The organism is Trabulsiella odontotermitis (assembly GCF_030053895.1).
GTDB lineage: Bacteria > Pseudomonadota > Gammaproteobacteria > Enterobacterales > Enterobacteriaceae > Trabulsiella > Trabulsiella odontotermitis_C.
The window spans coordinates 683,093-910,003 of sequence record NZ_CP125781.1; the positions used below are offsets into that span (position 1 = coordinate 683,093).

The window sequence follows — 226,911 nt, forward strand, 5'->3', positions numbered from 1 at the left end:
AGCATTTTCCCGCAGACGATCCCAACAGCGGGCGTTGGCGACCGCGGTACCGATCATGCCGTCGGAATGGCCGATCAGGTATTTCGTGGCGGCCTGGATAGAAATATCGATGCCGAACTCCAGCGCCTTAAAAAGAATGCCTGCGGCCCAGGTGTTATCGATCATAATGATCGCCTCAGGGGCCACGCGGCGGACGGCCTGGACAATCGCCGGAACATCGTGAACTTCCATGGTGATCGACCCCGGCGATTCCAGAAACACCACTTTGGTGTTCGGCTTCACCAGTTGCGCGATGTCGGCGCCGATCAGCGGATCAAACCAACAAGTGCTGACGCCGAGCCGGGCAAGCATTTTGGTACAGAAATCCTGGCTGGGTTCGTAGGCGGTGTTGGTCATCAGCACTTCATCACCCTGCTCGACAAACGCCAGAATGGAATTCGCGACCGCTGCCGCGCCGCAGGGGAAGAGGGCGCAACCGGCGCCGCCTTCCAGTTCGCACATCGCTTCCTGCAATGAGAAGTGGGTCAGCGTGCCGCGACGGCCATAAAACAGCTCGCCTTTCGCGCGGTTGCGGGTCGCTTGTTTTTTTGCGTCGACCGTGTCAAAAACCAGAGAAGAGGCGCGCTGAATGACGCTGTTAACCGCGCCCAGCGTGTATTTTTTGCTACGCCCTGCGTTAACCAGCGCGGTGTCGAGGTGCTTGTCTGCCATGTTAATCTGCCTGTTTTTATACGTCTGGACGTCCAGACTACCATGACTGATAAAAGCTGCACCAGTGGTTCACTGATAAAGCAGAATATTTTTCATAGAGAAGAAATGCGCTTTTTTTACTGCGTCAGCGCAAGGAAAAGAAGTGTGATTTACGGCACTATGTAAATACTAATGAGAACGACTATCAATTCGACGACGTTTTGATATTATTAGCTCAGTTTTTTTGTGACAGACATCCTGGAGATGCAGAGTGGGTAATAATTTGATGCAGGCGGATCTCTCCGTTTGGGGTATGTATCATCATGCCGACATCGTGGTTAAGGTCGTGATGATTGGTCTGGTGCTGGCGTCGGTCGTCACCTGGGCCATTTTCTTCAGTAAAAGCGCCGAGCTCCTGTCTCATAAGCGTCGCCTCAAGCGTGAACAAAAGCAACTGAGCGAAGCCCGTTCCCTCGATCAGGCCAGTGAAATCGCTGCCGCTTTCCACGGTAAAAGCCTGAGCACGCTGTTGCTGAACGAAGCACAGAACGAGTTAGAACTGTCCGCCGGTTCGGAAGATAACGAAGGCATTAAAGAGCGTACCGGGTTCCGCCTGGAGCGCCGCGTCGCCGCAGTGAGTCGCCATATGGGGCGCGGCAACGGCTATCTGGCGACCATTGGCGCTATTTCTCCATTCGTCGGTCTGTTTGGCACCGTCTGGGGGATCATGAACAGTTTCATCGGTATCGCTCAGACGCAGACCACCAACCTTGCGGTCGTCGCTCCGGGGATCGCGGAAGCGCTGCTGGCGACGGCGATCGGGCTGTTTGCGGCGATCCCGGCGGTCGTTATCTACAACATTTTTGCTCGTATGATTGGCAGCTATAAAGCGACCCTCGGCGACGTGGCGGCGCAGGTGCTGCTGTTGCAGAGCCGCGATTTAGATCTTAACGCCAGCGGTGTTACGCATCCGGTTCGTACGGCTCAGAAATTACGTGTAGGTTAATGCTTTATGGCGATGCGTCTTAACGAAAATCTGGACGATAACGGTGAAATGCATGAAATCAACGTGACGCCGTTTATCGACGTTATGCTGGTGCTGCTGATCATCTTCATGGTAGCGGCACCGCTCGCCACCGTGGACGTTAAAGTCAATCTTCCGGCGTCCTCCAGCCAGCCGCAGCCGCGTCCGGAAAAACCGATTTATCTGTCAGTGAAAGCGGATAAAACGATGTTCCTCGGCAACGATCCGGTAACGGAAGCGGATATGATCACCACGCTGAACGCAGCGACGGAAGGTAAAAAAGACACCACCATTTTCTTCCGTGCGGATAAAACCGTCGATTATGAAACGATGATGAAAGTGATGGATACACTCCATCAGGCGGGCTATCTGAAGATTGGTCTGGTAGGGCAAGAGGTCACACAAGCGAAGTAATCCGTGTGATGCAGGGTGAGAAGGCTGGTCTGCCAGCCTTTTTTATTTCTTCTTCTTCGGTGTGTCGTCCAGCGCCACATTGTTGACGTTCGCGGTGCGCATCTTGCCTTCTGCCAGTCTGCGCGACAGGCGCAGTGTTGCGGCCTCACGCGCCAGAATGTGCTGGTAGTTGGCTTCGATACGCGCCAGCAGCTTCTCTTTCAGTTCTGGTTTGCGCGCAATGATTTCCTCAATGGCGGCGCCGTAAATCTCTTCTTTCACCTGCCAGGCGTAGATATCGCGGCGGTTTTGCCACTTCATTTTGACCAGTGCGGCGGGAATGGACATCACGGCCTGTGCCGTATGTTCAATGGCGGCGTTTTTTTCGTTAATCAGCACCGTCAGGTTCTGATGGCGAATAATGTCATCGCTGTTTCTGTCGTCTAAAGTCAAATAGACGTTATTATCTTCAACATCTTTCATGTTGATGACTCGTCGAGAAATTTATAAAAAACAGGTGAATCAGTCTCACGGGTTATTAAATTAAGCCAAATTTCATTACCGGATTCATTTATAAATGTCGTTTTTTCAGTAATAATTTGACTTAATTCCTGAGCGTCAATTTCACCTTCCGCTTGTAAATCATTCATGGCTCTGGCAAAAGCTTCAATTTTAATCACACGAAACAAACGGTCTTTAATATGGCGGTCGCGCTCTTCCAGTAACATATTTCGCGACTGGCCGTTATGCGCAACCGTCGCTAAAATATCTTTTTCATGTTTCGCCAGCGTGCTTTTACTTTGTGTTAGATTAGCATTTTTATCTGCTTCCCCGGTTTCCTTCTCCATTGCAGATAAGTGGAAACGAGCCGGGATAAGCGTCTCGGGTATCATTGATGATGTCCTTTTTATTCAACACAATAGAGGGGATGCAGAATTGAGGTTCGTTGACAATATCATGGTGTAATTTTAAAATCAAAAAAAATGGAGCAAACCATGAACAGCATAATTTATTTTGTGATAGCACTGTTATTGCTCACAGCGGTAATTCTTTTCTTAATGCCCGGGAACAATAAAAAGCCGCGAGGCGAAGGGCACACCGGCCCGGAATCTGTGTATCCGATGAGCAAGGAAGAGGGCGAAGATCACTTTTCAGTGCTGATGAATGCTATCACGCCGGTGTGGTACTGGCGGGTTAATCATGAATATATCGATTTCCTGCACGCAACAATTAAAGGGATGAGCATGGCGGAAATAAATGCCGTGCCTGGTTTATTTGATGCCCAGCGGCGCTGTAGCGATCTCAATTCAGCGGTATATAAATATTACGACACGTTAAAAAAACGCTGCCTGAATGGCGAACAGGTTTCTCGTGCCGATCTCGATGTGTTGAACCTGCAGCAATGTTTTCGCGAATTCAGCCTCGATGCCTGGCCTGCGCTGGTGGCGCTGGTCTGGCCGGAGTTTCAACGCCCGTGGATCAATCCGGAAGATATCTGAAAAAACCCCTCTCAGGCGAGAGGGGCTGGTGGTTTACTTATCTGACGATGCCTGCCACAGATTCAACTGCCCGTCCGCGACGTGTTTATCGATCTGCGCCAGTTCCTCAGCGCTGAACGACAGGTCATTCAGCGCCTGAACGTTTTCCTCCAGTTGCTCCGGGCGGCTCGCGCCAATCAGCACCGAGGTCACGCGGTTATCCTTCAGCAGCCAGCTCAGCGCCATTTGCGCCATCGACTGTCCGCGCTGTTGCGCCATGTCGTGCAGCAGGCGCAGGCTCCTGAGGTTGCTTTCGCTCAACATGTTCTCGGTCAGGCCGCGCGCTTTTTTCCCTTCCACCTGCATACGTGAACCATCCGGGATGCCGTTGAGGTATTTCCCGGTCAGCAGCCCCTGCGCCAGCGGCGTAAAGGCGATGCAGCCAACGCCATTGTCCTGCAGCGTGTCGAGCAGCCCGCTGCTGTCCACCCAACGGTTCAACAGATTATAGGATGGCTGGTGGATGAGCACCGGGATCTTCCATTCGCGCAACAACTCCACCATTTTCTGTGTCCGCTCTGGCGAGTAGGACGAGATGCCGACGTACAGCGCTTTACCGCTCAGCACCGCCTGCGCTAATGCTGACGCGGTTTCCTCCATCGGCGTTTTTTCATCAACGCGATGCGAGTAAAAAATATCGACATACTCCAGCCCCATCCGTTTCAGGCTCTGGTCGAGGCTCGCCAGCAGATATTTGCGCGAGCCGCCGGAACCATACGGGCCAGGCCACATGTCATAACCAGCTTTCGTGGAGACGATCAGTTCGTCGCGATAACCGGCAAAATCTTCGCGCAACAGACGGCCAAAGTTTTCTTCAGCGCTGCCCGGTGGTGGGCCATAGTTGTTTGCCAGATCAAAATGCGTAATTCCCAGATCGAAGGCTTTACGCAGCAGAGCGCGCTGGGATTCCAGCGTATTGACGTGGCCGAAACTGTGCCACAGGCCGAGCGACAAGGCGGGTAACTGCAAGCCGCTGTTGCCACAGTAACGATACTGCATCTGCTCGTAGCGGGCAGGATTGGCTAACCAGGCCATGATGTCTCCTTCACTGATTGTTATTTTCGAAACACTGTTTCTATCTTACTCCGTTTGCGACGGCGATCACGTTGCGCCGATCACAACCCGGTGCGACGTATGACAAGAAACTGGCTGGAGAGGGAATAACCGGGCGAGAGCCGCCCGGCTGATGTGTCGATTAAGCCTGACGTTTATCTTCCGTATGGGTGTCAAAATCGCTGGCGTCATGGCGTTCATGCAGTTGTTCGTCCAGCGGGCCATTGGTCCGGTTAACGATGCGTCCACGTTTCACGGCAGGGCGGTTAGCGACATCGTTCGCCCAGCGCAGCACATTTTTATAGCTCTGCGCATCAAGGAATTCCGCCGCATTGTAAACGGAGCCGAGCAGTACGTTGCCATACCATGGCCAGATAGCGATATCAGCGATGGTGTACTCTTCCCCCGCCACATAACGCCCGCGTGCCAGTTGTTTATCCAGCACATCTAACTGACGTTTCGCTTCCATCGCAAAGCGATTGATCGCGTATTCAATTTTCACCGGCGCGTAGCTGTAGAAGTGACCAAAACCGCCGCCGAGGAAAGGAGCCGAGCCCTGCAGCCAGAACAGCCAGTTGAGCGTTTCGGTGCGGGCAGCAGGATCTTTCGGCAAGAAGTGACCGAATTTTTCTGCCAGATAAAGCAGAATGTTGCCGGATTCAAAGACTCGCGTCGGCGGGGTGGTGGAATGGTCGCGCAGTGCCGGAATTTTCGAGTTCGGGTTGACGTCCACGAAGCCGCTGGAGAACTGATCGCCTTCGCCGATGCGAATCAGCCACGCATCATATTCCGCACCAGTGACGCCCAGCGCCAGCAACTCTTCCAGCATGATCGTCACTTTCTGACCGTTCGGCGTGCCGAGCGAATAAAGCTGAAGTGGGTGCTTACCTACAGGGAGTTCTTTTTCGTGCGTAGGGCCGGAGACCGGGCGGTTAATGTTTGCGAACGCGCCGCCGTTGTTTTGTTTCCATTCCCATACTTTTGGAGGTTGGTACGTGTTGTCTGACATGTTAGCCTGCCTTTTTCCTGGGTTGTTGAGGCAGTGTAGCAGGAGTTACGGGAAGGGTTTAACGAACTGAGGCGTTAATGCGCACGCGACGCAGCGGTGCTATTATAGCCTCACTTCTGACCGGTCATGCCTGCGCAATGTTCACAGAAGGAATATGCTCAGGTGGTCTTTTCCTAAGGTTTACACATGAGTACAGGAACACAGAGTAGCGATGCCCCATTCGGAACGCTGTTGGGGTATGCGCCAGGCGGCGTAGCAATTTACTCTTCCAATTACAGCAGTTTAGATCCCGATTTTTCCCACGACGATCCCTCATTTCGTAGCTATATCGGCAACGAATATATGGGCCACAAATGGCAGTGCGTTGAGTTTGCGCGCCGCTTTCTGTATCTGACCTACGGTTTCGTGTTCACCGATGTTGGGATGGCGTATGAGATCTTCTCGTTGCGCTTCCTGCGCGAAGTGGTGAATGACAATCTCCTGCCGCTGAAGGCGTTTGCTAATGGCTCCCGCCGCCCGCCGGTGGCGGGTTCCTTGCTGATCTGGCAAAAAGGCGGTGAGTTTCATCAGACCGGTCACGTCGCGGTGGTGACGCAACTGGTGGGTAATAAGGTGCGTATCGCCGAACAGAACGTGGCGCACCATCCACTGCCGCCGGGGCAGCAATGGACGCGCGAGCTGACGCTTGAAGTGAAAGATGGTGTCTATACCATTCACGACACCTTCGACGACACTGCCATTCTTGGCTGGATGATCCAGACCGACGATGCGCAGTACAGCCTGCCGCAACCGGCAAGCCCGGCCAGACTGATGGCCATCCACGGCGCACGGCTGGAAAATCACGGTCAGTTTGATGGCAAATGGCTTAACGAACAGGATTCGCTCCAGCGCGCCTATGTGCGTGCCAACGGTCATGTGATCAACAAAGATCCGTACCAGTATTTCACCATTTCCGAGACCGGCGAGCAGGAATTGATTAAGGCCACCAACGAACTGCATCTGATGTATCTGCACGCTACCGATAAAGTGCTAAGAGATGACAACCTGCTGGCGTTGTTCGATATCCCGAAAATTCTCTGGCCGCGACTGCGTCTCTCCTGGCAACTCCGGCGCCACCATATGATCACCGGTCGTATGGATTTCTGTATGGATGAGCGTGGGTTGAAGGTGTACGAATACAACGCCGATTCCGCCTCCTGCCATACCGAAGGGGGCGTAATCCTCGAAGAGTGGGCGAAACTGGGCCTTTCGGGTAAAGGCTATAACCCGGCGGAAGATCTGCTTGATGAACTGACCGGCGCGTGGGGCCACAGCCAGGCACGTCCGTTCGTGCACATCATGCAGGACAAGGATCTTGAAGAGGATTACCACGCGCAGTTTATGCAGCGTGCGCTGACTAACGCCGGGTTTGAAAGCAAAATCCTTCATGGCCTCAGTGAACTGCGCTGGGACGATGCCGGGCAGCTTATTGATGACGACGGGCGGCACGTGAACTGCGTCTGGAAAACCTGGGCGTGGGAAACGGCGCTTGAGCAGGTGCGGGAAGTCAGTGAAACGGAATACGCGGCGGTGCCGATTCGTACCGGTCATCCGCAAAATGAGGTGCGCTTAATCGACGTCCTGTTGCGTCCGGAAGTGCTGGTGTTCGAACCGCTGTGGACGGTGATCCCTGGCAACAAAGCGATCCTGCCGGTGCTCTGGTCGCTGTTCCCGGGTCATCGCTATTTGCTGGATACCGATTTCACCGTCACCGAAGCACTGGCGAAAACCGGTTATGCCGTGAAGCCGATCTCCGGTCGCTGCGGCAGCAATATCGATCTGGTCAGCCACGACGATCGTCTGCTCGATCAAAGCTCCGGTAAGTTTGCCGACCGTAAAAATATCTACCAGCAACTGTGGTGTTTGCCGAACGTGGAGGGCAAATACATTCAGGTGTGTACCTTCACCGTGGGCGGCAGCTATGGCGGCACTTGCCTGCGCGGCGACGAGTCGCTGGTGATCAAAAAAGAGAGCGACATCGAACCGTTGATTGTGCTGAAGGATAAGGATTTTCTCTGAACGGTCTGCGCTTCACGCTCACACGCTGCCGTGAAGCGCAGCCAGAAAACGGCTCATCAATGAGGATAACGGCTCGTCAACCCACAAGGCATACAGATCTGCCGGTATGCTCTCCGCCAGCGGCAGGAACACCACACCAGGCCAGTGAATAAGCGCGCTGGTCTCCGGTAACAGCGATACCCCCATCCCTGCGCTCACCAGCGCCAGCGCCGTTTGCGGCTCATACACCTGGTGGGCGATCAATGGGTAAAACCCGGCTTCAACGCAGCGGTCATAAAGCTGCTGTGCAAAATCGCTCTGGCTGAAGGAGAGGGAAATAAAGGGGCGGGCGGCGAGCATTGCCAGGGTCACTTGCGCTTCGTCGCACAACGGATCGCCCTCAGACACAGCAACCAGCATCGATTCACGGGAAATCAGCTGGCAGCGAATGTTTGCTTCCGGCGTGGGGATCACGTTGCGGTTAATAGCCACATCAATGGTTCGCGTGCGTAGCGCTTCAATCTGCTGGTGCTGCGACAGTTCCAGCAGGCTCCATTCCAGGCCGGGGAGGGTTTCCCGGCAATCTTTCAGCCGCGTCAGCAACGTTCCCCACAACGCGCTGCCGACAATGCCGATCGTAATATGCTGGTGCTCGCTGCGGCCAATCTGGCGGACGTAGTTCAGCGACTGATCGGTCGCACTGAGGATGCGATCCACTTCCGTTTTCAGCACCTTCCCGGCGCGGGTCAGCGCCACTTTACGGCTGGTACGTTCAAAGAGCGCAACCTCAAGGATTTCTTCCAGTTCTTTAATCTGCATACTGAGCGGCGGCTGGGAGATATTCAGCCGTGCCGCCGCGCGGCCAAAATGCAGCTCATCGGCGAGAACCTGAAAATAACGCAGCATGCGGAAGCGAATGCGGCTGTTAGCCTGATCAATCATGGTGTTGTGCTTCAAAGGGAAGGGATAGCGCATCATGCCGTTCCCTTCCCGTGACTGTCAAACCGTCGCCGGAGTTGGCTGGTGCAAACGTTCTGCCCGGCTGAAAAACACCGCGATGATCAGCGTTCCCAGCAGCACTGCGTAGGCGACGGTTGACGTATTCAGCGCGCCGTGCAGGCCAAAATGGCTGTTCACCAGCGAGGAGACACTGGCGAAGAGCAGCGTGCCAACCGTTCCACAGGTCAGCAGAGCGGAAATCAGCGTCGGTGAACTGCGGCTGACCTGTAGCGATCCGTAGCTCATCAACCCGGAAAATAGCCCGGAGTTAAAGAAACCAAACACAGCGCAGGCGACCAGAATCAACGTGGTATTCGCGCTGTTGGCGATAATCGCAATGGCCGCCAGACCCGTCAGCGTGCAGATGAGCAGGAAGGTGCGCAGCTTCATCCAGCGTACGGTGAACTGGTTGAGAAACAGACCAGTCGCTTTCGCTACCCAGTAAACGGTGGTGTAGAGCGCCGCCGCTTCTGGCGTCATCGCAAAGCGAGACTGCAGATAACCCGGTGTCCACATGGTGAAAATCGGCTCTGCCAGCAGAAAGGCAAACAGCGCAAAACAGATGAGGTACACCGAACATCCCCAGGGTTCTGCCGATGCCGGGGCATTCTGGCTGACAGGGGCCGGAGATTCCGTCGAAGGGAAGCGGCAGCGCAGGGTCATCACCAGCATCAGCGCGCCAAGGGCACCCATGATGCCGTACATTGCAATCCAGCTGGCGCCGAGTTTAAACAACCAGGCCAGCAATAAAGAGAGCGTGGCGCCCGCGAGGCTAAAGAAAAAGTCGGTGAAGATCAGGCTGGCGGAACGGCGTTTTTCATCCGGATTGATGCGCACTACCAGATAGCTGCCGATGGTCATGAAGATCCCGCCGCAGGCGCCAATGCCCGCCACCGCCAGGCTGAACATGGTCAGTGTTGGGGTAAAAAACAGGATAAGACTAATCAGCACGGTTATTGCGGCTGCGGCAACCAGCGGCTTCTGTAAACCCCATTTGCGCATCAGAATGCCGCCGAACATGATAGGGATAAACATGCCGATATTCATCAGCGTGAAAACCTGGCCAATAAAGCTGGGATCTTTCTGGAAGGCGGCGCAGAGAGGGCCCAGAACGATCCCAAGCGTTGAGACCAGCGCCCCAACGAAGTAATAGCTCAGGTAAGATATGGCGTTAATATTGCCGCGAGAAAACGGTTGATCTGGCATAGCAGTGTCTCCTGACGGAGCATGACGCTCCGCCTGTGGAACGATTTCAGGCATAATTTCAGGAATAGTTCTGGACGAACTGGCTAATCAGGCGCACAAAGTCGTCGGTGACCATTGCCGCGCATTTCAGTGTTTGCTCGTGGGAGAGTTCAACGTTGCTCAGCCCTTCCGCCATATTGGTGATCGCGGAAACGGCCAGGACTTTCAGACCACAGTGACGGGCGACGATAACTTCCGGAACCACTGACATCCCCACCACGTCACCGCCCATGTTTTGCATCATGCGGATTTCCGCTGCGGTCTCGAAATTCGGACCCGGATAGGAGACAAATACCCCTTCGTGCAGCTTCAGGTTCAGCTGGCTGGCGGCGTCATGCAACTGGCCGCGCAAACCCCGATCGTAGGCGTTGGCCAGACTAAAGAAGCGCGGACCGAAGCGATCATCATTCGGCCCGACCAGCGGTGTGGAGGGCATGGTGTTGATATGATCGTTGAGCGCCACCAGGCTGCCGGCCGGAATTGCCGGGTTCAGCGAGCCCGCGGCATTAGTGCAGAACAGGAACTCGCAGCCGAGCAACTTCAGGGTACGCACCGCGTGGGTCATGATCCCCATGCCGGCACCTTCATAGAAATGACCCCGACCTTTCATGCAGATCAGATCCACACCATGCAGGGTGCCCATTACCACCTCACCGGCATGGCCGATCACCGTACTGACCGGGAACCCCGGCAACTGCTGGTAGGAGAGGGTGGTTTTGTTGTCCATCCGGTCGGCCAGCACGCCGAGACCTGAACCGAGGATCAGGGCAATACGGGGCTGAAAACCGGGCCGGGCGGCGCGCAGGATCTCTGCGGCTTCGTAAGGGGTGTTGTTAAGTACAGCCTGTGACATGAGAAACTCCAGAATCAGTGGTGATGGCCTCATTCTGGGTTTCCGGCGATTGTGATTCCAATACGATAATTGCGGTAATTGATACGAGTTTTCGAATCAATAAGTGCCGAGGATACGAATTATCAACGGGTTGAAGGCGCAGCCAGCAGATAAGTGCTGCCAGACAGCGAATTTCATGCGGGGAATTTGTGACAAGCTTCACTATGACCGGGCAGCCAGGCTGCCCGGCATCGTTCAGGTTACAGGGCTGGCTGCGCAACAGGCTGGCAGCGCCACATTTTATACAACGTGGCACAGGCCGCTATCAGCGCCGGAACGCCGAGGAACATCAGGATGCTGTCCGCCTGCCACTGCATCGACAGCAACTGCGCGCTCATCATCGTACCCGCCACACCGCCAAAACGACCTACGCCCTGCATCCATGCAATACCCGTGGCGCGACATTGCGTTGGATAAAACGTTGCCGCCAGCGTCTGCATGCCAGACTGCGCGCCGTTCATGGTGATCCCCATCAGGAAAATCAGCCCACCAAACAGCCAGATGTGGCTGTTTTCCTGCGCCATCAGAATGATGAGTAACGTGGTGACGATGAACCCCACCGAGACCACTTTATGCGCTTCCCAACGGTCCATCAGCCAGCCGGCCAGCAGAATACCCGCCGTGCCGCCAAAGGTGAACAACGAGGTGAGCAGCGCGGATTGTTCCATCTGATAACCCATACCCTGCATCAGAATGGGCATCCAGCTCAGCAGCACGTAATAGATCACCAGCCCCATAAAATAGCTCATCCACAACATCAACGTGCCAGGCAGATATCCTGCGCTGAACAGTTGCGAAACGCTGCCTTTCTTCCGTGTTTTTTGCTCTTCGTGCAGCGAAAAGCGGCTAACCTGTTCGAGATTGCTATCCACAAAACGGCGCAGGATCCGTTTGATTTTCTCCACGTTACCGCCGCGATTAACCAGATATTTCACCGATTCCGGCAGCAGCCAGATCAGCAGCACTGTCAGCACTAACGGCGCGACGGCACCAAGCAGCAAGACGCTGTGCCAGCCATGTGCCGGGATCAGCCAGGAAGAGATAGCGCCACCGCCTGCCGCACCAAGCGGAAAGCCGCAGTACATGGTATTGATGGTCAGGGAGCGGCAGCGCTGCGGCGCATACTCCGACATCAACGTAATGGCATTCGGCATGGCGGCGCCGAGCCCAAGCCCGGTCAGGAAGCGCCACAGGGTCAGGGTGTTGATCGACTGTGCATAGGCTGTGCCCAGGCTGGCGAGCCCGAAGAACAGGCAGGAAAAAACCAGCACGCGTTTGCGACCAATGCTGTCTGAAATCGGGCCTGCAATCAGCGCGCCCAGCGACAGGCCCAGCAGAGCAGCGCTGAGCACCGGGCCGAGATCCTGCTTTTTGATCCCCCAGTCGCCGGAAAGCGCGGGCGCGATGTAACCCATCGCCGCGGTGTCGAAACCATCAATCGCCAGCACCAGAAAACCGAGAATAATGATAGTCCAGTGAAACCACGAAAAGCGGCTGTCGTCGATGGCTTGTTGAATGTTCATGTCGCCGGATACGGCCATACAGATCTCCCCTGCCCGAAGTGGATGCTTACAGAATGGTTGTTATGGTTGTGTTGTATTTGCCTGTATATACAGCCGGGAAGAGGAGGGTTATGTCAAATTATGTTTATTGAAATGTTAACTGCGTGTTGTTTTTGAGGGCATCGCAGACCAGGTTGCTCAGCCCTCATAAGATTAGCAATCCAGTCCCCGTCGTTTACTTTGAATGGCCTTGCAGATGGCATCTCCGACCTGTTGTGTGGAGGCCTGGCCTTTCATATCCGGCGTTTTGGGGCCGCTGGCAATGGTCTGCTCAATGGCTTCTAAAATGCCATTGTGAGCCGCGTGATAACGTTCATCACCCTCGCCGAGGAAGTTGAGCATCATCGCACCGGCCCAGATCGTAGCGACAGGGTTGGCAATATTCTTGCCATAAATGTCCGGGGCGGAACCATGTACCGGTTCGAAAAGCGACGGGAAAGTGCGCTGCGGATTGAGATTGGCAGACGGCGCGATGCCGATTGTTCCCGTACAGGCCGGGCCAAGATCGGAAAGAATATCGCCAAACAAATTCGATGCGACAACGACGTCAAAACGTTCCGGCTGCAGGACAAATCGTGCGCATAATACATCGATATGCTGTTTATCCCAGTGAATTTCCGGGTAATGGCTTGCCATGGCTTCAACACGTTCATCCCAGTAAGGCATGCTGATTGCCAGTCCGTTAGATTTCGTGGCTGAAGTCAGCGTTTTGCGAGGACGGCTCTGCGCCAGTTCAAAGGCGTAGCGCAGGATGCGATCCACGCCACGGCGGGTAAACACGGATTCCTGAATCACCACTTCATGCTCAGTACCCGCATTAATACGTCCACCCAGTGAAGAGTATTCCCCTTCGGTATTTTCCCGCACGACGTAGAAATCAATATCTCCCGCCTGTTTGCCTGCCAGCGGGCAGGGCACGCCCGGGAACAGACGCACCGGACGAAGGTTAACGTACTGATCAAACTCGCGACGAAACTTCAGTAGCGATCCCCACAGTGAGACATGATCCGGTACGGTGTCCGGCCAGCCGACAGCGCCAAAATAGATGGCGTCAAAATCTTTAAGCTGCGCATGCCAGTCGTCAGGCATCATTTTGCCGTGTTGCAAATAATACTCACAGCTGGCCCATCCGATCTGTTCAAAACTGAGCGACAGATCCCAGTGTTCGGCGGCAGCCTGCAACACGCGAATGCCTTCTGGCAGGACTTCTTTACCAATACCATCCCCGGGAATAGCGGCAATACGATAGGTTTTCTTCATATCAGCTCTCACTTATCAGTGATGAAAATTGACTTCCTCTCCATCCTATAATTGACTGATTCATAATTAATGCTGCTAACTGGTGAAACATAAAACACAGATCATGAATAATCTCCCGCTGCTGAATGATTTACGTGTGTTTATGCTGGTCGCCCGCCGGGCAGGATTTGCCGCGGCGGCAGAAGAGTTAGGCGTTTCACCGGCCTTCGTCAGCAAGCGAGTTGCACTACTGGAACAGACGCTGAATGTGGTGCTGCTGCACAGAACAACGCGTCGTGTCACGATCACGGAAGAAGGTGAGCGCATCTACGAATGGGCGCAACGCATTCTCCAGGATGTGGATCAGATGATGGATGAACTGTCTGATGTACGGCAAATCCCCCAGGGGACGCTTCGTATCATTAGCAGTTTCGGGTTTGGCCGCCGCGTAGTAGCACCGGCATTATCGGCGTTAGCCCGACAGTACCCTCAACTGGAATTGCGCTTTGATGTCGAAGACCGGCTGGTGGATCTGGTGAATGAAGGTGTGGATCTGGATATTCGCGTTGGTGATGATATCGCACCTAATCTCATCGCCCGCAAGCTGGCAAACAATTATCGCATTCTCTGTGCCTCACCGGATTTTGTTGCCCGTCACGGTATGCCAAAACAACTGAGCGACCTTGCGGCGTTGCCTTGTCTGGTGATCAAAGAACGTGATCATCCTTTCGGCGTGTGGCAACTGCACAGTAAAGAGGGCGTACACTCAATAAAAGTGACTGGCGCGATGTCATCGAATCACGGCGAAATTGTGCATCAATGGTGTCTGGACGGGCAGGGGATCGCGCTGCGTTCCTGGTGGGATGTCAGTGACAATATCGCCAGTGGTCATCTGGTACATATTCTGCCGGATTGCTACCAACCTGCTAACATCTGGGCCGTGTATGTTTCCCGGCTGGCAACGTCGGCAAAAATCCGCACTACTGTCGAGTTTCTGCGAAGCTACTTTCAGGCGCACTATCCGCAGAGTGTGTGGTGACGACATCGAATTTACTGCCTGTTGAAGCTGATTTTTCGTCGTAAGGGTAAGCAATGGCTGCGGGTAGGTAACCTATTGCTGCTGCCCGTCCAGATGGTGTGGGCAATCTGGTCGTTCTGCGTGATGCTGTTGAACAGCGCTCTCCGGCGAAGGTCGGCATCGCTATATTTTATTGTACCGGTAGTGCATGTGGCTTCAGTTCCGTCAGGTCGCCGGGAACCTGTATGGTCAGCTGCCCTGCACCGTATCTTCTGTCAGGTTCAGACCATGCAGAGAATTATGACCATAGTTTGAACACGCTATCTGACACTGGCCCACCATACTACCACCGTAAAATTCTGTCATTACCGTTTCTGGTATGAGCGGAGCATTTTGAAGTTATTCTCAAGGGAAACTGCCGGATGACGCAGGGTTTGAGGCCGGGTGGGATGTGTCAGTGAAGATCTCCGAGGGGTTGTAAGTATCCCCGCATCCTCCTGCAGCCGGTGGAAATGTAACTAATAAGTGGGCGCATCCTCTTTAGTGAGGCCATCCTTTCGACGCCGATATACGCGAAACAACGGGGCCGCTAGCCACAACAACTATTTGAGGCAGTTAATCAAAGCTAAGACAGAGACAAGATTTCCAAAGCCCAGCGCCGCAATAAAGTTGGCTATGTCGGCATCTGTCACACCAACCGTAAAACCAAAATCCCTACCGGATATTCGCACAGCCCCAGCCTGCACCTTAAGGGCGACTGGCTGAAAGATGCGGGATTTGAGGCCGGGCGCGGCGTGACGGTGAAGATTTCAGAGGGGTGCCTGACCATTATCGCCGACAGCGACGAGATGCACGAACTGAGGAAGGAGCTTTATCAGGTTAAACAGGTGGTTAAGGGGATTAAGGATGCGGTTGTTTAGTGGGGTGAACAATAGTGGTTAAATAAAAAAACAAGCCGGGAAGATTTTATAACCTTCCCGGCTTGTTTCTCATTCAAAGATCTGCATTGCTTATTATTATTTCAACATTAATTTCAGATGACTTTTTTAAAAAATCACTAAAATGCTCGTGTTCAAAATTTTCTTTATGTTTTTCTATTAAATAAATTGTATTTTTTAGAAAATCAACCAATTCATTTAATTCAACAACTGATGCTTGCAATGTAATTTCATTCAAAGAAATTAGATCATCACTATCAGAAGCATAACCGTATACATTCATCAGAAAAATCCTTATTTAGGGGGCTCCCAGCCATGCCCTTTAAGCCAATCAATGGCTTTTTTTGCTAGGACTTGGGGTTCCTTTATGAGCATCATGAATACCTCCACTATGATTAGACGATGTTCCATCTTTATAATGGACATGAGGTTCTAGACCTGGAATATGACCACGATCAACTCGAATTATATCTTTTGGCGCCTGACCTCGCTCAACCTATTTTTGCATAGCACCCGGTGACGTTGGTTTACACCTTGCAAGACCTAGCGGATCGATCCAGCTTAACGGATTCGGTGCATAAGCATAGAGATTAACTCCCCCTGCCAGCCCTATCGGGTCAGGATAGCAAATCCACCCGATCGGCGGATCATACTACCAGTTTTACTCGTGCCTTCCTAAAGATGCCATGTCATAGTTCATGCACAAGACGGTTACTCCTATAAAACAGAGATTGCTATACCAATATTAATCCCTTAAGGTCTGCGGAGAAATTTTCAGGCCAAATAGTTTTTTCGTCATAAAATGCATTGTCAAAACTGGCAGTGTCAATACGTTGTGCATCAGAAAAATTAGTACCTCTTAAATCAGCACAACTGAATTCAACACCAAATAAGTCTGTATGGGAAAAGTTAGCATTTCTCATATCAGCTTTAAAGAAGCATGCACCTGATAATTTGGAGTAAGAAAAATCAGTACTTGTCAACACTGAATATGTAAAGTTGACATTCATCAATAAAGCTTCAACGAAAATCGCCCCATCCAGATAGCATCGGGAAAGTTCAGCACTTCGTAGATTAGCATTCATAAAACTAGTTTTATATAAAGAAAGCCCACTAAAGATTGCTGTATGTAATTGACTCTCATCAAAGTTGACCATATCTAAACTATCAAGATCGAATTCTTTTTTTTCGTTTGTCTTAAATTTTATGGTGATCATTAATAATTTCCCCAATCAAACTCATCTACATCGGTTTCTGACATCGGCTTAATATTTGGTACTTGGCTCGGTGACAAACTCCCTGGTGCCGTGTCTGGCATTTTTCCTGCGACTTTACCTGAAACATATCGATGATTCCCCTCGACTACAACATTACCATCAACTTTTATGGGAGGTGCGACATCACCTTTTAGTAATCGATCTACATAGCGTTGAATAGCCGGGAGAGAAACGCTGCCTTGCAGTGTCTGCATGGTGTCGCCTTTCAATGAATTACGAATTATATCAGGTGTTACATCTGCACCGCTATTGACTTTGCACAAACCAAGAGGATCGATCCAAGAGAGTGGGTTAGGCACATACGCATATAAATTTAACCCGCCTCTTAACCCCACAGGGTCCGCGCACAGATACTCCCCTGTTTCGCAATCATAGTACCGGAACCGGTTATAGTACAGCCCCGATTCCTCATCCTCATACTGCCCCGGAAACCGTAACCGGCAGGAGGGCGCATCTTCCTTATTGATGCTTTCCTCCCGGCCCCAGAGCTGCTGCTCACCGCGCCAGACTATGGTGCCGTCTTCCGTCAGCAGCTCCTGTATCCTGCCGACCGTATCCGTTACGGCATAATGCAGTTGTCCTTTCTCATAGCGCGCAACCGGTGTAAAACTCCCTGGCTCGTATATCCAGCGAATGGCGTTTTCATAATCTGGTGTACCGTCTTGGTTAACCGGGATTTCTTCCGTTAACTGGTCACCGTTCCAGTGGAAGTCCATACCGGGTTTGTCGTGGCTGGTACACCGCTTGCTGATACGTCTGCCGGACGGGTCGTATTTATATTCCCAGCGATAGCGCCACTGCTGCGGGCGATAGCCACCGGTATCGACCTGTTTCTCTGCCAACCTGCCGTTAACGTCATATTTTCAAGTGACAGTGTGCGCATTCACCATCTTGAAAAATTTCACGTCCTCCGTTTTGCCAGCCTTCGGGCTGATACGGCGGGTCGTGTGCCGCCAGCCCTCATGTGTCCATGATACCACCCGGCCCTGCTGCAGTTGCTGGTGCGTCTCGCTTTCCAGGACTTCACCGTCGCATCAGCATCACGGGTTTCCACCATGCGGCACAGTGCGTCATGGCGAGAGGTGGTGGTGCTCAGGATACGGGGGGGTGTCGCCCTGTGTAACGGTTTCGTCGGTTAGCTGGTCGGTGACAGTGTACCGGCGGTTCAGGTGCGTGCCGTCCGGGAAGGACGGATACGGCGCCCGGCTGCATCGTAAACGTAAGTCAGCCTGCGTCCGGTAAAGTCCGTTTCAGCAACAAGCTGTCCCGCCAGGTCATATTCCAGGCGGTAACGTTCACCGTCGGGGTGGCTGATTTCTTCCACGCAGCCCTGGGTCCAGCGTGATGCTGACTGTAGCGAAAGTGAACCCGAAGGGGGTCTTTCACGCCCAGCAGATGGCCCAGCATATCCAGCGCGGTGGTCTCCCGCACCTGATGTAGGGCGTCATGGCTAAACCGCCAGTCAGCACCGCCTGGCAGGGCGATGTGACTGATATCGCCCTCGTCGTTATAGTCATAGGTCGTGGTGCGCCCTAGCGCATCGGTATGGGTAAACACTTACCCGGCTTTTATTAACTCAAGATACACGCTGTTTATATTTATCTATAGCTTGAGAACGTACGAATTCACTGGGGTCGTTTTCTGACATTTCTTTCAAGATTGCGAGAGGCAATTTTTTATTAAATGTTAACCTTGATCTAATGCCTTCGTCTGGGTCTTTTGAGAATAATAAGTATATATCCATATCAAGAGGATATTTGGAACAAATTGCATGTCGAACAATAGGATCACTGTCCTTGGAAAGGTAAACTATTATTTCTCTGGGGATAGCTTTATTACGTGCTACCCAGACCCTCATATCCGGATACTTCTCAATGAGCTCAAACCATACTTCGATGGGAGCTCCCTCTATTTTTGCTCTGTTGCATTCAGCAGGGAAATCACTATTCCTTAATTCAATAAACTCTTTTGATGAATTAATCATGGCCGACCTTAAAATTTGACAGATATGCCTTTGCAGGCTTTCTTAGGAATACTTTTCCCAGTGTTGCCCTTATGCTTGTTTGGCATGTAATTACCATTTTTATCAGCATCTGCGATCCACTCTAAGTGAGTAGACTTTTCTTCATAGACTTTGTAGGCAGAGCCACCGTGACCCGTTGTATCTTTAGACCACCACAAACCTGTTCTTCCATCTTTATAATATTTCTCTTTAAAAGGACCACCTTGCAAAATAGCTGTAGTCTTATCGCCATCTATTTGCCAACCAGTTAATCCAAGAGGATCTATCCACCCCAGCGGATTAGGCACGTAACTATAGAGATTTATTCCTCCATTTAGCCCTATCGGGTCCGCACTGATATACTGCCCTGTTTCGCAATCATAGTACCGGAACCGGTTATAGTACAGTCCCGATTCCTCATCCTCATACTGCCCCGGAAACCGTAACCGGCAGGAGGGCGCATCTTCCTTACTGATGCTTTCCTCCCGGCCCCAGAGCTGCTGCTCACCGCGCCAGACTATGGTGCCGTCTTCCGTCAGCAGCTCCTGTATCCTGCCGACCGTATCCGTTACGGCATAATGCAGTTGTCCTTTCTCATAGCGCGCAACCGGCGTAAAACTCCCTGGCTCGTATATCCAGCGAATGGCGTTTTCATAATCTGGTGTACCGTCCTGGTTAACCGGGATTTCTTCCGTTAACTGGTCACCGTTCCAGTGGAAGTCCATACCGGGTTTGTCGTGGCTGGTACACCGCTTGCTGATACGTCTGCCGGACGGGTCATATTTATATTCCCAGCGTTCGCCGTCGGGGGTCTCCAGCCCCGTCAGCTGACTTCGCGCATCCCACCGGTAGCGCCATTCCAGCGGACGGTAACCGCCTTTATCGACCAGCTTCTGTACCAGTCTGCCGTTAACATCGTATTTCCAGGTGATATTGTGCGCGTTCACCACCCGGACAAATTTTCCCTGCTCCGGTTTCCCGGTCTCCGGGTTTATGCGGGAGGTTGTGTGCCGCCAGGCTTTATGCCCCCGGGATGTCACCCGTCCATGCTGTAGCTGCTGGTGGGTTTCATTTTCCAGTACATCATTCACCCGGGTCAGGCGGCGGACAATGTTGAGGTTTTTGTCGTAAGTAAAACGCTCCTCGCACACTGATGTGTTGCCGCTGCCCGTCCAGGTGGTGTGGCTTATCTGGTCGTTTTCCGTGATGCTGTTGAACATCGTCCCGCGCAGTGAGTCCGATATCATCGTCAGGTTGTACGCCCTGTCATACAGCCACTGCCGCGTCAGGCTTTTGTTACGCTCAACCGACCCGGCCTGATGGCCTCCGGCTTTCTGCCGTGCCGGCATTCCCGCTGGTGTGTAATCCAGCGTCTGGTAAAATCCGGCACTGCTGCTGCGGGATGTTTCCTGACCGCGCAGGTCATGCTCAAACATCAGCGGCGCATGGTCAGCTATCTGCCAGGCCGTCAGATACCCCATCTGACTGCGGGTGAAGCATTCTGTGATACCGCCGGTGGTGCGTAGTGAGACCGTATCCAGGGCGGGGTCGTACTGATATTCCGTACGTCTGCCGTTGATGGTCTCAGCCACAACCCTGCCGGCATCGTCATATTCATATTTGACTGTCGCATCGTCGTTTTTCGCCTCCACCAGACGGCACAGCGTGTCATAGCGGAAAGTGGTGGCACTCAGGACACGGTCGCTGTCGCCCCGGGTGACACTTTCATCCGTCACCTGGTCGGTCACGTTATAACGGCGGTTCAGGTGCGTGCCGTCCGGGAAGGTGGTGCGGATACAGCGGCCTGCGGCGTCGTATGCGTAAGTCAGTGTGCGCCCGGTAAAGTCAGTTTCCGCGACAGGCTGCCCGGCCTTGTCGTATTCCAGACGGTAGCGTTCACCTGCGGCATTGATGATGTCAGTCAGCCGGGTGAGTTTATCGTAACGGCATTCGAGCCGTTCACCGTCCGGGCGGATGACCGCCGTCAGCAGGTCAAAGGCGCCGTATTCGTAACGGGTGGTTTTGCCTTCCCCGTCGGTGACGCTTTCCGGCAGCTTTTCGCTGTTCTGCAGCAGCAGTTCACGCACACCGTCCGGACGGTTTATTTCTTCCACACTGCCCTGCCGACCGGCGTGTTTTTTACTGTGACGGAATTGTGTGGTGAAGCCCAGCGGGTCTTTTACACTCAGCAGACGGCCCAGGATATCCTGTTCAGTCTGTGTCACACCGCCGTCCGGCGCGACCGTCTCCCGTACCCGGTGCAGTGCATCGTAATTCCACTGCCAGGTGGCGCCACCCGGCAGTACCTGCCTGAGTAAATCCCCCTGCGCATTGTAGCTGAACTGCTGCACCCGGCCCTGCGGGTCGGTCAGGCTGACCATGCTGCCGTGGTCGTCATAATCCCACTGCCAGACCTGCCGGTCCGGCGTGGTCAGCCGGGTGAGCTGCCCGTCATCGTTATAGTCGTAATACAGACTGTATCCACCCGGCAGGGAGAGATGGTGGATATCGCCGTCTTCGGTGTAGTGATATTCCGTGGTACGCCCGGCAGGGTCGGTGCGGGACTGCAGTTGTGTGTTGTCCCAGACCGTCATTTCTTCCCGGCCCTGCGGGTCGAGGCTCCGGGTGACGAGGCCGTCTTCGTTGTACCAGTAGCGGGTTTCACCGCCCTCCGCATCCAGATAGGTGGTGCATTTTTCTTCATCGTTATAGATAAAGCGGTCGTCGTAATAGCCTTCCGTTGACCGGGTACTGACGGCCCGGCCCTGCGCGTCATAACCGATATCCACGCAGGTTTTGTCCGTATCCCGCCAGCGGGTCATAAATCCTTCCGGCGAGTATTCATGCCACAGATGCGTGAACTGGAAGGTGTCGCATTCCGCCAGAAAACCATTAGCGTCATAACCACAGGTCACGAGACGCTGAGGCTCCGGCGTGACCAGGTCAATGCTCATCAGGTGCTGTTGCTGCCAGTCAAGAGTGAGCGTGTAACCGTCACTGTGGCGGACCTCTGTGAGCAGGGCATCCGTACGGAGAAAATCAATCCGGTTACCGTAACGGTCACGGACAGCAGAGAGCAGCCAGACGCCTTCACCGGCCGGAGAAAACACCTGCGTCCGCTGAGTCCGGCGGTCCAGGAGCGTCAGTTCACCGCGTATATCCCCGGACAGCCGGTAATACGCCTGCCGGGAATTGATGACTTCGCGGAACCTGCCATCCTGAGGAACGGGGTAGTACAGCACCACGCCTTCATGGTCGGTGAAGTGAAGGTTGTTGTCACGGGTCGTCAGGGTGACGGACCATTCATCGGTCCATTTTGCACCGAATATCCCGCCGCCCTGAGCCTGTGAGCGGTAAAAGCGGGAAAGCGTCAGTGGCAGGGAGCCGGGAAGGGAAAGAACGCTGAAGTGCTGCAGGAAATCACCGCGTGCGACATCCACAGGTTCGCCTGCGTGAGTACACAGCTCGCCGGGTGAGAATTCCCCTTCTCCTCCTTTTGCCTTCACTCTCCCCTTTATTCTGGCGCCGTCCATATCCATCCCGCCGGCAGAGCGTAATGCGACAGCGGCAATGATGCCCTGTGCTGCGGTCATCAGGGCACGGTTCTCCGGCGTATCCATGGCATTAAAGGTTTCTGCCGCCTCACCCCCGACCTGTTCTGCGATGTTCCGGGCTGTTTCCGGGGTCATGCTGTAGTAACTGGCCGCACTGAGCATCGCACCCGTCGCCTGGCTGTTTATGACACCATCAGCAGAATGGTCGGTAAAGAAATCACGGACGGATTCTTTTATCGCTTCTGCCGTGTCAGCCATCGCCTGTGCCGTCTGACGCCGGGATTCGGCTTCACGTTCATATGCCTGAAAAAGCGAATCCATAAACCCCTGTTCTTCCGGTGTATCAGGCTCCACTGCCGGGTCTGCACCTGCAGCGGGAACGCCGGCTGCCGGCGGCTGACCGACAATCACGCCGGTCGTATTTCTGGCATTCATCCAGAACGCGTCTCCGTGACGCAAAATCGCCTTTCCACCAGCGTAGACTGTACTGCTGTGCGCCAGTGGCTCGCAGATATCACCCACGGTCCCGCTTTTGATGCCCTTCGCCACCCCCGGTTCATCGCCTCTGGTGTAAGGGACAAAACTCTGCGCCAGCACCAGAAGCGGTTTGCCGTTCGCTTTTACCTCAGGCACGACCTGCACGGCATCGCCCAGGCTGGCGGTTACCGGATAGGGAACGGGGGGGGTCGAGGGACCGATGGGGGTTTTACACACATCAGGCGTGACGGAAATAACCAGCCAGTTAGTGTCCTGACGCGCGATGTAATTTATCGCCATGATGGCATCTTCCCTGTGCTGTAGCGGGCTTCCATCACCCGGACATCTGCGCTGACCGGCAGCAGATAGCGCCACGTCAGTGACACCATGCGTGTGTCAGTGTCAATGTGCAGGGTATCCGTCCACATCAGTTGCGGAATAAGTTCACCGGTATTCATCCGCAGTAATACCCGGGCCTGATGAGGAGGCAGCAGAAAGCTGATGTCGCCGTCCGGGTGAAATCCTGTCAGCGCAATCTCTGTCCCCGGTTGCAAAAACGGGATTTGCTGGTCCTGCGGCGCACAGTTCCAGTAACCGAAATCAAAATCATCTGGTAGATCAGGGTGTTGTATTTCCAGCCACTCTTGATCATAGGTTCCCGCCAGCAGTAAACGTGGCCACCAGGAGCGACCAACTGCGCCAAAACCTGCCGGTTGAAATTCAGGGGTAAACCAGTCGGCTTTTCCGTCAAGGCAGGCTGCAAACTGCCTGAGGGTGAACGGACTAGCCACTGCAATGATGCGGGGGGCTTCGACTTGTGAAACACCACAAGTTTGCAGATACCACGACTGCATATAGCCCAGCCCCAGTGGGTTCACTGGGCAGGTTATGTGCGCCAGAGGCGGGTTTTCCCGGTCTGGGTGTTTCCGACGTTGCTCTTCGGTGAGACGGTATTCTTCAGGAATGCGGTTTGCATATTCGCTGTCAGCTTCCATACGGCATTCGCCGCCAAAAGCGTAGCGGTAATCCAGCGGTAGGGATGTGAATGGCTCCGGCTCAGTTTCATACCATTGTCCAGTAAGGGGCTGGCGCTGGTAAAAGCGTTTCCCCGTCACCCGTAATTTTTTGTCCAGTATTACTTCGCCAGAAGGTGAACGCATCAGTATTGCCGCTGTCATTTCTGACACAGCAATGCCATCCGGTGTGTAAGCTGTTCCGTTAATGATGATGTCACAGGCAGGCTTTAGGGGGGCGAGGTCACTTTCACGCAACACAGAAGAAACGTTCATTTCTCCGGAAAACTTATCCTCAACACAGAGTGGTAATGGCGGGTTTTCCATCAGCTTCGCTTGCCACTGGCCACTCTCGTCTTGCTTCAACTGATAACCGGTTTTCATGACAACAACGCGATGGCGCTCATTATGTTTATCGTCCATCGCATATTCCATTACTGAAAAAGGCGTCAGATTTCTAAATTCCATCCTTCACGCCTCAGTTGATAAATACATCTTTGCCGTTGAGGTGCACGGGGCCACCGGCAGTAAAATTGAAGTTCTGTCCGGAAATAGTAATTTTCCCACTGCTTTCCAGAGTGATGGAGCTGGCTCCGCATTTCAGTTCAATTTTGTCGCCGGATTTGATGGTGGTGATATGAGCGACATCAAGTGTGAAATTCTCCTTAACAGTGATGCTCTGATCTTTTGTTACGGTTTCAGTATCTTTACCAATGACCGTAATAGTCTGATCACCACCGATATTCTTCTCGCGATCTTGCGTGACATTCAGTGTCTGCTTATTCTGCACTGTGATTGTCTGGTCATGGGCTACAGTAACTTTTTGATCATGCCCGCCTTCATTTTTGCCACCCACATTGACTGTCTGACCGACGCCCACCGTGACCGTCTGGTTGTTCTTCACCGTTTCGGTATGGTCGTGGTCCACTGTCGTCGTTCGGTCATGCAGCACCTCGGTTTGCATGTCTTTTTGGGCGTGCATATAGAGTTGTTCTTTTCCGGTGGCATCCTCAAAACGTAGTTCGTTGAAGCCTTCACCTTGGTAAGTTTTTGAGCGGATAGTCATCTGTGTTTTGGTGCCAGGCAGGCTACCAGGCGAGCGGTTATCCTGATGGTAGGTACGACCCATGATGATAGGTTGGTCCGGGTCGCCGTTAAGAAAATCCACAATGACTTCCTGACCAATGCGTGGAATGGCGAGATTGCCGAAACCTGAACCCGCCCACGCCTGCGAGACTCGTACCCAGCAGGAGCTTTCCTCTGTTTTAGGGTTATATCTGTCCCAATGGAATTTGACGCGGACGCGCCCGTGCTCATCACAGAAAATTTCTTCGCCGGTAGGGCCAGTTACGATGGCACTTTGTGGGCCATCAACTCTGGGTTTGGATGGTGATCTCGATCGCCATGTTCTGTCTGCGGGTATGACTTCACACTCGTTGCTGAGGGTTGTACCAGTCCCCTGATTGCCGTGCAGCGCCTGTGGCTGATCTCCAGAGAGTGTGCTACTCACTACTTGCCATTGTCGATTTAATGTGGCAAACGGATGTCCGGCAAGTGTAAATCGGCTACCTGGCCACAACGTTGGCGAATTACTAATGCAATTTGCTGTTTCACTATCATTACGCCATCCCTCAGTCTGGTAGCGAACAAAATCTTCACCATGTTGTTCATCTTTGAAACGACCGGGGTAGTCGAATATTTCATATTGCGGATGTTGACCATTGAGAAACTCACCCTGATGACTGTAATTAGCAGGCCAGCCCGGCCGCTTGAAAGTGAAATCTTGAGTTGTCACCATTGCAGGGCGTATTAATGCGCGATAGCGGAATTCACTCACGCTAGCAGGTGTCGTATCTGTGGATTCATTTGGGTTAAATTTCAATGTGCCTGATACTGGTAATCCCGCTACATAGTCACATAACACCAGATGTTGTTCCGCCTCCTCATTGCTCGGTTGTTCAAAGAAAAAAATCCCTTCCTCTGACCAGAGACGCGTCAGGAATTCCAGATCACTTTCTCCATACTGTACGCAAAATTCTCTTGGAGGGTGTTCTTCATTGAATTGAGGCGACCATTCGGTTATATCATTTTCCTGGAGCAGAATATCAGAGATGGTTTGAATATCTTGCTGTTGGAAAATACGGAAATTATACCGCAAACCTGCGCGCCATAATGGTGGGTGTATTGTCACATGATAGCGCATTTGCCAGTTATTATTTTCACCGAGTAAAACGCTGGTTACAATACCACTCACTTCGCGCAATGGTATATCACCTTGCCATATGGTCAAACAGGCTTTCTTTTCGAGAAAGTTTTCTGCCGTTAAGTTAAAAAGCGAACTGGCTATTTCTACTTCTAATGTGAAAGGAGTTGAATGACTTTGATAAAGAGTAAAGTTCACCACTGCAGTTGTGGTTTCCAACAGGCCATTAATATTAAGCGTAAAGCGTAATCCTTGTCCGAGCATTGTAATCTCCTGTATTTTAGTGTGATAAATGGTAGGCGGAGGTTATTGTTATTGCTTTTAAATTAAGTTAGTGCTTTATTTTTCTCTTGATGGTGCAAACTTCCAGGGACAGGCGTCGTATTCTGCAATACGAAACGAAATTAATAAAAAGGTTGCTATTTAATGTTTTTTTACAGAGCCATATTAATGTTATTAACAAAATAGAAGTGGTGATTTCTTGTAAAGAGAGATTGTGTAAGGAAAAGTTTAATATGAAAAACAGCACGTATGTTAAAACGATCACAATATCAATGAGATATAAAATAAGAAAAATATACAATCCCCATATATTTCCCCGGCCAATGCACCATGGTGCTGGACCTAACATAATGGCTATTATTAACAAAGAAATGAAAGTGATGGCGACATTTTGAAGCATTGAAGTTTTAAAAGTAAAAAGAATGAGTTGTATTCCAATGGTATACACGCCTCCCAGCATGAGGCATATTATGCCGAGAGCGATTGGATTAGGGAAGGTGCGAATAAGCAGGTCATTTCTTCCCAAGCTGACTCGCTGATTAAAATTTCGCGGATCTGGGCCGATTTTTTTCCCGCAAACACATCGAATCAGCCTATTTAGGCTATTTTTTCCACCATTTCTGGCGTTATTTCCGGTTTTTACTGAGATCTCTCCCACTGACGTATCATTTGGTCCACCCGAAACAGGTTGGCCAGGGTGAATAACATCGCCAGTTGGTTATCGTTTTTCAGCAGCCCTTTGTATCTGGCTTTCACGAAGCCGAACTGCCGCTTGATGATGCGAAACGGGTGCTCCACCCTGGCACGGATGCTGGCTTTCATGTATTCGATGTTGATGGCCGTTTTGTTCTTGCGCGGATGCTGCTTCAAGGTTTTTACCTTGCCGGGACGCTCGGCGATCAGCCAGTCCACATCCACCTCGGCCAGCTCCTCGCGCTGTGGCGCTCCTTGGTAGCCGGCATCGGCTGAGACAAATTGCTCCTCTCCATGAAGCAGATTACCCAGCTGATTGAGGTCATGCTCGTTGGCCGCGGTGGTGACTAGGCTGTGGGTCAGGCCACTCTTGGCATCGACACCAATGTGGGCCTTCATGCCAAAGTGCCACTGATTGCCTTTCTTGGTCTGATGCATCTCCGGATCGCGTTGCTGCTCTTTGTTCTTGGTAGAGCTGGGTGCCTCAATGATGGTGGCATCCACCAAAGTGCCTTGGGTCATCATGACGCCTGCTTCGGCCAGCCAGCGATTGATGGTCTTGAACAATTGACGGGCCAGTTGATGCTGCTCGAGCAGGTGGCGGAAATTCATGATGGTGGTGCGATCCGGCAGGGCGCTATCCAGGGATAATCGGGCAAACAGGCGCATGGAGGCGATTTCGTACAGGGCATCTTCCATGGCACCGTCGCTCAGGTTGTACCAATGCTGCATGCAGTGAATACGCAGCATGGTCTCCAGCGGATAGGGCCGTCGGCCATTGCCCGCCTTGGGATAAAACGGCTCGATGACTTCCACCATGTTTTGCCATGGCAGAATCTGCTCCATGCGGGAGAGGAAAATCTCTTTTCGGGTCTGACGGCGCTTAGTGCTGAATTCACTATCGGCGAAGGTGAGTTGATGGCTCATGATGTCCCTCTGGGATGCGCTCCGGATGAATATGATGATCTCATATCAGGAACTTGTTCGCACCTTCCTTAGGGATAGATTGTACATTTAGCGGGCAGGTCAAGTATCCTGCTGGTTCTGGCGAGCATTTGTCCAGCAACTCAATTTGACCGAGTTTTATGGTTTTATCTGCGATCCTTCCATCTGTAAGAAGTGTAATGAATCGTTTGCCAATTAGTGGCTGTAATATTTTCATTTAATACACCACATCTATCGATTGTAATAACCCATATACGTATTCCCCAGATTTTGGGATGCTCGAAGGGTAACGAATTACTCCGCTAATAGCACTTCCAGAAAATGCCATTGCGCTAGTGATGGTGTTTACTAATTGCTGTTGTAACGTTTTATGAAAAGCTTCTGATGGATAACGTCTTGGGTATTTCCCGGCCTTAATCATTGCCTTAATCACTTTTTTAGAAACGCCGGGATTTAATCGCTTTATAATATTTTCTGTAAGGCGAACACGTTCTGAACGAGAAAAATTCATAAGCCATTCGCGAACTTTTATGGAGGATGATGACTTCATGAACCGATATGTTGCTATAATTTCTTTCATTGCACCAGCAGCGGCTGAAAGAGAAATTATATCGAGAGCTGTAGTTGTTGCTATATACCAATCCTGAGAATCTACCCAATTGACAGTTTTTGCATCATTGCTACTGATGTCCCACAATCGCCATATTCCATTAAAGCACTGAAGTGCTGTCGCAGTTGTTCCTGCCGCAGTCAGTATTGCCAGAGGTGTACTAATACCCCCGGTTAGTGGCACTGTACCTGCAGCTAAACCAGCCGCAGCTACGGTTAAAATTAATGCTCCGCAGGATAATCCCGTTGCAAAACCTTCACTCCATAAAGAAGGTGCTGAAACAGCCTCCTTAACACTGTTAGCAGCGCTGTCACGGGTAGCCAGAATTACCTTTGTGACAATGACATGCGTAACCTGGCTTCTCTCTGATGTGGGCGTTTTTTTTGGGCTACGGACAAGATATGAGAGCGAACCATCATTGTATATGATGCCTACGCCATAAAAATTTTTCTGACAGTCCAATGCATCAGCTAATGCTTTGAAATCAAAATTGGCGTTCTTCACTCGCCCCAGCAATCTGGACCATTCATAGTCAACAACTCCATTCATTCGCTGATTAATAAAGCGTGACATTATTACCTCGAAGCAAAGGGAGGACGACTTGTTGATCCGCAGGCATGCTACCGCCGGAGTGTCCGGCATCCGCCATCTCCCGGTATTTAAACGTTACAGTGCGTTGATTTGGAATTTGGTTCCCACTAAATATAAAGAACAGCATTCCACCCCAGGCAGAATGCTGTAGTTTTGTTTTATGCCTCCAGTGGCGCACGCCAGTCGTCGGCTCCAGATGTCCCTGCGGAAACGTGTTCCCACTCGATTTTACGGTAAGCCAGAGATACCTGAATCAACTGAGTAAACTCACGTTTCGTGTCGTCCTGACAGTGCGGCATATGGCAGTTGATATCCACAATAGTGGAGTCCGTCAGGCGTGTAGTGAAGAAGTGCTCCTGTTTACCTTCAATGGAAGTGCGATACCAGTGCAATTCGGTGGTCGGCAGCATTTCACCGGATGCCAGTGCGTTGTACAGCAGTGGTACGGCTTTATTCAGTGCGACAGTAAAAATGAACGGCTTATGCGCGCGTTGGCCGCTGGGCTGACCAGACTGCGGATCGGTTGGTACCGTAACGTTATGCTGAAATTCCTGCACCAGCATTTCATCTTCATGTCCCTGAACGTAGATATTGCCCACGGATTCTGCTGTAAACGCCCGATCGGTGATTAGCCCCTGCGTCTGGCCTTTAATCGATATATAACAGGGTGTTGGCATGATTAACTCCTTTTCATAATGGATGCGTATAGATATATAGTTGTCTTCGTCAATTCCTGGTGACCAGGATATCTATATGTTCACACGAAAAATTTATTAATCCATCGGTATAGATGTATGAAAACGGATGTGCTTTAGTTTTATTAAGTATTCATTCATGTACTGGATGAAAAATGAGTTAATCATTTTGGTTCGTTGTGTTTTGATTTTTTATCATTGTTGAGGTAAATATATAGATGCGTAACCATGCTGTTTTAAAATATATTTTGTTTTAGCGGGCAAGTAACGAACGGTATTACTGGTCATCCTGTTTTATCTATATGCTTATCAAGCTGTTAAGGATTCCTGAGCATATCGTGCTTATCAAAAGTACGGAAGTGGATTTTATAAAATCGTTTTTCTCTGCATATCATACGCATTAAAGACAACCCTGCATTCTTTTTTTATTATCATTGAGGTGATATTCATTGCTTGTATGGTGAGAGGGGTTTCTTTAAATAGTCTGAATGGGATACATTCACTTAACCCGATGGAATATATCAATGAGTACCAATAAACAAGGCAGTATCGCCCCGAAAGAACGAATTAATATCCGCTACGTCCCCAAAACGGATGGCCAGACAGCAGAAGTGGAACTGCCGCTTAATTTGCTGGTGACGGGAAATCTGAAAGGTAAAGCGGACGATACTCCACTGGACGAACGCCAGCCCGTTTCCATCAACAAAAACAATTTCGATGCCGTCATCGCCGAATCAGATATCCGCCGTGATTTCACCACGCCGTCGGTGCTCAACGAAACCTCCGGTGCGCGGATGGATATCAATCTCAAGGTGAAATCCATTGCCGATCTTTCGCCAGACAACATTGCCGCTCAGGTGCCGGAACTGAAAAAACTGCTGGAATTGCGTGAGGCGCTGGCCGCGCTGAAAGGGCCAATGGGCAATATCCCGTCTTTCCGCGCCCAGCTTCAGGCGCTGTTGGATAACGAAGAAACCCGCGAGCAGCTGATTCAGGAGCTGGGTCTCGCCAGTCAGAAATAACTTTGTACAAGGATTTCAGTATGTCTCAACAGGAAGAACTTGCTCCGGTCAGCGCTACACCTGCGGCTACACCATCCCTGCTGGATGAAATTATGTCGCAAACCCGGTTTCAACCAGATTCCGAAAGTTACGATATTGCGCGCCATGGTGTTACTGCCTTTATTTCAGCGCTGCTACAAAGCGACAACGAAGCAGAACCAATCGATATTCTCGCTGTAAATGCCATGATTGCCGACATTGACGAGCGTATGGGACGGCAGATGGATCTCATCGTTCATTCCCCCGAATTTCAGGAACTGGAATCATTTTTGCGTTCGCTGAAAGTTCTGGTGGAGCGAGCAGACACGCGAGAAAACATCAAAATTTATGTCGTACATGCAACTCAAGAGGAACTGCTCGACGACTTCGAATTTGCGCCTGAAATTACCCAGTCCGGGTTTTATAAGCATGTTTACTCCAGCGGCTACGGCCAGTTTGGTGGAGAGCCGGTCGCGGCAATTATTGGTAACTATGCGTTTAAAAACACCGCTGCGGATATGAAATTGCTGAAATATATCAGCACAGTCAGCGCGATGGCGCATGCCCCTTTCCTGTCATCGGTCTCAGCTGAATTTTTCGGTCTGGATACCTGGGCTGAATTGCCGGCGATAAAAGATCCCGGCGCTATTTTTGAAGGCCCGGCTTACAGTAAATGGCGTGCGCTTCGCGAAGCTGAAGATTCTCGCTACCTTGGCCTTACCGCACCTCGTTTTCTGCTGCGCCAGCCCTATGCGCCAGGTGAAAACCCAGTAAAAAGTTTTAACTATCGTGAAGATGTCAGCCGCAATCACGAAGATTATCTCTGGGGTAACACCGCATTTCTGTTGGCCTCAAATATGGCGGAGAGCTTTGCTAAATACCGCTGGTGTCCAAATATCGTTGGCCCACAAAATGGCGGAGCGGTTAAGGATCTGCCCGTGCATCTTTATGAAGCCATGGGGCAGTTACAGGCGAAAATTCCAACGGAAGTGTTGATCACTGATCGCCGTGAGTTCGAACTGGCTGAAGAAGGTTTCATCACACTCACCATGCGTAAAGGCAGTGATAACGCCGCTTTCTTTTCTGCCAACTCTGTACAAAAGCCCAAGGTCTTCCCGAACACGCCAGAAGGAAAAGAAGCTGAAACCAACTACAAATTGGGGACGCAACTACCCTATCTCTTCATCATTAGCCGCCTGGCGCATTACATCAAAGTGTTGCAACGCGAACAAATTGGCTCATGGAAAGAGCGTGGCGATCTCGAACGAGAGCTGAATGCGTGGATCCGTCAGTATGTCGCCGATCAGGAAAACCCACCGGCAGAAGTCCGCAGCCGTAAACCACTACGTCAGGCGAAGATTGAGGTGCTGGACGTTGAAGGTGAACCGGGCTGGTATCAGGTTGCACTTTCCGTTCGACCACACTTCAAGTACATGGGGGCCAGCTTCGACCTGTCTCTGGTTGGGCGTCTGGACAGGGAGTAACCATTGTGATGGAGCGGGGCATTGGGGGAAGCTTATTTGAACGTATCAGCGACGCGGCTACGTTGTCGCCTCGTCGGAAACCAAAAATGGTGTTGCTGCGTTCCATCATGCAAAACCTGCAAAACATCCTCAATACCCGTTCCGGCAGTTGCTGTGGCTCCCCTGAGTTGGGGATTGCTGATTTAAACGATGAAGCTCTCGTTTCCCGCGATTTTCGCCATGAAATCGGGCGAGGGCTGCACGATTGCATCCTGCGGTATGAGCCCCGTATCGCGGATGCTGTTGTGACTGCCGCCATATCGGATGGCTACTCCCCACTGGAGTTACGTTTTCACATTATGGCTCAGGTGGATTTTGAAGATGCAGTTGATGTCCTGGAGTTTGACATTTTGCTGGATAGCCATCAGCACTTTCAGGTGGAGTAAATATCATGGCTTTTGAGGAGCGTTACTATCGGGAAGAGCTGGATTATCTTCGTCAATTAGGCAAGCTGCTGACGGAGGAAAAGCCACATCTGGCCCGTTTCCTGTCTGAAAAGGCAGGGGATCCTGATGTAGAACGTTTGATGGAGGCGTTTGCCTTCCTTTCTGGTGGGCTACGGCAAAAGCTGGAAGATGAATTTCCGGAGTTTACGCACGGTATTATCCGGATGCTCTGGCCTAATTATCTCCGTCCGGTGCCTGCCATGACGGTGATTGAATACCACCCCAAAAATCGACTCAATGCACCAGTTCAGGTTTGCCGTAATGAATTGATCAGATCACGAACTGCACATGGTTCGCTATCACCTGGAAAAGGGGCGTTGGCTGAGAGCGAAGATGCTTTGCCTCCCGTTTGCCATTTCACTCTGGCGCGGGATGTCTGGTTGCAGCCTGTGCAAATCAAGGATGTGTGTAACAGTAGCACTCTCAAAGAAGGCATCATTGATATCGATTTTGTCGCAGCTGCAGGTATTGTTCCTCGCTCGCTGGATCTCAACAAGCTCACTTTCTGGCTGGGAAATGAAGACGACTATACCCGCCATCAACTGTATTTGTGGTTCAGTGAACGCCTGATCGATGCCGAACTCATTGCCGGAGAATGTAAGATCCCGTTACCTGATTTATGGCTGGAGGCTGCAGGGTTTGAACGTGGCGATGCGTTGCTGCCGTGGCCGAAAAACGTCCACAATGGTTATCGGGTCCTCCAGGAATATTTTTGTTATCCGGAGAGTTTCTTTTTCTTTCATCTAAGGGGAGGAGCTCCGTTACCGGAGGATTTTCCGGTCAATGCCTTCACGTTGCGCCTGCGCTTTAACCAGCCTCTGCCTGTTGATAGTAAGCTGCGCCGGAATTCATTGCGGCTTTATTGTACGCCTGCCGTCAACTTGTTTGTCCATCACGCAGAACCCGTCAGACCCGATGGTAGCGTGACGCAGTACCCACTGCGTGCCAGCCATAAGCATCCGGATGCTTACGATATTTTCCAGGTGGAATCGGTATCCAGCAATCTTCAGGATTCAGACCGGCCTTCAGGACGGGGCAATAAAACCAGAACCTGGCCTGAATTTGAAAGTTTCAATCACCAGATTGAATACAGCCGCCAGCGCGAGGTGGTGTACTGGCATCATCGGACAAAAACCTCCCTGTTCCATCAAGGTCTTGACCACACGATTGCTTTTGTCCATGCCGATGGCAGCGAACCGGGGATTTCCCGGTTGAAAGGAGAAATCGTCACTGCATCATTGGTTTGTACCAATCAGATGTTACCTGCAGAGCTACATACCGGCGACATTTGCGTTGCTATTGGCAAAAATCCAGCTGTTGCTTCTTTCAGTAACGTCACTCGCCCAACGCGACCGTTGTACCCCGTCACGGACGGAGATATGCACTGGTCGCTTATTTCCAGCATGAATCTGAACTACCTCTCCCTACTGGATCGGGACGTGCTGGTACAAATTCTTCGCACCTTCGATCTCCCTGGCGTCCACCACCCACAGCAGGCCAGGCTTTCCCGGCAAAAGCTTGATGCCATTGAGAAGATGGAAACCTGGCCAGTGGACAGGTTGTTCAAGGGCGTTCCCGTCAGAGGGCTAGCCACGACACTATGGATTAACCCCGCGCCGTTTGTTTGCGAGGGGGAGGTGTACTTGCTGGGAGCTGTGTTGTCAGCGTTTTTCTCTCTGTATGCCAGCATCAACTCGTTCCACTGTCTGAAAATTATTAACACGGAAAGTCAGGAGGCATGGGAATGGCAAAGCAGCGGCCAACACGCCCTGATGTAGCGAAGCAGGAAGCGCTACCGGCAGACGTGCGCAGCATGAATTTTTACATGCTGCTGGAGTCGCTGTATCGACGCCATGGTGATTCCGGATGTGAGCCCTCACTGCGTACCGAGCCAGGAAAGGAGGTCGTGCTTTTCAAATCTGACGCCAGTATTTCCTTTCCTGGTAGCGATTTAAGCACGCTTGAACGCAACGATAACGGGCAGTTTTCTCTGACCACAAGATTTCTCGGCTTATCCGGTAGCCAGTCGCCGTTACCGGGGTACTACCTGGACCGGATGGCGCTGGAGTCCGCTCAGAATGAAGAAGGATTAAAAGACTTTCTTGATCTATTCAGCCACCGTTGGACGCAATTTGCGTACCACGCCTGGCGTAAGTACCGCTATTACATCTGTTTTCGCAATGGGGGCTCGGATCATTTTTCGCAGCGGATGTATGCCCTTGTGGGGTTGGGGAGTCAGAGCATTCGCGACAGGCTTGCTATCAATCACAGCAAAATGCTGGCCTACGCCGGTGTACTGGCAACGCCGGGGCGCGCACCCGAGGTGATTTGTAATCTCGTCTCACACTGTTTCGATCTCCCGGTGGTTGCTATCAAAAGCTGGCAATTGCGCTGGGTTGCAATTACGCCATCTGAACAGAACCGGCTTGGTGAGCGCACACCAAAAAAGAAAACTGCAGGGCATATTCAGGGCAAGTCGGTGTTGGGTGTCAATTTTACGCTCGGCGCGCGGGTGCCGGATCGTAGCGGTAAATTCCTGCTGCAGATTGGTGACCTGTCAATGACGCGTTATCTGTCATTTTTGCCGGATGGTGAAAATCATCAGGCGCTGAAAATGTTCATCTCTTTCTTATTGCGCGACCAGTTTGCCTGGGACTTACAGCTGTGTCTGGCACCCGATCAGGCAAAAGGAATGCGGCTCGGGGACAAGTCCAGCACCTGTCTGGGAAGAACCAGTTTCATTGGTCAGCCGAAGGTGCCGCCTTCCGTAACCCTCCACATCAGGGAATAATTTTATGGAGCAGTCCGTGGTAGAAGAAAAACAACAACATAACAATGTGTCACTGACGTTGCAGGTGATGAATGGCAACGAACTGGAAAGTGGTCGTGCCGCGAAATGCCTTTTCTCCGCAGACGGGGGAGATATTGGCCATGCCGGGGAGTGCCACTGGGCGGTACAGGACCGGGCAGGTTCTATTGCTGGCCGCGCCTGCACGATTGTCCAGCATGATGGTGCATTCTGTTTACGTAGCCTGATGCCGGGATTAATGATCAATCTGGCCCCTGTAACCACCGACGCCGGACTGGTACGCCTGTGTCAGGGGGATGAAATCAGCCTTGGCGCGCTGGCGCTGAAGGTCTTTCTGCATGAAGGAAAACGCATCAGCTATGACGAGCAGATGGCGACGCCCGAAAGCATTGTTACCCGTCGCGATAGTCTGGCAGAGGCGCTGATATCCACGGATGGCCAACCTGAATATCCGGGCATGCAGCACCGTCATCAACTGACACCCACCGTGGTCAACGGTTTTTCGGCTGACCCACTTCAGGTGCTGCAGACCGAGAGCCTGACACAGTTTTCTGCGGCTTCTTTGCAACAACGCACAGTGCCATTATCCGATCTAAAAGCGAACGGGGGAATAGACAACCCGTTTATGGATCTGCCGCCAGTGTACGCCGAACCGCAGGATGACGAGACATCGCTGGCAGACATGGCGCATAAACATCTTGCCGTAACACCGTTGCTGCGCGGCTTAGGAAGTTCGCTTAGTGTGCAAAACACTCAGGACGCAGATGCCTTTCTTGAAGAGTCAGGACGCGCGCTTCAGGCCGCCATTCAAGGACTGCTCGATCTCCAGCACAGCCAGAACAGCCTGTCGGACAAACATTTGCGCCCGCTGGAAGATAACCCATTGCGCCTGAACCTTGATTACGCCACAGCGTTGGAAGTGATGTTTGCCGAGGGGAAAAGCCCGGTGCATCTGGCGGCGCCTGCGGCTATTCGCGAGAGCCTGCGCAATGTCCGCCATCATGAAGAAGCCAACCGCGCCGCCATTACCGAAGCGTTGCGTGTAATGCTCGATGCCTTCTCACCACAGAGCCTGATGCGTCGGTTTGTGCAGTATCGTCGTAGCCATGAATTGCGGCGCGAACTGGATGACGCTGGTGCCTGGCGGATGTACAGCCACTATTACGAAGAGCTGGCATCCGATCGCCAGCAGGGCTTCGCCATGCTGTTTAACGAAGTGTATGCCCAGGTGTATGACCGGGTGCTGCGTGAGAAACAGCGGGAGCTGGATGCATGATGTTGAAGATGCTTCTGATCAGCCTCCTGCTGATGGTCATGTTAACCGGCTGCGAAACGGCGAAAAAAATTGGCCAGGTTATCAGTGATCCTGACGTTCAGGTGGGCACGCTGGCGGAACAACCTTCGGAAATTACAGTCACTCTGCTTACCGAGCAGGATACCAATATCAATAGTGACGGAGAACCTGCCCCCATTGATGTTCAACTGGTCTATCTGAGCGATGACTCAAAACTGCAATCTGCTGATTATGACCAGATAGCCACCACACCACTGCCGGATGTACTCGGGAAAAACTATATCGAACATCAGGATTTTACCCTGCTCCCGGACACCATCAAAACCCAACCACCAGTGAAGCTGGACGGAAAAACACAGTTTATCGGTGTCGTTGCTTATTTTTCAGACGACCAGACCAGTGAATGGAAACAAACAGAATCGGTAGAAGGAACTGGGCATCGTTACCGTCTGCTGGTTCATGTGCGGCAGAACAGCATTGAGATAAAAAAAGAGGACGACTGATCATGGCAACAATGAAAAACAGAGTGATTTGGCAGGAAGGCCTGTTTGCTCTGCCGCAGCATTTTCAGCAACAGCAGCGCCATAGCGACTACATTCTGAGTGAGCGGTTGGGGGCGCTGGAGAATTTTGCCTGGGGATTTACCGAACTGTCGATCAACGAAGAGCTGCTCGCACAGGGTAAGATCATGATTAACCGTGCGTCGGGCTGCATGCCAGACGGGACAGTATTTCGTATTCCTGATCAGGATTTGCTGCCAGCGCCTTTTCAGCCTGATGATCTGGCAACGCCAGAAAGCCATAATATTTATCTCGCGCTGCCGGTTATTAGCGATGTTATCAATGAAATTAAAGGATTACGTAGCGCAGGACAAAGCTCCGAGCGCTACCAACTTACCCTGACCGACGTCCGGGATTTGCACACGGATGGAGGAGACGTACAACCGCTGTCGCTCGGCCAACTGGTGCCAAAAATTGTTAGTGGTGCGGACGATCTCAGCGCGATGGCGATATTGCCGTTATGCCGCATTCGCAGCCGGTTATCCGGCGGCGCGCTGGCGCTGGACGAAAGTTTCATTCCAACTTGCCAGACTGTTCGCGTCAGCACCGCGCTGGAGCGGTTTGTTGGAGAAGTTCAGGGGCTTATCGTCACCCGTGCCGCTGATCTGGCAAAACGTATAGGCTCTCCTGAGCAAAGTGGTATTGCAGATGTAGCGGAGTTCATGATGTTGCAGATGCTTAATCGCTATCAGATGCACTTTTCGCATTTGGCCAGTCTGCACGTCCTGCATCCACAGGCGTTTTACCTCGATTTAATCCGTGTACTGGGTGAACTGATGACTTTTACAGAAACCAGTCGTCTTCCTTGTACCGTTGAGCCTTATGATCATCGTGATCTCACGCAATCATTCAAAACCGTCATCCCTGAATTGCGACGGGCGCTAAATATTGTTCTGCGGCCTCGCGCGCAAAACCTGCCGCTGATCTTCACAGAAGGCGTTTACCTGGCGACGGTCAACGATCCGGAACTCCTGCAATCTGGGGTGTTCGTACTGGCGGTACGTGCACGAATGCCACATAACCAATTGATTCTTCAGTTTACTCAGCAGTCGAAGATCGCGGCGACCGACAAAATCCGCAATATGGTCAGCGTGCAGGTCCCGGGGATCCCGTTGCGACCGCTTCCTGCAGCCCCGCGCCAGTTACCGTATCACGATGGCTACGTCTATTTCGAACTGGAAAAAGGGGCCGCGACATGGCAGGACGTTGTGAAGGCTGGGGCACTGGCGATGCATATTTCAGGCACCTTCCCGGATCTGGATATGCAACTGTGGGCGATCAGGGGTTAAGACCATGAGTGAGCAGTTTGCCTTTTCCCATGACAGAGATCACGTTCCGTTAACAGAAGACCCGCCAGAGCTGTTCGGCGTCTTTTCTCCTGAAATGGCGGAGGAAAGTGTCCATCGCCAGTATCGACTGGCGCTTCGCGGCAATAGTCTGAATACGATGATTGATGCCGCTACACCGCTGCTGGGTATGGTGATGCGACTGACCACCATGAATAGTCATGCTATGCCAGAACATCTTTTTGCGCAGGTCGTAACTGACGTGCAGGCAGTGGAACAGCTTCTCCAGGAACAGGGGTATGAGCCCGGTGTCATCGTCTCGTTCCGCTACATCCTTTGTACGTTTATTGATGAGGCGGCATTGGGGAATGGCTGGTCGAACAAAAATGAATGGATAAAGCAGTCATTGCTGGTGCATTTCCACAACGAGGCATGGGGGGGCGAAAAAGTCTTCATCCTGCTTGAGCGTCTGATGCGCGAACCAAAACGTTATCAGGATTTACTGGAATTCCTGTTTCTTTGCTTCTCCATCGGTTTTCGTGGTCGTTATAAAGTCGCGCAGCATAGTCAGGATGAATTTGAACAGATATACCGCCGTTTGCACCATGTTCTGTATCCGCTTCGTGGTGACGCACCATTTCCTCTGTTGCATCTGGACCAAAAAAGGCAGGGTGGGCGCTATCAGCTAATTAAGCGCATGACGATTAAACACATTCTGCTGGGCGGGCTCACACTGCTGGTGCTGATTTATCTCTTTTATCTGTTACGCCTTGATGCTCAGACCCAGGACATTCTTCACCAGTTAAACCGGCTTCTCGCCAGGTAAGGATACCCCATGATTCAAATTGATTTGCCGACGCTGGTTAAACGTCTTAATACTTTCACCAAACAGGCGCTGGAGATGGCGGCGGCTGAGTGTATGAGTCAACAGGCAAGCGAAATTACCGTGAGCCATGTATTACTGCAGATGCTTGCTATTCCGCGTAGCGATCTTCGTGTCATTACTGAGCAGGCGGATATCGCCATAGATGTGCTGCGCCAGGCGCTGACGGTAGAAAACTATACCACCACTCGACAGGTGGACGCTTACCCGGCGTTTTCCCCTCTGCTGGTCGAATGGCTGAAAGATGCATGGTTGCTGGCTTCAGCAGAAATGCAGATGACGGATCTCCGCGGGGGCGTCCTGCTGTTGGCGCTTCTGCACACTCCACATCGTTATGTGTCTTCGCAGGCGGCAAGACTTCTGACAGCCATTAACCGCGATCGCCTGCAGCAGGATTTTAGCCAATGGACACAGACGTCGGCAGAATCTGTTGTACTGAATGAGGACGAGCATCCTTCTGCGATGACCACGCAGGGTGATGACAGCTTGCTTGCCCGTTATGCGAAAAACATGACTGCCGATGCGCGCCACGGCAGGCTTGATCCTGTTTTGTGCCGTGATAATGAAATTGACCTGATGATTGATATTCTCTGCCGTCGTCGCAAAAATAATCCGGTGGTGGTTGGTGAGGCCGGTGTTGGGAAAAGTGCGTTAATTGAAGGGCTTGCGTTGCGAATCATCGCGGGCAGGGTGCCGGATAAACTGCGTAACACTGACATTATGACTCTGGACTTAGGGGCATTACAGGCCGGCGCATCGGTGAAAGGTGAGTTTGAAAAACGCTTTAAGGGACTGATGGCGGAGGTGATTCAGTCACCCAAACCCATCATTTTATTTATCGACGAAGCGCATACGCTGATTGGTGCGGGTAATCAGCAGGGCGGCCTGGATGTTTCGAATCTGCTGAAACCGGCGCTGGCTCGCGGTGAGCTGAAAACTATTGCCGCCACGACATGGAGTGAATACAAAAAGTATTTCGAGAAAGATGCTGCCCTGTCGCGCCGTTTCCAGCTCGTGAAGGTGAGCGAACCGAACGCAGCGGAGGCAACCATCATTCTGCGCGGTCTTTCGTCCGTTTATGAACAATCCCATGGTGTGCTAATCGATGATGATGCCTTACAGGCCGCCGCAACGCTGAGTGAACGTTATCTTTCCGGTCGTCAGTTACCGGACAAAGCGATTGATGTGCTGGATACGGCCTGCGCCCGTGTCGCAATTAACCTCTCTTCACCACCGAAGCAAATTTCGGCGCTGACCACCGAGTGTCATCAATTCAAAGCGGAAATTCATCAGCTTGAACGCGAGATGCGCATCGGATTACGTACCGATGCATCACGGCTGGAAAAGATTCACGAACAGTATGAATCGACACGAATGGCGTTACAGATGCTGGAAGATACCTGGCATCAGCAGCAATCTCTGGTGCAGGAAATCATTGCATTACGCAAGACGCTGTTGAGTGATACAGAAGGCGCGTCAAATATCGCTACTTCCGAACAGCTGGCGACGCTTACCGCACAACTTAATGCGTTACATGATGAACAGCGCCTGGTCTCGCCGCATGTAGACAAAAAGCAAATCGCTGCGGTGATCGCTGAATGGACCGGTGTGCCGCTCAATCGCCTGTCGCAAAACGAAATGTCGGTGATTACTGATCTGCCTCAGTGGTTGGGCGCAACGATCAAAGGCCAGGCACTGGCGATTAGCCACCTCCATAAACATCTGCTGACTGCCCGGGCTGATTTGCGCCGACCAGGACGTCCGCTAGGCGCATTCCTGTTGGTGGGACCAAGCGGTGTAGGAAAAACCGAAACCGTGCTGCAACTGGCGGACTTACTCTACGGAGGGCGGCAGTATCTTACCACTATCAACATGTCGGAATTTCAGGAGAAGCATACCGTTTCTCGACTAATCGGTTCTCCGCCAGGCTATGTTGGCTACGGCGAGGGGGGCGTGCTGACCGAGGCCATTCGGCAGAAACCGTATTCAGTGGTATTGCTTGATGAAGTAGAGAAAGCGCATCCGGATGTGCTCAATTTGTTTTATCAGGCATTCGACAAAGGCGAAATGGCGGATGGTGAAGGCCGTCTGATTGACTGCAAAAATATTCTTTTTTTCCTCACCTCTAATCTCGGGTATCAGGTCATTGTTGAACATGCGGAGGATCCGGAGGTCATGCAGGAAGCATTGTATCCGGTTCTGGCTGACTTCTTTAAACCCGCGCTGCTGGCTCGTATGGAGGTAATCCCCTGGCTGCCGCTATCGAAGGAGACCATCACCATCATCATTGCGGCGAAGCTGGCTCGCCTGGATAGCGTATTGCGCTCCCGTTTTGGTGCCGAGGTTGAAATAACGCAGGCAGTAACAGATGAAATCATGCAGCGAGTCACGCGTGGCGAGAATGGCGCCCGCATGCTGGAGTCGATCATCGACGGTGAAATGTTGCCGCCGCTGTCGCTTTTGCTATTGCAGAAAATGGCGGCTAATACGGCCATTGCCCGAATCCAGGTATCTGTAAAAGACGGTACGTTTACGGCGGATATCGAAGATGCTGATATGCCAGACACGGTGAGTGAAGGCGCGTTATGAATAATGCCATTCGCTGGTTGCTCAGCATGCTATTGATAACAACCGCGGTATTCGCCGGGAATGCGCCACCCGTTGAACCAGACGGGCAGGCGACGTTACAAGCCATGAGCATCTGCCGGACAGAGGCTGCTGCGCTGGAGCGCCTTACTTGCTATGACCATGTTCTTACCCCTGAGCAAGAGAACGATTTTGACGGCGCACTGATTAAAGCTCGTTATTCAGGTGAAGCATGGCAACGGGCTGTTGAACAGGAGAAACAACGAACCGGCGACACCACCACGCTACTGGTCACGCAGACGGAAGGGGAACGTCCCGTCGTGGTGATCACCACTCCAGCCATTGGCAACCTGCCGCCGCGTCCTGTGTTGATGTTCAGTTGCGTCGACAATATTACTCGTATGCAGGTAGCGCTGATGCAGGCACGTAAAGAAAACGATATTCCCGTGATACTGAATGTCGATGGCCGGCAATTCCGCAGCCGTTGGTTTGTCCGAGAAAACGGCATGCTTCTGGAATCCAGTCGTGGGTTAGCTGGTATTGATGAGATCAAACAACTTTTCGGTGCAAAGGTATTCACGGTTGATCTGGGTACTGAAGGTGCTGCCGGTAAGCTGACTTTTATGATCGACGGGCTGGCTCAGGCGATTACACCGCTTCGGGAAACCTGCCACTGGGCCGGGGAATAAGGAGCGCACGCTATGGATCTACGTAACCCTGATACCTGGATTTCACATCTGCTTGAAACGCTGCCGGAAGCGAAACAATCCTGCGCGCTGAGTGATGACAATCCCCACTGGGAGTTTATCGAGAGTGAAATCGTTAAGCTGGGGTCACTCGCGCATAATCAACTTGATTTGCCTGAGCTTCAGCGGCGTGGGCTACAGCTTTTTGCTTCAGAAAGTAAGGATTTGCGTCTGCTGGTGCATCTGCTGCGCACTCTACAGCACACCGGCGATCATCTTCTGGCAGTCGGGCTTCTGACGTTGTATGTCGAACATTTCTGGCTGACCGCCTGGCCGCAGAATGCAACACAGAAGAAGCGGTTTGCTGATCAGATACTGAAGCGTTTTGAGAAGGGAATTGACGGGTTCGCTGTTGTTGCGAATGCAAAGCAGCGGGACGCATTGCTGGGTGAACTCGCCAGGCTGGCGCAGCTCTGGCAAACACACGATGCGCCATCGCTGGCGCAAGCAGCTGATGAGCTGGCGATATTGTATCGGCGCGCTTTTCAGGAAGCAGTACAGGCAACAGTATCGGGGCCAGTAACAACAACGCCTGTTGCAGCGCAGCCAGGTGCTCCCACCACAACCGCTCCGACAGTGTGTGTTAATCGCCACGATGATAAAGCCTGGCGCGAGACCTTATTGAAGGTGGCGGAAATTCTTTGCGAACGCCAGCCGGAGTCACCGCAGGGGTATCGCTTGCGCCGTCATGCACTGTGGCAATCCATTACCAGCACACCACAATCTGAAACCGATGGCCGCACTTCGCTGGCGGCGGTTTCCGCCGACATGGCCGCAGAGTACCAGAATCGGTTAAACAATGCCGATATCACACTCTGGCAGCAGGTGGAACAGAGCCTGTTGTGGGCTCCGTATTGGCTCGATGGCCATCATCTCTCAGCCCGTATCGCACAACAACTTGGATATCCTGATGTTGCAGACGCCATCCGTGATGAAACGAGCCGCTTCCTGCAACGTCTGCCAGGTTTGTCTGCATTGAAATTCAGTGATCGCACTTTTTTTATTAATGATACCACCCGGCAGTGGCTGGAGAGCATTCCTGTTGTAACACCGGTAACGGCCAATCTCTCAGCGAACGAAGATACCCGTCTGGTCTGGCAGTGTTTCGAAGAGCAGGGGCTGGAAGCAGCGTTGCATTTACTGGAACAGCAGCCTGAGGGTGATCTGCGTACGCGGTTTTATCGTGAATGGCTGGAAGCTCAAATGCTTGAGACCGCCGGAATGAAACAGCTGGCACGCCAGCATTACGGCACATTACACCAGTCGGCTTGCCACATTTCGCTGGCGGAGTGGGAGCCCGCATTGCTGCAACATCTGGAAGAACAGATCAAAGAATAACAAGGAGCTTTTGTGTTCAGAATACCGACACCCCGCACTTTTACCGGGCTGAAATCATTGCTCAGGCCTGCAATGCCCCGGCTGACGGTGTCCGCTGCCTGGTTGCTGGCGTTGGCATGGTTTTTTTTACTGGTGTGGATTTGGTGGAAAGGGCCTACATGGACGCTGTATGGCGAAGCATGGCTTAAACCGCTGACGAATCGCTGGCTGGCGACGGCGGTATGGGGGCTGATTGTGCTGGTGTGGCTCACGGTTAGAGTCATGAAGCGACTGCAACAAATAGAAAAACAGCAGAAGGAGCAGCGCCAGGAGGCGCAGGATCCGCTGGTCCAGGAGATAAATTATCAACAACGTTATCTGGATCGCTGGCTGTTGCGTTTTCAACGCCATCTTGATAGCCGACATTATCTGTGGCAACTGCCATGGTATATGGTTATCGGCCCGCGACAGAGTGGTAAAACCACCTTAGTAAGGGAAGGGTTCCCGTCCGATATTCTCTATACGCCGGAGAGCTCGCGTGGCGTAGAACAGCGAGTGGCTATTACGCCGCATGTTGGCAAACAGGCTGTCATTTTTGACATCGACGGTACGTTAATAGCGAGCGGAGATGATGATCTGTTACACCGTCGATTGCGGGAACACTGGTTGGGCTGGTTGTTACAGAAACGAGCGCGTCAGCCGCTTAACGGTATTATTCTGACGCTCGATCTTCCCGATTTGCTGACGGCGAATAAAGTTCGCAGGGAGCAGCTTTTACAATTGCTTCGTAGCCGTTTCCAGGAGGTTCGCCAGCAACTGCACTGTCGGTTACCTGTTTATCTCGTGTTGACAAAAGTGGATTTACTGTCGGGATTTTCGGCGCTATTTCAGACGCTTGAGAAAAAAGATCGCGATACCGTTCTTGGCGTGACGTTTACCCGAAACGCCTATGAAAAAGATGAGTGGCGAACAGAACTGAATGCATTCTGGCAGGAATGGGGGCAGCGAATGAATCATGCTCTGGCGGATCGCATGCTTGCGCAGAGCAGTGCAACGCCGCGTAGTTCTCTGTTCAGTTTTTCACGTCAAATGCAGGGGGCTGGTACTCAACTGGCAGCGCTTATTGACGGGTTGCTCGATGGTGAAGGTAATGATGTCATGCTGCGCGGCGTTTATCTCACCTCTTCGGCGCAGCGCGGGCAGGTGGATGATATTTTCATACAGTCTGCTGCCCGGCAATATGGCCTTGGCAGCCGTTCTCTTACGGCCTGGCCGCTGGTGGAAAGCTCGCCTTATTTTACCCGCATGCTGTTTCCACAGGTATTGCTGGCAGAGCCTAATCTGGCGGGTGAAAACAGCGTCTGGCTTGCTGAGTCCCGCCGCCGCCTCTCCTGGTTCTCGGCCGCCGGTGGTGCGGTGGTGCTCTCGTTGATTGGCGGCTGGCATCATTACTACAACAGTAACTATGACGCGGGCGTCACTGTGCTCAGACAGGCGAAATCTTTTATGGCGATCCCGCCGCCGCAGGGCGAAGACAATAATGGAAACCTGCAGCTTCCACTGCTTAATCCGTTACGTGATGCGACGCTTGCTTATGGCGACTGGGGCGATCATAACCGGTTTGCGGAGATGGGGTTGTATCAAGGAACGCGCATTGGTCCCTATGTCGAACAGACGTATCTGCAACTGTTGGCGCAGCGTTATATGCCCGCTGTACTTAACGGTCTGGTGAATGATCTAAACAATGCTCCACCTGAAAGTGAAGAGAAGCTCGCCGTATTGCGCGTCATTCGTATGCTGGAGGACAAAAGCGGACGTAATAACGCCGTGGTGAAACAGTTCATGGCGAAACGCTGGAGCGAAAAATTTCATGGGCAGCGTGATATTCAGGTGCAACTTATGTCGCATCTGGACTATGCACTTAATCGTACAGACTGGCATGCCCGGCGACTGGCAGGAGATGGTGAAGCTATCAACCGCTGGGCACCTTATGAAAAGCCGGTTGTTGCTGCACAGAAAGAACTCAGCAAACTCCCGGTTTATCAGCGGGTTTATCAAAGTCTGAAAACTCGCGCTCAGGGGGTGCTACCCGCCGATCTTAACCTTCGGGATCAGACTGGCGCCGCATTCGATCGGATCTTTGTCGCCGGAGATGATGAAAAACTCATCATCCCGCAATTTCTTACCCGTTATGGTCTGCAAAATTATTTTGTGAAACAGCGGGATGAGCTTATTGAGCTCACCGCGATGGATTCCTGGGTGCTCAATCTGACTCGTAGTATCAGTTACAGCGATGCCGACAGAGAAGAGATCCAACGACAGCTGACAGAACAGTATCTGAGCGATTACACCGCCACCTGGCGAGCTGGCATGGATAACCTGAATGTACGTGACTATGAATCTGTGCCAGAGATGACTGCCGCGCTGGAGCAGATCATCAGCGGTGATCAACCTTTCCAGCGAGTGCTGGTGACGCTACGCGACAATACACAACCTACCAGGCTTTCGGAGAAACTCGATGAAAAAGCCAGAGACGCATTACTGGCAGAGCCGGATCACCGCCTGCTGACTCGCCTCGGGCAGGAGTTTTCGGCAGAAAACAGCACGCTGGCAGAGCAGACGGAAAAAGCCAGTACTTTACAGGCCGTCTATCAGCAACTGACAGAACTCCATCGTTATCTGCTGGCGATACAAAATGCGCCGGTGCCAGGGAAATCAGCATTAAAAGCCGTGCAGTTGCGGTTGGATCAAAACAGTAGCGATCCAATTTTTGCAACCCGACAACTGGCTAAAAACCTGCCTGCACCGCTAAACCGCTGGGTGGGTAAACTGGCGGATCAGGCCTGGCACGTAGTGATGGTAGAAGCTGTTCACTATATGGAACTGGACTGGCGTGACAATGTCGTGGAAACCTTTAACACTCAGTTGGCGGATAAATATCCCTTTAATCCGCAAGCCAAAGAAGATGCCTCGCTAGATGCATTCGAACGGTTCTTTAAGCCAGATGGTGTTCTGGATACGTTTTATCAACAAAACCTGAAGCTGTTTATTGAAAACGATCTGAGTCGGGATGACGACGATAACGTGATTATTCGTGAAGATATACTCAGCCAACTGGATGCAGCGCAGAAAATTCGCGACATCTTCTTTAGTCGCCAGAATGGATTAGGCGCTCAATTTGCGGTTGAAACAGTGGCGCTGTCCGGGAACAAGCGGCGCAGCGTACTTAATCTTGATGGTCAACTGGTGGACTATGCGCAGGGGCGTAATTACACCACACATCTGGTCTGGCCGAATAATATGCGTGAAGGAAACGAAAGTAAATTGACGTTGATAAGTGCCGGTAATGGCAGCGCGCCGCGCAGCATCGCTTTTAGTGGTCCGTGGGCGCAGTTCAGATTGCTTGGCGCGGGACAGTTAACTGGCGTACAGGAAGGAACATTTACGGTTCGCTTTAATGTTGATGGTGGCTACATGGTTTACCGTGTGCATACGGATACAGAAGATAATCCCTTTACCGGAGGGTTGTTCAGCCAGTTCCACTTACCGGATACGTTGTACTAAACAAAAAACCGCAGCGGAAGACGAATCCGGTGCGGTTCTTATATCTATATTAAATATTTATGATAATAAGGAACTGTCATGGCGAATATTATTTATTTGACACTTAACGGACAAATGCAAGGGTTGATTTCTGCAGGTTGCTCCTCGCTGGATTCAATTGGCAATAAAGCGCAACTGAGTCACCGCGATCAAATCATGGTTCTGGCACTCACCCATGGATTAACTCGCCAGCAGAATGTGAATCATCAGACGCTGAGACTGGTTAAGCCGGTTGATAAATCTTCCCCATTACTGGGGAAGGCAATTAATGAAAATGAGTCACTAAGTTGCGATTTTAGTTTTTATCGAACAAACCGGACCGGACTGAATGAATGTTATTACAAGCTTAAATTGACAAATGCAAGAATCTCCAGTATCCAATTACACAATCCTCATACTATCGATGACAGTGAGGGGCAACCGGAAGAATCTATAGACCTAACTTATGAATCCATTAGTTGGGAACATTGTATCGCAGGTACAAGTGCTTATAGCTTGTGGAGTGAACGTATATTCTAAATGGTGTATCCAAAAGGAATGTTACAATGAAAGGATACTACGACTGGATAGAAAGTAATACGGATTCTATTTCGCATATAAATAAATTCGCGTTAATTAATTATTGGGATGAAAGTATCGGGAATTTTCGAGGGGAATTAACAAAAACTAATCACCACGTAATGTTATTGTCTTTGGATGAAGCACAGTCAGTGATCGATGATTTATGCAACAGCAAAGTTGTAGGTTCCGGTACGACATATGCAGGAAACATTAAAGATAGCGTAAGCGGGGCTAAAAAGCTCTCCAGATTGATGAGCTTTAAGGATGCGGGGAAACTCATTTTCAGATTGCAAGGCTTGGGCATAAAAGCGATTCAATATACTTATCAGGGGAGGCTATATGTAAAAATAACGGACTATCCCTCTCTGCGGCGTATTCTCAGCGGAACCCGATATAGCATCAATCATCCGCAGGTGCTGGAGTTGGGTATCGGCAGGGCAGGCGTTCATACTGGCATTATTTCTGGCGCTAAATTTTGCATCTGGTTCTCTGCTTGCTGGCGAGTTGTTGAGTTGATTTTTAAATCAGAACATGACGTTGCAGCCTTCATCGGCAATATCACGATGGATGCTGCTAAAGTAATTGTGACGGTTTTTGTTACAAAAATTTTCGTTGTTTCTGGAGGTTGGCTGGTCGCCCTGGCAGGAGTAACGGTTACGCTGCCCGTTTCTGTCGGGATCGTAGTGGCCGTCAGCGTCGGTTTCTTTATTACGGCAACATTAGATTATCTGGACAATAATGAATTACACTGCTCAGAAAAATTAATAGTGAGCCTAAGACAGGCAATGAAAGAGAATGACAGAATCAGAAGATGGAACCTGGATCATGCAACCTCGCTTTCACCCTGGTCAAGCCATGAGTTTGGTTATTAAGGAAATGGATGTGACACTAAAAAACAGAATTGCGATAATTTTTTTTTGCAGCCTGATGATCGGCGCGTTTTGGTTGGGTTATAAACTGAGTGTGGGAACATTGAGTGATATTATCAATGGAAAGGACACGATCTATTACAACTGGCGATCAGTACCTATCTTCTCATTTCTTCCTGTTATTGTTTATTTTTTTATCGCTTTTTTTCTCCTTATCTTTTTTCCACATACGCAACAACTTGGCGCGTTTTTACTTTCAGGGCGCGGTATGTATTACCTTTCTATCTATTTGATAAGCGCTTTTTTTATTTCAATGTTGTTGTCAATCATAATCTATTTTTATCCTTTATCCAGCCATTATCAACAATGTGATGGTTCAGGAATATTTTCCGGCATCCACTTTGTAAAGGCGCCTGCATCGTGCGAACAATTTGGTTTTTACTCCGGAAAACAGGCGAATTAAGTTATTCAGAAGCGCAATGAGTAAAAAGAGAATGAATATATCTGTCGATAGTCAAACGATTATTACCGGCCGCGATCCTCGTGGTCTTCCGGAGTTCAGCGCTATTCGTGAAGAGATCAACAAAGCCAGCCATCCTGCACAGCCGGAAATGAACTGGAGGCTGGTCGAATCACTGGCGCTAAGCATTTTCAAATCCAACGGTGTAGATTTGCATACGGCGGCCTGGTACACGCTGGCGCGGACCCGTACGCAAGGCCTGGCAGGGTTTTGTGAGGGTGTAGAACTGATGGCGGCGATGATAAGCCATGAATGGGAGTCGTTCTGGCCGCAGGGTGGCGCGGCGCGAAGCGAGATGCTCGACTGGTTTAACACGCGCACCGGTAATATTCTGCGCCAGCAACTGTCCTTTTCAGATGCCGATCTTCCCTTGCTGTATCGCATCGAACGGGCACTGCAGGTGATTTGCGATAAGCTTCAGCAAGTGGAGCTCAAGCGTGTTCCGCGAGTGGAAAACCTGCTCTATTTTGTCCAGAACACACGAAAACGCTACGAGCCGCAGTCGAAATCGACTGTGACGGGAAAAACGGAAATGATGACCGTCCGCACGTTAGTCTATAAGCCGGACAGTACAGATACTGACGCAGTGGCTTCTTTGACAGAACTACCAGAAATGAAAGTTACGGTGCATCGTGGTGCGATGGAGGAATCGGCCTCTGAAGCAAGTTCTTTTGGCCACCTGAAAGGTTTTTTTGCTGGTGTAATATGTTCAGTGGCCGTCGCTGTTGTCCTCTGGTGGTGGTGGGTTTATCCCCTACAGCAACAGAATAATCGGGTGCGTGATGTCGCGTCAGGAATGACAGCGATCTGGCTGACGTCGCCGACACTTACTGACTATGATGCGCAACTCAGGAAACTGCTTAACGCTTCCCCTTTACAGCAACTGGAAACCGGGAGGCAAATGACGCGCGTGGCTAATAGTCATTGGCCGGAAAGTCAGCAGCAACAACAAGCCACCCGCAAATGGAATGAGGCGCTGAAAACTCGAGCGGCAAGCAGCCCGTCGTTGCATGGCTGGCAACAAACACGAACTGATTTGCGAGCATTCGCCGAATTGTTACTGCAACGGGAACAGAACAAAGAAGGGCTCACGCTCTCGCATATTAAAACAGTGGTCTACCAGGCCGAGAGAATGCTGAATCAGGAGATCCCTTTGGAGTATCTGCTGACGCAATATGAAGAACGCCGTTCTCATGGTGAAAATACAGACCTGCTGGAAAAGCAAATTAACGAACGACTGGATGGTGTGACAAGCCGCTGGTGGCTACTCACAAACGAGCCAACAGCGGCAGCAGAATAATTATTCGTAGCGGCTGACAAGATCCTTCACCACCGCTGCATACGTTTTTTGTTTTAACTGGGCGATTTGTTGTTCCTGCAGTTCTGACGTGGCTCCTGTCGGCGACAGTACACTATATTCATAATTGACGGGCGACCAGCTCGCCCACTCACCCGTTGCGACATCCACCAGCGCGAAGCGTACCAGATAGCGGAGCAGGGTAGCGTCTGTGAGTTTTTCATTTTTGTAGCCTGTCCATACAGTGTTTTTGGTGACGGTATCGTATTTCCCGCTCTGTAACTCATCCCAGTAAACAATTACCGCTTTTTGTCGACCTTTTGCCGCAATATAACGCAAGGCCTGCATATAATTCATATTTTCACTTTCAGCTGTCTCCGCGCTTTTATTACAGGAGAGTGATTTCTGCAAATCCGGGATGCCGGAGAAGGTCGAAATTAAATAGTATTTACTCATTTCCTGCTGCATCATCATTTCTGGCGCACGACTGCCGGATTGCACCAGTATGACGGAAGCATTCAACGGAATATTGAAGTTTTCTCCATCCAGCGCATCCTGAATATCTTCTTCCGATACAGCCAGTGTGGCTTCGCTTCCAAAGACATCTCTGTCGGTCAGTTGTACGGTAGTAGTCTTGCTGACATGACTTCCCGTGCGAGGGGCCTCAGTTTTTTTTGCATCAATGGGGGAATAAGAACAGCCTGACAGAAATGCGGCTGCGCATAAAAATAGCGTTAATCGAAAATGCATACATTATGATCCTTCAACAGTATTAGATAATTTGGCGAGTGTTTTACACAATTATATACCGCTGATATTCTGTCGGGAACATAACTTTTATATTTATTGAGGTGATAATATTTAATTAAATATAAATAAAGTGGATTTATTAAATAGCGATGCTATTCCGGATGGGAATGCCCATATTCCAGAAAGCAAAAACCCAGCCAATGGCTGGGTTCTCTGAATAGTGGTGCCCGGACTCGGAATCGAACCAAGGACACGGGGATTTTCAATCCCTGTGACAAAATGTTAAATTCCATAGAAGAATGATCGGTATTTGTTGAATCGCATCCTGATTAATTTTCAGGTGCTAAAATGCATTTACAATCAATCGATTATCCAACGTTGGGTGTTAAGCCTCGTATTATACCTGTTGTTTCCACTAAGGGGGGCGAGGGTAAGTCTACTCAGTCAGCTAATCTTGCAGGATTTCTGGCCGATGCAGGTATCAAAACACTTCTGATTGATGGCGACCATGCTCAGCCAACGGCCAGCAGTATATTCCCGCTTGAATATGAAGCCCCTGGTGGTTTGTACGAACTGTTGATGCAGACAGTTGATCTCTCAAATCCCGATAATCTGATCTCCCGTACGTCGATCAATAATCTGGACATTATCGTTTCCAACGATCCTCGTAATTTTCTCCCAACTGCAATGCTGAATGCGCCTGATGGGCGAGTTCGCCTCCGAAATGCTCTTTCACATCCCCTTTTTAATTCATATGGCGTGATTATTGTCGATTCACAAGGCTCACGGTCAGTGATGTCTGAGTTAATTATCCTGGCCTCCACCGGAACCATGGTGGGTATTGCCAAACCGATTCTTCCTGATGTCAGGGAGTTCATGCGCGGAACAGTCGCGCTGATGGAAGAATTGCTGCCTTATTGTGCGTTTGGCATTCAGCTTCCAGTCACAAAATTGCTCATCAACTGTATGGAATACGACAATCTGTCTGTTGAGACCCTCGCTGAAGTCAAAGCGATCGTTGAAGATAAACGCTACAGCGCCCATGCAGACAAAATTCATATCGACCTGCTGGAGACATGTATCTATGACCTGACTGTCTATGTTCTTGGGCATGTTAAGGGCGTACCGGTACATCGTCTTGAAAAAAATACCCGACGTAAAAGCGACTCAGCGTTTACGTCAATGTATCAATTGGCTTGTGAACTTTTCCCAGAGTGGAAAACGAATTTTGATGCGTTAGCTAATGCGGGGGGCGAGGAATGACCTCTAACAACCGCAGAAATGTTTCGGGGCTGTTTTCTCAGGATGCTGAGCAGAGCGTCATTGGTGGCCTGATGCTGGATAACGACTGCTGGGATGAAGTGGCGCTCCGTCTCGATACCGATGATTTTTATTTCAAGGTTCACCAGGTCATCTTTCATGAAATGGCGCGTCTGGTTGCAGCAGGGCGTCCGATTGACCTGATCACACTTGCTGAGAGCATTGAAAACCGTGGTAAGGATGCGCTTGAGCAACTTGGCGGATTCGCCTATCTGGCCGAACTTTCAAAAAATACTCCAAGTGCGGCCAATATCGTCGCTTACTGTGACATTGTTGCCAGGTACAGCCAGGGGCGACAGTTGGTCGCCATTGGTGCTGAGATAACCGAAACTGTTAAGGCATCCGGTGCTGATATCGGGGCGGTGATGGAAACCGCAGAGCAAAAAATTACCCGGCTGGCAGAACGTTCAGAACCACAGCAGGCCGTGACGCTGCTTGACGGCATGGAAAAACTCCTTACAGAGCTGGAACGTCGTTGCAATGTGCCCGATGGTATTACTGGTACGCCTACGGGATTTGAAGATTTTGATGCCATGACCAGCGGGCTGCAGGCAGCTGATCTGATACTTATAGCAGCAAGGCCTTCAATGGGGAAAACTGCCTTTCTGATCAGCCTGATTTTGAATTCACTTCTGAAAAAAGCCGATACACATGCGCAGTTTTACAGCCTTGAGCAGCCCACCGAGCAGATCCTCATGCGTATGGTCGCTTCACTTGGCAGTGTAGATTTAACACATTTAAAAAATGGCCAGATGGATGATGAGGACTGGGCGCGTGTTTCAAACGCGTCTTCACTATTGATGGGTGACCTTAAAGACCGCCTCATCATAGATGACACTGGCTCATTGACCCCCGCCATGCTCAGAATTCGCGCCCGTCGTAACGCCCGCCGTTATGGTCACCCTTCAGTCATCGGTCTTGATTACCTGCAACTGATGCGTTGTCCGGATCAGGAGAACCGCACACAGGAAATTGCTGAAATCTCGCGGTCACTCAAAGCGCTGGCGAAAGAAATGGGTTGTCCGGTTGTTGCCCTTTCGCAGTTGAATCGTCAACTAGAGAGTCGTGCTGATAAACGGCCGAACAATGGCGATCTTCGTGATTCCGGTGCCCTGGAACAGGATGCTGATGTAATTGTCTTTATCTATCGTGATGAGGTCTATCACGAAAACACTGAAGACAAGGGGGTTGCTGAAATTATTGTCAGCAAACAGCGTCAGGGACCGATTGGTACGATCCGACTGCAATACGAAGGCCGTTATACGCGTTTTTCTGCTAACCCTGGTCATACCGGGAGGTTTGCATGAGCAACGTCCGTAGTCTTAACCTTGGCGACGCCATGTTGCAGCGTGGAAAATCACCGGCTCAGGCTGCTGATAATAATACTCCCACCGTTACCCAGCCAGTAAACGAAATGGCAATGGTTCTTACCCTTGACCAGCTTCGCCCGAATCCGGATAACCCGCGCAAAGGACGCAATCCTCGTTTTGAGGAAATTAAAGCTTCCGTCCGTGCACGAGGATTGGATTCGATTCCAAAAGTGACCCGTGATCCGGATGGTGATGATGTTTATATCTTTAGTGACGGGGGAAATACCCGGTATCAGATACTCTGCGATCTCTGGCAGGAGACTGGTGATGAACGTTTTTATCGCGTTCACACGATCTTCAAACCCTGGCCTGGACGTCTAAAATGTCTGGTTGGTCACCTGGCTGAGAATGAGGTCAGGGGGGATCTTACCTATATAGAAAAGGCATTCGGTGTTCATAAAGCGCGTGTAATTTATGAAGAGCAACTGGGCCGGAGTGTTACCTTACGAGAACTTTCGGATCTGTTGGGTAAGGAAGGTTATCCTATTGATAACTCCAGCGTAAGCCGGATGGAAGATACGCTTAATTACCTGTATCCACATATGCCCCAGTTGCTTGAGAGTGGCATGAGCCGTGGTCAGGCAACACCACTCCTGAGCCTTCGTTCTTCAGCTATGAAGGTCTGGAAATCTTTCAGCGGTGACGTAAACCCAGAATGTTCTCTTGATGATGTGTTTGGTGCAGTTTGCCGGTGTTTTGATGAACCTGAAAGCTATGCCCTTGATATTTTTAGGGATGAGTTTATCGGTCAACTGGTTAAGGCTCTTCCCCATCCAAGCCTGAATTATGACCGCTGGTTAATTGAACTTGATCCTCGTGAGCAAAAACGCAGGGAACAGTTTGGCGAGCCGCCTCCACTGCCAGCACCTACACCCGCGTCTGAACAGTCAGGTGGTCGGGAACGCACAACACCACCAGTTACGACTCTGCCAGCAGATACTTCATCCCAGCCCCCTGTTACTGGTCTGCGTAGCGGTACGCTGACTACTCCAGGGCGTCCGGAAGCTGTACCAGAACTTCAGGACAATACTGCACTTCCCGGCGGTATGTCTGTTGGAAGTGAGCCGCGTCGTGAAGTTCAGAATGACCTGTTTGGCGGAAATCCTGTGATTACCGGTCAGACAGAGAATCCTGATAACGATGGAGAGTGGCAATTTAAGTCAGATGTTAATGCCAACGCGCTCGTTTCTGCTTTTGGCGAACAGGATGAAACTTCCACACCTTCAGTTAGCTCAGTGGCCTTCGCCGCAACCGGGTTGGAACCGGTCAATGATATCTGGCACATCTCCGCATTACAGGACGACATCGAGCACCTGCAGGATATGGCTTATCGGCTTACTTTCGAAATTGCCGAAGCGATGGGCTGCGCGGACTGTGTTCGGGAGGATAAAGACCATCATTCAGCTGGTTTCTCCATTTCAGAGAACGCCAGCGAGTTTACTCTTTTCCTCGCCGGGCTATCAGGTTCACTGCCTAACAAACAGTTCAATATGTTCATGTTCTGCCTGAATTTTTTTGGCTCTCAGGAACCTGCAGATACTGCCGTTTTCGATGATGTCACTGTTGTAAAAACAATGCGCCTTATCCGCGTTATACGGCGTCTGCGTGAGCTGCAGCGTCTGGCTGTGAAGGGAGGGGAAAATGTCTGAGGACCTGAATGATGAAATGGCTCAGGCCAGTACCGCTATTTTCACCCAGCGCGGCATCGATGCTATCAGGGCAAAAGTGCACTCGTTACGCCCGTCAAAAGAAATTTGTGAGTGCTGCGGCGCGGACATTCCCGCTGCCCGTCAGTTGGCAGTGCCGGGCGTAGAGTTGTGTGCTGCTTGTCAGGATGTGAAGGAGAAGCAGGATGTTCACCGTGCTGCCGGCTGCAGGGGGCTACACCATGTCTGAAACTACAAAAGTGATTGCACGTATCCGGCGACTGATGGCGCTGGGTACCCGGAACAGTAATCCACACGAGGCGGCCCGTGCAGTGGCTCTGGCTCAACGGCTGATGCAGCGTCATGGCCTGACCCCTGACATGCTTTCTCTTCATGATATCCAGGAATCCGTCTGTCAGAACCTGACCAGTAATGCAGAAAAAGTGCCAGCCTGGCTAAGTTCACTCGCAACAGTGGTATGCATGGCCACGGGCTGCCGTTGCTGGTTTGGCTGGCATATTCACACTAGTTGCAGTGGTGTAAAAAGCGTTCGCCGATCTCTGCACTTTTATGGTTTCAGCGGGAGAGCCGAAGTTGCGCTCTATATCTATACCGTTTTACAGCGGCAACTTCGTGCAGACACTGACGGTCAGATTGCCGGATACCGGAAGCGCCGTATTCTTAAGAACACGCTTCGTCGCAGAGCCGATCAGTTTCGTGAAGGGTGGGTATCTGGCGTCTGGCAGGTACTGCAGTCATTCGCGCCTTCAGAATGTGAGAATTCCATGCTTCAGCGCTGGCTTGCCCAGCGTCACACCGGCGACACCCTGGGGACTGTAAACGTCAGGGTGGCCGGTAAATGCCGTGGCGACAGAGCAGCACGCGTAGCGGGCTGGCTCGCGGGGCGGGATACCGAAGTTCATCAAGGCCTGACTGGTGCGCAGGCTCAACAGCAGATTACGGCGGGAGGCTGTACACATGAGTAACATTATTTTATGGAGTGCCTGCCTGTCGGGCTGGCTTTTTGATGTTCTGCTTGTTGCCGATCAGATGATATCAGGAGGGGCCCTATGAGCCAGCACAACCTTTCACAGGCCACCACGGCCATCCTTTCATCACTGCTGATGGATGTTAAAAACGGCAATATTCGCCGCTGTGAGTCGCTGGGAATGTCACTCGAGGAGATACGCGCACTGAGTCAGTTGAGCCTTGATGAGCTGCATTATTTGAGCCAGTCACACGTTTCTGTGCTTGATGTTAGCCTGAATCACGAAAATTTTTGGCTGATGCTCAACCAGGCACGTAATGAGCAGAAACGAATGCTGATGATAGACCGGGCGCTTGAGCTTGGCGGTTCAATGGAACTGATTGATAAATACTTCGGCCTGTCTCCATCAGAGGTTAGCGCACGGCGTCGTCTGATGGGGATAGAGTCTCGCCAGGGCCGCACACAGTCTCTGACGGAGCCACAGGATTCGGCACTATGGATCGAGTGGAAGGCTGCCGGGCTATCATCCCCGGACTCTCATCAGGCTCTGGAAGCGATGATGCTTGCCGCTGAGCAGCATGGCCTGTCACTGACCGCAGTCTGGAGCAGGGTCTGCCAGTGGTGCCGGGAGACAACTCCATCCCGCAAGAGTGAATCACAACAGCGCAAGGAAGCATGATGCAGATGACCGACTTTTCTTCACGTCAGTACGTTTCCCCCTCGGTTCGTCGCAGGGCGCAACGGCTGTTCAGCGCAGTGTGCTGCGGTGAGAAGGTGTTCCGTCGGTTGACGATGAACGGCTATCTCAAGATAGATGTTGGGCCGTTCTGGCGCATCCTCAGTAAGGATGGAGGTAAACACTGGTGGCTTATGGATCATGAGACCTATAACCGTGAAATACGGCGGTAACGGAATGCCGCTGCTGACCGTACAGTGCCGGGTTTGTCCCGGCATTGTGCTGTCTCAGGTTGAAGAGGAGAGCAGAAAATGACCATTCCGGCAGACAGCATAGTTGCTCATACACTGTCCAGGATGCAGCGTAGTCTCGAACGGCGTACAGACACTGGTGATGTCGGTCAGGAGCGCAGCGGGCTTCTTTTTATGGGAAATGTACATGATGCGTTTCCCCGACAGCTGTTTCTGGATACCCGTCTTTCGCCACTGGATAAAACCGCCTGGGTGATGATCCGGTTGTATGCACAGCAGAATGAAGGTGCTGTTTTCCCGACTTATGATGAGCTCCAGGTTCAACTGGCGTCGGCACATTCAGAGAAGGCCTCCAGAGATACGGTCAGCCGCGTTCTGCTGATGCTGCGTCTTACAGGCTGGCTCAGCCTGTGTAAGCGTGTTCGCGACGACCATGGTCGTGTGCGGGGCAATATCTATGCACAGCATGATGAGCCGCTGGGCTACCGTGATGCTGAGACTTTTGATCCGGGCTGGCTGACCCTTGTTGAAGAGAGTTGCCTGAGCAGGAATAAAGCCGTCCGTATGACGGCGCTGGCTGTAGTCAATGACATCCTTCATGATCCGGGAATGCGCCACCGTCACAGCCGCTTGGCCATTATTGAGAGCCGGCTAAGTGCACCTGCCACACCAGAACAAATGGCTCGTCAGCGACAGGCTGTGCAACCGAGTCCGAAATCAGGACTCAGTAAAAAACGCATAAAAAACAGCCCGAATTCACTGAGTCCGGAAAACGGACTCAGTTCCCTTAAACCTGATAATTCACAGAATCCGGAAAATGGACTCAGTAAAAAATCAAGGACTTACGCCGGAGTCCGAAATTCGGACTGTAACGTACGTTCTTTCACACACAGTGTGAATAAAAAAACGTACGTACCGTGTGGTGAGCAATTCCTGCCAGATGATTTTCTGAACGCTCTGAACAGTGAAGACAGGCAGATGCTGAGTACGCAGATGGCTTCGCTTCCGGAGACAATGGCAAAGGCCCTTGCTGACATGCTGCGTGAGCAACAGGCCCTTGGAAGGCTCAACAATCCGGTGGGCTGGATGTTCTCTATGCTTCGCAGGGCGCGAAGTGGTGAGCTGAAAATTTCAGAGGATACGGCGACTGCCAGTTCTGGTGGAACAATTTCCCACCCGGTTGAATCACGTACTGTACCCACAGCCAACGTCCCTGTTCAACCTGCGAAACGCCCGTCTCAGGGGCAGGTAAGGGCTATGATTGCGGCTATTCGGCAACAGGTCCAGAAATGATTATGGCATCAAAAATCTGTTTTTGATTAAAAAGTGAGCTTGCTGCGGGGCGCAGCAAGTACAAAAAATGAGCAGAACTACTGGGCGCAATAGTGGTTAAAAAATGACCTTGTTGCGGGGCGCAACAAGTACAAAAAAGAATCAGGTTTCGATGTGTTGTGATTGGGGTCTTGCGGGAAAGTATTGCTGTTGGTTAAAAAACGAGCTTGCTGCGGGGCGCAGCAAGTACAAATTTTAACCAACTTACAATTTCGTTCTTGGAATTATGAGTTTCGCGTTGTTGGAGATACCGGTGTTTCAGGACTATGCCTGCTCATCTTAACTGAGCACAGGTGACAACGATGGCAGAAAAAAATGAGAAAAGAACTGGTGCGCTGCAGTCTGAAATGACGATCGCACTGCATACGAATTACGCAATCGGGCTATGGCAGGGGCGTCAGCCTGAAAAACAGGACGGTGAAAAGCCTGCAAGGCATGGAATTATCGGTATGCCTCAGTTTTTCCACCGTGCGACTCTGATTAACCAGGATTCCCTGCGAAATAATCCATGGGCTGATGTTGCTATGTTTAACCTGGAAGAAAAGATCAAGGTTGCATCAGATTCTATGACTGCTTTGATACAGCAACTTGATGCTGAGATGTCAATGTTGCCGCCTGGTATTACATTGACAGAAGTTGCATCTGTTGAGCCACTCGATATCCAGGTATTTACACGAACCCCTCTGGGTTACAGGTGTGTGTTTCTGTTAGTAGGATTCGATCAGTTTGCGAAAAAGGCACTACAGGCATCGCATTATGGATTAATTACACGTTCTCGCCGTGATCATCATCTTAGCGAAGGTGGCAGATTAATTCGTCAGATCTATGGCTCTGTTTTATCTTATCGCCGTATTGATGCTACCCGGTTTGATGCTGTGGAAAACAACGAAACATGGAAACAAGCATGCGAGGTGGCGGGAGAGCCAGATTTGTCTGTTCTTCTTGGTGAAAAGCGCTCAGCTTTCTCACCGCCGGTTAATGAATCGAGCGTAAACCTGCTTCGTATGCGATATCGGGCTGCCTGACCGGGGAACCACCATGCGGTTGTTTATCTGCGAAAAGCCATCACAGGGGCGAGATCTTGCGAATGTTTTGGGTGCCACCCGACGTGGCGACGGTTTTCTAACTGGCCCTGGCGTCACTGTTACCTGGGCAGTAGGGCATTTGCTGGAGACCGCACCGCCTGAAGCATACGGTCAACAGTATGGCAAACCATGGTCGCTCTCTGCTCTGCCGATCCTGCCTTCCCCATGGCAGGTGGTGGTAAAAAAGGAGACGCAGTCTCAGTTCAAGGTTATTGAGCGGCTGCTGCGCCAGGTCGATGATGTGGTTATCTCCACTGATGCGGACCGGGAAGGAGAAGTAATTGCCCGTGAATTGCTGGAATACTGCCGCTGGGACGGTCCTGTACAGCGGCTTTGGCTTTCTGCCCTTGATGAAATGAGCATCCGTGCAGCTCTCCAGGATCTGCGACCGGGTGCCGAAACTCTTGGAATGTATCATGCGGGACTTGGTCGCGCTCGTGCCGACTGGCTCATTGGAATGAATCTGTCCCGTCTGTATACACTGCTTGCAGTACAGTCAGGATTCGACTGTGTGATTTCTGTCGGGCGGGTGCAGACTCCCACCCTGGCACTGGTTGTCCGGCGTGATCGGGAGATAGCGACATTCGTCCCAAAACCTTTCTGGCAGGTTAAGGCGCTTCTGAGTGCGGGAGGGAGAACTTTTCCGGCGCAATGGGTACCTGCAAAGGTTTATACCGACGAAGAAAAACGCTGTGTACACCAAAATATAGCGCAGCAGGTAGCGCATCTTTGCCGGCAGGCTGGAGCAGCGACCGTAACAGAATGTGAGACGAAGCGTGAAAAAGCGGCAGCGCCGCTGGCTTTTTCGCTCGGCACTTTACAACAGGCCTGTGGCCTGCTCTGGGATATGTCACCCCAGCAGGTGCTTGACACTGCACAGAGCCTCTATGAGAAACACAAGGCAACCACTTATCCACGAACTGATTGTGGATACCTTCCTGAGTCTATGCGTGAGGAAATCCCCTCGGTTCTTTCCGCTATTGGTCTGTCTGATCCAGAGTGTAGTTCTCTTCTTTCAGGTCTAAATACTTCGTTTGTTTCGCGTATATGGAACGACAAAAAAATCACAGCTCACCATGGCATTATCCCTACCCGAAACGCGTTTAAGTTTTCTGCGTTAAGTGAGGCAGAGCGAAGGGTATACACCCTTATCCGCCGAAATTATCTGGCACAATTTCTTCCCCTGCACGAATCTGATATTACTCGTCTGCAGTTTGACATTGGCGGGCAACTGTTCCGCACAACAGGAAGGACGGAGATTGTAATGGGCTGGAAGGTCCTGTTCAGTAAGGAGGAAGAGGATAGTGCAGGGGATGATGATCTCAGTATTGAACTTCCTCCTCTCAGGAAGGGTGACCGTTGCGGAGTAAACGGTGCAGAGGTCGTGCAGCAAATGACTCGTCCGCCGGCTCACTATACTTTCGCAACACTCATCGGCGCTATGATGAACGCGTCAGCGTTTGTTACCGATATTGCTCTTCGTAAGGTACTGAAGGACAACGCCGGATTAGGCACGGAAGCCACCCGCGCTGGTATCGTTGAGCAACTGCTGAACCGCAGATTTATTGTGCGTAAAGGTAAGCAGCTTCGCGCGACTGATCTTGGTGCTGATGTCATTGATGCTCTGCCCTCGCAGTTAACCGACCCCGGAATGACTGCACTTTGGGAACAGGCTCTGGATGAAGTAGCAGAAGGACGCCTTACCCTGAATGATTTTTTGCAGCGACAGGTCGGATGGACCCGTAACCTTGTCAGCATGGGAGGACAGCAGCGGGTGAGCATTAGAATACCACCCACACCATCGTGCCCTTTATGTGGGGGGAAAACTCGCCTAAAAAAAGGACAGAAAGGAGAGTTTTGGGGGTGTACTCGTTATCCTGATTGCAAAGGAATCATCAACAACGACACCCAGAAACGTAAAAGCGCGCGTAGCTCTAAGGCTGTAAAACCAAAGAATAATTAATTCCTTGTCTCTCATTGCGGGGACAGGATGCCTTTGCTATTGTTGCGACGGCTCTGAAGCCGCACCTCGTGACTGCGGGTCCTGTGAGCATCAAATGCAGTGCTTGCAGGATACAGTCTTGTTGGCCGCGTCCACACCTGAACGTGAGTCAAAAAGGCACAAAACTCCGTGAAACCGTGCCGGGTCCTGAACACACCCCCGGAGCAACTGCGTAAGCAGGTCAACATCAGGTCTAATGGTGCAGACCTCACAGGCGGTGCCGAAAGGTGCCGCTTTTTTTATTTTTTGGCATTGATGATTTTTTACGCACACCGGCGTTGACATCTGCTGCGTCTGAATAAATGATAAAGAGGCTAATCGTTGTCATCGACAACTGCCAATGCCCTGGTGATTTGAGAAGGGCGCCTTCGGGTAATCACATGCCAATGCCACATAAAACCTGAGAGTGGCGCCTTCGGGTGGTAAACCTGTTTAACCTCTGAGAACAGGTACTCCTGGCGAGTTGAGGTCCATTTCACAAATACAGCCAGTCGGCAATAATTTGCTGACTTCCCTGCGGGAAACGTTATCCCGCAAGGGATAGATGTTTCTCCGCTACCAGTTTAGTTTTTACTCCGGAGATAACATCATGACTGCTACTACAACTGCATCTTCTTCCACCACCTCTTCCTCTGCCAGCCAGAAAAAAGAGTATTTCAATCTTAACGTAAGCGGTATCGGCTACCTGAGCTCGATTCGTCGTGTACAGGGCCAAAACGGTGAATTTACCTGCGCTGTCATTAATGCCCTGACTGGTCCTACCGACAATGCGTCATACACTCGTTTCGATGTCACTGTTGCGGGCCCAGAGGCTACAAAACTCATCAACCGCTGCCAGAAGGCCGTGGATGAAGAGGAAAAAGTATTGCTGGGGTTTGTGCTGAGCGGCCTGAAAGCTGACGTGTTTACCCTTCAGTCGGGTGAACATTCCGGTGAATCCAGACCTTCTCTGAAGGCTCGCCTGATTAAGGTCGAGTTCATTAAGAAAGGCCAGGAAGTCGTTTACACAGCGCCAAATGCATCTCAAACCCCGGAACAAGGTTCTGCGGCTCCTAAAGACTACGATCCGAACTCGTTTTAATTCTTTTTTCTTACATCCGGTAAATCTCTTTCGGGAGATTTACCTCTCTCGATAACGTAACGGAGCTCTCGCATGGGAAATCCATTCGGTTTACTGGCTTCAGAAGCTGGGTATCAATTACAGATCCAGGTTCTGTCCAGTCAGCGCGGTTTTTATATCGGAACCGCGAACGAAATGGGACCCGTGTCCCGTGAGTCAGTCGAATACTACAAAACCAGTCTGCAGGCCGATATTGCTCTTGAAAAAGGGGAATGGACGCAGCGTGAATATGATTAGGTACAGGAGATTACATCATGGCAAGTCGCGGAATTAACAAAGTTATTCTCGTTGGCCATCTCGGTCAGGACCCCGAAGTACGTTATATGCCCAATAGCACAGCTGTTACAGGGTTCAGTATTGCAACGTCGGAGTCATGGCGTGATAAACAAAGCGGTGAAATGAAGGAAAACACTGAGTGGCATCGCGTTGTGTTGTTTGGCAAACTCGCCGAAATAGCCGGTGAATATCTGAAAAAAGGTTCACAGGTATACATTGAAGGCCATCTGCGGACCCGCAAATGGACTGATAACGGCGGGGTTGAACGCTGGACAACAGAAGTTGTGGTTGGTGTGAACGGTACGATGCAGATGCTGGGTAGTCGTAATGCTCCAGCAGGTACCGGTAATGCTCAGCAGCCTGGGTCGGCGCAAGGAGGTTGGGGGCAGCCTCAGCAGCCTCAGCCTCAGCAGTCAGCTGCGCCACACAATCCTGCTAATGAACCTCCGATGGATTTTGATGATGACATACCGTTTCTGGGGCATGGTTATGGGATCTGCCGAAAAGCGATCTACGCCATTTCCTGATTGGATTTTACAGAGGCGCCAGTTTGACTGGCGCTTTTTTATTCAAGATAATCATGGCAGGAGCGGGGTACTTTTTTAATGCCAGTTATACTGAGAATTAACGGATTCAAATTTTTCTTTTACTCGAACGAGGGAAATCCTCTAGAACCCGCTCATATTCATGTCCGTAACGCTGATGGTGAAGCGAAATTCTGGCTTGAAAATGAAGTTAAACTGAGCAGGAACGATGGCTTCGATGCCCGGACTCTTAAAGAGTTGACTAAGATGGTTCAACATAACCAGACGATGTTTGTGGAGGCCTGGAATGACTATTTCAGCTAAAAATGTACGATTTGATGAGACCACCATGTGGGTCGAATTAAACGATGGCAGGGTGATGGGCGTACCAATCGCCTGGTTTCCTCGTCTGCTGAATGCCACAGACAAAGAACGTAATGACTATGAACTGAGTAAACGTGGTATTCACTGGGATAATCTCGATGAGGATATCTCAGTCGATGGCTTGCTCGCTGGCCGTGGTGACGTGACCCATGTTCCACATCGCGTAGCCTGATAATCATAAAGTCGCAGACTAAGGCGCCGGATTTTCCGGCGCTTTTCTTTTTAAGGTATTGCCAACTGGCTGGATAAATCGGTCTCGTGTAGCTCCTTTCCCTGCGCCCGAATACGGTGATAACCCTTGAAACTGGATATCCTGGTCTTTCGCGGTTGCCCCACCGAGGAAATTTTCTTCAGTTCGCAGTAATAGTTTTGCATTGTCCGAAAAGGCATCCCCGCCAGAATATCCGACTTGTTTCGGACAACTCCTGGGGATTCCTGATGGTAAAAATAAACCTGCAGACACGTTATCGGCTTGGGGCCATCACGCTTTGTCTGCTTGCCGCTGGCTGCACAGACTTTAGTTCTCGCTCTGAACCCATGAGCAGGCTTCAGGGCTCTCCCCGTGTTCAGGATCTTTATCAAAACCGTTCCCCTGAAGTTGTTCGATACGATCGTTACATACTTGCGAGTACGCGACCTGTAGATGCTCAGCGTGACCCACTGAATCAGATTATCGATATCAGGATGCCTTTGCAGATGGTGAATACCATTGGGGAAGGTATGCGATACGTGATGCTTGAATCAGGTTATTCACTGTGTTCAGGCGAACCGGGTGTATTCTCTGAATTGTTCGTTAAACCATTACCGGCTGTGCAGCGTTCAATAGGACCTGTGAAGCTTGGAGATGCTTTACAAATCCTCGCCGGGCCTGCCTGGCGTATGCGCGTAGATGACCTGAATCGAGAAATTTGTTTTGTTCTGCGTGATGAATATCGACATCTTGCCCTCTCAACAACAGGTCCCTTGCAGGCGAGTGTAGCAAGTCATGGAACAGGGAAATCTGCTTCTACAGGCACACTACTTAACAGTTCTAAGGGACTTTCTGGTACTGGAAATAATAGCTATCCGTTGCCTCCGGCTCGGCCAGAAAGTTCCATTTTGTCACCAGGGACACCAAAAGTTACCTCTCAAGCTGTTTCCCCTTTATCTGTTGCAACGACAGCAAAAACACCTCGTAACCCGTTCTCTGCCAGCGAGCCTGGGGAAAAATCTACGGTTCCGGTGCAGAAAACACAGGCAGGTCCCGCAGCTAAGTTAACATCTGGCAAGGTAAAACCATCAACAGAGTTGGCTCCTGCGCCTGCGCCGTCAGCATTGTCAGTTGCGTCAACACCTCTGAATAAAGCTGCACTTGGTGTGCCTTTAACTCCATCTGGTGCAGTGAAACCAGGTGGAACGGTTCAGAACAGTAATCCACCGTCCACTGTCATCTCTCCTACTGCTCCGGTCAGCGGAAAAACTGTTTTCACTCCGGGAGCATTGCTTTCCTCGTTACCAGACGGACAGGCCTGGACCGCGCAGGCAGGCACTACGTTAAAAGAGACTCTGATCCAATGGGCTACATCGGTTCGCTGTGAGAGTGGCAGTAGTCCTACCTGGGTAGTTATCTGGCCAACGCCTGTGAACTACCGCATCGATGTACCATTTACGCTGCGCGGTAATTTCGAGTCGATTATCGTGCAGCTGTTTAGGTTATATCGCCCTGCAGAAAAACCCCTCTATGCAGCACCAAATCGTCTTCAGTGCCTGGTATTCGTGGACGATAAGCCGATTCAGGACGGGAAATGATATGGGATATGCGCTGCCAGTTTTCGCGCTTTGTCTTGTCATCATCTTGATAGCCGGTGATGCACAGCACCACTCATCAGAGCATGTACGGCTTGCGCTGCAGCAGACTCAGCCTGAACAGCTTGCAGCAGACATGCTTCGGACTGCTGATGTCGTAAATAATTGGCGTCACGGGCGGTCCATAACAGATGGCCCCGTATCAACCGCACTGACTGGAATGCTGCCGTTACCAGACAGTCGCATCAAAAGCATTATTCAGAACGGTCGCCTGTGGATCTGGGTACCTGAAACAGACGGTGTTTATGCCGCGTTGCGCGCCCGCTCAGTGACTTCTGCGCTTGCCCTGACCGTAAGCGGCGGTCATCTGCGGATGGCGGATGGCACTGATATGAACCTGTCTCTGCCGTCCGGTGTGACGGAAGGCAGCATTGTTTATCTTAACTAACAGAATCAGGGAGCTGCGGATGCCGCGTATACCTTTCTGCCTGACAGTACTTACCGCTGCGTTTGTGCTGTCATCATGTTCGCTGAATGAAATCAGCAAAATAGACAAGGAAGCCGTTGGGCAGGCCGATACGGCTCAGCGAGTGTTGCAGAGTCGTCAGTCCATATCACAACCAACTGTTGTCTGGATGGATAAGCCCTGGGTAAACCTGCAGCCAGTCACGCCGGTGGTCTCCACTCCGGACGAAAAGAATCTGCCTCCCTGTCAGATAACGATTAATCGTCCTGACGGCATTTCACTGCCTGAGCTGGGACAGCGCATCACTGCGCTATGTGGTATACGAGTCTCCATCACACCAGATGCATTTGCTGCGCTGAGCAACGTGAGTACCGGCAGCGTGGTAACTTCTCAGATGAGTGGTCAACTGCCGGCGCCGGATGACAATGGTCGGGTTCCCCTGGCACAGATGGGGGCTACGTCAGCTCAGCCCGTCTCCGTTCAGCCATCACCGGCGCTCATGCGTGGCCTTAAATTCCAGGGAGATGTTCGTGATCTGCTCGATGTCGAAGCCAGCGGGTACGGGCTGTCATGGCGCAGTGACGGAAACGGAGTTTATTTTTATCGACAGGATACCCGCACTTTTCAGCTCGTTATCCTGAATACGAAAGTAAACAGTAGCGCATCAATTAACTCCGGCTCTGGCAATCAGCTGGGCAGCGGTGGCGGCACATCGGGGGGGACGAGCGGAGACATTAGCTCTAATCAGAAGACCGATTATGGCATGAACAGCGACCTGTACGACGACATTCGTAAAACCATCGAGCAGATGCTGACGCCAAAATCTGGTCGTTTCTGGCTTTCAGCAGCTACTGGCACGTTGAGTGTTACTGACACACCGGACGTTCTGGATCGTATTGGTCGTTACATTGAGTATCAGAATAAGGTTCTAAGCAGGCAGGTCCAGCTCAACATACAGATTGTCAGCGTCAACCAGACGCGTAATGAGCAACTGGGTCTTGACTGGGGGCTCGTATACAAATCCCTGCACAATTTTGGCGCCACTCTGACCGGTTCAATGGCCAATGCTTCGACTTCAGCAGGCAGTGCCGGCATTTCGATTCTCGACACGGCAACAGGCAATGCCGCCAAATTTTCCGGCTCCAGCCTGCTGATTAAAGCGCTTTCCGAGCAGGGCAACGTCAGCATGGCGCTGAACCAGACCGACCCAACAGCAAATCTGACGCCGGTAGCTTATCAGCTCTCAAACCAACAGGGCGTTCTGACAAGTTCCAGTTCAACTGCAACAGCTAACGTCGGGGTTACTTCCTCACAGACCGTAACCACAATCACCACCGGTTTGTTCATGACCATGCTGCCGTTCATCCAGGAAAACGGTGACGTGCAACTGCAGTTCGCTTTTAGCTATACCAGTCCACCGCAGATAGAGAAATTTATCAGTAGGGACGGGAATACCCGTAACGATATACCGAATACCTCGACACAGGGGCTGGCACGTAAAGTTAACCTGCGCTCAGGCCAGACACTGGTATTAACCGGATCTGAGCAACAGAACCTTTCTGCAAACAAGCAGGGAACATTCACACCCGACAACTTTATCCTGGGCGGTGGCCAGAACGGTACGCGCGGTCGTAACACGCTCGTGATTATGATCACCCCTGTTCTGCTGAGGTAATCCATGTCATCAAAGAAAAAATCTTCACTCCGTAGCGGCATTCGAGTCACCCACCACCGTCGCGACTGGATGGCAGGACTTCATTGGGAGCAGCAGCGGAGCGCACTGTTAACGCGATTCCGGGGAAAAGCCTCACCTGACACGCATGTAGTAGTTGCCGGCAGGCGTAACGCATCAATGATGGGGGTCGTTTCCCCCGGGCGTGTGCGACGGAGCCCTTACTCTCTTGCAGTAGCATTCCTGCTGTCTGAAGGGGGAAATACATGGGGGATATACCGTCTCAGCCACAACGAAGATCTCTGGGTTTTCTTTGCAGCCAGCGGTGGGCAACTTTCTGTCATGGGTGATGTGACCGGTTCACGCGCGAAGATAGAATCAGCAGCAGAAAACTTCCTGCGTTTTAACGATGCTGATACACCGGGTCTGCGCTGTGCTGCAACCGCAGATGATAATTGTGATGCAACCTCGCTCACTGACAGGCTGAACCGTTCGCAACTGAAGCGTTGCCGCCTGGGTAAGCGCCTGACGACGATGTCTCTCATTATGCCTGCTGCGCTTATTACACTCGTGGCAGCAGCAGGAATTTACTGGTACGACGACGTTCAGCAAAAAGCGGAACAGGCTGCTGCAATGGCAGAGTTTCGCGCCCGAATGGCGATGTCTGCTGATAAGCCAGCTGCGCCAGCCCGAGCGCCGCATCCGTGGGCCTCTCAGCCACCAGTTTCGCTTTTACTTGGTAATTGCTGGCTGACACGCGAACCACTTTTCGCCTCGGTGGCTGGCTGGCGCTTTACGGACGGTGAATGTGTCCCTGAAGGCCTGCGCTTGCGTTACCTCGCCACACCTGGTGCGACGGTGGAGGATTTCTCCCACCGCGCAAGGGTGCTTCTTGGGCATTCTGCTGTTTTCAACCTTCAGGAAGGAGGTAAAAACGGCGACGTATTCATTCCCTTCCGGAAATACAGCGTAAGTGAGTATACCGACGAGGCCTTGCCTGGCGCGGATGCCCAACTGATACGTTTCATTTCGCACCTGCAGCGCCGCAACCTGGAAGTCAAGTTCAGTGAAGTGAAACCGCCAGCGGTCGCGCCAGGACAAGAGAAAACCATGCCCGTACAGGACTGGCGCGAATTCACTTTTACTGTCAGCTCGCGTTTGCAGCCTGAACGTCTGCTGCAGGATTTTGATGCGACCGGGCTCCGCCTGAACAGCGTGTCAATCACCATGAGCCCGCAGGGGCAGTTCGACTACACCATGAAGGGGAGCATTTATGCGCAGAATTAATCCCGCGGGAACGGGCCTGCTGCTGTCCGCTCTGTTCTGCGGGCAGGCAGTGGCAACCGTAACCAGTGATGCGCTTCCGCCGAACGTTACGCTTGGCGAACTTGAAGCAGCTCAGGCGCGCAACCTCATTCTGGAGCAGAAAGTGCAGACGGCGCGTCTGGAGCAGCAGCTGCGTGAAAGCCAGTCCGGACAGAGTACTGACAGGAATTATCTGTCTACTGCCGCCCAGCCTGCCATGCCGCTTATGGCGCAGCCAGCTCCTTCACAACAGACTGCCAGTGCAGTCGGTGAAAAGCGGACCGGTGGTGTGCGCCTTCAGGAGATTTACGGCCGTGGCTCGCAGTTGCGTGCACGCATTGTTCTGCCGGATGGCGGAGTCACAGAAGTAGCAAAAGGCGATCAGCTTCCCGGAACCTCAAAGCGGGTCACGGAGGTTACCTCCACGATCGTACGCCTCAGCGACAATTCTGAACTTTCATTTTGAGGTGATGATGTCTTCTGATAAAGAAATCATGGATTTTGTCTTTGCCGAGCAGCATCCGTCTGGAGGGGTTACGCTACTCATCGACGGCAACCGGCGAAAAGACCCTGGCATACAGCGCTGGGTTATGGATGTCACCCGGACATGGGCTGATGCAAAAACTGAGTTTGTTACACTCAGCGAACTGAACCGGCGGCGTGAAGTGGCAGAACGTCAGGGCCGTGGGCTTAACCAGGGTGTGAGCGAGGCGGATCTAAGTAACCGTGACGTCAGTGTGTCGCAGGATAAGGTCATCAGCTATATGAGGCTGGGTAACGACTTTAATGCCTCTGATATTCATATGGAAATAAGCGGTGATCGCAAGATTTGCATCGTTCAGTTGCGTATTCACGGCGAGCTGGAGGTGGTGGATGAAGTGAAAGATGTGGAGGGTATGACGCTGGCCTCCACATCTTATCTTTCCATGTGCGACGTGCGCGAGCAGTCATTCTTTGCCGGTCGTGAGCAGTCAGGGCGCATCGATGCAAAGTTCGCCCGCCGCGCCGGCCTCTATGGCGCCCGCTACGAACACCGTCCTACTCCGGATGGGCTGATAGTGGTCATGCGTCTGATCCCGGATGACGGGGACAATATACCGACGCTGCCGCAACTGGGTTTTTTGCCTGAGCAGATTAAGCTCATCCTGCAGATCCTGCGTATGCCGGAAGGCATGACGCTGCTGACCGGGCCTACTGGTTCAGGGAAGAGCGCCACGTTGCGCGTGTTCAGTGATATCTGGCTGAAACTGACCGGCGGTAAAAAGCGCCTGCTCACGCTGGAAAACCCGCCCGAGGGGCGTATTCCGGGTGGTATTCAGACCCCCGTTATGCCGGAAGACAATTCACCGGAGGCCATCAGCCGCGCCTGGAGTAACGGAAACGCCTCTGCACTTCGTCTCGATCCGGATGCCATCCTGAACGGTGAGATCCGTGACCTGTATTCCCTTCTCGCCGCCATTTTCGCCAGTGAAACCGGCCACCTGGTGCTGTCGACCCTGCACACCCAGAGCCCTATCGGCTCCCTGCGTCGTATGGAGCATTTCGGTATTGATCGCCACCTTCTGGCGGATGCTGCACTCATCACTGGCCTGATTGGCCAGCGTCTGGTGCCGCTGTTGTGTGAACACTGCCGGGTACCGTGGGAAGTCAAAGTCCCTGAGCTTGATGAAGAAACCCGCGCGCGTCTCGAAAAATATTGTTCTGTCGCGGGCTTGTGCGAACCGAAAAATCTCTTCTTCCGCAACTATGAGGGATGTGAACACTGCCGGAAAACGGTACCACTGACCGGACGCATTATCAGTCGTGGCGTTACAGGGCGAACAGCTATTGCCGAAGTTGTCCGGACAGATGCTCGCCTGATGCAACTTTGGCTTTCACATGGGCCTTCAGTTGCCAGAAAGTACTGGGTAAACCAGGGTGGGATTACTCGCCGCATGCATCTGTTGCGTTATCTGGCAGAGGGTCTTGTTGATCCGCTGGAAGGCGATCTCATCTGTCCGCTGGATGAGGATGACATCATGGATTGTGAGGTGCCTGATGGAAAGTGACAGCCATTTTTATCCATCCCGGGAAATGTCGTTCCCTGAAAGGATTCGCTACCGGCTTGTCAGAGCCACTTTTACTGGGAAATACCGCCAGCCATTTTACGAAACGCTGCGCTTTCTTCTTGAAAACCGTAAGGCCCTGAAAGACGCGCTGACCATGATCGGCGATGTACATACTGATTTTGGCAGGCGCTGGCATCCTTATTATGAACTTGTTCAGGACTGCATCGAGGGTGTGAACGACAACCGTCCTGGCCGCGCGCTGCAGGATGTTCTGGCTGCCTGGGCACCTTACGAAGAGGCCGCGCTTATCAGCGCCGGGATGGAAACCGGTAATATTCCTGCCGCGCTGATGCAGGCTGATAAGTTGATTGTTGCCCGTCGGCGAATTCTTGGGCAGGTAATTTTTGCCTCAGTATTTCCTGCCGCGCTTGCCATCCTGAGTACGGGGCTACTACTGGCCAACAATCTCGCACTTGTTCCCACCATGAGCAAAATGTCCGATCCAGCTCGCTGGACCGGTGCACTCGGGTTTATGAATGGAGTAGCGAAGTGGAGTTCCGAGTGGGGTGTTGCTTCTGCCGCTACAGCCGCAGGGCTTGTGCTGCTGTCTTTCTGGTCGCTGCCCCGCTGGCGCGGCCGTCTCAGGCGCTGTGCTGACTGGTTACTACCATGGTCTGTTTATAAAGACCTGCAGGGAGCTGTATTTCTTATGAATATTGGCGCGCTTCTTGGTTCGGGTGTCCAGGAACTCAAAGCTTTGCAGATCCTTAACGGTTTTGCACCGCCCTGGCTGCAGGAACGCATCGAGGCCGCGATGGAGTGCATGAGTGAAGGCGATTCACTTGGCAGAGCTCTGCGTAACAGCGGATATGATTTTCCGAGCCGTGAGGCTGTGAACTATCTCTCTCTTCTGGATAAGGGGGATGGTGCTGCTTCGCTCATCACCAATTATGCGGACCGCTGGCTGGAGCAGGCGCTCGCGCGCGTCGCGCGTCGGGCGAATGCCACCAAACTCTTTTCTCTCGTTCTGATTATGAGTTTCTTCTTACTCATCCTGATGATGGTGATGCAGATTCAGGACATGAACACTTTCAACTTACATTAAGGAACCGCCATGTCAGCTCAGACATTACCACATCGCCAACATCAGCCTGACCGGGGCTGGGGCATTCTTGAACACGGTACCATTGCGATCGGGACGATTATCGTACTGGCTCTGGTTGGTGCTCTGGTCTGGAGTCTTTGGGGGAAAAAGTCCGTTGCCGTTGAGGTTTCAAATCTCCAGACCGTCGTGACAAACGCGCAGTCGCTTAAGCAGGCGCAGGGGGGATATAACTTTACGAGCGGTACAACTATGACGGGAACGCTTATCCAGCAGGGGGGCGCACCAAAGGCTGGCTGGACTATCCAGGGAACAGCCAGTTCCGGTACCGCTACGATGTGGAACGGTTATGGTGGTCAGGTCGTTCTGGCTCCTGTGGCATCGAATGGATTTAACAATGGATTTTCAGTTACAACGCAGAAAGTTCCGCAGGCAGACTGCATCTCTATCACTACACAGCTCGGTTCCGGTGGAGCATTCAGTGCTATCACCATTAACAGTACTGATTACAGTGACGGTCTGGTCAGTGCAGAAGAGGCAGGCAAAACCTGCTCATCAGACAGCGGAATGACAGGTAACAATACACTGGTCTTCACCCATAACGGCTGATGACATGCTGCGCCTGTCCGCTTTTCTGCTGCTGATTTTGGTTTGCCCACGGGTGGATGCATTCTGCTTTGAATCGGCGGGCGCTAAATACCACATTGACCCGCTACTGGTTAAGGCAATAGCCATAGGTGAAAGCAGCCTGCGACCGGATGTCACAAATATTAATCGTGACAAAAAGACCGGGCAGGCACTCAGTACCGATTATGGACTGATGCAGGTCAATTCATCGCATATCGCTTCGCTGATAGCGCAGGGTTACATTCGCAGCTCACAGGACCTCCTGAACCGTCCGTGCCTCAACGTTCAGATAGGTACCTGGATACTGGCGAAGCATTTTCAGGTATGCGGCATAAGCTGGAACTGTCTTGGCTCTTATAACGCAGGTTTTCGTAAGGACCGGCATGAAACTCGCGAGTCCTATGCCAACCGGATTTATGCCATTTATCGTCGGCTTTTACTTAATGAACGGGGAATAAAACTGTGACACTGCTGACGCTGAGTATGCCCTGGCCAACTGTCATTATCATTTTTCCTCTATGCCTCAGCTTATTCAGTTTTATGAGGAGCCTGGTTCGTCTCAGCCTGATGATATTGGATGATGATCAGGAATGGTTTGCTGTTTTTTTCGCCCCTGCATCCACCGGCTTCATCTGGCTTTACGCTACAGCGGCAACTGGCATGATGCTGTCCCCTGTGCCGCTACTGGAGCGACTGATGTCTCTGTTGTTCTGCCTCTTTCTTTTCAGGTTGACGCTTACCGATGCGTTCACAGGATTTCTGCCCCGAGAATTGACGATAAGGTGTCTTATTGCCGGTCTTGTTTCCGCTCTTATCGCTCCCGGCTTTATAGGGCACTTCCTCACAGCTACCACTGCGCTGGTGATTTTTGGCGTCTGGCGTTATGTCACCTTTAGGATTCATGCCCGTGAGTGTCTGGGGCTTGGCGATGTCTGGTTGGCCGGTGCTATTGCGGCCTGGTTGGGAGGGCGAGAGGGGCTTTATGCTCTGCTGATCGGCGTGGTGCTCTTTGTGCTCTGGCAGATATCTGTTCGTCGCATAACTGAAGGAGGGCCGATGGGACCCTGGCTGTGCGCCGGCGCGATTTCTGTGACCCTGTTTAAATTGTATCAACCGCTTATTACATGGTGATGCCTGTGTTCACATATAAAACGACTGACCGGGGCTGGGCTATCCTCAGCACTGGTGCTTCATTGATTATTCTCCTGGTGGTCAGCGTCTGGGGCTTTACCCTTATCAGTGACTGGATGCAAAAACGGACCTGGCTGAATACCGCGTCACAGGTATCTCGCTTCACACAAGCTGTGAAGAGCTACACTGGCCGTTATTACGATACTTTGCTTTCAAGTGCCACCACCACGACCCCGGTTACGGTTACACCCGCTATGCTGAAAAACACCGGATTTCTGGAGCAGGGGTTCAGCGAGACGACAGTAGACGGACAGGCTTACCTGGCTGCTGTTGTTCGTAATGCCACTAATACAGATCAGCTGCAGGCACTGGTTTACACTCAAAACGGCGCGGCACTGCCTTTTCTCGCACTGCGCCAGATATCAATGGATATCACCTCTGGTATGGGCGGCTATATATGGACATCAGGAACTGCTACCGGCGCTATGGGCAGCTGGACTATTCCTCTTTCACAGTTTGGGATAAGTACAACTCAGGGACATATTGCGGCTTTACTGACCACAGATGAACTGGGCGCTGCTCGCGGTGAAAATGATCGCCTTTATCGTTTTTCGGTAACCGGCAAGCCAGACCTCAACACGATGCATACCAGTATTGATATGGGAGGTAACAATCTTAATAACGCAGGCACGATTAATGCCGTAACGGGTAATTTCAGTGGCGATGTGGCGGCCACTGGAAATATAACTGCGAATGGAACTGTTACAGGACAGAATGTTACTGCCGGTTCAAACGTCACCGCAGGAAATACAATAACGGCTAACAACGACATACGTTCAAATAATGGCTGGTTCATAACTCGAGGGAGTAAGGGATGGCTAAATGAAACGTATGGCGGCGGTTTTTATATGTCAGATAATGACTGGGTTAGAGTCATAAATAATAAGAATATTTATACAAGCGGTCAGGTTCGTGGTGGAAGTGTGCGGGCTGATGGAAGACTTTCTACAGGAGAAGTTTTGCAGCTCGACGGAGTCAATACTGCTGGCGCAGTTTGTTCACCAAACGGCCTTGTAAGCCGCGACGCCACTGGAGCCATACTTTCCTGTCAATCCGGTGTGTGGATTAGCCCAGGAAAAGGACGGTCAGGATATTACTGTAGAAGGACTTCCTTCGATAAAGGACGTTCAGATGATTACGTAGGTTATACCCCTCGCACCGATGACAATTGCCCTGTTATTAATCCAGGTCAAACACCAAACGGATATTGCAGTTGTATGAAAATCATACTCGACTACTGAACTGTCAATCCGGTGTGTGGGTATCTGGCGGAAACTACAGCGGGAATTATTCTTCACTTGGCTCATTTGTGTCAGCTTACACAGCTATCAATACCACCGGTAAGCCCATGACAGTATATGCATCTGGGGGAGTATCCACAGTGAACCGGCACGTCGAGGATGGTGACAATTGCAGAAACACATGGGCTTTGTCAGGTAGTGTTGATGGGCGCGTTATCACCGCCGCGGGTACAGCTAATTCAAGCTGGAGTAAGTCGGGTACGATTAATTTTATCGTACCGGCAGGCTCTTCCTTCACTGTTATGTCTAGCCCGTTACCCTCTTATGGATGCTCTCCAGGGAGTTTTAGCCTTGCTATATACTCATAATCTATGGGAGCTATACCGTCAGAATCGTACTGAAGAAATGCGCAGTAGACTGATATTCCATCCGGCGTGTAGTCAGGCACATCAAAGCCCTTGAGTTCACTACACACAGGATTTGGCGTCTAATTAGTGGCGCAGTTTGCTATAGCCTGGAAGCACGCTGCACCTTTTGAATTGTTCGGTAAGACGATGTAGAACCGGTCATTTACAGGATCAAGAGCCATGGAATCGGGTGAGTTATGATTGGAACCATCAGACCAACTTTTTAAAGTGTAAGAACCACCTATAGCCACTGTACCGGACGGACAATAAGCAGACGCAACCGCTTTATTGGCACAGGTGGTTTCGCCAAAAACGGTTTGCATTTTGATTTTTGATGCGGCTGCCCACACACCGGATTGACAGTCAGTTGTCAGAAACACACGGCAACGCAATTTGCTTGCCCATTACCAACCTTTGGAGCCGACAACGTCCATGTGCCATTTGCGTTTCTAACCAAAACGCACGCTCGGTAATTGTTGTAATCGAATCGCGCCTGAGACAATGCACAATATTTATGTTGCCCAATATTACGTGATTGACCGGAGCTGATATCAGGAGAGAAGAACAAATCACCGATTTCAGCATTGCCTTGCCACACACCGGATTGACAGTCAAATTCCCGCCCCCGGAAGGTTAAGACAAGTAACCGAAACCGAAGAGCCAGTTTGGTATCCATTATAAGGGGTATTGGTGACTCTCCAGCCATTGTTCCCGTCGCTATAGACCTTTTGAGTTCCTCCCAACGGGGCGCTGAAAAGATATGTCCAGGAGCAGTACGCATGTATTCCGATATACTGATCAATAACATTTTGTCCGATGTTATAGGCCTGTGTGGTGAACTTGACTTGGCCCGATCTCCACACACCGGATTGACAGTCAAATTCCGGCACCAGGTAGATTTAAGCAAGTGACAGTGATTGTCCCTCCTGATTCGTAATCACCCCATCGCGTATTGGTAACAAACCAGCGATTTGAACTATCTGCATATACCTTCTGAAATCCACCAAAAGGTGAACCATTTAAGTTCGTCCATGAGCAATAAGCATGGATTCCAATATCACTGTTAGTGACATTTTTCCCCACATCGAAAGCCTGTATCGAGAACTTGTTTTGGAATGATTTCCACACACCGGATTGACAGTTAGCTAAATGGGCAGCAAAACGCATCGACATGCTCATCATCAACATAGGATGGAATCTGAAACCAACGGACAGATTGAACTATCCATCCCGCAGGGCATGAAGCCGTTTTATAACCGCCAATGTTATCATTGGCATTTGGAGCGGAAACCCATTTACAGGAAGAATTATTGATTTTTCCAGCTCCAGTCCACGCACCGGATTGACAGGTTTATTTAATTGCTAATGCACGCCACGCAATGTTGTTGCTGCGGCTTGAATCTTTGTTTTTTACGCAAACGCGAAATTGGCTTCCATTTATGACTGTAAAGTAAGCAGAGGTTACTCCAGCATTAGCCAGAGAACTAAGATCAGATACACTTCCTGTAAGCGATAGAACCTGGCTTACCAGTACCGGAAATCCGCTGTTGACACAGCTATCGTCGCCAATACCGTATATGGTTCCGAACATTTCTACATGTGATCCATAGTCAATATATCCTGGGTAAACAGTAGAAATTTCATTTCCTTGCCACACACCGGATTGACAGTGGTATGTGATATATTTCTAATCTTTTTAGGAATATGCGATGCAACTCAGACAGCGAATTAAGAAAATGGAGCTGGGTGTAGCTCTTGATAAATATTACGGTTGTGCATCTGTGCAAAAGCGGGGCCATCTGCAGGAGTTTTATCGGATAAATGTTATAAAGCGTTCAGCTCTTGCCAGGCGATACATGCATGAGATTACTTCGGTTGATATTGCAGAATACCGTGATCAGCGACTCTCTGAAGTAAGTAGTAAAACGGGGCGAACTAATAGCCCTGCAAGTGTCCGACTTGAACTTGCGTTGCTATCTGCCCTTTATAACCTTGCTCGAATTGAATGGGGAACATGTACTCATAACCCTGTTGAGCATGTACGAAAACCACCGGCCTCCAAAGGGCGAACCCGAAGATTGACATCTCAGGAGGAGCGAAAGATTGGCAGGGCGCTGGCAAAACGAAATATCGAGTTGGCAGCCATTTTTCATTTGGCCCTTGAAACGGCTATGCGTCAGGGGGAGATCCTCTCACTTCGCTGGGAGAATATCGACCTGCACATTGGCATCGCTCATTTACCTCTCACTAAAAATGGGAGCGTACGGGATGTTCCGTTGTCGTTTAAAGCAAGAAAGGTATTAAGAGAGTATTCCGGCCCTCTATCCGGACCTGTTTTCAGTTATACATCCAATGGGTTTAAAAGCGCCTGGCGAGAAGTTATACAGGCTTTAGGCATTGTCGATTTGCATTTTCATGATCTACGACACGAAGCTATAAGCCGTCTTTTTGAGCTCGGAACACTGAATGTCATGGAAATTGCAGCGATATCAGGACACAAGAGCCTGACGATGCTAAAACGCTATACCCACCTTCGTGCGACGCAGCTGGTTAGTAAACTTGATATACGTAAACGACAGACGCAGAAACTGGCGGCGATCTTTGTTCCGTATCCTGCTGAACTTGAGAGCAGCAATAACGGTATTGTTTTACGCTTCTCTGATCTTGAACATCCTTCACTTGAAGCGCAAACAAAGGAAGACGTTATCCAGAAAGCCTCTTTTGAGCTTCTCAGAATTCAGGCTCTTGCTGCTCGTTCTGGAGAACGACTCCCTCCACCAGGCAATATCAAAGCTAATGACCCAACTCGTGTGCTCATTAATCCGCTCTGAAATTTTGCGAACCCCTGGATTCAAACACATCTAAAACAAGGACGTTTTTAGACAGCGCTATTATGATAGTGGCCTTTCCAGATGATCCCCTCCGACCTGGTTTCCCCGCCGAAAAAAACTTCAGAAATGGCAGATGAGTTAATCATCGCCATAGAATGACGTTTTTTGCACCTTATGGCTGTTCTGCGCAGCTATAAGGATTTTGAAATGTCAGTCAGTCAAGTCGTCCCGGAAGAAGTTATACCTGAAAATCCAGAGGTTACTTCTTCGAAAGTTGTGCCTGCTGAGCCAGAGGCTCGCCGGTTGGTTCCCATTAACCTGAAAAAAATAGTCCGGATTGGAGGTCTGGGATTCCTCATTGTTTCTCTTGTTGGTTCTGTGGCCACGATTGTGATCATGGCACAGCAAATCTCTGATCTGAGTATTCGGGTGAACTCCCTGGATGCCGCTTTTCGCAGCGGTCAGATGAGCCAGTTGTCTGGTTCGGTTACTTCGCTCGAAGCTCAAAGCCGGAAACACGAGAAGCAGCTCGAGTCTGTCTCATCAGGGCTTGAATCAGTACAAAACCAGTTAGCTGATTTTCAGGGGGAACATTCAAAATTAACAGGAAGCATTAACAAACTTTCCTCAGAAGCCCTGGCGCGGCGTACCGCGATAGACGAACACTCTGAACGTATTGATGACATTAACTCACGGTTGTCACAGGTTGAATCGCGAGTTGCCGGGCTGAGCAAAGCTGAAAGCAACACTTCTCAGAAAGAATCGAAGCAGAACCAGCAACCAGTCACTAAGAGCAAAACATCTTCAAAATCCGGGACAGGCCAGATCGTAAAAAAGCCTGAGCGGTCAGTCAGGCGCGCAGCTGTTGAAGCACCGTTTGTACTGACCGGCATTGAGCGGCGCGGCGGGCAGATGTTCGCAGTCGTCATCCCCCGTGGAAATTCCCAAATATCAGATATGCGGTTGCTTTCACCGGGAGACGGGATGCTGGGGTGGACGCTTCGTTCTATCCAGGACAGTGGTACTGCTGTTTTCAGCGTGAACGGTACCCAACATAGTTTACAGGTTCAATAAGAGACCAGACATATGAAGCATCAGATGAGAAGAATTTTGATGGCAGGTGTACTTTCCTTGCCGCTGTGTGTGGCGGCATCAACAGTTACCACTCAATCGAATCAGAGTCAGCAAACATCCCTGCAGGCATCATCAGCAAACCAGGTTCAGACGCAGCAACAGGGTCAACAATGGGGGCTTTCAGATGAGGACTGGAGTCGCTATCAGTCGTTGATGAAAGGAGCCAGAGGCATTATGTCCCCTGGTCTTGATCCTCTTACTGCCCTGGGCGTCGAGACAGATAATTCATCTGAGCGCCGTCGGCTGGCTGAATTGTGGGTAAAACACGAATACGCCCGTACCGAGAAAGAACTCGCATTTCAACGAGAAATAAACACTGCCTGGCTTCGTCTTTATCCTGAAACATTGGCCGTGAATATGGGGAATGCCGCGGGTATCGCTCATGACACACAAGGAAGACTGGCGTTATTTGTCAAAGAGTCATGTTCACGCTGTGATGCCCGGCTTGCTGCTGTTATCGCCGACAACAGACCGGTAGATATTTACCTTGTCGGAAATGACGTGAGCGACGAAAAAATCAGATCATGGGCAATAAGCCATGGCATACCAGTCGAAAAAGTGCGTAATCGGCAAATTACCCTAAATCATGATCGCGGTTTGTGGCAGCGCTATGGGCAAGGTCAGATGCCAGTTATTTTGCAGCAGGGAGAAGAGGGATGGCAAATTGCCGCATTCTGAAACTGGCTTGCTGTTTATGGTTTGTCAGCACTGGTTGCCTGGCGGTCGTGAATGTAAATAGCAGTGTTCAGGTAGTTCCGCAGGCTTATCGGGTCATTGCTGCTGCCGAGCGCGTTCCGGCAGAATCGCTTTACTCGCTGGCGATGGCCGAAAGCACCCGTAAAACCGCATGGGGGTCTAAACCATGGCCCTGGACTATTAATGTAGCAGGGAAAGGATACCACTTTGAAACCCGCGAGGAGGCCTTTGCGGCACTTCTTGGATTTATGCAGCGCTACCCTCTCAAGCGTATCGATGTCGGTGTAGCCCAGGTCAATCTTGGGTGGAACGGGCATCTTTTCCCATCCTTTCGTGATGCTTTTGATCCCTACACAAATCTTCGTGCAGCGGCCCGAATTCTCCGTGCCTGCTATGACGCTCAGCCTGGAAGCTGGATTAAAGCTGCTGGCTGTTATCACCACCCGGCCGGTGGTAAGCCGGCAGCAAAATATATGGCTATCGTACGCCGCAAGCTAAGTCAGATCGCACCTGATATTAAGGTCCCTGAAGGGGGGCCGGTTGCTCTGGCCAGTCACTCATTAACCTGGGTTGAACCTCAATGAAAAAAAATATCGATAAATATTTCAATGGCATCTTTTGTGTATCACTGCTTACAGCAGCGTTTAGTTGTTTTGCTTCGCTGACAGTGGTCGGGGATCTGGGCGGGGAGTCAACCAGACCATTATTCGAGGCGATTAATTCAGGTGAGGAGTCGCATTTGTCCGATGTTTCTTCCTTGCCTGAACCACCGTCATCGCTGTCTATTTCCGATATGTTGCCCGTTAATACACCGGAAATGACACCCGGAAAGGTGACGTCTCGCCCTCTGCAGTTACCCGGTTTGCCCCCTGTTTTTGTGATTGGCGATGATGATATTTCCCGAGCCTGGCTGCGGCAGCGTGGTGCTGAACTGAAAGGGATGGGCGCCACAGGAATGGTAGTGAATGTTACGACTGAAAGTGCGCTCAACACGCTTAGAGGACTCTTGCCAGGTACTGAGATGGTCCCTGTTCGCGGCGGTGATTTGGCAAAGCGATTGAATCTGACGCATTACCCTCTCCTGATTACCGCTGATGGATTAGCGCAATGACCACAGTGGTTTTCATATTATTGGCTTTCATTTCACTCACAGCTTTTTGGCTGCGGTGTAATACAAGAAGTGCCCGTGTCCGCAGACATCAGCGTAATCGACAGACGGCTAACAGGGTGTTGCTAAAACTGCCTGAGCTGAAAGCGGGGCAGCAGGTTTTATATTTACGGAAGATTAATCCCTATGTTTTCGAGGAGATGATTCTGACCGCCATAGAGCGGCGAGGAATACCGGTCAGGCGTAATCCGAGTTACAGCGGTGATGGTGGTATTGATGGTCAGTTCTGGATTGGTCAGGAAAGGTGGCTTGTCCAGGCTAAACGATTTGCCAGTGCTGTTCGTCCTGAACATGTCCGCCAGTTTGGTGAGTTAGTCCGACAAGAAAAATGCAGAGGTCTGTTTGTACACACAGGACGAACAGGTTTTATCAGTTTTAAGTATTTCAGTGATTACCCGGAAATTTTGCTCATAAGCGGGTCTTCCCTTTTGCTACTGCTGTCTGGTGAATCCGTTGAACATGTTCTCCGGCCATTAAAAAAGAGGTAATACAGATGAATTTTTCCACATCAACATTACCGTTTATTGGTTCGGTGTGGCTTTTGGTTTCTTTCCGGATTTTCATATTCCGGTCTGTATTGATTTCTTTGCTGATGTTTGGGTTATTTCTTTTCTTTTATTTATTTCTAGCCGTATTCCGCAAGGCCACAGATTCTGCTCATTTATTCCTCAAACTCAATGATAAAACTTTTGCTCTGTTCCAGGGGAGGGCTTTTATATGAGCGACAAGTACGTGATGGAATCCCTCCTTCGCCCGGCGGTTGAACTGTATTCCGCTGCGGCGGCGGGTAGCGCAACCTTTATTTGCCTTACGGCCCCCTGGGCTGTCGCGCTCGCACCATCGGTCAGTTGGGTGACCGCCGCGGGGTTTGGTGTACTGGCGCTGAAGCGTACATCTGAGGGGATGAAAATACTCCGTTACCGCCAAAACATTCGCCGTTTGCCCCGATATGTACTGACCAGCGAGCAGATCCCCGTCAGCCAGCGGCACTTGTTCCTTGGCAAGGGCTTCCAGTGGTCTCCCCGCCATACGCAGCGTCTTCTGGAAGCGAGGCGTCCGGAGTGTGAGGTCTACGTACAACCTTCTGTTATTTATCGCCTGGCACGCGATCTGGAAAAAAAGATGGAGTACAGCTTGCCGTGGTTGTGCAGGCTGACACGAACTGATTCGGCGCTCAACCCGTTTCGCCCGTTGCCTCCTGTAGGAGGAAGCCCCATTTACCATGGTGTGGAACTGGATGAAACTACGGTCACCTATGATCTCGGAGAACGTGTAGGGCATACACTGGTTATCGGCACCACACGAGTCGGTAAAACCCGGCTTGCTGAGTTACTTATCACACAGGATATTCGCCGTAAAAACGCTGCAGGCGAGCATGAAGTTGTCATCGTGTTTGACCCGAAAGGAGATGCCGATCTGTTGAGGCGAATGTATGCCGAGGCACACCGTGCTGGTCGTCAGGATAACTTCTGGGTGTTCCACCTCGGATGGCCAGATATAAGCGCTCGCTACAATGCCGTTGGACGGTTCAGCCGTATCTCGGAAGTAGCATCACGTGTTGCAGGACAGCTCTCCGGAGAGGGCAATTCTGCTGCATTTCGGGAATTTGCCTGGCGATTTGTCAATATTATTACCCGCGCGCTGGTCGCACTTGGCCAGCGTCCTGATTACGGTCTCATACTGCGTTACGTGACAAACATAGGTGAACTGTACGAAACCTATGTTGAGAATATGCTGAGTGAAAAGGCACCACAGTTGCTGAGTACAGTCGAAGCGCTGTTAGGTAGCGGTATAAGCGAGAAGGATCTGCCGCGTCACATGCAGGGCAGGCCTAATGGCATGAATATCTGGGCTATTGAGCAGGTACTGGCCAGCGAAGAAGGAAAAAAACTGTGGGACCCGGTGCTGGATGGGCTACGTAGCGCTGTGCAATATGATCGAACGTATTTCGACAAAATTGTTGCGTCACTGCTGCCGCTGCTTGAAAAGCTTACAACTGGTAAAACGGCCGCATTGCTGGCACCTGACTATACGGACCTGAACGATCCGAGACCGATCCTGGACTGGCATAACATTATAAAATCGCGCGGCGTGGTTTATATCGGCCTCGATGCACTATCCGACCCTGTTGTCGCAGCAGCAGTCGGCAACAGCATGTTCGCTGATCTCGTTTCCGAAGGTGGACACATCTATAAATTCGGTCTCGGTGATGAGGATGGCAGAAAAAGTTCGAAAGTGGCGATAAATCTTCACTGTGACGAGTTTAACGAGTTAATGGGTGATGAGTTTATTCCTCTCATCAACAAAGGGGGTGGTGCGGGCTTCCAGGTGACTGCATATACGCAGACTCTTTCGGACATCGAGGCCCGTATAGGCAGCAGTGCTAAAGCGAATCAGGTAGTGGGGAACTTCAACTCATTGATAATGCTCCGTGTGCGTGAAAAAAACACTGCCATGCTCCTGACCGACCAATTACCGGAAGTTGACGTCTACCAGAAAACCCTTACATCGGGTGTCACTGACGTATCCCGGCCGGGAGAGGGTACTGATTTTAACAGTAACGTTCAGGACCAGGTCAGTCTGGTTAAAGTCCCGATGCTCAACCCTTCAGACGTTATCAACCTGCCGAAAGGGCAGGCATTTGCCCTGCTTGAAGGAGGGCGCCTGTGGAAAATCAGGATGCCGTTGCCGGCTGATAACGACGATCCTTACATGCCCGCGAGCCTGAAGCAGCTGGCTGACAACATGGAGCAGAATTACCGAACTGGAGAATCCTGGTGGACAGGCGGTGATGCGGCATATTCGGGGGGGCAAAATGTCTCAGCATGACAGAGATACTGCCAATCGCAGTTCGCCATCCCGACAGAAACAATCCGGACCATTCGGCATGTTGCTCTGGGATTTGCCTGTCAGTTTAATTGGCATTCTGCTGGGGTCGCTTCTGGTTAGCCTGCTGATCGAATATGCCTGCATTGCCTTACTCTGGCCTGACGAAGGTGCTTCACACAGCTACCGGGTGATGGTTGCAGAAAGCCACTGGTTGTCGGAAGGGTACACGCGGAGTTTACTGATGGCAGCGCCGGTTGAGACGATTTCGCGGTGGGTACATACCGCCTGGAACTGGTTGTTTGTCGATAGCGGATTCAGCCATTGGCTTCAATCATTCAGGGAAACTGGTCAGAAGGGGACTGGAGTTATCCCAACGATTAACCGGTTCGGTGACTCACTAATCGGCTGGCTTGGGGAGTACCTGCAAGCTACGCTCTGGGTAACTCTGATTTTCTTCATCAGGGTGATGATCCTTTTCCTGAGTCTGCCTCTGTTCGGCCTGGTGATTATCACCGGCATAGTTGAAGGGCTGGTCCGTCGAGATTTGCGTCGTTATGGAGCTGGATATGAATCGAGCTTTGTCTACCATCACGCCAAACGTTTTATTAAACCCGCACTTTACGGCCCCTGCATGTTGTATCTGGCCTGGCCGACTGCTGTCTGGCCAAATCTCCTGTTGCTGCCATCAGCATTATTACTTGGCGGTGTTCTGGCCATCGTCACGGCGTCCTTTAAAAAATACCTATAGCCCAGGAAGTAGCTGTTTCGGGAATTCCCCGGAGCCCGCTTGATGTCGCGGGCTTTTTTTTTGAAGGTTCATCTGTATTAACTGGCTCACTTTGTGGCATTTAATTTTCTGACCTTCATAAATATTTTCCTGCTGCCAGCATGTCCTGTTTGCGTCAATCTCCCGACGACAAGTTATTAGGGAGAGTCGCAAATGCGTCACACCACAATCATCCTGGCAATGTTATTGCCCGTTCTGCCGGTGCTGACCTGCCAGGCGTCAGAAAAAGATGAGCTGGCACTCGTGATGCGCCAGCTGGATCAGGTTCAGGCTGGCCTTGATCGCGCCCGCGTCGTAGCCAATCAGAATCAGGACGCTCGCTTTTATTTCGACTATCAGCAGGCAACCCGTGACATCTCAACGATGAGGCAGGGCATATCCACTTATCTCGAGCCGTCGCGCGCGCAGCCAACAGCACCCTCCACTTTAGTCACCGGGCAGTACCGTGCTGAGGAGCCCTCATGGCGATGAATGGCTCTCAGCTAAATGGATGGAGTGCGGGCACCGGAAGCAGCCTCACGCCCGGGCAACTGAACCTCTTGATCCTCGGTACGCTCGCCATCGTCGTTCTCCTTTTCAGCGCATGGGCACTGGTGCAGGCCTACCGTGGCCTGGTCAGTAAATCAGTGACGTTCAGGCAGTTCAATGAGCTGCTAATTCGACTGATTGTGCTTTATCTGCTGACCCTGTTTCTGTTTTTCCACTGAAAGGATGACTCAATGAAATTCACTTTCTTCAGGCATTTTCGTTCTGCCTATTCCCGTGCGGGATATTTGTTGCTTACCGGTCTCTTAACTGCAAGTCAGGCTATGGCAGACTTGCCAGCTGTTGAACAGCCAACATCTGGAGGCGGTGGCGGAACCTACAACACCGTTATGGGCTACATCAAAATGGGGGCACTTGCGATAGGGCTTCTCGTATGTGTCGGTGCTTTTTTTGCCGTAGCGCATGCCGTGATTACCGCATTTCACGATATCCGTCGTGGTAAGGGGGAATGGACTCAGTTCCTGGTCTATCTGGTTGTCGGCATCATCCTCATCCTTTTGGTTATTTACCTCGCAACTAAAGCTTCAGATATCCTGTAAGGAGCCCATATGGCCGTCATTGATTTCCTCCCTGACAGACTGAACAACCCCCCCGTGGTCTGGAAAGGGTTCACATCCGGGGAGTTTGTGCTGGCGGCCGTCATCGGTGTTATTGCCGGTATCCCTCTGGCAATACCGTTAGCTCTGGTTCCTTTTGTCGGATGGCTGGCTTTTCCGACGTGCATGCTGCTGATGCCTCTGTTGGTCATTTTTTTTGGCGGCAACTGGATTGCCAGCTACAAGCGCGGTAAGCCAGAAAATTATATCTGGCAACGTCTGGAGGAATTGCGCTGCCGTGCACGTATGTCCCGAACCATGATTCTGGATAGCAGGGCGTGGGAACTTAAACGAACGAAACCTGTTCCGTTGATGCGCGGAGGGAAAGTATGAGTCGTTTTCGTAACGGTATAACCGCCCGCGATAATCATATTATTTCGCTACGTATCGCTTGTGTTTTGCTGGCTTTGGGACTGTTCGTCACCAGTCTGGGATGGATGCGAGCACCCTCGGAGCTGACAATTCACAACCCACCTGACCTGCGTTCCGGCAGTACCCGAAAATGGTGGGAGGTCCCGCCATCTACGGTTTACAGTTTTGCTTTTTACATTTTTCAGCAACTGAATTCCTGGCCGAAAAATGGGGAAGCTGACTACACAGCCAAAATTGCCCAAATGAGCCCGTATTTGACGCCGTCCTGTCAGGATTTTCTCAATAAGGACGCCGAGATGCGCAAGAATAATGACGAGCTGCGCGATCGTGTACGCGTGGTATACGAAATCCCCCGTCGTGGTTACAGTAACCGCAGCGTGACCATCATTGATGAAGATCATTGGGTGGTACGGCTGGACCTGGTAGCTGACGAATATTTCCATACCGAACCCGTTAAGCGTGCCCTGGCGCGTTATCCAATGAAAGTGGTTCGCTGGGAAGGTGACCCAGAGCGAAATCCGTTTGGACTGGCACTGGATTGCTATGACAGCGCGCCACAAAGACTTGAGGCGATCTCCTTGCCTGAGCCAGAACAAAAGTCGGGAGCATTCAATTGAAAAAATTCTCAGTGATCCTGCTGACCCTGGTACTGGTCTCAGCCGGAGCTCGTGCTGTTGAGCTTATGAAATGGGAACGGATACCTTTGCAGATTCCCCTGACTGTAGGGCAGGAGCGAATCGTTTTTGTAAACAAAAACGTGCGAGTGGGGTTTCCGCCCACACTCAACGACAAGCTGCGTATTCAAAGCTCCGGAGGTGTAGTTTATCTCGATGCGAAAGAAGCCTTTCCGGTGACGAGACTGGAACTTCAGAACAAGGAAAACGGGGAAATACTTCTACTTGATGTTTCTGCTGCCCCCGGTAAAACCACGCGGGAACCTGTCAAAATTGTCTACGACGGAGAAGTGGCTACCGCTTCGGCGACCGATAAACAGACGGTCAGCAGTGATGGGGACAGTGCCGGCCGTCAGTCGTCGGCAGAGGCAAATGCAGAAAGCCGGAGGCCCGCAAAACTCAATGCGCCGCTGCCCGTTGTCCTGACTCGTTATGCCGCACAGAACATGTATGGACCGTTGAGAACGGTAGAGCCCGTACCGGGAGTAAGTCAGGTTTCACTGAAGCTTCCTCCCCGGATCACCACACTTATGCCCTCTGAGTCCGTCAGCGTCACGCCGATGGCTGCCTGGAGTCTGCAGGGCAGCAGTGTAATTGCGCTGCAGGTGCGTAACCGATCAGCAGTAAAGGTCATCCTCGATCCTCGTTCGCTGCAAGGTCAGTTTACTACTGCGACTTTCCAGCACCGTTGGCTGGGGCGTGCCGGTACACCGGAAGACACGACAGTTCTATATCTGGTTACTACAGGACGTCCCGAAAGTGCCTTTATTGCTGAACAGCGTTTACCCGAATCTGAAGGAAAGGAGAGTAAGCGGAGTAACCGAGGAGCACATAAATGAAAAAGCCTGCTTCAAACCTGCTTGTGAAAATTGCTGTTCCCGTCGTAGTGGTGGGCGCCATCATGATTGGGGTTAAATCCTGTACAGATAAAAACGATAAAAATGAAGCAGGCCAGAAAACCTCTAATGTCGCCCTGAAGGACCTTACACCAGAAGATCTCAAAGCGCTGGGTGTGGAAGGTGACACCGCGCAGGATACTTTGCGTACCCTGGTTGGTAGTTACCGTAAGGTTCAGGGGCGCCTTGACAGCCTTGAAAGCGATAATAAAACGCTTGCTGATGAAAATAAGGAGCTGAAAAAAAATAGCACCAATGTTGATCAGCAAATCAGCCAGGCTGTGGGGCAAGTTCGTTCCGAAGAGGCTCAAAAACGTGCACAACTGAGTTCTCAGGTTACTGATCTGAGTTCGCAGGTGAACCAACTTCTTGACCAACTCAAAAATGGCTCCTCCGGCTTAACGGCAGGAAATAAAGGTAACGTTGCAGGCAGCGATATTCCAGTGGGACTGGGTTATGACAATGGACTGACCGGAGGCACGGGAAATCTATCTCAAACAGATGGCAACGGGTTGCAATGGGTTGAGCCGAAAGATGGTATTGCCACGGATGCGAATGGTCGACCTGTCTCAGATAAAAACAGTAATAACGCGACTGGTTTTTCTTTTGCCACCTCCTTTGGCGCTGCAGGTGATGCAGCCAGGCAGGCAACGTCAGCAGTAAGTACAACGGTCCAGAACAACATTCCCGGATCTGAAAAAAATGCTGCCCCTGTTTATACCCTTCCGGAAAACTCCACGCTTGTGGGTAGTCGGGCCATGACCGCGCTGTTGGGACGTATTCCCATTGATGGCAAGGTGACTGACCCTTACCCGTTCAAAGTGATGATCGGAAAAGACAACCTGACGGCAAATGGCATTGAATTGCCTGATGTACAGGGGGCGATCGTTTCGGGAACCGCTACGGGGGACTGGACGCTTTCCTGCGTACGCGGCGCCATAACAAGCATCACTTTTGTTTTTACTGATGGCACCGTTCGTACGCTTCCTTCACCTGAGGGGCAAGGCAGTAATGGTGGTAATCAGAACAGCCAGGGTGGGAATAACAGCAGTATTGGCTGGTTATCAGATGACAATGGCATTCCATGCATTTCAGGTACCCGAAAATCAAACGCTTCTACTTATCTGCCAACCATTGCCGCACTTGCAGCTGCCAGCGCAGCTGGGGACGCCGTGGCTGAAAACCAGAATACCAGCCAGACCAATGGCTATGGTGGTGTGACGTCTACGCTGACGGGGGATGCCGGTCAGGCCGTGTTGGGTAAGGCGTTATCCGGCGGTATGCGTGAGACCGTTGACTGGGTTAAAGCGCGATATGGTCAGACTTTTGACGCGATCTATGTACCGCCTGGACAGAAAGTGGCTTTACATATCACTCGTCAGTTGGCGATTGATTATGAAGAAAAAGGCCGCAAGGTGAAATATGACGATTTCAGCCTCGCTGGTAGCAGCACGGGCATGGACTGATGGGGATAAAGATGCAGAACAATAAAAACCTCGAGTATCGGGTGGACTATACGCCACTGGGTGGCCGTCTCTTTGCCGGTTTTGTCAGGTGTGATAATGGCAAATGGGAAGGTAGCAGGCATGAAGTCACCGAACAGGCCCTGCTCGCTGTCGGAAAGAAGCTTCTGAGCGAGGGAAATGGAATGCAGATGCAGCTGCCTGATGGACGAGTGATTCGTCTGTCAGCTGTCATCAGTGATTCGGATGAAGCGGAGGTGCATGTTGCTCAGTTTTAATCATCTGGCCACCGTTATGTTGGTCGTTGTATCGCTTGCCCTCTCGGGTTGCAGTACGTCAAAAGAGGAAATGTTGCCGCCTGGCGACAGCACCATGCTTGAATTATGGAACGATGGTGCATCGTCAACTCATGCTACCAACGAGAGCAGAACAACACTTCGCCGGCCAGTTACAGACAGCGAACGTGAGATCAGTCAGCAGGTCAGTAACAGCTACAGCCGCACCCAGGAAAATGAAATTCAGCAGACGTTTCCGCGTCTGCCAAATCCTGACATGGTCATGTATGTTTTTCCGCATCTGGCTGGCGGGAACACGCCGGTTCCAGGCTACAGCACCGTCTTTCCTTTCTACAGCCAGGTACAGTATGCGTTGCCTGGTGAGCGAACGGAGGATCTCTGATGGCTTTCCCTTTATTTAGCCGACGTCGAGCGTCTCAGGATGCTCATCAGTACGGTAACGGTCCGTTTTCCGTCAGTGGGTATGAACCGCTTACCCGGGAAGGGCAACTGACTCATTCAGATGAAGCGCGTCTGTATTCCACGGCACCTTCCATTATCGATCATGTTCCCTGGGGTGAGTATTTGCCAGAGCATGAATGTATTCTGCTTGACGATGGCGTATCCGTTGGGGCCGTGTATGAGATTATCCCTGTGGGCACTGAAGGGCGCCCGGAAACACGTCTGGACGAGATCTGCAATATCGCTGAGAACGCCCTACAGGACAGTCTCCCTGAACTGGATGATCACCAATGGGTGGTACAGTTTTTCTGCCAGGATGACTCTGATCTCTCTACTTATATGGATACTATCAGAGGCTATGTCAGGCCAAGAGCTCAGGGAACTGCATTCACGAAAGCCTGGCTGGCTGAACAGGAGCGCCACCTAGAAAATGTGGCGGTGGAACAGGGGCTTTTTGTAGACGAGGCTGTCACAGGGGCCGCCTGGAGAGGGCAAATTCGCAGAACGCGCATGGTGGTTTACCGTTGGGTTGAGACACCTTATCGTGACCCCATGCCACCGGAGGTGCTGCTGAAACAGGTCTGCGATCGCCTGACTGCAGCACTGAGCGGTGCCGGTATCCGGTGCGAAAAGCAGAACGGCGAGCAAATCCATAGTTGGCTGTTGCGCTGGTTCAACCCGGCGCCGGCGTGGGTCGATAAGAAAACATTGTATCGTTGCGCAAAACACTCCGATCATGCACCGGGCGATTTGCCTCTTCTGAATGATTTCAGCGAAAGCCTCTGGTTTACCCGCCCGCGAAGTGATGCCGAAAGCGGTGTGTGGTGGTTTGATGATGTGGCACATAAAGCTGTTCCGGTTGCCCGCCTGCGTACTGCACCTTCTACCGGTCATCTGACGGGGGAGGTAAAACGTGGTGATAATGTGAATGCCATTATGGATCTGCTACCGGAAGGGACAGTTCTGGCCATGACCCTGGTGGTTCAGCCTCAGGACAAGCTTGAAGAAAGTTTTGCGAGCCTTAGCCGCAATTCAATGGGGGAGAATGTTGATTCCCTGCGTGCTCGCGAAGACGCTGCTACAGCGCGTAATTTCCTGGGAAACAAACACAAGCTTTACCGTGCGGCCATCACACTGCTTATCAAGGCTCAGGACAAGGAAACACTCGATAAACGGTATCTTGATCTCAGCAGTAAATTACTGAACTGTGGGATGGAACCGATAAATCCAGAACACGATATTGGTCCTCTCAGCAGTTATATGCGTGCGTTACCTATGTGCTTTAACCCTCAAATGGATAAACACAACTGGTACACGCGCCTTATGTTTGTACAGCATTTTGCATGTCTCGCCCCTATTTATGGTCGCGACACCGGTACTGGTCACCCGGGGGTTACGTTCTGGAATCGTGGTGGTGGCCCCCTGTCCGTAGATCCACTTAATAAAAATGACCGTACCCAGAATGCGCACCTGCTGCTTTTCGGGCCGACAGGTGCCGGTAAATCTGCCACTGCGCTCGATAAACTGGCTCAGATGGTGGCAATCTACCGCCCCCGTATATTTTTGCTGGAAGCGGGTAACAGCTTCGGTCTGTTTGGAGATTACTGTAATTCGCTGGGGCTCTCAGTGCACCGTGTCAGTATCAAGCCTGGTAAGGTTATTTCACTTGCTCCGTTTGGCGATTCACATCTGCTCATGCAGGCGAAACCTGAGACGTTAGTGACAAGCGAAGAGGCCCTCCCTGACATTGATGAAGATGATGAGGACAAGGACGAAGAACGTGACATTCTGGGTGAAATGGAGATTGCAGCGCGGTTGATGATCACCGGTGGTGAAGCAGCAGAAGAGGAGCGAATGACACGCGCCGACCGCGGTATGATTCGTGAGGCGATACTCATTGCGGCTCGTAAAGCGTTTGACGAAAACCGCCAGATGCTACCGGAAGATTTAATGTTCTCGCTTGAGAACATTGCCCGCGATGTCAGCATGGGAGAAGACGGCCGCGAGAAACGCACGCCAGCGCGACGTGCGCGAGCTGAAGAGATGGCAGAAGCATTACGCATGTTTACCGAAGGTTTTGAAGGGGAGTTGTTTAACCGTCCGGGCGCGCAATGGCCAGAGGCAGACGTGACTATTGTTGATTTAGGTACGCTGGCGCGTGAAGGCTATGAAGCTCAGATGGCCGTTGCTGTCATCTCGCTGCTTAATACGATTAACAACATCGCAGAAAGGGAACAGTTCAGCGATCGGGATATCATTGTGCCAATCGACGAAGCGCATATTGTAACTGCTAACCCGCTGTTGGGCCCGTATGCAACCAAAATTGTCAAAATGTGGCGTAAGCTCGGATCATGGCTGTGGTTGTTCACACAGAACCTGGAGGATTTCCCTGACACTGCGAAAAAAATGCTCAATATGGCGGAGTGGTGGATCTGCCTCGTTATGCCACCTGATGAAGTTGAACAAATAGCGCGATTTAAGACGCTCACAGAAGAGCAGAAGGCGATGCTGTTGTCCGCGACAAAACTTCCGAGAAAATACACAGAGGGAGTTATTTTGTCCCGTAAGGTACAGGCGTTGTTTCGTGCGGTCCCCCCCAGTTTGTACCTGGCGCTGGGAATGACTGAAAAAGAGGAAAAAGCCGAAAGACGGGCCATTATGAATGAATTAAATTGCTCGGAGCTTGAGGCCGCATTTCACGTTGCGCGCCGCCTCGATGAGAAACGTGGCATTGGCACTATTCAGGGGACAATATGAAAAAACTGATTATGGCGACGCCGATCGTTGTACCGGACAAGGCATTTATTGCCTCTGTTATTTTTACCGTTCCGCCACAGGGTTCTGCCTCAGTCGGTGTGGCTGACAGTGAGTCGATTAAGCATCTGCAAGGGGAGATCGTTAAGAGACTGGAGCAGCCTGTATTGCTGTCGGTCTATCCTCACCGGGTTGGCCGGCGCAGCTGCGTTGCAGTCCACCTCAGCGACGTGCATGAGAAAACCCTGGATATCCTGATAACTGTTACCGGCAATACACTCTGGCCAGCAGAACAGGAGTACCGGTCGGGTATCCGATGGAATATCTGTGTACCCGATGCAACCGATATGCTCTGGGTTCTTAAGGAAATCGACAGGGTGACCTGTGACACCGGATGTGACTTATAACCCTCCGACCTTGCCAGACAGCGGTGTGTTTTCCGCTGTCTGGTAAGGGGGGAGGCTGCGGGTGCGGGCGGCAAAGAGCCCGCGTGTATTAAAGTTCCTGCATTTAAAAAATGACATTTCCAGCGATCTGAGATTTATGCTGACGTACAGATAATGAATTACCAGGGCAAGATTAATTATCATTTTTCACGTCAGAATTAATTACTGACCCCTCCTTAAAGAGAACGCACCCTGAATAGGTTTTTCACACTCAGGGAGTGTTTTTCATGAAAATGCCATTTTGCTGCCTGGCAGCACTGTTCCTTTCCGTCGGTGCCAGTGCCGGCACAGTGATATATACCGACTCCTCTCATACCATAGCAGCAAATCCTGGTCCGGATGTCTCCGTTGTTGAGCTCGATGCGCCCGAACGTGCACAGGCGGACATTTTCGGTCAGTTATCTGCCGATCCCGTTCTTGCAGAACAACGTGCCCGGGCAGTGATCTCTTCCCCGAATTTCCGGCAGCAGCAACAACTGGCGGAAGCTTATGCGGGTGTCACTCATGCCTGGTCCCTCGGCCTGGAAAAATACCCGGCTGTGGTTTTTGATGACGTCTTTGTTGTCTACGGTACGACTGATGTCAACGAGGCAACCCGTCAGCTCGCTGCCTGGAAGGAGAAGAACCGATGAAATCTTTCTCCTTCCGCCCACGTCGACTGGCGATCGCCACATTGCTGGTTTGTTCCGGCACCATGGCCAGCGTCAATACAGCGAATCTTCTGGCCAGCGCGGCAAGTACAGACTGTATCAGCTGGCGTGTCAGTGGTATCTGCTACTGGTTATTGTGTACCCCATTTGGTTGCACGGTGAAAACCTCGGTGAAAGTGACACATTTCATTCCGGAGGCTGTGGTATCGGCTTACCTCAACCCCGGAGATAACCCCTGGACTGAAATGTCCACAGTTAGTAACGCCGCCAGCGGTGCTGAAGGTTCTCTGCTGGAAAGTGTGACGGGTGTGAGTACGGGGGGCGGTCGTCAGGAGATGAAAGCTCCCGGGGAACGTAAGCAGAACCTGCATTTCTATTACGGCGACGCCTATGGCCATCCAGCAACAAAAGTCATTGGCGGTATGGTGCCGGGCTATTCATGCGACAGTGCTGCCACTCCTTTCATGCCCTATTTCAACAGCTCACTGGATGCTCTGGTCTGGCGAACGGGTGTCCCGGAGACCCTTTATCCCGAAGCACTCATCCCCGGGCAACGAGAAATCGGGGAAACCACATCCGGCAATATGTGGGGGAACGTTTATCCACGTAGCGGGTTTGTCACCCAGACAGACAGTTACAAATCAGCAGCGGTTGTAGTTCAGCGTGTCGCTGACGTCATTACCCGCTCCGGCCAGCTCCACGTCTACAACCCCCTTACGGGACAGAAGTCCCCGGGTTACTGGCCACCCGAGCCGGTAAAAGAAAATACCGGCACCAAAAACCACAAATGGCAGCGACTTTCGCCTCAGTTGTCCCAGACCTGTGCAGTGTTTCCCGACACCAATGGCCAGATTGCCCAGGACGGTAACTATGCCTGGGCATTGTGGCAACCGTACAGCTGCTGCAAACGTCGCGGCCAGACGTTCCTTTCCAGCACCGATTTCTCATAAAGGTTCAGAACATGAAAAAAGCAGGACTTTTACTGATTTTTGCCTCGCTGCCGGCAATGGCAACTGATATCTCTTTGTCTTCATCGGGGGCGTCAGTTAGCGGTAACGCTATCAGCGATGGGCTCTTTTATTCTATTGGTGGCGGTTCGGTTATTTCACCCCCGCCCAGTCGTAACAATATGTCCAGGATAGGCATTAATGGTGGCCTTAGCAGTGATCTGATGTGTGGCAATTTCGACATCAAAACAACCGTTGGCAACCAGCTGAATGGTATTACCAGCGGGTTTAAGGATCTGATGGGGAATGTGATTCAGGGGGCGACTGGTGCTGTCATGAGTATGCCGGCAATGGCTATTCAGCGCGCAAACCCCGGGCTGTATGAAATGCTCACCAATGGCGTTCTGCAGGCCGGTTTGAGCTTTGATAAAGCGATGTTGAACTGTCAGAGCATGTCGAAGAAGCTGGCTGATTATACCATTGGCAATAAATGGCAGCAGGTAGCTGTCTCTGAAGAGTACAAAGATATTGTGGCCACAAGTGGCGGCGATGCGGTTTCCAGCGACCAGAAACTGCAAAAAGCAACTGGAGAGGAAGGCGTGACGTGGGTTGGTGGGCAGAAAAGAGGCGGCAAGGGGCAGCCCGCAATTCAGCCCACTCGGGATCTGGCCAAAGCTGGTTATAACATGATGAATAATTTGCCAGTGACCAGTAACAGCAGCGTCGGCTCCTCGAGCTGCAATGGTACCGCATGCCAACGTTATAAATCTTCTGAAGAGGCCGCTGCGGCCGTTGTTAAAGTGCTTGGTGATCGCTCCATCAGGACTTGCCGGGAAACCAGTGAATGTACCAGTGGTGGAACCGATAACCAGCCGGGCAGTGCTGTCGCTGGTACTGGCTTTTCTCCCATCCTTGAGGATGCCACGAAAGAGAATCTGGAGCAGCTTAGTAAGCTGGTTAGTGGTGAGCTGCAGCCCACCACTGATAACCTTTCCGCACTGAAAACCGGCAGTCTGGTTGTCACCCGCGGGGTAATTCAGGCATTACGTGACGATCCGGACAAAGCGGCCCTGGTTCAGCGGCTTGCCGGCGAACTGGCGATGTCCGATACCGTTGAAACCGCGCTAACAATGCGCAGGATGCTCACCACTGGTGAATCCGAACCTAATGCTGCAGAGCAGCCGGAAGCCATTGCTGAGGGTGATCGCCGCATCGATGCCCTCGATCGCGAGCTGACGGCGCTGCGTAATGAGATGGAGTTACGCAAATCTATAAGCAATAACAGCCTGCTGACGGCACTGGAGCGGCAGGGGACAAGGAATCAGGATAACCGTCTGCAGCAGAAAGCCGGTAACGAGGACCAGGGCTTCAGCCAGATGGGCCAGTCTCAGTCTTCCGGAGCAAACTGATATGAGACTTTACCCGTTCAGCGGCCATATTGGCCGCATTCTCCTTATGGTGCTGCTCATTCTGTTGATGACGGCCAGCATGTTTGCTATCGCAGCGGTATTTATGGCTTACGACCCTGATGGCCACATCACACGGCGCTGGTTGCATGACAGCCGATGGGGACTGTTTGCCTGGCGACTGGTTCTTTATGGCTGCCCTATTACCGCCTGGATATTGAAGGTACGCCCACAGGCATTAATCCGCTGGCCGGATGGGCGTCCGCGTCTTGTGCGTATGGAACTGATGGGGGTGTTGTTCCTGGTAGCCACGGAATATGTGGCCTGGACAAGCGCTGTGTAAGGAGAGGACGATGACCGCAAACAGTTTTCTGGAATATTTTCTCGTTCTCTTTGGCTGGGTAATGAACAATGCCATGTGGAGCATTCTCAGCAGTACAGGCCTTTTTGCATTGCCACTGGTGGTCAGGGTTCTTGGCGTCTGGCTGAAAGTGAGGGAGGAGGGGGCTGACGAGGGGAACAAAGGGCTTCTTGCCCTTCCGCGAATCGAACATGCACTGTATGTGTCTTATCTTGTGATGCTCTTTTGCTGTATTCCGCTGTTGCCGGTTGATATCAGCACAATCAAGTTCGACAGCTCGCGCGCTAAACAGTGCGGCGTCAGTGTGCCGACGCCACAGAATTCTGGCTACAAGGGACTCGTTAACGATTTTGACGGTCGTACGGCCGAGGTTCCAGTTTGGTGGTATCTCCTGCATATGATGTCGAAGGGCACAACGCAGGCAATGATTGCGTCAATCCCATGCGGTACGAATTTGCGACAGATGCGTTTTGACGTTCAGAACACGAAACTGCGTGATCCTGTGTTGTTGCAGGAGGTCCAGGAATTTGCAGATCAATGTTACTCGAGAGCATATTTCAGACTGAAAAACAGCAACAGCCAGCTCAGTGATGCCACCATCAACTCCGTGGGCTGGATAGGTAGCAGCTACTTCCTGAATACTTCCGGATATTATGACTACTACACGGCTATGACGCCACGTAGCCAGTGGCCTTACAACAGCAGCCGGGACAGTGGCTATCCGGATACTGGTGCAGGTGGATATCCAACATGTAAGACGTGGTGGTCCGATGGTACTTCCGGGCTTCGCAAACGAGTTCTGGCCAGTTTTAGTGATAACACACGTAAGGAGATGCAGCGTCAGTTCCCCGGAAAGCAGTGGGAAGAAATTGCGTTACGCTGGCTTGTCAGCCCACGCAACGCAGATCTCTCCGGCGCCGGTACCACTTATGCTGTTGGCAGTAGCGACACAACCACCGGAGTAGTTGGTAATCTTACACGCCTTACCTCGTCTATTGGTCTTGGACTGAAACAGGCCGAGGCGTTACCTGGTTTTGATGCAATGAAGCAGGCACTGCCGATGATCCAGGCATTATTGCTGATGATGATAATCACGGTCATTCCTGCGTTAATGATGTTCAGCGCCTACGATCCGAAAACCATTTTTACCATCTCCTTCGCGTTATTCGCTCTTCAGTTCATTACGTTCTGGTGGGAACTGGCAGGTTGGCTTGATGACAGATTGATCACCATCCTCTATGACAATATGGCTGAGCAGGGGATTGCAAACAGCTCGGTGCCTTTCGCGGCTTTCTTTAGCTCAACGGCTGATGGATGGATTATGAACCTGGTACTGGGGATGATGTACCTGGTCTTTCCGATGTTCTGGGTTGGTATGCTGAGTTGGGCTGGAGTTCGAATTGGTAATATGGCTAACAACTTTAGTGATGCTTCTAAAATGCCTACGGATGCTGGCTCGGAAGCAGGTAAAAAAGCTCAAGGGGTGGCGATTGATGCAGCTTCAGGCGGGATTAAATCAGGATTAAGCAAAGGATAACTGATGGCTATATGAAGCGGTGGTTATGCCATCGCTTCATAAGATTAAAAATTGTTAGAACCACCGTTAATACCTTTTTTCTCCCAGCTGTAACGGATAGGAGATTTATATTGGTCCTGTTTGTCTTTTGTGACGTCCGCTTTAGAGGTAGAGGCGAGCACAGATGAAATCACACAACCAATTTCTTGTGTTGCACTCGAAAGTTTTACCGGCTCAGGTTTTTTCCGCTTCAGCTTGGATTCATCACAAACGATATTGCGACGTTTTGTGGTGAAACGCGCAAAGGTGCTGCTCAGGTCATCTTTATTGAAACCGTCCTCGCTCATGGTAATGACTCCTCATTTTGTCTAATAAATAAGCTACTAAAAATCCCCTATACACGCAAATTATTAAGCACTATAGGGGAGGGCACCGGCTCACAGGCGCGTTCCTTGGCGGCGAGCTACAGTGCGCGGCGGAAGGCCTTAGGCCTTCACACGGGCCTGTATTTCCACTTTCATTTCTTCGCCTTCCCGTCGTGGCGTGCCAGGGCCAGCAGCTCTGCCTGCAGCGCACGGCCATCCTCCCGGGTTTCCTTCAGCTCCGCTTTGGTGTCCTGCAGCTGCGCCGCCAGGTGTTCGCCGGTGGCGGTCAGACGGGCTACCTGCTCGCGCAGCGGCAGCGCCTCCGCGCGCAGCCCGCGTACCTCATCGAGCAACCGGTCACGTTCGGTCACCACCTCCCGAAGCACCGCCAGTTCACTTTCCAGTGCGGTCACTTTCGCCAGCGCCTCGTCGCGCTCCTGGTCGGCCCGGGCGATATCGGTGTCGGCCTGTTCCCGGGCCGCCAGTGTCCCGGCTTCTGCCTGTTTCACCGCGGCCTGCCACAACAGGGCCAACTGGCCGGTGAGCAGCTGCGCCAGCTCTGGCGGCAGAGCCGGCGTCTGTTCGCTGGCCAGTGCGCGCTGGCGTGCCCGAAATTCCCGCATCACCGGGGAAATGTGGGACAGGGAGCCGCCACCGAGGTGCTGGCGGACCTGTTCGTTGGTCGGGTTCGGGTTGCCGGCGGCAATGAGTGCGGCGGCGGCGTCCTCGATCCGACGGACGGTGTCAGCAGGCAGGTTAGTCATGAAATACTCCGTTAAGAAGGTATGCATACATTTTAACCTGACTGTAGTTTGTACACAATACAAATAATACATACAATACAAGACCAACGTGCACCATCTCTACTTTCGTGGTCAGATCCGAAAACTCACTTAATAGGAAATGCTGTACCTGAGCCGTCAGGCTGGCCGGATGATATAGTGGATTTTCGAACCGGAACGGGAGGGTTAAATGGGAAATTATTCAGATTTTGAAACCGATTTTGTTCAGCGAACACTGGCGCTTATCGATCATTATAACGAAATGATTGAGGTGCTGGGCAAACCATTCAGGGAGCAGTACAACTACACGTTGACCCTGAATTGCCTTCTGGGTCTTATCGTGTTACCGAAAGAGAGGGCGCTCTCTTTCCTGCCTGCCGACCGTTTAACGCGGCAACTTAAAGCAGAAATGGGATTACGTGAGTCACAGCTGCCCGGACCGGAAATGAACCTGCGGGAGTTGATCCATAAGATGCGGAATTCAGTTGCTCATTTCTGTGTCCAGGTAGAGTCAGCCAGCGATGCACACCTTGTAGACTGGATTGTTTTCAGGGAATCCCAGGGAGATGGAGAAGTCTACGCCAGCTTCAGCGCTCCGGAGCTTTTACCCTTTCTGAAATATTATGCGACCCTGCTGCTCGACAATATGGCTCGGCGTCGAGCCCCCGCTGTTAACATATTGGATTTGTGAGGGATTTACACCATGTTGATTCTCGATTGCTCCTCACGAACTCAGGCGTTGCATACATTATCTGCCGGGTTTGCCTGTCCCCCTGAAAAGCTGAAAAAAGTGCTGCTTTCGCTCGATCTTGAAAGTATCTACGAGCTTAATCCTCGCCAGTTGGTTGATGCACCTCAGTATCTGAGAGACTACGTCTGTGCGGAACTGGGCGAACCGGGACCATTCACCCGGGCTCTGTGGTTTCATGGCACCCGGACTTTCGCCGGTAATACTTTTCCGGCGGGGTTACTGGCGCTAAATCAGTCAGAATCCCTCGCCATGAAAATGCTGCTCAACCTGGCCCCGAATGAGATGGTCCGTAAACACCTGCAGGAATGGGATGTTCCGGGGGGCGTCCCGGATGAGATGTTTCAGCTCAGAACCGGCGATAAAATTCACTGGGGACCTTATGGCCATTTAGTCCGGGAATTACATTTTAACGCCAGTGAAAATGGACTGCATGATTACCTCTGGCTGCCGGAGCTGGTAGAGGATGTCTGTAAGGCCTACCAGAAGAAATACGGCCACGATCTTAAACCGCATTATCTCAGCGTGCTTCATCCCTGTATTGTCTGGTTCGAGGCGGATATTGTTTATGAAAAAGGGGTTCTTGAAACGGCTCTGGCATATGCCTATACATCAGTCCGTGACCTCCCGCCGGACGGAAACGCAACTTTCGGCATAGACTGTGACGGGAAATCTGTGTCCAGGTCGGCCATTGCCAGAATCGAGTTTCTGCAGCCCGGGCAGATGTAATCTCTAAAAAACGGGTCTGTGATCCGGCCCGTTTGTTCGTTGCCGTGAACCCAGTATTGAGGTCATTAAAGCCTTAAGCGGATCACTTGCAGCTGGCTGCAGAAAGGTTTTACATTGACCAGGATTATGCCGTTTCCCTTCCTACTGCCTGGTAAAGGATCTCTGAATGCACTTTTATGTGGATGAAACAGGCCAGACTGGCCGAAACCTTTTTGACAAAACCCAGCCAGTCCTCTCCTACGGAGTGCTGTCGTCTGATGCTAATCTGGATAAGGTTGCTGAAGCGGATCTTGCCGTATTACGCAAAACGCTTGGCGTGCAGCGCCTGCACGCTGCGGAACTGGGCTTGCACCGCCTTTCTGACCTTGTGGATACGCTGCTGGTTCTGCAGAAAAAGCACCGGATACGGTTTGACATCTGGCAGGTAGTAAAGCGCGATCATGCCATTATTTCGTTCTTCGACCAGGTATTTGATCAGGGAATGAATCCAGCCGTTCCCTGGTCTGCATACTGGACCCCTCTGCGCTACCCCCTGCTGCTGAATCTGGCCAGCCTGTTTGATGATGAACTTGCTTCAAACGCATGGACGGCAAGGCTGGAGGCGCATGATGAGCGGGCGTCGGAACTTTTTTGTACCGTCAGTGATGAACTGATCAGCAGGACGGCAGCCAGCGCGCTGGACCACCGGTCGAAGCAGCTGATCACCGATGCCCTGAACTGGGCGTCAGCCAATTTTGAACAGCTGGGCTATAACTGTAAAACCAACAAGGAAAGGCTGCGGATTATGCCCAATATGATTGGCTTTCAGTCCGTATTGCACGGGATCTGTTCCCGCCTGGGGGCACCAGAAAGAAAGGCCAGTATCATTGTTGACCAGCAGTCACAGTTCAACACCACCCAGCGTGAACTTAACGAGTTTTACTACCAGATACGGGAGATGCCCTGGGAACTGGGGCCCGGATTACCTGTTATGAACATGAAAAATATGCCGGCTGAACCACTTGTATTCCAGTCCGGTACCAAGAGTGCAGGTCTGGAGCTGGTAGATATTTATCTCTGGACATTCAAGCGATTCATGGAAGACAAGGCGCTGACAAAGCCACTTTCCCGCCTTGTTTATACCAATCTGAAAACAGCCAGGACCAACAGCGTGTCAATCCAGTCGGTTGCCAGTCGATTTATGGAACTCCTGGGTAAACTCCCGGTACCAAGCGCAGAGATCATGAGGCAGGCGCAGGAACTGCGGGACTTTGATGAAGCCAGACGCATGCCATATGTGGTGTCGGGATCACCCGACTGATGCCGGATAGTTATCTGCTTTCAACTGCCCCCTCTCAGGGGCAGGTTTTCAGGTTAACCGGCAGCTGTGATCCACGACGCCGCTTACAGTCATGCTGCGATGCCAGAATGTCAGCAACCTGATAATCGGTCCCCATCGCCACATCGTGCAATAGCAGGATAAAGTCCCCGTCACTGCCGCCCCTGCGCGAATCCAGATACCGCTGCAGCCATCGGGCATGATAAAGAACGTGGCGCTGTTCGCGCTGCAGCCATTTCAGCGGCAGACGGGACGTCATATCGTCAAGGCTGCGCATTTCCTGATGAAGCGGCGCAATAACAGCGGAAAATTCCTCTCTCAGTATCCGGGCAGGTTTCTTCTGTCCGAACAGCGCGGCCATATTGCTCAGGACATCCTCGATCGTCCGGCTGACTTTCTGGGCCTGATCACGGGAGGCCTGATAACGCGTAAACCAAAACTTACAGTAGAACCCCGCAGCGGCAAGCAGCGCCGTAAGGATCGGTCCAATCAGACTTGTGTCCACAATATTCTCCTTAAAGATGGTCATGAGGCCACCCGAAGCAGCCGATGACGCAAATATACCTCGTTTTAGCAATTAGTGCTATCCGTGAGTGCAAAAAGTGCTATTCGTTGTTTTTGGTATTGATATTTTAATTGATATATGCATTTGGATTTCCCTTCAGTTTTCTCCCCTGAGATCCGAAAAAAGTATAAGTCGGATCTCCAGACTACTGCTGCGTTGTTTTGACTAAAATGGCGGAGGTGGAACCAGGAGAGTAAAATAATCTACTGATGTAAGAATAAATCTTACATTGAAAAACGGAGGGGTTATGGCCCGTACGATGACCGTGGACGTGGGTGATGAGCTGCGTGAATTCATCGATTCCCAGGTTAAGGCCGGTGATTACCGAATCCAGAGCGAGGTTATGCGTGACGCGCTGCGTCTGCTGCGCGATCTGCTGGCCGAAGGGATCAGCAGCGGCGAGGCGAAACCATGGAACAAGGATGCATTCCTGAAAAACGCCAGTGCCAGGGCGGAAAATGAAAGGGATCGAGCTGATGCGAAAAGAGAAGAAGACCTGTAAGTTATCTGGGACTACAGCTTTAGACAGTTCGGAGTTGTCCAGGCGGATGCATATATAAAAAAACGCTCCCGGACGGGAGCGTAAGCCAGTGACTTCGGCGTCAAATGAGGGTCTGACAAGTGGAGCTGCGGGTTAATTCTGGGTGATCTGGCTGCGATGCTTTTCCGCCTGTTGCTGATGAATAACGGAAGACTGGCCATTATTCGCCTTCTCATGCACAACAGCGGCTTTCTCATGCTCGCTCATTTCGGAAAATGGCTTAGCAGTTTCTTGGGTGTTCTCAGGTTTGGCTTTCATCATTTTTTTATGCATTTCAGCCATGTCCTGATGGGCGGCAGAATTGCCGTTTTGCATCATTTCATGGGACATAGCGGCCTGATCGTGACCGCTCATATCCATCATTTTCATGCTCTCCCCCTGAACTGCACTTTTTTCAGCGGATGACTGCATCTGATGGGCAGGCGCCTGGGCATTATTTACATGGTCATGCATGTTCATTGTCTCTGCAGCCCAGGCAGATGAAGCGACAGCCATCATGGCAATAAAGGATACAAGAATTTTTTTCATGGTTGGGTCTCCGGTGTTTTCATACCCGAACAATCAATGCTTATAACAGAGAAAGCATTTGATCTCAGGGCTGGTTAATCATCACGCCAGGAACCGGGCGATTGAATTATCACGTTGCTCCTGATTTATGACTGATTATAAAAAACCGCCTCTGTTTATCGCGTGACTAAATGATGACATTTTTGTCACCTTCCGGATTTTTCCTGAATAACAGTATTAATCCGTTAACAGACGCACACTGAACACAATTTCCCGCCCCTGCTGTTCTGCTGACAGCTCGCCGCCGTGAGCATGAATGATCGACCTTGTAATTGATAATCCCAGCCCCGCGCCTTCCGTGTTGTGGACCCTAGATGAGTCTGCGCGATAGAACCGGTCAAACAGGCGTTCCAGATTAGCGGGAACCGGGCCAGACATCGTATTCGTAATCATCACGTTCACACAGTCACTGTCACGCTCAAGGTGTATCGCTGTACAGGTGTTATCGGGAGAATACTTGATTGCATTGGAAAGCAGGTTACTGAAAGCTCGTCGCAGCATATCGCTGTCTCCGGCAACAACGCCCTCTCCTTCAACCGTGATTGTCTTTCCTGTTTCGTCTGCCAGGGGCTCGAATAACTCACGTAATTCATTCAGTTCGGCTGCCAGATCTACATCATGTTTATCCAGCTGCAGCAGACCATGCTCTGAACGTGCCAGAAAAAGCATGTCACTGGTCATTCGTGACAACCTTTTCAGTTCTTCCAGGTTAGCGAATAAAATTTCGCGGTAATGCGAAACATCCCTTTCCTTAGCCAGTGCAAACTGCGTCTGCATCATCAGATTACTGACTGGTGTGCGCAGCTCATGCGCGATGTCAGACGAGAAATCTGACAGTTTCCGAAATGACCCCTCCAGGCGATCGAACATGTTATTGAATTCCTGCATGGTCTCAGAGATTTCCGGTGGGGCCAGATCGGGATTAAGACGCTGATCAAGGCTGTGTACGGTCATGGAGGAAGCCAGACTGGTCATTTCCCGTAACGGTTTCAGACCAATACGTGTGGTCAGCCAGCCCAGAAAAACAGAAATAAAGACCAGACCGATATTGAACCAGAACAGCCAGGTACTGAGTTTGTCCATAAACAGGGTGTGATACCCAGTATCCGTGGCAACCGTAATGATGACATGTTTGCTTTTACCCTGTTCCGGCGTCACGGCAACCCGCCGCGAGATACTGCGGTACACGGTGTTATTTTCTTCCGTCTGGATCATATAGTCGAGAATATCACCCGACTTATTAAGCAGGACCGCTGGAACAACAGAATTTTTGGCATAGAGTTCAACAATTTTTTCATTTTCCATGTTTTTTATAGAAATGAATAAGCCATTGTGCCCCACCATCGCATCGTTTATTTTTTCTGATAATGACTTAATATCCGTTTTGTTCCTGAACGTCTCTGTTTTAAGAAACTCTTCGGTGAGCTGAAGTTTACCTGTCAGAAAATCGCGGTCCTGATTATCGAAATAGCCATTAAGGGTGCTAATCAGGATAAAACTTGATAACCACCATACCGTAAGCATCACCGCAGAAAAAATCAGGCTCAGGCGTGTGGTCAGGGAAATTTTGAACCTCACTCTTCTCTGATCTCCAGGACATATCCGGCACCGCGAACGGTATGGATCAGTTTTGGCTCAAAGTCATCATCAATTTTACTTCTCAGACGTCTCACGGCGACATCAATCACATTCGTATCACTGTCAAAATTCATGTTCCAGACCAGGGACGAGATAAGACTCCTGGGTAACACTTCTCCGGTGCGTTGCAGCAGCAACTCAAGCAGAACGTATTCTTTACCGGTGAGATGGATCTTCTTCCCCGAACGGATCACGGTCCGGCGCACCATATCAACGGTCATATCGGCGATGGTGCAGACTGTTGCGGCCTGCGAGCGTGCCCGGCGCAGTAGGGTTCTTACACGTGCAACCAGCTCCGTAAAATCAAAGGGCTTAATCAGGTAGTCATCTGCGCCAAGCTCCAGTCCTTTCACTTTGTCCCGCACGTTGTCCTTTGCGGTTAAAAACAGGACCGGTTCTTCGTGCCCGGACTCCCTCAGTGCGCTGATGATTTGCCACCCGTCGAGGAAAGGCAGCATCACGTCCAGTATTATCAAATCATACTGTCCCTTCGACGCGGCCCCGAGACCATCGCGGCCATTATTAAAGAGATCGGCCTGATAGCCTTCCTCAACCAGTCCCTGCTGCAGGTAACGACCTGTTTTTTGTTCGTCTTCAACGATTAAAATACGCTGCATGGTCAACTCGCTGATATGAAAGTAAAAATCTCACGCATGAGCTTTGGCTGTCCCCTAGCTGACCTGAGACGGAGCAAGCATTCCGAGCCACGCTACGGCGCCCAGAATGATAATCGCAACAACGAATTCTGTCAGGATGCTGTTTCGCATCAGGGCAACGCTGCGATCATAATTCCCTTCCCTGACCATAACTTCAAGCCGGGGACCCAGGTGAAACCGGTTTGCTGCAGCCAGAAGAAGCATCAGAACAAACAGAGCCGTCTTGGCAAGCAATATCCTCCCCCAGGAACTGTTGAATAAGGGAGTTAAGTTACCCTCAGCAATATACAGATAGTTGACCAGCGCACTCAGGATCAGGGCTACAACAATCACCGTTCCTGCCGTGGCAAATTTTGCCAGGGAGTCAGATATCACAATGACGCTCTGTGCATTATGCTCGTTTCTGCGCATCAGCAGGATAGCAAATGCAACCAGAGCACCTGTCCAGGCACCTGCAGCGCCGAGATGGGTCAGATCGCTCAGTAAATGGAGATAGTAATGCAGACCGTCATGCATAACGGCGTGTCCTCCCCAGGCAAGTGTAGCCAGCGCCACGCCCCCACTCATCGTCATCAGCAGGCAGGACAATACTCTCTTATTAGTGTAAAGGAACAAAGCACCGAGTGTGGTAAACAGGGCACAGAGCCTGACAATCCAGCTAATACCCACATCAGTTTCTTCTATCACCATCTCGATAACATGGATGGATAATTCTCTGAGGTCAGTTACTCCACTCATGGCATTAGATACCAGGAGCATATTAATGCCAGTAAGAATGATGCCTGTAACAACAGCAAAGGTTATAAACGACCTGAAATTAGTCAGGTTATAGGTTTCATGTCTGACACCGCTTATTCCATATATCTGAAAAAATGGCAATCCAAATATTACCATCAAATCCAGATAAAGAAGAAAACGAATAACAATCATAATCAGGTCGTTCATAATATTACTTCACTGTAAAGGTGTAATTACCGGTAATAGGGTGCGTATCTGAAGAAACCGCGCGCCAGTCAACACGATAAGTGCCAGCGGGTAAAGGCTCTCGCGGAATAATGACCATCGATTTAGGGTCAGCGCCTGGCGCCACTTTTGCCGCGACCGGCATCGGAGAATGTGATGACATGCCTTTCATACCCGTCATCGTTAATTTTGCACCTGAGAATTTCACGGTCAGATTTTCCGAGAAATTAAGCTGAATCTTTTCCGGGGCCGCTACGGCTGAATCAGCCTGTGGCACAGAGCTTTTTAATTCCGGATGGGCCATAGCAGAGAAAGCAACGCCCATAACGAGGCCACCTGTAAGAATGGCTTTATTTAAAATCGACATTTTATTTACCTGTTTAGTTGAGTGTTTTATATCAGTGCGTTAAAACCAGATTCTGGCTCCCGCCAGGAATACTACCTGATGGTCTTTCTCACCTTCTCTTTTCGCCATATCGGATGTTTTCCCGTAAAGTTGATTCCAGGAAACGCCTATATAGGGTGCAAACTCACGGCGTATTTCATAGCGCAGCCGGAGCCCCAGCTCTGTGTCAGTCAGTCCCCTGCCGCGACCCCGCGATTCATCATCCTGACTGTAGAAATTCACCTCATAGGATGGCTGGAGTATGAGCCGGTTAGTCAGTAAAACGTCGTATTCTCCTCCCAGACGAAGGGCTGCTTTTCCGCCATTACTGACAAAACCCGTAATTTCAGACTCAAAATTATAGAGTGCCAGCCCCTGAAAACCGACAGCAGCCCAGGTCCGGGCAGAAGCAGGTCTGAAATCCTGCCTGACACCCGCAACCAAATCCCACCATGGGCCAACCGCATGTCCCCAGAGTAACTGCGCTTCAGCCGCCTCCGTTTCCCCATTGCTTCGTTCACCTTCACTCTTTAGCCAAATCCGATCTGTGTCGCCTCCAATCCAGCTGTTAACACTCCAGCTGAAATTGTTGGTGTTATCCGACCGTTGCCATTCCAGTTGATCCAGCAGAACCAGATAATTAATCGCACTGTCGTGAATCGCATGCCCCTGTAAATTGCCGAATGCAGCCTTCCGGTCGGCATCGGTAACAGGCGGAATTGGCGTTCTGCTCTCAGTTACAATGGGCTCCATTGACGTCATCTCAGTGAAATTCTCATCTGCTGGCATCTGCATGGCAGACATGTCGTGCCCGGCGTGGGGATCTGCAGAGACGGAGCCCGCCGCAATAGAAAGCTGTGAGGTAAACAAACCGGCGACCAGAACAGGTATGGCCTTCAAATTTCTCTTCATTCGCATCATTCCTCCACCCGGACTTCACGAAACATTCCCATTTCCATGTGATAGAGCAAATGGCAGTGATACGCCCAGCGGCCAAGCGCATCTGCTGTCACTCTGTAACTGCGTTTTGTACCAGGGGGAACATCTATTGTGTGTTTACGAACCATGAAATTACCGTTTTCATCTTCCAGATCGCTCCACATACCATGCAGGTGAATGGGGTGAGTCATCATGGTATCGTTGATCAGCGTGATCCTGAGCCGCTCACCGTATTTCAGCAGCACCGGTGCGGCATCTGAAAACTTGATTCCGTTAAATGACCAGGCAAACTTTTCCATGTGGCCGGTTAAATGCAGTTCTATGGTACGGCCAGGTTCACGTCCGTCAGGATCCTCAAAGCGGCTTTTCAAATCCGCGTACGTGAGAACCTTTCTTCCGTTATTTCGAAGACCAATACCCGGATCATTTAATTTCGGAGAGACGCTCATCGCCTGCATATCAACCAGTGGGTTATCCGTTTCTGACGCAGGATGACTTTGCATACCCGGCATTCCGGCCATCCGGGAATGATCCATACCGGCCATGCTGCTGTGATCCATGGGCGCGGAGGATGTCCCGCTATCCGGAAGGTCAGCACCGTCCATAGACATCATCTCTCCGCTGTTATCCATGCCTCCCATCTGGCTGTGGTCCATTCCTGCCATATCATGTCCCATTCCCCCCATACCCATATCTTCCATGGTCAACAGAGGACGGGGATCGAGGGGGGGAACGGCAGCACTTAACCCCTCTCTCGTGGCCAGTGTCCCTCGAGCGTAACCGGTCCTGTCCATGGATTGTGCGAAGATGGTATAGGCCTCACCCTGAGGCTCCACAATGACATCATAGGTTTCGGCAACGGCAATCCTGAATTCGTCAACGGTAACCGGGTTTACATACTGGCCATCTGCAGCCACGACCGTCATTTTCAGCCCGGGGATACGGATATCGAAATAGGTCATTGCCGAGCCGTTGATAAACCGTAAGCGTATCTTTTCACCGGGACGGAACAGTCCGGTCCAGTTTTTCAGCGGGGCCTGCCCGTTCATGAGATAGGTGTAGGTGTAGCCACTGACATCCGCGAGGTCAGTCGGATTCATTTTCATTTCAGCCCACATTTTCCGATCGGCAATGGTGGCTGACAGCCCCCTGGTATTCACGTCGCGGAAAAAAGAGCCAACGGTTGGTTTATTGAAATTGTAGTAATCCGACTGTTTTTTTAATTTTTTCAGCAGGCTGTGAGGATTTTCATCGGTCCAGTCAGACAACATGACCACATGCTCACGATCGTAAGCAAACGGTTCTGGCTCCCTGGCATCGATGATAATGGCACCGTATACCCCCTCCTGTTCCTGCAGACCGGAATGGCTGTGGTACCAGTAAGTCCCGTTCTGCTTAACCTTAAAGGTGTAAACGTAGGTATCATCAGGCTCTATGCCCATAAAACTCAGCCCCGGAACACCATCCATATTGGCCGGAAGAATAATGCCGTGCCAGTGAATGGACGTCTGTTCATTAAGACGGTTTTTGACCTTCAGGGTAATGGTGTCACCTTCTTTCCAGCGAAGAACGGGCCCCGGCAGGCCTCCATTGATTGTTTTGGCCTGACGCTCACTGCCCGTGATATTGACGGCCGTTTCACCAATGGTCAGGTCAAACTGAGTACCCTGCAGGGATGCGGCAACTGGCAGGCTCAGACTGGAACGCGCATTGAAACTCCATACGCCAAGACTTCCGGCTACGCCAGAGAGGGTTAACCCCTTCAGGAAAGTTCGTCGAGACGTTTTCAACAGCATGCGCATTCCCTTATTTAAAGTATGGTTACTGACAGAATTCGAGAACCGATTTAAATTAAATTACTGGTTCATCCACTTACAATGAAATGAATCTAGGGAAGGTGCGAACAAGTTCCTGATATGAGATCATCATATTCATCCGGAGCGCATCCCAGAGGGACATCATGAGCCATCAACTCACCTTCGCCGATAGTGAATTCAGCACTAAGCGCCGTCAGACCCGAAAAGAGATTTTCCTCTCCCGCATGGAGCAGATTCTGCCATGGCAAAACATGGTGGAAGTCATCGAGCCGTTTTATCCCAAGGCGGGCAATGGCCGACGGCCCTATCCGCTGGAGACCATGCTGCGTATTCACTGCATGCAGCATTGGTACAACCTGAGCGACGGTGCCATGGAAGATGCCCTGTACGAAATCGCCTCCATGCGCCTGTTTGCCCGATTATCCCTGGATAGCGCCCTGCCGGATCGCACCACCATCATGAATTTCCGCCACCTGCTCGAGCAGCATCAACTGGCCCGTCAATTGTTCAAGACCATCAATCGCTGGCTGGCCGAAGCAGGCGTCATGATGACCCAAGGCACTTTGGTGGATGCCACCATCATTGAGGCACCCAGCTCTACCAAGAACAAAGAGCAGCAACGCGATCCGGAGATGCATCAGACCAAGAAAGGCAATCAGTGGCACTTTGGCATGAAGGCCCACATTGGTGTCGATGCCAAGAGTGGCCTGACCCACAGCCTAGTCACCACCGCGGCCAACGAGCATGACCTCAATCAGCTGGGTAATCTGCTTCATGGAGAGGAGCAATTTGTCTCAGCCGATGCCGGCTACCAAGGAGCGCCACAGCGCGAGGAGCTGGCCGAGGTGGATGTGGACTGGCTGATCGCCGAGCGTCCCGGCAAGGTAAAAACCTTGAAGCAGCATCCGCGCAAGAACAAAACGGCCATCAACATCGAATACATGAAAGCCAGCATCCGTGCCAGGGTGGAGCACCCGTTTCGCATCATCAAGCGGCAGTTCGGCTTCGTGAAAGCCAGATACAAAGGGCTGCTGAAAAACGATAACCAACTGGCGATGTTATTCACCCTGGCCAACCTGTTTCGGGTGGACCAAATGATACGTCAGTGGGAGAGATCTCAGTAAAAACCGGAAATAACGCCAGAAATGGTGGAAAAAATAGCCTAAATAGGCTGATTCGATGTGTTTGCGGGAAAAAAATCGGCCCAGATCCGCGAAATTTTAATCAGCGAGTCAGCTTGGGAAGAAATGACCTGCTTATTCGCACCTTCCCTAGCACACCTTAAGAAACAAATTCATTACAATCGTGTAATGTACATAGCTGTATTACATTTACGTCATCTTCCCCACAGGTTGATTATTTTTATATATGATCATAAGGACATCTTTTATGTACCTCAGAAGGTAATTACACATGAATATATTAATCACGACCACTGCGTTTACAGCTTTATTTTGTGGGGCAGCTTTTGCTCAGTCCAGTGATATTGCCCATGAAGCACATCGATTTGTTAATAATGCCTCAGCCGTCAGTCATGTGAATTCCTCGACGCATGAAAACTTACCGGACAGGGTTAATAAAAACAACACGCCCTCATTCTCTGAAATGAATGAACATGAAAGGGCCATTGTTGCTCATTCATTTATGAACAACAGCGCGTCCTATGCGCATCAGAAAATGATTGAGGAACATAAAAAAATGCTGTCCGGCAGTGATGCAAATTCAAAGACCTCGTCTTCTTCTTTTAACGAACTGAATGCCGGAGAAAAAGCCGCTCTCGTGCATGAGCAGGTCAATAATGCCGGTGCGGAAGCACATCAGACGCAGGCAAGAAAGCTTCGCGGGCTGTATTCGACCAGGTAACTGCAGGCGGGTTAGTGCTTAGCGTCAGGTGCGCAGCAGGGCTTTACTGACGGGTTACGTAGCAGGACATGAGCCCCATATTGCTCTGCCGTAACCTGTTTCAGTCCCGTTAATCATCACCGTCGGGCTGGTCATACAGTTCCCAGAGCTTCAGGAGCAAACGGGAAACAAGATATGTTACAAAAATGACGACCATCAACGGTGCTCCCGATTAACTGACAGATGACACGCCTCCTGAAAACCCCTAGCATACGCCGCAGTGTTCATGCTAACGGCGAATTCCAGTAAATGTATTCTACCGATGTCGTAAAAGAAAATGCCTACCTTTCAGCCACCCGCTCGGGGCTGGAATCGAACGAGATCGCTACTCTTCAGCGCTCCTTGCCTTCCCGGTTTAATCTGCGGCATTTGAAAAAAAATGAATCATTAAAACTCGTACTGCAAAAGAAAGCGGGAAAATCACGTGTCGTGGCCTATAAATTTACGTCCGGTTCATTTAATTACACGGCGTATCGTATATCAGATAAAAAGTTCTATAACCTTTCCGATACTTCCGGGAAAGGCAGTCTCGATTATCCGTTACCGGCCACAGCAAGACTCAGTTCGCCTTTCAATCCTGCAAGACTTAACCCGGTATCGGGAAAAGTGAGTCCCCATAATGGCATTGATTATTCCATGCCCATGAACACGAAAATAGTCAGCGTCATCGACGGAAAAATCACCCGGGCCGAATACAACAGTACCATGGGATATTTTGTTGAAGTAACGGGAAAAGCCGGTGTTAAAACTCGCTATCTCCACCTCAATAAAATACTCGTTACTAAAGGGGCCAGGGTTACCCGGGGAGACGCTATTGCGTTATCCGGTAACAGCGGACGTTCATCCGGTCCTCATCTGCATTACGAGCTGGTCATCAATAACAATCCTGTTAACTCACTGGCGTTCCGGGCAGCGGCACCCGCTGATAACAAACTTGAACAGCATGCCTTTGCGCATGCCAGAGACTACGAACGATACCTGGACTGATAACGGGGCCGCGACGCGGCCCCGTCTGCCGGATTAATTTTTTTTATCGTTTTCACTTCCTTGATGTTGATGATCTCCATGCCCTCCGTGGCCGTGGAAAAGATGCATTAGCGGGCAGACCAGCAATAACAGATATGGCCAGTAACCTGCCACATGTGACCAGTGTTCGCGCAGGAGGGCAAATGCCGCGATCGCGGCGACAGCAATAAGCGCATAGGTGGTACTTTTCATACTGGACTCCTTCTGTTCGTAACAGCCCCTTCACTCAGTGTTATTTCCCGAGCCTGACACTTTTCAGACGCAACGCATTCACAATGACGCTGACGGAGGAAAGAGCCATGGCCGCCGCCGCAATAACTGGCGACAGCAGTATTCCATACACAGGATAAAGCAGACCTGCAGCCACAGGCACGCCAAGTGCGTTGTAGATAAATGCAAAAAACAGATTCTGTCGGATATTTTTCATGGTGATTTCTGACAGATGACGGGCCCTGTTCAGTATCATCAAGTCGCCTTTGAGAAGGGTGACTCCGGCACTTTCAATTGCCACATCTGTACCCGTTCCCATGGCTATACCCACGTCAGCCGCTGCCAGCGCCGGGGCATCATTCACACCGTCTCCGGCCATCGCAACCACATGGCCAGACGCTTTCAGTCGGGTTATCACTGCTTTTTTGCCATCCGGCAGAATCCCGGCTTCAACCTCATCTATTCCCAGTTTCCGTGCGACTGCTTCAGCGGTAAGCTGGTTATCCCCGGTGAGCATAACGATGCGGATCCCCGCCTGACGCAAAGCTTTAAGCGCATCCGGCGTGGTTGCTTTCACGGGATCCGAGATAGCTATCAGGCCTGCAAGGTGCCCGTCTGTGGCCACATAGATAACGGTAGCGCCTTCCATCCGCAACGTATCCGCAACGGCCTTTTGATTATCAATAACGATACTGTTTTCCTGCATAGCCAGTTCATTACCAATAACAACCCGTTGACCTTCGACATCGCCTGAGACACCTTTACCCGACGGCGCATTGAAATGAGTGACTGCGGGTATTGCGATCCCCTTTTCCTGTGCTGCTTTAACTACTGCCATACCCAGCGGATGCTGCGAGCCTTTTTCCACTGCGGCCGTTACACGCAAAAGAGATGTTTCCCCACCCGGATTGAGACTGATAATCCCTGTCACCGTCGGCGAACCTTCCGTGAGCGTGCCTGTTTTGTCGACAACCAGCGTGTCCACTTTTTCAAGACGCTCAAGGGCTTCGGCATTCTTGATTAACACCCCGGCCTGGGCTCCTTTGCCCACCCCCACCATTATCGACATCGGCGTGGCCAGCCCCAGCGCGCAGGGACAGGCAATAATCAGGACCGACACAGCCGCAATGAGACCGTGCGCCATCCTGGGCTCGGGCCCCCAGACAGACCAGATCATGAAAGCAACAACCGCGATAAGTATCACCAGAGGAACAAACCAGCCTGAAACGCTGTCAGCCATTCTCTGGATGGGGGCCCGCGAACGCTGTGCATCAGCGACCATCTGAACAATTCGTGAGAGCATCGTTTCATCACCGACTTTCTCTGCACGGATGATAAGACTACCTGTCTGATTAATGGTCCCCCCGATGACAGGGTCACCCTCCGTTTTGGTAACAGGCATAGATTCCCCGGTCACCATCGATTCATCAACGGTTGTTTTGCCTTCGACCACGATACCGTCGACCGGAATACTCTCTCCAGGTCTGATGCGGAGCTTATCGCCAGGCAGGACATCTTCCGCATTAATATCCGTTTCATGACCGTCTTGATCCAGCCGCCTGGCGGTTTTGGGGGCAAGGTTAAGAAGCGCAGTAATGGCACCTGAGGTTTGTTCCCTTGCCCGCAATTCAAGGACCTGTCCCAGCAGAACAAGCACCGTAATAACAGCTGCGGCTTCAAAATAAATGGCCACCAGGCCATCCATGTTTCTGAACGATGCAGGAAACCAGGAGGGGAAGACGGTTGCAATGACGCTGTAAACCCAGGCTACGCCGGTCCCCATTGCAACAAGGGTAAACATATTCAGGGAGCGGTTACGTAACGACATTCCGGCCCGGGCGAAGAATGGCCAGCCACACCACAAAACGACAGGAGAGGCCAGAAGTAACTGCAGCCATGTGTTGTACTGTGGCGGTACTGTATTCCTCAAAGCGGGAAACAGATGAGAACCCATTTCGAGTATCAGAACCGGAAACGCCAGCAACAACCCCAGCCAGAAGCGTCTTGTCATGTCGCGAAGTTCATCACTCGTCCCCGTGGATGCCGTAGCTACGAGCGGCTCCAGTGCCATTCCACAGACAGGACAGCTTCCGGGACCACTACGGCGTATCTCCGGATGCATCGGACATGTCCACACACCTTCAGAAATCTCTTTCTCCGCCTGGCGGTGAGACTGTTTTATCTTATCAGGGCTGACTTCATGGTGGTCGTGGTGATGGTGATGTTCACTGGCATCTTCGGTAAAATAATGATCGGGATGGGCTTTAAATTTGCTCTCACAGCTGGCGGAGCAGAAATAAAGCTGATGGTCCTGGTATCGAATGCTGCTGTGCGCCTTGTCAGGCAGGATGACCATCCCGCACACGGGATCTCTCACCTTATGCAATGCGTGACTCTCGTCCGGGGATGATGTCTGCTCAGAAGCAGTCTGGTTGTTATGTTCCACTGCATTGTCATTTTTCACAGTAACTCTCCTTATGCATATCTGAAGCATTTTCTGTCTTCAGGATATGTCATGGATGCGATTACCACGAATGCCGCCGGCATAAGAGTGCCTGCTGCCGGCGTCCCGTTATCAGCCGTTCCGCTGACTATTCGATTCGCTGGAAGACTTTTTTACTGCCCTCCGGTGAGAATGCGATAACATCGTAAGCCTCTTTTCGGGCCCCCATCTCCATTCCCGGACTTCCTGCTGGCATACCGGGGGTGGCGAGACCGTATATACCCGAACCAGACTGCATGGCCTTATGTATCGTTGCCGCAGGCACATGGCCTTCAATGATCAAATTACCTACAACCGCGGTATGACAACTTCGTAGTCCAGCAGGAACAGCATGCTTTTCTTTCAGGGCTGACAGCGCCTGATCATTCATGACGTGAGTTCGCACTTCGAACCCGTCTTTTTCCATCGCTTTGCCCCACAGGGAACAACAGCCACAGTTTTCAGATTTGTACATATCAATGACTTTTTCACTCGCCATTGCAGGCAGTGACAGGCCGAGAGCCAGGGCCATTAGAACCACTTTTTTCATACTCACCTCTGTATATTATCGATATAAACCCTGACGTCAGGGTGAATCAGTGCAGAAGGACGCCCACTGGGGGCGCCCTTTCAGGGTTATGACACGCTTTTTTTATGTCTGCGCAGCCAGATTAATTTGTAGGCGGCAGGAATAATGAACAGGGACAGCAGCGGAGCCGTGATCATCCCACCAATCATTGGCGCAGCAATACGGCTCATGACTTCTGAACCTGCGCCGGTTCCCCAGAGTATTGGCAGCAGACCCGCAATGATCACCGCCACGGTCATGGCTTTCGGCCGGACACGCAGTACGGCACCATGATAGAGGGCTTCATCAAGACCTTCCGGTGTGAACGTCTCTTTACGGGACAATTCCGGGTGCGCTTCAATGGCATGACGCAGATACATCAGCATGACCACGCCAAACTCTGCTGCCACCCCGGCCAGGGCGATAAACCCGGTTCCGGTCGCCACTGACATATGGAAGCCCTGCCAGTACAGGAACCATATTCCGCCAACCAGGGCGAACGGCAGGCTCATCAGGATCAGCAGGGCTTCGTCAACCCGGCGGAATGCCAGATACAACAGGATGAAAATGATCATCACCGTCATCGGCACCATCAGCTTCAGTTTCTTGTTGGCATGCTCAAGCAGTTCAAACTGTCCGGAGAATGCCACACTGGTTCCCGGTCTCAGTTTCACTTTCTCGCTGATGGCCGTCTTAATGTCGTTAACCACCGACACCATGTCCCTGCCGCGGGCATCAACATAAATCCAGCTGGCTGGCCGGGCATTTTCGGTTTTCAGCATGGTTGGTCCAGAAACGACGTTAATATCCGCGACATCGCCCAGCGTGATCTGCTGCTTCATCGGGGTCAGGATCGGCATCTGTTTCAGCGCCTGCGGACTGTTCCGGTAATCCTGCGGGTAGCGAATGTTAATAGGGTACCGGGCCACCCCTTCAACCGTCTCACCCACCATAGCACCTCCGATTGCTGAAGAGACGAACAGCTGGACATCACCTACCGTCATCCCGTAGCGGGAGGCTTTCTCCCGGTTGATATCGATATCGATGTAGCGCCCGCCCTCAAGTCGCTCAGCCAGGACAGACACCACGCCAGGCACGGTTTTGGCTACCGCCTCGATACTCTGCGCCGTCGCGTCGATATCGGACAGAACAGTCCCGGACACTTTGATACCTATCGGGCTTTTGATCCCGGTTGAGAGCATATCAATACGGTTACGGATAGGCGGCACCCAGAGGTTTGCCAGACCCGGTAAACGGACTGTCCTGTCGAGTTCATCAATAATCTTGTCAATTGTCATGCCGGGACGCCACTGATCCTCAGGTTTGAGCTGGATCGTGGTTTCCACCATTTCGAGCGGCGCGGAATCCGTTGCGGTCTCTGCTTTACCGGTCTTGCCAAATACAGAAGCCACTTCAGGAACGCTTTTGATTAACTTGTCTGTTGTCTGCAGGAGCGCTGCAGCTTCTGCCGGAGAGACGCCAGGCAAGGTCGACGGCATATACAGCAGATCGCCCTCGTTAATCTTCGGCAGAAATTCACCGCCCACCTGACTCAGTGGCCAGATAACCGTGAAAATGGACAAGGCCGCAACCAGCAGGGTTGTTTTTGGCCAGTGGAGGACCCGCAGCAGCAAAGGATGATACGCTTTGATCAGCACCCGGTTCAGGGGGTTACTTGTCTCGGCAGGAATTTTCCCCCGGATCCAGAATCCCATCAGAATAGGAATGACGATGATGGCCAGTGCGGCCGCTCCCGCCATGGAGTACGTTTTCGTGAATGCCAGCGGGCCAAACAGACGACCTTCCTGCCCTTCCAGGGTAAAGATAGGAATAAAGGACAGGGTGATGATCAGCAGGCTAATGAACAACGCGGGTCCCACTTCCACGGAGGCGTCGGTAATCACCTTCCAGCGGGTGGCGTTGTCAATCTGCTCACCCGGATGCTGATGATCCCACTCCTCAAGCCGTTTGTGCGCATTTTCAATCATCACAATGGCGGCATCCACCATCGCACCGACGGCAATCGCTATCCCTCCCAGCGACATGATATTGGCGTTCAGTCCCTGGAAGTGCATGACGATAAAGGCGATACACAGGCCAAGCGGCAGAGAGATAATCGCCACCAGGGCAGAACGTACGTGCCACAGGAACAGAGCACAGACGATGGCCACCACGATAAACTCTTCCAGAAGTTTGGAACTGAGGTTATCAATCGCCCGGTCGATTAACTGGCTGCGATCGTAGGTGGTCACGATTTCAACGCCTTCCGGCAGGCTGGCCTTCAGCGTCTCCAGTTTATCCCTCACTGCCGTGATAACGTCGCGCGCATTTTTACCCGACCGCAGGATCACCACGCCGCCAGCGACTTCTCCCTGGCCGTTCAGCTCGGCAATACCACGCCTCATTTCGGGCCCGGTCTGCACGCGGGCAACATCCCGCAGATAAACCGGCACGCCGTTCTCACCTGTTTTCAGGACGATGTTATTAAAATCATCAATGCTCTGAAGATAACCGCTGGCACGGACCATATACTCCGCTTCGGCCATTTCAACGGATGAGCCACCGGCCTCCTGGTTAGACGATTCAAGTGCCTGTTTCACTTCGGGCAGGCTGATACCGTACTGGGACAGTTTTACCGGATTGACCTGAATCTGGTACTGTTTCACCACGCCGCCAACCGAAGCGACCTCAGCCACGTTCGGGATGGTTTTCAGCTCAAATTTCAGGAACCAGTCCTGCAGAGAGCGCAGTTCTGAAAGGTCGTGTTTTCCGTTGCGATCGACAAGGGCATATTCAAAAATCCAGCCCACACCCGTGGCATCAGGACCGATTTCAGAACTCACACCGGCAGGCAGTTTTCCCTGAACCTGATTCAGATATTCCAGCACGCGGGAACGGGCCCAGTACAGATCGGTGCCGTCTTCAAAAATGACATACACATACGAATCCCCGAACTGTGAAAAACCACGCACGGTTTTTGCGCCAGGTACGGACAGCATGGTGGTGGTAAGTGGATAGGTGACCTGGTTTTCTACAATCTGCGGGGCCTGGCCGGGATAGCTGGTTTTGATAATGACCTGCACATCTGACAGGTCAGGCAAGGCATCGACCGGCGTGTTAATAATCGTCCATGTACCCCAGATGCTGAGAAACAGGGCCCCCATCATGACCAGGAAACGGTTGGCGACAGAGCGCCGGATAATCCATTCAATCATCGTCGTCTCCTCAGTGCCCTGAATGCATATTTACAGGCTGGTCAGACATTGCTGGCATACTGCTTTCTGTTTTTTCAGGGTGGCGCATACGTTCCAGCGCGCCCGTAATATTGGCTTCGGAGTCAATGAGGAACAGGCCACTGACCACCACGGTATCGCCTTCATTCAGGCCGGAACCGATGCCGGACTGTTGCTGTGATTCATGCAGAACGTGGATCTGTTTCGGCACAAACTTGCCTTCATCATCAACAGTAATCACGCGCTGTTCTTTGCCGGTATCGATAACGGCCTGGCTTGGTATCAGCAGCATCTCCTGGCTCTTGGTATTCAGTTTCAGATAGGCATTCATGCCCGGCTTGAGAAACTCATCCTTATTAGAAACCTGGAGACGGACCTGAAGCGTACGGGTTGTCTGATCCACGCTGGGAAGAATGTTCCATTTTTCGACATGGAATGTTTTATCCGGATAAGCCGGTACCGAAATTTCAAACTGCGACGTATCTTTCAGCAGATATGCGATAGATTCTGGCACTGCAGCGCTGATCCAGACCGGGTCCATTCCCTGAATCTGAGCCACCACCTTATCTTTCGAAATATTCATGCCGGTGCGCAGGTCAAATGCAGTAATGACACCATCAATAGGTGCTTTAATGGTAAAACGGGTCTGAATGCTCCGGGTAGAACGCAGTCTCTGAATATCCTCTTCCGGCATACCTGCCAGGCGAAGCCGTTCCAGAACGCCTTTAATTTGCGTGGAAGTACCACCGGTGCTGGATAACAGAAGGAATTCGCTCTGTGCTTCCACCCAGTCCGGAATGGTAATATCGATAAGTGGCGTCCCCTTCTTCACATGATCGCCAATCGTCATGGGGTAGACTTTTTCGACAAACCCGTCAGAACGCGCCTGCACAATAACAAACTGATACTCGTTATAGCTGACATTAGCCGGGATTGTCTGAGAATAATTCAGCATTCCTCGCGTGACTTTTTGCGTTTTTAATCCCAGATTCTGAACCTGGGTTGGGTCGATACGGATCCCGCCACTGCTTTTATCGCCACTGTCATCAGCATATTTTGGCACCAGGTCCATATCCATAAAGGGCGATTTTCCGGGTTTATCAAATTTGGTATCCGGTTTCATAGGGTCATACCAGAAAAGTACCTTTTTCTCCGGTGCCTTTTGTTCTGCTGGTACTGTTTTTTGTGATGAGTTTAAATACTGCCAGGCAGTAACCGATATCAGCCCCCCTGCTATGAGGCTGCTGATAATTATTGCAGCATATTTTATCTTTAAAGAAGCCATACAATTTCTCGCTGAAAAATCAAAACACCTGGCATATGCGCACGATCATTCATTCACAGTAATCCCATAATGAATGTTCAGGCGCACTGGATGTATTCGCTCCGGACTGTTAATCAGGATTGCGTAACGTTAATGCTTTTGAGTAAGGAGATATTGCCCTGCTGAATAAACGAGAAATCGACATGGTTGCCGGTTTTCAGGGCATTGATAGCGTCGTCTGCATTAACAAAAGTGAAGCGCATGGTCATTGCAGGCCAGCCCACCGCCGGGATTGCTTCGTGCGAAATGGTGATTTTTTTACTATTCATATCAATGTCTTTAACGATACCGGTGCCCTTGATAACCTGCTGTACCGAAGCATCACTGGCAGCATTCATATCGCCATGCTGATGTGTTTCAGCATGAAGACCGGCAGAAAACATGACAGAGAAGGCACCAAATAAAACGGCTTTAAGTGAATTACGCATTTTAATTTCCTGATTAATTGAATAAATTTACTCTACCCAACCGCCACCCAGCGCGGTAAACAGATTAATTTCGTTAACCTGTCGGGAATAGGTAAGATCGAGAATGGTTTGCTGCGTCGCGAAGAGGGAACGTTCTGCATCCAGCACTTCGATGTAACTGACAGCACCACTTGCATACAATCCTCTGGCACGCTGTAGAGTTATCTGAAGTGAATCAAGATAACGCTGCTGTGACTCAAGTTGCTGGCTAAGGCTGTCGCGCAGCGCAAGCGTGTCGGAAACATCCTTAAAGGCTGACTGAATTTTTTGTTCGTAATTAACCACGGACTGTTGCTGGCGAATTTCAGCCAGCTTCAGATTGGCTTTGTTCCTGCCAGCATTAAATATAGGAATTTCAATTTTAGGAATAAAATTCCACATTCCACTTCCTGACGTAAAGAGGCTGGACAGCTCCGTACTGCTTGAGGAGAGACCACTGGTCAGGGTAATGGACGGGAAAAAAGCCGCTCGCGCTGCGCCAATATTGGCATCAGCCGCTTTCAACTGGTATTCCGCTTCCATAATATCCGGACGCTGCAGCAATATTTGTGACGACAGATTTGGTGGCAATTTTACTGGTGCGATCTCCCCACCTTTAATCCCTTTTTCTGACGGAACTGCGCGGTACGTTCCCAGCACCAGTTGCAGGGCATTGTTTGCCTGAGCCAGATCGCCTTCTCGTTTGGCTATTTCGGCGCGGGTACTTTCGATTTGCCCCCTGGCTTGTTCAAGCGCCAGAACGTTCGTACTCCCGGTCACCAGTTGTTGCTCAACGAATGCATAAGACTGTTCATAATTTTTCAGCGTTTCCCGCGCAATACGGAGTTGTTCGTACGCCAGTTGCTGGCTGAAATAGCTCTGTGAAACGTTGGAGACCAGCAGGATGTGTACGGCACGACGGGCTTCTTCGCTGGCAAAGTAGTTCTGGCGATCAGCCTCACTCATGTTCTTAAGTTTGCCAAAAAAATCGAGCTCATAGCTGAGCTCCAGACCCGCGTCGTACTCCTGTGTGGTCGGCTTGTCACCTTTCAGACCACCGTTGTATGTGATCCCGGATGAGGCATTCAGTTGGGGATAACGATCTGCATCCGTGACGTTGAACTGGGCCCGGGCCTCTTCAACCTTCAGGGCAGCCATTCTCAAATCACGGTTATTATTCAGGGCTTCACCGATCAGCCTGCTGACCTGGGGATCGACAAAAAAGTTTCGCCAGCCCGTATCCTGATAGCTGTTTACCGCAGGCGTCAGACTGTTTTTAGACAATGAAAACTGCTGGGGAACCGGAGCTGGCGGACGCTGATATTCAGGTGCCAGAGAAACACAACCAGCCAGGATGAATATGGTACTGATGCTGAGTAATTTTAATTTGAACATAACGCTTCTCGTACAGGCAGACCTGGTAAATGGTTCAAACGAAGTCCAGAGTATTGATAGGGGTACTTTACCTAACGCTCTCTGTTTGCCGGGTGACAGGATAATGACAATGTTGTCATTTTTGCTGTAATCCGTTGATAACGATCGTGGGCGCAATAGAATGACATTAGCAGCCAGCCGGGGAGCAAGATGAAAATATTGATCGTCGAAGACGAAATTAAAACAGGTGAATATCTCAGCAAAGGGCTTACAGAGGCAGGGTTCGTAGTGGATCACGCTGATAATGGTCTTACCGGATATCATCTCGCCATGACAGCCGAGTATGATTTAGTCATTCTGGATATCATGCTACCTGATGTGAACGGCTGGGATATCATCCGCATGCTGCGCACTGCCGGAAAGGGTATGCCGGTCTTACTGCTGACAGCCCTCGGCACGATCGAACATAGGGTCAAAGGACTGGAACTGGGTGCGGACGATTATCTGGTTAAACCCTTTGCGTTTGCCGAACTGCTCGCCCGGGTGAGAACCCTTCTGAGGCGGGGAAACACGATGATCACGGAAAGCCAGTTTAAGGTGGCTGACCTCTCGATTGATCTCGTATCCAGAAAAGTCAGTCGCGCCGGAAACCGCATTGTGCTCACCAGTAAAGAGTTTAGCCTGCTGGAATTCTTCATTCGCCATCAGGGAGAGGTTCTTCCCCGCTCCCTGATTGCCTCTCAGGTCTGGGACATGAATTTTGACAGCGACACTAATGCGATCGATGTCGCAGTAAAGCGACTCCGCGCTAAAATAGACAACGATTACGAGACAAAGCTGATCCAGACAGTCCGGGGCGTGGGCTACATGCTGGAGGTCCCGGATGCATAGCAAACCTTCCAGACGCCCTTTCTCACTCGCTCTACGGCTGACCTTTTTTATCAGCCTGTCCACGATACTGGCTTTTATCGCCTTCACCTGGTTTATGCTGCATTCTGTTGAAAATCATTTTGCCGAGCAGGATGTCAGCGATCTTCAACAAATCAGCACCACACTGAACCGTATACTGCAGTCCCCGGTGGATCCGGATGATAAAAAAATAAGCAAAATAAAGGAATCAATTGCCAGCTACCGCAACGTTGCCCTTTTGCTCCTCAATCCCAGGGGTGAAGTGCTCTTTAGCTCAGCTCAGGGGGCGGCACTACGCCCGGCAGTGAATTCAGCAGATTTTAGCGAGCACAGCCGCGCACGGGATGTCTTTCTCTGGACGGTGGAGGATCCTGCGGGACCGATGGATACCGGGTCCGAAATGAAGATGGAAACATACAGGATTATCGCCTCCTCTGGTCAGGCGATATTTCAGGGCAAACAGCAGAACTATGTCATGCTGACTGGCCTATCCATTAATTTCCATCTCCATTACCTCGATGCGCTGAAAAAGAACCTGATTGCGATTGCCGTCGTGATAAGCCTGTTGATTGTTCTGATCATTCGAATCGCTGTCCGTCAGGGGCACCTGCCCCTTCGTAATGTCAGCAATGCCATTAAAAACATCACCTCCGAGAATCTTGATGCGCGACTGGAACCGACACGCGTTCCCATTGAGCTGGAGCAACTGGTTATCTCGTTCAATCATATGATTGGAAAGATTGAGGATGTCTTTACCCGCCAGGCCAATTTCTCTGCCGATATCGCGCATGAGATCAGAACGCCCATCACCAATCTGGTGACGCAGACTGAAATCGCACTGAGTCAGGATCGAACACAGAGGGAACTTGAGGATGTCCTCTATTCCAGTCTTGAAGAGTATAACCGGATGACCAAAATGGTCAGCGATATGCTGTTCCTGGCACAGGCAGATAATAATCAGCTGATACCTGACAGGGTCATGTTTGACCTCAGAGCGGAAGTCATGAAAGTCTTCGAGTTTTTCGAAGCCTGGGCCGAAGAACGCAATATCACGCTCAAATTTAACGGGATGCCCTGCCTGGTTGAGGGAGATCCACAAATGTTCAGAAGGGCGATCAATAATCTGTTATCCAATGCCCTGCGTTATACCCCGGAGGGACAGGCAATCACCGTCTCAATAAGAGAGCAGGAGAGCTTTTTTGACCTTGTGATTGAAAATCCGGGGAAACCAATCCCTGAAGAGCATTTATCAAGGCTGTTTGACCGTTTTTATCGGGTAGATCCGTCCAGACAACGAAAAGGAGAAGGCAGCGGCATCGGCCTTGCGATTGTGAAGTCCATCGTGGAAGCACATCACGGAAGAGTGCAGGTGGAATCGGACGTACGTTCAACTCGTTTTATCCTATCCGTGCCCAGACTGGAGAAAATGATTCCGGAAACCCAGTACTGAGAATAAAGATTTAAATGACAAAGATGTCATTAGCCTGTCATGCAGCAAACAGAAGCCATTCGATATAATTAGTGCAACTTATCAGGAAGGCATTATTACTTCATCCATACACGGCATCAGCACAAGCCAGGAGTTGTATTAAAGCCTCATCCTGGCGGAATAAGGTCTGTAGAGTTGTCAGTTGTACTACTGAGGACACAGATCGAAATTCACGGACATCACTAATTCAGAAATGGAGAGTTACCATGAAAAATATCGTCTTAGCATCAGTGTTAGGTTTGAGCTTAATTTCTACGGCCTGGGCCACTGAAACTGTAAATATCCATGAGCGTGTCAATAATGCTCAGGCTCCGGCCCATCAGATGCAGTCTTCTTCAACTCCAGCCGCCATCCAGGGGGCAGCTCCACGGATGGCCGGTATGGATCAGCATGAACAGGCTATTATTGTTCATGAAACCATGAACAATGGTTCAGCAGATGCACATAAAAAAATGGCGGAAAGTCATCAGAAGATGATGGGAACTGGCACCGTTAACGCTTCCCGTCCGGCGACTTCGTTTGCGGCGATGAATGAACATGAAAGAGCAGCTGTTGCCCATGAATTTACGAATAACGGTCAGTCCGGCCCCCATCAGGCTATGGCTGATGCACACCGCCGCATGATCAATGCGGGCTGATGACAACTGAAGTTTCCGTGCGGTTACCCTTTCCTTGATAGATTGTCCCTTATACGGATATGTTGTTATTTTTTGCCCCCTTCAGGGGGCTTTTTTGTCTGACTCAGCTAAACTTATCCGGTAACCATCTGAAAGGGTTTATTATATGAAAATCACAAATTCGCTTTTTGTTATACTGATGTTATCCCTGCCAGCGATTTCCGCAGAACATTCAGAAATGAAAATGTCAGATATATCCTCATCGGCATCGTCACAGGAATATATGTCCGGCATGAAAGGTATGCATGACAAAATGATGGCCGCTGTAAAAGAGTCCGATCCCGACAAGGCTTTTGCGAAAGGCATGGTAGCACACCATGAAGGGGCAATAGCAATGGCTGAGACCGAGCTAAAATACGGAAAAGATCCGGAAATGAGAAAGCTCGCGCAGGACATCATTAAAGCTCAAAAAGGTGAAATTGAGCAGATGAATACATGGCTTGGTAATCAAAAATAATGATTGCGGAAATAATATATTGCGCGTACAGTCAGAGTGTTCCCGGGCACGGGAACCTGTTAATCGTTAATTAATCAAAACCCGATTCATTTCGGGTTTTTCCTTTTACCCCCCCCAACGCATGCACTGCACCGAGTGAAATTCACCTGAGCCAATTCTGCTTGCTTATTATTTCGATGGGAATTGCTGATTTTAATTAAGTCTATGTTTTAAAGGTGTTTCTCATGCCTGGGTTTGGCAGGGGTTCGTCCTGTTCTCTGGTCATGCGCAATGGCAATTCGCAGTCAGGGCTCAAGACTACTTTTACCTCTTTTTTAACAGAAAGTTTCTGGACCCGATACTTGCCGGAAACATCATCTGCTGTTCATCCCGACCAATAAAACGAAGGTATCACTCTCGTTTGAATCTCACTTACTTTCCATTTTGTAATAAAGAATCAAGTTTTCCAGTGATATATCAATACCAACTTTTTTTAATAACCTTTTTCGCGCAGTGTATATTTCTTTCAGCATATCTTCATAACCCTGACCAAGGTGAATTTGTTTATGGCAATTGCAACACAGAGATATGATATTTTCTTCAACATCAAGAGATGTGTCAAAAGCATCTTGCCTGGACATAGGTACAATGTGATGAGGTTCTGTGTAATTTAAGGATGAATTTCGCCTTCTGAATGTTGGGTGGTCACTATCGACTTCACATCTGTAACCTGCTTTATTCAGCGCATTTTGGGATACGCCTTTACTCCTGGGATACGAGAGGCCATTTTTTACTTCTATTGCATTTTTCTTTGGTTTGGCTTCCCCTGTATATTCAAACGTCTGAACGTTGTCAAAGATATTACTTTTCTCTATGGCATTGATCAACTCATCGTCAGAGTAATACTCACTGCTGGCCATTTCTGTTGTACCAAAAAAATCCAGTTCGTTAATTGCCTGAACAAGTTCCTCACGAATTGTCCATAAGTTTCTTTTGGGTTTTCCGCCGATTTCTTTACTCTTCATTACGGTAATGAATTTTGTACCGGATGCGATATTTCCGACACCTTTAACCTCGAATCTACCAAGTTCTTTTTGAACTCTGCCACCCAGTCCGTTTATGACTCCATTAGCACTCATGCTGTGCAGGTCGTACTTCTTACCAATATCGAAGCATGTGCAGGAATGATTTGGCTCAATAAACCATTTTTTTAACGCTGCAATACTTTTTGTGTCAAAAACTTTATCATTTGTTAATAAAGTTTTCCATTCTTCCACACTGATATCAATGTCACAGACATACTCTCCATCAATCACTTCGCATATTTTTTTAATCACATTCATTCCCCTGTTATACAGATAGTCATAATGAAAATATAAAGCTCGCTAACCGGTATGGTTGCGTAAGGACCGTAGTCTCTCAGAGACCGTGCTTTCTTTTTTTTCAGGCCTGGACACTAAAGGGTCTGTTGCACCCCGAAAAAATTTGTTGCGGGGATTGCTCATTGAGATGAGCCTCTGCTCGATCATACCAGGGGTCGTCTCAGAATTCGGAAAATAAAGCACGCTAAGGCGTAGTCACCCCGTGACTCCCCCGCGCCGATGCAGCGAGCTTCGTTCCGTCTTGCAGTGACGCAATCAGCGGGCAGGAAACGTTCCCTTTCCGCGCATGGCAGGCGCACACCAGTTCAGACAGCACGGCCTCCATGCGTGCCAAGTCGGCCATCTTCTCGCGCACATCCTTGAGCTTGTGCTCGGCCAGGCCGCTGGCTTCCTCGCAATGGGTGCCATCCTCCAGCCGCAGTAGCTCGGCGATTTCGTCCAGGCTAAAGCCCAGCCGCTGGGCCGATTTCACGAACCGCACTCGTGTTACATCCGCCTCGCCATAGCGGCGAATGCTGCCATAGGGCTTGTCTGGCTCCGGCAGCAGGCCCTTGCGCTGGTAGAACCGGATGGTCTCCACATTGACCCCGGCCGCCTTGGCAAAAACGCCAATGGTCAGATTCTCAAAATTAATTTGCATATCGCTTGACTCCGTACATAACTACGGAAGTAAGCTTAAGCTATCCAAACCAAATTTGAAAGGACAAGCGTATGTCTGAACCACAAAACGGGCGCGGCGCGCTCTTCGCCGGTGGGCTGGCCGCCATTCTTGCGTCGGCCTGCTGCCTGGGGCCGCTGGTTTTGATCGCCTTGGGGTTCAGCGGGGCATGGATCGGCAACCTGACGGTGCTGGAACCCTATCGCCCGATCTTCATCGGCGCAGCGCTGGTCGCGCTGTTTTTCGCCTGGCGGCGCATCTACCGCCCGGCGCAAGCCTGCAAACCGGGTGAGGTCTGCGCGATTCCCCAAGTGCGAGCTACTTACAAGCTCATTTTCTGGATCGTGGCCGCGCTGGTCCTGGTCGCGCTCGGATTTCCCTACGTCATGCCATTTTTCTATTAATCACAGGAGTTCATCATGAAAAAACTGTTTGCCGCCCTCGCCCTCGCTGCCGTTGTTGCCCCCGTGTGGGCCGCCACCCAGACCGTCACGCTGTCCGTACCGGGCATGACCTGCTCCACCTGCCCGATCACCGTCAAGAAGGCGATTTCCAAGGTCGAAGGCGTCAGCAAAATTGACGTGACCTTCGAGACACGCGAAGCGGTTGTCACGTTCGATGATGCCAAGACCAGCGTGCAGAAGCTGACCAAGGCAACCGGAGACGCGGGCTATCCGTCCAGCGTCAAGCAGTGAGCCACTGAACCCGAACCTGGGGCGATCATGGGACTGATTACACGCATTGCCGACAAGGCTGGCGCGCTTGGCAGCGTTGTTTCCGCGATGGGATGCGCTGCCTGTTTCCCGGCTATCGCCAGCCTGGGCGCGGCCATCGGCCTTGGCTTTCTACAGGAATACGAAGGGTTGTTTATCTCCAAGCTGCTGCCGCTGTTCGCAGTCGTGGCTTTGCTGGCGAATGCACTGGGCTGGCTGAGTCATCGGCAATGGTACCGCAGCCTGCTCGGGATGGTCGGCCCAGCCATCGTGCTGGCGGCCATGCTCTTGTTTTTTGGCAATTGGTGGACGGCGAACCTCCTCTATGTCGGTCTGGCCTTGATGATCGGGGTGTCGATCTGGGATCTGCTCTCACCGGCCAACCGCCGCTGCGAACTACCACCCAAACACGGCTAACTGCATTGGAAGTTGCCGAAACGAAAAGGAACGATGCAATGTATTTGAATATCACCGGAATGACCTGCGACTCGTGCGCGACACATGTCAAGGACGCCCTGGAGAAAGTGCCGGGCGTGCTGTCGGCGCTCGTGTCCTACCCGAAAGGCTCCGCGCAACTCGCCACCGATCCCGGCACCTCGCCAGAGGCGCTGACCGCCGCTGTGGCCGGCCTCGGCTACAAGGCCACACCCGCCGATGCCCCATCCACTTCAGCGCGGGGCAGACTGCTTGGCAAGGCGCTGGGATGGCTGGGCGGTGGCGACAAGGCTGGTGGTGATGGGGACGGACTGCACGTCGCCGTTATTGGCAGCGGCGGAGCCGCGATGGCGGCGGCGCTGAAGGCCGTCGAGCAAGGTGCGAACGTCACGCTGATCGAGCGCGGCACCATCGGCGGTACTTGCGTCAATGTCGGCTGCGTGCCGTCCAAGATCATGATCCGCGCTGCCCATATCGCCCATTTGCGCCGTGAAAGCCCATTCGACAGTGGCATCGCGGCGACTGTGCCTGCGATTGATCGCAGCAAACTACTGGCCCAGCAGCAGGCGCGCGTCGATGAGCTGCGCCACGCCAAGTACGAAGGCATCCTGGACAGCAACCCGGCCATCACCGTGCTGCATGGTGAAGCGCGTTTCAAGGACGACCAGAGCCTTGCCGTCCGTTTAAACGATGGCGGCGAGCGTGTGGTGGCGTTCGACCGCTGCCTGGTCGCCACGGGTGCCAGCCCGGCCGTGCCGCCGATTCCGGGCCTGAAAGAGTCACCCTACTGGACTTCCACCGAGGCCCTGGTCAGCGACACCATTCCCGAGCGCCTGGCCGTGATCGGCTCGTCTGTGGTGGCGCTGGAACTGGCGCAAGCCTTTGCCCGGCTGGGCAGCAAAGTGACGATCCTGGCACGCAGCACGCTGTTCTTCCGCGAAGACCCGGCCATCGGCGAGGCCGTTACAGCCGCGTTCCGTGCCGAAGGGATCAAGGTATTGGAATACACGCAAGCCAGCCAGGTCGCGCATGTGGACGGCGAATTCGTGCTGACCACCGGGTACGGTGAAATACGCGCCGACCAGCTGCTGGTCGCCACTGGCAGGGCACCGAACACGCGCAGCCTGGCATTGGAAGCGGCGGGAGTCGCTGCCAATGCGCAGGGGGCCATCGTCATCGACAAGGGCATGCGCACCAGTACGCCACACATTTATGCGGCTGGCGACTGCACCGACCAGCCTCAGTTCGTCTATGTGGCGGCAGCGGCCGGCACCCGTGCTGCGATCAACATGACTGGCGGCGATGCGGCCCTGGACCTGACCGCAATGCCGGCCGTGGTGTTCACCGACCCGCAGGTCGCCACCGTGGGCTACAGCGAGGCGGAAGCACATCACGACGGGATCGAGACCGACAGTCGCACCTTGACCTTGGACAACGTGCCGCGTGCGCTTGCCAACTTCGACACACGCGGCTTCATCAAGCTGGTCATCGAGGAAGGTAGCGGACGGCTCATCGGCGTGCAAGCGGTGGCCCCGGAAGCGGGTGAACTGATCCAGACGGCGGTGCTCGCCATTCGCAACCGTATGACCGTGCAGGAACTGGCCGACCAATTGTTCCCCTACCTGACCATGGTCGAAGGGCTGAAGCTCGCGGCGCAGACCTTCAGCAAGGACGTGAAGCAGCTTTCGTGCTGCGCCGGATGAGGAAAAGGAGGTGTTCAATGAGCGCCTACACAGTGTCCCGGCTGGCCCTTGATGCCGGGGTGAGCGTGCATATCGTGCGCGACTACCTGCTGCGCGGATTGCTACGGCCGGTCGCGTGCACCACGGGCGGCTACGGCTTGTTCGATGACACCGCGTTGCAACGGCTGCGCTTTGTACGGGCTGCCTTCGAAGCGGGTATCGGCCTGGACGCACTGGCGCGGCTGTGCCGGGCGCTGGATGCTGCGGACGGTGACGGTGCGTCTGCGCAGCTTGCCGTGTTGCGGCAACTCGTCGAGCGTCGGCGCGAGGCCCTGGCCAGCCTCGAAATGCAACTGGCCGCCATGCCAACCGAACCGGCACAGCACGCGGAGAGTCTGCCATGAACAGCCCAGAGCACTTGCCGTCTGAGACGCACAAACCGATCACCGGCTACTTGTGGGGCGCGCTGGCCGTGCTCACCTGTCCCTGCCATTTGCCGATTCTCGCCATTGTGCTAGCCGGCACGACGGCCGGCGCGTTCATCGGGGAGCACTGGGGTATTGCAGCCCTCACGCTGACCGGCTTGTTTGTCCTGTCTGTGACGCGGCTGCTGCGGGCCTTCAAGGGAAGATCATGACCGCTTCCCAGCCAGCCGAGAGTGGGCAGCTTTGAGCTTCGCTACCAATCTGGAGGAGTACCACCATGAACGCAAACGCCCCGAACACTGCCAGTTGCACCACCTGCTGCGTATGCTGCAAAGAAATTCCGCTCGATGCCGCCTTCACCCCGGAAGGCGCGGAATACGTCGAACATTTCTGCGGGCTGGATTGCTATGAACGCTTCCAGGCACGCGCCAAGGCCGCGACAGAATCTGACATTGCGCCTGTCCCTGGCGGTTCGCAGCCGTCAGATTGAGGCATACCCTTCACATACTGGAGATAACGTCCTCTATGAACAGCCTCTTCCAATTTCCAGTGTCGCGGTCGCTAAAAATCTCTTTCGGCTCATCGATGCCAAAACCGGAGAAGCCTTTGACATCGAAGAAGAACTGTGGGCCTATGAGCGTCTGACGGCCGCAGTAGTGAACGACATTATTCACGAACATAATTTTTCTCGACTTCGTCTGGCTAAGCCCGGCGATTTCCCGTTCGAGACACTGACCAGCTTTGCAGTAATGCAGCTGCTTTTAAATTTACATAATCCCCAGAATAAGAATCCCTACAAGCAGGATCTTCTTGACCACTTTCATCATGACATTGAAATGCATTTTGAAGAATATATAAAAAGCATTCAGTCACTGCCTGGCACCCAGCCCGCACTAATGAACGACAGTTTTTATCAAAAATTGCTTCGCGTAGCCAACGCGTCCTCATCCAGAGAGGATAAATGTCGGGCGATTTTTACTTTGTTCAGCCTGCTGGCTATTCTCAATAAACCCACGCCTTATGACATGATCAATGTCTTCCGGAATAAAATATTCAGTCGGACGAGCGTGATTGAAATAATACACACCGGCCACGCTTTTGACAGTACTAACCCCAGGCCAGTCTTTGCGATAGCCCCGAATATATTTTGTTTATACACAAAACAGAATAGAATATATCTGCCGTTGTCTCATAATTTCACTTTGTGTTTTATTATTGGCTCACCATTAACATTCCGTCCCCGGATAGACGTTTTTTCACCACGACCCGAACTGCTAAAGTGTTGTGACGATCGCCACTTAAATTTCTACAAAGTTTCTTTTGATTACATTGATAATGTCATGAGCACCATCGATATGTACAATGTAGGAAATTCAAGCACTTTCTATTCTGCTTATCAGCTCAGCGACGTTGAAAAATACCTCGATTTGCAGGAAAAAGATCACCAATATTACTATACGCCTGCAGACCCCGTGCGATGGCTCCCTCAGCAGCCGGATTCATTATGAACCCAGAAAACCAGCAACGTATACGGGAGATGATTGAATCCGGAGAATTTAACGGGTATACGCTGGTCAGCGGAGAAGACTGGCAGCTCCCCACGGCACGCGAAACTACCTTCGTTCGGGGGCTGATCCCCCTGACTGACATCCAGCTGGCCAACCGGCTGAATGTGGACGAACGTACCGTCCGCAAGTGGAAATCCGGCCAGACCCGGATGGTGTTCACCACATGGTGTTGCCTGTGCTGGCTGGCCGGGCTGGGGATGCTGCTGGATAACCTTCTCAGCGATTAAAGAGACGCTTCCAGATACGTCTGAGAATGAAGCGTCTCTGGTATCGCCAGCGGGAACGGTAGATATGGGGCAGGTCGTCATAGTTTTTCCAGAATAGGGTCCAGCCCTGATACCCTTTGTCCACTAAAAGGATGTAGCCGCCGGTACTGACGATGCCATATGCGATGGCGGTGAGGATGAGAAATACAGTCATACGATGTTCCTTATGTAAAACTGTATTTAGGAAATCTGATGCGGCCTTTAAGGCCGGTCTGTAAAAAAAACTGAAAAAAGTTTCTCTTTCCTTATAGTTGCCATTTAAGCCTCAGTCAGCCGTAAAATTTGCACTCCATGCAATAATCCCCAAATCACAACAATCCGCCTCTTTTCTTGATTCTGCTGCAATAATCCTTCTTTCTTTCTCCGCAGATCCGATTTCTGTTAGAAGCGGATCATGGCTATTATTTGCACATTTTTTGGGACAAAATCAGAAAATGTGATATAATTTAATTAATTAGATAGTAAGCCACCCTCCGCACTTCAAACCGACCTAACGGGTCATTCCAGATAATCTCTCCCTCAGCATTTCCGAAAAACAAGCCATTATGGATTTTTCGGAAGTGTGGGAAAGGTGCGTCCGGTAATTGCGGTTGGTGACTGTTATCTGGCTAATCACTTCAGGCGGGCAACGGAATGTCCTGCGGGTGATGATAAATAAAGTAATTAGTAGAAAGCTTACGATAAGGAAATCAATTATGAGCAACACAACGACATACGCTAATCAGTGCAACAGCTTTTCCCCTTCATCAATTGTGGAAATGCTTTCAGGTTATGGCTGTAAAAAAATGTGGTTATACCGCACGACGAATACGCAGGGGGAAACACTTCTTGTGCTTCTCGATGAGGAGAACGGGATATACGAGGAAATGGCCAGCCGCCTTGATGCTCCAGATATGAAAGAGTGGTCCATTCAGTATTCTGACGGCGGTTATAAATCCCGTACGCTTCCTGAAGGGGCGTTTGAGATCGATTTGGGTTGTCCTGACGAAGCGGCATGGTATATGGATCTTTTATAGTCACCAGGTCATAAGGTGAACTCCTGACAGGCGGGATTTCTCAATAGAGCAGCGTAACAACTAAGGAGTTAAGGATGGGGCGTTCCACTAAGGGGATTATCAAGGGAAGGGAGTTTCCTTCCAAAAAAGCAGCTGTGGGGCATTTCATGGATCAGCGTGAAACAGTCAAAGAAGCGGGCCCGCTGAAAGAGGGAGAATTGTTTGATGAATTACGCGAGCTTTATCTGCGTTACTGCGAAGTGACCAGCTTTGATCTGAATGGCAGGATTATCTATGCCTTCAGTGTGGATTATGAGCCGCGACAGAACGGTCAGACCTGGGCATCTCACCTGTGCTACTGGGTACATTTCTCGCCGAAGCAGAGTTTGTCCTTTTCGGTCAGAGAAGCGGTGGATGAAATTGCAAAAACTGCTGCTGAACAAATTTAATGGCGGGCGGGATTTATGATTAAAGGAATTCCATTGCATTCTTTTGAATACCTGCATTACATCGTTGATAGTCTTGGATGGATGCTGCCAGTTTATTTATATCTCTTCAGTTTTCTTTACGCATTTATTCATGAATCCGGACATGCCCTTATGGCCATGTGCCTGGGAACTCGGGTAACCCGCTTTCAAGTGGGGAAACCTGTGTTGTTCCGGTTCAAAAGGGGCAGACTTATCCTGAAGTTTGGATTGCTTTTTCCAGACGGAGGTGTCAGTTACCACTATGCGAATGATGCCCCCAGGTGGAAAGTTATGGCGGCGGCGCTGGCCGGTCCATTATTGCCCGTGATTCTGTCAGTACCAGTTTTTACTCTTACCGGTATTCAGCCACTAACGGTCATTGCTGGGTTAATTGTGATGATGCTGACTCTGGTTAACCTAAATCCCTTCATGATGGAAACAGATGGCCAGAAAGTTCTCAAGCATCTGCATGCCATAGTTCAGGGGCGGAAAGTCCTGGATTCCTGAGCAACTGTTACACGAGTTCCATCTACTTAGTTGAAAGGAATGCTGATGAAGATGTCTCTTCCTGGTCTGCCGGGCGAATATGTTGCCCAGTCACAGCAGCTTCCTGTGGCTATCGACTAGGCCACAACAATTTCTTGGCTGTTCTTCACTTCATTCCCAACCAGATACATTGAATATTGAATGTAAAATTCATTTCTATTATTCTAGAAATATAGAAATAACAATCATGAGAACGAATATGGAACTGAACTTTGCGGCGTCGGTGCTGAAAGAGCTTGGCCATGTGACAAGGCTCGGGATTTATAAAAGACTAATCAAAGCCGGACCTCAGGGCGTGGCCGTGGGTGATCTACAGAAGCAACTCGAAATCCCTGCATCCACACTGAGTCACCATCTTTCATCTCTGATATCTGTATCTCTGGTTCGTCAGGAGCGGCAAGGAAGAATACTGTACTGTCACGCCTGCTATGAAAACCTTGGCGCGCTGATTGCTTTTCTGACAGAAGAATGCTGCTCAGGGGCAGATGGACTGTACGATACCAATGGCGATCTTGGAGGAAAAAATGAGCACTGAACTTAAGAATGTTAATGCAAGCCTGTTCGATACCTCAATTACAGAGGCAAGATTCGGCATTCCTTCTGTTCCACACCCTCCCCGTATCCTCATGCTGTACGGCTCTGTACGTGAACGTTCATACAGCAGACTGGCAACTGAAGAAGCGGCAAGGTTGTTGACTGCCATGGGCGCAGAAGTTCGGATCTTCAATCCTTCTGGCTTGCCTCTTCCTGATGATGCGCCTGATTCGCATCCCAAAGTCATGGAATTGCGTGAGCTGGTTCGTTGGTCCGAAGGGATGGTGTGGTGTTCACCTGAACGCCATGGTGCAATGACCGGCATAATGAAGGCTCAAATCGACTGGATACCTCTATCGGAAGGGGCAGTTCGCCCGTCGCAGGGGAAGACGCTTGCCGTCATGCAGGTCTGCGGTGGCTCTCAGTCTTTCAATGCCGTAAACCAGATGCGCATTCTTGGCCGCTGGATGCGGATGATCACCATCCCAAATCAGTCCTCCGTGGCAAAAGCCTGGCAGGAGTTTGATGAAGATGGACGGATGAAACAGTCGTCTTATTACGACCGCATTGTGGATGTGATGGAAGAGCTGGTGAAATTCACGCTGCTGACAAGAGGTAATTCAGCCTATCTCGTTGATCGCTACAGCGAACGAAAAGAGTCAGCAGAAGAACTTTCTCGCCGAGTAAATCAGAGCAAAATTTGAGGGCTGGTATGAGTGATGTAACGGCATTCAACAACTGCATGAGTGTGTTCTGGCGGCAACATGAAGCCGAACTCTCTCGCTTTCTGACATCGAAGACAGGTGATAGCGAAAAAGCAGCAGATCTTCTGCAAGAGCTATTCCTGCGTGCCCGTGCTCATTCAGACAATTTCTGCGAAATGGAGAATCCGCGAGCCTGGCTGTATCGGGCGGCGAGGAATCTGCTGATTGATGAGTACCGCACCACCAGGGAATTCGTTGAGCTGGAAGAAGAGGCCCCACTGCCTGATGTATCCCATGATGCGATCTCAACGCTGGATATTTGCCTGCCTGAAACATTACAGGCGTTACCCGAAGATGAGCGGTGGCTGATTGAAGAGTCCGATCTTAACCGGCGTCCCCAGCAGTCCCTGGCCGATGAACTGGGAATCACGCTTACGGCGTTTAAATCCCGTTTACTACGGGCCAGAAAGCACCTGAAAGAAGCGATGACAGAACTTTGCCAGATTGAGGCAGATGACACTTCTCCCGTCTGCTGCCACAAAAAAATGAATTAATCGCGCATCTTTTTCCCACCATCTTCGTTTACCTCAGTGTAAAGCCAAATGACTAAACACTGAGGTAAACAGTCCATGTCAAAAATTGAGATCTTTGAAGCAGCAGGTTGCTGTGCAACCAGCAGCGTTGTGGTCAGCGACGAAGCCGTCAAATGGAACGCCAGCGCCGAATGGGCGAAAAAGAATGGTGTTGATATTCAGCGCTACAGCCTTGCGAAAAACCCGCAGCAGTTCCTGAATACACCTGTGATCAAAGAGTTTCTGAACACTTCAGGGATGGAGTCCCTCCCTGTTACCTTGCTCGACGGCAAGCTGGTGATGGCAGGCAAACTGCCGACTCGTGAAGATATCGCCCGTTGGGCCGGTATTCCGCTTACTCAGGACTGGAGTGAAGACAGCACCCAACCACGTTGCTGCAGCATTCCACGTATGCCTTAATTCCAGAGGAGCTATTGCTGATGAATATGCCATTTTTAAAAGACATCCCCCCGTTCATCTTCTTCACCGGTAAAGGTGGAGTGGGTAAAACATCCCTCGCTTGTGCTACTGCGGTATGGCTGGCCGATCAGGGTAAGAGAACGCTTCTGGTGAGTACCGATCCGGCTTCCAATGTCGGCCAGGTATTTAGCCAGACTATCGGCCACCGAATTACAGATATCAGTACCGTACAAAATCTTGCTGCGATGGAAGTTGACCCTATGGCTGCGGCACAGGCTTATCGTGACCGTGTGCTTGACCCCGTTCGTGAGCTGATGCCAGCCGATGTGGTCAGCAGCATTGAAGAGCAGCTTTCAGGTTCATGCACCACGGAAATTGCTGCGTTTGATGAGTTTACCGGTCTTCTGACCAATCATCAGTTGCGGGAAAAATATGACCATATCGTATTTGATACCGCGCCAACCGGTCACACTATCCGCATGCTTGAGCTACCGGGAGCCTGGAGCGGTTATCTGGAAGCGAACCCCGATGCCGCTGCAAACCTCGGGCCTCTGGTGGGGCTTGAGAAACAACAGCACCAGTACTCAGATGCGGTTAAAGCGCTGTCTGATGCAGCTCTCACACGATTAGTGCTGGTTGCCCGCGCCCAGGCTTCGACACTGAAAGAGGTTTCCCATACCCACGATGAGCTGTCTGCTATCGGTTTGCAACATCAGCACCTTGCCATTAATGGTGTACTACCGCCGTTTGCGGGTGAGGATGATCCACTGGCGCAAAGTATTCTGGCTCGGGAAGAAAAAGCATTACAGGCAATGCCTGATAATCTGGCTAATCTTCCCCGCTCACAGCTGTATCTGAAGCCATTTAACCTGGTCGGTCTGGAAGCATTGCGGGAGTTATTTACAGAGAGCAAAGCCGCACCGGCTCTCCCTGCTACTACGCTGAATACTCTGGATTTGCCGAAACTTGCTTCACTAGTTGATGAACTGAGCCAGACTGGCAAAGGGCTGGTCATGACGATGGGGAAAGGCGGCGTGGGCAAAACGACCGTTGCGGCATCAGTCGCGGTATCGCTGGCGAAACGTGGCCACAAAGTCCACCTGACCACATCCGATCCGGCAGCACATCTGTCTTACACGTTGGATGGCTCGCTGCCCAATCTTCAGGTCAGCCGTATCGACCCGAAGGTAGAGACAGAACGTTATCGCCGCTTTGTCCTGGAAAATCAGGGCAAAGGATTAGATGCAGAAGGGCTGGCGGTGCTGGAGGAAGACCTCCGCTCGCCATGCACTGAAGAGATCGCCGTCTTCCAGGCATTCTCCCGAATCATCAAAGAGGCAGACGACCATTTTGTCATTATGGACACCGCGCCAACGGGCCATACGCTCCTGCTACTGGATGCGACTGGAGCCTATCACCGGGAAATGGTGCGTCAGATGGGGCAAACACATGACCACGTCATCACTCCAATGATGCAATTGCAGGATCCGGAGAAGACGAAGGTGATTATCGTGACGCTTGCCGAAACGACACCTGTACTGGAAGCTGCAAACCTGCAGTCCGATCTGCGCCGGGCCGGGATCGAGCCGTGGGCATGGGTTGTTAATAACAGCCTGGCAGCTGCTGAACCGTCTTCACCTTTCCTGAAGACCAGGGCTAACCGCGAGCTGCCTCTCATCTCTGATGTGGAAGAGCAGTATGCAGAGCGTATTGCATTAACAGCGCTACAGAGCGAAGAGCCGGTTGGTATTGACCTGCTGGAAGAAATGGCGAAGTAACAATGAAGGGGGCGTTTGCCCCCTTCATGCTTTGCTGTCGTTCTATTTCCCCGATGGATAACAAAGTCCTCTGTCATTTTCCAAAAAGAATCTTTTCGAGTTCGATTAACTGTTGCTGAGATTGCTCATTGAGATGGGCCTCAGCCTGGTCATATAAAAAATATGGGTACAGGAAGCACATATTTGTCTCCCTGCATGAATGAAAACAAAAGATGGTATGGAAGATTAGCCTGCTTGTTGGGTCATAAGCTTTTGTATTTACCTTTCCTTTAGCTTTTCAAGTAACCTTAAAAAAGATGCCAACGGGAACAGAGCAATGAAAATCGTTAACGCAGAAGAAAAGCACATCCCCGCCATATGCGATATCTACGCCCATCATGTTATTCATGGTACCGCCAGCTTTGAAACTGAACCACCGGATACCCATGAGATGCTTGCCCGCCTGAAAAAGATCCGCAATCAGGCGCTGCCGTGGGTTGTCGCGTTAGAGGAAGAAAAGGTCATCGGGTATTGTTATCTCACTCGTTACCGTGAACGCTACGCCTATCGCCACACCCTCGAAGATTCAATTTATATTCACCCGGATGCGCAGCGTCAGGGGACAGGAAAAGCGTTGCTGCGCCACGTCATTGCCTGGGCAGAAACACACGGCTACCGGCAGATGATAGCCATTATCGGCGACAGCAATAATGAGGGTTCGCTGAAAGTCCATCAGCAGGTCGGATTTACAGAAAAAGGCACGCTGAAAGACATTGGTTTCAAGCATGGTCGCTGGCTGGACACGGTTTTGCTGCAACGAAATCTGGGGGAAGGGAACAGCTCGCTGCCATAAGATTCAGGCCTTATGCTCTGAAACAGGAAAAAGGGGGCATTCGCCCTCCTTCATATTTATTTCCGTCTTTAACTATTTCTGACGCCGATATTGAGAGAGTTTTCTTCTACCTACCGGAAATATCATCCGTTTTTCTCTTTCTGAAACCAATGCTTAACAGTTGAAAGGTAAGTTTGTATTCGAGCACATAGGTTGCTGGAGGGGAATAAATCCCGTCTCCCCGAACTAAATTGTGACGTTTGCAACCGGGATACCGGAACCTGAGGAGATGCAAAAACGGTGAACACACCTCCACTTCTACTTAGCAGCAAGATTACCTGGTGCGTTGGTTTGGCCCAGTTAATTAACTGGGGGATTACCTACTACCTGTTGGGTGCTTTTGGTAGCGCCATTGCTAATGACACGTCGTGGGGGCAACCTCTTATCTTCTCAGGGTTGACGCTGGCTATGGGCATCATGGGGCTCATTTCACCGATATCCGGGCGATTATTAGCATCGATGGGGGGAAGAAAAGTCCTGCAGCTTGGTGCTCTCCTGAACGGCCTTGGATGCCTGCTCCTGGCAACGAGTCACTCCCTATACATTTACTTAATGGCCTGGCTGGTGATGGGCATAGGTATGCGCCTTTCACTTTATGATGCAGCTTTCGCTGTTCTCGTAAATCTTGCAGGGCCGACAGCCAGAAAATCTATTACACAGGTGACCCTGCTCGGAGGTCTGGCTTCTGTTGCCTTTTGGCCAATTGGCGAGGGCTTACTGAGCCTGCTGGGCTGGCGATGGGGTGTTGGCTGTTACAGCCTGTTCGCCCTGATAAGCATTTTGCTTTGTATTTCTTTGCCAGATAACAAAAGAGAACGAGGTGTAGCCCCCCGCGAATCGACGGAACAGGGCATCCAGCATCTTGAGCGGGACTATCTGAAATGCGGGTTGTATGCAGCATTGATGGCATTGCTCAGTTTCCTGTCCACAGGAATTTCAACCCATTTACCTCTGATTCTGGCCAGTGCTGGTGTCCCGGTACTTGTTGGTTCCTTATGGGGGGTGGGACAGGTCAGTGCACGTCTTGGCGATATAGCGATGGGGAGTCGAGGATCTGCTCTGGGGCTGAACCTGATAGTGGGGATTTTGCTTCCTTGTTGTTTCATGATCAGCCTGCTGGGACAGACATCCATCGTGGGGACCGGCTTGTTCGTTCTTGGATATGGTGCCGTCAACGGTCTATCTACTCTGGTGAGAGCAACATTACCATTAACTCTGTTTGACCCGCGCCTGTACGCCAGTCGCATGGGAACATTGCTCATGCCGAGTTTTTTTCTGTCGGCACTGGCCCCTTCACTCTATGCCAGCTTTCGCGAACGATTTGGGGATACTGGCATGCTGATCATTTCACTGGTATTTGCGTGTGTGGCAGCAATCATAGCCATATGGATCTATTTGATTGGAAAAGATAAACAGGCACTACAAAGAGTGCCTGTTGATATAACATCGAACGTTAATGAGTAGGCAAGCGCGTACGAGTCTCACAACTGCACTACACGCCTTTATCCAGTTGTTCCAGTTGCTGTTGTAAAGAAAGGCGATCTAGCTTCTCAAACGGCAAACTCAGAAACAGTCTGATGCGACTGGCTATTTGCTTCTCGACGTCCACAAATGCCTGGTACATTGCTTCCGAATCGCCCTCTGCGAGTGCGGGATCTTTGAATCCCCAATGGGCCGTCAGCGGTTGGCCTGGAAATACCGGGCATCCTTCTCCAGCCATTTTGTCACACAAGGTGAAAATGAAATCCATTTTTGGTGAGTCGACTTGCTGATACTGCAGGAGACTTTTACTTGAAAGGCTGGAGATGTCAAACCCCTGACTTTTCAATACTTTTAGCGTCAAAGGGTGCGGTGATGAAGCGGGATGGCTGCCGGCGCTAAACGCCTTGAAAATCCCACCACCGAGCTGATTCATTAAAGCCTCAGCAAAAATACTTCTGGCAGAGTTGCCTGTGCACAGGAAAAGGACATGGTACGTTTTATCCATCATTTCAGCCTCTGAGTAAAAATCGCATAAGCTCTGTCACCAGGCAGCAATAAATAGAGCTGCCTGGTGAAATGGAACTACTTGATTACACGCTGCCCATGTGCGTCGATCACCTTTTCACCGTCTTCTTTAGTAAATTCACCTCTCTGTGCATCAGGCAAAATATCCAGTACCACTTCCGATGGGCGGCACAGTCGGGTTCCCAGTGGTGATACAACAATGGGTCGGTTAATCAGGATCGGATGCTGCAACATAAAGTCGATTAACTGATCATCAGTAAATTTATCTTCGGCGAGTCCCAATTCTTCATAAGGCTCAACGTTTTTACGAAGCAGGGCTCGTACTGAAATACCCATATCTGCAATGAGTTTGACCAGCTCATCGCGTGAAGGTGGATTCTCAAGATAGAGAATTACGGTCGGCTCAGTACCGCTGTTTCGGATCATCTCCAGCGTATTACGCGATGTGCCGCAGGCCGGGTTGTGATAAATGGTGATGTTGCTCATATCAGTATCTCATTACAAAGTGAAAGAGAGACGTAGCGCCAGCGCGGCCAGCGTTACAAACAGCACAGGCAGAGTCATGACGATCCCGGTGCGGAAATAGTATCCCCAGGTGATGGTCATATTCTTCTGTGAAAGCACATGCAGCCAGAGTAGCGTTGCCAGGCTGCCGATAGGTGTTATTTTCGGTCCCAGATCGCAGCCAATCACGTTGGCATAAATCATCGCCTCTTTGATAACGCCTGTTGCGGTGCTGCCATCAATAGAGAGAGCGCCAACCAGCACGGTAGGCATGTTATTCATGATGGAAGACAGGAATGCAGTCAGGAAGCCAGTACCTAAGGTAGCAGCCCAAAGACCTTTATCAGCAAGTACGTTCAGCACGTTAGACAAGTATTCTGTCAGCCCTGCGTTGCGTAATCCGTAGACCACCAGATACATCCCCAGTGAGAAGATCACGATCTGCCAGGGCGCACCGCGCAGCACTTTACCGGTGTTAATCCCATGACCTTTTTTGGCCACCGCAAACAGGATTGCGGCTCCCACTGCCGCGATTGCACTCACAGGAATTCCGAGTGGCTCGAGTACAAAAAAACCGACTAACAAAAGGACTAAAACAATCCAGCCCGTTTTGAATGTTGCTGGATCTTTGATGGCTTTTGCGGGTTCTTTCAGTCGCGCCAGCTCATAAGTGGGCGGGATATCTTTGCGGAAAAAAAGATGCAGCATCACCAGCGTGGCGACAATGGCGGCGATATCCACTGGCACCATCACCGACGCATATTCTGTGAATCCCAGACGGAAGAAATCAGCCGAAACGATATTGACCAGGTTCGATACGATAAGTGGCAAGCTGGCGGTATCGGCAATAAACCCTGCGGCCATTACAAACGCCAGCGTGGTGCTTTTACTGAACCCCAGCGCTAGTAACATGGCGATAACGATCGGCGTCAGAATTAACGCCGCGCCATCGTTGGCAAACAATGCCGCCACCGCCGCGCCGAGCAGAACAATATAGGTAAATAGCAGACGTCCACGCCCATTGCCCCAGCGGGAAACGTGCAGGGCAGCCCATTCAAAAAAGCCGGACTCATCCAGCAACAGACTGATGATAATGACGGCAATAAAGGTGGCCGTGGCGTTCCAGACGATATTCCACACCACCGGAATATCGGCGATATGAATCACACCCGATGCCAGAGCCAGTACGGCACCCAGCGTGGCGCTCCAGCCAATGCCTAATCCCTTTGGCTGCCAGATAACCAACACGATGGTCAGGATAAAAATGGCTCCTGCCAGTAACATATAACCTCCCGAAAGGGCAGCAAAGCTGCCCCGAATAATGACAATAATTAACCAGCGAGTTGTTTGAGTTTGTCGATGCCGGTCGGTTCTGACGCCAGTACAGGAACAAGAGCTACGCGACTGGCATGCTGGAATTTAACGCTCTCGATCTGCGGAAGTTCCTGTTGTGCCCGCAGACGAAGCAGCGGTGAACGGGTATCGGCAATGGAAAGGCTGTTATTGATAATCCAGCCCCAGGGATGAATCCCTGCGCGTTCAAGGTCGGCCTGCAAATTTGCCGCCTCAAGCACAGGCGTGGTTTCCGGCAGCGTGACCAGTAACACTTTGGTTCGCTCCGGGTCCTGAAGCTGCATCATTGGCGTGGTGAAATGGCCTTTATCGCCCATTTTCTTAGCAATTTCGCGGTGATACGCCCCGGTGGCATCCAGCAGTAGTAGCGTATGCCCGGTGGGTGCCGTATCCATGACCACGAAGCGCTTACCCGCTTCACGAATCACCCGTGAAAAGGCCTGGAAGACCGCAATCTCTTCGGTGCAAGGAGAGCGTAAATCTTCTTCCAGCAGGCGTTTTCCTGCTTCGTCCAGTTCGCCTCCCTTAGTGTCAAGAACATGCTGACGGTAGCGTTCCGTTTCCTCGTGAGGATCGATCCTGCTGACCTGCAGATTCTTAAGGCTGCCATTGAGGGTTGTGCTGAGATGCGCCGCAGGATCAGACGTTGTCAGATGGACATCAAATCCCATTTCGGCCAGTCTGACGGCAATGGCAGCAGCCATCGTGGTTTTCCCCACGCCACCTTTGCCCATCAGCATGATCAAACCATGTTCATTACGGGCAATGTCATCAACTAGCGCAGAGAGCGATGGAATATCAGGACGTTGCTGAATGTAGTCTGCAGAAGATAATACTGCTTCTGGCTGAGTGGAGAGAAGCCCGCTGAGTGCAGATACACCGACCATATTAACCGGTTGAAGGAATAGCGTGTCAGTTGGAAGGCCAGAAAGATCAGAGGGAAGATGAGCTAGCGCTTCCTGTTCACGTTCCCATATTGCTGCAGCCAGTGTATCGGTAGCGGCTTCAGTTTTTGGAAGAACGCCATTAATGACCAGATACTGATTTTTAAGACCGATGGCGGCAAGTTCCAGATGAGTTCTGGCGACTTCCAGTAGCGTTGATTTCTGCAACCGCGCGACTAAAACCAGTCGGGTGCGTGTTGGGTCAGACAACGCTTCAACGGCATGAGCATATTGTTCACGCTGTTTTTCCAGTCCCGCCATTGGGCCCAGACAAGATGCGCCATCTGGATTACTCTCTATAAAACTGCTCCATGCACCAGGCAACTGGAGAAGGCGGATAGTATGGCCAGTAGGTGCTGTATCAAAAATGATATGATCAAAGCGGGTCAGCAGAGAGGCGTCAGTCAGCAATCCAGTAAACTCATCAAATGCAGCAATCTCGGTTGTGCATGCACCCGACAGTTGTTCGTTGATGCTGCTAACGACGTCATAAGGCAGGACGCCTTTAATTGGGTCAACGATTCTGGCCCGGTACTGCTGTGCAGCTGCCTGAGGATCAATCTCAAGAGCCGATAATCCCGGAACAGAGGCTATTGGTTGAATGGTGTTGCCTATCGTCTGGCCAAACACCTGGCCAACGTTTGAGGCCGGGTCGGTACTGACCAGCAATACTCGTTTACCCTGTTCTGCAAGACGGATCGCTGTGGCGCAGGAAATAGAGGTTTTACCTACACCACCTTTACCAGTAAAAAACAGATAAGGGGGTATATTTTCTAAAAATTTCATTTGTCCTCCTGGCATACTTAACAACAAGAAGTATTACCACCGCAGCAGCCTGAAGGCGCTAATCCTACTTTCTCCAGCGGAATCCCAAACCACCGTGCAAGTTCAGCCCGTTTCGGATAACGTCCGGCCATCACTGTTTCGCCATCCAGTAACAGTAGTGGCAGTCCTTCCGCACCGGAAGCCTCAATGAATGCTTTAACTTTCTCGTTCTGGACAAAGCTCATCGGTTGCTGTGCCAGATTGTAACGATCTACCTGAACACCTCGTTGTTTAAGCCATTGTACATCCGCAGAAAAATCAACCAGAGCCTGATCGACATCAGTACCGCAGACACCGGTGCTACAACACATCGCTGGGTCGAATACCGTTAGCGTTTTCATCCTTAACACCTCACATGTGGAAAATCATATATATTCAGGCAAATTTTTAAATACAAATAGCCTTACTGCTGTTAGTGCAGTTGACTGAAGCCAGTTTACGGGCGATGGCCTGAAGATCGTCCTGTTGGCTTAACCTGGCCTGCTCAATAATCTGCGCAGCCCATGAAGGAATGTGTGGGGATAAGCGGTAATGAACCCATTTTCCGTGCTTACTATCAAGCAAAATCCCGCTTTCCCGCAACATTGCCAGATGCCGGGAGATCTTAGGCTGTGATTGATCAAGTGCAGTGCAAAGATCACAGACGCACAACTCCCCCATGGTTCTGAGTATGAGAACAATACCCAGACGTGTTTCATCAGACAGATTCTTAAAGAGTTGTAGGGAAGTAAGCGACATCATTCCTCCTGTTCGTTTGGGTAACGATATCTCCAGCGGAGATGAAAATCAACAACATATACGCATAAGCGAATGTATTTGATAAATGTCAAAACAATGACAAGTTCGTACACCCATACTACCTCTGTTTTCTTTTGTTATGTCTTTTTATTCATATTTATGTAAACAATAAATTGAAGGGTAACTATGAATACCGATGATGACGACTATCCAAAAGATTCCCAAAAACGGAAACTTATATCTACATTAGCCATTGCGACTGGAGCTGCGCTTGTTATAGCTCCTACTCAGGCAGCCCCCAGACTTACTGAAAAAAAACAGCACTGGTGTATGGTCATAGATCTGCGTAAATGCGTGGGTTGTCAGGCATGTACTGTCAGTTGCAAAATCGAGAATCACGCACCGCCGGGGCAATTCAGAACCTGGGTCGCCGATATTGAAGTTGGTCAATATCCAAAAACCAAAAGACAGTTTCTTCCGCGTCTATGTAACCATTGTGAAAACCCTAGCTGTGTCCCTGTTTGTCCAACAGGTGCTACGTTTAAACGCAATGATGGCATTGTTCTTATCAATCAGGATATTTGTTGGGGCTGTGGTGCCTGTGTTACTGCCTGCCCTTATGATGCTCGTTTTATTAATACTGAAACCAAAACAGCTGATAAATGTACCTTTTGCGCGCATCGCATAGAACAGGGGCTCGTCCCAGCCTGTGTCGAAACTTGTGTCGGTGCAGCAAGGGTTTTTGGTGATCTGAATGACAAAGAAAGTGAAGTGCATAAATTATATTCAGAGCATATAACAAATGTTTTGAATCCAGCAACGGGTAACAAGCCTCAGGTATTTTATATTGGGTTAAACAATGAAATGACTGTAGGAGAAGAAATAAAAAGTAAGACTTGGACGAAAGAGTTTTCTGATGTTTTCGATCAGGAACTCCCCTGGGTAAATCAGGAGTAAATCATGATGACGACCATTTTAAATATTGCACATCAATCTCCATTTGGCTTGCTTTTTATTAATTACTCGCTATTGTTAGGTGCATCAGGAGGTCTCGCTGTTATCTGGTCCTTCCTTAACTGGGGGAGTCAGTCAAAGACTAACCTTTTACCTGTGGCATTGGCTTTTGCATTAGCATTTGGAGGCATATTAAATGTATTAGCAGAGGTACAGCAACCCGGCCGGTTAATTTATGGATTTATATATGGTTGGGAACACTGGTACGGTTCAATAATAAAATATGGTGTACTGATTTTACCCCTGTTTTGCCTGTTACTAATCCTGCAACTCACGCCATTAAAGCTGTCTGTTTTCGTTGATAAATTAACGAAAATCCTTCTTATAGGAACTGGGATATTTTTAGGGATGTACTCTGGAATATTCATGACTAATGAGCATGGTATTGCACTCTGGAATACCCCACTGTCTGCAGTCTTAATGTTACTTAGTGGACTTTATACTGGATTCATAGCCTACAGTTTAGTTTCTAAACATACTAATGAACAACCGGCAGTAATTTCATCTTATTGCGGGCTTGGTGTGATGCTTATTACTATGTTTATTTTATTGCTATTCACATGGTGGGGGCATGTCTTTGCGGGAGAAACTATCAGCACCTCCTTTGGTTTACTTGATTCTAACTATTTAGCAACGCAGATAATTACTGTGGGAGCGTTGGTTTTAGCTTGCGTTATGATTGCTGTAATTAGATCTAAAAATAAAATCCACTACATAATTATCATTATTCTATCTGCTATCTCTGCCTGGGGTGTTCGTTTTCTTTTGTTGGTTGGGGGGCAGGGAACGAGTCGTAGCAGCGCCGGAGTCTTTACTTATCACCCTGAACCAAAAGAATATTTATATTCTTTTGGTAGTATATTTTTCATGGCAGGTATTCTTGCTTTAGTCATATTGTTTTATGAGAATTTCCAACACAAATATCCGGCACATACAGGAGGAGAAATTAAATGAACAGACGTCATTTTCTTACAGGTTGTGCCGCGCTAGGTGTAGGTGTTGGTGCCAGTATTTATGGAAAAGTATTTTACCGTGCAGGTACATTCTTAGATGCAGGAGAGCAAGCAAAATCAACCTTTTATGGTCAGTCAACTGAACCTGAATGGCTGCTTGATAAAGAAACTGGCCAGCATGTTATAAATCCCAATTATATGGTACGTCATTCTGTATGTCTTCAGTGTCATGGAGAGTGTGGACTGAGAGCCAAAGTGAACCGTAAAACCGGAAAACTGGAACGCTTACAGGGTAATCCATATCATCCGAACACATTGATTGATTATAAGGATATGAATATCCCGGTGGTGGACACTGCCAATACTCCGGGTACACTATGTGCCCGAGGGAACGCGGGTCTACAAACTGCTTACGACCCATATCGACTGACAGTTCCCCTGAAGCGCTCTGGCCCGAGAGGAAGTAATAAATGGGTGCCTATTGAGTGGGAAAAACTGATCGATGAAGTGGTCAATGGTGGAAAGATTTTCGCTGATACAGGTGATGAGGCTAGTCAAAACCTTGAGATAAAAGGATTCCGGGCATTATATGAAAAACGTGATGAATGGATTGATGATAACAATCATGACTTAGGGCGAGTATCTAATAAGCTTGTTATACAAAGCGGACGTATTGTTAAAACGCGAAAAGATTTTCAGACTCGTTTCGCGAAATCCTTTGGCACAGTTAATAATTACGAACACACTAATATATGCGAATTAAGCCATCACATTGCTACGAGTGCTGTATATACTGAGCATAATAATTTTAAAGCAGATCTTTGTGAGTCAGAGTTTGTTTTATATTGGGGAACCGCGCCTGGAGAAGCTAATTTCCCTATGCAGACATTAGGGAAATACTCAGCAGAGGCGCGTTCAAAGGGCTGTAAAATTGCTGTTATTGATCCAGTATTACCCCGAACTATAACGGATGACCCAAATATGTTCTGGCTTGCTCCGCGACCAGGTACTGATGGTGCTATCGCAATGGGGATGATAAGCTGGATTATAGATCATAATCGCCATAATACGGATTTTTTAAGTTACCCTAATCAGTCTTCTGCCAAAAATGCTGGTGAAACTTGTTTCACGGATGCCAGTTATCTGATTATTACCGATGAAACACATCCTAATTTTGGGAAATTTATTACTTCTAGTGAAGCTGCCTTGGGGGACAGTAACGACAGTGTCGTAATTAATCTCACTGGTATTCCAGAATTAGCGGAAAAATGTGTTAAAGCAATACTGGATTATAGCGGGAGTGTTAATGGTATAGGGGTTGCTACAGCATTTCATTTATTAAAGACATCAGCGAATGATTATTCTCTAGAGTATTATGCCGATATCAGTGGTGTTCGCATTGACGATATTGTCAATTTAGCTGACGAGTTCACTAAGCATGGACGAAAAGCATCCACAGAGTTTTATCGTGGAATTGCACAGCACCCGAACGGTTATTATACAGGTTTTGCAATAAATCAGTTGAACGTCTTAATCGGTAATTTGAACTGGAGTGGTGGTGGTTCCCTCGGGGGAGGTGGATTCCCTTATGACAAAGGGGTATATGACCTGACTGCTATTCCTTCTCTGGTGCCAGCTCAATTTGGTATTAAAATTACCCGTGAAGATGGCTTTCGCTATGAAGATTCTACTGAATTTAAGACAAAGGTTGCTCGTGGCGAAGCCCCCTACCCAGCTAAAAGGCCGTGGTTCCCTTTCACTAAAGATATTTTCAGTGATATCTTGCCTTCAGCACTGGAAGGTTATCCGTATACAGCCGACATTCTGTTGTGGCATATGTGTACGCCTTTATACAGCGCTCCAGGCATGGGTAAAGAAGATATTATTCGAGGGGTTTGTGATCCAACAAAAATACCATTAATTATTGCCAGTGATATTGTCGTTAGTGATACCAGCATGTATGCAGATTATATTATCCCTGACATTACATATCTGGAACGTTATGTCCAGCATCCGATGCTTGAAGCAACTATGGTCAAGGGGACTGCTGTACGTTATCCCGTTATCGAGCCGCTGACTGGAAAAAACCAGGCGGGACAACATTTTTGTCTTGAGACTTTCTTTATTGATATAGCTTCGAAATTAAACATGGCTGGGTTTGGGAAAAATGCTATCCCTGACAGTAATGGAACTCTATGGCCTCTCGAAAAAATGGAGGATTACTATCTGAAAGGTACTGCAAACGTTGCTTATAGTGGAACACCAGTATCGGATGCTACTGATGATGATATAAAAATTGCCGGTCTTGAAGATTACCAGAAGAAGTATTTCAGTAGTCTTAAGTCTGATGAATGGAGAAAAGTACTTTTTTTAATGTCACGCGGTGGTCGTTTTGAGCCAGTTACTACCAGACGGAATGGTACGCAATTGAAAAATCAATTCAATAATCGTATCAGAATGTACAATGAAAAAATTGCTCAGGGTCTAAATAGTTTTACCGGTGAACGTTTTTCAGGAACTGCACTTTGGCAACCATCTCTCACTATGATGGGGAAAAAAGTGGATGAGCTCGATCAGGGCAAAGGTATGGATTTTACAATATTGACCCGAAAAAGTGCACTTCAGACCCAGTCCCGACTGTCTTCCAACAGTTTTATCCGAGAGATACAGCCGACAAACTGGGCTGAAATTAATACCGAGGATGGGAAAGCTCTCGGTTTGAAAACCGGTGATAGTGTATGGGTCGAAACTGTTGAAGGGCGTAGGCGTTGTGAAGTAAAACTCAGAGATGGGGTTGCACCCGGAGTGATCAGCTTTATCGTTGGCTATGGCCATTGGGGTTACGGAGCAACCGATATTGATATTGGTGGGAAGCGAATTAAAGGCAGTAAAATCCGGGCTGCGGGGATAAATTTAAATCCAATAATGCGACTGGATCCAGATGTATGGGGGATGCCGCTTATGGATCCAATTGGTGGCAGTAGCAGTTTCTTTAATACACGAGCTAAAATTATCAAAGCGTAGGGGGCAAGTATGTGTGAAGTGGAAGAGTTGAGAAGAACCTGTGATATTGCTGGATCCTTACTACTCAAAAGCCCTGAACAAGAGCTTATTGACTGGATAAAGCAATGTACAGGGCAAAACCTTGCGATTAAAGAATGTCAGCAGGCGTTTTATGACTATTTCTGCTTCCCACAATCTGGTTTGTTTTGTCCACCCTATAATCATGTCTTTAGTAATGGCTTACGTCATGGAGACATCTGGCAATTTCCTGCAGCAAGCTTTGATGGGGGAGCAGAAGAAGAGGATTTCTATCAAAAATTCAATTTTGCTCCCTCTATGCTTAACATCAAATTGCCGATGGTACATAAACATGTTCCTGGTGACCATTTTGGTGTGGAATTGCTTTTTATAAGTTGTGTGCTGACAAATGAAAATTTAAACACCCCCGAGACCTGGAGTATTTTAAAGGGATTTATATGTGCACACTTACCTGCTCTACAGGGGTATACCCATTTATTAGGCAGCCAAACTGAACCCTATATTAAAGTCGTAGCTGAATGTCTGGAGGAGTGCTTGTCAGGACTTGATTATTTACTTTCGATTGATTCTTGAACCAAAATGTAACTACATAGATATTCTCAGAAACAGAGCCAGATTAAAATATTAATCTGGCTCTCAGTGCTTACCAGGTTGGCGCATTACTTGGTATTCTGTGGCGATTCAATCCTTAATGGTTAGGGGCAGTGTCTGGAACAAGTGCTGAAGCGCCTGAGCCAATCAGTATATTGATATTGGATAAATCATTCCGACATTCTGATCTTAAGGTTTCTGTAGTTAAGGCAAATAATGTATCTTTTGAGAACGCTGAGAAACTTGAAGAAAAACATTCCAGGTTGTATGTCGGATTTATATTAAGCTATACATCTACGGTTAATGGTGTATCTTTTACAAAATACGAAGTTTGCGAGTTTCAGAGATGGAATTATGATAAATGTCGTGGTTATTTAAGATTCATTTTTTATTTTCTGGGTTCTGTCAGAACGAAAATAAACTGCCAGGGCGTATCATTCAATGAGGATATTATTGATGGTTTGATGGCATGTAGGTTATTTCCATCAACAATTAAAGGCATGTTATCAGAAACTTGGTTTATTGCTGATCGAATAGGTCATATAGAAAGTAATTACGATGTAGAGATAAATTCAGTTGAGTATTTAAACAGATTTAACAGACTTATACGTTTATTGTGTTTCGGTAGTTCTGTGACAATTTTAGATATTGAATATACAACGAAAGACTTTTCATATGGATGGATTATAAAGTACTCATGTAATGGGGAATATCATACGGAGTTTTACCATAGTCTGGCCACTGGTCTGGACGATATTTATGATAAGTTCATCGTCGAGAATCCATCATAAAGGTGACTATTGATTACATGTAAATCATTAAAGGTACCCTTCAAATTTTGGAGGGTTTCCTGCAGACTCGTCTTCCATGTCACAGATAAAAACTTGATAAAGGATCACGCTCCGATCTAATATCTTGCTCGTTGTACCGTTGCGTTGTATGCAACATGCCAATGCCTCGGCGATCTGAGAGAGGCGCCTTCGGGTGATCGCCATGCCAATGCCACCGTGACCTGAGAGGTGGCGCCTTCGGGCGGTAACTTCGTTTACCCTTTGAAAACGAAGATCGTATACAGTTTGAATCTGGCGATGAAGGTCCCTTTCACTTCTGTATCTGTTTTTCAGATACGTCTTGCAGCCGTTGTCTGGCCGCAATTTTCTTATCGTTTTCACTCTTTATGACGCTGCTGGCCGTTGCGAACTTTGCGGCGTGGGTATGACCATTTGGAACATTTGGGCATCTTCCACGACTGCATTGAGAGCAGAGGAGCGCGGCGTCACTTGTGCACGAGTGAAACGAGTACCAAGTGACGCGCGCAGCGCATAACAGGCAGAGCTGACGCACTGCCATTTCGACAACTTTTTTACCAACTGACCAACACGTACTTAAAGGTTTTAAGGGCCTTAAAAACGTACTTCATTCACTTCTTGTTCATTTATCAACCAAACGTCTTTCTCGTAAAAACGGGTAAGGACTTCATTCTGAAAGGAGAAAATCGACACGATATCGATGGCGACACCAGTCAACATACTGGTGTGTGGAAGCAGACTGATTAATTTCAGCCCGGTGCAAACCGCGAACAGGTCAGAGACCTGGGGAGCTTCGCAATAACTCAACATTTCGCCGCCCCGATGCACAGATATCTGTCGAGACGCAGGAAGCACAACCATAAACCGTGCCGTCGGGGTGAAATTCATCGTCTGTAGCTGTGGCGCAGCCGGTGTCAGTGCTTTTCCGTTCACGCAGACGGAAAAGCACTGACACCTGTTTAAATGGAGGGTTGTTTATGGCAAAACTGAATAAAAATCTTAAAACGCTTGCCAGGCAGGCAGGGGGAAGTTTTAAAACCGTTTCTGACCGAATGAAAATTGCGGACAGGTTTGCCGAACGTTTATTAAAACTTAATGTTCAAATCAGAGATATTAAAAATATCAAGACGGGGCATATCGAGTTGTATATGAAGAGCCGCCTTTCTGAAGATATTTCCAGACGCACACTTCAGAACGAAATGGCAGCTATCCGGGCTTTGTTACGTGTTGCGGGGAAAACATTCATGGCAAATCCTTCTCATGATAAACTGAGCAATCAGGCTCTGGGTATTTCGGAAACGAGCCGGGATGGAACTAAGGTTGCTATTCCCGATGCTTATTTTCGGCAGGTATTGACGAGTGTAGAGCAAAAGGATGATGGCGTTGCATGTGCAATGAGATTATCCAGATTACTCGGGTTAAGAACAGAAGAAACAGTACAGTCTGCTAAATCGTTGCGTACCTGGAAAAAAGCTTTACTCAATGGTGACGAAAAAATACGTGTTGTATTTGGGACAAAAGGAGGACGACCAAGAGATACAACGGTATTAGATCGTGAATCAACTCTGGCTGCAATCAATGCGTCCCTTAAACACTTGAATGAAAATAATGGAAAGTTGATTGATAAGCCATCATTACATACGGCTATTGAACGTTATCGCAATGTTGTCCGTGAGTCCGGATTAACAGGAAAATATGCGCCTCATAGTTTACGCTATGCCTACTCTGTTGATGTCATGAATTATCATATGAAAAGAGGTTTCACTAAAGAAGAGGCACAGGCTCTGGCATCAATGGATTTGGGACATGGCGATGGCAGGGGACAATACGTGGCTCGTGTTTATAATAAGGTAGAGGGTAATGAGTAAAAGCATTTTTGTTTCTGGTGAGGATTTGGTTATTGGTCGTGTGTTTTTGGGATGGAAGGAAAGGATTTCACGTATTATCGATAGGGGGCATTACGAGGTGGCTTGTTCACAGGAGGTTCATGCGCATTACGGAGACAAATTTACCCGTACTGATGCCTGTCTGTATTTCATCCGTGGCGCACTGTCTGAAACTTTCAGGAAATCACTGAGAGAAAAAGAAAACGCTCATGAAATGTAAAAATATGATCCTTTTTTCTGGTCAATTTAAACATGACACATTTTCTCAGGATATTCTCAGCAGTAGTGACTTTCCGTTAAGGGCTTCATCGTCCTGGTTCAAACCACAATGTGGGAAGATCTTTGCGTTGACACTATTGCCTGAGGTGCGGGAATTGTGTACGCTTAATTTGCTAACGTTGTCTCTGACAACTGCCAATGCCTGAGTGATTTGAGACAGGCGCCTTCGGGTAATCACATGCCAATGCCATCATAACCTGAGAGATGGCGCTTTCGGGCGGTTCAAACCTGTTTAACCTTTGCAAACAGGAACCTGATTACAGGTTAAGGTCCTTTTCTACATCACTTCACACTACCAAACACCTGATTTACTCATCCGGCATTTTTGGCCTGATTCTCACCCTGAGGGATACTTTCCCTTTGGGACGGTTCCCTTTTTTCATAAGGAATCGTACCCATGCATTACACCAGAATGATCAATCCGCTCGCGTTACTGAGTTGTGACTCACCCGCTTCTGCAAAAATCATTGTGGATTACGTAAAAACTCAGCTTAACGTTCGTCTGGATAACAAACTCATGGTCGACGCAGATCCTCAGGTTCCTGCTGACGGCCTTCCTGATTACCTGACTTTTCTCAGACATGTCGCGCATACAGTTGGTTTTGCAACTGAGCATGGCTTCATAAAACATACCTTTGTCGAAGAAGCAGTGAGCGAGCTTACGCTTCTGGGGACAGATGTTCACAGTTTTCACTGGAGTACAGCTTTTCTTCAGGGCGTTACCAGGTCTCGCGAGGAAAAAGAGCTGGACGAAGCTACAGAGCAATTGCGCGAAATGTTTTATCAGAGCGCCCATTTCTCAGACATCGCCTGACGGCCTTATTAGTCGAAGATTTTCTCACCCTAACGGGACTTCTGTCCCGGTCAGGGACAGGATTCCACAACTCTTTAAGGAATCCTTTATGAACGAGTTAATTCTCACCGAAGATTTTCACATCCGTGCCAGCGAGCGTAATGCTCACAAAGTTGCACTGGCTAAAGCGGAAGGCGAGCTGCTGAGTATCGCAGCGCTTCGCCGCCTTGACCTAAATACCGGGACAGATGAAGACGGCTTTCCGTATTATGTCTGGGATATGGCTTCTGTTGCCCGGGAACTGGCTGAACTGTATGTTCGAAAACTTATACCGGGATCATGGGAGGCATTCTTTAACGACCTCTGCCGCATGGCAGAAGGTATTGATAAAGAAGCCTGGATATATTTCTACAAAAGCGCAGTCAAAGACGAAGAGGCCTTTCTGTCTATGGAACGCAGCGATGCTGATTTCTGACGTGATGCACTGAACCCTATGGGGACTTTCTCCATACGGAGGTGGTTGTGTTTTCTGAATGAAGCCAGCTTATAACTGATGTACCAACCCATGCGGGGACAACCTCCCTGCATCTGCGGTGATGGTTTTCTCCGCATTAACTAAGGAGAAAACCATGAGCAGTATAATACTGTTGTTTATCACCCATACCACGCGCGTCCTCAGCCGCATTTCAGAAGCAATGCGGCAGCAGCAGGCCGAATGGTTCACCAACCGTAGCGGTCACAGCAGTTTCCGCGCCGAGGTCGTTCAGTCTGAAGGGGGTTTTACCGCCATCATTTCACGCAGAACGGGCTACAGTTCGCGTGACTGGCAGTATCAGCAACTGGCCAGCGCCGGTCAGTTTGCCTCCGCACGTAAGGCTTTACGGGCGGGACGGCAGATGGCGCAGCAGATGGCCTGGCTGCGTTACCGTTTCGACTGAATCAGTTCTGACTGATTAACACTTCCCGGAGGGACCTTCCCTCCAGGGGAAGTCTCCTCCTTATTAATTTAAGGAGTCCTGATGATTCGCTTTACCTCAACCGAATTACGCCCTCTTTTATCACAGCAGGGCGGTATGCAAAGGCCACTGCTGCTTGAAAAGAACCTTGGTATATACATCCGGGTTCCGGATGACCGAAACCCCGGCGAATGGCTCAGGGCATGGGCGGAAGGTTGTAATCCCTCGAAAGATGCAAACTGGTCGGAAAATGCAGACCTGTTAATTCCCGGGAAGGAATACGCTTTTCAGACCTTTATGGAGCAGAGCAAATTCGACGCCGTTCTGACCGAACACCACGATCTTTTTATGATGCCATCGGCCGGTCCACTGGGGACTGGTATGACAATTCGTAAAGAGACCCGTCCGCCAGAAAAGGTGTATGTCCTGGTGGAGGAATATCGCAGCAATATTCGTTGGCTCTACGATCAGTCTCTCCGGCATTTACCTGCCTGTGTGGGGAATGCGGAACGTCTGAGCTGGCGCTCGCAGGCGCTGTATGTGCTTGACAGGGTAATCCGTCTCGACTGTAAACGGGCAAAACCTGCTGATCGCGCGATATTTGAGAGTGCGGTTCGCAGCGTGCGCAGCAGCGTCAGCGAGGTGATGTCTGATGGCTCTTTCCGTTACGCGGCAACCCGCCGTTAGGTTGTATTACTGACTATCTCTGACTTTTTTCCACTCCCGGTGGCGCATTCTTCCGCCCCCGGGGAGGATGCGCCCTTTTTTACAGGTTGCATCCTTATGAACAAATCCATTCGCGGCCGTAAGGCCGCGCCGGCTCAGAAAGCCGATCTTTACCAGCAGGTCACCGACAAAATCATTGCTGCCCTGGGAAAAGGGGTTCCACCGTGGCGCCGGCCGTGGCGTTCTGCACAGAACGTACATGGCAGCGCGTTACCGGTGAATGCCACAACCGGCCGCCATTACAGCGGAGTGAATATACCCTTGCTGTGGATGTCTGCTGAAGAGCGGGGATTTCCATCCGATCGATGGCTGACATACCAGCAGGCGAAAGCCGTGGGTGGTCAGGTGCGCAAGGGTGAAACCAGCTCGATGGCCATTATCTACAAACCGTTTGAGAAACAGGCGACGGATGGCAACGATAACAAGCTGTTCGATAAAGACGGTAATCCCGTCATGGAGTCGCTTGCGATGCTGAAGCCGCTGCAACTTTTCAATGTCGCCCAGTGTGATGGACTGCCGGATGCTGTTGCCGGCATGCCGCCAACAGAGGCAGAAGAGGAGCGGCATTCCATACTCAGTGAACAACAACAGGGGCAGGTACTGTCAGTACTGAATGCAACCGGTGTGGTTTGCACATCGTACCGACAAAACCGGGCGTATTATCAGCCATCAACCGATCGAATTGTGATGCCTACGACTTCGCAGTTTAATTCTGAAGCTGATTACTGGTCCACGCTACTGCATGAACTGGTTCATGCAACCGGCCACAGCCGCCGCCTTAGCCGTGAAGGGATAACATCTTCTTCGCGAAAATTCGGTGATCCGGTTTACGCCTTTGAGGAGCTTATTGCCGAAACCGGCAGTGCTTTTCTTTGTGCAGAGCTGGGTATTTACGGTGATGTTCAACATGAAAGCTATCTGGCCAGTTGGCTGAAGGTACTTCGTGACGATAAAAAAGCCTTTTTCCGCGCCTGCCGGTTTGCCCGGGAAGCGTCGGAATTTTTACTGCAGCCACTGAACCGACAACCGGAACAGAACAAGGCTGCTTAACAATAAACTTGATGGCCCTGGTCATCAGCATCCCCTGAGGGTATCTCCTCAGGGAGATGCCCTCTGTCTAAACTAAAGAGGAGTAATAACTATGTTTTCATGGTGCAAAAACCGTCTGGAAATCACTGCGAAATCTGTTTGTATTGACGTGATGCAGTCCTGGATTGCCGGCACTGAAACTCCGCGTTATCGACATGCCATACGGCAGGCCATAAAGCTGTTTCTTGCTGGATGTGCCGGGATACTTAAGCCAACAAAAGCGACAGAGTTTACTGCTTATCCGATGCTTACGGCCGCCGGTACGGGGGCTTCTACTTCGGCAAACCAGGCGTTCCAGCATTTCCTGGAATTAATGGAAAAGGATGCGTGGCTCGACAGCGCTACTATTGCACGTATGGAGAAGATCTGGGTTCAGTCCGGCCTGGAAACACTTAAATGGGAGAGTATTCCAGTTTCATCGCGCCAGATAATGTCCCAGTTGATGGCTGTTCACTATGCTGACTGGTTTGGTGTTGCCAGCTTCGGGGAACAGTTCGATCCGCAGGAGCGTTGGGAATGGCTCAGTATAATGCCGGCCGCGAGTTGTCCCTGCGATATGCTGATGATAATGCCGTCACGTCTTGCAACTGAGTTGAACGGTAACAGTGGTTTGTTCCGGGGGCTTAACACAACTGCAGATCTTTACACGCAGCTGTATGGTGTGGAGTTCCCGGCTGGTCATAAAGCCAACTGGAGCCGTGAATCACTGGGCACGATATTACTGACGTTCGATACCCCCTGGTACCCGCCATCTGGAGAGGTTATGGGTGAGATGTCAGAGCTGTTTGACTGTGAGATCCGTCATTACTGGAAATCAGTGGATGAAGGTTTTTCCGGATATAACTGTTTTGACCGCGGTGATCACGTTGACAGTGGCCCCTGGCCGGAAGAAATGCAGCAACTGAGCAACGGTGAAACAGCAAGAATGTACCTTGTCTCTACGGAAACCACAGCGGTAACGCCATATGCGGCGCCAGCGGCACAATACGGGAGCATTCGGGCCTGACACTAAACCAGGATAACCCGGGCTAACCGGTTCAACATACTGGCCACAACACTTGTTGTGGCTTTTTTTCACCCTGACGGGAAACACTGTTTCCCCGTCAGGGGCGTGTTTCCCGTTAAAGGAGACATGCATGAAAAATCTTATAAACCATGAAAAGGCGTTCATTTCGCTTTTCAACCAGACTGCTCGTTATCACCATCGACATCAGGTTTTTGAAGACTTCATCAGTTGCAGCGTTATTGCTCTTCAGAATGCCCTCAGTTTCTGCGAAAAGCGGGAGCAGAAATATCTACACATAGTTGCACGTTATGAAAAGAAGGATGTAGTCCGTATGGCAGAATTGCTGGCCCATGTTGTCAATGGGCTGGATGATTCACCGGGGGATTTTCTTGGACAGGTTTTCATGCAGCTCGAACTGGGTGATAAATATCGTGGTCAGTTTTTTACCCCATGGGATGTGGGCATCATGATGGCGCGCATGCAACTCGGCAACGTTGCTGATAATTTTGCGGACAAGCCTTTTATTACCCTGGCGGAGCCAGCCTGTGGCGCAGGATGTATGGTGCTCGCATTTGCCACTGTGCTGCGCGATGCCGGTTATTCACCACACCGGTATTTGTGGGTTTCAGCTACTGATATCGATCCGCTGGCTGCGGGGATGGCTTATATTCAGTTAACGCTGTGTGGAGTGCCAGGTGAAGTGGTTATTGGCAACTCTCTTTGCGATGAACGCCGTCGTGTGTTGCATACGTTTGCGCATTACCAGGGCAACTGGCCCGGTCGTTTACGTCATGTCCTGAATCAGGCCGCCTGAATAATAAAAAGCTCCCTCCCGGGGGCTTTTTTATTGGGTATAGAGATTGAATGGTTGATGAGGCAGCATCTTGCTACTGGCCGTTATAGTAGTCTTATCTGAGATGGCATTTCTCCGCGAACGAATTTAATGGTTAGCGGAGCATCAGTTCTGACCTGCAAAAGTGCTTTTACTTCCTCTTCAATTTCAGGCAAATACAGGCCTGTTTTCTTATATGCAGGGAAAAAGAAAAACCTGATAACGGCAACGATCCTGTTCAACCAGTTTGCCTTCACGGACTTTTGGATGTCTTCAAACTCATCCAGTGTCATAGCGCCAATTTCCTTCCCGTTGGCTTCGACTACCCAGTACACATCTTTCATTCCGTCACCTCATCGTTCAGGCTTTTCCGTTTATCTACATCGTCTATTAAGGTGTTTGCCTGGAGATGACGAAGTGCGAATTCCAGTGAGGGAAACTCCATCGTTTCCTGACGTGACATAAAGCGATCTGTGGCGATGCCATATGTACCTGTTTCGATATTAAAAACGAAGCTGTGGTAGCAGTCCACCGCGGGGTAGTTATAAATCATTAATGATTTTTCTTTTCGCTCATCAGCAATAAGGTACGGCAGAACAAACTCCACCATCTGGACTGTTTGCTCCAGTTCTTCTTCAGACTTTGTTGTGAAACCGATCCCGTAAACTGACTGTCCGGTATAAATATTGCCGAAGGCAGTTAGACGCAGACCTGCGATCGTACCGACCCATTTATCACGGTATGCTCGCATGGTAGTTGAGGCATCCTCACTCATACTAAATATTCCATGCCAATTAGGAACATCTCCCCAGCTCGCTATGACGAGTTCATCTCTCTGATTTTCCAGGTCTGCAAGGTGGTCTTCGGCTATTTCCAGATTTCGTTCTGCACGTCTGACTGAGCGCTCGCGTTTTGCAATAACCTCTGAGGCATCGCTAATTAGCTTTTCAATGGCTTTGATATTTTCACCAGTTGGTAAACTGGACATATCAGTCTCCTGCGGCCGTGGAGAAGGTGACTTGCTCATTGCCCGACCTCCCGACTAACCTTCGTACCGCGTGCGACTTCCGGAATTTGTTTCCACAGGCGCGCGGTCCATTCAGGTTTAAGATGCTCCGGATTGGAGGAACGATAAATTGCGGTCACGTTGCTGCGTTTAGCATCGCCTGTGACTTCTATTGTCAGGCGATCATTAGCTGCCCAGTTCCGGCTCATGCGATAATAAGACCCAGGTTGGGCTGACCAACTGGCACCTTCTGAAATTGCCGATGCTGACCAGCCAGCATTTCCCTGGCCATTGTTTCTTGCTGCTGAAACATCTTCATCTGAGGGAAAACCATAATGTTGCTTCAGGCGTAGTGCAGCAGTATCTACGCCGACTGGCAGGCTGAATGCCTGGGTAATCTCATTACGTTCAGCCTGTTTGTCAGAAGTATGCTGCTCTCCAGGTGATATCATTGTGCTGACATCTGACAGTTGCTGCTGAAACTGATTGAGCTGGTTCTGGCTACACCCCGCAAGAGCCATAAGTACAAAAGAGATACCTGAGCAAAGAATGAGTTTTTTCATAGTGTTCTCCTGAGGACTTCCAGGGCTGTCAGTAAACAGCCCCTTCATTTTGCTGGATCAGAAAGTGAATTGAAGTTGTGCAACCGCCCCGTAGGTACGATCAGTGCCTGCGATGCCCGTGATATCCAGGTGAACCACATCAAACGGAGAGAACCCCAGGCCGGCAGTGAAAGCATTGCCTTCTCCGGAAGCCATGTTCTGGCGGTAACCCGCACGCACCTGCATCCAGTTCCAGGCATTAATCTCGGCACCCAGACTTGCAAACTGACGCTTATTATCACTGGTGAAACCACTCGCTTCAGTCAGGTCGACATCGAGCGCGGTTGTGATGAAGCTGTTGTGCCATGAGGCGCCGGCAGTGGCCTGCGGTTTAATCTTGAACGTTCCCTTTTCACCATTTACTTCTTTGGTATCGATTGAGCGGGGGATGATATTTTGTACGGCCAGACCGAGAGTCCAGTTATCGTTCAGGTTTGTGGACAGACCGACGTCGGCGTTAAAACCGGTTTTGGTATTGCGGTACTCGCTGGAGTCAATGTCGTTTTTGTCAAAATTACTGACGGAAACGTTGTAGTTAAACAGGTCAACGCGCTGGTATTTTGGTGTGATACCAAAGGACCAGGCATGTCCTGCAGTTTCGAACTCATGCGCCATGGCCACGCCGACATCGGTGATCACAGCCGCACGACCGTAGGCTCTTGACGTAAGTGAGTCAGTATCCACTGCAGAAGGGGGGATTGTGCCATCGGCGACCTTGTCGAGGTATTCCAGGTCGTGATCGCTGACCTTACCATCGACAGAGACAGTACCCCATGATTTCACCACAACGGCGAACGGTAGTGTCTGGTTCGGCACAGTTGCAATAACTGAAGCCCCGACCTGGCCGTTCGCATGTGTGTTTTTCAAATCCTGAAGCTTACTCTTGAGTGCCGCGGCGCTTTCGCTGACACCGGACTGATTAGCGACGGCGCTGTCGAAACGATCCCAGAGGTCCTTAACATCATCCGCTTTATCCACGGTTTTATCCGGGTCAGAGACCTGGGCGCCCATCGATGGCAGCACCAGGCTGAAATCATCGGTTGGTCCGGACGTAGTTAACAGAGCAGGGTTAGACAGAGCAGCTGTACCGTAGTGCGCGGATGCCACGCCGGTGCCACCCATAGCATCACCGCGTGCCTCCATCCAGTTCGTCGCAGCATTAACCGATGGCACTGCGGAAACCAGAAGAGCAAGGGAAACGCAGCGTGTAATCATTGAAATTGAAGCTTTCATCATTTATATCCTTTGTCGTTTATGGTGTTTAAGGCAAAAAAAAACCCTGGCGCTGGCGCACCAATAAAACAATGTGTCTGACTGGTTATTTCACTTAATATTGAGGGCTGTTATTTGGCTAACAAATTTACTCCATTCTGGTGTTATAAATTCCTCAGGGAAAAGAAAAGGTTCTCTTTCCTCTTCGGTCCAAATATTTTGAGAAAACTTACCTGACTCTGTTCGTTGAAGTTTCTGAATCTCCCACAGTGCAGCGGCCGGAAGTATCTTTCCTTCTCTCAGCGCATCCAGTAAATAACCGGATGCATAAAATGTGTCGAAACTGTTGAGAATATGCGCTCTGAAGAGAATGTTGCTCATGCTCAGAAATGAATTAAGTTGTGTTTTATAAGCACCTGAAGATGGACAGTGCCCGATACATTCAACTACACGAATTGTTGTGTTATTAACGGTTTTATAGCGCCGAATAAAAATGAAAACATGTCCGGATTCGTCTTTGATATCTCCTGAGGTGTATTGATTCTCTCTGACCAGGAATATGTCAGGACGGGTCAGGTTGTCGTCAGATGTATATTCCTGAATTCTTTTTTTAATTATCATGGCAACCTGCATCCATTCGCTGAAAGCGGTCAGGTACACTGGCCGGGGATCACTTCCTTCCAGCCATCTGGTACTTACACAGAACCAGTCAGATAGCTGTTTCAGCAAAGGTGCAGTTAAGTAATCCATCGTTCTTTCACGGCTTTCCAGAACGCTCAGACCGATATTCCAGTCCGAGAGCAGGCGAGCCACGTCCAGTACCGACAGGCGGTGCTCATCCATCAGCAGCCAGAACCGTTCGTGGATATGTGTGATCACAGCCTGTCGGGGGATAAGCGTCTCGCGCATGATACCCTCGACGAGAATATTGACCAGTTCAGCTGATGAAATACCCAGGCGTCCTGATACCAGTGTGACGAAATCCCTGACAGCTGGTTTAAAACGTATTGCAATAGGGCTGCCAGACGTTTTCTTTCCGTCCGAAAGCTGGGCTACCAGCTGCTGCATATTTTCATCCCGTTCAGTGATGATACTGGCAAGGATGGAGGTGATGTTCAGACGGTTCATATCATTTCCCGGTGTTGGCTAATACATTAATTCGACTTAAGTTATTAATTATTGTATCCACTGTGGATACGTTACCGCGCACCAGAGTGGATGTATAACGATGAAAATCGATCGTTCAGATCGACTACATTGATGTAGCCAGTGTGACAACAGGTGAAAAATCAAAACAGGGGAAATTATTTTTCCGGATTGAAAGTTTTTCGTATGACAAGAACGGGCCATAACGTTCTGGACGGTACACGCCAGCGCCACTGTGCAAGAAGAATTTCCAGTTGCATAACTGCACGCGCAGCGGGTGTGAAGGGGACATGTATGACATGGCTTCGGTAATGTCCGGCCTGAATCTGAAGATGCCTTCTGATACGTTTAATTCGATAAGAGGTGAGGAGATGGGAGGCAATCACGATGGTGTTTTCTCTGCCACTGAGAGCGTCCTCTATACTGGTTAGCACTCCATTCCAGAACCAGGCCACACGTTCGGATGAAATACTGACGGTTGGCTGGTTTGGCGACAGATGCACGAATATCCTTGAGCTGCGCTTATGGTAGCTCAGGATGCAGGGCTGGTTGATGAGTCTGCGCTGCATCCAGTTCACCACTCTCAGAGAAAAAGGGGATAGCAAAACAAGCCCCCAGAGATACACCATCCCATCCTGATACCCCGTAATCAGAGCGATGAGCCCGTAACTCACAAGACCCCAGCAGAGGATAATTCCAGAGACTACTAATCTTTGCATTTCTGTCGCTTCCCTCAGATTTCTGATGGCGCTTAAGGAAGCATGCTGATTAATTCTCTTCATCTGAAAACTGTGAACCGGCCTTTAAGGATTAATGCAAGTTCGTTTTGTTTAATCAGGAACTAAGGCTTTTGACTTGCAAAATACAACCGTCTCCATAGCGTAGCGTCAATTCGGAATCTGGTTATGGGGTGGTTATGCGTGGACTGAAATGGTTAACAGGCCTTGGGCTGGCAGTCGGAACGGAACACTCAGTAAGGCCATCCGTGCAGCCGGCGCAAGCGGGAGGGTTCCGGAACGTACTGTCCGGTCAGTTGTTACTGGGAACTGCGGAGCGACAGAAGTTCGTCCGGATGTTGCGGGAAAATTGCCCACTGTCACAGTCTGCCTTTGACGAATTCTGGCTAAAACCCTTAGAGCAAATGGCCGCTCGCGTTCAGGAAGTACCGGCAGCCTGGGCGGGGCCGTTCGCCACTCCAGGGGGCTTTACTGACCTCAGTTTATCCGTGGCCGCAAGTGCCGTGAGGCTGGTACGCGGTATGATGTTACCTCCGGGAGCGACGCCTGAGGAGCAGGCAGAGCAGGGGCCAGCCTGGATATGCGCAGTGTTCTGGGCTGGGCTTTTTCATCATCTTGACTGGTTGTCGCAGATTGAAGGGAGCCTGGCGAACGGAAAAGCCTGGTGTCCGGGGATGGAAATACCCGGTGCAAACTGGCGGGTGCGTCCCCGGCAGGGGAGAACGGCTTCAATGAACGGAATGTACATTGCCAGTAAACTCATCCCGGATGCTGCGGCTATCTGGCTTCAACGCTGGCCGGCGATTTCAGGTGCGCTATTTTTGTACCTCAGCGGACAAAAAGCTCAGTCTGGAATTCTCAACAGCATCATCAGCGATGCGCTTGCCAGCGTTGCCAATAAATCAGGAACCGTTTCTGGTACAGCAAGCCCCTCTGAAAGCGATAAGGTGATCACCACAGGGGAGGAAGGGGAGGAAGAATCCAGAACAAACAATATCCCAAATTTAATAGACGACGATATGCATCAAACGTCCAGTCACAAAAATATAACACCGGTTCCAGAGCCAATTAACAATGCATCAATAGGTTACGATACTAACCAGACAGGTGATTATGCTGCCAAGGATGTTACCGGTCAGGTTACGTTGCTTTCGGCATTTGATAATCATGATACGCAGTCATCCGATGAACGAACAGGTGATGACACTGTCCCGGATGAGTCGGTATCAACCGCAGAACTTCTTAGCGTGCTTGACCAGATGTCGGGCTCTGGTGCACCTGTTGTTGAAGCGAAGGTTGAAACTACTTCTTCTGAAGAGTTTTCGCTAGTCGGGATGGAATCTGGCACTCCAGGAGAAAAGTTTCTGGACTGGCTGAAATCCTCAATCCATGACGGTACGGTTAGTGTCAATGAGGGCGAGAGTTTTGCACATATTCTTGCTCAGTTTGTATTCATTGTTTCACCTGAGTGTTTTTTTAAATATTTATCGCTGAATACAAACGAGTCACTGGATAAATCAGCGTTACAAAAAAGCTTTGAAGCTCTGAACGTTCATTATTCACGAAATGGTAAAGGCCTCTGGCATTACCATAAATACGATACGCCGGACAAAAGCGGTCGTTACACCAAAATGTCAGGATACATGCTGAGCGCTGACATTATTTACAGAAAAGGAACCTGTCCACCGGACAGCGTATGGCTTGCACGAAGAAATTAATACTATTGCTTAAGTCAGAATAACAATATACGAGGTGAATATGAACAATGCATTTGAACAAGTGCTGGATGATTATTTTTTCAGTAAATCTTTGCGCCCGGCTACGGAGTGGAGCTACAGGAAGGTAGTCAGATCATTCATTTCCTTTAGCGGTGAAGGTATTTCACCTGAGCAGGTTGATAAAACGCTGGTTTTAACGTGGCGCCGAAAAATTATCCATGAGGAAGGACTGAGCAGAACGACCTGGAATAATAAAGTGACTCATATGCGCGCTATATTTAATCACGCCATCGTTAATGGGCTTGTAACGATGAGGGAAAATCCTTTCAACGGGGTAATTACCCGACCCGATGTCAAACGCAAAAAAACACTGACTGATGTGCAGATGAATAAAATTTATCTGCACATGCAGGCGAGGGAAGAGGATGAACGGACTGGTATGATGGAGTTAAGAAAAAGCGCCTTACGGCCAGCATGGTTCTGGTTAACGGTACTGGATGCATTGCGGAGAACAGGGATGCGCCAGAACCAGCTGCTGCACATTCGCCTGGAGGATGTAAATTTTGAGCACCGATGGATTAATCTCCGGCCTGAGGGTTCCAAGAACCATAAGGAACACCGGGTTCCGATTACTGAAAACCTACGACCCAGACTTGAAAGGCTCTATAACCTTTCCCTTGAGCGTGGCGCGAAGATGCAGGATCAGTTGTTTAATCTTTCTCGCTTTGATGGCCGGAAGAATGAAATCAGCAGCAACATGGATTATCCGCCGTTGCGCGCGTTTTTCAGACGACTTTCACGAGAATGCGGTTTTACAGTCAGCCCGCACAGATTCCGACACACCATCGCGACTAACCTGATGCGTTTGCCGGATCGTAATCTGAAGATGGCACAGGACCTGCTGGGTCATTCAACGCCGGCGGTCACGCTGGAGTATGTTGAAAGTGACCTGGATAAGGTCCGGGACATGCTGGAGGAGCTGGATGCGGCATAAGACTAATCTTAAGTTAAATCTAAGTTGATGAAATTAAAAATGGAAAAAAAAGGGATGTTTGCTTTACAAAAGATTGACACAGGGAAGATCTGAGGGTAAATACGTTCGTGAAGTAAATTGTGGACGTGAGAAATCCAGAGGATGGTTCGAACATCCTCTGGATTTAAGTCCCGTGTTCAACTGATGCGGTAACACAAGTACCATCATCATGCCGTCTGGGGACTACTGTCTTGCCCGTTAAGGATCTCATCTCTTAACGAACAGGCTCTGAAGAAGTGGTGCCGGACTCGGAATCGATGTGTTGTTTTAATTTATTGATATTTATGCTTTATTTTTAATTTGATTAAGTTTATACCCTCATTTGCACCCTCAATCCCGTTTGATGACTGAACCAGATATTCAAACTCAGTAATGGGAGGATATCTCCGTGTACCGGGCTCAATAACTGATGAAATGCGGTTGATGAATAAGTACGAATAATTTTTATTCGCTTGATGCTAACCTGAAAATTGATAAAAAGCTGCCTACACTAAAAGGCAGCTTTTATCACACCTCGTATACATGCGGACGCTTTTCCTGAATGCTTTTTGATTTACCAATCAAACGTATCGAGACCGGGTAACACTTCTCCGGCCGCATCCAGATGAATTGTCGTGATGCCGTACCGGGCAGATAAAACAACAATCAATCTCCTGCAATGCTCCGATAATCCCGAACGCCTGAGTTTCAGTACAGGATGCCGCCACGCGCTGAGCCGAAGTAAATATCCGGTCCCCGTGAAATGAATCCACTCCGCATCACCATACTCTGCCATGTCATGAGAGAGCTGATACAGACGTTCGTTGTCCTGGTCCGTTATATGCGCAGTGCTGCACTGTATACCGGTAAACATACAGTGCGCCGGGAGCAGCGGAGTTATGAGCTTCATACCCTTCCCTCCATTATATCGGGTTTTATGTAAACCACTTTTAACCCGGTAGCGCACCTTGCATTCAATACTTCCAGCGTGGTTAAAAACGGCGATTGTTTCAGCCATGAGAAACCACGCCTGTCGATGCGTATTAGACCATAGCGTTCCACAAGAAAATTCAATGCATCCACCAGCTTTATCCCGGCGTCTATGTGTTCATTAATCACGCGGTCATAGTGAAATGGAGTATCAGTCAGGGTCAGTCCGTAATGCCTTTCCAGGAGATAGGCAAGTAAGATCTGCCACGTCTTCACAGGTGACATACATGAGGAAGCCGCCCCCCCAGGAGGTGCAGTTTTGTATTTCATATTGAATCCTTAATGGCTTAATTTCAGAAGAAATAACGTGATGACAGGCCGTACATCATTCGGGCAACAACGAACTCGTTATTACTGGTTTCGAACCATGCCCAGATATCCGAAACAAGAGTACCTGCGGGGAAGTGGATAAAAGGCTCACTGATAATCAGTACGCCCTCCTCTTCGGTAACAACGATGTTTCCCAGTTCCCTCCATAAGCTGTCCAGCCGTTCCATTGATACAGGCATTTCTGCCTCCTTTAAGCTGACGCTGGAGCCGGATAAATGGTGACGTAGACATAGCCGCAACTTCCTCGTGTATCGGCTTCACAAACCAACCTTTCTCTTTCAAACCTGATACCGCGCGAATTATGAGGTTCCAGCTCACCGCATCGCAAAGCAGCCTCCATGAGATCGATAAATACAGGAAAACTGCGATCAAGCGCCCGCAACTGCTCTGGAGCGAATTTCCCGTAAAGACCGGCATGGTCGCCCAGGTAATGCAGCCGATTCCTCTCCTGCACCAGGCGGGCACCAAAGCAGGGTGTGATGTCATGCCTCAGCCCCCATTGCGGGGAAATGGATGATGTCATGAGTTATTACTCCGGTAATGGATGATGTTTATTGTCAGGGCCTTCATATCAGGCCTTGCTCTGCGAAGGACAGGATGTCACTGCGCCCAACAATGAGATGGTCCAGCACACGGACCTCAATGAGCCCGAGAGCCTGTATGAGTCGTTGTGTGATGGCCGTGTCGGCATGACTGGGGTCGATGCAGCCTGACGGATGGTTATGGGCCAGAATGACGGCTGCGGCGTTGTGGCGCAGTGCCCCTTTGACGATTTCGCGTGCATGGACTTCGGTCTGGTTGATGGTGCCGAGAAAAACGGTCTCGCTTTCCAGAAGGCGGTTCTGGTTGTCGAGGTAAAACACCATAAAGACCTCGCGCTCAAGCCCGGCCATCTGCAGACGCAGCATATCCCGGACGGCATGGTTGGAGGTCAGCGGCTGACCAGACACCCGGAGGTGCCGGTCAAGTAATCGTATTGCACGTTCTATGATGCGCAGTGAAGCGGATGGCATCCCCGCCGGGGTCATCATTGATAATTCAGACATAGTGGCTTTCTCAGTCGATAAGGGTCAGGATGCCCTGAGATTCAGGATGGGAGAATGCGTAGTCGCGAAGGCGATAATAGTGCTCCGCCATCTCGTTGCTGGCGGTGATAAAAGACATATGACTGTACATCATCAGGCAGGCAGCGATACCTGCCGCTTCGCCACCCAGCGTGGCGTGGTTACCATTTGACTTACAGTACAGGTCATAAGTCTCCTGGCTGTCCGGTGCCATAAACACACCGCCGTTACTGAGGGTGTAAAAATGCCAGTAGCCGCCGTTGTATTCCCGGCACAGGCGGCTGAACCAGCTCAGGATATTCAGTTCCAGAAATAACCATTGCGGTACGTTCCCGAAGTGTTGCCGCCAGAAATCCAGGCGCTTTGATTCAGGTACAACGGACGCATAAATTTCAGCGGGTTCCCTGCAGGCATTATCCACCGGAAGTGCATGACCGGTTTTGTTCATGATGTTTCTCCGTAATTTTCTTAAAATCAGCAGGTAAAACAGATGTAGAGAGAGGTGACAGGGATGAGGAACATTGAAGGAAGTGCAGTGGCTATGAACACAGTGACAGCATGTTCTCCGCCATTACCCACAGGGAACGATTGAGCTTCACATCGCTGTCAATTCCTTTCACTGCCCGGGTGTGCATGGGTTTACCTTGCGTATTTCTCCCATATAGCCCGCCTTTTATCAGGTTTTCCTGTATGCGCTGATACGTGGTCCACAGGTCATGACTTTCATCCTGCCAACGTCGTGGCGACAGAATTTGCGCTTCGGTTACCGGCTGATGTTCTTCTCCGAACCGATAGGAAATAGCGGCTTTCGCCAGTGCCTGCCGGGCTGGTGGTGGTAACAACAGCGACTGCATCGCATCCCGCTTCTCTTCCACCCGGTCAAAAACCCCGAGTACTTCATAAGCCCCTTCAATCACTTTGCCGACCACGTCCCCTTTATGAGAAACTCGGACTTCGCCAAATGACTCTCCGCAAATCAATCCGTTTTGACACACCGCGCGAAACAGTCCCGGCAACATCTGGTAGCTGCTTGAACCGTCATGGCTGTTCAGCAGAATGATTTCCGGCACCTGTTTACCGGTAATCTGCCCTTCGCGGCGCAGACGGAGCATATGTTTGGTGTGTTCCCGCTTGTCGGGGTTACGCACACGGGTTTGGCAGGCAAAGAACGGCTGAAAACCTTCGCGCTGCAGGTTATCCAGCAGGATGATGGTCGGGATGCAGGTATAGCGCTCGCTGCGCGATTCGTGCTTTTCCTCACTGAACACGCTGGGAACATAGTGAGCCAGTTCATCACGGGTTAAGGGACGGTCACGGCGAACAAGGTTCACCGCACCAAAGCGGCTGGCTAATTTCATTGAGACTCCGGATAAAATGATATAAATGAAAAGGCCATGCTCCCTTACGGGAATATGGCCTGTCGGTGTGGCGATGCAGGGAGGTTCGTGGTGTGTTGCTTTCCGGGATACAGGAATTAATCCTGCGTTCTTACCTCAGCTTTCTTCATGGTTAAATGTCAGCGAGCAGGCGTGGCAGATATATTCATCAAATATCTCCTTATCCAGGCTTTCGCCAGCAACAGCGCCCAGAGCTGCGCCGCTTCCCATGCCGACTAAAAAACCAATCACGCCTCCGGCAAGGGTGCCAACACCCGGGATAACTGAACCGGTAGCTGCACCGAGTGCCGCTCCCTCAGCACCACTGGTTATACCGGCCATGCCGCCAGCAATGGCACCAATACCTCCTCCCATTTTTCGTCCAAGGTTTCTTTTCTGCGTGCGGGATGAACCGCAGTGGGGACATAGCATTTTTAATTCCTTACGTTGAGTGAATAAAAAAGCCCTTCTGGTATTCCGGAAAGGCGGTGGGCGTTAAATAACGGTACGACCGTCAGAAACCGGAGCAGAAATAAAAGGGCACTGCTCAGTAGATATGGTCGTAAAACTGGCCGTCCGTGCGATTCTGAAACGCCATGGGCCAACAGATATACGGGAGTATTAATTCAACGCGGGTGTGATTGACGATATCCTCGTAGGTGCAGATTTTTTGTCCCTGTTGAGCCGGAGAGTCTATCTGGCTGACCAGTTTAAACGTGGTAAAGTCGCTGAAACTTGCCTGACTGGTCATCGGCCAGAATAATGAACTGGCAACCAGTAATAACCCTGACAGAGATCTCAGATTGATTTTTTGACGTTGCATTTTTACAGTTCCTTATTTACAATTTTGTTGGAAGATTAATAAAGTTGACATGTCGCGTAATGATGGTAGCCGTGTCAATATCGTTACTGAACCGTGTGTGACGATCTTTTGATGAGAGAAGGGTAAGTCTTGTTAATGAAAGGCTATAACACTTAGTGCGGATTTTAATAACTTGACTGGTAGAGGAGTGATTTACACTAAATTAAAAAGAATGTAATTAGATACATTCTTTTCCATTCAACTGGGTAATATATAATTTAACTTAATTTACCCTTTGGTTTTATTGTATTCGGTATTTATTAGGTGTGAAAGCATGGTCTGGATGCTTACACCTTTATTGACACATAAAACCTTAAGTTTTTCCTTTGTTTTCTTGTCAAGGTATGTATTTAATGGCAGTTGTTCTTTTTTATTGCCGCGATGTTTTTTTTGACTCCATGCACGATTTATATTGGTGAGAAATAACTTCCACTCAGATTCGCTTTCTATCTCGATCATCAGGAACAGTAATCCATAAGCCAACAAATAACGTTCTTGCGTATCCGTCGGTTTGTCAATATCAATGCTATCTGGCTTATATCTTTGCAGAATATAATCGCAAGCCCATTCACACTGCTCATCATTTTTTTCATCCAGCCAGTATAGAGGCTTTATTTCATTAATGGTTTTATTGTACGCATCCTGAATTATATCTATAATGGAAAGTTTTGTTTTTCCTGATAAATAACCATGGCGGAAATAATCTAAAATATCATCGCATCTCTCACCATGGTTTTTAGATTGTGTAGGTAAATTCATATCTTTATATATCGGTCTTTTTTTAACTTCATTTAAAAAGTATTGCTCGCGAGTCTCACATTGACGGATATATAACCATGTAAACATGCAGGTTATCTTGTTATCACGAATAAATTCTATGTCATCTATCAGGAGTTTATCATCATCAAAATCATCAAGCATTTTTTTAATAAATCTTGCTATGCGAACCTGATCTTCTCTGTAGTGTATTTCAATTGCCTGATTTATTTTTTCTGACCACTTATGACAGTCATCATTAACTTTGGGAATTCCACGGATAACTATATTATTTCTTTTTATATAACCAAAAAAATAAAGTAATTCATGCCGACTTGTCACACTAACTTTATGCATATCGTCATTCATGTTTACACCTGATTACAACGTAATTTCATGTATAATTCATGATATCTTTTACATCATTTTTAGTGTTTTTTTTGTGGAGTTTATCACAATCACACTACGTATCTTCTAAAGGAACAAGGCTGAGCTACGTTGGCTTTGGCATCAGTCTGACTCGATTCACTGTCAGCCTCTCCTGCTTCTCAATCGTAATCTTTCCATCTCCCAACCGATAGTCATAAAAGCCACCGTTCTGCCTGAAAGGGAAATATCAACTTCAGAGTAAATAAGTCACCTGTCAATACTCCGCAATGCAATTATTCTGTATGTTTATCCATAACAGTCATTGTCTGATTGGTAATATCATTAATCTTCCTCCCCCTTTTGACCACTTCTCTATCAATCCCCTTATCAGCAATCCATCTATAAACATTAAATTAATACGGCCCTCTGCCAGACTATGTAATTTAGTAAATATCAGGAGCCAGAGGATAGTATGTATACACATAACACCATAAACAGAAAATACCTGACAACCATGCATCGTGTTATCGATAACGCCATAGCAGAGCATCCCAGAACAATGCTGGTGATGGTGATCCTGCGAATACCATATTCCCGATTCGATGACGTACCCCATCCATTCAAATATAGCCAGCGGGATAAATTACTGTCCCGGTTTATTGATTCCTTAAAAGCCAAACTACGAGCACATGGGAAACGAATCAGACGATCAGGGAAACGTTGCCATCAAACAAGTTTGCGATATTTCTGGGTGCGAGAAACAGGCCCTGAAAATCAGCATGAGCATTACCATATGGGATTATTGGTAAACAAAGATACCTTTTGTTCATTAGGTTCATTTCATTCTGAACGAAATAATCTGGGGAGTTATATCGAAGAAGCGTGGCTAAGCGGTTTAGGGTTATCTATAGATGATGTTGCAGATATGGGTGAGTACGAAACGCTGGTGCATTTTCCAGAACATCCACTGTATTACCTGGACTGCAATTCAGCAGGATACGGTGACGTTTGGCGGGATATGTCGGAGAGGCTTGAATATTACGCTAAAGACTATTCGAAAGACTACAGCAGGCAGATACGTTCAATTGGATGCAGCCAGTGCTAGTGGTCCAGATGAAAGGGGAATAACTAAAAATAATTAATTACGGCAGACAGATATCTGATGAGCAATACCAGTGAGCATAATGACTTTCTGCGTAGTGCTCTCCCTTAATATCTCCCAGAGAGAGCTCATCATGATATCTGAAAATACATCCCTGCTTAATGACCAGATGGTTGATATGAAATTCATTACTGCCTTTACCGGTCTGACCGATAAATGGTTTTACCGACTGATAAGCGAAGGTGATTTTCCAAAGCCAATAAAAATGGGGAGAGCCTCCCGATGGCTTAGAAGTGAGGTAGAAAAATGGATGCAACAACGGATAAGTGATTCACGATGCAATGAATAACGACATGCAGGCTCCCTGCTTTCTTATTAACCCACCATCATCCTCCATTGATATCAATCTCCGGCTCATCTTCCTTTTCAGGACACGACCCGATAAGGAGTCTGTTATGTATACCCGCCAGGCCTCACATGCTGAATTATCTTTAAGATATCTGCGGCAACATTACCAGCAGGAACTCAATCAGTGCACTGAATCGCCACGGGTTTAACAGACACCTCAGAGTCATTTAAGATGGCTTAAAGAGAGGTGCCCATGAGCGGTAAGCGTTATCCCGAAGAGTTTAAAACTGAAGCAGTCAAACAGGTTGTTGATCGCGGTTATTCTGTTGCCAGCGTTGCAACACGTCTCGATATCACCACCCACAGCCTTTATGCCTGGATAAAGAAGTACGGTCCGGATTCTTCCACTAATAAAGAACAGTCAGATGCTCAGGCCGAGATCCGCCGTCTCCAGAAAGAGCTGAAACGGGTTACCGACGAACGGGACATATTAAAAAAAGCCGCGGCGTACTTCGCAAAGCTGTCCGACTGAGGTACGCCTTTATCCGTGACAACTCCTGTTGCTGGCCTGTTCGCCTGCTCTGTCGGGTGCTGGATGTTCATCCCAGTGGTTTTTACGCCTGGCTTCAGCAGCCGCATTCACAACGCCATCAGGCAGACCTGAGACTGACAGGACAGATTAAACAGTTCTGGCTGGAGTCGGGATGCGTCTATGGTTATCGCAAAATCCATCTGGATCTGCGTGACAGCGGGCAACAGTGCGGAGTAAACAGAGTCTGGAGACTGATGAAACGTGTCGGAATAAAGGCTCAGGTCGGATACCGAAGCCCGCGGGCACGTAAAGGCGAGGCCAGTATCGTGTCACCCAACAGGCTCCAGCGACAGTTCAATCCGGATGCTCCTGATGAGCGTTGGGTAACGGACATAACCTACATCAGGACCCACGAAGGCTGGCTGTATCTTGCCGTTGTTGTTGATCTGTTCTCACGCAAAATTATCGGCTGGTCCATGCAATCCCGGATGACAAAGGACATTGTCCTGAACGCACTGCTGATGGCTGTATGGCGGCGTAATCCCGAAAAACAGGTGCTGGTACATTCGGATCAGGGCAGTCAGTACACAAGCCATGAGTGGCAGTCGTTCCTGAAATCACACGGCCTGGAGGGTAGCATGAGCCGTCGCGGTAACTGCCATGATAATGCGGTTGCAGAAAGTTTTTTCCAGTTGTTGAAACGTGAACGGATAAAGAAAAAGATCTACGGAACGCGGGAAGAAGCCCGCAGTGATATTTTTGATTACATCGAAATGTTTTATAACAGTAAGCGTCGGCATGGTTCTAGCGAACAGATGTCACCGACAGAATATGAAAACCAGTATTATCAACGGCTCGGAAGTGTCTAGATTATCCGTGGCGATTCAGAGTATTATAAAACATTAACATGGGATCGTGGGGCTGAAATGACCAGCCACATCCGATGTACTGTAGCGACAGACATTCAGGTTTATTTCTGCGATCCTCAATCCCCCTGGCAACGCGGCTCCAATGAAAATACGAACAGATTGCTCAGGCAGTATTTTCCAAAAGGAACTGACTTATCGGTTCACAGCCAGCAAAGCACTTAACAGTGCTGCCAGGCAGCTCAACGAGAGGCCAAGAAAAATGCTGGACTATGAATCTACCGCAGAGCAGCTCAATAAGAAGTGTGTTGCATCCATCGGTTGAGCTCACACTCCGTACCGTACACGGGGAGGTATGAGGGCGCAGGTTTTCCTGCGGCGCAACTCATCGTGGCATTGTAAGTATCCCGCTCATCTGCTCCTGCGCCATGAGGGGTAAATTACCGGCAAACAGGTCCCGGAAATCATTCTGCTCAACTCCCATGACGGCACCAGTTCGTACCAGATGCTGCCGGGCCTGTTCAGGGCAGTGTGCCAGAACGGACTCGTCTGCGGCGAGTCGTTTAGTGAAGTGCGAGTACTGCACAAAGGATATGTGGTGAGTCAGGTGATCGAAGGGGCGTATGGGGGCTCTGGCATCCCGGCATGCCGCTGAAGTTCACTTGGCGGCAATGGTGCGCACCTGTGCATAGCGGCACGGCATCCGTACGCTGGCCTTTGGTGGGGGGCTGCAAACCAGTTGCTGGTGAGCTGGCTGAAATTCTATCTTGCTGGATTCTCGCTACTGTTCCCGCAGAAACTGCTCGCTGGATCGCTCATAGGGCAAAGCAATGACGCAGATGTGACTTTATGATAGAAAAGCAGAAGTAAATAATAACAGTGAGGTCGACGATGCGAGCAAAAATGAGAGTGTCTGCATTTAATCTGGTAGACTTGCTTAATCAGCCATCACACCAGCATATTTTGCGGCAGTTCCATAATAAAAAATTCCATAAAGGTGAGCGGGTAAGTGATTCGTATATTCGCGACGATAACGTCTTTATTGTCTCTTCTGGCCAGTTGCGTGTTTTTCTCTCGTATGGCGACCGGGAATTTACGCTATATTTTCTTGAAAGTGGAGATATTTTCTCGACTCACACCCGTGCATATATCGAGGCAGTAAAAGAGTCGGTCATCCTTATGTTGCCTACAAAAATATTTCGCCAGCATCTGTCTACCCATCCAGATATGGCACTGCAGATGACGGGAATATTAGGTGATATGCTCGGCAGTTCCTGGGATGTTATTGAAGGAATTATTTTCCACGATGCCAAAACCCGACTGATTGCCTTTATTTTATCACTGGGAAAAGAACGCGGCGTGGTAACGGAGAACGGAACGGAATTTGAATGCGATCTGACGATGGAAGATATTTCGCTGATTATTGGCTCGACCCGCCAGACCACTTCCTCTTTATTTAATGTCTTAATCAAAGATGGCGATATTGTGCGAATCTGTAAAAACAAATATGCCATCGGGGATATTATAGCGCTGAGTACCCGGCTCGCGGAGTATAAAGCCTGAGCCGGGGAATACCTTAACGCTCGGTACAGGAGATGCAGGGGTCGATGCTGTTCACAATCAGCGCCACATCGGCCACTGTGTTATCACGCATCATCACTGGCAGCGCATCCCAGTTCGGGTAGCTCGGCACACGCCATTTCAAGCGCTCCGGCATATCTGTCCCGTTGGTGCGCAGGTAGTAAATCAACTCACCGCGCGGGGCTTCGGTTTTCGCCACCGCTTCACCCGGCGGAATGGTCGGCAGACCAGAAATAGATACCGGCCCTTCCGGCAGCTGCGCCAGGCACTGGCGAATCAGGGCGATGGCCATTTTCACCTCATCAAGGCGCACCATCGCACGCGACCAGACGTCGCCATCAGGACGGGTCATGGTGGCAAAATCCAGTTCCGGATAAATGGCGTACGGCGTTTTGGCGCGCACGTCATATTCCACGCCCGATGCACGTGCCACCGGACCAATCAGGCCATATTCCAGCGCAATCTCTTTGGGCAACACGCCGACGCCACGGGTACGGGTCAGAATACTGCTGTGCGTGGTGTAAATCTGATGGATTTCATCCACCGCCGGGGCCACTTCATCCAACCGTTTGAGCAGATAGGCGATGCTCTCGGCATTAAGGTTATATTTCACGCCGCCAATGCAGTTGGCCCCCAGATCCATACGGTTACCGTACAGGGTCTCTTTGATGTCCTGCACGATTTCGCGCGTTTCCAGCACGTGCATAAACAGTGACGTAAAGCCGATGATGTGCGCCATGATGCCGACGTTAAACAGGTTTGACGCCACGCGCTTGATCTCATCGGCGATCACGCGCAGATAGTGGCCGCGCGGCGGGACGTCGATACCGGCAATCTCTTCCAGCGCCATGCAAAAGGTGGTGGGGTGGCTGTTGGAGCACAGGGAACAGATCCGCTCGGTCAGGGTAATGTTCTGGTAGAAGTTGCGCTTCATCACCAGATATTCCATGCCACGGTGTACGTGCCCGGCAGAGATATGCAGCCCTTTAATGGTTTCCCCTTCAAGGTCGAGCTTAAAGTACATCGGCTCTTCCAGCGCCACGTGCAGCGGGCCAACCGGCATTTGATAACGGGTCATTGTTTCTCTCCACGTTGCTGCATGATTTTTTCCCACAGCGCCTTGGTGCTGGCGGCGTTCACCATGTCCGAGAACGGAATGAATTTTTGCAGCACCGCCGCATCAATGTTCTCGTCAATAAACAGGCGTGTGGGGTTAGGGTGTCCCACCGCGTTCAGGTCGTAGAGCTCCATAAATTCGCGCTCGTTCCAGTCGGCATTGTGAAACACCGGGGTCAGCGACGGGATATCGCGCTGGCCTTCGGCGAGGAACACCGTCAGGGTCAGCGCCGAACCGTCGAGATCAAAGTGGTAAGCAATCTCGTGGATCTCCGTGGGCTTGCCTTCCACGCGCTGGTACGCACTGATGGTGTGCAAACGGCCACTGAGCTGTTTGATGCTCCAGGCGGCGGGCAGCAATTGCACCGGGCTGGTCAGTTTTACCCAGGCGGTTGCCACCCCCCATTTGTTGACCTGGGTTGTAAAGCTAAAACCCGGCGTCAGGTTCTGGTTAAACAGGGCTTCTGCCTTCTTGATATCGTCAATCATGGCGCTTCTCGAGGTGGTTAAGGCGCGGATCCCGTTGGGTAATCCCGGGATCGCGGGTAAGGTCGATGCCCGGCGTATTTTGCTGCGCGGCGGCGCGGGCACGGCGACAGTCCGGGCACAGTTGGCGCATGGCGGCATCAACGCTATCCGGTGTCTGATAGACCTTGTCCATCAGTGCCGGGCTGGCAGGCAGAAACGCGGTCTGACAGGACACACAGGTCTGAAAGAGCATGGTGCCCTCTTCGATCATGCGGTATTTGTCTTCCTGCTTATGTGCCAGATGCCAGTCGTTGGTCAGGTGAATCGCTTTGGGCACGCAGTAGTGCTCGCACAGGCCGCAGAAGGTGCAGGTGTTGTGCCAGAGTACAAACTCCACCCCTTGTGGCGTCTGTTCAAAATGAATAGCGCCGCCGGCACAGACGTGTTCGCACATGCGACACACCGAACAACGCGAGGCATCAAAGGCGATGCGCCCACGCAGGGCCTCTGGCGTAAAGGTCTCGCCAAAGGGGAAGGGGTCGGTGGACGGCCCCTGGCGCAGGTTGCGAATCAGGACTTTAAGAAAATTCATGCCAGCTCCTAAATGCGTTGACGCCAGATGTCGATAGCCATGGCGATCCCTTCGATAATGGCCTGCGGACGGGGCGGGCAGCCCGGCACGTTGACATCAATCGGCAGGTAACAGTCCATCGGCCCGGCGACGGCATAGCTGTCGCGGAACACGCCGCCGGATATCGGGCAGATGCCAATCGCCACCGTCACTTTCGGTTCGGGGATCTCCTGATATACGCGCAGGACCTTCTCTTTGACCTTCATGGTCAGCGGGCCGGTAATCAGCACGATATCCGCATGTTTCGGGCTGCCGCAGTACTGGCAGCCAAGACGCTCCACGTCGTAGCGCGGAATACAGGCGGTGGTCGCCAGTTCCACATCGCAGCCGTTACATGAGCCCGCATTGATGCGGTACAGCCAGGGAGAGCGGGTGGCGATGGAGTTTAATAACGTCATAATGTTGTTCCCTGGGTCTGAGTCAGCACACAAATAAGACCAATGATGCCCAGCAATTCAGGCCATTTCAGATAGAACCAAAAGGCCTGATCGATGCGCATCCTGCCCACCATGGCGCGCAGCAGCGTTTTACACAGACAGGCCATAACAAGGCATTTCACCAGCAGCACCAGCACACCCGCGATGCCCGCTGGCCCGTTGGGGAAAAAGAGCGTGATGCCCAGTCCCACCACCACCAGCGTTTTCAGCGCCGACATCAAATGAAACAGCGCCAGCCCCGGCCCGGTGTATTCCAGAATCGGCCCTTCCAGTACTTCCGATTCCGCCTCGGGAATATCGAACGGCGCGATCCCGAGGTTGGCAGGCATAAACAGCACATAGGCCGCCAGCGCAGGCCACATCCACGGATCGAACAGGAAGGCACCGTGTTCTTGCTGGTAAGCCACGATCTCGTTCAGGGAGAAGGTGACCCAGCCGCCCTGTGCCAGCCCGACTTTCATCGCCACGCTTGCCAGTGCCAGCAATAACGGTCCTTCATAGGCGAGGATCAGCACCATTTCGCGGGAGAAGCCCACCGCGCCGTAAACCGAACCCGAGCAGGAACCCGCCAGCATCAGCACCACGGCCGGGACCGTGATCAGATACAGCAGCACCAGCAGATCCCCAAGCCCGGTCGCCGGCTGGTAGACATTGGCGATAGGGAGCAGGCTGATGGCGATCAGCATGCTGCCCACGCCAATGGTCGGCAGCGCCAGGAACAGGCGGCGCGGCGCGCCATCCGGTACTAATGTTTGCTTGCGCATCAGTTTGATGATGTCGAAAAAAGGTTGCAGCAACGGAGGGCCGATGCGGCGCTGCAGACGCGCCACAACGATACGATCCACCCCTTTGAGTAACAGACCAAAAATCAGGGCCGCCGCGCCCAGCGGCAAAATCATCAGCGGCGCGAAAAATGACGTCATCATGGTGTTATTCCTTCTCCTGGGGGCGCAGCACCTGGCGGATTAACCGCTCAGGCGTCTGATACAGCGCAGAAGCCGGAACGTGCGCCTGCGCCGGGGTCAGGTCACAAACGCCGCCCTGGTGTAAATGAATCGACTGCGACTGACGGTTACTGAGGCGCCAGAACAGCCAGCCCAGAGCGGAAACCACCGCTACCAGCATCCACATGGTCAGCGGGTGCCAGCCGTTGGTGCCCGGCAGCGGCCCGGTCCAGGTAGCGTTAATCTGCCCAAGTCCACTGACCGACATCAGATGGCTAATCGGCACCAGCAGCACGCCTGGCAGCAGGCTGACAACCAGCGCTGCCAGGCTAAGCAGCCCCATCGGCAGCAGCATGCTCAGCGGTGCCTCTTTGACTTTTTCCAGGTGTGGCGCAGGCGTTCCCATAAAGGCCGCATGGGCGAACTTCAACACCGCCGCCAGGGTGAACAGGCTCGACATCATCGCGCCCAGTCCCAGCAGATAGTGCCCGCTCTGGAACGCTGCCTGGTAAATCAGCCATTTCGAAGCAAAACCGTTTAACGGCGGAATGCCCGAAAGCGACAGCCCGGCAAACAGGAACATCCCGAAGGTCAGTGGCATCTTGCGCCCCAGACCGCCCAGCTCATCCAGACTCGACACGTGCACCTGCGCCAGAATGCAACCTGCGGCGAGGAACAGAATGTCTTTGAGCAGCATATGGTTCACCAGATGCATCAGCCCCCCGGCAATCCCTTCCGGCGTGGTCAGCGCCAGCCCTAACAGGATGTAGCCAAGCTGGCTCACCGTGCTGTAAATCAGCAGACGTTTGATGCCGTTCTGGATCAGCGCCAGCGCCCCGGCGTACAGCAGCGTGAGGGTGGCGATAATGGCAATGGCGTACATCAGCGTGTTGGTGCTGCCCAGCTCGCCGAAGCGAACAAACAGCAGGCCCGCGCCGCCGAGGGCGAACAGCTTAAGCACCCCGTAGATCCCACTTTTCAGCAGCACGGCAGAGATGTATCCGCTGACCGGCGTCGGCGCTGTTGGCGGGTGCATCTGGTAATCGATGCGCCACGGCAACTGTGCCGCTTTCATCAACATCCCGGTAAGGACGAGCACTAAACCCGCGCCCAGCCACGGCAGTGACATGGTGCTGGCAGCGTGTGCGATGGCATCAAAGCTAAAGCCGTCGCTACGGGCGCAAAGCATCGCCACGCCGAGGAACATGCAGGTAGCGCCGACAAAGTTGAAGATGAAGTACTTGAAGCCTTCGCGCAGCGCCTCTTCGGTTTCGTCGTGGATGATCACGAACCAGAGCGTCCAGCTACTCATGATTTCCCAGAAGGCGAAGAAGTTGAACAGGTCTTTGCTGGCGGTTACGCCAAGCAGACCGCCAATCATAAAGACGAAGAAGAAGAAAAAGCGGTGCTGGCTGTGGGCGTGGTCCATATAGCCGATGGCATAGCAGAGGTTAAGCACCCCAACACCTGCAATCAGCGCGGCAAACCACCAGGAGAGCAGGTCGTAGCGTCCGGCATCGGCCAGCACGGCGGCCAGCGTCAGGGCCATGACCACCACGGCGAGCGTACCGGCGCGGCGCGGCGCACGTTTACCCAGCACAAAGGTCGCAATTGCGCCGACAATCGCAATCAGCGCCGCCGGGGACCAGTCGAGATTAAGCGTTGGCAGGGCAGGGACCGCCCACTGCTGATGTTCGGCAATCTGCGTGATAACCGGGCGAACCCACTGCTGCAAACCGTAATCCGGGAACAGGCCGCCCAGAATCACCAGCGCGGCGAGAATGCCGGTGGCCACCCGCATCGCCAGCGGTGCGTCTTCCACTGCGCCACCCTTCCACGGGGAGAAGAACAGCACGCGGACAATACGCAGGTAGTAAATCGCCCCTAGTACGCTGCCCGCCAGGAACAAGGCGGCAACGGCCAGCGCGTCGGCTTTGACCGCCGCGTAGATCATCATGAACTTGCTAAAGAAGCCGCTAAAGGGCGGTAAGCCCATCACCGCCAGCGCGCCGATGGCGAAACACAGAGCGGTAAACGGCATCACCCGGCCGAGGCCTGCGATATCCGACAGCTTCTTCCCGGCGGCGCGGGCAATCAGGCCGCCTGCGGCCAGGAACAGCAGGTTTTTGAAGATGGCGTGGTTCATCACGTGCAGCAGCGCACTGGCAACGCTCAGGCTGGTCAACAGCCCCAGCATGGCGAGGATTTCACCCACCTGGGCCAGCGTGGAAAAAGCCAGAATGCGCTTAAGGTTCTGCTCGCGCAGGGCCATCACCTCCCCGTAAATCACCGTCATGCAGCCAAGCCCGGTGACCACCATGCCAAACGCCGGGTGGGTACCCACCGCCAGCAGGTGCCCGGTCAGACTGGTTCCGAGGACGATAAGGAAGATTTTCACCAGCCCGAAGACACCGGCTTTGGTCAAAATGCCGGACATCAGCGCGGAGATAGATGACGGCGCAACCGGGTGAGCATCCGGCAGCCAGCCGTGCATCGGCCACAGGCCTGCTTTAACGCCCAGGCCAATCAGGAAACAGAGGCCGATAACGGCAGCAAATACCGGAGTCAGCTGTGTGGCCTGTGCGGCGATAATCGACATGTCGAAGCTGCCAAAACGGGTATGGCAGACCAGAATGCCGAAGTGCATGATGTACGCGCCGGTACAGCACATCAGGAAGTACTTACGCCCGGCTTTTAATGCCTCTGGCGTGCGTTCGTGAACGACAAGGAAATACGAGCTCCAGGTCATTAATTCCCAGAACAGGTAGAAATTGCCAAAGTCCTCGGCGGAAGCAACGCCAATCAAGGAACCGGCCATTAAGAACAGGAAGAAATAATAGCGGTTGGCGTGCTCATCATGGCGCATATACGCCTGAGAATAGATGACTGCCACCGTAATCAGCCCGGCAAACAGCACCGAGAATAAATGGGACAGGCTGTCGCCGTTATTATGCTGCCAGACCAACACCAGTGTCGCCAGGGCAATAACCACCGCGCAACGGTCGCGTAATGTCGCATTTATTTTACCCACTGCGTACAGCACAAAGCCGCCGACATAAGGCAATATTACCCAGTAATGCCACGGGGTTTCGAAATTTGGTACCGGGGTTTTTACCGAGGCGGTTGTATAGTGTTCGGCAAGGTGTAATAACGATTCCGGCATCAGGCTGAGATACACCGTAACAGCGGTTAATATAAACAGCAGGATCCAGCGTGCTGACAATAATTCCGTTGTGAACGAAGCCACAGGCGCGGCATTATTATCAGGTTCCAGGCACACGCGCTGAATAACAATAATATAGTAAATTGACGCCAGAATAGTCGCCAGCGTCGCGATTGCGGCAATGGCCCATTCTCCTTGTTCCATTGCGCCATATAAAATCAGAAACTTGCTGAATGAGCCTTTAAAGGGGGACAGCCCCATCACCGAGAACAGACCGAAGCCAAACAGCAATGACGCCAGAGGCCAGCGCGAGCCGCTGCCAGCCAGCTTATCCAGCTCACTTGAGCCGTTACGCTTAATAAGATACGCCGCACTGAGGATGGTCAGCAGGCGCATAACCACCTGTAACCCCAAATGCATCAATGCGCCGGTTTCACCCGGTGCGCTATCAAGACCAAATCCCAACAATACATAGCCCAGCTCTGCCAGCGTGGAGAAAAGCAGCAGCCTGGACAGATTGCGGATATGTAATAACGCCATTACTTCACCAGCCAATAATATTAGTGTTCCTGACCAGGCGAGTAATGGAATGCCGAACAAAGATACTCCCATTTATTCCTCACGATACGTAGAGAGCGGATAGGCGAGAGTGAATTTATTAAATGACGGCATTCTTGTCTGTCAGCTAGCTGACAGATATTTCGCGGCGAAACTGGGAATATGATTACCAGTCAGACAGTTATTAATAAAATATTAACAACTACCCGACTAAAGTATGAACGGCATCACTGTATTAATGAGAATGAATATTAATACGCCTAAAGGGGTGGTGAATAAATTAATGCCGTTGGGGGTTTTCAGGATTATTTCATCGCAATATTGATGATCTTAATCAAGAAAAAACCACTTTTTTATCAGGGAAATTATTTACCCCCTGGAGGTGATGATCTCATCGCCCCCGGCGGTGTCCACGCAGACAGAAGTCGGAGAGCGTCGCGTATGTGTTTGGGTATCCCAGGGCAAATTCTGGAAATAAAAGATGCCGACAACCTGATGGCCGTGGTGTCGGTGGCCGGGGTCAAGCGGGAGGTCAATATCGCCTGTCTGATTGGCCCGCAGCAGACGCCCGAGGACTGTGTGGGCTTTTGGGTGCTGGTGCATGTGGGGTTCGCCATGGCGCGGATTGATGAGCAGGAAGCGGCCGAGATGCTTATCGCGCTGAGCGAACTCGATGAAATCGGCTAACGACCTGAGCAGGAGAGCCAACAGATGCATGAAGCGGCATTAACCCAGGGACTGGTGAAGATTCTGATTGCCGAGGCCGAGCGCCATCAGGTGGAGCGTATCACCCGGGTGCGGCTGAAAATCGGAAAAATGCGCGCGGTAGAGCCGCAGTCGATGACCTTCTGTTTTGCCGCCTTTGCCGCCGGAACCCTGGCGGAAGACGCGGAGCTGGTTATCGACGCGCTGCCCGCCATCGCGCGGTGTCAGGCCTGTGGTAACGATTTTGAAGTGATCAAATTCCATTTTCAATGTGCCCTTTGTCACAGCCGGGATGTCCAGCTTATCCAGGGTGACGAACTCTACATTGAAAGTTTTGATGCGTGAGGTAGAGGGTAACGACATGAAAAAAAAGGAAAATGTCATGATTTACGCCAATGCGCAGAAATGCCTTGGCTGCCATAGCTGTGAAATGGCCTGTGCGGTCAGTCACGGTGGGGATAACGGGTTGTTTGCTGCGGTTCGGGACCAGCTTCCGCTCCATCCGCGCATCAAGGTGGTGGCAACGGGTGAGGTCAATATTCCGATGCAGTGCCGCCAGTGTGATAACGCCCCCTGCGCGATGGTCTGTCCCACCGGGGCCTGCCGTCAGACGGATGGACAGGTGTTTATCAACGAGGCCAACTGCGTCGGCTGCAAGCTGTGCGTGATGGTCTGCCCGTTTGGCTCCATCACCGTACGGCGCACTGAGCAGCAAAGCACCTGGAGCGTGACCAACCAGGGCGTGGCGCAAAAATGTGACCTCTGTGCTTCCTGGTGTAAAGAGAATGGCAAAGAAAATACCGCGTGCGTCGAGGCCTGCCCGACGAAAGCGATAAGCCTGGTGGATATGCAGACTTATCGTCAGGCACTCATTAAGGCCAGAGCCAAAGAGCTGGCCCAATCCCAGAAAAATATCGATTTGGTCTTAAGGGGAATGTAATGGATATCAAAACCAGAACGAGCGATCCCGCCACCATCGCCCTGTGCCCGGTAGCGGAACAAGAGGGCATTGCGACCGTATTCGATCGTCATCAGATGCAACAACCCCAGTGCGGTTTTGGTAGCCTCGGGCTGTGCTGCCGTATTTGCTGGAAGGGGCCATGCCGTGTCGATCCGTTTGGCGACGGGCCGCAGTACGGGATTTGCGGTGCCAACAAAGACACCATCGTGGCGCGTAACCTGATCCGTATGATGGCCGCAGGAGCGGCAGGCCACTCCGAGCACGGTCGCCACATTGCGCTGGCCATGCAGCGCGTGGGTAAAGGCGAACTGCCGGATTACCAGATTCGCGACCCGCAAAAACTGCGCGGCGTGGCGAAACGCCTGGATATCGAAGTGGAAGGGCGTACCACGCAGGAAATTGCGTATGACGTGGCGACCAGGACGCTGGAAGATTACCAGAATCAGGACAGCAAAAAGCCGTGCCACTGGCTGAATGCTTCCCTGCCACCGCGCCGCCTGTCGCGACTGAGCAAACTCGGCGTACTGCCGCACAACATTGATGCCACCGTGGCACAGATCATGGCGCGTACCCATATCGGCTGCGACGCGGACCCCACCAACCTGGTGCTTGGCGGTTTGCGTGGCGCGCTGTCGGATTTTGACGGCATGGTACTGGCAACCGAGCTGTCGGATGCCATGTTTGGCACGCCAAAACCGGTGGTCACCCAGGCCAACATTGGCGTTATCAAGAAAACCGCCGTCAATATCGCGGTAAACGGCCATAATCCGCTGCTCAGCGAAGTGATTTGCGACGTGGCAGGTGAAATGCAGAGCATCGCGCGTGATGCCGGGGCCGTTGACGGCATTAACATCGTCGGTATCTGCTGCACCGGTAACGAAGTGATGATGCGCCACGGCATTCCACTGGCGACCAACTATCTGTCGCAGGAGATGGCGATTTTCACCGGCGCGCTCGACGCGATGGTGCTGGACGTACAGTGCATCATGCCGTCCCTGTCGGCCATCAGTGAGTGCTATCACACCGAGTGTATCACCACCGCAGATGAGAACAAAATCCAGGGGGCGCGCCACGTCAGCTTCCACGAAGACCACGCGCGCGACACGGCGCGCAAAATCGTGCAGTACGCTATCGACGCGTATGGCCGCCGCGATAATTCCAAGATAAAAATCCCGGATATCAAACAGACCGCGATTGTGGGTTTCAGTACCGAAGCGGTGATGGATGCGCTGGCATTGCTGAACCCGGACGATCCGCTGGCCCCGCTGGTAGAGAACATTGCCAACGGCAATATCCTCGGCGTGGCGCTGTTTGCCGGCTGTAACACCACCCGCGTGAAGCAGGATGACAGCTACCAGACCATCGCCAGAATCCTCGCGCGCAACAACGTGCTGATGCTGGCAACCGGCTGTGGCGCAGGGGCCTTTGCCAAAAACGGAATGATGAACCAGCAGGCGACCGAAGCCTGGGCCGGGGATTCACTAAAAGCGGTACTGACCGCAATCGGCACCGCTGCCGGGCTGGAAGGGCCGCTGCCACTGGTGCTGCATATGGGCTCGTGCGTCGACAACAGCCGTGCCGTGCTGCTGGCCACTGCGCTTGCGGATAAGCTGAATGTCGATCTCAGCGATCTGCCGCTCGTAGCATCCGCACCGGAAGCGATGTCTGAAAAAGCGATCGCCATCGCTTCCTGGGGAGTAGCTCTTGGTTTGCCCACACATCTGGGCGTTGTGCCGCACGTGACCGGTTCGCAAGTGGTGACCGATCTCATCACCGAACAGTCCAAAGAACTGCTCGACGGCTATTTCCTGGTGGAAACCGATCCGACACTGGCGGCGGAAAAACTGGTGGCGGTGATGAAAGAGAAACGCCGCGCCCTGGGGATTTAACCCCTTATCAGCCCGCATCACCGCGATGCGGGCTGACTCTATTTGGTTGACGAGGTTGAAATGAAAATAGCCATTGCAGGCAAAGGCGGCGTCGGCAAAACCACGCTGGCAGGGCTGTTAGCCCGTTCATGGGCGGCAGAGGGGAAACAGGTGCTGGCGATAGATGCCGATCCGGATGCCAATCTGGCCTCGGCGCTGGGCATTCCCGCCGAGCGCTGTGCTGAGCTGCAGCCTTTTTCGCGCATGAAAGAGCTGGCAATGGAGCGCACCGGGGCGGGGGCAGGCTTCGGCAGCCTGTTTATCCTCAACCCGAAAGTCGACGATCTGCCGGAGATGTTCTGTGTACAACATGAAGGCGTGCGCCTGCTGCAAATGGGGACCGTCGAGCATGGCGGCACCGGCTGCGTCTGCCCGGAACATACCCTGCTGCGCCGCCTGATGAGCCACTTGTTGCTTGAGCGCGATGACGTGGTGGTGATGGACATGGAAGCGGGCATTGAGCACCTCGGGCGCTCGACCGCCGAAGCGGTGGACGTGCTGGTGGTGGTGGTTGAGCCCGGCCAGCGCAGCATCCAGACTGCCCAGCAAATTGGCCAACTGGCGGCGGATATCGGTATTCGCAAGCTGGCGTATGTCGGCAGCAAAATTGCCCGTCCTTCCGATAAAACCTTCCTGCAATCGGCGCTAAATGAAGAACAGATCCTGGGATATCTGTCGCTGAGCGAGACTATTCGTGGCGCGGATTTAAGCGGTAGCGCGCCTTTCGATCTCGGCGGCGAGTTTATGGCGGAACTGGCGGTTATCAGGCAACGCCTGACAGCCCTGTGTTAAACGAGGAGAACGAACATGTGTCAACTGCGTGTGCGCGTGTTGCTGGCGGAAAACCACGAAGAGCTGCTCGACGAGGTCACCCATATCGCCAGTGATGCGGACAAAGTGACGATTTCGCGCCTGTTCGAAGCAGATCGTGAACTGTTCGGGTTTGAGATTAAAGAGATTGATTGCATGCACAGCCGGGTACTGGTGACCCCGTGTGCGGCAGGCTAAAAACGGGGAGAATGCTGATGATTGAAGTCCCGCTGTTAAAGAAACTGCATGTGCTCATACCCCACTGGCGTGAACACAACGACGAGCATATCGCCGAAATGGAAAAGTACCTGCACGCGCTCGAAGCCGAAGGGCAGCATGAGCTGACGAACCGCTGTCGGGAAACCCTGGTACAGATGGCGCTGGTGAGTGAAAAACTGGCGCTGATGGCACAACAGCTTAAGCCGGTGAAACTGCCGGGGCGGGGGGACCGCAATGTGCGATAACTGTGGGTGCAATATTCCGCACCGGAGCCATATCAGCCTGGGTAACGGGGTTATCCATGCCATTTCACCGGTGAAAAGCGAAGCCTCCCATACGGTGCAGGTGCTGAAAAACCTGATGCAGGATAACGACCATCTGGCGCAGCACAATCGTCAGCATTTTGATGCCCACGGCACCCGGGTCTTCAACCTGATGTCCTCGCCCGGCAGCGGCAAGACATCGCTGCTGGAGGTTACCATCGAGCAACTGCTGGCGCGGGGTTTACGCGTGGCGGTGATTGAAGGGGATCTGGAGACCGAAAACGACGCCGTGCGCCTGCGCCGTAAAGGGGTGCCGGTGGTGCAGGTAACCACCGGCATGGCCTGTCATCTGGACGCGCAGATGATCCACAATGCCTGGCATACGCTCAGCGCCGAACCGGTAGATATTCTGTTTATTGAAAACGTCGGCAATCTGGTCTGCCCGGCCAGCTTCGATCTGGGCCAGCATCATAACGTGGTGCTGCTGTCAGTACCGGAAGGGGACGACAAGCCAGAAAAATACCCGGTGATGTTCCGCCAGGCGGAAGCTGTGCTGGTCACCAAGATCGACCTGCTGCCATACTTCACGGAATTCAGCACAGAACGCGTGCAAGAGGAAATCGGGGGGTTGGCCCCGGGAGCCGAATTACTGATGCTTTCAACCAAAATCCCGGAGGGCATGGTACGTTGGTTGGGATGGCTCCTGGATAAAACGCAGAAGAGAGCGGAGTTTGAAAAATTCGGTGCGGCAGGAACAGCCGACCAGTTGCTGCCAACGCTAAATTAGCGGTTCTTGGCTGCCCTGTAAATTTTGGATGTTGGGGCCCTTGTGTGGCGTTGTAACTACAGGCTGGCGTTGGAGGACTGGTGCTGATCGCCGCCGCGCGTCTGGCATAGCCGATTTTTAAGGAAGCGCTTACAGGAATGTGATTTAAAGCATAACCCGTTGTATCAAATGGGGAAATGAAGTTTTACGTTAACAACATGTCTTCGCGTAGCTGGTCGTCGGGTACCGAGGATAAAACTAATTAGGTGATAACTATGCGTATTAATATCAAAGCTGCGACTGTTTCCGTACTGGTACTGCTGCCGATGATGGCTTCTGCTCATGTGGGCACCGATGGCGGCACGCATCATGTATTAAGTTTTACCGAAGGCTTTATTCACCCGCTTACCGGGATCGACCATATGGTAGCGATGGTGCTGGTTGGCGTCTGGAGCGCCATGAATACCCGTCAGTGGTGGCTGGCGCCGCTGGCGTTCGCAGGGCTGTTGCTTACTGGGGCGTTAGCCGGTATGGCGGGCGTGACGGTTGCTGGTACGGAGTATCTTGTCGCAGGTTCTATGCTGGGAATTGGCGCGATGGTGGCTTTGCAACTGAAACTGCGCGAAGCGGTCGGTGCGCTGATCATCGGCGCTTTCGCTATTTTCCATGGACTGGCGCATGGTGCTGAGCTGTCTCATTCCGTAGCAGCGCTCTCCGGTATGGTTATCGCCACTGGCGGGCTTCACCTGATCGGTCTGGGGATTGGAGCGCTGGTGACATTTTCGTCCACGCGTCACCTGTGGTCACGTGTGCTTGGTGGCGGTTCGGCACTGCTGGGAATTGGTTTGCTGGTTGGTGCTATCTGAGAAAGTCAGTAGTCTATCCATGCGGTGAGTAACCCGGAAATTTTATCCTGCGATTGCTCGGTGGTTTGCTGATATCTATGTGCTGCGCTGTCCGGTAAGAATATATACTCGGAGGCAGTATTTTGCGCGAATAACTTCCAGACTTTTCCCCCAGATGGCAAGCGGACCGCTGGGAGTTCACCTTCGGAGGGTGGACACGGCTTCAGCCAATTGTCGCGGCCCACTGGCCCAGGAGTGATTCATTCCTAGGTTAATATATCGCGGAGTGAATCCCCTACGGGTAACAGGCATCATGGTAAATGTGAATAACTTCGTATGTCATTACATCCGGAATTAGTGGCAGGGCATGGGCAGCGGCGTGCTGCCTGCCTGTTGTCAGGGTTGGCGCTGATTAATATCGTGGTATGGGCTGTGACGGCTATGGTGTTCAGGGATAATACTGCCCTGATGGGGACAGCCCTGTTAGCCTACAGTTTAGGCCTGCGTCATGCTGCGGACGCCGATCATATAGCGGCTATTGATAATGTGACCCGCAAGCTGATGCAACAAGGGACAATACCTCTGATGGTTGGCACTTTTTTCTCTTTGGGCCACTCATCGATAGTGGTATTGGCGTCGGCGGCAATTGCTGCAACAGCAACATTGTTCAGCCAGCATATGGAGCAGTTCCGTGAGGCTGGCGGGCTCATCGGTACGCTGGTATCTTCGGCGTTTTTGCTACTGATTGCATTTATCAATCTCACGATGCTGATTTCTGTCTGGCGTGTATTCCGGCAGATCAAGTCTAGCAGGCGAAGCGGAAGAACTGAACAGACTGTACCTGATCAGATAATGGATGGCAGTAGCGCGTTAACGCGATTTTTCCATCCAGTATTCCAACTGGTGAGCAAAAGTTGGCACATGTATCCTGTGGGTTTCCTCTTTGGCTTAGGGTTTGATACTGCGACTGAAGTCGGGTTGTTGGGAATATCAGCCGCCAGTGCCGATCATGGCATGAATCTATGGAGCATTATGCTGTTCCCGGCGTTGTTTACGGCGGGAATGACGTTGGTTGATTCCATCGATAACCTCATCATGATTGGTGCCTATAACTGGGCTCTCACTAAACCAGTGCGCAAATTGTACTACAACATCACTATTATGGCTGCGTCAGTTATCGTTGCTGTATTTATCGGTGGTGTGGAGGCATTGGGCCTACTGGCTGATAAATTTTCTCTGTCCGGTGGGGTATGGGATGCGGTGGCCTACCTGAGCGATCATTTGGGCGATATGGGATACTGGATGATTGGACTATTTATCCTCTGCTGGCTGGTGTCGATTGCCAATTATCGCTTGCGCGGATATGACAAGTTAACGTCGGTGGTTAATTCGTAGCAGCCAGGCGGATCGGTACCTGTAAATAAAGGGGATGGCTAGTGGGGCTGATGCTTCCCCTGTAGTTTGGCGAGTTTGACATGGCGCCATCCTTTTATGTGAGTTGCAGGCACGGATTAAGGGCTGATTTGATTTGGGCATGCTATATGATGAGGAGAAACCATGCGTTTTGTTGATGAATACCGCGCACCACACCAGGTTATGCAACTGGTAGCCCATCTGCGTGAACGGGCTGCGTACCTGGCTTATACTCCGGAGAGACCACTGCGCATCATGGAAGTGTGCGGTGGCCACACCCACGCCATTTTTAAGTTCGGCCTCGACCAACTGTTGCCGGAGAACATTGAGTTTATCCACGGTCCTGGCTGTCCGGTGTGCATACTGCCGATGGGGCGCATTGATACTTCTACTGAGATTGCCAGCCACCCGCAAGTGATCTTTTGCACCTTTGGCGATGCCATCCGCGTGCCGGGGAAAAATGGTTCTCTGCTGCAGGCGAAAGCGCGCGGCGCCGATGTGCGCATCGTCTATTCACCGATGGACGCACTGGCGCTGGCAGAAAAAAATCCGCAGCGCAAAGTGGTGTTCTTCGGCCTCGGCTTTGAAACCACCATGCCCGCCACGGCCATTACGCTGCAACAAGCGAAAGCACGCAATATCAGCAACTTCTGGTTTTTCTGCCAGCACATTACGCTGATCCCAACGCTGCGCAGCCTGCTGAAGCAGCCGGATAACAGTATTGATGCGTTTCTGGCCCCAGGCCACGTCAGTATGGTGATCGGCACCGACGCCTACACGTTTATTGCCGAAGAATTCCGCCGCCCACTGGTGGTTGCCGGGTTCGAACCGCTGGATCTGCTACAGGGCGTGGTGATGCTGGTGGAACAGAAAATAGCCGCGCAAAGCCGGGTGGAAAACCAGTATCGCCGCGTGGTGCCGGACGAAGGTAACCGGCTGGCGCAGGCCGCCATTGCCGATGTGTTTGCCGTCAGCGGCGGCAGCGAATGGCGCGGGCTGGGCATGATCGGCGAATCCGGTGTGCATTTGACCCCGGCGTATCAGCAATTCGATGCCGAAGCCTATTTTCGCCCGGCCGTGCAGCAGGTGTATGACGATCCGCGCGCCCGTTGCGGCGATGTGCTGACTGGCCGCTGCAAACCGCACCAGTGCCCGCTGTTTGGCAACACCTGCAATCCAGAAAGCGCCTTTGGTGCGCTGATGGTCTCTTCAGAAGGGGCCTGCGCGGCCTGGTATCAGTACCGCGCTCAGGAGTGTGAAGTATGAATGAAGTCCAACTTGCGCATGGCAGTGGCGGTCAGGCGATGCAGCAACTGATTAGTCAGCTGTTTATGGAAGCCTTTGCCAACCCGTGGCTGGCGGAGCAGGAAGATCAGGCTCGTCTGGATCTGGCCGCGCTGGCCGCAGGCGGCGATCGGCTTGCGTTTTCCACTGACAGCTATGTGATCGACCCGCTGTTCTTTCCCGGCGGCAATATTGGCAAGCTGGCAGTGTGCGGCACCGCTAACGATATCGCTGTCAGCGGCGCTACGCCGCGCTATCTCTCCTGCGGTTTTATCCTTGAAGAAGGCCTGCCGATAGCGACGCTGAAATCCGTCGTCGACAGCATGGCCGCTACCGCCCGCGCCGCCGATATCGCAATTGTAACCGGCGATACGAAAGTGGTGCAGCGCGGCGCGGCGGATAAGCTGTTTATCAATACCTCCGGTATTGGCGCAATCCCACAGTCGATTCGCTGGGCGGCGCAGTCGCTGCAACCTGGCGATGTGCTGCTGACCAGCGGGACGCTGGGAGATCATGGTGCAACGATTCTTAATTTGCGTGAAGGGCTGGGGCTGGACGGAGAACTGACCAGCGACTGCGCGGTTCTGACGCCGTTAATCGCCACCCTGCGCGATCTTCCTGGCGTAAAAGCGCTGCGCGATGCAACCCGCGGCGGGGTCAATGCGGTGGTGCATGAATTTGCCGCTTCCTGCGGCTATGGCATTGAGCTTACCGAGGCTGATTTGCCGGTGAAACCGGAGGTGCGCGGCGTCTGCGAACTGCTGGGGCTGGAAGCGCTGAACTTTGCTAATGAAGGCAAACTGGTGATTGCAGTAAAGTGCGAAGCCGCAGAGCAGGCGTTGTCCCGTCTACGTGCCCACCCACTGGGGAGAGATGCGGCTGTGATTGGTGAAGTGGTTGAACGTAAGGGAGTGCGCCTCGAAGGTGCATATGGCGTGAAGCGAACCCTCGATTTGCCATTTACTGAGCCACTCCCGCGGATATGCTGATGGTTGCTTTTTAGCCATGGATCTGGGCCGAATTACAAAGTTTATTAGAACTTGCTGAATGGCTCCAGATGTTGGGTTTTGCACTCATAGCGGAGGGGGAAATGATCCTACCCGCGTAAGCGTAATATGATCACTACCCTAAGCAATATTTTGGTTTTCAAATTGTTCCGGGCTGAGGCCGCCGTACGCGCTGTGACGACGACAGTGACTGTAATCGCATTTAATATATAAACACTGTCGTCAGCATTATCTCCCGACTGGCAAAGAGTTCTCAATGGATACACTCCATTTTTAGCGAATGAAAGAAGCTTTCCACGCAGGCATTATCATAACAACAGCCTTTTGCGCTCATGCTCCTGCTCAGATTATGTCGTTCCAGTAAATTCTGGTAACCGTTTTGACATTGAATTCCGGGAGTTCGTTATCGAGACGAGGTGTGCCATAATGCTGTTTTGCATCCGTGAATGCCTTACGGACAGCAGCATCCTAGACGAACTGAAACTGCTGGCGCAGGCCTCGCTGATGGCGGCGAAGACGCTATGCATACCAACCGCTGCAGGCAATACCGAGCACACGGCACATGGCTTTGACGCTGAGCGCTACTTGGTGGTTTTCGATGAAGACATGCTTCATTTCAGGCGCTTCGCGAAGTATGTTGCGGCCATTTTGGAGAATGGCCAGCTCCTCGTTTCGTTTCACCTGCTGGCATTTGATATGCAAATTTTCAGCAGCCAGCTCACTTTCCGTCGGCTGCTGTCTTCGTTGCGGGAAGATATACGGGCATTATCGGCCAGCCACATGCCCAGCAACTCTTTCTGACTTTCAGTATTAATACCGAGTGCAAGGAACACAGCTTTGTTAATTACGGTGCCACTTTGACGAACCTTCATCACGATATAGTCAAGATAAATAATTTGATACAGTGCATTGAGAGGACGATTTTGCTATTCAGTTACTTGCTCTTTCACCGCATCGGTGACTCTAGATATCAGCGTGGGAGACACGTCGGCGTCATGCATTTCCTTGAAGGTAGCGACGATTTCGCGGGCGGTCATGCCTTTGGCGTACAGTGACAAAATCTGGTTGTCCATCTGCGTGATATGTGTCTGATTCTTCTTTATGAGCTGTGGCTCAAAGGTGTTTTCACTGTCGCGTGGCGTGTTCAGCTCGATTTCGCTGTAAGCACACAGCAACGTTTTGGGTGAATAGCCATTACGGGTATTCGAGCCTGATTCTGGAGCATTTTTCTCATACCCGAGGTGGTCAGTGAGTTCAGCGTTTAGCGCCGTTTCAACGGTTAGCTTCGTCAGTATGCGGGAAAACGCATCGAGGTCGGCTTCGGTTTTAAGGCCTTTGGCCAGTTCAGCCGTAAGGGCTTTAAGTTTCTTCTCGTCCATAATTTGCCTGTCTCCGTTACTGGAGTGAACATATCAAAAACAGGCAATTACACAATTTTAATTACAGCCTCGTTTGCTGCCGTGAGCCGGGCCACAGGAAATTACCCACAATAGCTTAGTGGTTACGTACCACGTTTAGCAGGTTCCTCGGGGGGAGACTCAGAAGCACCGTATCCGGGAAGAGATTTTCTCTGCATTTGAAAATATTGCGTCTGAAAACGCAACGACACTCTCTGAACTGCAAACTGCTGTGCATGATCACAGACAACCGTAAGATAGAATGACTTTCCGTGAGACAGGTGCTAGCCAACGTGGGATATTTAACGCGGTTAACGGGCCTTGTTGTTTACAACTTCCTTTATCAACCTGGTTATTCTCCACCTCTCTAGGTACGAGGTCCGTTGTCCTGAATGCCTTAAACACAACAGTTTCATGCACAACTACAGGATACGTGGGGGCCTGCGGACGGCTAGTTTCAAAGATAACTGGCGCGGACTGCTAATTTGGTTGAAAAGCGAAATGGCTGTACTACTCTTCAGATGCTGTCTAAACAGACATGCGTTCCGTATTCATTTTGGATTATATTGATCAGCCCGCCATTTCTGACTCTGGTGGGTTTTTTTTGGTTCATCGCAAATTAGCGTGAACCAATAGAAAACGGCAGTCAGAACGTTTAGGTTTGTATTCGCCAAAACACACCCTGAACCTTCAACACTGCCGTTGCCAAGATTCTCTTTTCTGGGAAGGGTCCAGTGTCTCTTCCTGCACTGAAATTGCCCACGACACTCTCCTCATCCGCCCTTGATTCGCAATCGCCCTGCTGCCGCGGGTGTTACTGCATTGCCCAGTGTATTCACGATACTTACCTGCGCCGTGTCAGAGAGCGTGAACTGCTCAACTGGAAGGTCTGGCTGGATGTGCCTGTTCGCCGTCTTCGCTGCCCATCCTGCGGCATTATGACCGAAAAAATCGACTGGCTGCCTGAACGTCAGCGATATACCGCCACCCTGTCGACATGGGTTGAATCACTCGTCAGGTTACTTCCGATTAAGCACGTAGCCAGTCTGACCGGACTGCACTGGCATACCATTAAAAACATCGATTACCGGAGACTGCTACGGGAGGCCTGTGAGCCGCAACGACACAGTCTGCGTCGCCTGATGATGGATGAATTTGCCCTGTTTAAAGGACACCGTTACGCCACTGTCCTGGCGGACGCCGATACACAGCAGATACTGTGAGTGGGAGAAGGGCGTAGCAGAGCCGCTTTCCGTCCCTTCTTCGCCTGGCTGGGTCCAGAAGGATGCACCTCCATTGAGTCTGTTGCCATGGATATGAACACCGCGTTCGATCTGGAGGTCAGGGAGCACTGTCCTCAGGCGCAGGTGGTTTATGACCTGTTCCATGTGGTCGCAAAGTTATTGATCGCGTCAGGGTCGATCAGGCAAATCAACTACGTGATAATCCGAAGTCCCGGCAGGTCATAAAACGGAGTCGCTGGATGTTGCTACGCAACCGGCGATATGAAAAAGCGAGTATCGTTCTGACGTGAAATAAAGGGTTCGCCGACTGGGGGGAAATGTTCGGAGATAATGTACTGGCAACAGCGATCCTTGATCGTCTGCTACATCACTCAACCACGCTGAATATCAAGGGGGAAAGCTACCGCCTGAAGGAAAAACGTAAAGCTGGTGTACTGACCAAAGGGCCAGCGCCGATAGGTGATGATGAATCGGTGGAAACCGGACATCACCGCTGATAAATAGCGGCAATCAAAATAAAACGGTGAAAAAAGGTTATATACAGCGGCGTTGACAGGACTACGCCGCCAAGAGTGCATCAAGTTCCAGCCGGCCTGAGCCGACCACATTGCACTCAAAAGTTTATGGACGAAAGGCGGCAAGCCTGAGCAACATGCACGGCCTGCACCATCAGTACGCATAGGCCCACCAGATCATTAGCCATGAACTGGGTCATGCGCAGCCCCATCGCCACGCTGTACGTGGGGCGCTAGGCACTGGCTAGCCTCGTCGCATCCACAGTTCATACGCCTGGCCCGAGAGCATGAAGTAGGCCGCGCAGAGCAGTATGATCAGTAACACAACGCCGCTGGCCCGAGCGGAAAACCGGGTATACCGCGCTAGGGCAAACCAGAGCGGCGACAGTGTGCCGCTGGCCCGCTGGTTCATCAGAGCGAGGTAGTGTAGCGACCGGAGCGCTGCAGCAAGCGTTGCGCCGATCCCCATCACAATCCCTAAGAGCTGGGACAGTAGCCAGATCCGGTGCTCATCCTTCAGTACATCAAAATAGTAATCAAAGATCCCGTAGCGGAAAGCTGCCTCACGGGCGCCAGCAATAATGCCCGCCTGCGCCAGTTCGGACAAATAGACGGAGGCGCCCACTGCGATCAGGGGCGTGAAGATGTACCAGCCCCATTCCGCACTGTTATACTGTCCCCGGATGACAGACGCCAAACCGGCCGCCAGGATAAACGCTGTGCAGGAAAACATCCCACTCAGCCAATAGTGCAGAATGTCGCTGGCATAACGGCTATACCCCCAGATGACAACAGCCACGACAATGAATAGAGCGGCAGCATAACCCCATACATCATCCGAAGAAGAGGAAGTTCCCCCGCGTTGATTCACTATGACCGTTTGCCTGAAAATGATAACGGTCTGCTGCACTGTGGCAGGTGCCGCAGGAGAAGGAGGGGTGTTGAGTCCACCAAATAGCAGCCCTAATATGGCACCGACAAGTGGAGATATGATAGCACTTTGTACTAGCGGGTTATTTATCCAGGCAATAAAAGCTTCCAATCAATGCTCCTTTACATGCTCACATGGTTATTTCGTCCCGAAAGAAAACTGCCTGCAGAGCAACGTTGACATTAAATGGCTGCTCACTCCGAAGACGGCTTATCTGCCGGGTCTTCTGAAATTCTCTGTATTTTTATGCAGATTAAATCGCAAAGCGAGCATTACACCCTGAACTGCTCCACCAGGCCATTGACAGACGAACTGTGTATATCATGTGCAACTGTATCAACAGAATGTCGGGTAGTTTGCTGTCTCCTGTGCCGCTGAAAGCCATACTTGACTAGCTCGGGCGTTCGCGCTTGCGGGTTACCAGAGTTGTACGACAGGTTTTACCATCACACCTGTATCCGATATTTTTATAAAACCCACTTTCTGGTAATAACGAGTCAGCCGGCGTAAGGCCTTTTTTGGATCCTGACAAAAAAGGTCGTTGGCCATTTTTTCCTGCCATCGGATATGCTCTTCATCTTCTGATGGGACCTCAAATTGCAGCGGAAACGCCTTGAGGGCAATCAACTCAGCCTGACCGCCAACACAGCGTATCCCGTCGTTAATAACCTGTAAAAAAACGTTTTTCCCCCTGAATGGTGGCAATATCTCGATACGGTCGACCAGGAGCAGGTCTGAGTGCAATATTTCAGTATCAAACAGGTTCTGAATTTTTCGTCTGAAATAACATCCACCGTTATCGAAAATTGTCCCCATAAAATGGGCAGTATTGCTGGTGAGATCGAGGATATCCTCTGGTCGATAGCCATTATCCATCGCATCATTTGCGTGGATTTGGTAATATTTTACCCTCCCCGCAAGTCTTTCTTCTCCGTCATCGTCACTGGCAATAATATCGCCGGTGATTGTTGTGATCCATCTGGTCTCATCGCTACCCAGAATCGATCTGACCTGATAATTCACTGAACAGATTTCTGTGTCCTGAATTTTATTTTCCATACCGGCATTCCTGTTTGCTGAGGTTATGATCTCTGATTGCTTCATTTCAGCCCGGAAGGACGCACAAGAACCCCGTTCGGTCCGCACAGGGCCCACGGGGGAGTCAGAAACTGTAGCGCACTCATAAACCATGTGTAGCCAGACTGCAAGAGCATACTGAGCGACCAGAATTCACTCGCTGCTGCCGTGAGTAATAGCGTGACCAGAATGAGCACGATGACCGACGTTATTCGCTCAACCCGGCGATATGACTGCATTGCGGCATTAACAGGAAGACCCGCCAGCTCCTGATAATCCTGTTCATCCAGAAAACCATATAACTTACTTCGCCAGGTGGTTCTGTTTTTTTCCAGCAACGAAAGGGCATGCCGGTTGATATAGACTGACATCCCGTATGAGATGGCGATATACAGGGCCAGTGCACAAAATGCCAGGGCATATACTTTTTGCTGACCACTAGCATTCAGGGCCTCCAGACTGTAGCGGAGGACCAGCGTACTGATGACCAGGGCCATGTCTTTCCACAATGCGGAGGACAGATCCCGCGACTGTTGAAGAATTTTCTGGGTGTCTTCTGTCAGGCTTTTTCGCAAATCGCCCAGCGATTTCAGGGTGTCTTTTCCTCCTGCCCGGATATGTGCCTTGTAAAGCAGCCTGGCTGACTCCAGTGCAGGGGGGAGTCGATACACAATGCCTTCACAAAACGTGACACCCTCTGGCCATTCTCTGGCCAGTTCACTGGACAGAAAGGTATGTTTAAGCTCAGTCTCATTCCCTTCCAGAAAAACCCATTTTGCCGTTTCCTTAATGACGTCAAAGGCGGACAGTGCCGCATGTTCTTCCCCGAAAGGGATTTTCCGTGGCGGTTTTCCGGACAGTCCGACTTTTTTTATTTCGGCGGAAAAAAGCTCATTGACGAAACACTTCAACAACTCCCGGCAGGCGAGCGACGCCCAGAGCTTCATTGGCTCATCGGTCATTTTATCGCCAGATATCAGAATCCAGGGGGCAATGGTATCCGGAGGAAGAAAGTCGGTTGAAAAACACCTGGTAATACTTTTTGTGACGGAGACTGTCCGGACAGGGACGTTGGTTTCACTCTCCTCCGGCTGCATCTGTTTCCATGGCACGACCTTCCACTGTTGTGTTTCAAATGATTCGCTGACAAACAGGGCGCAGATGCGGTGATACTGACGGAGTCTGGGATCCTGGAGTAAAAACGTGCGCCATCCTTCAAGGGTGAAGAGTCGCAGGATCCCGGGAACCTCATCACTGATGATGGTGATAAAGTGCTTCTGGTCAGGGATTCCCTGCCTGGGGTGGATATCATCCCGGCTTTCATCAAAAAAAGCGATCCTGAGACTTTCGGCATCAGCATCTATCACTTCCCCCCATAACTGGAGGGTGTCACTATCCATGGTTCCGGAAATGAACAGTTTCCGGGAGGTTGCCTGCTGATCCTCCGTGATCACCAGATCAGATGCGCGGCGTGAGCGGTCTATTGCCTTACCGATTTTTTCCAGTATCGATATCATCTGTTACCAGCCCTGCAGTCACTATCACTATACGTTTTCGCCCGTCTTCCATCGTCTCAATATCTGGGGCATTATCCTCATCGTAGATAACGATAACGTCTTCCAGAGTTTCCAGTTTTCTTTTCCGTGGCTTAGGGATGTTCTCAGGGACTATCCGGAAAGATTCACCTGAAATTCCCAGGTCTTTTATTTTACGGGTGAAGGATTTGACCAGTGGATGATCTTCTTCCATTGGCCCAAAAATCTGGTTCAGCAGGGAAAGGGGCTCATCGGTGTTAAAATCCTGTGCCCCATGATGTAACGTTTCATAAATCTTGTTAACACCACTGCGTCTGATGTCGTCCGGCAACAGGTCGCGGTGCTTTTTGAAGATATCCTTGAGAGCGGCAACTAATTTGTCGCTGAGGTCAGTTGTACTGTTGACGCGCTGTACCTGCAGAAAACGCTCAAAATAAACGGAGATATTGGTTCGTTTACTGCGATCCCGTACGACAACCTGTCCACCCTGAGTCTCTGCCGTCAGGCGGACCAGGGCAATTTTCTGCATGGCTTCCGCTTTTTTAACGAAACTTTCACGGAAGCGTTCGAGTCTGGGGACCTGAAACTCGTTTCCCTTCGCATCCAGCACGTAACGCACCACATCTTCATTATCATATTTAATGAGCGCAAACAGTTTTTCATCGTTGAGGATGTTAAGTTCAAAAAGAAAGAATACCCCCATACTGGCATTTTTGGTGTGATGATGAGACTGAAAATCGTTTGCCAGAAAGGTTGACTGTTCAGTGAAACAATGGGCGTCATTATCGGCATGGTTCCTGATGAGGCGCAGAATACGCTCGGTATTGGACAATTCCGTAAACCGGAACATGTTGCCGCTTAATGCAGATTTAATCCTCTCCAGAAAAAAATCGACATGTTCAGGCGGTGATATTTCACTGAGCAGCACGGGGATCTCCAGCTCCCTCCAACGACATGGAAAATCATTCGCTTTATTGTCAGTGCATTAATTTCTTCATCCGTTAAAAAACTCATAGTGACATCCCGTTATTTTGCGTCTTATTTTATCGTTAATTGCTGTGACAGGCTTCAATCTGGGTAGTATAAGTAATCACTTGTGCATGCGTAAAATATTCCAGAGCAGGGGGAAGTGCGGTGAATCATTAGCCCTTCTGTGAAGAAATATATACAGGGAAAAGAAAAATAAGGAAACATTCTCCCGGCAGTAATGCCGGGAGAATGGATTATGAGCGTTGTTGTCTGGCGTAATCGAAAGGCGAGACTGGGTTTTCACGGTTTGCATCCAGAAAATCAGCCCACCATTGCAGCATCAGTTTGCGTTCTTCAAGAAACTCCGCCCTGTGAATATAAGCTGCACGTACACCGTTACGTTCCTGATGGCTCATCTGGCGCTCCACTGCATCCCTGGACCATAATCCTGACTCAATCAGTGAGCTACAGGCCATAGCCCTGAAGCCGTGACCACATACATCGACCTTTGTATCGTAGCCCATCAGGCGTAATGCGTTATTCACCGTATTTTCACTCATGGGCTTCCAGGGATTGTGGTCGCCTGTGAAAATCAGTTCGTGCTCACCGCTGATAACGTGGATTTGTTTCAGAATATCCAGTGCCTGGCTGGAGAGTGGCACCAGATGCTCTGTCCGCATTTTTGAACCACGATGCGAATACTTGACCCCGTCAATAGGTTTCCGCTCAGGAGGAATGGTCCACATGGCTTTCCTGAAGTCTATCTCAGACCATCTTGCAAAGCGAAGTTCACTGGAACGGATGAAAATAAGCAGGGTGAGTCTGGTTGCCAGTCGGGTAAGAGGTTGTCCTCTGTAGGTATCCAGCCGTTCAAGGAGCTCTGAAATGCGATTTAAGGCGAGGGCAGGGCGATGCTGGCGTTTCACAGTTGTTAAAGCGCCAGCCATATCCACGGCAGGGTTATAGCTGATAATGCCGGACTGGGCTGCATAACGCATGATTGCAGTGATACGTTGCTGAAGGCGGGCTGCTATCTCGTATATCTCTCTGGCTTCAGCTGCTTTGACAGGCACGAGTAAATCGGGGGTTCTGAGAGAGGTGATATCGCGTGAGCCGATAAATGGGAAAACATGAGTCTCAAGACTTTTTAGTATCTTCTCACTATGTGATTCAGACCATTTTTTGTTGCTCCTGTGCCACAGTCTTGCGATGCCTTCGAATGTCTGAACTGTTTCGGGTACCGACTTTTTGACCCGTTTCTGTTCGCACGGATCAATTCCCTCCGCTATCTGTTTCCTGGCCGCATCGCGCTTTTCCCTTGCTTCTGATAACGAGACTTCAGGATAGACACCCAGAGCGAGAGTTTTCTCTTTGCCCAGAAACCGGTAGCGTAATCGCCAGTAGCGGGAGCTGTTAGGGTGAACGAGTAAAAACATGTTGCCGCTGTCGGCAAGTTTATAAGGTTTTTCATCCGGTTTAGCTGCACGGATTTTAGCGTCAGTGAGCGCCATTAGTGGGGTCTCCTGATAGTAAAAAGGGGTATAAATTTTATCGAATCAGACTATACCCTCAGTTATACCCTCGCAAGGGACTTGATGCGGGTTGAAGTTGATTGAGTTGGGTAGAGTTAAGGTATTGTGGAGGTGTTGATTTCGGCGGGCTTTGATGCAAAAACGGACCTCCGTGGAGGTCCGTTGATATGAATTTGGTGCCCGGACTCGGAATCGAACCAAGGACACGGGGATTTTCAATCCCCTGCTCTACCGACTGAGCTATCCGGGCAACGGGGCGCATTAAACCTGATTCGCTCCGCTTCGTCAATGAAATTTGCGATTTTCATTGCAGACTGCACAATCTATCACCACTTTCGCCTGTTTGCACGGCAGCTCAGGCAAAAAAGGCGGTCCAGGCAGCGGAAAGCGGCATTGCCAGCACCAGTGCAGGCAGCATATTCACCACCGCGAACATCTTGATTCCGCAAATGCGCAAGCCAGTCGCCACCAGTAACAAGCCACCCACAGAGGTGAAATCGGCCATCATCATCGGCGTGGTCATCGGCAGGATCATAGACGCGCAAACCGCCAGCGACAGCTGAATCGCCAGCATCGGTACGCTGATCGCTGCAACGGCGATGCCCAACGTACAGGCAAAAATTGTGGCGGTGAAGAAATCCAGAAATGACTTTGCAATCAGAATGCTGGGGTCGCCGGTCATCCCTTCGCGCATGGCACCGAAAATCCCAGTGCCACTGGCGCAGAAAAGAATAATGATCGCGACATAGCTCTGAATAAACGTTTCATGCATGCCACTGCGTTTCCCGCCAGATTTCATCATCAACTGCTGCATTTTGCCGACTGCGGTATTGATGCCTTTTTCGAGATAGCAAAACTCGCCAATCAGCGCGCCCACCAGCGTTGCGAGCACCATTACCGGTAAATTGGCGCATTTTACGACCAGCAGAATACCAATGCCCAGCGAGGCAAGGCCAAAAATAGACGTCATGGAAACGCGAATGCGTTCCGGCAGGCGCTGACTCAGTACTGCGCCCAGCACGCCGCCCATCAGGACGGCACCCGCATTAATAAAAGGACCAATAACCAAAAGTTGCTCCTGCTAATTACTCGCAATCGTTGCATTATTATCGCATGAATGTCCCGTAGAATGGGGCGCTATACGAGGAAGGTTTGCATAATCAATGCATCTTGCACGCACACAGGAAAGGTGCCATGATTGCGCGAATTTCCTCCTTTCCAGAGATGGGGCCGACAGTGATGACCACTTCATTACGAATTTGCCTGCACCCATGCGCGCGCCAGCGTAGGTTATCCCATACTTCCGCACTGCTTTCTATGATCACCATGCGGTGAAGCTAACGAAGTACCACCGTTGATTAATCCTCTTTCATTTCCCCGAAACGGGTCTATTTGCTTATGAACTCAATGAAAATAGCCGCCAGCCATACGCTGGTTTCCCGACTCTCCACGCACCGGGACGTGGTGGCGCTGGACAGTACCGATTTTACCGATGTGGCAGCGGTCGTCATTAATGAAGCGGACAGTCGCAGCGGTATTCTGGCGTTACTCAAACGAAGCGGCTTTCAACTGCCAGTATTTTTGCTGAGTGAGGAAGGTGCGGCAGCGCCCGAGGGCGTCAGCGGCGTGCTTCATGGAAAAGATCAACAGTGGCTGGAACTGGAAGCCGCGGCTGTCAGCTATGAAGAAAACCTGCTGCCGCCGTTTTTCGATACCCTGAAACAGTACGTGGAGATGGGTAACAGCACCTTTGCCTGTCCGGGGCATCAGCATGGTGCGTTTTTCAAAAAGCATCCTGCCGGGCGTCAGTTTTATGATTTCTTCGGCGAGAACATCTTTCGCGCCGATATGTGCAATGCCGACGTCAAACTCGGCGATTTGCTGATCCACGAGGGCGCAGCAAAGCACGCGCAGAAATACGCGGCGAAAGTGTTTAACGCCGACAAGACCTGGTTCGTACTGAACGGCACCTCGGCGGCTAACAAAGTGGTCACCAATGCGCTGCTGACGCGCGGCGATCTGGTCTTGTTCGACCGCAACAACCACAAGTCGAATCATCATGGCGCGTTGATCCAGGCCGGTGCGACGCCCGTCTACCTTGAAGCGGCACGCAATCCGTTCGGCTTTATTGGTGGTATTGATGAACACTGTTTTGATGATGCGTACCTGCGTGAACTCATCAGCGAGGTCGCGCCAGATAAAGTCGGTGAAGCCCGGCCGTTCCGCCTGGCGGTGATCCAGCTTGGTACTTACGATGGCACCGTTTATAACGCGCGCCAGGTGGTCGACAAAATTGGTCATCTCTGCGACTACATTTTGTTTGACTCTGCATGGGTGGGTTACGAACAATTCATTCCGATGATGGCTGACTGTTCGCCGTTGTTGCTGGATCTTAACGAAAACGATCCGGGGATTTTCGTCACGCAATCGGTACATAAACAGCAGGCGGGGTTCTCGCAAACCTCGCAGATCCATAAAAAAGATAACCATATCCGCGGTCAGGCGCGATTCTGCCCTTATAAGCGGCTGAACAACGCTTACATGCTGCATGCCTCCACCAGCCCGTTTTATCCGCTGTTTGCCGCGCTGGATGTCAACGCGAAGATCCATGAAGGAGAGAGCGGGCGTCGGTTGTGGGCGGAATGCGTAGAAATGGGGATCGAGGCGCGCAAGGCAATCGTCGCTAACTGTAAGATGATCAAGCCGTTTATACCGCCTGTTGTCGCAGGGCGGCCATGGCAGGATCATCCCACGGAAACTATCGCCCGGGAGCGCCGTTTCTTCAGTTTCGGCCCGGGCGAGCGCTGGCATGGTTTTGAAGGCTACGCACAGGATCAGTATTTTGTCGATCCCTGCAAGTTGCTGCTGACGACGCCCGGCATTGATGCGGAAACCGGCGAATATACCGATTTTGGCATTCCGGCAACCATCCTTGCAAATTACCTGCGTGAAAACGGCATAGTGCCGGAGAAGTGCGATCTGAACTCGATCCTCTTCCTGCTGACGCCTGCTGAAAGCCCGGAAAAGCTGGCACAACTGGTCGCCATGCTGGCGCAGTTTGAGCAGCACATTGAAGACGACACGCCATTGTCGGTGGTGTTGCCGACTATCTATCACAAATATCCGGTGCGCTACCGCGATTACACCCTGCGCCAGCTGTGTCAGGAGATGCACGATCTCTACGTCAGCTTTGCGGTGAAGGATCTGCAAAAAGCGATGTTCCGCAAAGCCAGCCTGCCGCCAGTGGTGATGAACCCGCAGGACGCCAACTGCGAGTTCATTCGTGGCAACGTCGAACTGGTGCGTCTGAGCGAAGCGGAAGGGCGGGTTGCCGCCGAAGGCGCGTTGCCGTATCCACCAGGCGTACTTTGTGTGGTACCCGGTGAAATCTGGGGTGGCGCGGTATTGCGTTATTTCCTGGCGCTGGAAGAGGGCGTCAATCTGCTGCCAGGCTTCTCACCCGAACTGCAGGGTGTATACAGTGAAAAAGACGCTGATGGTATCAAGCGGCTGTACGGTTACGTGCTTAAGAATGCGGATGCCTGATACGCATTCCCCTCTCCGCCAGGAGAGGGGAAATGGCGCTCACCGTTATTTCCGGCGATAACCCTTCTGCGCGGTATTAACTTTGTATAAATAGCGACGAGATTCCGCTGACGGATGGCGGGTCGTCAGCGTCTGGTAAACATCACCCGGCGCCATGCTGTTAATAATGCTCGCGGCGCGAATTTTATCGTCGGAGAACACGCGCAACACGCTACCTGCGCCGCCGTTGTAGGCGGTGATGACCGCATAGCGGCGCGACGTTGGGTTGTCGATACCGGAGAGATAGACGTTATTCAGCATCGCCAGATACGCAGTACCGGTATCAATATTGCTCGCCGGATCAAACAGATAACTGCGGCTCGGTGTTCCCGATTTCCCCTGCGCGCGGAATACATCTTTACCCGCACTGTGCTGAACCACCTGCATCAGGCCCAGCGCATCTGAACGGCTGACTGCATAGGGGTTAAATGAGGATTCGGTCTGCATGATCGCCAGAATCAGTGACTCATCGATGCCGTATTTACGCGCCGACTGACGCACCATGCCGATATATTTATGCGCACGCTTGTCCAGGTGGTTTGGCACAAGGTTAATGGTGATGCTGTAGATTACATGCAGGCCGTTACTGCGGCTCTTCATGCGGTTTTGCAACAGCCAGTCGGCAAAGCGCGCGGCGCGCCACTCCCAGCGAATTGCCTCGCCGTTATTATCCACGACCTGCCCGTACAGGAACGGCTCTTTTGAAATCTGGATATCGTCAGTGTCGGAATAGAGGTCGATCGATCCCGGATCGTCGCCCATCAGCAGGGTTTTGATGATTGTCTGACGCAGACGCGCAGCAGGCTCGGTACCGGCGATGGTCTCGACGGTGATAGTACCCGCATCAAAGTTGATGTGGCTGCGGGTCTGATACTGGTCGGTATACTTCACATAGTCCTTGGGACCGGCCACCAGAACTTCGTTGTATCCCCAGATATTTTCAATGTTATGGGCAAATTGCCCCATCAGAATGTCAAATCCGTTGGTGTCCTTGACCCAGGCTTCGTTATAAGAATCGCCTTTCTTCGAGCCGGAACACGACACAAGCAACGGCGCAATCAGGGCTAGCGCTAAAAGTTTTTTCATCATTCCGGGAGTGCGTGTTGTTGGGTTTAAAGCCCCGCGGGGCTTCTTATTTTTCCGGCGGCGTATAGCCTTCAATATGCACCTCTTTACCCTCAAACAGGAAGTTGACCATCTCCTGTTCAAGCAGTTTGCGGTGCTCCGGGTTCATCATGTTGAGCTTTTTCTCGTTGATGAGCATGGTCTGCTTATGCTGCCACTGAGCCCAGGCTTCTTTGGAGATCTCGTTGTAGATCCGTTTGCCGATCTCGCCCGGATAAAGCTGGAAATCCTGACCTTCAGCGTCGCGCTGCAGGAAAGTACAAAAAATCGTTCTGCTCATGATAAATCCTCTTCTTCGGCCAGGGGACTACACCAGTGCCCCGGCGCGTAACTGCTGTAACAGGCGCTCCACGGGTGCCGCCAGCCCGACGGACGGCGGCAGGGCTAAGTTATACCAGAGAGCGCTGCCTTCATCCATGCACGCGGCGATGGAGTGCACGTCAAGCCACATCGGCACAATGTCCAGATGGAAGTGACTGAATGTATGGCGGAACGCGTTATGTTGCGTAAGATTATCTGATTTTATTCCCTGCTGCGACAGCCACTCACGAAGCGCGGTTTCGCTCTCAAACTGCGGGAAACAGAACAGGCCGCCCCATAACCCCACCGGCGGGCGCTGCTGGAGAAACACGTCGTTATCGTGCTGCATGATCAGGAAATAACCGGTGCGTTCCGGCAACGTCTGTTTCGGTTTTTTGCCAGGATACTGTGCCCAACTGTTGTTAGCATGCGCGACGCAAATCGTGTTTACCGGGCAGAGCTCGCACTTCGGTTTTGAACGGGTGCAGACCATCGCACCAAGATCCATCATCGCCTGGTTAAAACGTTCGACGCCATTAGCAGGCGTAACCTGCTCGCTGATTTCCCACAGGCGGTTTTCCACCTCTTTCTTCCCGGGCCAACCGCTGACGGCGTAACAGCGCGCCAGCACGCGTTTCACGTTACCGTCGAGGATCGGAAAGTGTTTACCGAGCGAGAGCGAAAGAATAGCGCCTGCGGTTGAGCGCCCGACGCCCGGCAGCGCGGCAACCTCTTCAAACGTTTCCGGGAATTTACCGTTATGCAGCGTGGCGACTTGCTGCGCGGCTTTATGCAGATTACGCGCGCGGGCATAGTAGCCGAGCCCGGTCCACAGGTGCAGCACTTCATCTAACGGTGCATTGGCCAGATCGGTAACGGTTGGGAACCGCGCCATAAAGCGCTCAAAGTAGGGAATAACCGTCGTCACTTGCGTCTGTTGCAGCATCACCTCAGACAGCCAGACTTTATAAGGCGTTTTTTCAATTTGCCAGGGCAGGGTTTTACGCCCGTATTTGTCGTACCAGTCCAGCACCTGGGCTGAAAATTGAGAGGCTTGCATGGTTATCGATTCGCATTATCAGGGAAGCAAATTCCAGCACAGCCCTCCGGTGGTGTAAACAGGATCTTTCCCATGCTTGCATACTCTCCCTAACTTTGGATAATGCCCGTTTCCCGAACATTCTCACAAGCAGACATAATTTTTATGAATAACGACGTCATCTCACCGGAATTTGATGAAAACGGTCGCCCGCTGCGCCGTATTCGTAGCTTCGTCCGCCGCCAGGGGCGCCTGACGAAAGGGCAACAGCATGCGCTGGATAACTACTGGCCGGTGATGGGCGTCGAATTCAGCGAACAGCCGGTCGATTTTGATACCCTGTTTGGCCGCTGCGCGCCGGTCACGCTGGAGATTGGTTTCGGCATGGGCGCGTCGCTGGTCGCGATGGCGAAAGCGAAACCAGAACAAAATTTCCTCGGCATTGAAGTACATTCGCCAGGCGTGGGTGCCTGCCTGAGTTCTGCCCATGAAGAAGGGGTTGAGAACCTGCGCGTGATGTGTCACGACGCGGTGGAAGTGCTGCATAAAATGATTCCTGACAATTCTCTGAACATGGTGCAGCTCTTTTTCCCTGACCCGTGGCACAAAGCACGTCATAATAAACGCCGTATCGTTCAGGGACCGTTTGCTGAGCTGGTCAAAAGCAAGCTGAAGCTCGGCGGGGTATTCCACATGGCGACTGACTGGGAGCCATATGCGGAGCATATGCTGGAAGTGATGTCCTCGCTTGAGGGCTATAAAAACCTGTCAGAAAGCAACGACTATGTACCGCGCCCGGAATCACGTCCGGTGACCAAATTTGAACAACGTGGCCATCGTCTTGGTCACGGCGTATGGGACTTAATGTTCGAGAGGGTGAAATAATGGCAAAGAACCGTAGCCGTCGTCTGCGTAAGAAAATGCATATCGACGAATTCCAGGAATTAGGATTTTCGATCGCATGGCGTTTTCCGGAAGGTACCAGCGAAGACGTGATCGATAAAACTGTCGATGACTTCATCAACGACGTGATTGAGCCGAACAAACTGGCGTTTGACGGCAGCGGCTACCTGGCCTGGGAAGGGCTTATCTGCATGCAGGAAATCGGTAAATGCACCGAAGAGCATCAGGCCATTGTCCGTAAGTGGCTGGAAGACCGCAAATTCGAAGATGTGCGCATCAGCGAACTTTTCGACGTCTGGTGGGACTAAGTTAACGAAAGGGCCGGCAAATGCCGGCCCGTTTTGTCTTGAGGGAAGATTATGATGCGCAATACGCTGCTCGCTGCGGCGCTGACGCTGACGGCGTTCGCCGCCCAGGCCGATTATCAGTGCAGCGTCACCCCGCGTGACGATGTGATTTTGAGCCCGCAAACCGTACAGGTGAAAGGGGAGAACGGCAACCTGGTCATCACGCCGGACGGCAACGTGATGTACAACGGAAAACAGTACAACCTCTCCGCGGCCCAGCGTGAGCAGGCCAAAGATTATCAGACCGATTTACGCAGCGCGCTGCCGTGGATCGACGAAGGCGCCCGAACCCGCGTCGAAAAAAGCCGCGTGGCGCTGGATAAAATCATCTCCGAACAGGTCGGTGAAAGCAGCAGTATGCGTAGCCGTCTGACCAAACTGGACGCCCAGTTGAAAGAGCAGATGAACCGAATCATTGAGCATCGCAGCGATGGCCTGACGTTCCATTATAAAGCGATCGATCAGGTGCGTGCTGACGGCCAGCAACTGGTGAATCAGGCCATGGGCGGCATCCTGCAGGACAGCATTAATGAAGTCGGTGCGAAAGCGGTGCTCAAAGGTGGCGGTAATCCGCTGCAGGGCGTTTTAGGCAGCCTCGGCGGGCTGCAAACCGCGATTCAGAACGAATGGAAAACGCAGGAAGATGATTTCCAGAAGTTCGGTAAAGATGTCTGCGCGCGCGTGGTCTCTCTGGAAGACAGCCGCAAGGCGCTGGTAGGAACGCTGAAGTAGTCAATTATCCGGCTTTCTGTTTTCGGACAGAAAGCCGATATTTCGGAATTCATTTATCCGTCGCGAAAGGCCATCTCTTTTATCCTGTGCGGAGTCATTCGACCTTCACAAGGATATCTCCATGAAAATACAGGGAATCATTACCGCTTCATTGCTCTTCTTTGCCTCGCTGACGGCATTGGCAACCAGTAATGCCCCCACTTATCCGGTGCTGAGCCAGCAGTTCAGCGAACAGTACAACGGCCTCTTTCATCTTGAAGCCATCACCCTCGAACCCCTCAATGCACGTGGTAATCAGGCGACGTATTCGGTAAAAGGCGATATGTCGGCGACGGAAGATTTATACGCTATCGTCGGGATGGCGGCAGATTATCAATTGGTGGAAAAAACCTGGACCAAAGGCAAGCCAGTGAAATTTTCCGCCATGATGACAGCGACCGGTACGCCAGAGTCTGGCTGGACGACCTCCTTCCTCTCTATGCAGGCGGCGGCGAAAAATATCGGTCATCCGCTGGAAGACGCTGACAATCAGGACAAATACCTCATTGTTAACGACTTCGGTTTCGATGCGCGGCTGGCGAAAATCAATGCCGATTATGCTGCGCTGAAAGCCAGACAGCAGGAATCGCTGACCCGGCAAAAAGCGCTTGAGCAGGAAATCGAGGCGCTCGAACAGCAAATCAATGCCAGCTGGGGAGAGGATAAAACCGGGAAACCATTGAGCCGGAATGACGTGCAAACCACGTTGCTGCAGGAGCTGCATCAGTTTGGCAAAGACAACGACCCGCTGAAATTTGAAAATCACTACAACGCCACCGTCTATGAACCCGCGCTGGAAGCCTGTCAGAAAAAATCAGACTGCGATGCGACACCGCTGCGAAAAGCGCGGGATATCGCGTTGAGCGATCAGCGGCGCAAGTATTCAGTCCAGTTCAAAATCATGAGCAACAAGATCAAGGACGAAATGGCGGCGCGGGATGATGCACTTCAGCCATTGCGGCTTAAACAGGGTGAGCTGCGTACCGAATTGATGAAACTGAACACCAGCAGCGATGAAGCGCAGCACCGTTTAGAGCGCTGGGATCGCGACATCGCTTATCTGCGCCGAAACGGCGTCATTCATTAGCGCTCACTCCTCATCGGCGAGGAACAGCTCCAGCAGTGAGTTGAGGAACAGCTTACCCTGGTCGGTTATCTGCCAGAATTGCTCGCACTCTGTGATGTACCCTTGCGCCAGCGCTGCATCGAGTTGCGGGCGAATCGCCGCTTCAGTTAAACCGGTGTAGCGTACAAATTCGGCGCGGGGGGCGGGTTCCAGCAGACGGAAGCGGTTCATAAAGAATTCGAACGGTTTGTCATCTGTTGCCACGTCGTGCTGGCGCTCAAGGTAGCGGCCTGCCATATAACCGCGCGGGTGGCGGGTTTTGGCGGTGCGCAGAATGCGTCCGTCAGGGAAAGTCACTTTGCCGTGCGCGCCGCAGCCAATCCCCAGATAATCGCCAAAGCGCCAGTAGTTGAGGTTATGCTGACACTGATAGCCCGGTTTTGCATAGGCCGAGGTTTCATATTGCTGATACCCCGCCGCTGTCAGTAGCTGATGGCCTTGCTCGAAAATATCCCACAATGCATCGTCGTCAGGGAGTACCGGCGGGCGCGAACCAAACAGCGTGTTCGGCTCAATGGTGAGCTGGTACCACGAGAGATGCGGCGGTTCCAGTTCGATAGCCTGACGCAGATCGTCCAGTGCCTCGTCGAGCGTTTGGTCCGGCAAGCCATGCATCAGATCGAGGTTAAAACTGCGCAGTCCGAGGCCGCTCGCCAGCCGTGCGGCACGCTTTGCCTCTTCCGGCCCGTGAATACGCCCGAGACGCTGCAATTTTGCCTCACTGAAGCTCTGCACGCCGATGGAAATACGGTTGACGCCGGCACGCTGGTAGTCGGTAAAACGGTCTGCCTCAACCGTGCCCGGGTTCGCCTCCATGGTGATTTCTGCATCCGCAGCCAGAGTCAGACGGGCGCGAACGCCGTCGAGCAGAGATTGCATCGCCTCGCCTGAAAGCAGGCTCGGCGTACCGCCACCGATGAAAATGGTCTTTACGTCCCGGCCCTGCGCGTACACGATATCTGCGTCCAGATCGCGTAACAGATGCTGAACGTAGTCGTCGTGCGGCACCTCACCCTTGAGCGCATGCGAGTTAAAGTCGCAGTACGGGCATTTCTGCACGCACCACGGAATATGAATGTAAAGACTCAGCGGCGGTAAATCAGCCATTGCGTAATGCTTCCAGTAACGTTTTCAGCGCCTGACCACGATGGGAAATGGCGATTTTTTCTTCGTGAGTCAGTTCAGCGGCGGTTTTACCTTCTGACGGCACAAAGAAGATGGGATCGTAGCCAAAACCGCCCTGACCGGCAGGTTCACGGGTGATCACGCCCGGCCAGCGGCCATGGCATACCAGTGGAGTGGGATCTTCCGCATGGCGCAGGTAAACCAGCACACAGTGGAACTGTGCATGGCGCTGCTCGTCCGGCACATCATGTAGCGTGTTCAGCAATTTTTCCAGATTCTCACGGTCGGTCGCTTCCACACCTGCATAGCGGGCGGAGTAAATGCCCGGCGCGCCGCCAAGCGCATCAACTGCCAGACCAGAATCATCGGCAATGGCTGGCAGACCGGTGATCTGCGCGGCATGACGCGCTTTCAGAATGGCGTTTTCGATAAACGTCAGGCCCGTCTCTTCAGCCGAGTCTACGCCGAGCTCTGTCTGAGCGACAATATCGAGGCCAAAATCGCTAAGCAGCGTAGCCAGTTCACGCACTTTACCGGCGTTACCGGTGGCGAGGACAACTTTTTGCATGGGATATCCTAATTTATCAGTGCCGCGACGTCAGTCGGGATGTTTTGCGGATCGACAATTTTAACTTGCTTATGACGTCCGAGTTCGCCTTTTTCAATGATGACCTGGCTTTTTGCAACCCGAAACTGTTTGGCGAGGAATTTTACCAGATGTGCGTTCGCCTGACCGTCGACAGGCGGGGCGGTGATGGCGACTTTTAACTCGTCGCCATGCACGCCCACAATGCTGTCGCGGCTGGCTTTGGGCTGAATGTACAGCCGAAGCACCAGCCCGTCGCTGCAGGGGGTGACTGCACTCAAGCCCAACCCCAGATGATCGCCAGCGGCATAGAAATGTTGGTCAGCAATTCACCAACGCCCATATTAATGACATACATCAGCAGCACGAGGATCATCGGTGAAAAGTCGATGCCACCCATGGAGGGCAGGAAGCTGCGGATAGGACGCAGCAGCGGATCGGCCAGTTGCATCAGCACATATTCCACCGGGCTGCGTCCCTGGCTGACCCAGCTCATGATCGCCATCGCCAGCAGCACCCAGAAGATCAGCGAACCCAGCGTTTTAACCAGTACCAGCAGCGCGGCAATCGCAATGGCGGCGCCGCCTACGGAAACGTACGGGCAGAAAAAGCCTTTAATGGCGCAAAGGATCAGCGCAATCAACAGCGAGGCGCTGTCAATCGGCCCCATCGATGGCAGAATGCGGCGCAGCGGCCCGACAACAGGCTGGGTGACTTTCACGATGAACTGGGAAAAGGGATTGTAAAAATCACACCGTGCCCACTGCATCCAGATACGAAGCAACAGCACCATCGTGTAAATCTGGAGAACCAGAGCTAACAAAGTGGACAAGGTAATCATGGCGTTCCTTAGTTTCCTTTATTTTTTTGTGTAATCACGCGCACCGAAAATGGCGGTGCCGATGCGTACCATTGTGCTACCTGCTGCGATGGCAGCGTCCATATCATCCGACATGCCCAGTGAGAGCGTATCGACTGTCGGGTAGCGTGTTTTTAGTTCGGCAAATGCTACTGCCATTTGTCGGGCAACGGCAAACTGCCTTTCATATTCCGCTTCCGGTGCCGGAATGGCCATCAGGCCGCGAAGCCGGATGCCCGGCAACTCGACGATCTCCGCTGCCAGCGCGTCCAGTGATGCCAGCGGGATACCAGATTTACTCTGTTCATCGCTGATATTAATCTGGATCAGCACGTTGAGTGGCGGCAGATTTGCAGGCCGCTGTTCGCTTAAGCGGGCCGCAATTTTCAGGCGATCGATGGTATGGCACCAGTCAAAATGCTCAGCGACCAGACGGCTTTTGTTGGACTGCAACGGGCCGATAAAGTGCCATTGCAGATCGCTGTGGCCTGCATCCTGAAAGTAGCGGATTTTATCCACCCCTTCCTGAACGTAGTTTTCACCAAATGCACGCTGACCTGCAGCGATAGCTTCTTCGATGGCGCTCGCAGGTTTTGTTTTACTGACTGCAAGCAACGTAACTTCTTCTGAATCACGGCCGCATCGTGCAGCCGCGGTCAGGATTTTGTCCCGGACCTGTGCCAGGTTATGCGCAATGTCGTTCATTTTTCCTGGTGGGTATATGGATATACAAGAAATCGTGGAGCTTAGTGTAAAGCATAATGTCTCGGATCTACACCTGTGCAGTAGCAGAGCACCGCGCTGGCGTCGGCAGGGGCGGCTTGAGCCCGCGCCGTTCCCTGCGCCTGATGTCGAATCGTTGCTCGCAGGCTGGCTGTCGGCGGAGCAGCGCGCGGCGTGGCAGGAGCATCAGCAGGCCGATTTCGCTGTCGCGCTGACGGATGGCAAACGCCTGCGCGCCAGTGCGTTTGTCAATACGCAGGGCGTGTCGCTGGCGCTGCGTTTGTTGCCAGGACAGTGTCCGCAACTGGCAGCGCTTGCCGTACCGCCGGCGCTGGATAATCTGCTGCATAAAGAGAGCGGGTTGATTCTGGTAACTGGCGCGACCGGCAGCGGAAAATCCACCACCCTCGCGGCGATGGTGGATCACCTCAACCACCATCTGGACGGGCATATTCTGACACTGGAAGATCCGGTGGAATTTATCCATCACAGCGAACGTTGTCTGATCCAGCAGCGGGAACTGGGATCACACTTTTTATCTTTCGCCGACGGGCTGCGTGCCGCGCTGCGTCAGGATCCCGATGTGATCCTGCTCGGCGAGTTGCGTGATCGCGAAACCATCAAACTGGCGCTGACGGCGGCGGAAACGGGGCATCTGGTGCTGGCGACACTGCACACCCGAAGCGCCGCCTCGGCGGTGGAGCGGCTGGTGGACGTTTTCCCGGTACAGGAAAAGGAGCAGGTGCGCAGTCAGCTAGCCGGGAGCCTTTGCGCGGTGCTGGCGCAAAAACTGGTGGCGGAGAAACAGGGGAGCCGGGTGGCGCTGTATGAGCTGCTGGTCAATACACCTGCCGTCGCCAATCTGATCCGCGAAGGGAAGGGGCATCAGTTGCCGGGCGTGATGCAAACCGGGCAGCAGTCCGGCATGCAGACCTTCACCCAGAGTTATCAGCAACGGGTTGCCGCAGGACGAATTTAATCGGTGAATTTGATGGTCATCAATTTCATAAATTATATTTTTATATTGAGAATTGCAGTAAATCATTATTGATATAAATATATACACACAATGAGCCTGTGTGAAACATAAAATATATTGATGTTGAAAAGACGAGGTGGTGAATCTTTCACGGTATGAGATGTTCTTTCCTTCCGGTAATATCCCGCACGTTATCGGTTTTGCAGAAAGATTACTGGTGACAGGGTAGTGAACAAATTACGAGCAACTCATTAGATTGTATTGTGATTGGTGTAAAAGAAAGCGTGATATCTTTTGACTATCCTCATACGTTCGTTCTATTCTGAGTACGGAAATAGGATGTTTCTTAGAAAATCGGGTTTAATTTTTGCTGTTCTTTTTTATAAATAGTAAAAAAATGTTTTTTTATTTTTTCTTCATTTAGCCACCATGAAGGTGATCGTAACTAAGGAGAGTTTAAATGATTGATATATCTCAGAAATCGCAGGGGGCACGACACCTGCTATTTATTACCCATCCGTCCGTGCAGGCAAATACGTTTGCTTCATACCTTTCTGATGTGCTGCAGATTTCCGTCGAAGTTCATAACATTAATAAACCCCTGACACACCGTCTGCCAAAAGGTGTGGTGGTGTTATTTGATATCGCAATATCCAACAAAAAGCTGAATGGCATCTGGCGTGATCTTATTCGTACTCAGGCTGATGCGCCCCGCCTGTTAATTATCAATAGCGCGCAGAAGTATGAGTTATACGAAATGGCGCAATGGCCTTCTCTGTATGGCGTATTCCGCCATGACGACGATGAATCACGCTTATTCGAGGGGATTCGCGCAATGTTAAATGGCGAGCAGACGGCCGAGCTGAGCGTGATGCATCCGGCGATGTATGCGGCGAATAATAGTTCTGATACCGATGATAATGTTCCGCTGACTGAACGCGAGTGCGAGATCCTCAATGAATTACGTCACGGCGCGACGAACATGGATATCGCCCGTGCCTTGTTTATCAGCGAAAATACCGTGCGCACCCATTTGTATAACGTTTTTCGTAAGTTGAGCGTGAAGAACAGAACCCAGGCGGTAAGCTGGGCGAATGAGCATTTGCGTCACTGACCGTTACGGTTGCCGGGTGCCATGGGCGCACCCGGAAGGGTTAGTAGCCCTGCTCGAAAAAGCTTTCCAGGATAATCACGGCGGAGGCGGAATCGACGCTGCCTTTGTTGAGCGCCCGGAAACCGCCGCGCTCAAACAGCCCGGATTTTGCTTCTACGGTGCTCAGACGTTCGTCATGCAGCGTGACCTGGACGCCAAAGCGGCCATGAATTTTGTTGGCGAAATTGCGTGCGCGGGCGGTCAGCGGTTGTTCTGTTCCGTCCATATTCAGGGGCAAACCGACAATCACATTATCCGGTTGCCACTCTTTCAGCAGGCGTTCAATGCTGTTCCAGTCAGGCGTACCGTCCTGCGCTTTGATCGCATTCAGTGGACGTGCGGTGCCGGTAATGCGCTGGCCTACTGCCACACCAATGCTTCTCGTTCCAAAATCAAAAGCCAGCAGTGTTCCACTCATCATGCATGCCCCGCTACGCCCGGCATGGTCAGAATATCAATGCCGATCAGTTTTGCGGCCTCGCGCCAGCGGTCAGCGATAGGTGTCCTGAACAGAATATTCAGATCTGCCGGGGCGGTCAGCCAGGCGTTGTCGAGGATCTCCTGCTCCAGTTGGCCCTTCTCCCAGGAAGAGTAACCGAGTGCCACCAGCACCTGAGACGGCTGCTCTGTGGTACCGAGCGTTTCAAGCACATCGCGGGAAGTGGTGATCACGGTATTGTCGGAAATGCGGATGCTGGAGGAGAAATCAGACGGCGGCGTATGGAGGATAAAACCACGATCTTCAGCCAGCGGACCCCCGAGCATCACCGGCTTGTCCAGGCGGACGGCGGGATCGCGTGGTTCAGGAACAATCTTCAGTTTTTCCAGAATGCCTTCAACCTGAAGATTTTCCAGCGGTTTATTGATGATAATCCCCATGGCGCCATCATCATTGTATTCACAGATATAAACAACAGAGCGACGAAAGATCGGATCCTGAAGCGCAGGCATGGCAATAAGAAAGTGGTGCTGTAAATTCATTGTCAGAGGTTCTGTGTCCTGTTTGAAAAAGCAGCACCCAGTATGCTGGATAAGCAAGGGTGCTGTCGAGCGCGGGCGGTTCCCTTCGCCCGCGTAGTTTACTTGGCCAGACGCTTTTCGATAGCATCCATCAGCATACCGGTGATGGAAATCGGAAATTCTGCTTCGATTTCGCGAATGCAGGTCGGGCTGGTGACGTTGATTTCGGTCAGGCGGTCACCAATGATATCAAGACCAACGAAGATCAGTCCTTTCGCTTTCAGCGTCGGGCCCACTTTTCGGGCAATTTCCCAGTCGCTTTCCGTCAGCGGACGCGGTTCGCCGCGACCACCGGCCGCCAGGTTGCCGCGCGTTTCGCCGCCCTGAGGAATACGCGCCAGGCAATAAGGCACTGGTTCGCCGTCAACCACCAGCACGCGCTTATCACCGTCTTTGATCGCCGGCAGATAGTTTTGTGCCATGCAGTAGCGGGTGCCCAGCTCGGTCAGGGTTTCCGCAATTACCGCGATGTTAGGGTCACCCTCTTTAACGCGGAAAATGGAAGAGCCGCCCATGCCGTCCAGCGGTTTCATGATGATGTCGCCGTGCTTCTGCCAGAAGGCTTTCAGTTGCGTTTTGCTACGAGTAACCAGCGTTTCCGGCGTCAGATCGGCAAACCAGGCGGTGTACAGTTTTTCGTTACAATCGCGCAGACTCTGCGGCTTGTTGACGATAAGCGTCCCTTTCTCTTCTGCGCGCTCTAAAATATAGGTCGCGTAGATGTATTCGGTGTCAAACGGCGGATCCTTACGCATCAGGATCACGTCGAGATCGGCGAGCGCCAGATCCTGTTCGCTGCTGAATTCGTACCACTTGTCATAGTTCTGCTCAACGCTGAACGTGCGCGTATGTGCGCGGGCTTCGCCGTTGATCAGATACAGATCGTTCATCTCCATATAATGGAGTTCATAACCACGACGCTGTGCCTCCAGCAGCATAGCGAAGCTGGAGTCTTTCTTGATGTTGATGTTCGCAATGGGATCCATCACGATGCCTAGCTTAATCATTATCGTTCTCCATTAAAGCATCAGCCCAGGTCGCCAAAACGCACTTGTAGTGCGGTAATGGCGGTGAGCGCGGTGGTTTCTGTACGCAGAACACGAGGTCCCAGCAGGATATCAGTAAACTGATAACGCGCGGTCATGGCGATTTCATCCGCCGACAGCCCGCCTTCCGGGCCAATCAGCAAACGTACGCGTTCAACCGGCAACGGCAGCGTGTTGATACTCTGGCTGGCGCGCGGGTGCAGGTTCAGTTTCAGGCTGTCGTCCTGCTCGGCGCACCAGGCTTCCAGATCCATCGCCGGGCGAATTTCCGGCACCTGGTTGCGGCCACACTGTTCACATGCCGCAATGGCGATTTTCTGCCACTGTTGGATCTTCTTATTCAGGCGTTCAGCATCCAGTTTAACGCCGCAGCGTTCAGAAAACAGTGGCGTAATGAGGCTTACACCGAGTTCTATCGATTTCTGGATAGTGAATTCCATTTTTTCACCGCGCGACATCACCTGACCTAAATGAATATGGAGCGGCGACTCGCGATCGTCCAGGGTGGCGCGTTGAACACTGACCCGGACGCTTTTTTTATCCGCCTGAATGATATCGGCATCAAACACCTGATTGCTGCCGTCGAAAAGTTGCACCTGCTGACCGGTGGTCATACGCAGCACGCGACCAACGTGGTTAGCCGCATCATCGGAAAGGGCAATCTGGCTGCCCACGGTGATACTTTCAGGGTGATAAATGCGAGGAATGCGCATAACTGTTGATATCCGGACTCTGAATTTACAATGGCCGCTAGTGTAGGTTAGCTCTTTTGCGGCTGGCAAGCGTGCTGGACGTACGGGTTATGGTTGCCCTGAATTTTTGCGATTCGCGCATCGCGCTCGCACTCCCATTCCGTGACCGGATACAGCTTCGCCCAGGCCGTGAACAACTGCGTCTGCTGGCGGGAAAGCGTGAGCTGATAGCGATCGCGCATATAGAACCACGTCCGGGCGATGCTACCGCGGGCGCGCGGTGGCGGCTCGGCGCGTTTGTTTTTAAAATCGACTTTCATGGCGCACTGGCCGTACTGACCTTCGCCGCCATTCCACTGGCTGTACATGAAGTTCCCGCGATCGCCATTCACCTCGCCCACGGCGGGCTGCAGGTTATGCATATCGCTTTCCATCTGGCGGTAGACCGGGTCTTTCGCGCAGTTTTTACGCCCGCCATCCTGCCAGCACTGACGTTGATGGCCAAACTGCCACGCAGGGACCACGTGTTCCCATTCAATGCGGCTGGCGCGGTTTTCATTTTTACGCACTTTGTAGCCACAGGAGTCGAGGTCAACGACGCCTTTCTTCCCCTGCCAGTTAATTTTACACCCGCAATAAAAGTCGCCAGGCGCATCGGCATTTACCTTGACTCCGGCGGCTTTGGCCTGCGAAAAATTATGAATGCCTGCGGCCAGAAGATGGCCTGAAAACGCTGTCGCCAGACAGGCGACAGCAAAAAACAGCGTACGGGACATCACAAACTCCGTCTTAAAGCGAGCCTGCAACGTAACGAAAGTTGTTCCGGGATGCAATCAGTTAAATCATGAAAGTTCTTGATAATTCTGGCGGTTATTCCGACATCAGCGGTTCGCCGCATTGCCTGCAGCGATAAACCGCTTCGCCACGCACCACCCGATTATGCCGCCGGACAGTGAGCTGGTGCTGCTGGCATTTGCAGCGGTAAGGGAAGGTATTGGTGCGTACTGAACCAAGCTCAAACCGGTGTGTGCGCCGGGCCGGAACGCCGAGCACATCCTCCATCATCCATTTCCACTCTTTGCCATGCGGCGAAACGCGGCCAAAGGTTTTCCATACCAGCAAGTGCGCCAGTTCATGGGGAACGACTTCGTCGATGAATTCCTGCTCGTTTTCCATCAGCAGGACGGGATTGAGGCGTATTTCGTAGGTTTCCAGCCACGCGGTACCCGCCGAGGTGCCGCGTTGATGGTACACCAGTTTCGGCTCCGGATAATTGCGGCCAAGTTTCAGGTTGGCCTGGGCCAGTTTATCGCGCAGACAGCGCATAACGGCCTGCTGAGTTGCGATAGGGATACGCTGGGTTTTCATAACGCCAGAGAATAATTCGATGCAGGGGGGAGTGCAATAAGAAGCTTCCCCCCGAAAGGGAGGAAGCCAGGGAGGTTAGTCGTGCGCGCCAATTTCACGTAAAGGACGACCGCGCATCAGGTTGCGCTCGATGTGTTCCAGCGACACGTGTTTGGTTTCCGGCACCAGCCACAGCGTCAGGACAATGAACAGCAGGTTCAGGCCGCCGTACACCCAGAAGGTATTGGCGTTGCCGAGTGAATTGAGCATCGTCAGGAAGGTCGCGCCGACAATCATGTTGGCGATCCAGTTGGTGGCGGTGGAACAGGTGATACCAAAATCACGGCCTTTCAGCGGCTGGATCTCAGAACACAACACCCAAATCAGCGGACCGGCGCTCATCGCAAAACCAATGATGAACATCAACAACATCGCCACGGCAAAGTATTGCGCGGTGGTGGAATGAATGCCGACATGCATCATCGTACCAAGTACGCCCATACCTGCCGCCATCACCAGGAAGCCGAGGATCAGCGTGGGTTTACGGCCCCAGCGGTCAACAAGACCGATCGCTATAAAGGTCGCCAGCACGTTAGTCAGGCCGACAATCACCGTGCCCCACATCTGCTCATTCGTATTAGTGTATCCCGCCAGCTCAAAGATTTTTGGCGCGTAGTACATGATGACGTTCATCCCGGTGAACTGTTGCATCACCTGCAACAATACGCCGAGGAATACCGCGCGACGGAAGTTGCTGTTCTCTTTGAACAGCGCCCAGCCGGTCTGTTTAATCTTCAGGCTTTCACGGATCTCTTCCAGCTCGTTGCGCGCTTCGGCGCTGGTGTCACGAAGGCGTAACAGCACCCGCTCGGCATCATGGAAGCGCCGTTTCGCCGCAAACCAGCGCGGGCTATCCGGCAGGAAGAAGACGCCGATCAGCAGCAGGATTGCCGGGATGATAATCACGCCGAGCATCCAACGCCAGGCACCGCTGTAGCTGAAGGCGGTATCGGACAGATAGGCGCCGAGGATCCCGATGGTGATCATCAACTGGTACATCGAAATCATGCTGCCGCGGATTTTTTCCGGCGCGATTTCAGAGAGATAAAGCGGTGCGGTGTAAGATGCAACGCCAACGGCCAGACCCAGCAGAACGCGGGAAAGGATCAGTACTTCTACGTTTGGCGCCGCGGCTGAAAACAGCGAACCCGCCACAAACAGGATCGCGCCAATCATCAGGCTCTTCTTACGCCCGAGTCGATAAGAGAGCCAGCCGCTGCCGACGGCGCCGACGGCAGCGCCAAACATCATTGAACTGACCACCCACTCTTGCGTGTGCGCGGTGATCTGGAACTCATCGGTGATGAAGGGCAACGCCCCCGCGATGACACCAATATCAAGGCCAAACAGTAATCCCGCCAGGGCTGCGAGAAAACAGACAAAAAACGTCATCGCCTTGTTAGAACGCCCCTGTTTCTGATTGCCAGGCATTATGCCCTCCGATTGAATTATCAGTTTTGTCGATTTTAAGGGTAGGCCAGGATGACGGTTGATAGTGTGATATGCATCACAATGGTGTAATCGGTTACATCGTAATGCATGAAGTGATTATAAAAATAGATAAATAAATCAGTGATGTATAATGTATCCAGAGCGCAGAAAATCCCATTTTTCAGAGTTAACTGAAAAAGAGTGTAACAACGCAATGAA

236 protein-coding genes, 1 tRNA gene and 7 pseudogenes (1 of these 244 running past the window's edge) are annotated in these 226,911 nt (G+C 51.2%); 148 read left to right on the top strand and 96 right to left on the bottom strand.

What is annotated here, in order from left to right:
• On the bottom strand, positions 1-711 hold the 5' portion of the coding sequence (gene metC, locus QMG90_RS03305) for a cystathionine beta-lyase (RefSeq protein WP_283282707.1). The gene continues 477 nt to the left of window position 1, outside the view; the window shows 711 of its 1,188 coding nt (coding positions 1-711); it begins with the start codon at positions 709-711; the stop codon falls past the left edge of the window.
• A 250-nt stretch (positions 712-961) separates the two neighbouring features.
• On the opposite strand from metC, the gene exbB reads away from it, so the two are divergent.
• Both exbB and exbD read left to right on the top strand, forming a co-directional pair.
• Positions 962-1,696 carry a tol-pal system-associated acyl-CoA thioesterase gene (exbB, locus tag QMG90_RS03310; RefSeq protein WP_283282708.1) on the top strand — a complete coding sequence of 245 codons (735 nt, stop codon included), beginning with the start codon at positions 962-964 and terminating at the stop codon, positions 1,694-1,696.
• A gap of 6 nt (positions 1,697-1,702) precedes the next feature.
• Complete coding sequence (exbD, locus tag QMG90_RS03315) at positions 1,703-2,128, top strand: TonB system transport protein ExbD (protein ID WP_283282709.1); 426 nt, start codon at positions 1,703-1,705, stop codon at positions 2,126-2,128.
• Between the two features lie 42 nt (positions 2,129-2,170).
• Here the strand turns inward: exbD and QMG90_RS03320 are convergent, their stop codons facing one another.
• A complete protein-coding gene (locus tag QMG90_RS03320; protein ID WP_283282710.1) occupies positions 2,171-2,590 on the bottom strand; it encodes a cytoplasmic protein in 420 nt (139 codons plus the stop codon).
• Positions 2,587-3,000, bottom strand: coding sequence for a hypothetical protein (locus QMG90_RS03325; RefSeq protein ID WP_283282711.1), 414 nt, complete (start codon positions 2,998-3,000; stop codon positions 2,587-2,589). The genes QMG90_RS03320 and QMG90_RS03325 overlap by 4 nt, the downstream gene beginning before the upstream one ends.
• A gap of 102 nt (positions 3,001-3,102) precedes the next feature.
• On the opposite strand from QMG90_RS03325, the gene QMG90_RS03330 reads away from it, so the two are divergent.
• Positions 3,103-3,606, top strand: a complete 504-nt coding sequence (locus tag QMG90_RS03330) for an ESA_00282 family adhesion-associated protein (protein ID WP_283282712.1) — start codon at positions 3,103-3,105, stop codon at positions 3,604-3,606.
• 33 nt (positions 3,607-3,639) lie between these two features.
• Here the strand turns inward: QMG90_RS03330 and QMG90_RS03335 are convergent, their stop codons facing one another.
• Together QMG90_RS03335 and yghU are read right to left on the bottom strand one after the other, a co-directional pair.
• Positions 3,640-4,680, bottom strand: coding sequence for an aldo/keto reductase (locus tag QMG90_RS03335; RefSeq protein ID WP_283282713.1), 1,041 nt, complete (start codon positions 4,678-4,680; stop codon positions 3,640-3,642).
• Between the two features lie 160 nt (positions 4,681-4,840).
• A complete protein-coding gene (yghU, locus tag QMG90_RS03340) occupies positions 4,841-5,707 on the bottom strand; it encodes a glutathione-dependent disulfide-bond oxidoreductase (protein ID WP_283282714.1) in 867 nt (288 codons plus the stop codon).
• A 186-nt stretch (positions 5,708-5,893) separates the two neighbouring features.
• On the opposite strand from yghU, the gene gss reads away from it, so the two are divergent.
• Positions 5,894-7,765 (top strand): bifunctional glutathionylspermidine amidase/synthase, encoded by a 1,872-nt coding sequence (gene gss, locus QMG90_RS03345; protein ID WP_283282715.1) that lies wholly within the window; start codon positions 5,894-5,896, stop codon positions 7,763-7,765.
• 18 nt (positions 7,766-7,783) lie between these two features.
• Here the strand turns inward: gss and QMG90_RS03350 are convergent, their stop codons facing one another.
• From QMG90_RS03350 to QMG90_RS03370, 5 genes are all read right to left on the bottom strand, one after another.
• Complete coding sequence (locus QMG90_RS03350; protein WP_430381684.1) at positions 7,784-8,719, bottom strand: LysR family transcriptional regulator; 936 nt, start codon at positions 8,717-8,719, stop codon at positions 7,784-7,786.
• A gap of 24 nt (positions 8,720-8,743) precedes the next feature.
• Positions 8,744-9,949 (bottom strand): MFS transporter TsgA, encoded by a 1,206-nt coding sequence (gene tsgA, locus QMG90_RS03355; protein WP_283282716.1) that lies wholly within the window; start codon positions 9,947-9,949, stop codon positions 8,744-8,746.
• A 58-nt stretch (positions 9,950-10,007) separates the two neighbouring features.
• Positions 10,008-10,841, bottom strand: coding sequence for a xanthosine phosphorylase (gene xapA, locus QMG90_RS03360; protein ID WP_283282717.1), 834 nt, complete (start codon positions 10,839-10,841; stop codon positions 10,008-10,010).
• A gap of 239 nt (positions 10,842-11,080) precedes the next feature.
• Complete coding sequence (locus QMG90_RS03365) at positions 11,081-12,421, bottom strand: MFS transporter (RefSeq protein WP_283282718.1); 1,341 nt, start codon at positions 12,419-12,421, stop codon at positions 11,081-11,083.
• Between the two features lie 174 nt (positions 12,422-12,595).
• Positions 12,596-13,702 (bottom strand): tartrate dehydrogenase, encoded by a 1,107-nt coding sequence (locus QMG90_RS03370; protein WP_283282719.1) that lies wholly within the window; start codon positions 13,700-13,702, stop codon positions 12,596-12,598.
• A gap of 82 nt (positions 13,703-13,784) precedes the next feature.
• Here QMG90_RS03370 and QMG90_RS03375 point away from each other — a divergent pair, with 82 nt between their 5' ends.
• The gene (locus tag QMG90_RS03375; RefSeq protein ID WP_283282720.1) at positions 13,785-14,720 is read left to right on the top strand and encodes a LysR family transcriptional regulator; all 936 of its coding nucleotides are present in this window, start codon (positions 13,785-13,787) and stop codon (positions 14,718-14,720) included.
• Between the two features lie 620 nt (positions 14,721-15,340).
• Positions 15,341-15,619: a SymE family type I addiction module toxin gene (locus QMG90_RS03380; protein ID WP_283283875.1), complete on the top strand. Its 279-nt coding sequence runs from the start codon at positions 15,341-15,343 to the stop codon at positions 15,617-15,619.
• A 73-nt stretch (positions 15,620-15,692) separates the two neighbouring features.
• On the opposite strand, the gene QMG90_RS03385 is transcribed toward QMG90_RS03380, so the two are convergent.
• The 12 genes and pseudogenes from QMG90_RS03385 to QMG90_RS03445 all read right to left on the bottom strand — a co-directional run bounded on the left by QMG90_RS03385 (position 15,693) and on the right by QMG90_RS03445 (position 29,961).
• A complete protein-coding gene (locus QMG90_RS03385; RefSeq protein WP_283282721.1) occupies positions 15,693-15,920 on the bottom strand; it encodes a hypothetical protein in 228 nt (75 codons plus the stop codon).
• Between the two features lie 240 nt (positions 15,921-16,160).
• Positions 16,161-16,256 (bottom strand): annotated as a pseudogene (locus QMG90_RS03390) (RHS repeat-associated core domain-containing protein); the annotation flags it as partial.
• A 115-nt stretch (positions 16,257-16,371) separates the two neighbouring features.
• Positions 16,372-16,854, bottom strand: coding sequence for a pentapeptide repeat-containing protein (locus tag QMG90_RS03395; RefSeq protein ID WP_283282722.1), 483 nt, complete (start codon positions 16,852-16,854; stop codon positions 16,372-16,374).
• On the bottom strand, positions 16,854-17,756 hold the full coding sequence (locus QMG90_RS03400) for an RHS repeat-associated core domain-containing protein (protein WP_283282723.1): 903 nt from the start codon (positions 17,754-17,756) through the stop codon (positions 16,854-16,856). Before QMG90_RS03400 ends, QMG90_RS03395 begins: the two co-directional genes overlap by 1 nt.
• Before the next feature lie 382 nt (positions 17,757-18,138).
• On the bottom strand, positions 18,139-18,471 hold the full coding sequence (locus tag QMG90_RS22505) for a hypothetical protein (RefSeq protein WP_283282724.1): 333 nt from the start codon (positions 18,469-18,471) through the stop codon (positions 18,139-18,141).
• 19 nt (positions 18,472-18,490) lie between these two features.
• Positions 18,491-18,898, bottom strand: a complete 408-nt coding sequence (locus QMG90_RS03415; RefSeq protein WP_283282725.1) for a hypothetical protein — start codon at positions 18,896-18,898, stop codon at positions 18,491-18,493.
• A gap of 8 nt (positions 18,899-18,906) precedes the next feature.
• Positions 18,907-23,247, bottom strand: a complete 4,341-nt coding sequence (locus QMG90_RS03420; RefSeq protein ID WP_283282726.1) for a PAAR-like domain-containing protein — start codon at positions 23,245-23,247, stop codon at positions 18,907-18,909.
• Positions 23,238-24,428: a DUF2169 family type VI secretion system accessory protein gene (locus QMG90_RS03425; protein ID WP_283282727.1), complete on the bottom strand. Its 1,191-nt coding sequence runs from the start codon at positions 24,426-24,428 to the stop codon at positions 23,238-23,240. Before QMG90_RS03425 ends, QMG90_RS03420 begins: the two co-directional genes overlap by 10 nt.
• Positions 24,429-24,438: 10 nt before the next feature.
• Positions 24,439-26,427 carry a type VI secretion system Vgr family protein gene (locus QMG90_RS03430; protein WP_283282728.1) on the bottom strand — a complete coding sequence of 663 codons (1,989 nt, stop codon included), beginning with the start codon at positions 26,425-26,427 and terminating at the stop codon, positions 24,439-24,441.
• 657 nt (positions 26,428-27,084) lie between these two features.
• A complete protein-coding gene (locus QMG90_RS03435) occupies positions 27,085-28,065 on the bottom strand; it encodes an IS5-like element ISKpn26 family transposase (RefSeq protein WP_000019473.1) in 981 nt (326 codons plus the stop codon).
• 235 nt (positions 28,066-28,300) lie between these two features.
• A complete protein-coding gene (gene ssp4, locus QMG90_RS03440; protein ID WP_283282729.1) occupies positions 28,301-29,266 on the bottom strand; it encodes an Ssp4 family T6SS effector in 966 nt (321 codons plus the stop codon).
• Positions 29,267-29,442: 176 nt separating this feature from the next.
• Positions 29,443-29,961 carry an Hcp family type VI secretion system effector gene (locus QMG90_RS03445; RefSeq protein WP_283282730.1) on the bottom strand — a complete coding sequence of 173 codons (519 nt, stop codon included), beginning with the start codon at positions 29,959-29,961 and terminating at the stop codon, positions 29,443-29,445.
• Between the two features lie 542 nt (positions 29,962-30,503).
• On the opposite strand from QMG90_RS03445, the gene tssB reads away from it, so the two are divergent.
• From tssB to QMG90_RS03530, 17 genes are all read left to right on the top strand, one after another.
• Positions 30,504-31,001 carry a type VI secretion system contractile sheath small subunit gene (tssB, locus tag QMG90_RS03450; protein WP_283282731.1) on the top strand — a complete coding sequence of 166 codons (498 nt, stop codon included), beginning with the start codon at positions 30,504-30,506 and terminating at the stop codon, positions 30,999-31,001.
• Between the two features lie 20 nt (positions 31,002-31,021).
• A complete protein-coding gene (tssC, locus tag QMG90_RS03455) occupies positions 31,022-32,503 on the top strand; it encodes a type VI secretion system contractile sheath large subunit (RefSeq protein ID WP_283282732.1) in 1,482 nt (493 codons plus the stop codon).
• Between the two features lie 8 nt (positions 32,504-32,511).
• Complete coding sequence (gene tssE, locus QMG90_RS03460) at positions 32,512-32,928, top strand: type VI secretion system baseplate subunit TssE (RefSeq protein WP_283283878.1); 417 nt, start codon at positions 32,512-32,514, stop codon at positions 32,926-32,928.
• 5 nt (positions 32,929-32,933) lie between these two features.
• Positions 32,934-34,766, top strand: coding sequence for a type VI secretion system baseplate subunit TssF (gene tssF / locus QMG90_RS03465; RefSeq protein ID WP_283282733.1), 1,833 nt, complete (start codon positions 32,934-32,936; stop codon positions 34,764-34,766).
• The gene (gene tssG / locus QMG90_RS03470) at positions 34,733-35,779 is read left to right on the top strand and encodes a type VI secretion system baseplate subunit TssG (RefSeq protein ID WP_283282734.1); all 1,047 of its coding nucleotides are present in this window, start codon (positions 34,733-34,735) and stop codon (positions 35,777-35,779) included. Before tssF ends, tssG begins: the two co-directional genes overlap by 34 nt.
• A gap of 16 nt (positions 35,780-35,795) precedes the next feature.
• Positions 35,796-37,073, top strand: a complete 1,278-nt coding sequence (gene tagH, locus QMG90_RS03475; RefSeq protein ID WP_430381685.1) for a type VI secretion system-associated FHA domain protein TagH — start codon at positions 35,796-35,798, stop codon at positions 37,071-37,073.
• Positions 37,070-37,594: a type VI secretion system lipoprotein TssJ gene (gene tssJ / locus QMG90_RS03480; RefSeq protein WP_283282736.1), complete on the top strand. Its 525-nt coding sequence runs from the start codon at positions 37,070-37,072 to the stop codon at positions 37,592-37,594. Before tagH ends, tssJ begins: the two co-directional genes overlap by 4 nt.
• A gap of 2 nt (positions 37,595-37,596) precedes the next feature.
• On the top strand, positions 37,597-38,940 hold the full coding sequence (tssK, locus tag QMG90_RS03485) for a type VI secretion system baseplate subunit TssK (RefSeq protein WP_283282738.1): 1,344 nt from the start codon (positions 37,597-37,599) through the stop codon (positions 38,938-38,940).
• A 94-nt stretch (positions 38,941-39,034) separates the two neighbouring features.
• Positions 39,035-39,763, top strand: coding sequence for a type IVB secretion system protein IcmH/DotU (icmH, locus tag QMG90_RS03490; protein ID WP_283283879.1), 729 nt, complete (start codon positions 39,035-39,037; stop codon positions 39,761-39,763).
• A 9-nt stretch (positions 39,764-39,772) separates the two neighbouring features.
• Positions 39,773-42,409 (top strand): type VI secretion system ATPase TssH, encoded by a 2,637-nt coding sequence (gene tssH / locus QMG90_RS03495; RefSeq protein ID WP_283282740.1) that lies wholly within the window; start codon positions 39,773-39,775, stop codon positions 42,407-42,409.
• A complete protein-coding gene (gene vasI / locus QMG90_RS03500) occupies positions 42,406-43,095 on the top strand; it encodes a type VI secretion system-associated protein VasI (protein ID WP_346733131.1) in 690 nt (229 codons plus the stop codon). The genes tssH and vasI overlap by 4 nt, the downstream gene beginning before the upstream one ends.
• A 12-nt stretch (positions 43,096-43,107) precedes the next feature.
• The gene (gene tssA / locus QMG90_RS03505; RefSeq protein WP_283282741.1) at positions 43,108-44,490 is read left to right on the top strand and encodes a type VI secretion system protein TssA; all 1,383 of its coding nucleotides are present in this window, start codon (positions 43,108-43,110) and stop codon (positions 44,488-44,490) included.
• A gap of 12 nt (positions 44,491-44,502) precedes the next feature.
• Complete coding sequence (gene tssM / locus QMG90_RS03510) at positions 44,503-48,033, top strand: type VI secretion system membrane subunit TssM (RefSeq protein ID WP_346733132.1); 3,531 nt, start codon at positions 44,503-44,505, stop codon at positions 48,031-48,033.
• A gap of 78 nt (positions 48,034-48,111) precedes the next feature.
• Complete coding sequence (locus QMG90_RS03515; RefSeq protein ID WP_283282742.1) at positions 48,112-48,591, top strand: Hcp family type VI secretion system effector; 480 nt, start codon at positions 48,112-48,114, stop codon at positions 48,589-48,591.
• A 26-nt stretch (positions 48,592-48,617) separates the two neighbouring features.
• A complete protein-coding gene (locus tag QMG90_RS03520) occupies positions 48,618-49,505 on the top strand; it encodes a hypothetical protein (protein WP_283282743.1) in 888 nt (295 codons plus the stop codon).
• Positions 49,459-49,965: a DUF1240 domain-containing protein gene (locus QMG90_RS03525; RefSeq protein WP_283282744.1), complete on the top strand. Its 507-nt coding sequence runs from the start codon at positions 49,459-49,461 to the stop codon at positions 49,963-49,965. Before QMG90_RS03520 ends, QMG90_RS03525 begins: the two co-directional genes overlap by 47 nt.
• Before the next feature lie 31 nt (positions 49,966-49,996).
• On the top strand, positions 49,997-51,322 hold the full coding sequence (locus QMG90_RS03530; RefSeq protein ID WP_283283881.1) for a VasL domain-containing protein: 1,326 nt from the start codon (positions 49,997-49,999) through the stop codon (positions 51,320-51,322).
• Here the strand turns inward: QMG90_RS03530 and QMG90_RS03535 are convergent, their stop codons facing one another.
• Entirely contained in the window at positions 51,323-52,069 is a 747-nt protein-coding gene (locus QMG90_RS03535; protein WP_283282746.1) for a lipoprotein YafT, read from the bottom strand. It lies immediately after the preceding gene.
• A 348-nt stretch (positions 52,070-52,417) separates the two neighbouring features.
• Here QMG90_RS03535 and QMG90_RS03540 point away from each other — a divergent pair, with 348 nt between their 5' ends.
• The 50 genes from QMG90_RS03540 to QMG90_RS03785 all read left to right on the top strand — a co-directional run bounded on the left by QMG90_RS03540 (position 52,418) and on the right by QMG90_RS03785 (position 99,717).
• Positions 52,418-53,332, top strand: coding sequence for a ParA family protein (locus tag QMG90_RS03540; protein ID WP_000550614.1), 915 nt, complete (start codon positions 52,418-52,420; stop codon positions 53,330-53,332).
• Complete coding sequence (gene dnaB-PI, locus QMG90_RS03545) at positions 53,329-54,696, top strand: SPI-7-type island replicative DNA helicase (protein WP_000203356.1); 1,368 nt, start codon at positions 53,329-53,331, stop codon at positions 54,694-54,696. The genes QMG90_RS03540 and dnaB-PI overlap by 4 nt, the downstream gene beginning before the upstream one ends.
• Positions 54,693-56,408 (top strand): ParB family protein, encoded by a 1,716-nt coding sequence (locus tag QMG90_RS03550; protein ID WP_046497064.1) that lies wholly within the window; start codon positions 54,693-54,695, stop codon positions 56,406-56,408. The genes dnaB-PI and QMG90_RS03550 overlap by 4 nt, the downstream gene beginning before the upstream one ends.
• Positions 56,401-56,655: a TraR/DksA C4-type zinc finger protein gene (locus QMG90_RS03555; protein ID WP_046497070.1), complete on the top strand. Its 255-nt coding sequence runs from the start codon at positions 56,401-56,403 to the stop codon at positions 56,653-56,655. Before QMG90_RS03550 ends, QMG90_RS03555 begins: the two co-directional genes overlap by 8 nt.
• The gene (locus QMG90_RS03560) at positions 56,648-57,391 is read left to right on the top strand and encodes a DUF2786 domain-containing protein (RefSeq protein ID WP_000005470.1); all 744 of its coding nucleotides are present in this window, start codon (positions 56,648-56,650) and stop codon (positions 57,389-57,391) included. Before QMG90_RS03555 ends, QMG90_RS03560 begins: the two co-directional genes overlap by 8 nt.
• Positions 57,392-57,475: 84 nt before the next feature.
• Positions 57,476-58,072 (top strand): DUF2857 domain-containing protein, encoded by a 597-nt coding sequence (locus QMG90_RS03565; protein ID WP_000077899.1) that lies wholly within the window; start codon positions 57,476-57,478, stop codon positions 58,070-58,072.
• Positions 58,072-58,302, top strand: a complete 231-nt coding sequence (locus tag QMG90_RS03570; RefSeq protein ID WP_001178480.1) for a ParE family toxin-like protein — start codon at positions 58,072-58,074, stop codon at positions 58,300-58,302. The genes QMG90_RS03565 and QMG90_RS03570 overlap by 1 nt, the downstream gene beginning before the upstream one ends.
• Positions 58,303-58,380: 78 nt before the next feature.
• Positions 58,381-59,613: an STY4528 family pathogenicity island replication protein gene (locus QMG90_RS03575; protein ID WP_046497077.1), complete on the top strand. Its 1,233-nt coding sequence runs from the start codon at positions 58,381-58,383 to the stop codon at positions 59,611-59,613.
• 341 nt (positions 59,614-59,954) lie between these two features.
• On the top strand, positions 59,955-60,677 hold the full coding sequence (locus QMG90_RS03580; RefSeq protein WP_046497081.1) for a PFL_4669 family integrating conjugative element protein: 723 nt from the start codon (positions 59,955-59,957) through the stop codon (positions 60,675-60,677).
• Positions 60,678-60,690: 13 nt separating this feature from the next.
• A complete protein-coding gene (locus QMG90_RS03585; RefSeq protein WP_046497084.1) occupies positions 60,691-62,700 on the top strand; it encodes a DNA topoisomerase III in 2,010 nt (669 codons plus the stop codon).
• A gap of 628 nt (positions 62,701-63,328) precedes the next feature.
• Positions 63,329-63,820, top strand: a complete 492-nt coding sequence (locus QMG90_RS03590) for an STY4534 family ICE replication protein (RefSeq protein ID WP_032676551.1) — start codon at positions 63,329-63,331, stop codon at positions 63,818-63,820.
• 72 nt (positions 63,821-63,892) lie between these two features.
• Positions 63,893-64,096, top strand: a complete 204-nt coding sequence (locus tag QMG90_RS03595) for a hypothetical protein (RefSeq protein WP_032676552.1) — start codon at positions 63,893-63,895, stop codon at positions 64,094-64,096.
• 17 nt (positions 64,097-64,113) lie between these two features.
• Positions 64,114-64,662, top strand: a complete 549-nt coding sequence (locus tag QMG90_RS03600) for a single-stranded DNA-binding protein (RefSeq protein WP_032676553.1) — start codon at positions 64,114-64,116, stop codon at positions 64,660-64,662.
• Between the two features lie 78 nt (positions 64,663-64,740).
• Positions 64,741-64,983, top strand: coding sequence for a DUF4160 domain-containing protein (locus QMG90_RS03605; protein WP_046497089.1), 243 nt, complete (start codon positions 64,741-64,743; stop codon positions 64,981-64,983).
• Positions 64,967-65,215, top strand: a complete 249-nt coding sequence (locus tag QMG90_RS03610) for a DUF2442 domain-containing protein (protein WP_000155614.1) — start codon at positions 64,967-64,969, stop codon at positions 65,213-65,215. Before QMG90_RS03605 ends, QMG90_RS03610 begins: the two co-directional genes overlap by 17 nt.
• 266 nt (positions 65,216-65,481) lie before the next feature.
• Entirely contained in the window at positions 65,482-66,831 is a 1,350-nt protein-coding gene (pilL2, locus tag QMG90_RS03615) for a PFGI-1 class ICE element type IV pilus protein PilL2 (protein WP_046497092.1), read from the top strand.
• A gap of 1 nt (position 66,832) precedes the next feature.
• A complete protein-coding gene (gene pilM / locus QMG90_RS03620; RefSeq protein ID WP_046497095.1) occupies positions 66,833-67,276 on the top strand; it encodes a type IV pilus biogenesis protein PilM in 444 nt (147 codons plus the stop codon).
• Positions 67,277-67,295: 19 nt separating this feature from the next.
• Complete coding sequence (gene pilN, locus QMG90_RS03625; RefSeq protein ID WP_046497099.1) at positions 67,296-68,969, top strand: PilN family type IVB pilus formation outer membrane protein; 1,674 nt, start codon at positions 67,296-67,298, stop codon at positions 68,967-68,969.
• Between the two features lie 3 nt (positions 68,970-68,972).
• Positions 68,973-70,253, top strand: coding sequence for a type 4b pilus protein PilO2 (pilO2, locus tag QMG90_RS03630; protein ID WP_181899699.1), 1,281 nt, complete (start codon positions 68,973-68,975; stop codon positions 70,251-70,253).
• Complete coding sequence (pilP, locus tag QMG90_RS03635) at positions 70,240-70,737, top strand: type IV pilus biogenesis protein PilP (RefSeq protein ID WP_001252747.1); 498 nt, start codon at positions 70,240-70,242, stop codon at positions 70,735-70,737. The genes pilO2 and pilP overlap by 14 nt, the downstream gene beginning before the upstream one ends.
• Positions 70,738-70,744: 7 nt before the next feature.
• Positions 70,745-72,319 carry a GspE/PulE family protein gene (locus QMG90_RS03640; protein WP_046497107.1) on the top strand — a complete coding sequence of 525 codons (1,575 nt, stop codon included), beginning with the start codon at positions 70,745-70,747 and terminating at the stop codon, positions 72,317-72,319.
• Positions 72,309-73,424, top strand: coding sequence for a type II secretion system F family protein (locus QMG90_RS03645; RefSeq protein ID WP_032676566.1), 1,116 nt, complete (start codon positions 72,309-72,311; stop codon positions 73,422-73,424). Before QMG90_RS03640 ends, QMG90_RS03645 begins: the two co-directional genes overlap by 11 nt.
• A 9-nt stretch (positions 73,425-73,433) precedes the next feature.
• On the top strand, positions 73,434-74,030 hold the full coding sequence (locus QMG90_RS03650) for a type 4 pilus major pilin (RefSeq protein ID WP_038162015.1): 597 nt from the start codon (positions 73,434-73,436) through the stop codon (positions 74,028-74,030).
• A gap of 4 nt (positions 74,031-74,034) precedes the next feature.
• A complete protein-coding gene (locus QMG90_RS03655; RefSeq protein ID WP_032676569.1) occupies positions 74,035-74,514 on the top strand; it encodes a lytic transglycosylase domain-containing protein in 480 nt (159 codons plus the stop codon).
• The gene (locus tag QMG90_RS03660; RefSeq protein WP_000173819.1) at positions 74,511-75,179 is read left to right on the top strand and encodes a prepilin peptidase; all 669 of its coding nucleotides are present in this window, start codon (positions 74,511-74,513) and stop codon (positions 75,177-75,179) included. The genes QMG90_RS03655 and QMG90_RS03660 overlap by 4 nt, the downstream gene beginning before the upstream one ends.
• A 5-nt stretch (positions 75,180-75,184) precedes the next feature.
• Positions 75,185-76,480, top strand: a complete 1,296-nt coding sequence (gene pilV / locus QMG90_RS03665) for a shufflon system plasmid conjugative transfer pilus tip adhesin PilV (RefSeq protein ID WP_430381672.1) — start codon at positions 75,185-75,187, stop codon at positions 76,478-76,480.
• Between the two features lie 2,116 nt (positions 76,481-78,596).
• Positions 78,597-79,718, top strand: a complete 1,122-nt coding sequence (locus tag QMG90_RS03670; protein WP_046497123.1) for a site-specific integrase — start codon at positions 78,597-78,599, stop codon at positions 79,716-79,718.
• Positions 79,719-79,925: 207 nt separating this feature from the next.
• Positions 79,926-80,792: a plasmid transfer protein gene (locus QMG90_RS03675; RefSeq protein WP_115190215.1), complete on the top strand. Its 867-nt coding sequence runs from the start codon at positions 79,926-79,928 to the stop codon at positions 80,790-80,792.
• Between the two features lie 24 nt (positions 80,793-80,816).
• The gene (locus QMG90_RS03680; protein WP_032676698.1) at positions 80,817-81,530 is read left to right on the top strand and encodes a TIGR03759 family integrating conjugative element protein; all 714 of its coding nucleotides are present in this window, start codon (positions 80,817-80,819) and stop codon (positions 81,528-81,530) included.
• The gene (locus tag QMG90_RS03685; RefSeq protein ID WP_032676575.1) at positions 81,509-82,132 is read left to right on the top strand and encodes a transglycosylase SLT domain-containing protein; all 624 of its coding nucleotides are present in this window, start codon (positions 81,509-81,511) and stop codon (positions 82,130-82,132) included. Before QMG90_RS03680 ends, QMG90_RS03685 begins: the two co-directional genes overlap by 22 nt.
• Positions 82,129-82,659, top strand: a complete 531-nt coding sequence (locus QMG90_RS03690) for an integrating conjugative element protein (RefSeq protein WP_283282749.1) — start codon at positions 82,129-82,131, stop codon at positions 82,657-82,659. Before QMG90_RS03685 ends, QMG90_RS03690 begins: the two co-directional genes overlap by 4 nt.
• Complete coding sequence (locus QMG90_RS03695; RefSeq protein ID WP_032676577.1) at positions 82,656-83,204, top strand: restriction endonuclease; 549 nt, start codon at positions 82,656-82,658, stop codon at positions 83,202-83,204. The genes QMG90_RS03690 and QMG90_RS03695 overlap by 4 nt, the downstream gene beginning before the upstream one ends.
• A 229-nt stretch (positions 83,205-83,433) precedes the next feature.
• Positions 83,434-85,545 carry a type IV conjugative transfer system coupling protein TraD gene (gene traD, locus QMG90_RS03700; RefSeq protein ID WP_032676579.1) on the top strand — a complete coding sequence of 704 codons (2,112 nt, stop codon included), beginning with the start codon at positions 83,434-83,436 and terminating at the stop codon, positions 85,543-85,545.
• The gene (locus QMG90_RS03705; protein WP_042999112.1) at positions 85,532-86,293 is read left to right on the top strand and encodes a TIGR03747 family integrating conjugative element membrane protein; all 762 of its coding nucleotides are present in this window, start codon (positions 85,532-85,534) and stop codon (positions 86,291-86,293) included. The genes traD and QMG90_RS03705 overlap by 14 nt, the downstream gene beginning before the upstream one ends.
• Positions 86,294-86,485: 192 nt before the next feature.
• A complete protein-coding gene (locus QMG90_RS03710) occupies positions 86,486-86,803 on the top strand; it encodes an integrative conjugative element protein, RAQPRD family (protein ID WP_001216596.1) in 318 nt (105 codons plus the stop codon).
• Positions 86,794-87,039, top strand: coding sequence for a TIGR03758 family integrating conjugative element protein (locus QMG90_RS03715; RefSeq protein ID WP_001251235.1), 246 nt, complete (start codon positions 86,794-86,796; stop codon positions 87,037-87,039). Before QMG90_RS03710 ends, QMG90_RS03715 begins: the two co-directional genes overlap by 10 nt.
• A gap of 12 nt (positions 87,040-87,051) precedes the next feature.
• Entirely contained in the window at positions 87,052-87,417 is a 366-nt protein-coding gene (locus QMG90_RS03720) for a TIGR03745 family integrating conjugative element membrane protein (RefSeq protein WP_000673116.1), read from the top strand.
• A gap of 9 nt (positions 87,418-87,426) precedes the next feature.
• On the top strand, positions 87,427-87,807 hold the full coding sequence (locus QMG90_RS03725) for a TIGR03750 family conjugal transfer protein (RefSeq protein WP_000268263.1): 381 nt from the start codon (positions 87,427-87,429) through the stop codon (positions 87,805-87,807).
• Positions 87,804-88,463 (top strand): PFL_4703 family integrating conjugative element protein, encoded by a 660-nt coding sequence (locus tag QMG90_RS03730; RefSeq protein ID WP_000086096.1) that lies wholly within the window; start codon positions 87,804-87,806, stop codon positions 88,461-88,463. Before QMG90_RS03725 ends, QMG90_RS03730 begins: the two co-directional genes overlap by 4 nt.
• Positions 88,460-89,359: a TIGR03749 family integrating conjugative element protein gene (locus QMG90_RS03735; RefSeq protein WP_046494127.1), complete on the top strand. Its 900-nt coding sequence runs from the start codon at positions 88,460-88,462 to the stop codon at positions 89,357-89,359. Before QMG90_RS03730 ends, QMG90_RS03735 begins: the two co-directional genes overlap by 4 nt.
• A complete protein-coding gene (locus QMG90_RS03740) occupies positions 89,356-90,882 on the top strand; it encodes a TIGR03752 family integrating conjugative element protein (RefSeq protein WP_042999115.1) in 1,527 nt (508 codons plus the stop codon). The genes QMG90_RS03735 and QMG90_RS03740 overlap by 4 nt, the downstream gene beginning before the upstream one ends.
• Before the next feature lie 11 nt (positions 90,883-90,893).
• On the top strand, positions 90,894-91,157 hold the full coding sequence (locus tag QMG90_RS03745; protein WP_306464055.1) for a DUF7446 family protein: 264 nt from the start codon (positions 90,894-90,896) through the stop codon (positions 91,155-91,157).
• The gene (locus QMG90_RS03750; RefSeq protein ID WP_115190217.1) at positions 91,141-91,557 is read left to right on the top strand and encodes a TIGR03751 family conjugal transfer lipoprotein; all 417 of its coding nucleotides are present in this window, start codon (positions 91,141-91,143) and stop codon (positions 91,555-91,557) included. The genes QMG90_RS03745 and QMG90_RS03750 overlap by 17 nt, the downstream gene beginning before the upstream one ends.
• Positions 91,557-94,373: a conjugative transfer ATPase gene (locus QMG90_RS03755; RefSeq protein ID WP_046494133.1), complete on the top strand. Its 2,817-nt coding sequence runs from the start codon at positions 91,557-91,559 to the stop codon at positions 94,371-94,373. Before QMG90_RS03750 ends, QMG90_RS03755 begins: the two co-directional genes overlap by 1 nt.
• Positions 94,370-94,777 (top strand): hypothetical protein, encoded by a 408-nt coding sequence (locus QMG90_RS03760; RefSeq protein WP_032676588.1) that lies wholly within the window; start codon positions 94,370-94,372, stop codon positions 94,775-94,777. Before QMG90_RS03755 ends, QMG90_RS03760 begins: the two co-directional genes overlap by 4 nt.
• Positions 94,778-95,043: 266 nt before the next feature.
• Positions 95,044-95,448, top strand: a complete 405-nt coding sequence (locus tag QMG90_RS03765) for a TIGR03757 family integrating conjugative element protein (protein WP_283282750.1) — start codon at positions 95,044-95,046, stop codon at positions 95,446-95,448.
• Positions 95,445-96,416 carry a TIGR03756 family integrating conjugative element protein gene (locus tag QMG90_RS03770; RefSeq protein WP_064373805.1) on the top strand — a complete coding sequence of 324 codons (972 nt, stop codon included), beginning with the start codon at positions 95,445-95,447 and terminating at the stop codon, positions 96,414-96,416. The genes QMG90_RS03765 and QMG90_RS03770 overlap by 4 nt, the downstream gene beginning before the upstream one ends.
• Positions 96,417-96,427: 11 nt before the next feature.
• Positions 96,428-97,822: an integrating conjugative element protein gene (locus QMG90_RS03775; protein ID WP_046494142.1), complete on the top strand. Its 1,395-nt coding sequence runs from the start codon at positions 96,428-96,430 to the stop codon at positions 97,820-97,822.
• A 1-nt stretch (position 97,823) separates the two neighbouring features.
• Positions 97,824-98,162: a hypothetical protein gene (locus tag QMG90_RS03780; RefSeq protein ID WP_046494144.1), complete on the top strand. Its 339-nt coding sequence runs from the start codon at positions 97,824-97,826 to the stop codon at positions 98,160-98,162.
• 10 nt (positions 98,163-98,172) lie between these two features.
• Complete coding sequence (locus tag QMG90_RS03785; RefSeq protein ID WP_046494146.1) at positions 98,173-99,717, top strand: conjugal transfer protein TraG N-terminal domain-containing protein; 1,545 nt, start codon at positions 98,173-98,175, stop codon at positions 99,715-99,717.
• 44 nt (positions 99,718-99,761) lie between these two features.
• On the opposite strand, the gene QMG90_RS03790 is transcribed toward QMG90_RS03785, so the two are convergent.
• Both QMG90_RS03790 and QMG90_RS03795 read right to left on the bottom strand, forming a co-directional pair.
• A complete protein-coding gene (locus QMG90_RS03790) occupies positions 99,762-100,043 on the bottom strand; it encodes a hypothetical protein (protein WP_046494148.1) in 282 nt (93 codons plus the stop codon).
• 170 nt (positions 100,044-100,213) lie between these two features.
• Complete coding sequence (locus QMG90_RS03795; protein ID WP_046494150.1) at positions 100,214-100,825, bottom strand: DNA-binding protein; 612 nt, start codon at positions 100,823-100,825, stop codon at positions 100,214-100,216.
• 208 nt (positions 100,826-101,033) lie between these two features.
• On the opposite strand from QMG90_RS03795, the gene QMG90_RS03800 reads away from it, so the two are divergent.
• The 3 genes from QMG90_RS03800 (at position 101,034) to QMG90_RS03810 (ending at position 103,620) form a co-directional block, all read left to right on the top strand.
• The gene (locus QMG90_RS03800; protein ID WP_046494152.1) at positions 101,034-101,534 is read left to right on the top strand and encodes a HEPN family nuclease; all 501 of its coding nucleotides are present in this window, start codon (positions 101,034-101,036) and stop codon (positions 101,532-101,534) included.
• A 12-nt stretch (positions 101,535-101,546) separates the two neighbouring features.
• Positions 101,547-102,320, top strand: a complete 774-nt coding sequence (locus QMG90_RS03805) for a hypothetical protein (protein WP_046494153.1) — start codon at positions 101,547-101,549, stop codon at positions 102,318-102,320.
• 166 nt (positions 102,321-102,486) lie between these two features.
• Positions 102,487-103,620 (top strand): DUF3800 domain-containing protein, encoded by a 1,134-nt coding sequence (locus QMG90_RS03810; protein ID WP_046494155.1) that lies wholly within the window; start codon positions 102,487-102,489, stop codon positions 103,618-103,620.
• A gap of 34 nt (positions 103,621-103,654) precedes the next feature.
• Here the strand turns inward: QMG90_RS03810 and QMG90_RS03815 are convergent, their stop codons facing one another.
• Positions 103,655-104,143 carry a hypothetical protein gene (locus tag QMG90_RS03815; protein ID WP_225622896.1) on the bottom strand — a complete coding sequence of 163 codons (489 nt, stop codon included), beginning with the start codon at positions 104,141-104,143 and terminating at the stop codon, positions 103,655-103,657.
• 307 nt (positions 104,144-104,450) lie between these two features.
• Between QMG90_RS03815 and QMG90_RS03820 the strand changes: the two genes are divergently transcribed.
• Positions 104,451-104,705: a type II toxin-antitoxin system ParD family antitoxin gene (locus QMG90_RS03820; RefSeq protein WP_046494160.1), complete on the top strand. Its 255-nt coding sequence runs from the start codon at positions 104,451-104,453 to the stop codon at positions 104,703-104,705.
• A 132-nt stretch (positions 104,706-104,837) separates the two neighbouring features.
• On the opposite strand, the gene QMG90_RS03825 is transcribed toward QMG90_RS03820, so the two are convergent.
• The 7 genes from QMG90_RS03825 to pcoA all read right to left on the bottom strand — a co-directional run bounded on the left by QMG90_RS03825 (position 104,838) and on the right by pcoA (position 111,688).
• Positions 104,838-105,272: a hypothetical protein gene (locus tag QMG90_RS03825; RefSeq protein ID WP_046494162.1), complete on the bottom strand. Its 435-nt coding sequence runs from the start codon at positions 105,270-105,272 to the stop codon at positions 104,838-104,840.
• A gap of 216 nt (positions 105,273-105,488) precedes the next feature.
• Complete coding sequence (gene pcoS, locus QMG90_RS03830) at positions 105,489-106,889, bottom strand: copper resistance membrane spanning protein PcoS (RefSeq protein ID WP_046494163.1); 1,401 nt, start codon at positions 106,887-106,889, stop codon at positions 105,489-105,491.
• Positions 106,886-107,566, bottom strand: coding sequence for a copper response regulator transcription factor PcoR (pcoR, locus tag QMG90_RS03835; protein WP_001188930.1), 681 nt, complete (start codon positions 107,564-107,566; stop codon positions 106,886-106,888). Before pcoR ends, pcoS begins: the two co-directional genes overlap by 4 nt.
• A gap of 54 nt (positions 107,567-107,620) precedes the next feature.
• The gene (gene pcoD / locus QMG90_RS03840) at positions 107,621-108,499 is read right to left on the bottom strand and encodes a copper resistance inner membrane protein PcoD (protein ID WP_229692861.1); all 879 of its coding nucleotides are present in this window, start codon (positions 108,497-108,499) and stop codon (positions 107,621-107,623) included.
• Between the two features lie 55 nt (positions 108,500-108,554).
• Positions 108,555-108,935 carry a copper resistance system metallochaperone PcoC gene (pcoC, locus tag QMG90_RS03845; protein ID WP_000025662.1) on the bottom strand — a complete coding sequence of 127 codons (381 nt, stop codon included), beginning with the start codon at positions 108,933-108,935 and terminating at the stop codon, positions 108,555-108,557.
• Between the two features lie 39 nt (positions 108,936-108,974).
• Positions 108,975-109,865, bottom strand: coding sequence for a copper resistance outer membrane transporter PcoB (gene pcoB / locus QMG90_RS03850; RefSeq protein ID WP_001378118.1), 891 nt, complete (start codon positions 109,863-109,865; stop codon positions 108,975-108,977).
• Between the two features lie 5 nt (positions 109,866-109,870).
• On the bottom strand, positions 109,871-111,688 hold the full coding sequence (pcoA, locus tag QMG90_RS03855; RefSeq protein WP_000925242.1) for a multicopper oxidase PcoA: 1,818 nt from the start codon (positions 111,686-111,688) through the stop codon (positions 109,871-109,873).
• A 164-nt stretch (positions 111,689-111,852) separates the two neighbouring features.
• Here pcoA and QMG90_RS03860 point away from each other — a divergent pair, with 164 nt between their 5' ends.
• From QMG90_RS03860 to QMG90_RS03870, 4 genes are all read left to right on the top strand, one after another.
• Positions 111,853-112,833 carry an IS5-like element ISKpn26 family transposase gene (locus tag QMG90_RS03860; RefSeq protein WP_000019473.1) on the top strand — a complete coding sequence of 327 codons (981 nt, stop codon included), beginning with the start codon at positions 111,853-111,855 and terminating at the stop codon, positions 112,831-112,833.
• Positions 112,815-112,994 carry a hypothetical protein gene (locus QMG90_RS22410; RefSeq protein WP_306676345.1) on the top strand — a complete coding sequence of 60 codons (180 nt, stop codon included), beginning with the start codon at positions 112,815-112,817 and terminating at the stop codon, positions 112,992-112,994. The genes QMG90_RS03860 and QMG90_RS22410 overlap by 19 nt, the downstream gene beginning before the upstream one ends.
• A 128-nt stretch (positions 112,995-113,122) precedes the next feature.
• A complete protein-coding gene (locus QMG90_RS03865) occupies positions 113,123-113,572 on the top strand; it encodes a copper resistance protein (protein ID WP_001023257.1) in 450 nt (149 codons plus the stop codon).
• Positions 113,573-113,860: 288 nt separating this feature from the next.
• The gene (locus QMG90_RS03870; protein ID WP_004118669.1) at positions 113,861-114,598 is read left to right on the top strand and encodes a peptidoglycan DD-metalloendopeptidase family protein; all 738 of its coding nucleotides are present in this window, start codon (positions 113,861-113,863) and stop codon (positions 114,596-114,598) included.
• Between the two features lie 33 nt (positions 114,599-114,631).
• On the opposite strand, the gene QMG90_RS03875 is transcribed toward QMG90_RS03870, so the two are convergent.
• The 7 genes from QMG90_RS03875 to silC form a co-directional block, all read right to left on the bottom strand.
• The gene (locus QMG90_RS03875) at positions 114,632-114,829 is read right to left on the bottom strand and encodes a DUF2933 domain-containing protein (protein ID WP_000843497.1); all 198 of its coding nucleotides are present in this window, start codon (positions 114,827-114,829) and stop codon (positions 114,632-114,634) included.
• 40 nt (positions 114,830-114,869) lie between these two features.
• Positions 114,870-117,341, bottom strand: coding sequence for an Ag(+)-translocating P-type ATPase SilP (silP, locus tag QMG90_RS03880; RefSeq protein WP_129244003.1), 2,472 nt, complete (start codon positions 117,339-117,341; stop codon positions 114,870-114,872).
• 97 nt (positions 117,342-117,438) lie between these two features.
• On the bottom strand, positions 117,439-117,879 hold the full coding sequence (locus QMG90_RS03885; RefSeq protein ID WP_002436620.1) for a DUF411 domain-containing protein: 441 nt from the start codon (positions 117,877-117,879) through the stop codon (positions 117,439-117,441).
• Positions 117,880-117,965: 86 nt separating this feature from the next.
• Complete coding sequence (gene silA / locus QMG90_RS03890; protein ID WP_000574021.1) at positions 117,966-121,112, bottom strand: Cu(+)/Ag(+) efflux RND transporter permease subunit SilA; 3,147 nt, start codon at positions 121,110-121,112, stop codon at positions 117,966-117,968.
• 10 nt (positions 121,113-121,122) lie between these two features.
• Positions 121,123-122,415: a Cu(+)/Ag(+) efflux RND transporter periplasmic adaptor subunit SilB gene (silB, locus tag QMG90_RS03895; protein ID WP_024562062.1), complete on the bottom strand. Its 1,293-nt coding sequence runs from the start codon at positions 122,413-122,415 to the stop codon at positions 121,123-121,125.
• A 113-nt stretch (positions 122,416-122,528) separates the two neighbouring features.
• Positions 122,529-122,882, bottom strand: a complete 354-nt coding sequence (locus tag QMG90_RS03900; protein WP_001246152.1) for a Cu(+)/Ag(+) efflux RND transporter periplasmic metallochaperone SilF — start codon at positions 122,880-122,882, stop codon at positions 122,529-122,531.
• Positions 122,883-122,909: 27 nt separating this feature from the next.
• Entirely contained in the window at positions 122,910-124,295 is a 1,386-nt protein-coding gene (silC, locus tag QMG90_RS03905; RefSeq protein WP_001507116.1) for a Cu(+)/Ag(+) efflux RND transporter outer membrane channel SilC, read from the bottom strand.
• Positions 124,296-124,484: 189 nt separating this feature from the next.
• On the opposite strand from silC, the gene silR reads away from it, so the two are divergent.
• The 4 genes from silR (at position 124,485) to copM (ending at position 127,806) form a co-directional block, all read left to right on the top strand.
• Entirely contained in the window at positions 124,485-125,165 is a 681-nt protein-coding gene (silR, locus tag QMG90_RS03910; RefSeq protein WP_000697968.1) for a copper/silver response regulator transcription factor SilR, read from the top strand.
• Positions 125,158-126,633 (top strand): copper/silver sensor histidine kinase SilS, encoded by a 1,476-nt coding sequence (gene silS, locus QMG90_RS03915; protein ID WP_007374412.1) that lies wholly within the window; start codon positions 125,158-125,160, stop codon positions 126,631-126,633. The genes silR and silS overlap by 8 nt, the downstream gene beginning before the upstream one ends.
• A gap of 245 nt (positions 126,634-126,878) precedes the next feature.
• Positions 126,879-127,310 carry a silver-binding protein SilE gene (gene silE / locus QMG90_RS03920; RefSeq protein ID WP_007374411.1) on the top strand — a complete coding sequence of 144 codons (432 nt, stop codon included), beginning with the start codon at positions 126,879-126,881 and terminating at the stop codon, positions 127,308-127,310.
• Positions 127,311-127,455: 145 nt separating this feature from the next.
• Positions 127,456-127,806, top strand: coding sequence for a CopM family metallochaperone (copM, locus tag QMG90_RS03925; RefSeq protein WP_032752126.1), 351 nt, complete (start codon positions 127,456-127,458; stop codon positions 127,804-127,806).
• A 407-nt stretch (positions 127,807-128,213) separates the two neighbouring features.
• Here the strand turns inward: copM and QMG90_RS03930 are convergent, their stop codons facing one another.
• Together QMG90_RS03930 and merR are read right to left on the bottom strand one after the other, a co-directional pair.
• Complete coding sequence (locus tag QMG90_RS03930) at positions 128,214-129,122, bottom strand: HNH endonuclease (RefSeq protein ID WP_007374408.1); 909 nt, start codon at positions 129,120-129,122, stop codon at positions 128,214-128,216.
• A 229-nt stretch (positions 129,123-129,351) separates the two neighbouring features.
• Positions 129,352-129,807, bottom strand: coding sequence for a mercury resistance transcriptional regulator MerR (gene merR, locus QMG90_RS03935; protein WP_001166628.1), 456 nt, complete (start codon positions 129,805-129,807; stop codon positions 129,352-129,354).
• A gap of 71 nt (positions 129,808-129,878) precedes the next feature.
• Here merR and QMG90_RS03940 point away from each other — a divergent pair, with 71 nt between their 5' ends.
• From QMG90_RS03940 to QMG90_RS03980, 9 genes are all read left to right on the top strand, one after another.
• Entirely contained in the window at positions 129,879-130,229 is a 351-nt protein-coding gene (locus QMG90_RS03940; protein ID WP_001294660.1) for a mercuric transport protein MerT, read from the top strand.
• A gap of 15 nt (positions 130,230-130,244) precedes the next feature.
• The gene (gene merP / locus QMG90_RS03945; protein ID WP_000732276.1) at positions 130,245-130,520 is read left to right on the top strand and encodes a mercury resistance system periplasmic binding protein MerP; all 276 of its coding nucleotides are present in this window, start codon (positions 130,245-130,247) and stop codon (positions 130,518-130,520) included.
• Between the two features lie 27 nt (positions 130,521-130,547).
• Positions 130,548-130,955 carry an organomercurial transporter MerC gene (gene merC, locus QMG90_RS03950; protein ID WP_000522993.1) on the top strand — a complete coding sequence of 136 codons (408 nt, stop codon included), beginning with the start codon at positions 130,548-130,550 and terminating at the stop codon, positions 130,953-130,955.
• Positions 130,956-130,993: 38 nt separating this feature from the next.
• Positions 130,994-132,676, top strand: a complete 1,683-nt coding sequence (gene merA, locus QMG90_RS03955) for a mercury(II) reductase (protein ID WP_000281123.1) — start codon at positions 130,994-130,996, stop codon at positions 132,674-132,676.
• Between the two features lie 17 nt (positions 132,677-132,693).
• A complete protein-coding gene (gene merD, locus QMG90_RS03960; protein ID WP_001277463.1) occupies positions 132,694-133,059 on the top strand; it encodes a mercury resistance co-regulator MerD in 366 nt (121 codons plus the stop codon).
• Positions 133,056-133,292 (top strand): broad-spectrum mercury transporter MerE, encoded by a 237-nt coding sequence (gene merE, locus QMG90_RS03965; protein WP_001087807.1) that lies wholly within the window; start codon positions 133,056-133,058, stop codon positions 133,290-133,292. The genes merD and merE overlap by 4 nt, the downstream gene beginning before the upstream one ends.
• Positions 133,293-133,357: 65 nt before the next feature.
• Positions 133,358-133,570 (top strand): DUF3330 domain-containing protein, encoded by a 213-nt coding sequence (locus QMG90_RS03970; RefSeq protein ID WP_000993245.1) that lies wholly within the window; start codon positions 133,358-133,360, stop codon positions 133,568-133,570.
• Positions 133,533-134,588 carry a hypothetical protein gene (locus QMG90_RS03975; RefSeq protein ID WP_223526262.1) on the top strand — a complete coding sequence of 352 codons (1,056 nt, stop codon included), beginning with the start codon at positions 133,533-133,535 and terminating at the stop codon, positions 134,586-134,588. The genes QMG90_RS03970 and QMG90_RS03975 overlap by 38 nt, the downstream gene beginning before the upstream one ends.
• Positions 134,585-134,875: a hypothetical protein gene (locus QMG90_RS03980; protein ID WP_032752120.1), complete on the top strand. Its 291-nt coding sequence runs from the start codon at positions 134,585-134,587 to the stop codon at positions 134,873-134,875. Before QMG90_RS03975 ends, QMG90_RS03980 begins: the two co-directional genes overlap by 4 nt.
• Here the strand turns inward: QMG90_RS03980 and QMG90_RS03985 are convergent.
• The gene (locus QMG90_RS03985; RefSeq protein WP_013087123.1) at positions 134,865-135,068 is read right to left on the bottom strand and encodes a hypothetical protein; all 204 of its coding nucleotides are present in this window, start codon (positions 135,066-135,068) and stop codon (positions 134,865-134,867) included. The two genes, QMG90_RS03980 and QMG90_RS03985, sit on opposite strands and share 11 nt — an antisense overlap.
• Before the next feature lie 541 nt (positions 135,069-135,609).
• Here QMG90_RS03985 and QMG90_RS03990 point away from each other — a divergent pair.
• The 10 genes from QMG90_RS03990 (at position 135,610) to QMG90_RS04035 (ending at position 143,265) form a co-directional block, all read left to right on the top strand.
• Positions 135,610-135,930 (top strand): hypothetical protein, encoded by a 321-nt coding sequence (locus QMG90_RS03990; protein ID WP_042999126.1) that lies wholly within the window; start codon positions 135,610-135,612, stop codon positions 135,928-135,930.
• Positions 135,931-136,004: 74 nt separating this feature from the next.
• The gene (locus QMG90_RS03995) at positions 136,005-136,358 is read left to right on the top strand and encodes a hypothetical protein (protein WP_042999127.1); all 354 of its coding nucleotides are present in this window, start codon (positions 136,005-136,007) and stop codon (positions 136,356-136,358) included.
• Positions 136,359-136,373: 15 nt separating this feature from the next.
• Positions 136,374-136,883, top strand: a complete 510-nt coding sequence (locus QMG90_RS04000; protein ID WP_046494304.1) for a M50 family metallopeptidase — start codon at positions 136,374-136,376, stop codon at positions 136,881-136,883.
• A gap of 238 nt (positions 136,884-137,121) precedes the next feature.
• Positions 137,122-137,457 carry an ArsR/SmtB family transcription factor gene (locus tag QMG90_RS04005; protein WP_046494305.1) on the top strand — a complete coding sequence of 112 codons (336 nt, stop codon included), beginning with the start codon at positions 137,122-137,124 and terminating at the stop codon, positions 137,455-137,457.
• Positions 137,447-138,160, top strand: coding sequence for an arsenical resistance protein ArsH (arsH, locus tag QMG90_RS04010; protein ID WP_046494306.1), 714 nt, complete (start codon positions 137,447-137,449; stop codon positions 138,158-138,160). Before QMG90_RS04005 ends, arsH begins: the two co-directional genes overlap by 11 nt.
• An 8-nt stretch (positions 138,161-138,168) precedes the next feature.
• Positions 138,169-138,714: a sigma-70 family RNA polymerase sigma factor gene (locus tag QMG90_RS04015; RefSeq protein WP_046494307.1), complete on the top strand. Its 546-nt coding sequence runs from the start codon at positions 138,169-138,171 to the stop codon at positions 138,712-138,714.
• Positions 138,715-138,789: 75 nt separating this feature from the next.
• Complete coding sequence (locus QMG90_RS04020) at positions 138,790-139,152, top strand: arsenic metallochaperone ArsD family protein (protein WP_020839050.1); 363 nt, start codon at positions 138,790-138,792, stop codon at positions 139,150-139,152.
• Positions 139,153-139,172: 20 nt separating this feature from the next.
• On the top strand, positions 139,173-140,930 hold the full coding sequence (arsA, locus tag QMG90_RS04025; RefSeq protein WP_115190221.1) for an arsenical pump-driving ATPase: 1,758 nt from the start codon (positions 139,173-139,175) through the stop codon (positions 140,928-140,930).
• Positions 140,931-141,246: 316 nt separating this feature from the next.
• Positions 141,247-141,762: a GNAT family N-acetyltransferase gene (locus QMG90_RS04030; RefSeq protein ID WP_042999128.1), complete on the top strand. Its 516-nt coding sequence runs from the start codon at positions 141,247-141,249 to the stop codon at positions 141,760-141,762.
• A gap of 330 nt (positions 141,763-142,092) precedes the next feature.
• A complete protein-coding gene (locus QMG90_RS04035) occupies positions 142,093-143,265 on the top strand; it encodes an MFS transporter (RefSeq protein WP_152754617.1) in 1,173 nt (390 codons plus the stop codon).
• A 28-nt stretch (positions 143,266-143,293) separates the two neighbouring features.
• Here the strand turns inward: QMG90_RS04035 and QMG90_RS04040 are convergent, their stop codons facing one another.
• The 6 genes from QMG90_RS04040 to QMG90_RS04065 all read right to left on the bottom strand — a co-directional run bounded on the left by QMG90_RS04040 (position 143,294) and on the right by QMG90_RS04065 (position 148,172).
• Entirely contained in the window at positions 143,294-143,791 is a 498-nt protein-coding gene (locus QMG90_RS04040; protein WP_000968905.1) for an arsenate reductase ArsC, read from the bottom strand.
• A 74-nt stretch (positions 143,792-143,865) separates the two neighbouring features.
• Positions 143,866-144,294 (bottom strand): glutaredoxin-dependent arsenate reductase, encoded by a 429-nt coding sequence (gene arsC, locus QMG90_RS04045; RefSeq protein ID WP_042999130.1) that lies wholly within the window; start codon positions 144,292-144,294, stop codon positions 143,866-143,868.
• Positions 144,295-144,306: 12 nt separating this feature from the next.
• Positions 144,307-145,596 (bottom strand): arsenite efflux transporter membrane subunit ArsB, encoded by a 1,290-nt coding sequence (arsB, locus tag QMG90_RS04050; protein WP_042999131.1) that lies wholly within the window; start codon positions 145,594-145,596, stop codon positions 144,307-144,309.
• A 47-nt stretch (positions 145,597-145,643) separates the two neighbouring features.
• Positions 145,644-147,395, bottom strand: a complete 1,752-nt coding sequence (gene arsA / locus QMG90_RS04055) for an arsenite efflux transporter ATPase subunit ArsA (protein ID WP_046494309.1) — start codon at positions 147,393-147,395, stop codon at positions 145,644-145,646.
• Positions 147,396-147,412: 17 nt separating this feature from the next.
• Positions 147,413-147,775 carry an arsenite efflux transporter metallochaperone ArsD gene (gene arsD / locus QMG90_RS04060; RefSeq protein WP_046494310.1) on the bottom strand — a complete coding sequence of 121 codons (363 nt, stop codon included), beginning with the start codon at positions 147,773-147,775 and terminating at the stop codon, positions 147,413-147,415.
• A gap of 46 nt (positions 147,776-147,821) precedes the next feature.
• The gene (locus QMG90_RS04065; RefSeq protein ID WP_042999134.1) at positions 147,822-148,172 is read right to left on the bottom strand and encodes a transcriptional regulator; all 351 of its coding nucleotides are present in this window, start codon (positions 148,170-148,172) and stop codon (positions 147,822-147,824) included.
• A 186-nt stretch (positions 148,173-148,358) separates the two neighbouring features.
• Between QMG90_RS04065 and dsrO the strand changes: the two genes are divergently transcribed.
• The 5 genes from dsrO (at position 148,359) to QMG90_RS04090 (ending at position 154,563) form a co-directional block, all read left to right on the top strand.
• Positions 148,359-149,129: a sulfate reduction electron transfer complex DsrMKJOP subunit DsrO gene (gene dsrO, locus QMG90_RS04070; RefSeq protein WP_042999135.1), complete on the top strand. Its 771-nt coding sequence runs from the start codon at positions 148,359-148,361 to the stop codon at positions 149,127-149,129.
• A gap of 3 nt (positions 149,130-149,132) precedes the next feature.
• Positions 149,133-150,140 carry a hypothetical protein gene (locus QMG90_RS04075; protein WP_046494316.1) on the top strand — a complete coding sequence of 336 codons (1,008 nt, stop codon included), beginning with the start codon at positions 149,133-149,135 and terminating at the stop codon, positions 150,138-150,140.
• The gene (locus QMG90_RS04080; RefSeq protein ID WP_042999137.1) at positions 150,137-153,163 is read left to right on the top strand and encodes a molybdopterin-dependent oxidoreductase; all 3,027 of its coding nucleotides are present in this window, start codon (positions 150,137-150,139) and stop codon (positions 153,161-153,163) included. The genes QMG90_RS04075 and QMG90_RS04080 overlap by 4 nt, the downstream gene beginning before the upstream one ends.
• 9 nt (positions 153,164-153,172) lie before the next feature.
• Entirely contained in the window at positions 153,173-153,754 is a 582-nt protein-coding gene (locus tag QMG90_RS04085; RefSeq protein WP_042999138.1) for a hypothetical protein, read from the top strand.
• Positions 153,755-153,885: 131 nt separating this feature from the next.
• Positions 153,886-154,563: a hypothetical protein gene (locus tag QMG90_RS04090; RefSeq protein WP_053263390.1), complete on the top strand. Its 678-nt coding sequence runs from the start codon at positions 153,886-153,888 to the stop codon at positions 154,561-154,563.
• Between the two features lie 612 nt (positions 154,564-155,175).
• On the opposite strand, the gene QMG90_RS04095 is transcribed toward QMG90_RS04090, so the two are convergent.
• Positions 155,176-155,469: a hypothetical protein gene (locus QMG90_RS04095; protein ID WP_155404032.1), complete on the bottom strand. Its 294-nt coding sequence runs from the start codon at positions 155,467-155,469 to the stop codon at positions 155,176-155,178.
• Positions 155,470-155,558: 89 nt separating this feature from the next.
• Between QMG90_RS04095 and QMG90_RS04100 the strand changes: the two genes are divergently transcribed.
• The 9 genes from QMG90_RS04100 to QMG90_RS04140 all read left to right on the top strand — a co-directional run bounded on the left by QMG90_RS04100 (position 155,559) and on the right by QMG90_RS04140 (position 162,130).
• The gene (locus QMG90_RS04100) at positions 155,559-156,449 is read left to right on the top strand and encodes an integrase domain-containing protein (RefSeq protein ID WP_042999140.1); all 891 of its coding nucleotides are present in this window, start codon (positions 155,559-155,561) and stop codon (positions 156,447-156,449) included.
• On the top strand, positions 156,442-156,687 hold the full coding sequence (locus QMG90_RS04105) for a hypothetical protein (RefSeq protein WP_042999141.1): 246 nt from the start codon (positions 156,442-156,444) through the stop codon (positions 156,685-156,687). The genes QMG90_RS04100 and QMG90_RS04105 overlap by 8 nt, the downstream gene beginning before the upstream one ends.
• Positions 156,688-157,143: 456 nt before the next feature.
• Positions 157,144-157,560 (top strand): hypothetical protein, encoded by a 417-nt coding sequence (locus tag QMG90_RS04110; protein ID WP_000559511.1) that lies wholly within the window; start codon positions 157,144-157,146, stop codon positions 157,558-157,560.
• An 88-nt stretch (positions 157,561-157,648) separates the two neighbouring features.
• Complete coding sequence (locus tag QMG90_RS04115; protein WP_042999142.1) at positions 157,649-158,014, top strand: hypothetical protein; 366 nt, start codon at positions 157,649-157,651, stop codon at positions 158,012-158,014.
• Positions 158,015-158,168: 154 nt separating this feature from the next.
• Positions 158,169-158,477, top strand: coding sequence for a hypothetical protein (locus QMG90_RS04120; RefSeq protein WP_032676630.1), 309 nt, complete (start codon positions 158,169-158,171; stop codon positions 158,475-158,477).
• Positions 158,478-158,558: 81 nt separating this feature from the next.
• Positions 158,559-159,182, top strand: coding sequence for a hypothetical protein (locus tag QMG90_RS04125; protein WP_042999143.1), 624 nt, complete (start codon positions 158,559-158,561; stop codon positions 159,180-159,182).
• Positions 159,183-159,278: 96 nt separating this feature from the next.
• Positions 159,279-160,271 (top strand): ArdC family protein, encoded by a 993-nt coding sequence (locus QMG90_RS04130; RefSeq protein WP_042999144.1) that lies wholly within the window; start codon positions 159,279-159,281, stop codon positions 160,269-160,271.
• A 91-nt stretch (positions 160,272-160,362) separates the two neighbouring features.
• Positions 160,363-161,316, top strand: coding sequence for a DUF1281 domain-containing protein (locus QMG90_RS04135; protein WP_000493293.1), 954 nt, complete (start codon positions 160,363-160,365; stop codon positions 161,314-161,316).
• A gap of 130 nt (positions 161,317-161,446) precedes the next feature.
• Complete coding sequence (locus QMG90_RS04140; RefSeq protein WP_042999145.1) at positions 161,447-162,130, top strand: DNA methyltransferase family protein; 684 nt, start codon at positions 161,447-161,449, stop codon at positions 162,128-162,130.
• A gap of 83 nt (positions 162,131-162,213) precedes the next feature.
• On the opposite strand, the gene QMG90_RS04145 is transcribed toward QMG90_RS04140, so the two are convergent.
• From QMG90_RS04145 to QMG90_RS04170, 6 genes are all read right to left on the bottom strand, one after another.
• Positions 162,214-162,492 (bottom strand): hypothetical protein, encoded by a 279-nt coding sequence (locus tag QMG90_RS04145; protein WP_042999146.1) that lies wholly within the window; start codon positions 162,490-162,492, stop codon positions 162,214-162,216.
• Entirely contained in the window at positions 162,489-163,136 is a 648-nt protein-coding gene (locus QMG90_RS04150) for a hypothetical protein (protein ID WP_042999147.1), read from the bottom strand. The genes QMG90_RS04145 and QMG90_RS04150 overlap by 4 nt, the downstream gene beginning before the upstream one ends.
• A 35-nt stretch (positions 163,137-163,171) precedes the next feature.
• Complete coding sequence (locus QMG90_RS04155) at positions 163,172-163,717, bottom strand: hypothetical protein (protein WP_042999148.1); 546 nt, start codon at positions 163,715-163,717, stop codon at positions 163,172-163,174.
• Positions 163,718-163,774: 57 nt separating this feature from the next.
• On the bottom strand, positions 163,775-164,971 hold the full coding sequence (locus QMG90_RS04160) for a conjugal transfer protein TraF (protein WP_077816025.1): 1,197 nt from the start codon (positions 164,969-164,971) through the stop codon (positions 163,775-163,777).
• Positions 164,972-165,079: 108 nt separating this feature from the next.
• Positions 165,080-166,096: a hypothetical protein gene (locus QMG90_RS04165; RefSeq protein WP_042999150.1), complete on the bottom strand. Its 1,017-nt coding sequence runs from the start codon at positions 166,094-166,096 to the stop codon at positions 165,080-165,082.
• Positions 166,097-166,272: 176 nt separating this feature from the next.
• Positions 166,273-166,833, bottom strand: coding sequence for a hypothetical protein (locus QMG90_RS04170; RefSeq protein ID WP_043001809.1), 561 nt, complete (start codon positions 166,831-166,833; stop codon positions 166,273-166,275).
• Positions 166,834-167,030: 197 nt separating this feature from the next.
• Here QMG90_RS04170 and QMG90_RS04175 point away from each other — a divergent pair, with 197 nt between their 5' ends.
• Positions 167,031-168,569, top strand: coding sequence for a TraI domain-containing protein (locus QMG90_RS04175; RefSeq protein ID WP_042999151.1), 1,539 nt, complete (start codon positions 167,031-167,033; stop codon positions 168,567-168,569).
• Positions 168,570-168,609: 40 nt separating this feature from the next.
• Positions 168,610-169,563: a tyrosine-type recombinase/integrase gene (locus QMG90_RS04180; protein ID WP_042999152.1), complete on the top strand. Its 954-nt coding sequence runs from the start codon at positions 168,610-168,612 to the stop codon at positions 169,561-169,563.
• Positions 169,564-170,155: 592 nt separating this feature from the next.
• Here QMG90_RS04180 and QMG90_RS04185 read toward each other — a convergent pair.
• The 10 genes and pseudogenes from QMG90_RS04185 to QMG90_RS04230 all read right to left on the bottom strand — a co-directional run.
• Positions 170,156-170,452 (bottom strand): annotated as a pseudogene (locus QMG90_RS04185) (DUF5983 family protein); the annotation flags it as partial.
• A gap of 35 nt (positions 170,453-170,487) precedes the next feature.
• Positions 170,488-170,841 carry a TA system toxin CbtA family protein gene (locus QMG90_RS04190; protein WP_103281519.1) on the bottom strand — a complete coding sequence of 118 codons (354 nt, stop codon included), beginning with the start codon at positions 170,839-170,841 and terminating at the stop codon, positions 170,488-170,490.
• 23 nt (positions 170,842-170,864) lie between these two features.
• Positions 170,865-171,080, bottom strand: a complete 216-nt coding sequence (locus QMG90_RS04195; RefSeq protein ID WP_103281518.1) for a hypothetical protein — start codon at positions 171,078-171,080, stop codon at positions 170,865-170,867.
• 11 nt (positions 171,081-171,091) lie between these two features.
• Entirely contained in the window at positions 171,092-171,424 is a 333-nt protein-coding gene (locus QMG90_RS04200) for a type IV toxin-antitoxin system YeeU family antitoxin (RefSeq protein WP_103281517.1), read from the bottom strand.
• Positions 171,425-171,467: 43 nt separating this feature from the next.
• Positions 171,468-171,947 carry a RadC family protein gene (gene radC, locus QMG90_RS04205; RefSeq protein ID WP_103281516.1) on the bottom strand — a complete coding sequence of 160 codons (480 nt, stop codon included), beginning with the start codon at positions 171,945-171,947 and terminating at the stop codon, positions 171,468-171,470.
• Between the two features lie 10 nt (positions 171,948-171,957).
• A complete protein-coding gene (locus QMG90_RS04210) occupies positions 171,958-172,413 on the bottom strand; it encodes an antirestriction protein (RefSeq protein WP_220708707.1) in 456 nt (151 codons plus the stop codon).
• 91 nt (positions 172,414-172,504) lie between these two features.
• Entirely contained in the window at positions 172,505-173,323 is an 819-nt protein-coding gene (locus QMG90_RS04215; RefSeq protein ID WP_103281514.1) for a DUF932 domain-containing protein, read from the bottom strand.
• 135 nt (positions 173,324-173,458) lie between these two features.
• A complete protein-coding gene (locus QMG90_RS04220; RefSeq protein ID WP_103281513.1) occupies positions 173,459-173,773 on the bottom strand; it encodes a hypothetical protein in 315 nt (104 codons plus the stop codon).
• Between the two features lie 115 nt (positions 173,774-173,888).
• Positions 173,889-174,164 carry a hypothetical protein gene (locus QMG90_RS04225; RefSeq protein ID WP_103281512.1) on the bottom strand — a complete coding sequence of 92 codons (276 nt, stop codon included), beginning with the start codon at positions 174,162-174,164 and terminating at the stop codon, positions 173,889-173,891.
• Positions 174,165-174,431: 267 nt separating this feature from the next.
• Positions 174,432-175,328 (bottom strand): hypothetical protein, encoded by an 897-nt coding sequence (locus QMG90_RS04230; RefSeq protein WP_283282754.1) that lies wholly within the window; start codon positions 175,326-175,328, stop codon positions 174,432-174,434.
• Between the two features lie 472 nt (positions 175,329-175,800).
• On the opposite strand from QMG90_RS04230, the gene QMG90_RS04235 reads away from it, so the two are divergent.
• The 6 genes and pseudogenes from QMG90_RS04235 (at position 175,801) to QMG90_RS04260 (ending at position 179,739) form a co-directional block, all read left to right on the top strand.
• Positions 175,801-176,433, top strand: a complete 633-nt coding sequence (locus QMG90_RS04235) for an inovirus Gp2 family protein (protein WP_220708709.1) — start codon at positions 175,801-175,803, stop codon at positions 176,431-176,433.
• A 130-nt stretch (positions 176,434-176,563) separates the two neighbouring features.
• Positions 176,564-176,779 carry a helix-turn-helix transcriptional regulator gene (locus QMG90_RS04240; protein WP_220708710.1) on the top strand — a complete coding sequence of 72 codons (216 nt, stop codon included), beginning with the start codon at positions 176,564-176,566 and terminating at the stop codon, positions 176,777-176,779.
• A 252-nt stretch (positions 176,780-177,031) separates the two neighbouring features.
• Positions 177,032-178,179, top strand: a protein-coding gene (locus QMG90_RS04245; protein WP_085949497.1) for an IS3 family transposase whose coding sequence is annotated in 2 segments (ribosomal slippage) — positions 177,032-177,269 and positions 177,269-178,179 — 1,149 coding nt in all. Because the reading frame shifts where the segments join, the coding sequence is not laid out codon by codon here.
• Between the two features lie 18 nt (positions 178,180-178,197).
• A pseudogene (locus tag QMG90_RS04250) lies at positions 178,198-178,501 on the top strand (IS30 family transposase); the annotation flags it as partial.
• Between the two features lie 114 nt (positions 178,502-178,615).
• Positions 178,616-178,816 (top strand): annotated as a pseudogene (locus QMG90_RS04255) (DUF932 domain-containing protein); the annotation flags it as partial.
• Positions 178,817-179,079: 263 nt separating this feature from the next.
• Positions 179,080-179,739 (top strand): Crp/Fnr family transcriptional regulator, encoded by a 660-nt coding sequence (locus tag QMG90_RS04260; RefSeq protein ID WP_283283882.1) that lies wholly within the window; start codon positions 179,080-179,082, stop codon positions 179,737-179,739.
• Positions 179,740-179,752: 13 nt separating this feature from the next.
• Here QMG90_RS04260 and QMG90_RS04265 read toward each other — a convergent pair whose 3' ends face one another.
• From QMG90_RS04265 to QMG90_RS04290, 6 genes are read right to left on the bottom strand one after another with little or no spacing between them, the layout of a single operon-like run.
• A complete protein-coding gene (locus tag QMG90_RS04265; RefSeq protein WP_220708657.1) occupies positions 179,753-180,835 on the bottom strand; it encodes a hydrogenase large subunit in 1,083 nt (360 codons plus the stop codon).
• A complete protein-coding gene (locus tag QMG90_RS04270) occupies positions 180,832-181,362 on the bottom strand; it encodes an NADH-quinone oxidoreductase subunit C (RefSeq protein ID WP_220708656.1) in 531 nt (176 codons plus the stop codon). The genes QMG90_RS04265 and QMG90_RS04270 overlap by 4 nt, the downstream gene beginning before the upstream one ends.
• The gene (locus QMG90_RS04275; protein ID WP_220708655.1) at positions 181,355-181,933 is read right to left on the bottom strand and encodes a 4Fe-4S ferredoxin; all 579 of its coding nucleotides are present in this window, start codon (positions 181,931-181,933) and stop codon (positions 181,355-181,357) included. The genes QMG90_RS04270 and QMG90_RS04275 overlap by 8 nt, the downstream gene beginning before the upstream one ends.
• Before the next feature lie 8 nt (positions 181,934-181,941).
• On the bottom strand, positions 181,942-182,370 hold the full coding sequence (locus QMG90_RS04280) for an NADH-quinone oxidoreductase subunit B family protein (protein WP_000173649.1): 429 nt from the start codon (positions 182,368-182,370) through the stop codon (positions 181,942-181,944).
• Positions 182,367-183,335, bottom strand: coding sequence for a respiratory chain complex I subunit 1 family protein (locus QMG90_RS04285; RefSeq protein ID WP_220708654.1), 969 nt, complete (start codon positions 183,333-183,335; stop codon positions 182,367-182,369). Before QMG90_RS04285 ends, QMG90_RS04280 begins: the two co-directional genes overlap by 4 nt.
• 4 nt (positions 183,336-183,339) lie before the next feature.
• On the bottom strand, positions 183,340-187,056 hold the full coding sequence (locus QMG90_RS04290; protein ID WP_247751756.1) for a proton-conducting transporter transmembrane domain-containing protein: 3,717 nt from the start codon (positions 187,054-187,056) through the stop codon (positions 183,340-183,342).
• A gap of 459 nt (positions 187,057-187,515) precedes the next feature.
• Here QMG90_RS04290 and QMG90_RS04295 point away from each other — a divergent pair, with 459 nt between their 5' ends.
• From QMG90_RS04295 to hypE, 12 genes are all read left to right on the top strand, one after another.
• A complete protein-coding gene (locus QMG90_RS04295; RefSeq protein ID WP_220708660.1) occupies positions 187,516-187,761 on the top strand; it encodes a HypC/HybG/HupF family hydrogenase formation chaperone in 246 nt (81 codons plus the stop codon).
• A 24-nt stretch (positions 187,762-187,785) separates the two neighbouring features.
• Entirely contained in the window at positions 187,786-188,124 is a 339-nt protein-coding gene (gene hypA, locus QMG90_RS04300) for a hydrogenase maturation nickel metallochaperone HypA (RefSeq protein WP_220708652.1), read from the top strand.
• Positions 188,125-188,161: 37 nt separating this feature from the next.
• Positions 188,162-188,719, top strand: a complete 558-nt coding sequence (locus QMG90_RS04305; RefSeq protein WP_220708659.1) for a 4Fe-4S dicluster domain-containing protein — start codon at positions 188,162-188,164, stop codon at positions 188,717-188,719.
• On the top strand, positions 188,719-190,629 hold the full coding sequence (cooS, locus tag QMG90_RS04310) for an anaerobic carbon-monoxide dehydrogenase catalytic subunit (protein ID WP_220708651.1): 1,911 nt from the start codon (positions 188,719-188,721) through the stop codon (positions 190,627-190,629). The genes QMG90_RS04305 and cooS overlap by 1 nt, the downstream gene beginning before the upstream one ends.
• 60 nt (positions 190,630-190,689) lie before the next feature.
• A complete protein-coding gene (locus QMG90_RS04315; RefSeq protein WP_220708650.1) occupies positions 190,690-191,460 on the top strand; it encodes an ATP-binding protein in 771 nt (256 codons plus the stop codon).
• 15 nt (positions 191,461-191,475) lie between these two features.
• On the top strand, positions 191,476-191,676 hold the full coding sequence (locus tag QMG90_RS04320; RefSeq protein ID WP_220708649.1) for a CooT family nickel-binding protein: 201 nt from the start codon (positions 191,476-191,478) through the stop codon (positions 191,674-191,676).
• 17 nt (positions 191,677-191,693) lie between these two features.
• Complete coding sequence (locus QMG90_RS04325; protein WP_220708648.1) at positions 191,694-191,942, top strand: DUF8180 domain-containing protein; 249 nt, start codon at positions 191,694-191,696, stop codon at positions 191,940-191,942.
• On the top strand, positions 191,932-192,747 hold the full coding sequence (hypB, locus tag QMG90_RS04330) for a hydrogenase nickel incorporation protein HypB (protein WP_220708647.1): 816 nt from the start codon (positions 191,932-191,934) through the stop codon (positions 192,745-192,747). Before QMG90_RS04325 ends, hypB begins: the two co-directional genes overlap by 11 nt.
• 254 nt (positions 192,748-193,001) lie before the next feature.
• Positions 193,002-193,592, top strand: coding sequence for a HupE/UreJ family protein (locus QMG90_RS04335; protein ID WP_220708646.1), 591 nt, complete (start codon positions 193,002-193,004; stop codon positions 193,590-193,592).
• A gap of 315 nt (positions 193,593-193,907) precedes the next feature.
• Positions 193,908-194,966, top strand: a complete 1,059-nt coding sequence (locus QMG90_RS04340; protein WP_220708645.1) for a HoxN/HupN/NixA family nickel/cobalt transporter — start codon at positions 193,908-193,910, stop codon at positions 194,964-194,966.
• Positions 194,967-195,128: 162 nt separating this feature from the next.
• The gene (gene hypD, locus QMG90_RS04345) at positions 195,129-196,250 is read left to right on the top strand and encodes a hydrogenase formation protein HypD (RefSeq protein WP_220708644.1); all 1,122 of its coding nucleotides are present in this window, start codon (positions 195,129-195,131) and stop codon (positions 196,248-196,250) included.
• Positions 196,247-197,257, top strand: a complete 1,011-nt coding sequence (hypE, locus tag QMG90_RS04350) for a hydrogenase expression/formation protein HypE (RefSeq protein WP_220708643.1) — start codon at positions 196,247-196,249, stop codon at positions 197,255-197,257. Before hypD ends, hypE begins: the two co-directional genes overlap by 4 nt.
• A gap of 138 nt (positions 197,258-197,395) precedes the next feature.
• Here the strand turns inward: hypE and QMG90_RS04355 are convergent.
• A pseudogene (locus tag QMG90_RS04355) lies at positions 197,396-198,022 on the bottom strand (IS3 family transposase); the annotation flags it as partial.
• 17 nt (positions 198,023-198,039) lie between these two features.
• Positions 198,040-198,654: pseudogene (locus tag QMG90_RS04360) on the bottom strand (IS256 family transposase); the annotation flags it as partial.
• Between the two features lie 752 nt (positions 198,655-199,406).
• Between QMG90_RS04360 and QMG90_RS22510 the strand changes: the two are divergent.
• The 3 genes and pseudogenes from QMG90_RS22510 to QMG90_RS04370 all read left to right on the top strand — a co-directional run.
• Positions 199,407-199,895 (top strand): helix-turn-helix domain-containing protein, encoded by a 489-nt coding sequence (locus tag QMG90_RS22510; RefSeq protein WP_220708642.1) that lies wholly within the window; start codon positions 199,407-199,409, stop codon positions 199,893-199,895.
• Positions 199,896-200,141, top strand: coding sequence for a transposase (locus QMG90_RS22515; protein WP_220708641.1), 246 nt, complete (start codon positions 199,896-199,898; stop codon positions 200,139-200,141).
• A gap of 20 nt (positions 200,142-200,161) precedes the next feature.
• Positions 200,162-200,413: pseudogene (locus QMG90_RS04370) on the top strand (ATP-binding protein); the annotation flags it as partial.
• Positions 200,414-200,675: 262 nt separating this feature from the next.
• Here QMG90_RS04370 and QMG90_RS04375 read toward each other — a convergent pair.
• From QMG90_RS04375 to QMG90_RS04405, 7 genes are all read right to left on the bottom strand, one after another.
• Complete coding sequence (locus QMG90_RS04375) at positions 200,676-201,473, bottom strand: hypothetical protein (protein ID WP_220708640.1); 798 nt, start codon at positions 201,471-201,473, stop codon at positions 200,676-200,678.
• A gap of 306 nt (positions 201,474-201,779) precedes the next feature.
• The gene (locus QMG90_RS04380) at positions 201,780-202,421 is read right to left on the bottom strand and encodes a hypothetical protein (protein ID WP_220708639.1); all 642 of its coding nucleotides are present in this window, start codon (positions 202,419-202,421) and stop codon (positions 201,780-201,782) included.
• Between the two features lie 41 nt (positions 202,422-202,462).
• The gene (locus tag QMG90_RS04385; RefSeq protein WP_283282755.1) at positions 202,463-203,956 is read right to left on the bottom strand and encodes a hypothetical protein; all 1,494 of its coding nucleotides are present in this window, start codon (positions 203,954-203,956) and stop codon (positions 202,463-202,465) included.
• The gene (locus QMG90_RS04390; protein WP_236871975.1) at positions 203,928-204,902 is read right to left on the bottom strand and encodes a nucleoid-associated protein; all 975 of its coding nucleotides are present in this window, start codon (positions 204,900-204,902) and stop codon (positions 203,928-203,930) included. The genes QMG90_RS04385 and QMG90_RS04390 overlap by 29 nt, the downstream gene beginning before the upstream one ends.
• Before the next feature lie 295 nt (positions 204,903-205,197).
• Complete coding sequence (locus tag QMG90_RS04395; RefSeq protein WP_220708637.1) at positions 205,198-206,454, bottom strand: tyrosine-type recombinase/integrase; 1,257 nt, start codon at positions 206,452-206,454, stop codon at positions 205,198-205,200.
• Positions 206,455-206,649: 195 nt separating this feature from the next.
• Positions 206,650-206,725, bottom strand: a tRNA-Phe gene (locus tag QMG90_RS04400).
• A 105-nt stretch (positions 206,726-206,830) separates the two neighbouring features.
• Positions 206,831-207,544: a DUF554 domain-containing protein gene (locus tag QMG90_RS04405; protein ID WP_283282756.1), complete on the bottom strand. Its 714-nt coding sequence runs from the start codon at positions 207,542-207,544 to the stop codon at positions 206,831-206,833.
• 329 nt (positions 207,545-207,873) lie between these two features.
• Between QMG90_RS04405 and QMG90_RS04410 the strand changes: the two genes are divergently transcribed.
• Positions 207,874-210,021, top strand: a complete 2,148-nt coding sequence (locus QMG90_RS04410) for an ornithine decarboxylase (protein ID WP_283282757.1) — start codon at positions 207,874-207,876, stop codon at positions 210,019-210,021.
• Between the two features lie 45 nt (positions 210,022-210,066).
• Here the strand turns inward: QMG90_RS04410 and mltC are convergent, their stop codons facing one another.
• From mltC to mutY, 3 genes are read right to left on the bottom strand one after another with little or no spacing between them, the layout of a single operon-like run.
• The gene (gene mltC, locus QMG90_RS04415; RefSeq protein ID WP_152958487.1) at positions 210,067-211,146 is read right to left on the bottom strand and encodes a membrane-bound lytic murein transglycosylase MltC; all 1,080 of its coding nucleotides are present in this window, start codon (positions 211,144-211,146) and stop codon (positions 210,067-210,069) included.
• A gap of 46 nt (positions 211,147-211,192) precedes the next feature.
• Complete coding sequence (locus QMG90_RS04420) at positions 211,193-211,465, bottom strand: oxidative damage protection protein (RefSeq protein WP_038158211.1); 273 nt, start codon at positions 211,463-211,465, stop codon at positions 211,193-211,195.
• 27 nt (positions 211,466-211,492) lie between these two features.
• On the bottom strand, positions 211,493-212,551 hold the full coding sequence (mutY, locus tag QMG90_RS04425) for an A/G-specific adenine glycosylase (RefSeq protein ID WP_283283883.1): 1,059 nt from the start codon (positions 212,549-212,551) through the stop codon (positions 211,493-211,495).
• A gap of 138 nt (positions 212,552-212,689) precedes the next feature.
• Between mutY and trmB the strand changes: the two genes are divergently transcribed.
• From trmB to QMG90_RS04445, 4 genes are all read left to right on the top strand, one after another.
• Complete coding sequence (gene trmB, locus QMG90_RS04430) at positions 212,690-213,409, top strand: tRNA (guanosine(46)-N7)-methyltransferase TrmB (protein WP_038158204.1); 720 nt, start codon at positions 212,690-212,692, stop codon at positions 213,407-213,409.
• Positions 213,409-213,735: a YggL family protein gene (locus QMG90_RS04435; RefSeq protein ID WP_038158200.1), complete on the top strand. Its 327-nt coding sequence runs from the start codon at positions 213,409-213,411 to the stop codon at positions 213,733-213,735. The genes trmB and QMG90_RS04435 overlap by 1 nt, the downstream gene beginning before the upstream one ends.
• Before the next feature lie 51 nt (positions 213,736-213,786).
• Positions 213,787-214,506: a YggN family protein gene (locus QMG90_RS04440; RefSeq protein ID WP_283282758.1), complete on the top strand. Its 720-nt coding sequence runs from the start codon at positions 213,787-213,789 to the stop codon at positions 214,504-214,506.
• A gap of 121 nt (positions 214,507-214,627) precedes the next feature.
• Positions 214,628-215,632, top strand: a complete 1,005-nt coding sequence (locus tag QMG90_RS04445; RefSeq protein ID WP_283282759.1) for a DUF1202 family protein — start codon at positions 214,628-214,630, stop codon at positions 215,630-215,632.
• A gap of 3 nt (positions 215,633-215,635) precedes the next feature.
• Here the strand turns inward: QMG90_RS04445 and hemW are convergent, their stop codons facing one another.
• Genes hemW through QMG90_RS04470 form a run of 5 tightly spaced genes read right to left on the bottom strand, consistent with a single transcriptional unit; the run spans position 215,636 to position 218,946 of the window.
• Entirely contained in the window at positions 215,636-216,778 is a 1,143-nt protein-coding gene (hemW, locus tag QMG90_RS04450; protein ID WP_283282760.1) for a radical SAM family heme chaperone HemW, read from the bottom strand.
• Positions 216,771-217,364: an XTP/dITP diphosphatase gene (locus tag QMG90_RS04455; RefSeq protein WP_283282761.1), complete on the bottom strand. Its 594-nt coding sequence runs from the start codon at positions 217,362-217,364 to the stop codon at positions 216,771-216,773. The genes hemW and QMG90_RS04455 overlap by 8 nt, the downstream gene beginning before the upstream one ends.
• Positions 217,365-217,372: 8 nt before the next feature.
• A complete protein-coding gene (gene yggU / locus QMG90_RS04460) occupies positions 217,373-217,663 on the bottom strand; it encodes a DUF167 family protein YggU (protein ID WP_283282762.1) in 291 nt (96 codons plus the stop codon).
• Positions 217,660-218,223 carry a YggT family protein gene (locus QMG90_RS04465; RefSeq protein WP_283282763.1) on the bottom strand — a complete coding sequence of 188 codons (564 nt, stop codon included), beginning with the start codon at positions 218,221-218,223 and terminating at the stop codon, positions 217,660-217,662. The genes yggU and QMG90_RS04465 overlap by 4 nt, the downstream gene beginning before the upstream one ends.
• Before the next feature lie 18 nt (positions 218,224-218,241).
• Positions 218,242-218,946 (bottom strand): YggS family pyridoxal phosphate-dependent enzyme, encoded by a 705-nt coding sequence (locus QMG90_RS04470; protein WP_283282764.1) that lies wholly within the window; start codon positions 218,944-218,946, stop codon positions 218,242-218,244.
• A gap of 16 nt (positions 218,947-218,962) precedes the next feature.
• Here QMG90_RS04470 and QMG90_RS04475 point away from each other — a divergent pair, with 16 nt between their 5' ends.
• Both QMG90_RS04475 and QMG90_RS04480 read left to right on the top strand, forming a co-directional pair.
• Positions 218,963-219,943 (top strand): type IV pilus twitching motility protein PilT, encoded by a 981-nt coding sequence (locus tag QMG90_RS04475; RefSeq protein WP_283282765.1) that lies wholly within the window; start codon positions 218,963-218,965, stop codon positions 219,941-219,943.
• Positions 219,944-220,403: 460 nt separating this feature from the next.
• Positions 220,404-221,057, top strand: a complete 654-nt coding sequence (locus tag QMG90_RS04480) for a LuxR C-terminal-related transcriptional regulator (RefSeq protein WP_283282766.1) — start codon at positions 220,404-220,406, stop codon at positions 221,055-221,057.
• A 40-nt stretch (positions 221,058-221,097) separates the two neighbouring features.
• Here the strand turns inward: QMG90_RS04480 and ruvX are convergent, their stop codons facing one another.
• The 7 genes from ruvX to QMG90_RS04515 all read right to left on the bottom strand — a co-directional run bounded on the left by ruvX (position 221,098) and on the right by QMG90_RS04515 (position 226,692).
• Entirely contained in the window at positions 221,098-221,514 is a 417-nt protein-coding gene (gene ruvX, locus QMG90_RS04485) for a Holliday junction resolvase RuvX (protein ID WP_283283884.1), read from the bottom strand.
• A complete protein-coding gene (locus QMG90_RS04490) occupies positions 221,514-222,077 on the bottom strand; it encodes a YqgE/AlgH family protein (RefSeq protein ID WP_283282767.1) in 564 nt (187 codons plus the stop codon). The genes ruvX and QMG90_RS04490 overlap by 1 nt, the downstream gene beginning before the upstream one ends.
• 98 nt (positions 222,078-222,175) lie before the next feature.
• Positions 222,176-223,123 carry a glutathione synthase gene (gene gshB, locus QMG90_RS04495; protein WP_283282768.1) on the bottom strand — a complete coding sequence of 316 codons (948 nt, stop codon included), beginning with the start codon at positions 223,121-223,123 and terminating at the stop codon, positions 222,176-222,178.
• A 20-nt stretch (positions 223,124-223,143) separates the two neighbouring features.
• Positions 223,144-223,875: a 16S rRNA (uracil(1498)-N(3))-methyltransferase gene (gene rsmE, locus QMG90_RS04500; protein WP_283282769.1), complete on the bottom strand. Its 732-nt coding sequence runs from the start codon at positions 223,873-223,875 to the stop codon at positions 223,144-223,146.
• Positions 223,876-223,922: 47 nt separating this feature from the next.
• Positions 223,923-224,630, bottom strand: coding sequence for a deoxyribonuclease I (gene endA / locus QMG90_RS04505; protein ID WP_283282770.1), 708 nt, complete (start codon positions 224,628-224,630; stop codon positions 223,923-223,925).
• Between the two features lie 94 nt (positions 224,631-224,724).
• Positions 224,725-225,222 carry a SprT family zinc-dependent metalloprotease gene (locus tag QMG90_RS04510; RefSeq protein WP_283282771.1) on the bottom strand — a complete coding sequence of 166 codons (498 nt, stop codon included), beginning with the start codon at positions 225,220-225,222 and terminating at the stop codon, positions 224,725-224,727.
• 75 nt (positions 225,223-225,297) lie between these two features.
• The gene (locus tag QMG90_RS04515) at positions 225,298-226,692 is read right to left on the bottom strand and encodes a sugar porter family MFS transporter (RefSeq protein ID WP_283282772.1); all 1,395 of its coding nucleotides are present in this window, start codon (positions 226,690-226,692) and stop codon (positions 225,298-225,300) included.
• Positions 226,693-226,911: the final 219 nt, after the last annotated feature.

What these genes read in the sequence shown, in the direction of transcription:
- QMG90_RS03775 (WP_046494142.1), top strand. Translation starts at nt 96,428, where the DNA reads ATGAAAAAAGCAGGACTTTTACTGATTTTTGCCTCGCTGCCGGCAATG.
- endA (WP_283282770.1), bottom strand. Translation starts at nt 224,630, where the DNA reads ATGTCCCGTACGCTGTTTTTTGCTGTCGCCTGTCTGGCGACAGCGTTT.
- QMG90_RS03860 (WP_000019473.1), top strand. Translation starts at nt 111,853, where the DNA reads ATGAGCCATCAACTCACCTTCGCCGATAGTGAATTCAGCACTAAGCGC.
- QMG90_RS04065 (WP_042999134.1), bottom strand. Translation starts at nt 148,172, where the DNA reads ATGTCGCTTACTTCCCTACAACTCTTTAAGAATCTGTCTGATGAAACA.
- QMG90_RS03800 (WP_046494152.1), top strand. Translation starts at nt 101,034, where the DNA reads ATGGGAAATTATTCAGATTTTGAAACCGATTTTGTTCAGCGAACACTG.
- QMG90_RS03385 (WP_283282721.1), bottom strand. Translation starts at nt 15,920, where the DNA reads ATGAATGTATACGGTTATGCTTCTGATAGTGATGATCTAATTTCTTTG.
- silP (WP_129244003.1), bottom strand. Translation starts at nt 117,341, where the DNA reads ATGCTTCAGATATGCATAAGGAGAGTTACTGTGAAAAATGACAATGCA.
- QMG90_RS04325 (WP_220708648.1), top strand. Translation starts at nt 191,694, where the DNA reads ATGATTGAAGTCCCGCTGTTAAAGAAACTGCATGTGCTCATACCCCAC.
- exbD (WP_283282709.1), top strand. Translation starts at nt 1,703, where the DNA reads ATGGCGATGCGTCTTAACGAAAATCTGGACGATAACGGTGAAATGCAT.
- yghU (WP_283282714.1), bottom strand. Translation starts at nt 5,707, where the DNA reads ATGTCAGACAACACGTACCAACCTCCAAAAGTATGGGAATGGAAACAA.
- merR (WP_001166628.1), bottom strand. Translation starts at nt 129,807, where the DNA reads ATGCAAATTAATTTTGAGAATCTGACCATTGGCGTTTTTGCCAAGGCG.
- QMG90_RS04210 (WP_220708707.1), bottom strand. Translation starts at nt 172,413, where the DNA reads ATGAACAAAACCGGTCATGCACTTCCGGTGGATAATGCCTGCAGGGAA.
- QMG90_RS03995 (WP_042999127.1), top strand. Translation starts at nt 136,005, where the DNA reads ATGGGGCGTTCCACTAAGGGGATTATCAAGGGAAGGGAGTTTCCTTCC.
- merC (WP_000522993.1), top strand. Translation starts at nt 130,548, where the DNA reads ATGGGACTGATTACACGCATTGCCGACAAGGCTGGCGCGCTTGGCAGC.
- QMG90_RS03370 (WP_283282719.1), bottom strand. Translation starts at nt 13,702, where the DNA reads ATGAAGAAAACCTATCGTATTGCCGCTATTCCCGGGGATGGTATTGGT.
- QMG90_RS04200 (WP_103281517.1), bottom strand. Translation starts at nt 171,424, where the DNA reads ATGACATCATCCATTTCCCCGCAATGGGGGCTGAGGCATGACATCACA.
- radC (WP_103281516.1), bottom strand. Translation starts at nt 171,947, where the DNA reads ATGTCTGAATTATCAATGATGACCCCGGCGGGGATGCCATCCGCTTCA.
- QMG90_RS03785 (WP_046494146.1), top strand. Translation starts at nt 98,173, where the DNA reads ATGACCGCAAACAGTTTTCTGGAATATTTTCTCGTTCTCTTTGGCTGG.
- QMG90_RS03755 (WP_046494133.1), top strand. Translation starts at nt 91,557, where the DNA reads ATGGCTTTCCCTTTATTTAGCCGACGTCGAGCGTCTCAGGATGCTCAT.
- silR (WP_000697968.1), top strand. Translation starts at nt 124,485, where the DNA reads ATGAAAATATTGATCGTCGAAGACGAAATTAAAACAGGTGAATATCTC.
- merD (WP_001277463.1), top strand. Translation starts at nt 132,694, where the DNA reads ATGAGCGCCTACACAGTGTCCCGGCTGGCCCTTGATGCCGGGGTGAGC.
- arsA (WP_115190221.1), top strand. Translation starts at nt 139,173, where the DNA reads ATGAATATGCCATTTTTAAAAGACATCCCCCCGTTCATCTTCTTCACC.
- QMG90_RS04230 (WP_283282754.1), bottom strand. Translation starts at nt 175,328, where the DNA reads ATGAATGACGATATGCATAAAGTTAGTGTGACAAGTCGGCATGAATTA.
- QMG90_RS04290 (WP_247751756.1), bottom strand. Translation starts at nt 187,056, where the DNA reads ATGGCGTTATTACATATCCGCAATCTGTCCAGGCTGCTGCTTTTCTCC.
- QMG90_RS04095 (WP_155404032.1), bottom strand. Translation starts at nt 155,469, where the DNA reads ATGAATTTCACCCCGACGGCACGGTTTATGGTTGTGCTTCCTGCGTCT.
- QMG90_RS03330 (WP_283282712.1), top strand. Translation starts at nt 3,103, where the DNA reads ATGAACAGCATAATTTATTTTGTGATAGCACTGTTATTGCTCACAGCG.
- hypA (WP_220708652.1), top strand. Translation starts at nt 187,786, where the DNA reads ATGCATGAAGCGGCATTAACCCAGGGACTGGTGAAGATTCTGATTGCC.
- QMG90_RS04130 (WP_042999144.1), top strand. Translation starts at nt 159,279, where the DNA reads ATGAACAAATCCATTCGCGGCCGTAAGGCCGCGCCGGCTCAGAAAGCC.
- QMG90_RS04005 (WP_046494305.1), top strand. Translation starts at nt 137,122, where the DNA reads ATGGAACTGAACTTTGCGGCGTCGGTGCTGAAAGAGCTTGGCCATGTG.
- QMG90_RS03575 (WP_046497077.1), top strand. Translation starts at nt 58,381, where the DNA reads ATGACCATTCCGGCAGACAGCATAGTTGCTCATACACTGTCCAGGATG.
- QMG90_RS04240 (WP_220708710.1), top strand. Translation starts at nt 176,564, where the DNA reads ATGATATCTGAAAATACATCCCTGCTTAATGACCAGATGGTTGATATG.
- QMG90_RS03675 (WP_115190215.1), top strand. Translation starts at nt 79,926, where the DNA reads ATGTCAGTCAGTCAAGTCGTCCCGGAAGAAGTTATACCTGAAAATCCA.
- QMG90_RS04110 (WP_000559511.1), top strand. Translation starts at nt 157,144, where the DNA reads ATGCATTACACCAGAATGATCAATCCGCTCGCGTTACTGAGTTGTGAC.
- QMG90_RS04170 (WP_043001809.1), bottom strand. Translation starts at nt 166,833, where the DNA reads ATGCAAAGATTAGTAGTCTCTGGAATTATCCTCTGCTGGGGTCTTGTG.
- QMG90_RS03600 (WP_032676553.1), top strand. Translation starts at nt 64,114, where the DNA reads ATGGCAAGTCGCGGAATTAACAAAGTTATTCTCGTTGGCCATCTCGGT.
- QMG90_RS04085 (WP_042999138.1), top strand. Translation starts at nt 153,173, where the DNA reads ATGTGTGAAGTGGAAGAGTTGAGAAGAACCTGTGATATTGCTGGATCC.
- QMG90_RS03585 (WP_046497084.1), top strand. Translation starts at nt 60,691, where the DNA reads ATGCGGTTGTTTATCTGCGAAAAGCCATCACAGGGGCGAGATCTTGCG.
- QMG90_RS04270 (WP_220708656.1), bottom strand. Translation starts at nt 181,362, where the DNA reads ATGATTGACGATATCAAGAAGGCAGAAGCCCTGTTTAACCAGAACCTG.
- vasI (WP_346733131.1), top strand. Translation starts at nt 42,406, where the DNA reads ATGAATAATGCCATTCGCTGGTTGCTCAGCATGCTATTGATAACAACC.
- hypE (WP_220708643.1), top strand. Translation starts at nt 196,247, where the DNA reads ATGAATGAAGTCCAACTTGCGCATGGCAGTGGCGGTCAGGCGATGCAG.
- QMG90_RS04125 (WP_042999143.1), top strand. Translation starts at nt 158,559, where the DNA reads ATGATTCGCTTTACCTCAACCGAATTACGCCCTCTTTTATCACAGCAG.
- QMG90_RS03980 (WP_032752120.1), top strand. Translation starts at nt 134,585, where the DNA reads ATGAACCCAGAAAACCAGCAACGTATACGGGAGATGATTGAATCCGGA.
- QMG90_RS04440 (WP_283282758.1), top strand. Translation starts at nt 213,787, where the DNA reads ATGATGCGCAATACGCTGCTCGCTGCGGCGCTGACGCTGACGGCGTTC.
- QMG90_RS04175 (WP_042999151.1), top strand. Translation starts at nt 167,031, where the DNA reads ATGCGTGGACTGAAATGGTTAACAGGCCTTGGGCTGGCAGTCGGAACG.
- QMG90_RS04515 (WP_283282772.1), bottom strand. Translation starts at nt 226,692, where the DNA reads ATGCCTGGCAATCAGAAACAGGGGCGTTCTAACAAGGCGATGACGTTT.
- icmH (WP_283283879.1), top strand. Translation starts at nt 39,035, where the DNA reads ATGGCGGAGGAAAGTGTCCATCGCCAGTATCGACTGGCGCTTCGCGGC.
- QMG90_RS03595 (WP_032676552.1), top strand. Translation starts at nt 63,893, where the DNA reads ATGGGAAATCCATTCGGTTTACTGGCTTCAGAAGCTGGGTATCAATTA.
- QMG90_RS04120 (WP_032676630.1), top strand. Translation starts at nt 158,169, where the DNA reads ATGAGCAGTATAATACTGTTGTTTATCACCCATACCACGCGCGTCCTC.
- ruvX (WP_283283884.1), bottom strand. Translation starts at nt 221,514, where the DNA reads ATGAGTGGAACACTGCTGGCTTTTGATTTTGGAACGAGAAGCATTGGT.
- QMG90_RS04235 (WP_220708709.1), top strand. Translation starts at nt 175,801, where the DNA reads ATGTATACACATAACACCATAAACAGAAAATACCTGACAACCATGCAT.
- merE (WP_001087807.1), top strand. Translation starts at nt 133,056, where the DNA reads ATGAACAGCCCAGAGCACTTGCCGTCTGAGACGCACAAACCGATCACC.
- silC (WP_001507116.1), bottom strand. Translation starts at nt 124,295, where the DNA reads ATGTTCAAATTAAAATTACTCAGCATCAGTACCATATTCATCCTGGCT.
- QMG90_RS04140 (WP_042999145.1), top strand. Translation starts at nt 161,447, where the DNA reads ATGAAAAATCTTATAAACCATGAAAAGGCGTTCATTTCGCTTTTCAAC.
- QMG90_RS03770 (WP_064373805.1), top strand. Translation starts at nt 95,445, where the DNA reads ATGAAATCTTTCTCCTTCCGCCCACGTCGACTGGCGATCGCCACATTG.
- QMG90_RS04490 (WP_283282767.1), bottom strand. Translation starts at nt 222,077, where the DNA reads ATGAATTTACAGCACCACTTTCTTATTGCCATGCCTGCGCTTCAGGAT.
- pcoC (WP_000025662.1), bottom strand. Translation starts at nt 108,935, where the DNA reads ATGTCGATTTTAAATAAAGCCATTCTTACAGGTGGCCTCGTTATGGGC.
- xapA (WP_283282717.1), bottom strand. Translation starts at nt 10,841, where the DNA reads ATGTCACAGGCTGTACTTAACAACACCCCTTACGAAGCCGCAGAGATC.
- QMG90_RS03580 (WP_046497081.1), top strand. Translation starts at nt 59,955, where the DNA reads ATGGCAGAAAAAAATGAGAAAAGAACTGGTGCGCTGCAGTCTGAAATG.
- tsgA (WP_283282716.1), bottom strand. Translation starts at nt 9,949, where the DNA reads ATGCCAGATCAACCGTTTTCTCGCGGCAATATTAACGCCATATCTTAC.
- QMG90_RS03435 (WP_000019473.1), bottom strand. Translation starts at nt 28,065, where the DNA reads ATGAGCCATCAACTCACCTTCGCCGATAGTGAATTCAGCACTAAGCGC.
- QMG90_RS03325 (WP_283282711.1), bottom strand. Translation starts at nt 3,000, where the DNA reads ATGATACCCGAGACGCTTATCCCGGCTCGTTTCCACTTATCTGCAATG.
- silA (WP_000574021.1), bottom strand. Translation starts at nt 121,112, where the DNA reads ATGATTGAATGGATTATCCGGCGCTCTGTCGCCAACCGTTTCCTGGTC.
- silE (WP_007374411.1), top strand. Translation starts at nt 126,879, where the DNA reads ATGAAAAATATCGTCTTAGCATCAGTGTTAGGTTTGAGCTTAATTTCT.
- QMG90_RS03670 (WP_046497123.1), top strand. Translation starts at nt 78,597, where the DNA reads ATGCAACTCAGACAGCGAATTAAGAAAATGGAGCTGGGTGTAGCTCTT.
- QMG90_RS03640 (WP_046497107.1), top strand. Translation starts at nt 70,745, where the DNA reads ATGTCTTCTGATAAAGAAATCATGGATTTTGTCTTTGCCGAGCAGCAT.
- QMG90_RS04285 (WP_220708654.1), bottom strand. Translation starts at nt 183,335, where the DNA reads ATGATGACGTCATTTTTCGCGCCGCTGATGATTTTGCCGCTGGGCGCG.
- QMG90_RS03730 (WP_000086096.1), top strand. Translation starts at nt 87,804, where the DNA reads ATGAGTCGTTTTCGTAACGGTATAACCGCCCGCGATAATCATATTATT.
- hemW (WP_283282760.1), bottom strand. Translation starts at nt 216,778, where the DNA reads ATGGCTGATTTACCGCCGCTGAGTCTTTACATTCATATTCCGTGGTGC.
- QMG90_RS03740 (WP_042999115.1), top strand. Translation starts at nt 89,356, where the DNA reads ATGAAAAAGCCTGCTTCAAACCTGCTTGTGAAAATTGCTGTTCCCGTC.
- QMG90_RS04510 (WP_283282771.1), bottom strand. Translation starts at nt 225,222, where the DNA reads ATGAAAACCCAGCGTATCCCTATCGCAACTCAGCAGGCCGTTATGCGC.
- rsmE (WP_283282769.1), bottom strand. Translation starts at nt 223,875, where the DNA reads ATGCGCATTCCTCGCATTTATCACCCTGAAAGTATCACCGTGGGCAGC.
- merA (WP_000281123.1), top strand. Translation starts at nt 130,994, where the DNA reads ATGTATTTGAATATCACCGGAATGACCTGCGACTCGTGCGCGACACAT.
- QMG90_RS03565 (WP_000077899.1), top strand. Translation starts at nt 57,476, where the DNA reads ATGAGCCAGCACAACCTTTCACAGGCCACCACGGCCATCCTTTCATCA.
- QMG90_RS03415 (WP_283282725.1), bottom strand. Translation starts at nt 18,898, where the DNA reads ATGATTAATTCATCAAAAGAGTTTATTGAATTAAGGAATAGTGATTTC.
- QMG90_RS03970 (WP_000993245.1), top strand. Translation starts at nt 133,358, where the DNA reads ATGAACGCAAACGCCCCGAACACTGCCAGTTGCACCACCTGCTGCGTA.
- QMG90_RS04455 (WP_283282761.1), bottom strand. Translation starts at nt 217,364, where the DNA reads ATGCAAAAAGTTGTCCTCGCCACCGGTAACGCCGGTAAAGTGCGTGAA.
- QMG90_RS03610 (WP_000155614.1), top strand. Translation starts at nt 64,967, where the DNA reads ATGACTATTTCAGCTAAAAATGTACGATTTGATGAGACCACCATGTGG.
- QMG90_RS04115 (WP_042999142.1), top strand. Translation starts at nt 157,649, where the DNA reads ATGAACGAGTTAATTCTCACCGAAGATTTTCACATCCGTGCCAGCGAG.
- QMG90_RS03365 (WP_283282718.1), bottom strand. Translation starts at nt 12,421, where the DNA reads ATGGCCGTATCCGGCGACATGAACATTCAACAAGCCATCGACGACAGC.
- tssE (WP_283283878.1), top strand. Translation starts at nt 32,512, where the DNA reads ATGGAGCGGGGCATTGGGGGAAGCTTATTTGAACGTATCAGCGACGCG.
- QMG90_RS03680 (WP_032676698.1), top strand. Translation starts at nt 80,817, where the DNA reads ATGAGAAGAATTTTGATGGCAGGTGTACTTTCCTTGCCGCTGTGTGTG.
- QMG90_RS04305 (WP_220708659.1), top strand. Translation starts at nt 188,162, where the DNA reads ATGATTTACGCCAATGCGCAGAAATGCCTTGGCTGCCATAGCTGTGAA.
- QMG90_RS03795 (WP_046494150.1), bottom strand. Translation starts at nt 100,825, where the DNA reads ATGACTAACCTGCCTGCTGACACCGTCCGTCGGATCGAGGACGCCGCC.
- QMG90_RS04040 (WP_000968905.1), bottom strand. Translation starts at nt 143,791, where the DNA reads ATGATGGATAAAACGTACCATGTCCTTTTCCTGTGCACAGGCAACTCT.
- QMG90_RS03810 (WP_046494155.1), top strand. Translation starts at nt 102,487, where the DNA reads ATGCACTTTTATGTGGATGAAACAGGCCAGACTGGCCGAAACCTTTTT.
- ssp4 (WP_283282729.1), bottom strand. Translation starts at nt 29,266, where the DNA reads ATGTCACGCTTTATTAATCAGCGAATGAATGGAGTTGTTGACTATGAA.
- QMG90_RS04275 (WP_220708655.1), bottom strand. Translation starts at nt 181,933, where the DNA reads ATGAATTTTCTTAAAGTCCTGATTCGCAACCTGCGCCAGGGGCCGTCC.
- QMG90_RS03350 (WP_430381684.1), bottom strand. Translation starts at nt 8,719, where the DNA reads ATGCGCTATCCCTTCCCTTTGAAGCACAACACCATGATTGATCAGGCT.
- QMG90_RS03540 (WP_000550614.1), top strand. Translation starts at nt 52,418, where the DNA reads ATGCATTTACAATCAATCGATTATCCAACGTTGGGTGTTAAGCCTCGT.
- QMG90_RS03570 (WP_001178480.1), top strand. Translation starts at nt 58,072, where the DNA reads ATGCAGATGACCGACTTTTCTTCACGTCAGTACGTTTCCCCCTCGGTT.
- QMG90_RS04165 (WP_042999150.1), bottom strand. Translation starts at nt 166,096, where the DNA reads ATGAACCGTCTGAACATCACCTCCATCCTTGCCAGTATCATCACTGAA.
- pilN (WP_046497099.1), top strand. Translation starts at nt 67,296, where the DNA reads ATGCCGCGTATACCTTTCTGCCTGACAGTACTTACCGCTGCGTTTGTG.
- QMG90_RS03870 (WP_004118669.1), top strand. Translation starts at nt 113,861, where the DNA reads ATGTATTCTACCGATGTCGTAAAAGAAAATGCCTACCTTTCAGCCACC.
- QMG90_RS04260 (WP_283283882.1), top strand. Translation starts at nt 179,080, where the DNA reads ATGAGAGTGTCTGCATTTAATCTGGTAGACTTGCTTAATCAGCCATCA.
- tssG (WP_283282734.1), top strand. Translation starts at nt 34,733, where the DNA reads ATGGCAAAGCAGCGGCCAACACGCCCTGATGTAGCGAAGCAGGAAGCG.
- QMG90_RS04220 (WP_103281513.1), bottom strand. Translation starts at nt 173,773, where the DNA reads ATGCTATGTCCCCACTGCGGTTCATCCCGCACGCAGAAAAGAAACCTT.
- QMG90_RS03685 (WP_032676575.1), top strand. Translation starts at nt 81,509, where the DNA reads ATGGCAAATTGCCGCATTCTGAAACTGGCTTGCTGTTTATGGTTTGTC.
- QMG90_RS03940 (WP_001294660.1), top strand. Translation starts at nt 129,879, where the DNA reads ATGTCTGAACCACAAAACGGGCGCGGCGCGCTCTTCGCCGGTGGGCTG.
- QMG90_RS04420 (WP_038158211.1), bottom strand. Translation starts at nt 211,465, where the DNA reads ATGAGCAGAACGATTTTTTGTACTTTCCTGCAGCGCGACGCTGAAGGT.
- QMG90_RS04135 (WP_000493293.1), top strand. Translation starts at nt 160,363, where the DNA reads ATGTTTTCATGGTGCAAAAACCGTCTGGAAATCACTGCGAAATCTGTT.
- QMG90_RS03780 (WP_046494144.1), top strand. Translation starts at nt 97,824, where the DNA reads ATGAGACTTTACCCGTTCAGCGGCCATATTGGCCGCATTCTCCTTATG.
- QMG90_RS03990 (WP_042999126.1), top strand. Translation starts at nt 135,610, where the DNA reads ATGAGCAACACAACGACATACGCTAATCAGTGCAACAGCTTTTCCCCT.
- QMG90_RS03900 (WP_001246152.1), bottom strand. Translation starts at nt 122,882, where the DNA reads ATGCGTAATTCACTTAAAGCCGTTTTATTTGGTGCCTTCTCTGTCATG.
- tssC (WP_283282732.1), top strand. Translation starts at nt 31,022, where the DNA reads ATGTCTCAACAGGAAGAACTTGCTCCGGTCAGCGCTACACCTGCGGCT.
- copM (WP_032752126.1), top strand. Translation starts at nt 127,456, where the DNA reads ATGAAAATCACAAATTCGCTTTTTGTTATACTGATGTTATCCCTGCCA.
- QMG90_RS04480 (WP_283282766.1), top strand. Translation starts at nt 220,404, where the DNA reads ATGATTGATATATCTCAGAAATCGCAGGGGGCACGACACCTGCTATTT.
- QMG90_RS03760 (WP_032676588.1), top strand. Translation starts at nt 94,370, where the DNA reads ATGAAAAAACTGATTATGGCGACGCCGATCGTTGTACCGGACAAGGCA.
- tssJ (WP_283282736.1), top strand. Translation starts at nt 37,070, where the DNA reads ATGATGTTGAAGATGCTTCTGATCAGCCTCCTGCTGATGGTCATGTTA.
- QMG90_RS03655 (WP_032676569.1), top strand. Translation starts at nt 74,035, where the DNA reads ATGCTGCGCCTGTCCGCTTTTCTGCTGCTGATTTTGGTTTGCCCACGG.
- QMG90_RS03560 (WP_000005470.1), top strand. Translation starts at nt 56,648, where the DNA reads ATGTCTGAAACTACAAAAGTGATTGCACGTATCCGGCGACTGATGGCG.
- QMG90_RS03520 (WP_283282743.1), top strand. Translation starts at nt 48,618, where the DNA reads ATGAAAGGATACTACGACTGGATAGAAAGTAATACGGATTCTATTTCG.
- pcoR (WP_001188930.1), bottom strand. Translation starts at nt 107,566, where the DNA reads ATGCAGCGTATTTTAATCGTTGAAGACGAACAAAAAACAGGTCGTTAC.
- QMG90_RS03550 (WP_046497064.1), top strand. Translation starts at nt 54,693, where the DNA reads ATGAGCAACGTCCGTAGTCTTAACCTTGGCGACGCCATGTTGCAGCGT.
- QMG90_RS04465 (WP_283282763.1), bottom strand. Translation starts at nt 218,223, where the DNA reads ATGATTACCTTGTCCACTTTGTTAGCTCTGGTTCTCCAGATTTACACG.
- QMG90_RS04080 (WP_042999137.1), top strand. Translation starts at nt 150,137, where the DNA reads ATGAACAGACGTCATTTTCTTACAGGTTGTGCCGCGCTAGGTGTAGGT.
- QMG90_RS04100 (WP_042999140.1), top strand. Translation starts at nt 155,559, where the DNA reads ATGGCAAAACTGAATAAAAATCTTAAAACGCTTGCCAGGCAGGCAGGG.
- QMG90_RS04145 (WP_042999146.1), bottom strand. Translation starts at nt 162,492, where the DNA reads ATGAAAGATGTGTACTGGGTAGTCGAAGCCAACGGGAAGGAAATTGGC.
- QMG90_RS04280 (WP_000173649.1), bottom strand. Translation starts at nt 182,370, where the DNA reads ATGACGTTATTAAACTCCATCGCCACCCGCTCTCCCTGGCTGTACCGC.
- tssA (WP_283282741.1), top strand. Translation starts at nt 43,108, where the DNA reads ATGGATCTACGTAACCCTGATACCTGGATTTCACATCTGCTTGAAACG.
- QMG90_RS04340 (WP_220708645.1), top strand. Translation starts at nt 193,908, where the DNA reads ATGTCATTACATCCGGAATTAGTGGCAGGGCATGGGCAGCGGCGTGCT.
- QMG90_RS03515 (WP_283282742.1), top strand. Translation starts at nt 48,112, where the DNA reads ATGGCGAATATTATTTATTTGACACTTAACGGACAAATGCAAGGGTTG.
- dnaB-PI (WP_000203356.1), top strand. Translation starts at nt 53,329, where the DNA reads ATGACCTCTAACAACCGCAGAAATGTTTCGGGGCTGTTTTCTCAGGAT.
- pilM (WP_046497095.1), top strand. Translation starts at nt 66,833, where the DNA reads ATGGGATATGCGCTGCCAGTTTTCGCGCTTTGTCTTGTCATCATCTTG.
- QMG90_RS03725 (WP_000268263.1), top strand. Translation starts at nt 87,427, where the DNA reads ATGGCCGTCATTGATTTCCTCCCTGACAGACTGAACAACCCCCCCGTG.
- QMG90_RS04020 (WP_020839050.1), top strand. Translation starts at nt 138,790, where the DNA reads ATGTCAAAAATTGAGATCTTTGAAGCAGCAGGTTGCTGTGCAACCAGC.
- QMG90_RS04470 (WP_283282764.1), bottom strand. Translation starts at nt 218,946, where the DNA reads ATGAACGACATTGCGCATAACCTGGCACAGGTCCGGGACAAAATCCTG.
- merP (WP_000732276.1), top strand. Translation starts at nt 130,245, where the DNA reads ATGAAAAAACTGTTTGCCGCCCTCGCCCTCGCTGCCGTTGTTGCCCCC.
- pilL2 (WP_046497092.1), top strand. Translation starts at nt 65,482, where the DNA reads ATGGTAAAAATAAACCTGCAGACACGTTATCGGCTTGGGGCCATCACG.
- QMG90_RS03715 (WP_001251235.1), top strand. Translation starts at nt 86,794, where the DNA reads ATGGCGATGAATGGCTCTCAGCTAAATGGATGGAGTGCGGGCACCGGA.
- silB (WP_024562062.1), bottom strand. Translation starts at nt 122,415, where the DNA reads ATGGCTTCTTTAAAGATAAAATATGCTGCAATAATTATCAGCAGCCTC.
- QMG90_RS04000 (WP_046494304.1), top strand. Translation starts at nt 136,374, where the DNA reads ATGATTAAAGGAATTCCATTGCATTCTTTTGAATACCTGCATTACATC.
- QMG90_RS03420 (WP_283282726.1), bottom strand. Translation starts at nt 23,247, where the DNA reads ATGGCGATAAATTACATCGCGCGTCAGGACACTAACTGGCTGGTTATT.
- QMG90_RS03790 (WP_046494148.1), bottom strand. Translation starts at nt 100,043, where the DNA reads ATGAGCGAGGACGGTTTCAATAAAGATGACCTGAGCAGCACCTTTGCG.
- dsrO (WP_042999135.1), top strand. Translation starts at nt 148,359, where the DNA reads ATGAATACCGATGATGACGACTATCCAAAAGATTCCCAAAAACGGAAA.
- QMG90_RS03745 (WP_306464055.1), top strand. Translation starts at nt 90,894, where the DNA reads ATGCAGAACAATAAAAACCTCGAGTATCGGGTGGACTATACGCCACTG.
- QMG90_RS03750 (WP_115190217.1), top strand. Translation starts at nt 91,141, where the DNA reads ATGTTGCTCAGTTTTAATCATCTGGCCACCGTTATGTTGGTCGTTGTA.
- QMG90_RS03605 (WP_046497089.1), top strand. Translation starts at nt 64,741, where the DNA reads ATGCCAGTTATACTGAGAATTAACGGATTCAAATTTTTCTTTTACTCG.
- pcoA (WP_000925242.1), bottom strand. Translation starts at nt 111,688, where the DNA reads ATGCTGTTGAAAACGTCTCGACGAACTTTCCTGAAGGGGTTAACCCTC.
- QMG90_RS03445 (WP_283282730.1), bottom strand. Translation starts at nt 29,961, where the DNA reads ATGCCAACACCCTGTTATATATCGATTAAAGGCCAGACGCAGGGGCTA.
- arsA (WP_046494309.1), bottom strand. Translation starts at nt 147,395, where the DNA reads ATGAAATTTTTAGAAAATATACCCCCTTATCTGTTTTTTACTGGTAAA.
- QMG90_RS04160 (WP_077816025.1), bottom strand. Translation starts at nt 164,971, where the DNA reads ATGATTACACGCTGCGTTTCCCTTGCTCTTCTGGTTTCCGCAGTGCCA.
- QMG90_RS04180 (WP_042999152.1), top strand. Translation starts at nt 168,610, where the DNA reads ATGAACAATGCATTTGAACAAGTGCTGGATGATTATTTTTTCAGTAAA.
- QMG90_RS03425 (WP_283282727.1), bottom strand. Translation starts at nt 24,428, where the DNA reads ATGGAATTTAGAAATCTGACGCCTTTTTCAGTAATGGAATATGCGATG.
- QMG90_RS03705 (WP_042999112.1), top strand. Translation starts at nt 85,532, where the DNA reads ATGTCTCAGCATGACAGAGATACTGCCAATCGCAGTTCGCCATCCCGA.
- cooS (WP_220708651.1), top strand. Translation starts at nt 188,719, where the DNA reads ATGGATATCAAAACCAGAACGAGCGATCCCGCCACCATCGCCCTGTGC.
- QMG90_RS04295 (WP_220708660.1), top strand. Translation starts at nt 187,516, where the DNA reads ATGTGTTTGGGTATCCCAGGGCAAATTCTGGAAATAAAAGATGCCGAC.
- QMG90_RS04475 (WP_283282765.1), top strand. Translation starts at nt 218,963, where the DNA reads ATGGATATACAAGAAATCGTGGAGCTTAGTGTAAAGCATAATGTCTCG.
- QMG90_RS03805 (WP_046494153.1), top strand. Translation starts at nt 101,547, where the DNA reads ATGTTGATTCTCGATTGCTCCTCACGAACTCAGGCGTTGCATACATTA.
- QMG90_RS03645 (WP_032676566.1), top strand. Translation starts at nt 72,309, where the DNA reads ATGGAAAGTGACAGCCATTTTTATCCATCCCGGGAAATGTCGTTCCCT.
- pilP (WP_001252747.1), top strand. Translation starts at nt 70,240, where the DNA reads ATGCGCAGAATTAATCCCGCGGGAACGGGCCTGCTGCTGTCCGCTCTG.
- QMG90_RS04215 (WP_103281514.1), bottom strand. Translation starts at nt 173,323, where the DNA reads ATGAAATTAGCCAGCCGCTTTGGTGCGGTGAACCTTGTTCGCCGTGAC.
- QMG90_RS03720 (WP_000673116.1), top strand. Translation starts at nt 87,052, where the DNA reads ATGAAATTCACTTTCTTCAGGCATTTTCGTTCTGCCTATTCCCGTGCG.
- QMG90_RS03690 (WP_283282749.1), top strand. Translation starts at nt 82,129, where the DNA reads ATGAAAAAAAATATCGATAAATATTTCAATGGCATCTTTTGTGTATCA.
- QMG90_RS04335 (WP_220708646.1), top strand. Translation starts at nt 193,002, where the DNA reads ATGCGTATTAATATCAAAGCTGCGACTGTTTCCGTACTGGTACTGCTG.
- QMG90_RS03650 (WP_038162015.1), top strand. Translation starts at nt 73,434, where the DNA reads ATGTCAGCTCAGACATTACCACATCGCCAACATCAGCCTGACCGGGGC.
- QMG90_RS03395 (WP_283282722.1), bottom strand. Translation starts at nt 16,854, where the DNA reads ATGATCACCATAAAATTTAAGACAAACGAAAAAAAAGAATTCGATCTT.
- QMG90_RS04410 (WP_283282757.1), top strand. Translation starts at nt 207,874, where the DNA reads ATGAACTCAATGAAAATAGCCGCCAGCCATACGCTGGTTTCCCGACTC.
- arsB (WP_042999131.1), bottom strand. Translation starts at nt 145,596, where the DNA reads ATGTTACTGGCAGGAGCCATTTTTATCCTGACCATCGTGTTGGTTATC.
- QMG90_RS03885 (WP_002436620.1), bottom strand. Translation starts at nt 117,879, where the DNA reads ATGAAAAAAGTGGTTCTAATGGCCCTGGCTCTCGGCCTGTCACTGCCT.
- QMG90_RS04190 (WP_103281519.1), bottom strand. Translation starts at nt 170,841, where the DNA reads ATGAAATACAAAACTGCACCTCCTGGGGGGGCGGCTTCCTCATGTATG.
- QMG90_RS03820 (WP_046494160.1), top strand. Translation starts at nt 104,451, where the DNA reads ATGGCCCGTACGATGACCGTGGACGTGGGTGATGAGCTGCGTGAATTC.
- silS (WP_007374412.1), top strand. Translation starts at nt 125,158, where the DNA reads ATGCATAGCAAACCTTCCAGACGCCCTTTCTCACTCGCTCTACGGCTG.
- pcoB (WP_001378118.1), bottom strand. Translation starts at nt 109,865, where the DNA reads ATGAAGAGAAATTTGAAGGCCATACCTGTTCTGGTCGCCGGTTTGTTT.
- QMG90_RS04385 (WP_283282755.1), bottom strand. Translation starts at nt 203,956, where the DNA reads ATGATATCGATACTGGAAAAAATCGGTAAGGCAATAGACCGCTCACGC.
- QMG90_RS04320 (WP_220708649.1), top strand. Translation starts at nt 191,476, where the DNA reads ATGTGTCAACTGCGTGTGCGCGTGTTGCTGGCGGAAAACCACGAAGAG.
- QMG90_RS04265 (WP_220708657.1), bottom strand. Translation starts at nt 180,835, where the DNA reads ATGACCCGTTATCAAATGCCGGTTGGCCCGCTGCACGTGGCGCTGGAA.
- mltC (WP_152958487.1), bottom strand. Translation starts at nt 211,146, where the DNA reads ATGAAAAAACTTTTAGCGCTAGCCCTGATTGCGCCGTTGCTTGTGTCG.
- QMG90_RS03825 (WP_046494162.1), bottom strand. Translation starts at nt 105,272, where the DNA reads ATGAAAAAAATTCTTGTATCCTTTATTGCCATGATGGCTGTCGCTTCA.
- gshB (WP_283282768.1), bottom strand. Translation starts at nt 223,123, where the DNA reads ATGATTAAGCTAGGCATCGTGATGGATCCCATTGCGAACATCAACATC.
- QMG90_RS03535 (WP_283282746.1), bottom strand. Translation starts at nt 52,069, where the DNA reads ATGCATTTTCGATTAACGCTATTTTTATGCGCAGCCGCATTTCTGTCA.
- arsC (WP_042999130.1), bottom strand. Translation starts at nt 144,294, where the DNA reads ATGAGCAACATCACCATTTATCACAACCCGGCCTGCGGCACATCGCGT.
- QMG90_RS04395 (WP_220708637.1), bottom strand. Translation starts at nt 206,454, where the DNA reads ATGGCGCTCACTGACGCTAAAATCCGTGCAGCTAAACCGGATGAAAAA.
- QMG90_RS03555 (WP_046497070.1), top strand. Translation starts at nt 56,401, where the DNA reads ATGTCTGAGGACCTGAATGATGAAATGGCTCAGGCCAGTACCGCTATT.
- arsH (WP_046494306.1), top strand. Translation starts at nt 137,447, where the DNA reads ATGAGCACTGAACTTAAGAATGTTAATGCAAGCCTGTTCGATACCTCA.
- QMG90_RS04150 (WP_042999147.1), bottom strand. Translation starts at nt 163,136, where the DNA reads ATGTCCAGTTTACCAACTGGTGAAAATATCAAAGCCATTGAAAAGCTA.
- QMG90_RS03525 (WP_283282744.1), top strand. Translation starts at nt 49,459, where the DNA reads ATGCAACCTCGCTTTCACCCTGGTCAAGCCATGAGTTTGGTTATTAAG.
- tssF (WP_283282733.1), top strand. Translation starts at nt 32,934, where the DNA reads ATGGCTTTTGAGGAGCGTTACTATCGGGAAGAGCTGGATTATCTTCGT.
- traD (WP_032676579.1), top strand. Translation starts at nt 83,434, where the DNA reads ATGAGCGACAAGTACGTGATGGAATCCCTCCTTCGCCCGGCGGTTGAA.
- QMG90_RS03335 (WP_283282713.1), bottom strand. Translation starts at nt 4,680, where the DNA reads ATGGCCTGGTTAGCCAATCCTGCCCGCTACGAGCAGATGCAGTATCGT.
- trmB (WP_038158204.1), top strand. Translation starts at nt 212,690, where the DNA reads ATGAATAACGACGTCATCTCACCGGAATTTGATGAAAACGGTCGCCCG.
- QMG90_RS04445 (WP_283282759.1), top strand. Translation starts at nt 214,628, where the DNA reads ATGAAAATACAGGGAATCATTACCGCTTCATTGCTCTTCTTTGCCTCG.
- QMG90_RS04380 (WP_220708639.1), bottom strand. Translation starts at nt 202,421, where the DNA reads ATGGAAAATAAAATTCAGGACACAGAAATCTGTTCAGTGAATTATCAG.
- pcoD (WP_229692861.1), bottom strand. Translation starts at nt 108,499, where the DNA reads ATGGTAATATTTGGATTGCCATTTTTTCAGATATATGGAATAAGCGGT.
- QMG90_RS03865 (WP_001023257.1), top strand. Translation starts at nt 113,123, where the DNA reads ATGAATATATTAATCACGACCACTGCGTTTACAGCTTTATTTTGTGGG.
- hypD (WP_220708644.1), top strand. Translation starts at nt 195,129, where the DNA reads ATGCGTTTTGTTGATGAATACCGCGCACCACACCAGGTTATGCAACTG.
- QMG90_RS03710 (WP_001216596.1), top strand. Translation starts at nt 86,486, where the DNA reads ATGCGTCACACCACAATCATCCTGGCAATGTTATTGCCCGTTCTGCCG.
- QMG90_RS04225 (WP_103281512.1), bottom strand. Translation starts at nt 174,164, where the DNA reads ATGCAACGTCAAAAAATCAATCTGAGATCTCTGTCAGGGTTATTACTG.
- QMG90_RS04030 (WP_042999128.1), top strand. Translation starts at nt 141,247, where the DNA reads ATGAAAATCGTTAACGCAGAAGAAAAGCACATCCCCGCCATATGCGAT.
- hypB (WP_220708647.1), top strand. Translation starts at nt 191,932, where the DNA reads ATGTGCGATAACTGTGGGTGCAATATTCCGCACCGGAGCCATATCAGC.
- QMG90_RS04105 (WP_042999141.1), top strand. Translation starts at nt 156,442, where the DNA reads ATGAGTAAAAGCATTTTTGTTTCTGGTGAGGATTTGGTTATTGGTCGT.
- QMG90_RS04155 (WP_042999148.1), bottom strand. Translation starts at nt 163,717, where the DNA reads ATGAAAAAACTCATTCTTTGCTCAGGTATCTCTTTTGTACTTATGGCT.
- QMG90_RS03320 (WP_283282710.1), bottom strand. Translation starts at nt 2,590, where the DNA reads ATGAAAGATGTTGAAGATAATAACGTCTATTTGACTTTAGACGACAGA.
- QMG90_RS04075 (WP_046494316.1), top strand. Translation starts at nt 149,133, where the DNA reads ATGATGACGACCATTTTAAATATTGCACATCAATCTCCATTTGGCTTG.
- tssK (WP_283282738.1), top strand. Translation starts at nt 37,597, where the DNA reads ATGGCAACAATGAAAAACAGAGTGATTTGGCAGGAAGGCCTGTTTGCT.
- tssH (WP_283282740.1), top strand. Translation starts at nt 39,773, where the DNA reads ATGATTCAAATTGATTTGCCGACGCTGGTTAAACGTCTTAATACTTTC.
- pilO2 (WP_181899699.1), top strand. Translation starts at nt 68,973, where the DNA reads ATGTCATCAAAGAAAAAATCTTCACTCCGTAGCGGCATTCGAGTCACC.
- QMG90_RS04315 (WP_220708650.1), top strand. Translation starts at nt 190,690, where the DNA reads ATGAAAATAGCCATTGCAGGCAAAGGCGGCGTCGGCAAAACCACGCTG.
- QMG90_RS03695 (WP_032676577.1), top strand. Translation starts at nt 82,656, where the DNA reads ATGACCACAGTGGTTTTCATATTATTGGCTTTCATTTCACTCACAGCT.
- QMG90_RS04015 (WP_046494307.1), top strand. Translation starts at nt 138,169, where the DNA reads ATGAGTGATGTAACGGCATTCAACAACTGCATGAGTGTGTTCTGGCGG.
- QMG90_RS03430 (WP_283282728.1), bottom strand. Translation starts at nt 26,427, where the DNA reads ATGCTCGGACAAGGATTACGCTTTACGCTTAATATTAATGGCCTGTTG.
- arsD (WP_046494310.1), bottom strand. Translation starts at nt 147,775, where the DNA reads ATGAAAACGCTAACGGTATTCGACCCAGCGATGTGTTGTAGCACCGGT.
- QMG90_RS03530 (WP_283283881.1), top strand. Translation starts at nt 49,997, where the DNA reads ATGAATATATCTGTCGATAGTCAAACGATTATTACCGGCCGCGATCCT.
- tssB (WP_283282731.1), top strand. Translation starts at nt 30,504, where the DNA reads ATGAGTACCAATAAACAAGGCAGTATCGCCCCGAAAGAACGAATTAAT.
- QMG90_RS03985 (WP_013087123.1), bottom strand. Translation starts at nt 135,068, where the DNA reads ATGACTGTATTTCTCATCCTCACCGCCATCGCATATGGCATCGTCAGT.
- QMG90_RS04195 (WP_103281518.1), bottom strand. Translation starts at nt 171,080, where the DNA reads ATGCCTGTATCAATGGAACGGCTGGACAGCTTATGGAGGGAACTGGGA.
- gss (WP_283282715.1), top strand. Translation starts at nt 5,894, where the DNA reads ATGAGTACAGGAACACAGAGTAGCGATGCCCCATTCGGAACGCTGTTG.
- QMG90_RS03590 (WP_032676551.1), top strand. Translation starts at nt 63,329, where the DNA reads ATGACTGCTACTACAACTGCATCTTCTTCCACCACCTCTTCCTCTGCC.
- QMG90_RS04435 (WP_038158200.1), top strand. Translation starts at nt 213,409, where the DNA reads ATGGCAAAGAACCGTAGCCGTCGTCTGCGTAAGAAAATGCATATCGAC.
- QMG90_RS03875 (WP_000843497.1), bottom strand. Translation starts at nt 114,829, where the DNA reads ATGAAAAGTACCACCTATGCGCTTATTGCTGTCGCCGCGATCGCGGCA.
- QMG90_RS03765 (WP_283282750.1), top strand. Translation starts at nt 95,044, where the DNA reads ATGAAAATGCCATTTTGCTGCCTGGCAGCACTGTTCCTTTCCGTCGGT.